A 230,686-nucleotide genomic window follows, 5' to 3' on the forward strand; every position below is an offset into this window, starting at 1 on the left:
ACTTCTCATAGTATTCCAGGCTTAACGATGTACGAAGCAGAAATGCTGAAAACGAGAATCGCAGAATTAGCGAAAGTGAGTGATGAGGATGTATAAGAGGCAGCATCCCATTACGATGTTATTAGAATTAAAAATAACAGACTTTATACCATTATTTATTTTCATGTTTAGTTTAAATGGAAAGTTTCCATTTTGGTATTTAATTCCCGCTGGATTCGGTTTACTCACCGTCTTTTCAGCGTTTGAAAAATGGTATTACACAACATACTGGGTTGAAAATAACGTATTACATGTGAAACAAGGGCTCTTTGTGAAGAAGGAGAGCTACTTAAATAAAGAACGTGTTCAAACGATTAATACGAGTTCAAACGTGTTATATCAAATGCTCGGTTTAAAGAAAATTCAAATCGAAACAGCTGGCGGAGGCGATGATGCCGAAGTAAGCCTAGCTGGTATTACAGAAGATGAGGCGAAGGAGCTTATTTCCTTACTAAATGAGCCAACTCCAGAAGTAAAAGCAGAAGAAACATCAGAAGAAGTAGTAGAAAAAGAAGTTATGACAGAGGAAAAGCAAGCGACAGAGTACAAATTAACTTTGAAAGAAATTTTATTAGCATCTGTTACATCTGGTCAGTTTGGATTATTATTCTCATTAATCTTTTTCGTGTATCACCAAGTAGATGAGTACATTCCGAAATGGATAAAAAATAGCGTAGAGTCGTATGTAATGGATCATGATATATACGGCTGGATTTACATGGTAGCTATTTTACTCGTCCTTTCGTGGATTATATCTACAATTGGTTACGCGTTAAAACATGGTAATTTCACAGTAAATCGAAAAAACGATGAAGTGCGTATTTCTCAAGGATTACTTGAAAGGAAAGAACTAGTACTAAAGTTACACCGCATTCAAGGGATTACGATAAAAGAAGGTATTTTCCGTCAGATGTTCGGTTATTGTGCTGTGCAAGTCGAAGTCATTCAAAGTAAGGGATTGGGAGAAGAGAAAGACAAAGTTACGCTGCATCCGATTATTCGAAAAGATCGTGTGCAAGAGTTACTCGCTCATTTACAATTGCCATATGAACTGAATACAAATATTACTGCATTACCAAAAGCAGCCTTGCGCCGTTATTTAATTGATAGTTTCATTTTCTTCGCAATGCTAGCAGTCCCGCTTACTGGGATAAGCATATACTTTGAAAAGTATTTCATCATGTGGGCGTTGTTACCGCTAGCTATCCTCATCTTTACACTTGGATACGCAACATTTAAAACAAATGGTTACGGTGTAAATGGAGAACAAATTACGATTATACATCGTAGTATTGGGAAACATACAGGACTTGTAAGAAGAAGACACGTCCAATCAATTGAAAAAACACAATCATATTTCCAGCGCCGAGCGGATTTATGTACGTATACGTTTTCTAGTGCATCATCGAATTATAAACTAGAGCATACGAGAGTAGAAGATGCGGAGAGAATGCAGGATTGGTATAAGAAGAGAATAAGTGAGAATTAATTTGAAAAGGCTTGCCTAGTATGAAAGGCAGGCTTTTTTGTTATGGAGAAATGAGTAATTTGATTCATATATGGGTGCAAATACAGCTCACATTTCTCAATACGTATCAGAAAAAAGTAGTACCTTTCTATTTCAGGGAAATTCGTGAAATTTTTGATATAAATGGTATACTAATATAGAAATAATATTAGGAGGTTATATATGATAAGTCAGTTGAAAAGAGAAGCACTTGATGCATTAAAAGGAAAATGGGGATTAGCGGTAGGGGCAACCTTATTACTTGGAATCCTTATTGGAGCTGTTGAACTTCTAATTACAGGTGTTTTCTCGATGTTTTGGGGTTGGGAAGAAGCAAGTGATTCGCTTACAGTAAGTATTATTGCAATGCTTGTTATTGGTCCGTTAACAATAGGCGCCTACTATCTTGTTTTAAATGTAATCCGTGAGACTAGTGCTCGCATTGGTGATTTATTTAGATGGTTTAGCGATGGAAGTAAGCTTATGAAGTCGTTTTTAACATATTTACTAATGTATGTATACTTGATGCTATGGACATTACTTCTTATTATTCCGGGTATTATTAAATCATTTTCTTATTCTATGACGTATTTTATTTTGAATGATCGTCCAGAATACACAGCGAATCAAGCAATTACCGAAAGTCGCCGTATGATGAATGGACATAAAATGGATTACTTTTTACTATGCTTAAGTTTCCTTGGCTGGTTCATTTTAAGTATTCTTACTTTAGGAATCGGTTTCTTATGGTCTGCACCTTATTTCTACGCGACATCGGCAGCATTTTATGAAGAGATTTCAAAAGAATATTATAAAAAAGAAGGTACTACCTTCTAATAAAACACCTAAACCACTTATCCCCTAAAGAATATAGGGAACAGACGGTTTAGGTGTTTTGATATGTGTTCTGTTTTCGGGTTCACTTCAGGATAAGGTATAGGTTTTTATCCCGCTATTTGTGGGCAGTAAAACTCCCACCTCAAAATTCAGGTGGAGCAAAGAAGTTAGGTGGGAGTCGGGCTGCCCGTAAACGCCCGATTGATGCGGGCTGATTAAAGTTTCACTTTATATAGAAATTCTTCCCTCTATGTTTTATCATAGAGGGTTATTTTTTTATGTAAAAATGATAGAAAATAATGAATAATATATGTGAAGGGAAAAGTGAGGTGAGCATGATTGAGGAAATTTTTAATTCCGTATTCCCATTCTTTATTAAGCTTATTTATTTCAATGACGATAGTTCAAATATACGATGAGAAGGGGATTTTCGAAGGAGGGCTATTTTCTATTTTTACGAATCTTTTTATTGCTATGGCCAACATGTTGGCTGCTACTTTGATAATTGGAATCCCTGTTGTTTTAGTTGGCTGTCTTCTTGGGGAGATATTGTTTAGGTGTGTTATTTTACCTGTAAAGCTACATTTTATTCCATCCTTAATTTTATATATTCTCTTAGCTATAAGTATTGTTTTTGGTTATGAAGTTATATCTGACGGGTTCCCTACAATATATGAAAATACGCGTATTGTTGTAATGATGTACTTTATGGGACTAACTGTCATTTGCTCTATTACATTTTTAGTAAGCAGGACTACATATGAAGAGAAATAAGGTGATTGTATGAAATACACTTGTCCATGCTGCGGGTATAGAACAATAGAAGAAGAACCACCAGGTACATATGAAATCTGTAACATATGTTATTGGGAAGATGATCCTGTTCAGTTTAACGATCATGACTTTGAAGGCGGAGCAAATGAGCCCTCGTTAAGACAAGCGCAGAGAAATTTCATTGCGTTTGGTGCTTGCGAGGAATGTTTCGTTGGATCAGTTAGAAAGCCGACTAGTGAAGATGTGAAGGATGCTAGCTGGAGAGAAATTTGTTAAGTGGTTTATAGGTAGAAAATGTTATTACTTATAGAAAGAGAAGTAATAACATTTTTTATTTAGTGATTAAAGAATTGGCACCGTCTTATAAAATAAAACAATAAAGCTGATAGGGTGGTAGGAAGACCAGCGTCGAAAAATGCTTGAAAACTAAAGGATAGGAAATCGACTCGTTAAAATTGTATTTCACATTTATGGGGATATTAGGAATTTATATAAATGTATAGATGTATAGTCTACGGAGTGTATTTAATGTTATCATATTGGATGATATGGAAATTTTTAATAGAAGAAGCAACTAACAATTCAAATGTAATGAAGCCTATATTGAATAAAAAAATACCTAGTAGTACTGAACAATATTAAAAATAAAATACGTATTTAGATAGAATTAGTAGAAATGAGGGTTTAAAAAGTAATGAACACGAGCATAACACGGCAAAAAATTTTAGCCGCCGCTTCTCAAATTGTTCAATTTAAAGGAGTAGCTAAGTTAACTTTAGAAGCAGTAGCAAAAGAGGCAGGTGTAAGTAAAGGTGGGTTATTGTATCACTTTTCAAATAAAGAAGCTTTAATAGAAGGCATGATACTTAAAGGGACAGAGGAGTATCATGGTGCTATTCATAATAAGGTAACGGAAGACACAGAGAAGAAAGGAAGGTGGGTTCGTTCTTTTGTAGAGGAAAGATTAAGTAATGAGAAAAGAACAGAAGAGTTGTGTAGTAGTATGATGGCAGCATTAATGCTAAAACCTGAATTACTTGAGCCATTACAACAAGCATTTCAGCAATTGCAAACTAAAATAGAAAATGATGAAATGGATTCTGTTTGTGCCACAATTATTAGATTAGCAGCTGATGGATTATGGTATTCGGAATATTTAGGGATTGGAAGACTAAGTTCTGAATTAAGAGAAAAAGTGATTCAAGCTCTTATCAATGCTTCCTATAAGTAGAATATACAAACTATAGAATAAAAAATAATTCCCCATTGGTTTATTTAATCCGATGGGGAATTATTTTTTTATTAGAATAATAGAACAATTTTGCAGGGTGTTGAATTATAACCGTCCAGACGGTATAGTAATATTTGGTTCAAAAGGAAAATGAAACAAAAAAAGAATAAAAAAATATTTTTAGCACACTATTCGAAAGGATAGGCCGCAAAGCTTAGAGTCTACGGTAATATATTGGTTACTAAGATCGTCTGGTTGCACATTTTTGATGCAACCGGACGGTCTTTTTTTGTTATATAAATATAAAAAATTAGGAGGAAATTATGCAAACGAAAAGTACTAAAAGGCACATTTCAATGGTTTCATTAGTTTTTCTAGTATTATTTTCAGTGCTGAATGTATGGGCTCCAGTTATTCAAGCCGCTGTGATAAAAAATCCAGTGGACGAGATTAATATTTCTCGTACTGATGGCACAACATCTGAACCATATCAGGCTTCAGATGGTATGAAAGTAGAAGTGAAGTGGTCAGCTAAAGAGCAAATAAAAAGTGGAGATCAATTCACAATTGATATGCCAAAAGAATTTAGAAAAGATCTTATGAATATGAGTTTTCCTTTAAAAGATGCTGAAGGCAAAACAGTTGGTATATGTGAGATGAAAAAGGGTCTATTAACGTGTACTATGGGTGATTATGTAGAAGGAAAGAATAACGTTAAAGGTTCTTTATTCGTAGAATTTTACTTTGGTCTAGAAGCATATGATGGTGTCCAAAAAATCCCATTAGAATTTAACGTTGATGGTCAAATCGTAAATAAAGAAGTAAGTGTAAGTAATACGACAGAGAGACCGAAGCCGCAGCCCAATACAGATAACCTATTGAAATGGGGTTCTTATAATCAAGAAGATCCGTCCATTGCTGATTGGCTTGTATATGTAAATGCAACTGGAACAGAAATGCAAGATCTTAAATTAACAGATACATTAGGACCTGGGCATGAGTTAATTACAGACAGTGTAGTATTAGAAGAGGCTGTATTTGAAGATGGTTATGCACCAACAAATATTAAGCCAGCAGATTTATCTAAAATTAAAATTAATGCAACGAAGACTGGATTTACAATTGAATTTCCAGACAGTTCAAAAGGTTATATTTTAAGATATAAAACAAAGATTACCAATCCCGCTGCAAAGCCTCATAAAAATACAGTGAAATTAGAAGGCAAAAATATTAAAACTGAAGAAAAAGTAGGAGAAGTATTCGTAAGTGGTGGGGGAGGAAGCGGTTCAGGCGAAGATAATCCACCTAGTATTGAAAAGAATATAGTTGATGAGAATGGTAAGCTTGTAGAGAATCAGCAGTTAGCGCAAATGGATCAACCTATTCAATATCAAGTTGGTACACATATACCAAACGATCCTCCTAAATACACATCTATGGTAATTAGTGATGATTTAGAAGATGTATTAGAAGTATTAGAGGCAAAAGTGTATGATCAAAATGGCCAAGATATTACTTCTAAAGGAACACTAAAGATAGATAAACAAAAAAGTGAAGTAGCATTTACGTTCGGTGAGAGTTTTGACTATAAGTCATATGAAGACCAGATAATTAACTTGAATATTAAGGCGAAAATTAAAGCTGATGCAGACTTATCTTCTTACGTAGATAAGAAGATTCCTAATAAAGCAGAATTACATTTTGATGATAAGAAATTAACATCAAATGAAGTAACGGTTACGCCGCCGGAACCTCCAAAAGAAGGTACAGTAGCTATTCATAAAATAGATGCTGAGGATCCGAATAAAGAGTTAACAGGTGCCGAATTTGAAGTTCGAAATAGTGAGGATAAGGTTGTTGCAGTACTGAAAACAGGCGAAAAAGGTTTTTCAGCCCCTCAAACTTTAGCACCTGGAACGTATAAAATTTATGAAAAAGTAGCACCTGAAGGATATCAAAAATTAACAAGTCCGGTAGAGGTTACACTTCAAGCTGGAGAAACAAAAACAATTGAAATTAAAAATACCATGCAAAAGGGTCAAATTGAATTAAAGAAAATTGATTCGGAAAATGGTGGTAAAGCATTAGCAAATGCAGAGTTTGATGTAGTAAAAGACGGTGTAGTAGTTGAACATATTATTACAGATAAAGACGGTAAGGCAATTTCTAAACCGTTAGCACCAGGAAAATATATTTTAAAAGAAACGAAAGCGCCCGAAGGATACCAATTAAAAGAAAAAGAGTTCGAAGTAAATGTAACAGGGGACGGCATATTCCCAATAACAGTAGAAAATGCAATGGTAGACAAAGGTAATGTAGAAATTACAAAAGTGGACAAAGAAAGCGGCGCAGTATTAGCGGGTGTCGAATTTGAAGTCCAAGATGAGAAAGATAAAGTGGTAAGAAAAGTAGTAACAGATAAAGATGGAAAAGCAAACGTTTCAGATCTATCAGTAGGAAAGTACAAATTAGTAGAGACGAAAAGCTTACCAGGTTACAAGAAACTAACAGAATCAGTATCATTTGAAATTAAAAAAGGTATGACGACAGTCCTATCATTGAAAGTAGAAAATGAGCAGTTAGACAAAGGCTCATTAGAAATTACAAAAGTAGATAAAGACAGCCAAAAAGCATTAGCAGGCGTAGTCTTCGAAGTGCAAGATGAAAAAGGAAAAGTGGTAAAAAAAGTAACGACAAATAAAGATGGAAAAGCGAATGTCTCAGACTTATCAGTAGGAAAATACAAATTAGTAGAGACGGAAAGCTTACCAGGTTACAAAAAATTAACAGAGCCAGTATCATTCGAAATTAAAAAAGGTATGACAGAAGTCTTATCACTGAAAGTAGAAAATGAGCAGTTAGATAAAGGCTCAGTAGAAATTATAAAAGTAGATAAAGACAGCCAAAAAGCATTAGAAGGTGTAGTCTTCGAAGTGCAAGATGAAGCTGGAAAAGTAATAAAGAAATTAACAACAGATAAAAGTGGAAAAGCAAAAATTGCAGACCTATCAGTAGGAAAGTACAAACTAGTAGAAGTAGAAAGTTTACCAGGCTATAAGAAACTAACAGAGCCAGTATCATTTGAAATCAAAAAAGGCATGATCGAGGTACTATCATTAAAAATAGAAAATGAAATGGTAGATACGGGAAATGTAGAGATAACGAAGATAGATAAAGATAATAAGGCGCCGTTAGCGGGAGTAGCGTTTGTTGTCCAAGATGAAAAGGGCAATGAGGTGAAAAAAGTAACGACAGATAAAGATGGAAAAGCAAATGTTTCAGATTTACCTGTAGGAAAGTATGAATTAGTAGAGGTAGAAAGTTTACCTGGTTATAAAAAGTTGGAAAAGCCAGTGTCATTTGAAATTAAAAAAGGTATGACGAAGTCTTTAACATTTACTGTAGAAAATGAAATGGTAGATACAGGGAATGTAGAAATCACAAAGATAGACAAAGATAGTAAAGCACCATTAGAAGGTGTTGTGTTTGAAGTACGTGATTCAAAAGGGAAAGTAGTTACTAAAGTAACAACGGATAAAGATGGAAAAGCAAATGCTTCAGATTTATCTATTGGAAAGTATGAGTTGGTGGAGGTAGAAACACCAGCCGGATACAAACCACTAGAAAAACCAATTTCATTCGAAATTGAAAAAGGTAGAGTTACAGCATTACAATTAACTGTCGAAAATGAATTAGTGGATACAGGAAATGTAGAAATTACAAAAGTAGACAAAGAAAATAAAGATGCTTTAGCTGATGCCGTATTTGAGATTCAAGACGAAGCAGGACAAGTAGTCGCTAAAATAACGACAGATAAAAAAGGGCACGCACAGGTTACTAATTTATCAGTTGGAACATACAAGTTGGTAGAAGTAAAAGCACCAAAAGGATATAAGCAATTAGTAGATCCTATTACTTTCCAAATTGAAAAAGGTATGACAAAATCTCTTGCTTTAACAGTAGAAAACGAAATGTTAGACAAGGGTAATGTAGAAATTACAAAAGTAGATAAAGAAGGCCAAAAAGCATTAGCGGGCGTAGTCTTTGAAGTACAAGATGAAGCAGGCAAAGTAGTAACAGAAGTAACGACAGATAAAGACGGAAAAGCAAAAGTCTCAGACTTATCTGTAGGCAAGTACAAATTAGTAGAAAAAGCAGGTTTACCGGGATACAAAAAACTAACAGAGCCAGTATCGTTCGAAATTACAAAAGGTATGACGAAAGTTTTATCATTGAAAGTAGAGAACGAACTGTTAGATAAAGGTTCAGTGGAAATTACAAAGGTGGACAAAGAAAGTGGCGCAATATTAGCGGGCGTAATTTTCGAAGTGCAAGATGAAAAAGATAAAGTAGTAACAAAAGTAACAACAGATAAAGATGGAAAAGCAACAATTTCAGATTTATCAGTAGGGAAATATAAGCTAGTAGAGGTAGAAAGCTTACCAGGATACAAAAAACTAGCGAAACCAGTATCGTTCGAAATTAAAAAAGGTATGACAGAAGTCCTATCATTGAAAGTAGAGAACGAAAAGTTAGATAAAGGTTCAGTAGAAATTACAAAAGTAGATAAAGACAGTCAAAAAGTATTAGAAGGCGTAGTCTTCGAAGTACAAGATGAGCAAGGAAAAGTAGTAACAGAAGTAACGACAGATAAAGAAGGAAAAGCAAAAATCTCAGACTTATCTGTAGGCAAGTACAAATTAGTAGAAAAAGCAGGCTTACCAGGATACAAAAAATTAACAGAACCAGTATCATTCGAAATTACAAAAGGTATGACGACAGTCCTATCAATGAAAGTAGAAAATGAGCAGTTAGATAAAGGCTCAGTAGAAATTACAAAAGTAGATAAAGACAGCCAAAAAGTATTAGCGGGCGTAGTCTTTGAAGTACAAGACGAAACTGGCAAAGTAGTAACAAAAGTAACAACAGATAAGGAAGGAAAAGCAAACGTTTCAGACTTATCTGTAGGAAAGTACAAATTAGTAGAGAAAGAAAGCTTACCAGGTTACAAAAAGTTAGCAGAACCAGTATCATTTGAAATTAAAAAAGGTATGACAGAAGTTCTATCATTAAAAATAGAAAATGAAATGGTAGATACGGGAAATGTAGAGATAACGAAGATAGATAAAGATAATAAGGTATCGTTAGCAGGTGTAGTCTTCGAAGTTCAAGACGAAACTGGCAAAGTAGTAACAAAAGTAACAACAGATAAGGAAGGGAAAGCAAACGTTTCAGACTTATCTGTAGGAAAGTACAAGCTGGTAGAAGTAGAGAGCTTACCAGGATACAAAAAATTAGAAAAGCCGGTACCATTTGAAATTAAAAAAGGTATGACAAAATCTCTAGCGTTCACTGTAGAAAACGAAATGGTGGATACGGGGAATGTTGAAATCACAAAAATAGACAAAGATAGTAAAGCACCATTAGAAGGTATTGTATTTGAAGTACGTGATTCAAAAGGGAAAGTAGTAACAAAAGTAAAAACGGATAAAGATGGAAAGGCAAACGTTTCAGATTTATCTATTGGAAAGTATGAGTTGGTGGAGGTAGAAACACCAGCCGGATACAAACCACTAGAAAAACCAATTTTATTCGAAATTGAAAAAGGTAGAGTTACAGCATTACAATTAACTGTCGAAAATGAATTAGTGGATACAGGAAATGTAGAAATTACAAAAGTAGACAAAGAAAATAAAGATGCTTTAGCTGATGCCGTATTTGAGATTCAAGACGAAGCAGGACAAGTAGTCGCTAAAATAACGACAGATAAAAAAGGACACGCACAAGTTACTAATTTATCAGTTGGAACATACAAGTTGGTAGAAGTAAAAGCACCAAAAGGATATAAGCAATTAGTAGATCCGATTACTTTCCAAATTGAAAAAGGTATGACAAAATCTCTTACTTTAACAGTAGAAAACGAAATGTTAGACAAGGGAAATGTAGAAATTACAAAAGTAGATAAAGAGAGCCAAAAAGCATTAGCGGGCGTAGTCTTTGAAGTACAAGATGAAGCAGGCAAAGTAGTAACAGAAGTAACGACAGATAAAGACGGAAAAGCAAAAGTCTCAGACTTATCTGTAGGCAAGTACAAATTAGTAGAGAAAGAAAGCTTACCAGGTTACAAGAAGTTAACAGAACCAGTATCATTTGAAATTACAAAAGGTATGACAGAAGTCCTATCGTTGAAAGTGGAGAATGAGCAGTTAGATAAAGGTTCAGTAGAAATTACAAAAGTAGATAAAGACAGTCAAAAAGCATTAGCAGGCGTAGTCTTCGAAGTGCAAGATGAGCAAGGCAAAGTAGTAACAGAAGTAACGACAGATAAAGAAGGAAAAGCAACAATTTCAGATTTATCTGTAGGAAAGTACAAATTAGTAGAGAAGGAAAACTTACCAGGATACAAAAAATTAACAGAACCAGTATCATTTGAAATTACAAAAGGTATGACGAAAGTTTTATCATTGAAAGTAGAGAATGAACAGTTAGATAAAGGTTCAGTGGAAATTACAAAAATGGCTGCTGAAAGCAAGAATATATTATCAGGAGCTGTGTTTGAAGTTCATGATGAAAAAGGTAAAGTAGTAGCGAGAGTAACAACAGATAAAGAAGGAAAAGCAAAAGTCTCAGATCTATCTGTAGGTAACTACACACTTGTAGAAGTAGAAGCACCAAAAGGATATGAAAAATTAACTAATCCAATTCCATTTGAAATCACAAAAGGAATGATAAATTCAGTTCAATTAGAAGTATTAAACGAATTGAGTCATTTAGCACCACCAGGTCCAGAAAAACCAGATCCAGAGAAACCGGAAAAACCAGATCCAGAAAAACCGGAAAAACCAGATCCAGAGAAGCCTGGAACAACAGATCCAGAGAAGCCTGGAACAACAGATCCAGAAAAACCGGAAACAACAGATCCAGAAAAACCGGAAACAACAGATCCAGAGAAGCCTGGGACAACAGATCCAGAGAAACCTGGAACAATGAATCCAGAGAAGCCTGGAACAACAGATCCAGAGAAACCTGGAACAACGAATCCAGAGAAGCCTGGAACAACAGATCCAGAGAAACCTGGAACAACGAACCCAGAGAAGCCTGGAACAATGAATCCAGAGAAACCTGAAAAAGAATTACCGAAGACAGGGCAGAAAATGCCTGTGGAACCATATATGGGAGCACTTCTTGTAATGATGAGTTTTGGATTACTCGTATTAGGTAGAAAACAGCAAAGATAATAAAAGTGAAAAGGTATCCTCAAAGTATTTGAGGATACCTTTTTTATCTTTATTTGGCATAAAAAAAGCATCTAGCAAAAGAATTAGCTGCAAATAAAAAACACAAGGGAAGATAAATGTCTTCCCGCTTCACGAATGTGCTTATTTCAAAAAAAGTATAAAAACTAGCTTTATTATATATATTTGATGTGTAAAGGTATGGAAGGAAAAGGTTATACGTTTTCGTAGTGTTTTGTTGAAAAAAGAGCAATCTATGTAATTAATTTTAATGATTTAGGAAATAAATCCCGTTCTTAAAGCGTTTGAAGAGCGATAGTCCAATAGTAGGTGGGAGATGAAATTAGGGTTGGAATCTTATTGGATCTTAAAATGTAGAGGGCGGAAAATAATGTAAAAAAAACTATTGTATGTTTAAAAACCTTATGTTACATTTGTGTTACAAGAGAGTTACGAATTGTGACTTTTGTTACGGTTTGTTTTCTTTTGCTTTTCGGTATGTTACAGATTATAGTTCTTATTCCAATTAGCTGAGAGTGTTTAAAGCTGAAGAAATAGCAAACTATAAACGAAAAATGATTTTTCTGTGTGTATAAGAGTGTGTGTAGTAAAGATTCTGAGTAAGGGCTTTATTAAAATTCCTTTCTGTCTTAAAAGAAGAAGAAAACCAACTACCAACTATTTAGGAGTTTTAAGTAATGATAGTAAATGAAATGTACAGTACATATTTACTTTCAGTCTAATTACTACACAGACTTTTATACATATGATGTTATTGTTTTAGTTATATATAGGGGGAGAGAAAATGAGAAAGTTATTAACGGTAATTGGACTTACGTTTTTAATGCTAGCTGGATGTAGTAATGGGGATTTTGACAAAGCAATGGATGAAGGGAAGACCGCGTTAACGAATAAAGAATATAAAAATGCTTTATCATCATTTGAACGAGCATTAGATGAGAAAAAAGGTGATTCAGATGCAACAGTGCTTGTAGAACAAACGAAAGTAATGATTGAAGCAGTGAAGTTAAAAGAAGAAACAAAGGTAGAAGAATCAATCAAGTCATTTGAAAAAGTAGAGAACATGAAGAATGGAAATAATACGCTTATAAAACAAGCAAAGGAAGAACGAACAGCATTAGTAGCGATCTTAGAACAAAAAAAGAATTATAGCGAGCAACTGGTGAAAAGCGAAGAGTTAATAAGTAAGAAAAATGATGCAGAAGCGAAAGAGATGTTAAATAAGGTAGTTTCAGAAACAAAAGATAACAAGAACCTTGAAGAATATAATAAAAAGGCTTTAGGATTAATCACTAAAATTGGTGAAGAGGAAAAAACTGCAAAGAGTGTAACGACAGCAGCGAAGGCACAAAAAAATGATGCAGTAACGAGTCAAAAGGTAGCGACAGAAAAGAACCAAAAAGCAGAGACAGAAAAAAATCAAAAGGCAGTAACAGAAAAGAACCAAAAAACAGAGACAGAAAAAAATCAAAAGGTAGTAACAGAAAAGAACCAAAAAACAGAGACAGAAAAGAATCAGAAGGTAGTAACAGAAAAGAACCAAAAAGTAGAGACAGGGAAGAATCAAGATGCATTTACTTTTGAGAAAGCTAAAGAATATATCAAAAATGAATATAAAGAAGAATATAATTACACGCTAGAGGATACGCAAGTAGAAAATAGAAAGAAATATTATCAAATTAGAGTGCGTACGACATATAAAATAGAAGGCGCAGCTGGAGCAGGATTTACTGGCGTATTCAAGGTGTTCGAAGATGGTACAATTGTTGAAATGCACTAAATTGATGAAAAAGGTATCCTCAAAGTATATGAGGGTACCTTTTTAGCATAAAAAAAGGCATCTAGCAAAAGTACTAGATGCAAATAAAAACACAAGGGAAGACAAAATTCTTCCCGTTTCCCGTAAGTAATTATATCAAAAAAATTATAAAAAACTAGCTTTATTTTTAATATAATGAATGTGTGAGGCTATGAAAGTAAAGGATTACACTATTTTCATAGTGTTTTATTAAAAAGGAGTTGTATAAATGATTAATTTCAAGCCAGAAAATTTAAACCAACTATTAAAAGTGACGCTTATAAGTGCGAATAAGTCTTATGATGCGATTAAAGAGTATGAATTTACGGGAGAAGCAGTAGTATTCCGTGTAGACTTCGAATATATTGACGTTTCTCTAATGATTATAGATATGTTAGGAAGAACTGCTTCTAAATTTAACATTTTGCCATACGCTCGCCCTAATACGAATGAGATAGATTACATTCAGTTTCAGGTGTATTCCATTAATGAAGGGAATTTTAAAGAAATGCTCGACACAATGTAAGAAACTATAATTTTACAAAACTGTATATAACAACTAATATATAATTAATAAATTCATATAATTGGAGTGATGAGATGCAGCCGTTAGAGAGGGAGATTCATTCTAATATGCTAAAAGTGTGGAGAATTCATGCTTTAATTGGGGCGGCAGTTATACTAGCAGTCGTAATTGCGTATTTCTTTTTTATGATTAACTTTAACTGGTGGGGCTGGTTGTTTGGATTGTTAGTGACAGGAGCAGTTATATACATACCACTCGACTATTTTGTATTTCCAAATTTACGTCAACGTTATTATAGTTACAGATTAAATGAAGAAGAGATTGAGATTCAAAAGGGAATGTTCGTTGCAAAACGCGTACTTATTCCGATGATCCGCGTGCAGCACGTAACGATTGAGCAAGGACCGATTATGAGAAAGTATAATTTAGCAGAATTACATATTTCAACAGCGGCAACTTCTCATAGTATTCCAGGCTTAACGAAAGAAGAAGCAGAGCAGTTGAAAAGACAAATTGGAGAGCTTGCGAAGGTGAGTGATGAGGGTGTATAAGAGGCAACATCCGATTACGATATTGTTAGGTATTAGAATTGCGACTTTGTTGCCTTTTATTTTTCTTGTTTTATTTCGTTCAGATGGTGAAGTAAAACCTTGGTATTTCTTACATCTTGTTCTTTTGGCCATATTATTTATTATGGCAATTTTCTCAGCTATAAAATGGTATTTCAAAGTGTACTGGGTTGAAAATAATATTGTACATATTAAACACGGTGTTTTTGTGAAGAAGGAAAGTTATTTAAATAAAGATCGTGTGCAAAACATTAGTACATCTTCTAATGTCATTTATCAAATGCTTGGGCTTACGAAATTAAATATAGAAGTAGCGGGCGGCGGTAGTGAGCCGGAAGTGATGTTAGCTGGTATTAAAGAAGATGAAGCGAAGGAACTGATTGCCTTATTAAATAAAAAAAGAAGCGCTGCGAGTGAAGAAGTACCCAGGGCAGAAGAAAGTAAGACGATTTATCAGTTAACGATGAAAGAGATTTTAGTAGCTTCCATTACGTCTGGTAGATTCGGATTAGTGTTTTCTGGATTACTTCTTATTTACACAGAGTTTAATCAATTTCTTCCAGAATGGCTCATAAATAAAGTGGAAGCGTATGTGATGGATAACGGTGTATATGAATTAATCGTTATGGCCGCGATTTTAATGGCGGTTTCGTGGGTCGTTTCGACAGCTGGTTATGCGCTAAAATATGCGAACTTTAAAATAGAGCGAAACAGAAATGAAATTCGTATTGTGCAAGGGTTATTTGATAAGAAAGAGTTTGTCTTAAAGCTCCACCGCATTCAAGCAATTACTGTGAAAGAAGGAATTCTCCGCCAGCCTTTCGGTTATTGCTCTGTCGAAGTGGAAGTCATTCAAAGTATAGAAGCGGCAGGGAATGAAGTGATGTTACATCCTTTTATGAAGAAAAAAGATGTACAGCAGCTACTTGCCTATTTACAGTTGCCATATGAAATAGAAGAGGAAATCGTTCATTTACCGAAGGCTGCATTACGCCGTTACGTCGTAATGGGCTGGATTACAAGTGCTGTGCTCGCTGTGCCAATCGCTGGTGCGAGTATATATTTTAAACAACATACTGCGTTGTTCGTTCTTATACCGCTATTTATTGTATTTACAATACTTGCATACGCTAGATATAAAAGTGGTGGATATATGATACGAGACAATCAGTTAGTAATGGTGCACCGAGGTCTCGCGAAATATACAGGGATCATGCGAAGAAGGCATGTTCAAGTAGTAGGATATAATCAGTCGCATTTTCAAAAGAAAGATGAGTTATGTACAGCTGCTGTAGCGGTGGCGGGACATGGTTATGAAGTGAAGCATATGCGAAAAGAAGACGCGCTTCGCATATATAATTGGTACAAAGAAAAAGGAAACACCGTGTAATGGTGTTTCCTTTTTGTGTGTCGTCATTTGTCGATAAGTCGATATATTCGAAAAATCGCTAATATAATTTCATGTAGCCAGGTCTCTAAACTCAGAAACTTAAACTAACACATCAAAAGTAGTCACGAACGACGGGCGAGAGAAAATACTTTTTTGCTGTTCTGCATGTGGATGCGCCTGAGCCTGAGCTTGTCCCTCTGCTTGTGCAGGGCGTTTTTTATGAGCGTTTTCGAATGAACGTGATTCTGTCCAGTCTTTAAAGTTTTGCTCAGTTTCCCACATCGTTAAGATGACATATGTATCATTACTTAATGGGCGAAGAACACGGATTGCTTGGAAGCCAGGCTCATTTTCGATTAGACCAGCACGGTTTTTAAAACGGTTTTCAAATACAGGGCGACCTTCGTCTGTTACAGAAATGTTGTTACAAACGATGTAGCCAGGTTGTCCTTTAAATTCTCCAACAGCGTCTAATACGTCATACTGAAGTGTGGATTCCACAGATTCTTCAGTATTTTCTTTATAAAACATATCTTTTTCGTTATTTTTTGCAGTGAAATGTGCTTGTTCTAGAGGTGTTTCGTATGAAATAATAGCCTTCATTTTAATGCCCCCTTTATGGTTTGTCTCTATTATATCAATTCTCTTAAAAAACTTCGAAGATTATATACATAAAGATACTTCTTTTTCAAATAATAAATGTACCATCATTTGGAAAGAAGGCCGATGTATGAAGAAAGCAAAGTGGACTTTATTAGGCGGGGTAGCAACGTTGGTAGTAGCGATTGTACTCTATAAACTTATTGTGTTAACTGGTGGCTATATGATGGATGAAAAGCAGCTTGTTTTCCACTCTTCATCACGTATCGTTGACCAGAAAGGAAAAGAAATTACGAAGTTATATGTAGAAAATAGAGAGCTCGTGCCGATTGAAGAAATTCCAAAGTACGTGCAGCAAGCATTTATTGCTGTGGAAGATGCTCGTTTTTATGAGCATCAAGGAATTGATTACCCTTCTATATTTCGGGCGCTTTATAAAGACGCGTTAGCTGGAGAGAAGGTAGAAGGCGGTAGTACGATTACGCAGCAACTAGCTAAAAATGTCTTTTTAACTCGCGAAAAAACATTTACGCGTAAATTGAAAGAGGTCGCAATTTCTCTTCAATTAGAGCAAAAATATACGAAGCAGCAAATTCTTGAAATGTATATGAACCATATTTATTTCGGTCATGGGGCATATGGTATCCAAGCGGCAGCAAAGTTGTATTTTAATAAAAATGTAGAAGATTTAACAGTGGAAGAGGGAGCTATGCTTGCAGGGCTTCCGAAAGCACCAAATGGCTATTCACCGTACTTATCCCTAGAAAAGAGTAAAGGGCGCCGTGATCTTGTTTTGTCACTTATGCATAAACAAGGCTATTTAACAGCGGAAGATAGTGTTCGTTACCAAGGGAAAACAATCGCTCTTTATAAAAATTCAGATGAACGTGAACTCGCATATATGCCGTATATCGATATGGTTATAGATGAAGCGGCGCGTTTATATGGTTTATCGCATCAAGAAGTACTGCGCGGAGGATATACGTTTGTCGTACCGATGGATGAAAAAGTTCAAAAGGTAGCATATAACCAGTTTCAAGATGCGAGAAATTTCCCTGGTAAAGAAAACGGGGCGCAAGGTGCATTTTTATTAATGGATAATCAGACTGGCGGAATTAAAGCCGCGATTGGCGGAAGAGAGTATGTTCCGAGAGGGCTTAATCGCGTTTTTGCAAAGCGGCAGCCTGGTTCTGTTTTAAAGCCGCTTATCGTATATGGACCTGCACTTGAGACGAAGAAATATAATCCATATTCTTTATTAACGAATGAAAAAAGTTCGTTTGAAGGTTATGAACCTCGAAATTATAATCATGAGTATACGAAAGAGATGACGATGTACGATGCGGTATTAGAATCGGCAAATGTGCCAGCTGTATCTTTATTAAATGAATTAGGGGTAGATGAGGGAAAGCAATATTTAGAGAAAGGGAATGTTCATATTGCGGACTCAGGTTTAAGCACAGCACTTGGCGGGCTGAAAAATGGTGTGTCTCCATTTGATCTTGTCAAAATGTACCGATCTTTTTTAGCAAACGGGAATATTATCGAACCGCACGTTATCGATAAAGTATTAAATAGACACGGAGCAGTCATTGGAGAATCATCAAAAGCTGAAACGAAAGTCTTTTCGAAGCAAACGGCATGGTATATGACAAAGATGCTTGAAGGAGTTGTGAAAGAAGGTACGGCGAAAGCTGGCGTATATAATGGAGCTTTAGCTGGAAAAACAGGCACAACTTCATTGCCGAATGATGACAATGGTGCGCGTGATATGTGGTTCGTTGGATATACACCGAATTTAGTAGGTGCAGTTTGGATTGGCTATGACCGCACCGATAAAGAGCATCAATTACAAGATGGAAATGCATCTGCAACGATGTTATTTAAAAAGATTTTAACGAAAGCAAACATACAAGATAAAGCGAGTTTTCATAGGCCAAAAGGTGTTGAAACAATTGGACTGCCAATTCGTTTAGATAAGATTCAAAACGTGGAAGCAAAACTAGCATTTAGTCCTTTCGGTTTATTTGCAATGAAACTAAGCTGGACGCCGCTTCCTGATGAGCGAATTATGTATCGGATTTATAAAGTTGAAAAAGGAATTCATACTCACGTTGGAACGGCAAAAGGAACAGGGAAATATGAGGAGAAGTTTATTAATATATTCTCAAAACCAAGTTTTTACGTTGTGCCATATAACACACAAACGAACCGTGAAGGAGAAAAGTCAAAAGTAGCTAAACCGTAGTTTTTCTCTGTGCTATAATAAGAATGTTGTGAAAATAGTAAACGTTTTTACGAACGTTTGTGTCAATTTAATGAACAACGTACATAATGTTATGCATTTTGTTTTTACAAGCTGTATAGTAAAAAAAGATAAATATCGGAATAGAGCATATTTAAAGAAAAAGCATTGGTAAGGAAGGGAGCTAGGGTCTTGGTAAGAACTATAAATGAGACATTTTTAAAAGCATGTAGGGGGGAACGTACAGAGTATGTACCAGCATGGTATATGCGTCAAGCAGGTCGTTCACAGCCGGAATATAGAAAGATAAAAGAGAAATATTCTTTATTTGAAATTACACATAATCCAGAGTTGTGCGCTTACGTTACAAAGTTGCCAGTTGATCAATATAACGTAGACGCAGCAATTCTTTATAAAGATATTATGTCACCACTACCTGCAATTGGTGTTGATGTGGAAATTAAATCTGGCATTGGTCCAGTTATCGATAGTCCAATCCGTTCTTTACAAGACGTAGAAAAATTAGGGGAAATCAATCCAGAAGATGACGTACCTTACATACTAGATACAATTCGTTTATTAACGACAGAAATGTTAGATGTACCGTTAATCGGTTTTTCAGGAGCTCCATTTACGTTAGCGAGCTATATGATTGAAGGCGGTCCTTCTCGTAACTATCATAATACGAAAGCGTTTATGTATGCAGAGCCGAAAGCGTGGTTCGCTTTAATGGATAAGCTTGCAGATATGGTTATTACATATTTAAAAGCGCAAATTAACGCAGGAGTAAAAGCGGTTCAAATTTTCGATTCTTGGGTTGGAGCAGTAAATGTAGCGGATTACCGTATATTTATTAAACCAGCGATGGAGCGTATTTTTGCAGAAGTTCGTAAGGTGGGTGTTCCAATGATTATGCACGGCGTAGGTGCTGCACATTTAGTGAATGAATGGCACGACTTACCGCTTGATGTAGTAGGCTTAGATTGGCGCTTACCGATTGAAGAAGCACGCGCACGTGGTGTTCACAAGGCGGTACAAGGAAATATGGATCCTTCATTCTTATTAGCACCTTGGCCTGTTATTGAAGAACATGTAAAAGGTATTTTAGATCAAGGGATGAAGCAGCCAGGTTATATCTTTAACTTAGGTCACGGCGTATTCCCAGAAGTAAATCCAGATACATTAAAACGCTTAACTACATTTATTCATGAGTACTCTAAAGAACAGTTAGCGAAGTAAAGGAGATTGTCTGTATGAAAAAGAAAATTGGTTTGCTTGTAATGGCATACGGAACGCCATATAAAGAAGAAGATATTGAACGTTACTATACACATATTCGCAGAGGAAGAAAGCCAAGTCCTGAGATGCTAGAAGATTTAACAGAGCGTTACCGTGCAATTGGTGGTATTTCTCCTTTAGCTACTATTACATTAGAGCAAGCTAAAAAGTTAGAAACGCGTTTAAATGAAATACAAGATGAAGTAGAGTACCACATGTATCTTGGTTTAAAACATATTGAACCGTTCATTGAAGATGCAGTACAAGCTATGCATAAAGATGGAATAGAAGATGCAATTGCACTCGTTCTTGCCCCTCACTATTCTACTTTTAGCGTGAAGTCGTATGTAGGACGAGCGCAAGAAGAAGCAGGAAAACTTGGAAACTTAACAATTCACGGCATCGATAGCTGGTATAAAGAACCGAAATTTATTCAGTATTGGGTCGATGCAGTGAAAGGTATATATAACGGTATGTCAGAAGCAGAACGTGAAAAAGCAGTGTTAATCGTATCTGCACATAGCTTACCAGAAAAAATTATCGCACTCAGCGATCCATATCCAGATCAACTAAATGAAACAGCGGACTATATTGCACGTGGTGCTGAAGTAGCAAATTATGCAGTAGGTTGGCAAAGTGCCGGAAATACACCAGATCCTTGGATTGGTCCAGATGTACAAGATTTAACGAGAGAATTAAATGAAAAGTACGGCTACAATTCATTCGTATATGCACCAGTTGGATTTGTTGCGGAACATTTAGAAGTTTTATATGACAATGACTTTGAGTGTAAAGTTGTAACGGATGAAATTGGCGCGAAATATTATCGTCCAGAAATGCCAAACGCATCGGACGCATTTATCGACTGTTTAGCAGATGTTGTATTAAAGAAAAAAGAATCTGTAATGTAAGTAGAAAGGGGGAGCTTACTTGAGGAAAAAAGTTGTGATCATCGGCGGTGGCATCACAGGATTAACAACAATGTATAACTTACAAAAAGAAATTCGTGAAAAAAACTTGCCGATAGATGCATTGCTTATAGAAGCGTCTGGTAAACTTGGCGGGAAAATTCAAACCGTTCAAAAAGATGGATTTACAATTGAACGCGGTCCTGATTCTTTCTTAGCAAGAAAAGAGAGTGCAGCTAAATTAGTGAAAGAATTAGGACTTGATGCTGAACTTGTAAATAATAAGGCTGGTCAATCGTTCGTTCTCGTAAACAATCGGTTACATAAAATGCCGAGCGGTTCAATGATGGGAATTCCAACGCAAATTACGCCGTTTCTATTTTCCGGATTGTTCTCCCCAATTGGTAAACTAAGAGCTGGTTTTGACTTATTAATGCCTAGATCAAAACCAGTTTCTGATCAATCACTCGGGCAGTTTTTCAGGCATCGCCTTGGAAATGAAGTCGTTGAAAATTTAATTGAGCCATTATTATCTGGTATTTATGCAGGGGATATTGATGAAATGAGTTTAATGTCAACATTCCCTCAAATTTATCAAATTGAACAGGAGCACCGTAGTATTTCACTCGGTATGCGTACGCTCGCTCCAAAGCAAGAGAAGGCTGAATTGAAAAAAGGAATATTTAAAACTGTGAAAACCGGTTTAGAATCTATAGTAGAATCTCTTGAAACGAAGATTCCTAATGATATGGTAATGAAGGGAACTCGTATCGAAAAGGTTGCAAAACTTGGTGATAGTTATACGATTACGCTTAGTAACGGAAAAGAAATGGAAGCAGACGCGATTGTAGTTGCGACGCCGCATAAAGTATTGCCATCTATGTTTGCGCAGTATAAGCAGTTTCGTTTCTTCCGTAACATTCCGTCTACATCAGTTGCAAACGTGGCACTTGCTTTCCAAAAGTCTGCAATTCAGCGTGATATTGATGGTACCGGATTTGTCGTATCAAGAAATAGTGATTATACAATTACAGCGTGTACGTGGACACATAAAAAATGGCCACATACAACGCCAGAGGGAAAAACGCTTCTTCGCTGTTACGTCGGACGCCCAGGTGATGAAGCGATTGTTGAACAAACTGACGAAGAAATTGTACAGCTCGTATTAGAGGACTTACAAAAGACAATGGATATTACAGAGGATCCAGAGTTTACAATTGTAAGCCGCTGGAAAGAAGCCATGCCTCAATATACAGTAGGCCATAAAGAGCGAATGAAAAAGCTCACAACATTTATGGAGGAAGAATTGCCAGGTGTGTATTTGGCAGGTAGTTCTTACGCTGGTTCTGGTCTTCCGGCTTGTATTGAGCAAGGTGAGTTAGCGGCGAAACGTGTGTTATTTCATTTAGAGAAAGTAATGGAGACTAAATTAGTCGCACATTAAAATATTTCAAACAAAACGCCTTCAATTATATTGAAGGCGTTTTGTTTATTGGATAAAATACCTTTAGTCAATAAACCTATATAAGTTATTTTGTATTATAGTTTGAAAACTTGTAAATTAAATAAATTTTGTGTAAAACTTGTCGAAATATAGTTCTATATAACGAATCATTTGATATGATAGAAATGTTGAGAAAATATGAAATAGGGAGAGGGAGATGGCTGTGAAGAAATTGTTAAGTGTCTTTTTATCATTAATGTTATTGCTTTCATTTACTGGAACTTTAGCGCAGGCGGAAGAAACTACTTCTATGTCAGTAGAAAAAGCAATTCAAGTATTTAAGCAGCAAGGGAAAACGAAGGGGATAGTGGAAGGATATATCGTTGGGTATACGCAAAGTCCTTCTAAATACACGAAAGATCCGGCTAAGTTTGACGACACAAACGTGGCAATTGCCGATTCGCCAAACGAAACAAATCCAGACAAGATCATGCCTGTTCAATTACCAAAAGGTGATGTGAGGACGGCTGTAAACGTGAAAGATCATCCTGAAAATATCGGGAAGAAAGTTAGGTTGACAGGGATGCTTGAGTTATATTTCGGTAGCCCAGGTTTAAAATCAGTAACAGCTCATAAGTTTCAAGGAGAAGAACAAAACCGCGTTAGCGATGTAGTGGCATCACCAAATGGTGGGGAAGTTGCAAAAGGAACAGCAGTAACATTAACAACGAATACAGAAGGAGCAACAATCTACTATACGTTAGATGGCTCTAATCCTACAAATAAAAGTGTTCGTTATAACGGACAAATTGTAGTGAATGAAAATAGTGTAGTGAAAGCAATCGCTGAAAAAGAAGGGCTTACTTCTTCAGCAGTTTCGACATTTTCATTTATAATCGTAACAAATGAACCAGTTCGTATTCATGATATTCAAGGGAAATCACATATTTCTCCTTACAATGGGAAGAAATTAAACAATGTGGAAGGCGTTGTCACAGCACTTGATAAAAATGGTTTTTATGTAGAAGATAATCAGCCGGATAATGATCCAGCTACTTCTGAAGGTATTTACGTATACAAAAAAGATGCGAATGTAGCAGTAGGAGATCTTGTCCAAGTTGATGGAGAAGTAGAAGAATATGTTGGACCTGGATATGCAGAGCGATTTGAAACAGACTTAACGACGACGGAAATTAAGGCGAGTCGTGTTGCTGTAATCGCAAAAGATCAACCTTTACCAGCGCCGATTGTATTAGGAGAAAACGGAGTGAAAATCCCAGATCAAATTATTGATAATGATGGATTTGGTCTATTTGATCCGAACGAAGATGCAATTGATTTTTATGAGAGTGTAGAAGGCATGCGCGTTACGATGCCAACGCCAAAAATTATCGCTCCTCAGAAAAATGGTAACCTATATGTAACAGTAAAAAATGGCGGAGATAAAGTAGTAACGAAGTATGGTACACCTTTATTAGATAAAGAGCAATTAAATCCAGAGCGCCTTTCTGTAAAAGTACCTCGTGATTATGTCGCGAAAGTAGGCGATACGTTCACTGGAGATATAACAGGCGTAGTAGGATATGACTACGGTTCGTTCCGCATTTCGCCAGTAACGGAATTACCATCTGTAGTGGACGGTGGATTTAAGCAAGTAGGGGCAAATATTCAGCCGCGTCTTGATAAGTTAACAGTTGCTACATATAACATTGAAAACTTCTCAGCGAACAAAAAAGAAACAACAGATGAAAAAGTGAAAGCGTTAGCTTATTCTATTAAATATAATTTAAAAATGCCTGATATTATCGGTGTACAAGAGATGCAAGATAATAATGGAGCAATCAATGACGGTACGACTGATGCATCTTTAAGCGCAAAACGTATCATTGATGCTGTATTAGAAATTCGTGGACCGAAGTATGAGTATGTAGAAATTGCGCCGAACAACAATCAAGACGGCGGGGCACCTGGAGCGAATATTCGCGTCGGTTTCTTCTATAACCCATCTCGTGTGAAATTAGCGACAGTACCCAAGTTACTAGATAAAAATGTAGTTCGTATTGGAGACGAAAATCCTTTATTTGAAAGTACACGTAAACCGTTAGCGGCAGAATTTACATTCCAAGGACAAAACGTTGTTGTCATTTCAAATCACTTAAACTCAAAACTAGGAGATGCAACGCCATTTGGAAAAGTGCAGCCGCTCGTATTAAAGAGTGAAGAAAAACGAGTTCAATTAGCACAAGAAGTGAATCATTTCGTACAAGGTATTCAAGAAAAGAATACAAATGCACCAGTTGTTGTATTAGGTGATATGAATGACTTTGAATTCTCTAAACCTTTAGAAGCACTAGAGGGAACGATATTAAAAGATATGTTAAACACAGTGCCGAAAGAGAACCGCTACACGTACATTCATGAAGGTAACGCACAAGTGCTAGATCATATTTTAGTAACAAATAACATCGCACCGCACACAATTGTAGACCCTGTACACTTAAACTCAAACATTATGAAAGAACATGGACGTGTAAGTGACCACGATCCAGTACTTGTTCAAATTGATTTGAAGAAGGCTTCTTAAATAGTCGAGAAAGAACGCTTAGAAATATACTAAGCGTTCTTTTACATTATTAGGAATTCTTATGATAAAATAGATTGAATATTCACTCTTCAATGTAGGGAGGTGTAGACATATGGTATCCCGAATAAACGGGAAATTAATGAATCAGCTTGCAATTTTTTTTAGCATGATCATCATGCTTCAGTTTGTAGCCGATATAACAGGGCTTACACAGAATCTAGATAGTATGTATTACTTAATAAATACCGCAACTTCCTATATAACGTTTAGTTTGGCGGTTATTTTTACTTTAATCGGTGCAAGAAGAGAATTAAGTAAATACGCAATTATTTTATTATGTTCAGTTGTAGGTATTAAAGCGATTTATTTTGCGGCGATCGTTATTTTATGGGGATTGGCAGGTACGCCGTAAATGAATAAAAAAAACCTAATTTCCAAGATAACGTGAGGAAATTAGGTTTTTATCCCGCTATTCGCCGGGCAGTAAAACTCCCACCTCAAAATTCAGTTGGAGCAAAGAAGTTAGGCGGGAGATAACTGCCCGTAAAAGCCCGATTGGTGAAGGCTAATAATCAGTGGGGGATGGATAAAACCCCCACTGATTAAAGTTTCACTTTATAATGGCTGAAAAGCCTTTCTACATCGATCTCGTTTTTGAAGTCTTCTCATATATCTTTTTTTGTCCCGTTGTAATCCTTTTATGTACATAAATAAGCTGACAAGGAAGAAAAATGTACATTGTAAAATGTATGGTGACATCCCGTGTAATGGTTGTTTTGGGTCATATAAGTGAATAGGTGCTCCGCCTATTGTAGGGAATATTGTATTTAGCAGGACGAAGGGAATGGAAGTAACTGCCAATGGGAATAGAAGTGCCATGTAATCCTTTTGTGACCATGTGGACGCTGCTAAACCTAAGAGGGCCATTAAACCAGCGAATAAAAAATTAATCCCAATATATAGATAAATATAAGTGATGGGAGAAGAGAAATATAACTCTGCGAACATTCCGTTGCCATTTATCATGCTAGTACCGACGGTTGGATCTCCATTTGGAATTGTTAATTTGCAAAGTAATAAAGAAAGAATGAACGGTAAAGTATAAAGAAATCCACCGCAGAAAAATGTAACGATATACTTTGTAAAGGAATACGAGAATAGGGAAATTTCCTTACTTATAAAAGTTTTGAAACCATCGGATTTATCGGAATTATAACTCGTACTAAATGGTAAACTTGCAATAACAGGCATTAATAATAAATAAATATCCATTTCATTATTACGAAACCCGATCCATTTAAATGCAGTTGCTATAGCCCCATTCGTTGCGTCTCCTAAATAACGAATTACATAATAATAATGATAAATAGAAATAAGAGCTAATCCACTAAACATAATAATTAAAGAAACACGATTACAAAAAGCTTGCCTTATATTTAAACGAAGCGCACGCATCATGACTGAAAAAGCCTCCACTATTTTTATAAATCTGTCTACTTTCTATATTACTATTAAATGTAAGGATTTTCTTGTTTTTTTATTTGTTTATTAGAAAAAGAGAAATTTAAGTGTTGTCAGGTAAGGTTTCAATACAAGACTTACAAAAGTTGTTTTTTCTAAAATATGGTTGACAATTAAGTATTACATTTGTAATCTTAAAAGTAGATTACAAATGTAATACGAGGGGTGGAAAACAATATGACAAATAAATTACCTAAAATATCTGAAGCAGAATTAGAAATTATGAAAGTGTTGTGGTCGAATTCTCCACAAACAGCGAATGAAATTATAGAAGAACTGGAAGATACAATGGACTGGAAACCGAAAACCATCCGTACATTAATTAACCGGTTAGTACAAAAGGAAGCCGTTTCTTACCATCAAGATAAAGGGCGCATGTATGCTTATTTTCCGCTAGTATCACAAGATAATTATTTACAAGTAGAAACGAAATCTTTGCTACAGCGTTTTTGCGGTGCTGCATTTAAACCGTTACTTGTAAATTTCTTGAAAGAAGAAAAATTGTCTTCAGAAGATATTAATGAACTGAAACGTATTTTAGACGAGAAGACAGAGGAGAATAAGAGGAAGGATAGATAAAAATGATAGATATGTTTATAAATATATACCTTCCTCGAATCTTTGATTGGCTTATAGAAACGTCACTTATGGCTAGTATATTAGTTGGATTTATCTTATGTATAAAAGTTCTATTTAGAAATAAGTTAACGCCGAGATGGCAATATATGCTGTGGATCGTATTAATGATAAGACTTCTTTTACCATGGTCACCAGATAGCTCTTATAGTATTTATTCATTACTTTCCTATAGTTCTAGTGTATCGGAAGTTATTCCAAAAAATATGCCGTCTACTGAGAGTATAGTGAACATAGAAACCAATCATACAGTGGAATTGGAATCAAATTCTGAAACTGTGACAAAAAATGGTGAACCTGAAGTAAACGCGAGTGCGGAACAACAGACTACATTTTCTTTATACAAACTTGCTCTATATGTTTGGCTAGCTGGGGTAATCGTATTAGCAGTCATAACGTTTATTACAAATAGACGTTTATATTCTTACATAAAGAAACAAGCGGATATTACGGATGAACAGGTCGTTACAGTGTTTAATCGCTGTAAGCAGTCTATGAAAATGAAGAAGGCAGTTTCATTACGTCTAGCAGGAAAGATTGCGAGCCCAACTGTTTTCAGTTTCTTTCGGCCGAAAGTATTACTATCAAAAAAACATATGAAAGTATTAAATGAGCAACAATTACAATATGTCTTTTACCATGAGTTAGCTCATATTAAGAGAAACGACGTAGCTGTAAATTGGATTATGTACAGTTTGCTCCTATTAAATTGGTTCAATCCGATTCTTTGGTACGCCTATTTCTGTATGCGAGAAGATCAAGAATTAGCCTGTGATGCATATGCGCTTACTTTTATAGATAAAGAGGAGCAAATTGCATACGGTCATACAATTATTACTCTTTTAGAACATTATTCCTATCAAGCACCAAGCCTAGCAAATTTAAGTAGAAATAAACGAACACTGAAAAGGAGAATCGTTATGATTAAAAAGTTCCAAAAGAAATCTTATCGTCTTTCTTTACTTGGAATCATTGCTATAGCAGCTATAGCAGGCGGATTCTTATTAAATGCAAGGATAACTGAGGGGGATGAAAGACAGAAAGAAAAAGTTGTAGAAAAAAAGCAATCTAAAGCGGCTTTTGAAAAAGCGATAGAAACAGTATTAGGTACACCGGAGAATGCAAGTAGAGAATGGGGGATGTCAATAAAGTCATATAAAAGGAATACAGATTTTTTGTATTTGGCAGAAAAGAATTTTACAAAAGAAGAATTTGAGCAGTATGTTCAATTATTTAAGGAAGCGCAAGAAATTCATAAAAAAGCAATGGTTAAGAAAAATGTGCCTGAGAATTATGATGGAGATACAAAGGAATATAAACCTGAACGCTTGAAGAAAGCTGATCAAGAAAGACTAGCTACTATTGAGAAGACATTAAAATCGCTTGGAGATAAGCTGGAGAAGTCTTTAACATATACTATAGAAGAAGCGAAAGATCATGTACCATTTCAAATTAAGCAGCCGACTTATATGACTGAAGGTTATGAGTTAAAAAGAGAATGGGCTGATTCATATTTTGGAAGAGATGTAGAATTAGTTATTAAATCAGAATATACAAAAGGGAAATATGGTTTTACAATTTATCAGTCAAGAATGTATGTAGGTGGTAATAAGGATCCACTACACTACATGATGCCTGGAGAAGAGAATCTAGAAAGTTATAGTTTAGATGGGAAAGGAATGGTATATAATAAATCTTCTCATGGAGAGGGTAAGTTAAGAGGCCTCAAAATGTTTGTACCAGCACAAGGTAAGAATAGTGAGTATCAAATTGTCATAGTGAATGATATTTTTACAAGAGATACAAAGATATACGAAGAGATAATCGATGATGAGCTAACTAAGAAAGAGATGGAGAAAATATTACTTTCTATGTCAAAATAAAAGACAGTGTTCTTAAACTTTTGGTTTTAAGAACACTGTCTATTTAATTAGATTTCTAGTGTGATCTAGCCAGCAATTATTATGAATATATTCTTGCTTTCCATACAAGTATACTTTTTGATACACTATGGACAGTATGGTATAACTTGACTGGAATTTTTTAATACTGGAAATAATAAAAAAGAGAACTTGTATAGAATGTAAGCGTGTGGTAATATCAAAGATGTACTGATTGACTATATTATCCAATTGGTCATTTTTGGAGGTGACGATGTGGCGATAGATCGAAAACGTTCTATTATTGAAGCTGCAACAAAGTCTTTTTCAGCGTTCGGTTATAAAGCAACAACGATGGATCAAGTAGCGAAGTTAGCGAATGTAGGAAAAGGAACGATTTATACTTTTTTCAAAAATAAAGAAGAGCTATTTGGTGAAATTATTTCTAATTTAATTACAGAAATGAAGCAAGTTGCAGAAAATGCAATTCGTTCAGATATTTCATTTTTTGAAAATGTACATAGAGCATTATATAGCATATTAGAATTCAGAAAAGAACATCAGCTCATGATTAAGTTAATTCAAGAAGAGCGTGATATGGGAACGAAAGAAGTACAAGAAGTGATGCAACAAGTAGATGTGGAAATCGTTTCTGTCATTCAATCGTATTTAAAGATTGCGATTGAAAAAGGTGAAATTAGCAAATGTGATCCAGAAATTACAGCATTTATTATGCTTCGCCTATACGTATCACTTATTTTTGATTGGGAAAAAAATCATGAACCGTTAGAAAAAGAAAAAATATCGGAATTATTCGAACTTTATTTACTAAAAGGATTGTCAAATTAAGATAATCCTTTTAATATTATAAAAAATGACTAATTGAACAAATCGGTCAATCGTATAAGGAGGATGGTTAAATATAATCATGTAGATGAAAATGTGCATAGTATAAATTCGGGGATAAGGCATATGTATGAACAGATATAGCCTTTTTATTTGGGTAAAAATGACTAAAAATACATTTTGGTCATTTTTGAAAAGGGGGATAAATTATGAAATGGCATAAGTTGCTTAGTAAAGAATTTGCAGAGATTATAAAAAGTAAAAAAATATTAATTCCAATTATCGCGGTTTTATTCGTACCGATTTTATATGCGGGTATGTTTTTATGGGCCTTTTGGGATCCGTATGAACAGCTAGATGACTTGCCAGTGGCGGTAGTCAATTTAGATAAAGGTGCAGTATTTGATGGGAAACCAATTGAGGTCGGAAAAGGGTAATTAACTGTTACGATTTATTTAACCAATTAAAACTAAAGTTAATTAAATATATCAGTAAGCCCTGCTAGTCAAGTGATTGGCTAGTAGTGAGGGTTAACTGCGGGCAATCCCTAAAGCTGATTGAACTACAACGTGGCTAGAAATGGCGAGCGTGAATGTCGCGAAAGCAGAAAAAATCAATCAGATGGTGCAAGGTTAAATCCTAAACACTAGAACAATGGGTCTTCCGCCTCGAATCATCTAAGTCAAAATGGATAAGATGAACGTTCAACGACTATCTCGTATAACTGACGAGAGTACATCACAAGCCTATGGTGGTGGAAAAATCCTCTATCTCTAAGTAGATAAACATATAGTCTGCGCTCATGTGAAAACATGAGAAGTTCATAAGAGAACTGGCTAAGGAATTGCGCCCTTAGTTGAACAAGATAAATTTTATTGAATCTATCAAACTTTATTGAATTTATCGAACGTACGTGCTATGTTTGGTTCAATGAGGTGAGAATAATAATGAAATTTTCACGAGTTAGTCAAGTATCGGAATTAACAGGTTTGTATCCTGGTAGTCTCAGGAGAATGCTGGTGGAACACGCTACTATTCAGAAGAACAAATCTTTCATTAAAGAAGTTAAATTCTGATGATATTAGCGAAGAAAGTCAGACTGATTCCAACGCCTGAACAAGAAAAAGTGCTTAGAAACCATGCTGGAGCTGCAAGATTTGCTTATAACTATTGTAAAAGAATGAGTGATAGATACTATAAGCTATTTGGAAAATCTGTTTCACAGTTAGCTTTACAGAAACGATTTACAAAGATCAAGAAGCGAAAGCAATATGAGTGGTTAAAAAATATCAACGCACAAGTTCCCAAACAGGCTTCAAAAGATTTTGACAAGGCGCGAAAAAATTCGTTCGAAAAGTACCAAAATGGTTATCACACTTCTTATAAATCCAAAAAAGATTTAATCCAAGGATTTTATGCCAATTATGAAAGACTGATTATAGGAAAGAAAGTAGTTCATATTCAGTCTATTGGAGAAGTGAAAACAAGCCAACAACTACCAAGAAACAAAAAGCCATCCAATCCAAGAGTTACATTTGATGGTCGTCACTGGTGGATTAGTGTAGGGTTCCAAGAAGACTTTGAATTACAAGAGCTAACCAATGAGTCGATTGGTGTGGATGTTGGTTTAAAAGAGCTGTTTGTGGCTTCTAATGGTATGAAAGAACGAAATATAAATAAAGATGCTAAGGTTAAAAAACTTTTGAAAAGGAAAAAGTCAGCGCAAAGAGATATGTCTAGGAGATTTAAAAAAGGTGTAAAAATTCAATCTGCCGGATATGAAAAAGCTAAAGCGGAGCACCTGCGGTTATCTAGGAAAATTACGAATATCCGAAATAACCATATCCATCAAGCAACAGCAAAATTGGTGAAAACCAAACCAATGAAAATTGTTGTGGAAGACTTACCTATCTCAAACCTGTTAAAAAACAAAAAACTATCGAAAGCATTTTCATTTCAAAAATTAAACTTCTTCTTTCAATGTTTGTCATACAAGTGTGAGAAATATGGCATCGAGTATGTAAAAGCTGATAAATGGTTCGCCTCAAGCAAGATTTGTTCATGTTGCGGAGTTAAATACGACCATTTAGTTCAACTAGAAGGACAGTGGAGTTTAAAAATACGTGAGTGGCGTTGTGCTTCATGCAATAGCCATCACGATAGGGATGTAAATGCTGCGATAAATTTATCAAGATGGGTAAAATAAATGCTTGATAATAGGAGGTAACGATACTGCCTCGTGTGGAGTGTTATACCCCTCGTCCCTTTGGGGTTGCGAGAACACTTTGAAGCACTAACTTGTGTAAATTTGATTGAATTGTATAGATTTAGTTAAGTTTATCGTATCGGCTCGTTGATAACTTAAAAGATAATACAAGTTTCAAATGGGAATTTGTAAGTGAAAAAGAAGCGAAAAAAGGAATGGAAGGCAGAAAGTATTACATGTTAGTACGTATTCCAGATGACTTCTCAAGTAACGCTACAACGTTATTAAAAGACGATCCGAAACCATTAAACTTAGAATACATTCCAAATGAAAGTTTAAACTTCTTATCTTCACAAATTGGCGGAACAGCAATTGAAAAAATTAAAGGTGAAGTATCAAGCACGTTAACGAAAACATATGCAGAGAAAATGTTTGATTCCATTAAAGACGTCTCAAAAGGATTAGCAGATGGAGCGGAAGGAGCAAATAAACTACACGATGGATCAAGTGAGTTGCATGATGGTTCAAGTAAAGTGACGGATGGACTCCATACACTTCAAGGGAAGTCTGGGGAGATACAGACAGGTGTAGGGAAACTATTTGATGGATCTGGGAAAGTAACAGCAGGTTTAAATACGTTAAATAGTAAAACAGGTGAGATGCAAATAGGTATCGGAAAATTAGTAGATGGATCCGGAAAAGTAACAGATGGTTTACATGTACTAAATAGCAATGCGGGTATTGGGAAATTAGTAGACGGCTCCGGAAAAGTAACGAACGGTTTAAATACGTTAAATAGTAAAACGGGTGAATTGCGTGATGGATCTGAGAAAGTGACCGGTGGCTTGAACAAACTAGTAAGTAAATCCGGTGAATTACAAACAGGAACAACTGACCTATCAAATGGTATGGGGAAACTTGTTGAAGGGCAAAGTCAATTAGAGAAAGGTTCTCAAGCGATTCAAAAGGGATTGCAAGATTTAAATAGTAACGTACAAAATTCTGCTGCAGGCTTAGAGGAAATGCAGTCGAAAGTTCCTTCTATATTGAATACAGTAGATGAGAAAATAGATGGAGCTGGGGCGAATGTAAATCGGTTAAATGAACTTACGCAATCAACAGCAGGAGATGCAAAAAATGCAGCGCAAGAGGTAACGAATTTACAAAAGCAAATTGAAAGTTTACCGAAAGAATATCAAGAGCAATTACAACCATTCATAACAAGTGCTGTAAAAAGTACAGCGACAGTTCAGCAAAAAGCTGTCGGAGTAGCAGGTGGAACGAATAAATTAAATGAAGAAGTAAAACAATTAAAAGGCGAAATACATCAAACAACAAATGGACTGCAAAACAAATTACCAAATTCAGAAGGAGTGAAAACGTTAGCAGGTGGTATTGAGAAACTAACGAATGCACAAAATGAATTTGTTAGTAAATTTCATGGATTTGGTGAGGGATTAGATAATGCAAAAATAGGTGCCGATAAATTAAAAGATGGATCAGTTCAATTAATTGATGGAGTAACGCAATTACAAAGCGGATCTGGAAAATTGACAGCAGGATTAGGTCAATTATCTGTAGGAGTAAATCAATTAGCAGATGGCTCAAACCAAGTAACAGGCGGTTTAGGTACATTATCTGTAGGAGTAAATCAATTAGCAGACGGGTCAAACCAAGTAACAGGCGGCTTAGGTACATTATCTGCAGGAGCGGGCCAAATGTCAGGCGGAATAACGCAATTAGCAAATGGCTCTGGCCAAGTAACAACAGGATTAAGTACATTGTCAACTGGCTCAACCCAGCTAATCGACGGAGTAAATAAGCTAACAGACGGATCCGGAAAAGTGACAGATGGACTCATAAAGGTAAATGATGGATCAGGTGAACTTGCTGAGAAACTTGGTGAAGGTGCAGAAAAAACAGGAGAAGTAAAAGGAACGGATAAAACATATGATATGTTTGCAAGCCCAGTAAAAGTGAAGACGGAGAAAATGGCGGAAGTTCCAAACTACGGAACAGGATTCACACCGTATTTCTTATCACTCGGTTTATTCGTTGGGGCATTACTATTATCTATCGTATACCCATTACGCGATACAGTCGGCGTTCCGAAATCAGGATTCAGCTGGTTTATTAGTAAGTTTGGTGTTTTACTATCAGTCGGTATTATTCAAGCAATAGTAGCAGATGTCATATTACTGTTCTGGTTAGGTGTAGAAGTACAAAGTATTCCATACTTTATACTCTTTAGTATTGTTACGAGCTTAGCGTTTATTTCATTAATTCAATGTTTAGTAACAGCATTCGGTGATGCAGGGCGTTTCATCGCCATCATCACATTAATTATTCAGCTTACAACAAGTGCTGGAACATTCCCGCTAGAGTTGATTCCGAAGTATTTACAACCATTTAATGCTTGGTTACCGATGACATATTCTGTATCAGGATTGAAAGCAGTCGTATCAAGCGGAGACTTTAACTTCATGTGGCAAAATATTGGGATACTCATGATCTTTATCGTTTTATTATCACTTGGAACAATTGCTTCATTAACTTGGATGCATAAGCGACAGTTTAAAAATATTGCTGAGAATCAATCGGTTGAAGCTTAAATAAGACCAATAAAAAAAGGCACCGAAATGGTGCCTTTTTTATTGGTCTTGTTTTATTGGTTGAGAAAGTTCATTTGTTTTTCTATTTTTACGGAACAAGTATATAACAATACTTATAAGAATAATTGTAGCTACAATCCAAACAAATGGACCATATCTTTCAGCAAAAGTATATAGTTTCATGTTACTGGCAATGTCCTCTTTTGTTTTTCCTATTAGAATTTCTGAGCCACTATACCCTTCAAGTGTATCTCCTTTTTTTATACCAAAAATAAGAGTATCTGATTTGTTTTCTATTCCTGTATATCGGTATCCCTTACCTTTAATTGTTAATTGAGTATCATCCTTTTTTAGTGAGTAATCTTCGGTGGAAATATCTTTTCCTAACAGTGTAATTGGCTCCATTGAAAAACGGATTTCTTTTAATGCAGGAAGAGCCTCATTGTTTAGTAAGAGCTGCTTTGCAATATGCTGCTCGGTATCAATGTTTTTCCAATTTGCCTTTCGTCGTTTATATGTATTAATTTCAAGAAGTGCAAATTCTTTATTTTGAAGTTTTTCCTCTGTAATAGGTTGTGTAGTAGTTAATGTTCCTTTTAATAAAATCACACCGTCTTTTGCAGATTGAAATGAAGAGACTTCCTTCGTTTCTTTTAATGTATTGATAGCACCTCTATAATCTTCTTTTCCTAAAAGAACAGCTCCTGTATGTACGGTTAAAATAAGATATAGGATGCTTAATACTATAATAGCTTTTTTCACTATGTACCCTCCAAAGTATGTATAAATCGATTATAACATAATTTACCATACGGAATTGTTAATTTGAATAATAAGTTACAAATATAAGGGTGATAAATAAATTAAAAAAGTGTGGATGAGAGGAGTAAAAGTGAAAAGGAATTACAACAATTTGCAGAGAAACATAGAATAGAGGAGTTGATACGATGAAAGGAAATCTTACTTATTATTTTATCGTAAATCCGCTAATCATCTTTCTTGTTTACGCCCTTTCACCTGTCTTTTTTCATAAAGAAAAATATACAAATATGAAAGATGCACTAGGAATACTTGTAGTTTACTATGTGCTAATTAGTGGGTATTACTTTATGGATGTTGTAAGTAAAAGAATGAAGAAAAATAGTAAGGACAAACAATAAAGTTTTATTACATAAAAACTGATGGAGGACAACAAAATGACCGAAAGCGAAATGAAATTTAGGGATACGACCATTCGTAACTTTTTTGATAAAGAGAATCGTTTAAAATCGATTCCAGGTCAAAAGAAGAAAAAGTTAGTGTTATTAGAACATTTGATTAGCAAATTAAACGCTGAAAATCAATATACAGAAAAAGAAATTAATACATTCATAAAACAATATCATGATGATTTTTGTACGATTAGACGAGAGTTTATCGTGCATGGATTTATGGATCGGGAGGATAATGTGTATCGTATAAATGAGAGAGAAGTATGGAGGAAATGGGAAGAGTTATAAATGTAATGAGGAAGGGGGATTTTCTTGCAAGCTAGTAGTCTTATGCATGAAGAGATTTCTGGAAAACCATCGATTTTTGGGATATTCACTTCGCCAACACTACAATTCAAAAGGATGAAGAATCAAAGAAATATATTTTTCCCGTTAGCTCTTTTAATTGTGCTTATTATAATTTCAAGTGCCTTAATGTCTTGGAATACTTTAAATAATCCTGCACTCAGTATGTTTCATGATAAAACGGGATTTACTGTTCCGAAATACATAACTTTCTTTACTACATTTGGATTTTCAGCAGTCAGCGGAATCGTAGCTATACTTTTTGCACCTATATTCTATAAGAACATTATGATTTTCTTTGGAGTTGATATTAACTATAAAGAAACGTTCCCGGTAATTATTTATGCTTCGTTTGTATTAAGATTAGGGATGATTTTAAACGGATTAATTGCATTTTCTCTAAGTGGGTATGAGATATCTTATACAGGTTTAGGTGCAATAGCGACAGATAATATGATCTTGCATACAATTGCTCAAAGAATAGATATATTTAATATTTGGTATTACGTTTTATTAGGAATAGGTTTAAAAACGATAACGAATTTAAATAAAGACAAACTTATCCCTCTTATTATTGTACTTTTCGTTTTCACTAGTTTATTAGCGAGCATGGCTGGGTTTATGCAGGAAATATCTAAAGCGTAAGGATAGGTGGGAAGTATAATTATAAGCTTGTATGAAAAAGGTGGTTTGAATATGGACAAACCACCTTTTATCCCGCTATTTGCCGGGCAGTAAAACTCCCACCTCAAAATGCGGCTGGAGCAAAGAAGCTAGGTGGGAGATCAACAGCCCGTAAATGCCCGATTAGTAGCCCGCGCTAGTCTTGCATTTTTCTTTGTAGTAAGTCTATGAATTCTTCAATATTTGAACTTGTAATGTATCCCACCGTTATATATTCATCTTCATAATAAAATATTATTTTTTTATCAAAGATTCTTCTCTTCGTTTCTATAGATACAATTTTTTCATACTCAAATTCGGAAATTAATGTATTTTTATATTGGCTAAAAAAGAGAATTCTTCTATTAGTAGCAAGTAGCATGCCTGGATATGGGACTTTATGCGTATTTACATAGTCAGTAAGTGAACATTTTAAAGTAGATAAAATCTTTTCTTCTTTATGTAGTAGTTGTTTTGCAGCTGTTAAAATTGGATTCATTGCATACATTCCTTTTATATAGATGTAAGGATATTGTATCAAAAGTGAAAAGATTCTCAATATGTAATGTTGCATATTGAGCGTTTTAGAGATTCTTAGTTTGATAGTTCCAATATTATTTTTAAAAGAAAAAGGTACGAGGTGATTCGGTGATACGATTAGCAAAAGAGGTTGATGCGGAATCAATTATGGATATTAGAAAAGAAATTATATTATCAGAAACTACTACAAAGTTTTTTATATCATCTCCAAATAAATTACCAAATGATATTGATTCAGAAAGAGAAAAGATACAGACAAGTAGTGAAAAAGGCAACCTTTATATAGTTTACGAGGTAGATAGTAAGGTGGTTGGCTTTCTGGTTTTTAAACGATATGAACTAGAACGGTTACGACATGCAGGCACAATGGGAATGGGGATTAGGGAGGCGTATTGTAATCAGGGCATTGGTACGAAGCTAATTGAATTTCTTATTAGCTGGGCTAAAGGGCAGAAAGGTTTAGAGAAAATTTGCTTAGGTGTAGTTTCTATTAATGATAGGGCAATTAAAGTGTATAAACGAACTGGCTTTGTAGAAGAAGGAAGGCAAAGAAAGCAAATTAAATATGAAGATGGATCATATGGAGACGACGTATTGATGGGTTTTTATATTGAATAGAATTCTTATTAATTAAGAAGGTGTATATACGTTATGGTATGTAAATCTTTTTTCATATGCATATTGTGAAATTCTAAAAGTAGTGTGTAATTCCCTGCCATTAACAGACTTTTCCCTATGTATAATATTAATATAGTAAAATCATAAGAACCTATATTGCAGTTTCCAATAATATACTATATAATCAGGATAAGAAAACGTTTTCATGCAAAGGGGGAAATTTCGTGTCGACTATCGAGGACGTGGCGAAATTAGCGGGGTTATCAAGGACAACGGTTTCTAGGGTGATCAATAATCATCCATATGTTTCAGATGAGAAGAAGAAAAGGGTTCAATTAGCAATGAAGCATTTAGGCTTCGTTCCTAATTCTGCGGCGAGAAGGCTTCGTAAACAAAAAACAGAAACAATTGCGGTGCTTGTTCCAAGGATTACAAATCCTTTTTTTAGTAGATTTATTGAAGCAATCGAGATTGCTGCTTCTGAACATAAATATAAACTGATTATTTGTCAAACAAGATATTTACCGGAAAAAGAGATGGAGTATTTACAATTATTATCTACGAAACAAGTAGATGGGATTATTCTATGTTCACTAGAAAATCCATGGGAGAATGTGGAGCCATACTTGCAACACGGTCCAATCGTGTTATGTAATGAATATATTGAGGAAGCAAATGTTCCAACAGTGAAGTTCGATCATGCACAGGGTGCATACATAGCTGCCAATCATGTATTAGAACAAGGATATCGTAATCTGATTTTTTGCCGTGGCAACGAAACGAAAGTAGTGAGCCAACAGCGAAAAATGGGCTTTTTACGCGCTATTACTGAAAAGAGTAGAGAAGTGGAAGCGATCGATTTTCTTGAAAACGCTTTCTCTTGGGATGATGGAAAACGAATATTTAATGAAGTATTAAAGGACAAAAAAAATCCTACCGCGATTTTGGCAGGAGGCGACGAGGTTGCAGCTGGAATTATCTCAGAGGCGAAACGCCATGGTTGGAGTATTCCAGAAGATCTCGCTGTGATCGGTTTTGATAATCAAATTTTGGCGCAGATTACAGAGCCAGGTATTACGACAATTGAACAACCAATCGACGAGATGGCCCGAAAAGTTGTCGACTTAATGATGGATAAAATCCATACGAAAAATTATCGACAAAAAGAATTGTATGAGTTTGAACTGGAGCTCTTGGTGAAAGGTTCAACGATGAAGGATACGATGTTATTAGCCTAGTAGACTATGTCTGCTAGGTTTTTTTATGTTTACAAACTACTATTCTTCGTGAACGCAATCGTCACATTTGTTATGGTATGCTTCGTGCTGCTCATCAATTTCCTTCCCGCAATGAGCACAAGTTTTCGTCGGTAAATTTCGGAAAAACTCCATTGGTTGATCGATCATGTCAATCCCTCCATTTCCATTTCTTACTATCATTGTATTAGTACAAATAATAAAAGTCAACAACTGTTTTATAACAAAAGTGAAAATTAATGAAAAAGTTTAGGAAATGGATTATAGTTAACAATGTAGGATGTAAGTAAAAAACTTTCTCAAGTACGGAAAAAAACGGCATTCCTACGCGGTTTTAGAAAGGATGGATACATATGAAGATGACTGTTGTCGGCTTTTGGGGCGGCTTTCCAGAAGCGGGAGAAGCAACGTCGGGGTATTTGTTTGAACACGATGGTTTTCGTTTACTTGTAGACTGTGGCAGTGGTGTACTAGCACAGCTTCAAAAATATATAACACCATCTCATATAGATGCAGTTGTACTGTCACACTATCATCATGATCATGTTGCAGACATTGGGGTGCTGCAATATGCAAGATTAATTACGAGTGTGACAAAAGGACAACTACCGGAGTTACCAATATACGGTCATTCGTTTGATGAGAATGGATTCCATTCTTTAACGCATGAACCGCATACGAAAGGAATCGCGTACAATCCAGAAGAAACACTTCAAATTGGACCGTTCTCCATTTCATTCTTAAAAACTGTTCATCCTGTTACATGCTTTGCGATGCGTATTATAGCTGGCGATGATGTTGTTGTATACAGTGCAGATTCAAGTTATATTCCTGAATTTATTCCGTTCACAAAAGATGCTGATCTTTTCATTTGTGAATGTAATATGTATGCACATCAAGAGGCTGCAAAAGCAGGGCATATGAATAGTACAGAAGTAGCAAGTATTGCGAAAGATGCAAATGTAAAAGAACTTTTATTAACGCACTTACCGCATACAGGAAACCCATCTGATTTAGTAACAGAAGCAAAACAAATTTTCAGTGGCCATATTACGCTAGCGCATAGTGGCTACGTATGGAATTCATGAGGTGATACGATGTTATTTATTGATAATAAAGGGACTACAGATCCTAGAATAAACTTAGCAATTGAAGAATATTGTGTGAAGAATTTAGATATTAACGAAACATATTTACTGTTCTACATTAACAAACCTTCGATTATCATTGGTAAAAACCAAAACACAGTAGAAGAAATTAATGCAGATTACGTAAAAGAACAAGGTATTCATGTCGTTCGTCGTCTATCAGGCGGAGGCGCAGTATATCATGATTTAGGAAACTTAAACTTCAGCTTTATTACGAAAGATGATGGAGATAGTTTCAGCAACTTCAAAAAGTTCACAGAGCCTGTAACGAAAGCGCTTGGTAAATTAGGCGTAAATGCAGAACTAAGTGGTCGTAACGATATTTTAGCTGAAGGTAGAAAAATTTCAGGTAACGCGCAGTTCTCAACGAAAGGTCGTATGTTCAGTCACGGTACGTTACTATTTGACTCTGAAATCGATCACGTTGTATCGGCACTTAAAGTGAAAATGGATAAGATTCAATCAAAAGGCATTAAATCAATCCGTAGCCGCGTTGCGAATATTACAGAGTTCTTAAACGAAAAAATGACGACAGAAGAGTTTAGACAACTTCTTCTAGAAACAATTTTCGAAGGAGAAACAGAAATTCCAACGTATGAATTAACAGAAAATGATTGGAAAGAAATCCATAAACTTTCTGAAGAGCGCTACCAAAATTGGGATTGGAACTACGGAAAATCTCCGAAGTTCAACTTACAACATTCACACCGCTTCCCAGTTGGACAAGTTGACGTTCGTCTTGAAGTGAAAAAAGGGACAGTAACAGAATGTAAAATTTACGGTGACTTCTTCGGCTCACTAGATGTGCATGACATTGAAGAGCGTCTAACAGGTGTACAATTTGATAAAGATGCATTCACTGTAGCTTTAGAAGGCGTAGATATCGTACGCTATTTCGGTAATATTACAACAGAAGATTTCTTGCATTTATTCTTCTAAAAATAAGGGAGGCTGCCGTAACGGGCAGCCTCTTTTTTGCGTAGATTGTCACGTTTTATCGGTAAGTCGATATATTTTAAAAATCGCTTATATAATTTCATTCACCATAAAATCACAGGACATTTGCCCCTCATAAAGGAATATATATATTCAAAAGGAGGCGAATTGAAATGAAAAGGATAATGTACGTTGTATTACTGCTCAGCTTCGTCATCGGAATGACAGCCTGTAACGATGAAACGTCCTCAAGTCGCACACTTTTATCTATTGGAAAGCCAGGGAGGGATAATGTCATATATTTTACGCATACGGATAACAAACGAAAGATAGATGATATACAAACTATGTTTCAAAATAAGAAATGGAAAAGAAATGAAGCTTTTAGTACGATGAATAAAACGCCAGATCTTGTTTTGTCAATAGATGAGGCCAATACCGGGTTACTGACATTATATGTAACATTGTTTTTTCATGAAAACGGAGCGGATGCAATCAACTTGTATGGGGAGCATACGAGCTTGAATAAAGAGGAACTAGAAAAACTTAGTGAAAAGATGAGTGCATATTATCTTGAAATGATTTTAGCCTTTGGTTCATCATTTGCTAACGAATGAAATTTCCGTATCCTTCCAAAGAGAGTCAACAGGAGGTGATCGTTGTATATGCAGTTAATGGAATATCACTTGCTACTTTAATTTTCTTTTAATATAATTAATTTAGAATTTTTAAATATTCTAAATTTTATAAAGGTGGGGTTTGTGTGAATCTCGTTCAATCTTTGGCTGAAACGGCAAAAAAGAAGGGGGATAAACCGGCGTACATATTTATGGATCAGTCGGTCTCTTATGACCAATTAAACAAAGTGGTCACTAGGTTTTCTAGTAATTTAGCAAAAATGGGCGTTGGAAAAGGGGACAATGTCGCATTAGCTGTAGGCAATTCACCACATTTTTTAGTAGGTTTATACGGAACGATGAAAGCCGGAGCAACTGTCATTCCGATTAATCCAATTTATACAGCAGACGAAATACATTACATATTACAAAATGGAGATGTAAAAACAATCATTGTACTCGACGTCCTTCTACCTGTTATACAATCTCTTACAACAAGACTTCCTTCACTTGAAAATATCATCATATGCGAAACCTCATCAGATTTTACTCATACAGAAACGGAAAAAATGAAAACGTTTACTAGTTTTATAGGAACTGGAGATATAACTTACGAAGGTCCTGAACTAGATGAAGAAGATGTAGCTGTTATTTTATACACTTCAGGTACAACTGGAAAGCCAAAAGGCGCTATGTTAACACATAAAAACCTATATAGTAACGCAAGCGATGTTGCGTCATATTTACAATATACTGCGGATGATCGCGTCGTTGCGGCACTGCCGATGTTCCATGTGTTCTGTTTAACGGTTGCAGTAAATGCGCCGATTGTGAACGGGGCAACGATTTTAATGGTACCGAGGTTTAGTCCGAAAGAAGTATTCCGTATTTGTCGTACGTATGAACCAACGATTTTTGCAGGTGTGCCGACGATGTACAATTACTTATATTTATTTGAAGAAGCAAGCGCAGAAGATGTAAAGACGCTTCGTCTCTGTATTTCAGGTGGTGCGTCAATGCCTGTTGCCCTTCTGCAAAACTTTGAAAAACGTTTTGATGTGATTGTTTCAGAAGGATACGGCTTATCAGAAGCATCACCAGTTACTTGTTTTAATCCGTTAGATCGTCCTCGTAAACCAGGTTCGATTGGTACAAATATTTGGCATGTAGAAAATAAAATTGTGAATGAACTTGGGGAAGAAGTACCTGTCGGTGCAGTTGGGGAGCTAATTGTTCGCGGACCTAACGTTATGAAGGGTTACTATAATGCGCCAGAAGATACAGCTGCGACACTTAAAGACGGCTGGCTATATACAGGTGACTTAGCGAAAATGGATGAAGAAGGTTACTTCTATATCGTCGATCGCAAAAAAGATATCGTCCTAGTTGGTGGTTATAACGTATACCCTCGTGAAGTAGAAGAAGTATTATATACTCACGAATCTGTGGCTGAAGTTGTCGTAATTGGTGTACCGGATGAAAACTTAGGAGAAGCAGTGCGAGCTTACGTCGTTCTGAAGCAAACGAACGTAACAGAAGAGGAGCTTACGCATTACTGCACGCTGCATTTAGCGAAATATAAAGTGCCAAAGAGCATTGAGTTTTTAACAGAATTGCCGAAGAATACAACTGGTAAGTTGTTACGAAGAGCTTTGAGAGAGAAGGCATTGCAAGTATAAAAATAAAGATATCCATCACTATGACTACATGTATAGAGATGGATATCTTTTTGTCCCAAAAAAGCTGGATTAGTTTGGATGGACAAAATTCCTACTCATTAAAGTTTCACGTTATTTTTTAGAATTGGTTAAGCTATAAGCCCATATATTTAAAACGTAATATTGCTAATAAGGAGGAGATATACGTGGAGCAGAAGGAATTACGCTTACGGAAAGTACAATATCTTATTTGTGACATTATGGATGAAATGAATATGGAGAATGAAAAGAAGAACTTAGAAACATTGCAAAAGGTAATTGATCACCTTTCAGGGGCGATAGGTGATTTAGTTGATCCATCAAGCTCGTATTCTATTGATTATTTGGAAAGAAAAGTTCACACGGCGCATTATTTACTTTTTAAAAATGAGCGGAAGGCGTACTTATGTAGGAAATAGTATTATTAATTTTATTTGACATTGATAATCATTATCAATATGATAGTTATGTTGGGTATATTCATATAAAAGGAGATGTCGTATTGATAATGATTAAGAAAAAATATGTTAATGCGTTCGTTATAGCAGCAACTTTAGCAGTTCCATTCAGTGGTATTATGGCACCGATTGCGAAAGCAGAAGCGGCAGTAGAAATGAAAGCAAATAGTAAACTTGCAGATGGTACATATGACGTTATTTTAAAAACGTATAAAGATCAAACGAATGAAACATCTGTTGCTTCTACATATTTAAAAAATGAAAAAGTAACAATTCAAGGTGATAAAAAAATCGTTACGTTAACAGTTCAAGATAGTAGCTATTTCCAGTATCTTAAAGTAGAAGATACTAATAAAGTGGGGACATTCCATGATGTGAAAGTGATCTCTGAAGATAAAACAAATAATGGTACGAAAGTTGTTCAATTTGAAATCGATGAGTTCTCGAAAAAATATAATATGCAAATGCATATATTAATTCCAGCAATTAAATATGATCATAAATATCAAGTGCAGTTTGAAATCGATGCGAGTGCAATTGAAAACAAATCTAAGTTCTCAGATGTACCGACTTGGGCACAAGAGTCAGTTCAATATTTAGTAGACAAAGAGGCAGTACACGGTAAGCCAGATGGTACATTTGCACCCGCTGAAAATATCGATCGTGGTTCAGCAGCAAAAATATTAGCTACTGTTTTAGGGTTAGAAATTAATAAAGATGCGAAGCCATCATTCCGCGATGCTCAAAATCATTGGGCTACACCTTACATCGCAGCAGTTGAAAAAGCTGGCATTGTAAAAGGTGATGATAAGGGTAACTTTAATCCGAGCGGGCTAATTAACCGTGCATCAATGGCTTCTATGCTGGTGAATGCATATAAATTAGAAAGAAATGAAAATATTAAACTACCAAAAGAATTTGCTGATTTAAAAGATCATTGGGGTACGAAGTATGCGAACATTTTAATCCAAGAAAATATTTCAGTTGGAACAGATAATGGATGGGCTCCAGATAAAGCGGTAAGCCGCGCAGAAGCAGCTCAATTTATTGCGAAGACAGATAAGTTAAAGAAATAAATCGAAACTAAAATCAGTGGGATTCCATTCCCGCTGATTTTTAGCTTGTATGAAGTTTCTTATATAATAATTCCGAATTCCAAGTTGACACATGTGAATTACGGAATTAAAATGGAAAGAAATCAAACAGAATACAATAGAAGCTCATCAGAGAAACTGAAGGCGCACAACGTTCACTTTTGTGAATAGATTGTGTGCCTTTTTCTATTGTACAAACTAAGGGGGCTTTATATATGAAACAGTGGAGTAAGACAGCATTAATGAAAAGTACAGGTGTTTTATTATCAGCATTTGTCCTTTTGTCAGGTTGTGGTTCGGCAACATCCACTAACAATTCTGAAGGAAGTGCAGATAAGAAGACAGTCGAACTTTTAAATGTTTCATATGATCCAACGCGTGAGTTATATCAAGATTTCAATAAAGACTTTGCGAAGTATTGGAAAGAGAAGCATGGTCAAACAGTAAATGTAAAGCAATCACACGGGGGATCTGGAAGTCAGGCACGCTCCGTTATTGACGGCTTAGAAGCAGACGTTGTAACACTAGCGCTCGCTTATGATATTGACGCGATTAGTAAGAAGAAACAACTAGCAGAAGATTGGCAGAAGCGACTTGCGGATAATTCTACTCCGTATACATCAACGATTGTATTTCTTGTTAGAAAAGGAAACCCGAAAGGAATTAAAGATTGGGATGATTTAACGAAAAAAGGTGTGTCTGTCATTACACCAAACCCGAAAACATCTGGGGGAGCACGGTGGAACTATTTAGGGGCGTGGGGATATGCACTGAAGAAATATAACAATAGTGAAGATAAGGCGAAAGAATTTGTCGGTCAAATTTATAAAAACGTGGAAGTACTAGATTCAGGAGCACGCGGGGCAACGACAACTTTCGTTGAAAAAGGAATTGGTGATGTGTTAATCGCTTGGGAAAATGAAGCGTTATTATCACAAAAAGAACTTGGAAAAGATAAATTCGAAATTGTAACACCTTCGATTAGTATACTTGCCGAGCCGCCAGTAGCAGTTGTAGACAAAGTCGTTGATAAAAAAGGAACGAAAAAAGTAGCAGAAGGATATCTTGAATATTTGTATTCAGAAAAGGGGCAAGAAATTGCGGCGAAAAACTTTTATCGCCCTCGTAATGAAAAAGTAGCAGAGAAGTATGCATCACAATTTCCGAAAGTTCAATTATTTACAGTTGATGAACTATTTGGAGGATGGAAAAAAGCACAAGAAAAGCATTTTAATGATGGCGGCGTATTCGATCAAATGTATAAAAAATAAGGGGGGATGAGGTGACGTTATATGAGGAAGAAGCGTGTCTTACCAGGGTTTGGATTATCTCTTGGATTTACAATGCTATATATGAGTTTATTCGTACTTATACCACTTTCTATCGTATTTATTCAAACTTCGCAGCTAGGCTGGAAGAAGTTTGCTGGGGTTATAACGAGTGAGCGCGTGTTGCATTCGTATCAAGTAAGTTTCACAACTTCACTTGCAGCGGCAATCGTAAATGCCATTTTCGCTTTATTAATTGCTTGGGTACTCGTTCGCTACACATTTCCAGGGAAGCGGTTATTAGACGGACTAATCGATTTACCATTCGCTCTTCCGACTGCTGTAGCTGGTATTACACTTACGACGCTTTATGCGGAAAATGGCTTTATTGGAAAAATATTTAGTGTGTTTCATATAAAAGTAGCTTTTACCCAGCTCGGCATTATTGTGGCGCTTACGTTTATTGGCTTACCATTTGTCGTTCGAATGGTGCAACCAGTGCTGCAAAGTATTGATAAAGAAGTAGAAGAAGCAGCTTCTAGTTTAGGGGCATCACGCTTTCAAATATTTGTGAAAATTATTTTGCCAGAAATATTCCCGGCTCTACTTGCTGGTTTTTCACTCGCCTTTGCTCGGGCGTTAGGGGAATATGGATCTGTCGTGTTCATTGCAGGTAATATGCCGATGAAAACAGAAATCGCACCGCTTATGATTATGACAAAACTAGAACAATATGATTATGCAGGCGCAACAGCTGTAGCGGCTGTGATGCTTATTATTTCTCTCCTTTTCCTACTATTTATTAATATGATTCAAACTTGGAGCAGAAGGCATGAACTGAAAAGTGAATAGGAGGGGAGAAAATGGAACCAACATTATTAGAAAAGAAAATAGTAAAAAGCGTATCAGTTAAAAAAGAATCTAAATTTGTACCAATTCTATTCATTACGATAACAATTTTATTTTTATCTCTCTTTCTATTACTGCCGCTCGTGACAATTTTTATGAAAGCGTTCGAACGAGGAATTGATGTATATATTGCCGCTGTAACAGATCAAGAAGCATTTTTGGCAATCAGGTTAACACTTCTCGTTGCATTAATTGTTGTACCGCTGAATACGATATTCGGAATAGCAGCAGCTTGGCTTATTACGAAGTTTCAGTTTAAAGGAAAGCAAGTATTATTATCTCTTATTGAACTGCCGTTTGCTGTATCACCAGTTATCGCAGGATTAGTATTCGTTTTACTTTTCACACCTCGTGCTGCTCTTGGCGGATGGTTAATGGAACACGGGATAAAGCTCATCTTCTCTGTTCCTGGCATTATCATTGCGACGATATTTGTTACGTTTCCATTCGTTGCGCGTGAATTAATCCCAGTTATGCAGGCGCAAGGGAAAAGTGAAGAAGAAGCGGCGCTATCACTTGGCGCAAGCGGCTGGAAAATGTTTTGGCGAGTTACATTACCTAATATAAAATGGGGCCTTTTATACGGCATGATTTTATGTAATGCCCGGGCTATTGGTGAGTTCGGGGCAGTTTCCGTTGTGTCTGGTCACGTGCGCGGCGTTACAAATACGATGCCGCTTCATATTGAAATTTTGTACAATGAATATCAATTTTCAGCAGCGTTCGCTGTGGCGACTTTAATGTCACTCATCGCAGTTTTTACGCTCGTTATAAAAAACTGGATTGAATGGAGAATGGAAAAACGACAATAAGGAGTGAGTGCGGTGAGTATTCAAATTCAAAATGTATCAAAACAATATGGTACATTTCAAGCGCTGACAGACATTCATTTGGATATTCCAAAAGGAGAACTTGTTGCCTTATTAGGCCCATCAGGTTCTGGGAAAACGACGTTATTACGAATTATTGCAGGCCTAGAAGAAGCGGATGGAGGTTCGATTTCTTTTGATGGGGAAGATTTAACTGATATTCACGTGAAAAACCGGCAAGTCGGTTTCGTCTTCCAGCACTATGCACTTTTTAAACATATGAATGTATTTGAAAATGTCGCTTTCGGTTTAAAAGTAAGAAAGAAAAACTTACGACCTTCAGCTGAAGTAATAAAAGAAAAAGTAACAGAACTATTGAAACTAGTAAAAATGGATGGTTTCGCAAAACGTTATCCAGCGCAATTATCTGGCGGACAACGCCAGCGTATCGCACTAGCCCGGGCACTTGCAGTCGAACCGAAAATCTTATTGCTAGACGAACCGTTCGGTGCACTTGATGCGAAAGTGCGGAAAGAATTACGAAGATGGCTCCGGAAACTACATGACGAATTTCAAATTACGAGCGTATTCGTAACGCATGACCAAGAAGAAGCGTTAGACGTTGCGGACCGCATCGTTGTAATGAATGAAGGACGTATTGAACAAATGGGAACACCGGAAGAAGTATATGAAAAACCGGCAAGTCCGTTCGTATACGACTTTTTAGGAAACGTGAATTTATTTCACGGCCGCGTTCATAAAGGTAAGCTAAATGTAGGATCAGTGGAACTAGAAGCACCAGAGCATAAGCACGTTTCAAACGTAGACGGGGTGGGATACGTAAGACCACATCACTTATCAATCGATCGTACGAAACAAAGTATAGATGCCATCCCGGCGAAAGTAACATACTCACATGCAGTTGGCCCTGTCGTATATGTAGAATTGAAGCGCGACGGAACAGAGGAATATTTAGAAGCAGAAATTAGTAAAGAGCAGTTTAGACAGCTGAACATTCAAGCTGGTGACTTTGTATACGTACAGCCGAGAGAAGTGAAGGTGTTTATTCCGGAGGATTTTGTGATTTAATAGTGAAAAGCCACACCTATATGAGTATTTATAGGTGCGGCTTTTCTTTGTTTACGTGAATGTCTGATTTTTATATATTCCGCCTCATCAATTCCCCAACCTGCGTCGCAATAAACGCAACATCAATGTCAATTTCATCCAACACGTAAGATTCTAAAATGCCCATTACAGCCGTTCCTAAAAATTTTAAAACGATATGCTTATCAATGTTTTTATTGTGAAGATTCATGTGCTTACTATTTCCGTTAAACGTGCATAACAAGATATAATAGAAGAAATCAATAAGGAGGCTAGCAGTGAAAAATTTTCGTTATTTCAATATATTCACTATTTTAATTGTATACACACTACTCATGTTTTACATCGGCTGGAACGGATGGGTTTGGCTCAGTACGGTGTTCGGCTGGGAATCTTGGGGATATTACGCTTTCGTAGTTAGCTTCATTTCATATGCGTATATTCTCGTACAAGTGTTTAAATTCCTTCCTTTCCTGCGAACGGTCGGTTCAATTTGGTTTGCGGTTATACAATACGCGCTTATGTTATTGCCGTTAGCCGATATTACAGTTTTCCTTCTACAGTTTTCAATGGAGAAAGAGACGGCAATTGTTTGGACAGGATCGGCCGTTTTACTTGCGTTCATCTTTATCTTTGCGTATGGAGTATTCAACGCATATAGTCCAGTAGTAAGAAAGTACGAAGTGCACATACCGAAAAAAGTAGAAGGGCGTAAAAGTTTACGCATTGCGATGGCCTCTGATATGCATTTCGGTAAACTGTCTGGAGTTGCTCATTTAAAGAGACTCGTTCGTCATGTAAATGAAATGGAGCCCGATATTATTTTACTGCCTGGTGATATTATCGACGATCATCCAGGTGTGTTCATTCAGAAAAATATGGGACCAATCATGAAACAGATGAAAGCTCCATTAGGCGTATATGGTGTGTTAGGAAACCATGAATATTACGGCCGAGCTGTTCCTGAGTTTTTACAAGAGATGGATAAGATTGATATTCGTATTCTTTTAGATGAAGTCATTACAATTGAAGATGATTTTTATCTCGTTGGAAGAAGGGATAAAACAGAGCGAGATCGTCAAAGCTTTGAAAATCTAATGAGTACGGTAGATAAATCGCTTCCTGTTATCGCAATGGATCACCAACCATTTGAATTAAAACAAGCAGCGGACGCCGGCGTTGATTTATTATTATCCGGTCACACGCATCGCGGACAAATGGCGCCGAACCATATTGTGACGAGAAGAATGTACGAACTAGACTGGGGATACGCACAAAAAGGTGCATTCCACGCAATTGTTTCTTCTGGATTTGGATTCTGGGGACCACCGCTTAGACTGGGAAGCAGATCTGAGATTGTGCAGGTTGAAGTTACATTTGAATAGGATTGTGAAATAGAGAGCTGAGTGCTCTCTATTTTTTAAAATGAAAAAAGGCTCCATATAAGGAGCGCTCAATAAAAACAAATGAATTAAAACAAATAACAGACATTTATAATATATATATATAAATAAACGTAAAATCAATATATTTTTAATTATAGATATGTAAGGGCGGAATGTCCGTATTTACTCTCTTTGGAAAAAGAGATACTATAAGAAGACTCTGCTTGAAAAGGGGGATTTTAAGTGATCATATTAGATGTCATATACGGTGAGTTTAAGGTAGATAAAGTGTTAGAAGAATTAATTTTAAGTAAACCTGTGCAAAGGCTGAAAGGGGTTCATCAGGCCGGAGCAAGTTACTTAATGAATGAGAAATGGAATGTAACACGTTTTGATCATTCAGTTGGTGTCATGTTGTTAATTAAAAAGCTTGGTGGTTCAGTAGAAGAACAGATTGCTGGTTTACTGCATGATGTATCGCATACTGCTTTTTCCCATGTGATCGATTACGTTTTTGATAACGAAAATGAAAGTTATCATGAAGAAATATTTAGTTCTGTCGTGAAAAACTCGGAAATCCCGGCGATTCTTTCAAAACATGGTTATAACTATGAAGATATTTTGTTAGATGATTCGAAGTGGACATTACTTGAAAAATCTGCGCCAGAATTATGTGCAGACCGAGTGGATTACACATTACGGGATATGTTTACATATGGATATATTTCTTTAGAAGAAGTTCATAGTTTTTTAGAGGATTTAATCGAAGTAGATGGGAAAATGGTTCTTCAAAATATTGAAATTGCAGAATGGTTTACGAAGACGTATTACAAAGAAGTAATTGATTTCTTTATGAAACCAATGAATATTTATGGAAACGATATGTTAGCTAAAACGTTAAAATTAGCTCTTCATAAAAAGATAATCAATCCAGATGATTTTCTTCTTGAAGATCATGAGCTTATTACGAAATTGCGGCTATGTAAAGATCAAGAAGTAGATGCTTTATTAAGAAAAGTTCATCCAAGTATAGAAGTAAAAGAAGATAGAAATGAGTATGATCTACATCAGAAAAATAAAGTGCGTCTTATTGATCCTCCATTACTTCGTGAAGGTGAAGTTGTTCGATCGTCTGTTGTATCGGAAAAAATAAGACAGATGAGCGATATCGCTTATGAAAAGGCGATAAGAGGGATGTATGTGAAAGTGATTTCTAATTAGTTTATTTGTAATAGGAAAAGGTGTCATCAATTATGATGACACCTTTTCGCTTTAAAGGGTTGTTCGTATGGAAATGTGTTACATTTTTACGAGACTATAATATTTTACCAGAGAAATACCTTTTATAGTAAAAAATAAATTTTATAAAGTTTTCCATCAAAAATAATTTGTGAAAAAAGTACTAATTTTTAATGTGACAAAATAATATATTTTTCAATAATCGCTTTAGAATCTTTCGTTCTTTACATATGGATTGTTATATTTTTTAAGGTGATTTAAAGGTTTTTGTCGTTTTTTGTTGTAATTTTCATATTATGATAAACATAATGTTCGGAATCAGCCATTATAACAGAAAAATTTTCAAAAAACAGAATTGAATCATATTGCTTATTTTAATATAATTTATTTGTTAATTAATAACATATTTAGGGTATGATTCTTTATTGCGGTGAGAATTCTTTTTAGCATAGGAGGATTTACAGAATGGTTAAAACGGCAAAACCTGAAATGATGAATGAATTAAAAGAAACAGTTTACAAATTCTTTCCGAAAAATATTGTGAAAGAAGAAGGATTGTACGAGGAGTCCAAAGAGCATAAAAAGTTTGTAGACTTGAAAGAGAGTTTTATAAAAAACGAAAGCTCTCAAAAGGAAGTTTTGTCTTTAATCGAGTCAACATTTTGTGATTATCACGTGTCAGACTATACAGATTTAAACCTATATAATTGTCTAGAATATAATGTGTTACTAAATGGAAAAGAACCGATGTTAAATGATGATATTGATTTAGGGGTTTTTGTTAGCTTACTTGATAAATATTATTATTACAGAATTTACGATACGGGAAAGCCCACGCAGGACTTTAGTCCGTCTTTAGACGTGGGATGAAAGCATCGTTTTTGCATAGCAAAACATGGTATACTTTATTCATAGTCATGCAAAAGACTCTAAAACGATTGTTCTCTGAAAACAGAATACATATGAGGTTGGGGTAGCAAATTCTTCTACTCCGTAAAATGTATTAAGTCGTCATGCAAAAGACGTAAAAACATTTGAGAATGAACAATCTGTACGGTATGGTCACAGTACCGTAGCCCACGAACCTATATGGTCTGTTGTGGGAGTGGTGATGGCACACCGCAATCTTGCACGTCAGCGATACCAGAAATGGACTTCGCCTTTGGTAGCAAGAATCCCACTGACGTTAGTCAGCTGGCCCCTTTAGGGGTGGGAGTGTCAATACGTATTAAAAACAACATATGATGAAGATGTAAGGGAATGGACTTTTGAAACAATCGATGTAGAAATGGATACCATTTGTGAATTTGAGAAACTAATGAATACAAAAGGATTTGTAAGAGTAGAACGAGAGGTTGCTAGAACTGCAATTCCTGATATAGAAACGGAATGTTTACGTATGGGGGAAGTTAACGTATTCCACGCTTTATTCACGGATTCTGTTAGTGAAATATAGGTTTTAAATTATTAAAAAGGTTGTGTAGAAAATAGCTGCTATTTTCTACACAACCTTTTCATTTTCACTAATCAAACCAATTCCAAACCTCAATATCTCCAAGAGTCGCATAACGTACGTGCGGGGAGTTTTGTAATTTTAATAATTCTTTCGACGGCCCAGTAATGACAATGCCGTATACTTTTACGCCGTTATCTTTTACATATTTATAACGTTTATCTAAGTTTAGTTCTTTCTCAGGAAGTGCTGCTATTTTACTTACCGTTTTTTTATGGATAGAAAGGACGCGCATCATTTCGATTACTTGATCTTCTGGCGTTTTGTACTTGTCTGCGTTACTGTCTAGAAATCTTACATGTTCTGGAAATCCTATAGCTTCTCCGCCATGTAAGATATAGTCATCTACATTTTTTCTTTCTTGTCCTGTATCTAAAGCGTACCATACAGGAGTTGGAGGGAGTTCTTGTGCTTCGAATATGCTATATAAAAGCGGTTCTAATTCTTTTAAAGTGTAAGTTTTATCAAAAGAAATTGCTACTTCTGCAACGGTTCCATCATGTACTTTTGCAAGTGTATCCCATACTTTTTTTGAGGAATCCTTTAAATAATCACCCTGCTTTGTTTTGGGATGAACAAAGAAGAGTTTTGGTTGATAGAACGGATTCATCCAAGTTTGTTTCGTGACATCTACAGATGATAAGAAGCTTTTTGTTTCTACTGTACCGAGTGGCATTTCTTTTTTACCGACGGTTCTTACTAAATCGAAGCTGCTGTTCGTACGGAAAAAAGCTTCTACACTTGTTCCGCCCCCCATAACACGGCTATTTGGGATAGTTGCTTCAAGTGCAAGCGAAGGAACTTCTCTAATTTCTTCTAGCCTTTTATCATTATTAGCTTGAAAATAAAAGGCTGATAATACCCCGCCGATTATATATATAACGATGCAAATGGATAATATAAAACCAAACGTTTGTAACCGATGTTTCCACTTAATTCTCCAAAAAGGAACTTTAAGATCTTTTGGCGGTAATTTTTTCTTTACGGGTTCACTCTTCGCAAGCAATTCATCTAAATGAGCTTCACATTCTGCACAAGTTTCTATATGACTTTCTAACTGTTCTTGTTCGTCATGTGTGAGCGTTCCTTTTTCGTATTTCGTCCACAGTTTTTTAAACTCTGCACAACCCATCTGTATCACTCCTTTATGCTTTTCGTTTCTTTTCGTCCTCGGTGTAATTCAATTTTTACTTTTGCTAACGAGAGACCAGTCATTTCTGCTATTTCCTTATAAGAGAATCCGTAGTAATCTCGTAGTAGTAACACATTTCGTCTTTCGAGCGGAAGAGAGGATATACTTTGTAACCAACTAGTAATCTCATATTTTACGAAATAAGAGTGTTCTGTACTTGGCACGTTTGGTAAATGGAATTCTTCAATTTGCGTTGTTTTATACTTCTTTTCTTTTCGGTACCAATCGATAAAGGCGTTGTAGGCGATTGTAAATAACCACGGCCTAATTTCTTCTCCTTTATAATAGTCAATATGGACGAGCATTCGGTAAAATGTTTCTTGCATGAGATCTTCAGCACTATGAGAATCTCCGGTTAGGGAGAGAAGATAGCGAAATAAATCTTGCATATGCTCGGAGTAAATTTCTTCTAATGATTGTTTGCGTTTCACTACATTTCCCTCCCTTCATACATAACAACGAAATACATATAAAAAAGTTACAATTTTTATGGAATTATAGTAAAAAACGTCAAGAATTGGATAGGATTCTCTTTTATCATAATACATATAAGGCGGGTGAACAGAGATGGAAAGCTATGAAACACAAATTCAAAGGTCAATTGATTATATTGAGGAAGATGTAATGGAAAAACAAACGCTGCGTAATTTAGCACGTGTTGCAGGTTTTTCTGAGTCGCATTTTCATCGTGTATTCCAGGCGTTAGTAGGCGATACAGTAATGGAGTATGTTCGAAAGAGGAGGTTAGCCCGGGCAGCTTATCAACTTTCTCATACGGATGAAAAAGTTATTGATATCGCATTTGAGCATGGCTTTCAATCTCATGAAACGTTCACGAGAGCCTTTAAAAAATTATTTCAAATGACACCAAGTGAATATCGAAAACAAGAAATTGAAACACCAATGTATTATAGAGTGAATGTAAAACAAAGAAAATTAAATCCATATTTAGGGGGCATACAAATGGAATATCGTATTGTAAATAAACCAGAATTTTTAATGGCGGGTTATGAGCTGAAGACGACAAGTAAAGAAGGAAAAAACCACCAAGACATTCCAGCATTTTGGCAAGAATATTTACAAAAAGATCTTGGAACGACGATTCCGAATCGTAAAGATACGAGCCAATGGGTAGAACTTGGATTATGTACTGATTTTAATTTAGAAACAGGGGACTTCACTTATATTATCGGAATGGAAGTTACAGACTTTGAAAATGTACCAAATGCAGTTGCAAAGCGCACATTCCCATCCGCAACGTATGCAGTATTTACAACGCCAAAAGTTCCTCATGAAGAAATGGTATCGTCTATTCACCAAACGTGGAATGCAGTATTCTCAGAATGGTTCCCGCATTCAGGATACGAACATTGCGGCGTTAATGAGTTTGAGCTATACGATGAACGTTCCCATGCAGATAAAAGTGAGTTCGCTCAAATTGAACTTTGGATACCGGTGAAGAAGAAATAATAGAAAGAAAGACCGTTCAAAAGGTATTTTTGGACGGTCTTCTTTTATTAATAGGTTGCTACTATTGTTGTATTTTATAGTTAAGTCGATATAATTTCATTTACTAGCGCGCTGCTCCGAAAAGAGAAAGGTGCTTTATAAAAGCACCTTTTCCTACGAACTAAACGGAAACACAAGTATAATCGTCGTTCCTTTTCCAAGTTCACTATCAATGAAAATCGTTCCGTTATGGGCATGAACGAGCTGTTTTGTAATGGCAAGACCAAGTCCAGTTCCGATGTTGCTTTCTTCTGTATTCGTTCCTCTGTAATATCGCTCGAATAGAAGTTCTTTCGTTTTATCATCCATACCTTTTCCATTATCTGAAATAGATAGTGTAAATGAATTTGCATTTTGCGAAAGTTTTACGATTACGTTTGTCGTTTCATTATTATGTTTTACAGCGTTTGCGAGTAGGTTTTCGATAATACGTTGGAACCATTTTTCTTCAATAAAATATTGGATTTTGCTTGAACTTGGCACGAATTCAATGTTTTGATTTTGTAGTGTCGGGTTATTAATAAATTGTAATAGTACTTTTCGGACGAACTGATTAATTTCAACATTTACGTGTTGCGCAGGAAGAGTATCATTTTTTAATTGATATGTTAAGCTTAAGTCATCAATTAATGTAGTCATATATTGAGATTTTTCTTTCATTACATGGCCAAATTGTTGAATGTCTTGATCCGTCCAATTATATTGCTTCGATTCTAGTAATAATGCATAGCCGTATATAGAGCTAAGCGGTGTTTTTAGATCATGCGTCAGGCCGGTAATCCACTCTTCACGTGTTTGTTGCAGTACTTTTCTCATTGCATCGTTCTTTTTCAAAGTAATAGAAAGGTGCTCTAGTGAGTTTGTAACATCTTTAAATATGCGGAACGACCATTTTTCTTTACCAGAGCGCCGAAACCGAACAGGTTTGCCTTTTTTATTAACAGGTTCTTCATATTTTCCTCCGGCTATGTTTTTAAGCCAGCGCATCGTGTGTAATAAAGGCTTTCCAAACTTATTTCCATACCAAATTGAAAGAATGACTAAATAAGCAAACACAATAAGGAGGATTAAGCTGCATCCGATTAGAAGTTTCTTGGTAAATATATCATCTAATTCATCATCTGGATAATAATGAGCGTTTGGGGCGGATACAACGACGAGATGACCACTATTTGAATCGTAAAAACTAGATGTATTTTCTTTATAATTCCACGGTTCTTTTTCATTAAGAGCCGTTTTTATAGCCGAAAATGTTTTTTTCTTCCCAGTTGGATAGGAAAAAACTTCTTCGCCATTGTTATTAAATATTTGCAGTGTTGCTTTTTCTTTAGAAAGTAATTGTTTTTCTTGTTCAGTTAATGCAAATTCATTTAATGATAAAGAAGGGTGTCCTTGTTGTATCGTTTTTAGTAATGCATTACTTTTTAGTTTGGCACCGTAAATAACGATCACTGGTTTCTTTTCTAATTTAATTTCCCAATAGTTAAATTTATAAATATTGTTGTTACTATTCTGTAAATACGTAAGTAAGGATGTCTTTGTGTAAGAGGTCGGAACATCTTTAGGCGTATTAAAGTTGTAAAGGACCTTTCCATCTTCATCTACAATTTGAAGCCAATCACTCTTTTCTATTATTAAATCTTTTACCTCAGATTTTAAAGTAATGTTATTGTCTTCAGAAGAAATATATTCGGAGATTGTAAAGGTATCATAATCAGAAATATTAGGTTCATATAAAGTACTATTAAGAAGAAAAATTAAATAAGAAAAAGAAGCAATTACTGCGATAAGTAACGTAACTAAGACAAAAACGTGTTGTAAAATAAACTGGATTATAAGTCGTTTATTAAAATTCATATCTTTAACCTACTTTGTAATGAACTTATAGCCAAGTCCGCGAACTGTTTTTATGTATTCTGGTTTACTTGGATCTTGTTCAATTTTTTCACGTAGTTTTCGAATGTGAACCATAACAGTATTATCATCTCCATTATAGGCAGGTGCTCCCCAAACTTTTTCATATAATTCTTCCTTCGAAAATACGTAGTTCGGATTCTCACAAAAGAATAGTAGTAGTTGAAAGAGTTGAGCGGAACATTCGACAACGTTTCCATCTACTGTTAGTTCCGCAGAATGTTGATCAATTTCAAATCTCCCAAAAGAAAAGGAGTATATTCTTTGTTCTTGTATGTTTTGTTTCATATGTCTTCGGAGTTGAGCTTTCATACGAGCGACTACTTCTAGTGGATTAAATGGTTTCGTAATGTAATCATCCGCACCGTATGAAAATCCGGAAATTTTATCTACATCAGATGTTTTTGCTGTTAGGAAGAAGATAGGGCAATCCGTTTTTTGGCGAATGATTGGACAAATGTCAAAACCGGATTGTCCAGGAAGCATTACATCTAAAATAATTAAATCGTAATCGTTTTGCTCGGTGAGAGATAAGGCTATTTCCGCAGATGTTGCAGTTGTAATATGAGAAAAACCTTCTTTTTCAAGAATGGTAGTTAGTAATTGTAAAATTGCTGTTTCATCATCAATGAGTAGAATATTTGCGTGATACATATGAATCCCTCCTAATTTCCTCGAATATCATATCATCTTTTTGTAACTTATGGAATTTTTAAGGAAATTTTAAGGTTTTCTTTCACAAAAAATTAAGATTCAAATGATATGATAAAAGTAACATGGGGAGGAGATGAATGTGAATCCGTTTCAAACGATGCGAGCTAGATATTTTTTAATTGCATTTGCATTACTAATTTTAATAGCACGAAGTAGTAATGAAGTGCTAGAAAATACATTTCATATACAGAATTCATCTTTTATAAATATGCTTATATTTTATATCCTTCCAATAATATGGCTTTTTTACGGATATAGAAAGCATCGTGTTTCATTTTCATTATTTATTAATAGAAACGAAACATTTAACCTAGTGCAAGTTTTGTACATCGCGATTATGCTTTGTATGTTTAGTTACGGCTATCTTATTTTATATATGTACAGCTTTGCATGGATTACACCAGATTTTATTATGAATGCCTTGCATGAACCGATTATAGATAGTACCGGGGGATATGTATTTCAATTTATTAGGGTTGTATTTATCGCGCCTATTGTCGGAGAGTTTGTTTTTCGAGGGTTTTTACTGCAGCGTTTTGCGGCAAAATGGGGTACTAGTATAGCAATGGTCGTTGTAGCACTTTTATTTGCGTGCTTACATGTTGATTTCCTTGGTGCAGTTGTGTTTAGCATCGTACTATCAATTGTATATATTCGTACGAAAAGCTTACTCATGCCAATTGCTATTCATATGTTAAACAATGCGTTTGTGCTTAGTTCTTCTTTTTTAGTAAGTAGAGAAAAGATAATGAGTTTTGCCGATTTTTCGAACTATACGACATTCTTTCCAGGATTAATTATTTTTATGACAGGATTAAACTTAGTGCTCATCTTTTTATTTGTGAATCGCAAATATTGGAGTAAAGAAGTGCCTGTTATATATGCGGAGAGGGAGAAGAGCTTTTCAAGTATAATAGGAGATAAATAAGGTAGAGAAGACGTTTGAGAAAATATTGAAGGAAATGATAGATTATTGTACTTCTATTAGATATAAGTACTTTTCCATCAATAATGATACAGGAAATATTATTTTTCTTTTTATCGTGTTAGGGACATTAATAATAGTCAGCTTTATTATAGAAGAAATGATGAAGCGCATCTTCAGACAGTATGTAAAAAATGAAGTGAATTATGTTAGGGCTCATAAAATGTTTGAGAAAGTGATGGGGACTTTTATTTTATCCCGCATTAACGGGCAGTAAAACTCCCACCTCAAAATTCGACTGGAGCAAAGAAGTTAGGTGGGAGATTAACTGTCCGTAAACGCCCGATTGGTTCAACTAATAATCAGTGGGGATGAACAAAACCCCACTGATTAAAGTTTCACTTTATGAAAACTAAATCATCATTAATTCGAAATTTGAAAGGGATGTATAAAATTATATGAATGAAACAATATCGTCAAATAAGTTTTTTTATTTGATTGTACTGAGTTTAGTATTGATTACGACAGTAAATGTTGTTCTTCGCTGGGAGGAAGCTTACTTTTTCATGTATTTAGCGCTCCATTTATTAGGGATTTTATGCATAACGGGCGGAGTAGTTGCTGAGAAAAAGCATGAAGAAAGTATTAATTATATGTGTGTGATGGGTCTTATTTTACTTCTAACTGTACAAGGTATTATGAAATATAGTTCTTTTTCTTTGCAAGATTTTAGTTTGTTAATAGATGTGCTTCCTTAAGAAGGATTTTAAGGGTTATGAATATATAGGATATGTAAAAGGAACTTGTTTGTAAGTACATTTCTTATACTAGATTATGAGCCGAAGAAAATATTTGAAAATAGGTGAAACTCTTCTTGTAATAGAAGAGTTTTTTTATGTAAATTGAACGAGCTAGAACAATTATCACGATTAGCTTGTTCTAATTTTGAAAGTACGAACTTACAATAATAATAGACAGGCAGCATAGAGGAGGGAATAACGTGAGGAAGGTTATTGGGTGGTCGCTTTTTTTATACGTTGGTTTTGCGCTATTTATATACTGGTATTTATTTGGATGGAATCATGAAATTATTCCGGACATGTATAAAGGAACGAGGGCAGATCCAGAGACTTTTATGAATGCGAGGGAGCTTACGCTAAGCCAAGATTATTCGCGCGTGAAAAATTTACTTTTCTTTTTAGCGACGCCTCTTGAATGGATTATTTTATTGTTTGTACTCGTGCTCGGTATTTCAAGAAAATTTGAGAAATGGTCGAAGGAAACGACCAAAATAAATGTCTTACAAGTTGCGATTTATTTCTTCTATTTATCATTATTGACAACAATTCTTGCATTACCGATGCAATGGATTGGGCGTAAAGTGTCTGTTGATTACGGAATCTCTACGCAAAGTACACAAAGCTGGGTAAAAGATCACGTTATCGATTTTTGGGTGAATTACGCGACTATGTTACTTATCGTTACTGTTCTTTTATGGCTTATCCGTAAATTCCCGAAGAGATGGTGGCTAGCAGGATGGGCACTCTCTGTTCCGTTTACGATTTTTTTAACGTTCGTGCAACCTGTTATTATTGATCCACTTTACAATGATTTCTCGACGCTAAAAAATAAAGAATTAGAAACGAAAATTTTGACAATGGCAGATAAAGCTGATATTCCAGCTAAACACGTATATGAAGTAAATATGTCGGAAAAAACGAATTCGTTAAATGCGTACGTAACGGGAATTGGCCTTAACTCTCGCATTGTAATGTGGGATACGACGCTTAAGCAATTAAAAGATAAAGAGATTTTATTTATCATGGCTCATGAAATGGGACATTACGTAATGAAACATATATATTGGGGCGTTGCGAGCTATGTCTTGATATCGTTTATAGGTATGTATTTAATTAGTTGTATTTTAAATATGTGTATTCGAAAATGGGGAGATACATTGCAAATTTCAAAATTAGCGTGTTTCTCAATTTTACCTTTATTCTTCTTAATTTCTTCTATACTATCTTTTGCTGCAAGTCCTGCATCAAATTACGTATCACGCATAGAAGAACGGGCGGCAGATCAATACGCTCTAGACATGACGAAAGATGGGGAATCAGGTGTGAAAACTTTTCAATATTTATCAAAAACGAGCTTAAGCCAAGTGAATCCGCCTGCGTTAGTGAAGTTTTTCTTATATACACATCCACCAATTTTTGAAAGAATTCATACGTTTGAACAATATGAAAAACAGAAAAAATAAAGAAAGAAGTAGCGATTATGCTACTTTTTTCTTTTTATAAAAATATAAGTTTGAGAATGGGAATATTTATCATTGCTTTTTATTGTGATTTTGTAAATAATAAGCTATAAAATTCTAAAAATCTATATATAAAGGAATAAAGGTGGAAAAATGTATTTTTTACAAAATTTAAAAGTGAAATATAAATTGTTCTCGCTTATCTCATTAGCAGTTTTGGGAATGATAACTATGAGTTGTGTAGCAGTTAATTCAATTAATCAGATTAAGTATGATACGGAAATTGTCGTAGATGATTATCAAAATTCAGCAATTTTATTAGAAGGGATGCTTCGTACACAAAATTCACTAGAATATAACTTACTAGAATTAATTACAACGTCACAAAATGAGGGGACAAATAAAGAGGGGATTATTGGTAATGTTGAAAAGGATCTAAAGAAATATGATTCTTTATTAAAAGAATATGATGATGGCGTTAATTTAAGTAAGCAAGAGGATGAACTGTTTCAGAAGATGAAGAAATCTTTGCCAAGTTATATGGATACATATAAAAAGTTGTTTGAAAAAGCGAAGGTGACAAACGAACCCCAGCTGGTAAACGAATTTCATAAGGAATTAAAACCAAAGGGAGTAGAGTTAGCTAGTTATGCGGTAGATCTAGAAGCATATGTTTCAAACTTAGCTGATCAAGTATTTAAAGATTCTCAAAAAATGATAGATCAGTCCGTTATTACTTTTATCATTCTTGCAGTAGTTACTACAATCGTTATATGTATAGTAAGTTATATTATTAGCAAGCTTATAGTTGCTCCTTTACAAACGGTTAGTCGTATGATGGAAAGAGCAAAAGAAGGAGATCTAACTGTATATGGTGATTATAATGCTAAAGATGAATTGGGCTTATTAGTAAGTGATTTTAACGAGATGATTGCAGGGCTAAGAGCAAATATGCAAGAAGTAGATAATAATATTCAGCTTTTATTCCAACATGCAGACGGAGTAGTATCTGCATCGGAAGTATCTAGTGGTGCAGCGAAGAAAATCACTATAGATATTGAAGAAGTTGCAAATGGTGCAGAGAGTCAAATGCAAGCAATGGAGCAAACTGCGGGTGCGATGGAAGAGTTGACACAAGGAATGCAGAGTATAGTGAATACATCATCCTCTGTAAATGAATTGTCTGCTCAATCAGCATTAGATGCAGAGAGTGGTAACAAATTAATGAAACAAATGATTCAACAGATGGATACGATCCAAAATTCAGTACATAGCGGTGTCAAACAAGTTGAGACTATGAAGGAACAATCAGAAGAGATTGTTAAAATTATTGATGTTATGCAAGGTATTACCTCTCAGATTAACTTATTAGCATTAAATGCCGCAATTGAGGCTGCACGTGCTGGAGAAAGTGGTAGAGGATTTGCAATTGTGGCAGATGAAGTAAGAAAATTAGCAGAACAATCTAGTGATTCTGCAAAACAAATTGAGAAACTTATTATTCAAGTTATGGGAACAACGAACCATACGGTAGACATGATGGGGAAAGTAGATAATGAGGTACAGGCAGGTACACAAGTAGTGATGCATACAGAAAAAGTATTTGGAAAAATCACTGAAAAAGTGCAGCAAGTATCTAATCAAATTCAAACTGTATCTATGTCTACAGATGAAATTGCAGCGAGTAGTGAGGAGATTTCTGCTTCTGCAGAAGACATGGCTCAAATTTCTCAAAGATCATCTGATCGAACTGATAGGGTAAAAGAGTCTATTCATCAGCAAGAAAAATCGGTTCAAGAAATCTCGGTTTCAATTGAGCATCTGCATAGCGTAGCAGGAGGATTAAAGCAGATTGTTTCACAATTTACTCTTCAAAAATAGTATATTTAAGTTTATATATAGTGAAATTCCTCTGAATAAATAATAGAAAAATCATCCTTTATAAGAAATAAAGGATGATTTTTCTATTATGAAGATTTGGTGTGAATTCTACTTTTTACATTCTATTTTTTTACAGTTTTTCAATTGTGATATATAATGATATGTAATGCTTTTAGAATTTTTAGTTTATAAAGAGATGATTGTAGGGGGAGGAGAAAATTGTTTCATTCAAAATCAATGCCGGCTATAAAAATGATCCTTTCGATGTCTATTTTCGGATCGATTGGATTTTTTTCTGTCCAAACGGGTTTACCATCTTTTGAATTAGTATTTATTCGGTGTATTTGTGCGACTTTATTTTTAACGCTATGTTGGTTTGCAACAGGACAATATAAAAATGAGAAATGGAATAAAAAAGAAATTGTACAAATATTAGCGTGTGGCGTATTTCTCGTTTTTAACTGGGTGTTTTTATTTAAAGCGTTTGAACTTATGTCGATTACAATTGCGATTTCTGTATATCATCTTGCACCGATCATCGTATTAATGATTGGTAGTATTGTATTTAAAGAGAGGTTAACAGCATTTGCGGTTCTGTCCATTACCATATGTTTCATCGGTACAGTTTTAGTAGCTGGGGTAGATGGAAGTATGTCGCTTGAGAAACTTATGTCGTCTGGAATGGTGTGGGCGCTTCTTGCAGCTTTATTTTATGCATTTACAACGTTGCTCGGAAAAGGAATTAAGCATGCGAGTGCATATGCGATGACATTTTTACAAACTTTTTTGGGTATATTTTTATTGCTACCATTCGTAGATTTCGGGAAATTTCAAGGATTAACAGAGATGAACTGGATAATGATCACAGCGACAGGACTTATACATACGGGATTTGTATATTACTTATTTTTTGACAGTTTAAGAGATTTATCGACGAGATTAATTTCGGTATTAGTGTTTTTAGATCCTGCGGTTGCAATACTATTAGATACAGTCTTTACCGGATTTAGACCGACTAGTATGCAAGTAGTGGGGATTATCCTTATATTTGTAGGAATGGCATTTACTTTCTGGAAGCCGAGGGATGAAAGAGTGAAAGTGTACTCAGAAGCATAATATTTACCGGGATTAAAAGTAGCTACGTCATTAACGTTAATAGGTGGAATGTTTTTTAGTGCAAATGGACAATATTTGCACTTTTTTTGTCTGAAAAATGAAGTTTTTATAAGCAAAGGATTTAATGAAAATCTTATAGAATATGTTAGTGTACAACATTGTAAATCCTTTGAAACTGAAGAAGGATTTACAGAGTGTACGTCATAATAATTTGTCTATGATTCGGTATACCAATTGAAATGAGGACGGATTTGCTTCCCTTTAGTAGTAATCTTCAAAATAATAGATGTTAAAAATGAATGTATTACATGAGATTTGCAAATACAGCATATGTAATATGGAAAAAGAATGTAGTCTATTATTTTCCATTTTAATAAAATGGAAATGAAGGAGAGAGGGCAATGAAGAAAAGAATGTTGCGTATAATGACGGTAGCGACTATTATGGGTGGTTTATTATTAAATGCAAATGTTCCTAATATAAAAGCAGAAGAGTATCCAGAAATGATTGTATTTGATGATGTTCCAGTAGGCTATTGGGCATATGAATATATTATAGACGTTGCATATAATAAAGTTATGCTAGGTTATGGAAATGGGAAATTTGGTGTTGGCGATAATGTAACGCGAGAACAAGTGGCGGCAGTACTGTATCGCGCACTTAATATAAAACATGAAGGACCGTTACATAATCCGTATAAAGATATTTCTGAAAGATCAACAATGTTTCCAAAGGAAATTTTAGCATTAACAGAACATGGTATTTTTAAAGGCGATGAGAAGGGGAATTTCAGACCGGGGGAAACGATAACACGTGCAGAAGTAGCACAAGTCCTTACACGAGCATTTTCATTTGAAGTGAAGAAGAAACATACATTTGCAGATGTACCAAATAATTATTGGGCAAAAAATGCAATTAGTGCATTGCAATCTAATAATGTCATAATAGGAACAGGGAATGGAAAATTTGAACCAAATAAATTTGTAACACGTGAGCAATATGCAGCATTTTTATATAAGGCTATTATTAATTTTCATTTGAAAGATGAGAAGTATTAAGCGGAAATTCAAAAGTTGTTTAATAGAAAGGTGAAAATATTTTAATTATAGTAATATGTTATTTTGAAAAAAGTGCAAAAGTTTTGCGCTTTTTTTATTTAATTCATGTATATTTATTCACTTTAATACAAAACATGAATTTACCAAAAATGAAAAAAACAGGTGTGTTAAAGTGACAATTCATAAGAAAAAGATATTATTTAGTAACTTTATTATCAACGAAGTGTAAAGGAAAGTATGTGAAAAGATGTTCGCAAATTAGACAAAACTTATATAAATAAGTATATTGATACTTTTTTATTAATTCTTTATAGTAGAAAAAAAGTATGTTTTTAGGGGGAAAATGCGGTGAAGAAAAAGTTTTTAAAAATAGCAACGGCTTTAACAATTATGGGTGGAGTTGTATTAAGTGCAGAAGGTACTAAAGTAAATGCTGAAGTAGTTGTGAAGCAACAACAACAAGCAAATTCTGTTGTATTTAAAGATGTACCAAAAGGTCATTGGTCTTTTGAAGCTATTCACACTCTAGCAGGCTGGGGAATCATTAATGGTTATGGAGATGGGAAGTTTGGTTTTGGTGATGATGTAACACGTGAGCAAGTAGCGGCTTTAATTTATCGTACGATTGATTTTAGCGAAGTGTTTGAGGAAGGCGACGTACTTGAGAATCCATACAAAGATATTAATGAAAACTCAACAATGTTCATAGAAGAAATTTTAGTATTAACAGAAGTAGGTATCTTAAAAGGTGATGGAACTGGGAACTTTAGACCGAAGGATACGCTAACACGTGCGGAAATGGCACAGGTTCTTACGAATGCTTTTGAATTAGAAGCAAAGGGACCTCATACTTTTAATGATGTTCTAACAGATTCATGGGCAAACAATGCAATTAGCGCAATACAAACAAATAATATTACAATTGGAATAGGAGAAAATAAATTTGGTCCGTCTATGAGCGTAAAGCGCGAACAATACGCACAGTTTTTATATAGAGCCATTTCGAATGATATGGCACAGCAATAAAAAATAATACATAAAGGCCACTGTTGTATAGCAGTGGCCTTTTTTTGCGCGAAAGAAAGGCGGTTTGAAAAAAACGAAGTGAATTTTCAAAAAAAACTTCCTTTTCTGAAGATTTGTTATATAATATAAAACATAAAATCAAATCTGTTATAAGACAGTTTAAGAAGGGGATGCTAATATGTCGACGCAAACTTCACGGGTTACACTGGCCGGAGAAATGTTACCAGCGTACAACGAAATATTGACACCTGAGGCGCTTAGTTTTTTAAAGGAACTGCATGAAAATTTCAATGAACGCCGCACGGAACTTTTAAAAAAGCGTGTGGAGAAACAAAAAAGAATTGATGCAGGGGAGTTTCCTACGTTTTTAGAAGAAACAAAGCATATACGTGAAGGGGATTGGACAATTGCCCAGCTTCCGAAAGATTTAGAGGATCGCCGCGTGGAGATTACTGGGCCGGTGGATAGAAAGATGGTCATTAACGCTTTAAATTCAGGAGCACATCTTTTTATGGCAGACTTTGAAGATTCGAATGCACCAACTTGGAGAAATGCTGTCGAAGGTCAAATTAACTTACGAGATGCGAGTAAGGGAACGATTTCACATAAAAATGAAAACGGAAAAGAATATCGTTTAAATAGTAAAACAGCTGTATTAATTGTGCGTCCGAGAGGGTGGCATTTAGAAGAAAAACATATGCAAGTTGACGGCAAGAACATGTCTGGCAGTTTAGTAGATTTTGGTTTGTACTTTTTCCATAATGCGAAGACGCTTTTAGCAAAAGGAAGTGGCCCGTACTTTTACTTACCGAAAATGGAAAGTTACTTAGAGGCAAGATTATGGAATGACGTTTTCATATTCGCTCAAAAGTATATCGGCATTCCGAACGGAACGATTAAAGCGACTGTGTTAATAGAAACGATTCACGCTTCATTTGAAATGGATGAAATTTTGTATGAATTAAGAGATCATTCTGCTGGTTTAAACTGCGGACGATGGGATTATATATTTAGTTTCTTAAAGAGCTTCCGTAATCATAATGAATTTTTACTTCCGGATAGAGCGCAAGTCACGATGACAGCGCCGTTTATGCGCGCGTATTCTTTGAAAGTTATTCAAACGTGTCATCGCCGTAATGCGCCAGCAATCGGAGGGATGGCAGCGCAAATCCCAATTAAAAATGATCCAGAAGCAAATGAGGCAGCTTTCGAGAAAGTGCGTGCTGATAAGGAGCGCGAAGCTTTAGACGGTCATGACGGGACTTGGGTTGCCCACCCGGGACTTGTACCGGTTGCAATGGAAGTATTTAATCACATAATGAAAACGCCAAATCAAATTTTTAGAAAGCGTGAAGAAATACGTGTAACAGAAAAGGACTTATTAGAAGTGCCGATGGGAACGATTACAGAAGGTGGCCTTCGCACGAATATTAACGTCGGTATTCAATATATTGCATCTTGGTTAAGCGGGAGAGGAGCAGCTCCAATTTATAACTTAATGGAAGATGCGGCAACAGCGGAAATATCAAGAGCACAAGTATGGCAGTGGATTCGTCATGAGGGTGGAAAGTTAAGTGATGGCCGTAATATCACTTTTAAATTGATGGAAGAATTGAAAGAAGAAGAACTAGCAAAAATAGAAAGAGAGATTGGTAAGGAAGCATTTAATAAGGGGAGATTTGAAGAAGCAACAAAACTGTTTACAAACCTTGTTCGTAATAACGAGTTCATGCCGTTTTTAACATTACCGGGTTATGAAATTTTATAAGAAACAAGAAAAGGGGATGGAACATATGAAAAACGAAAGAATTGATAAATTGCAGGAAAGCTGGGAACTAGATACGCGCTGGAAAGGGATCACACGTCCATATACAGCTGAAGATGTAATTCGTCTGCGCGGATCGATTGATATTGAACATACGTTAGCGCGCTGTGGTGCAGAGAAGCTTTGGAAATCACTTCATACAGAAGATTATATTAATGCACTTGGGGCATTAACAGGAAACCAAGCGATGCAACAAGTGAAGGCTGGATTAAAAGCAATTTATTTAAGCGGTTGGCAAGTAGCGGCAGATGCGAACCTTTCTGGACATATGTATCCTGACCAAAGCTTATACCCAGCGAACAGTGTGCCAGCTGTTGTAAAACGAATTAACCAAACACTTCAACGTGCTGATCAAATTCAGCATATGGAAGGTAACGGTGATACGGATTATTTCGTCCCAATTGTGGCGGATGCTGAAGCTGGGTTTGGTGGACAGTTAAACGTATTTGAATTAATGAAAGGGATGATTGAAGCGGGTGCATCTGGCGTGCACTTTGAAGACCAATTATCTTCAGAGAAAAAATGCGGGCATTTAGGCGGAAAAGTATTATTACCGACGCAAACAGCGGTGCGTAATTTAATTTCGGCACGTCTTGCTGCGGATGTAATGGGTGTACCAACAATTATCGTCGCAAGAACAGATGCAGATGCGGCAGATTTAATTACGAGCGATATCGATCCAGTTGATCAAGAGTTTATTACAGGTGAAAGAACGCCAGAAGGGTTTTATCATACGAAAGCAGGTCTTGATCAAGCAATTGCACGTGGTTTAGCGTATGCGCCGTATGCAGATCTCGTTTGGTGTGAAACGTCGGAGCCAAACTTAGAAGATGCAAAACGCTTTGCGGACGCAATTCATAAGAAATATCCAGGGAAGCTACTTGCTTACAACTGTTCCCCTTCTTTTAACTGGAAACAAAAATTAGATGAAAAAACGATTGCAAGCTTCCAAAAAGAAATTGCATCGTACGGTTATAAATTCCAGTTCGTAACGCTTGCTGGATTCCATTCATTAAATTACGGCATGTTTGAATTAGCGCGTGGTTATAAAGAGCGCGGCATGGCAGCGTACTCTGAATTACAACAAGCAGAGTTCGCAGCAGAGAAATACGGTTACTCTGCAACGCGCCATCAACGCGAAGTAGGAACAGGATACTTTGATGAAGTAGCACAAGTGATTACAGGCGGTACTTCATCAACGACTGCTCTAAAAGGATCCACAGAAGAAGAACAGTTTACGAAATAAAGGTATAAGTAGGTGCCCCAAAAAATATTTTTGGGGCACTTTTCTTATTTGTTATTACGTCGCTGACATTGTTAAACTTTGTCGGAAAGTTGATGTAATTTTATTTGTCGTCGTATTGTGGGACGTTCACTTCTATTTAAAATATCCAATCTAATATAGTGAATATACCAACGATAGCAGTAAAAAGAAGGAATGCGAATAATGATAGACAGCCCCATGTAAATAGTTTGTCTTTCCATGTTTCTTCATAATCATCAATTAGTTCCTCTATCACTTTTTTCTGCAATGGCTGTAAGGGACGTTCGGTGTGTAGTCCTGTAATAATGTTACGATCTCCTTTGAATTTTAAAGCACGTACAATATGATAAGAGTCGTTTCCCATCGATTTTTCAAATTGTAGACATGCCGCGTGCATAACATCTGTTTTCTCTTTTTCAAGATACCAATACCGTCCGGCCATTTCTGGGTAATGTAAAGTAAATGTCACCGAGTTTTTTCCTAAGTGCTAATTCATTCGGATAAGTAGTGATTAATCCGTGTAATCTATCTCTTGCTTTTCCAAGGTTGTTATTTTCAATATCTTTTTCAATTCTCTTTAATGTTTTTTTAGGGATTATTTCTGTCATACACGCCTCCTTATTAGAATAGGTATGGTTATATTTTATAAGAAATACTAAAATTTAGAAATTTTATTTTTAAAAAGATTGTACATTCTATTTTAAGTGTGTTATGATAATACCAGTTGAATAATTAAATTAAGCAATCCATATATTATCAAATGCCGAAAACAAACGGGAAAAAGTATGTGAGAACTAGTTTATGTTTCGAATTTGATAATGTGTGGATTCTTTTTTTATACATGAAGACTAAATAAAATGTATTTTCGTAGGAGGAAATAATTATGACAGTTACAGGACAAGTAAAATGGTTTAACAACGAAAAAGGCTTCGGTTTCATCGAAGTTCCAGGCGAAAACGATGTATTCGTACATTTCTCTGCAATCGAAACTGATGGTTTCAAATCTTTAGAAGAAGGCCAAAAAGTTAGCTTCGAAATCGAAGATGGCAACCGTGGACCTCAAGCTAAAAACGTAATCAAACTATAATTTTATAGTTTATTATAGAAAAAAGGATGGCTTATGCCATCCTTTTTTTTGTTGTTGAGATATACGATATTTATATTAGTAATAAAGACAGCCTAAAAAGTACGATTGAAGAAATAAAGGCGTACTCGAAAACTTATGAAAATGATAAAGTGACGGTAATTGATTTGAGGAAGTCTCATTCTCGGTATTTAGATCAAGAACCATATATAATCATAGTACAGGTTGAAAGAGATACAGAGAATCTTGGAAGGAAAAATAGTAGTTTTTTTTGAGGATGAAGAAGAATGAAGGAAATGGCAATCAGTATGTAAAAAGGGCTTTCCGTAAAGGAAGGCCTTTTAGTGTTCTTTCACAGCTTTTTTCTTTTCACGTTTCTTGCATTCTGGACATTTAGATTTACGAAAAGGCTTCGCGAAGAACAGTAAAATAAAAAATAAACCGAATATAATACTCGCTGAATTTTTTACGATAACAATGCTACTATTTTTCATTTGAATTGTTGGATGATCTTGCTTTTCTTCCATGAGAGACCTCCGTATATTTGATTTATATTTTAATTATAGCAAAATTAATTGCTGTAATTATATGAAAAGGGGAATGTGTTAAACATATTAAAAATGATATAAATTCTTTTTTCGTATATAGAATCCTCTTTTTATACAGATTATTCCCTTAATATTCATATATAATTATTAATAGATTTGTATTATATTTGATTTATTATAAGTATTTGTAAAGAATCGTAGAATGTAAACCATTTCCTTTTCGTAGGTGCTACTATAAAAGGGAAATGAAGAAGGGAAATTAAATAGCAATCGAAAATTAAAAAAAGAGAGGTGAAAAATCTGTTACTAACAAAAGAGCGAGTATAGATAAAAATATTCTTAGCGTGCAAAAACTACATACTCTAAGGATATACATTTTCCTATATTTGTAGTAGCAGACAGTAGACTATGGAAAGTAAAGTAGAACGTTATGTCGAAAACTATGTTGTAAGCAAAAATACAATGGCCTTACTTCCTGTTGTTCTAGGAGAAAAGAAAGTTGTTACGCGAATTGTAGAAATGGAAGATTCTTTTTTCGTATTTCAAAAGCCTCTTGATATTATAGAGAGAAGTTGCCGGAAGCATGGTTCTAGTTTCTTTGGAAGAAAAGAAGGAACGAAGGAGTTAACTCGTATTACACATAAAGCTCCTATCGCAATTAGCCCGACAGATCAACTTTATTTTTTCCCTACGTATTCTTATTCTCGAAAAGAGTGTGCGTGGTTGTCTCATTTTCATATTGAAGATAATAAAGAATTAAAAGATGGAAATCTTATTATTAGATTTATAAATGGTTTCGCTGTGAAACTAGAAATGTCAAAAAGTAGCTTTGAAAATCAGCAAAATCGTACAGCGAAATTACGGACAGAGTATGAAGATCGTAAGAAAAAACAAGGAAATCCTTGCTTTAAAGAGATTGATAAAAATGAAGAATCTAAATTAACACCAGCATATGAGAAAGTGTATTTTGTGAAGGAAGGCGAAGTGTGAGAGGGAAAGGATGGGGAGACTCATCCTTTTTATTTGTCTGTTTTTGTCGGAAAGTCGATAAAAATCAAATTGTGGTCGATGTATTCAGAAAATCACCGCTGTAATTTCATTTACCGAAAAAAATCATTAAAAAATATTGTTCCTCAAACAACCAAACGTACAACAAACCTTGTCGAATATTGAAAGATTATCATAGCATAATAATGAAGGAATTCTAGCGAATGATATGGAAACTTTAATAAATACATCTCCATATGTCGTATCTACCATTTCCTCTTTCATTTAAGCAATGATACAGTAGAGGTAGTAATTAGAGTAAAGGGGTAAAGTGTAGAATGGATTTTCAAACGATCAAAGAGTATTTTTCACCAGAAAATATGGATCATATTGTTGAAAGTTATCGTGCGTTCGGACCACTTCTCGGTATTGGCTTACCGATGATAGAGGCGCTTATTCCGGCATTGCCACTCATTGTGTTTGTGTTGGCGAATGCTGTTGCATTTGGTTTTTGGTTCGGTTTTCTTTATTCATGGATTGGGTCAGTAATTGGTGCAATGCTTGTATTTTTCATTATTCGTAGCTTTGGAAGAAGTCGTTTCTTTTCTTTTGTAAATAAGCATGAGAGAGTGCGAAAAGCGATGGGATGGATTGAAAGAAAAGGGTTCGCGCCAATCTTTGTTATATTTTGTTTTCCGTTCACACCATCTGCGCTTATAAACGTTGTAGCTGGTTTATCTCGCATTAGCGTAAAACAGTTTGGACTAGCATTAGCATTTGGAAAGCTTGTTATGATCTTTATTTTAACGTATATCGGTCATGATTTAGTGTCATTTATTCATAAGCCGGTGAAATCGGTTATTGTGGGCGTTGTTATTTTTATTTTATGGTATGTCGGTAAAAAAATTGAAGTAAAGTTAGAACTACATTAGGAAAAGTCTTCTTTGTCCCGCATTAACGGGCAGTAAAACTCCCACCAGAAAATTCGACTGAAGCAAAGAAGTTAGGTGGGAGATCAAACTGCCCGTAAATGCCCGATTGGTTCAACTAATAATCGGTGGGGGATGAACAAAACCCCCACCGATTAAGTTTCACTTTATAAATGCAAGCTTCATCATTAAAGGGCGAGGGGAGAAGCGAATGAAGAAAACTTTGAAAAAAGAAGGGCTAGAGTGGATAAGAACAATTTTAATTGGTGTACTATTAGCTATATTTTTTCGAACGTTTTTCTTTTCAACGTACGTTGTAGAGGGGAAGTCAATGATGCCGACATTGCAAGATGGCAATATGCTCGTTGTGAATAAGGTGAGTTATCAAGTAGGGGACTTGAATCGATTTGATGTCGTCGTTTTTCATGCGAATAAAAAAGAGGACTATGTAAAGCGAATTATCGGTTTACCTGGGGATCATATCGAATATAAGCATGATAAATTATATATAAACGGACAATTCGTGGATGAACCTTATTTAGAGACGTATAAGAAAGAGACAAATGGACGGCAATTAACAGGCGATTTTAAACTAGAAGAGTTAACGAAAGAAAAGTTTGTACCACCCGGTTCTATTTTTGTAGTTGGTGACAACCGCCTTGGTAGCTGGGATAGTAGGCACTTCGGTTTTGTGAAAGCTGATACAGTTGTCGGTAAAGTTGATTTACGATATTGGCCGATTCAAGAGGTACAAACGAATTTTTCAAAAGGCTGATATAATAAAATGAAGTATAAGGAAAAGACAAACGAGTATGTTTGTCTTTTTTATCGTCCTATAATACAATTGTGATAGCAAACTAACGTTCGTTATGTAAGTGAAAGGTGGGGTTTCATGTCACTTCGATTTGTGATTGGTAGAGCTGGAAGTGGAAAAAGTACACTTTGTTTACACGAAGTGCAAGAAGAGTTAAAACAGCGCCCAAGAGGGAAAACAATATTATATCTTGTACCAGAACAGATGACATTCCAAACGCAGCAGGCGTTAATTGGGAGTGAAGATGTAAGAGGTTCTATTCGGGCACAAGTTTTTAGTTTTTCGCGATTAGCGTGGAAGGTGCTGCAAGAAGTTGGCGGAGCGAGTCGTCTTCATATTGATGAAGCTGGTGTACATATGTTGCTTCGTAAAATTGTAGAATCTCGTAAAGATGGACTATCTGTGTTTCAAAAAGCAGCGGAGCAAAACGGTTTCTTTGAACATCTTGGTAGTATGATTGCTGAGTTTAAACGTTACAATGTGACGCCGTCTAACGTATATGAAATGTGGCAACAATTAGACACGCATAGCAGTAGTGCAGAGCAAAAGCTACTAGCGAATAAAGTGTATGATTTACAGTTACTATATGATGATTTTGAACGTGCTTTAATCGGAAAGTATTTAGATTCAGAAGACTACTTACAATTATTAATTGAGAAGCTTTCAGACTCTGAGTATGTAAAAGGCGCGGAAATTTATATAGATGGATTCCATTCATTTTCTCCTCAAGAGCTAGAAATCGTTAGAGGGCTAATGAGATTAGGAACAAGAGTAACAATAACATTAACGATAGATGAAAAAACGTTAGCGCAGCCAGTGAATGAACTAGATTTATTTTATGAAACGACGTTAACGTATGAAAAAATAAAACAAGTAGCGCGTGAAGAGAAAATAGAAATTGAAAAAACAATTCCACTTATGGAACAACCGCGTTTTCATTCTCCAGCATTAGCTCATTTAGAAACGCATTATGAAGCGCGTCCGAATGAAAAGTATCATGGTGAAGCGAGTGTAACAATTAGTACAGCAGCTAATTTACGAGCTGAAGTAGAAGGTGTAGCTCGTGAAATTAGAAGACTTGTGGCGGATGAAGACTATCGTTACCGAGATATCGCAGTCCTTCTTCGTAACGGAGAAAGTTATTACGACGTAATGCGAACGTTATTTACGGATTATAATATCCCGCATTTCATCGATGAAAAACGCCCAATGTCACATCATCCGCTAGTAGAATGTATTCGTTCTGCACTCGAGATTATTAGCGGGAATTGGCGTTATGATGCAGTATTCCGCTGCGTGAAAACAGAGCTTTTATATCCATTAGATGTAAGAAAAGAAGCGATGCGCGAAGAGATGGATGAGTTTGAAAACTACTGTTTAGCGTACGGTGTACAAGGGAAGAGATGGACTTCTGAAGATCCGTGGATGTATCGTCGTTATCGTTCTCTTGATGATGCGAGCGAAATGATAACAGACAGTGAGCGTGAAATGGAAGAGAAAATAAATCGACTTCGCGACGTTGTAAGAACGCCAGTTATTCGTATGCAAAAAAGACTGAAGCGTGCTGGAACAGTTATGCAAATGTGCGAAGCGGTATATTTATTTTTAGAGGAGCTTGACGTTCCGAAAAAACTAGAAGAATTACGTGTTCGTGCAGAAGAAAATGGAGATTTCTTATTTGCGACAGACCATGAGCAAGTATGGGAAGAAGTGATGAATCTTCTTGATACGTTCGTTGAGATGCTTGGCGAAGAGAAGATGTCCCTTTCAATGTTTACGGAGGTTATGTCGACAGGTCTTGAGGCACTTCAATTTGCGAACATTCCGCCGTCACTAGATCAAGTGTTAGTTGCTAACATTGATCATTCTAGATTATCAGATATTAAAGCGACGTTCATTATTGGAGTAAATGAAGGAGTGATTCCAGCAGCGCCTATGGATGAAGGTATGCTTTCTGATGAGGAAAGAAATGTTCTCACCGCTGCAGGTATCGAATTAGCACCAACGACGAGACAAACGTTATTAGAAGAACAGTTCGTTATGTATCAAATGGTGACGAGAGCATCTGAGAAGTTATACATTTCCTGTCCGCTTGCGGATGAAGAAGGAAAGACGTTACTTGCTTCTAGTTTTATTAAAAAAATAAAAAGAATGTTCCCTGATGTGAAAGAATCGTTTATTACGAATGATGTAAATGACTTATCGCGTTCGGAACAAATCTCATATGTAGCAACGCCAGAAGTAACGTTGTCTTATGTCATGCAGCAACTGCAAACGTGGAAGCGATACGGATTTGAAGGGAATTTAGACTTTTGGTGGGATGTATATAACTTCTACGTTACTTCAGATGAATGGAAGCAAAAAAGTAGCCGTGTGTTATCAAGTTTATTCTACCGAAATCGTGCACAGAAACTAAGTACAGATGTAAGTAGGGATTTATATGGAGATACAATTAAGGGAAGCGTTTCTCGTATGGAACTATTTAATCGCTGTGCGTACGCTCATTTTGCCCAGCACGGTTTATCGCTAAGAGAGCGTGATATTTTCAAACTTGATGCGCCAGATATCGGTGAATTATTCCATGCAGCGCTGAAGAGAATTGCAGACAAGCTATTACGTGAAAATCGGACTTGGGCGGATTTATCAATAAAAGAGTGTGAACACCTTTCTGCTTTAGTAATAGAAGAAATTGCACCGTTATTACAAAGACAAATTTTATTAAGTTCGAACCGTCATTTCTATTTAAAGCAAAAACTACAACAAATCATTTTCCGTACGTCACTTATTCTTCGTGAACATGCGAAGTCGAGTGGATTTGTACCAGTTGATTTAGAAGTACCGTTCGGTATGGGCGGGACTGGATCTCTTCCGCCAATGGAATTTGCGTTGCCAAATGGTGTGAAGATGGAAGTAGTTGGCCGTATTGACCGTGTTGATAAGGCGGAAGATGAGAGTGGTACGTTCCTTCGTATTATTGATTATAAATCAAGTTCGAAAGCGTTAGATTTAACAGAAGTGTATTACGGACTCGCACTTCAAATGTTAACGTATTTAGATGTTGTTACTTCAAATGCACATACGTGGATGAAAAAGGGCAGTACTGCATCACCGGCGGGTGTATTGTATTTCCATATTCATAACCCGATTGTTGAGATGAAAGGCGATGCATCTGAAGAAGAAATTGAGAAAGAAATTTTAAAGAAATTTAAAATGAAAGGTCTCGTACTAGGAGATGCTGACGTTGTGCGTTTAATGGATAATAAACTTTCAACAGGAAGCTCTGATATTATTTCTGCTGGTCTGAAAAAAGATGGTAGTTTTAGTGCGCGTTCTAGCATTGCAAGTGAACAAGAGTTTAACGTACTTCAAAAATATGTACACCACTCGTTTGAAAATATCGGAAAAGACATTACAGAAGGTGTTATCGATATTGCTCCTTACAAAAAGGGGAATAAAGCGGCATGCACGTTCTGTAACTTCAAATCTGTTTGTCAATTTGATGAATCACTTGAAGATAACCAATTCCGTACGTTAAAAGATATGAAAGATAGCGAAGCGATGGAGAAAATTAGAGAGGAGGTTGGCGGAGAATGATAGAAAATTGGCCTCAGAAACCAGAAGGTAGTCAATGGACAGATGACCAGTGGAAAGCGGTTGTAGCGAACGGACGTGATATTTTAGTCGCAGCGGCAGCTGGATCAGGGAAAACAGCGGTATTAGTTGAACGTATTATTAAAAAGATTATAAGTGAGGAAAATCCAGTCGATGTCGACCGCCTGCTCGTTGTAACATTTACGAATGCAGCAGCGCAAGAAATGAAAAATCGAATTGGGGAAGCGTTAGAAAAAGTATTAATTGATGGGCCAGGTTCACAACATATAAGAAAGCAGCTTAGCTTATTAAATAAAGCTTCCATTTCAACAATTCATTCATTTTGTTTACAAGTTATTAGAGGATATTATTACATGCTTGATGTCGATCCTCGTTTTCGTATTGCGAACCAAACAGAAAATGAGTTATTAAAAGAAGAAGTGCTAGATGACATATTAGAAGAAGAATATGGAATCGAAGATAATAGTATTTTCTTTGAACTAGTTGATCGTTATACGAGTGACCGTAGTGACGATGACTTACAACGAATGATTTTAGCGCTTCATACAGAATCAAGAGCGCATCCAAACCCGGAGAAGTGGCTTGATAAATTAGTAGAAGCATACGACGTTGAAGGAAAGACGATTGAAGATTTAGTGTACGCTTCTTACTTATTAGAAGATGTAAAATTCCAGCTTGAAACAGCGGAAAAGCATATTCGTAAGGCGACTGAACTCGCAATGCTTCCTGATGGTCCAGCGCCTCGCGTTGAAACTTTACAAGCGGATTTAGCTTTACTTGGAACGTTATCCTCAGCAGCTCGTGGATCGTGGACAAGCGTTTATGAAGCGATGCAAAATGTATCGTGGCAAACGTTAAAGCGTATTAAAAAAAGTGATTACAACGAAGATGTTGTAAAACAAGTAGATTCTCTTCGTAATAAAGCGAAAGATGAAGTGAAGAAATTACAAGAAGAGCTATTTAGCCGCAGACCCGAAAGTTTCTTACGAGATTTTCAAGATATGCATCCTGTATTAGAAAAACTCGTGAAGCTTGTAAAAGTATTTACAGAGCGTTTCCAAGCGATTAAGCGAGATAAAGGAATGGTCGATTTCACAGATTTAGAGCATTTCTGTTTGCAAATTTTAAGCGAGCAAAGTGAAGGCGGTGAAATGAAGCCGTCAGCAGTAGCACTTCAATATCGTAATAAATTTGCTGAAGTACTAGTTGATGAATATCAAGATACGAACTTCGTACAGGAATCAATTATTAAATTCGTAACGAAAGATTCTGAGAGTGAAGGAAACTTGTTCATGGTTGGTGACGTAAAACAGTCAATCTATCGTTTCCGACTAGCAGAGCCTGGTTTATTCTTAGGAAAATATAAACGTTTCACACAAGAAGGATCGGGCGGCGGAATGAAGATTGACTTAGCGAAAAACTTCCGTAGCCGTCATGAAGTGCTAGCAGGTACGAACTTTATTTTCAAACAAATTATGGGCGAAGAAGTCGGCGAAATCGATTATGATGCTGACGCTGAATTAAAGCTAGGTGCTAGCTATCCAGAAGGTGAAGATGTAGCGGCAGAGCTATTATGTATTCAGCAAACTGAGGAAGAAGTGCAAGACGGTGAAGAAGGTGCCGAAGTAGAAAAAGCGCAGCTTGAAGCTCGTCTTATGGCGCAGCGTATTAAAGCAATGGTCGATTCAGGCTATGAAGTGTATGATCGTAAAACCGATAGTATGCGCCCAGTGCAATATCGTGATTTCGTTATTTTACTTCGCTCCATGCCATGGGCGCCGCAAATTATGGAAGAGTTAAAACTACAAGGAATTCCGGTATATGCTGACCTTGCGACTGGTTACTTTGAAGCGACAGAAGTAAATATTATGATGAACGTATTCCGCGTCATTGATAACCCGATGCAAGATATTCCGCTTGCAGCTGTACTTCGTTCACCGATCGTTGGACTAAATGACGAAGAACTTGCGACGCTTCGTGCTCACGGAAAGAAAGGCTCGTTTTATGAAGTGATGAGCTCATTCTTAAAGGGAGCGCCGCTTGAAGAAGAACAAGAACTGCATGATAAATTAGAGTGGTTTTATAACTTACTGCAAGGGTGGCGTGAATTTGCGCGTCAACAATCTCTTTCTGATTTAATTTGGAAAGTGTACGGTGAGACAGGCTATTACGACTTTGTCGGCGGTTTACCAGCCGGAAAGCAAAGGCAGGCAAACTTACGCGTACTATATGATCGCGCAAGACAATATGAAGCAACATCGTTTAGAGGATTATTCCGCTTCTTGCGCTTTATTGAGCGTATTTTAGAACGCGGAGATGATATGGGAACGGCGAGAGCCCTCGGAGAACAAGAAGATGTTGTTCGCATTATGACGATTCATAAAAGTAAAGGGCTAGAGTTCCCAGTCGTATTTGTAGCTGGACTTGGTCGCCGTTTTAATACACAAGATTTAATGAAGCGTTTCTTACTTCATAAAGATTTCGGTTTCGGTTCACAATTTATCGATCCTCGTAAACGAATTAAATATACGACATTATCGCAACTAGCGATTAAGCGTAAAATGAAGATGGAATTAATTGCGGAAGAAATGCGCGTACTATACGTAGCATTAACACGTGCAAAAGAGAAGTTAATTTTAATTGGAACAGTTAAAGATGCAAATAAAGAAATGGAAAAATGGCTCGATGCAAGAGAGCATAGTGAATGGTTATTACCAGACCATATACGCGCTGGAGCGTCTTGCTACTTAGACTGGATTGCACCTTCCTTATATAGACACCGTGATAGTGAAAGGCTTCTTGAATTAGGACAAGGAAATATTCCAGGCGAAATTTATGAATATAGTGCTAGCTGGAAAGTAGAAGTTGTTGAAGGAAAAGATTTACTTGCGCCAGAACCAGTTCAAGAAGAGAAACAAGAGTTATTAGAAGCGCTTCGCGATAAAAAAGCTGTTCCGTTAGAAAGTGAACGGAAAGAAGAAGTGTACGACAGATTAATGTGGGAATACGGGTATGCGGACGCGACATCTCACCGTGCGAAACAGTCTGTTACAGAAATAAAGAGAAATTATCAATCTGAAGAAGGTAGCGATAATGCCTTTATTAAAAAACTTCGTGCACCAATTAAAATACGTCCGCGCTTTATGGAGAAAAAAGGGCTAACATACGCAGAGCGAGGGACAGCAGTCCATGCCGTTATGCAGCATGTAGATTTGAAGAAACCAATTACGATTGAAGTTCTTCAAGAACAAATTGCAAGAATGGTAAATAAAGAACTATTAACATTTGAACAAGCTGAAGAAATAGCGATTGAAAAGGTAATTTCATTCTTTGACAGTGACTTAGGTAAAAGGGTATTAGCAGCAAAAAGTGTTGAACGTGAAGTACCATTTACGATGATGCTTTCAGCAGAAGAAGCGTATCAAGATTGGCAAGGGAAGAAAGGCGAATCAATACTTGTCCAAGGGGTTATCGACTGCATGATCGAAGAGGAAGACGGAATTACTTTAATCGACTTTAAAACAGATACGATTGAAGGAAAGTTCCCAGGCGGATTTGATCAAGCGAAACCAATTTTAGAAGACCGATACAAAGTACAGCTTTCACTATATGCAAAAGCACTCGAGAAAAGCTTAAAACATCCTGTGAAAGAGAAATGTTTATATTTCTTTGATGGAAATCATGTTGTAAATATTGACGAATAGAGCTTAGAAAGGGGTTATGGATTATGGCGACGTTAAGAACTTGTGATCAAGGACACGAGTACTACAAAAGTAGCGATTGTCCAACTTGCCCAACCTGTGAGAAAGAGAGAAAGCCAAAAGAAGGCTTTCTTTCTCTTCTTTCAGCACCAGCAAGGCGAGCGTTAGAGCACCATGGAATAACGACTGAAGCAGAACTTTCAAAGTATAGTGAAAAAGAAATTTTGAAACTGCACGGTATAGGACCAGCATCTTTACCTAAATTGAGAGCGGCTTTAGAAGATAAGGGATTATCATTTAAATAAAAAAACTAATCATTAGCGGGGAGTAGCATCTTCATTAATGATTAGTTTTTATAATCGGTATTAATTAGCTAGATAAACGCATATAACGAAATCCCATTTTGAAAATCGTAAATCGATGGACAAAATGCTTTAAAAGATGGAGTTATGAAGTATAGAGAACTTGATAAAGAAGATAAGCGAATTGATTATAATATTAAGGAAGGAAGTGCAATACGATGGATTTTGAAACAGTAATGCAAGAGCTTGAAACTCTCGGCAAGGAACGAACTAAAAAAATATACATATCCAATGGTGCAAAGGAGCCACTTTTTGGAGTAGCTACAGGTGCTATGAAACCAATCGCGAAGAAAATAAAAATCAATCAAGGTTTAGCTGAAGAGCTTTATGCTACAGGTAACTATGATGCGATGTACTTTGCAGGCATTATTGCAGACCCGAAAACTATGAATGAATCGGATTTTGATCGTTGGATGGATGGGGCGTACTTTTATATGCTGTCCGATTATGTGGTGGCAGTAACTTTATCTGAATCAGATTTTGCACAAGACGTTGCTGATAAATGGATTGCAAGTGGTGACGAACTAAGAATGTCAGCGGGCTGGAGTTGCTACTGCTGGCTTTTAGGGAATCGAAAAGACCATGAATTTTCCGAAAGTAAGATTACCAATATGCTAGAAGTTGTGAAAAATACAATTCACGATGCGCCAGAACGAACGAAATCCGCTATGAATAATTTTCTAAACACCGTGGGGATTTCATATGTGCCGCTACATGAAAAGGCAGTTGAAACTGCAAAGGAAGTAGGCATAGTGGAGCTAAAACGGGACAACAAAAAAAGCAGTTTTCTAAATGCTTACGAAAGTATTCATAAAGAACTTGATAGAGGAAGACTCGGATTCAAACGTAAATATGTAAGATGTTAAAATTAAAAGAAACAGCCCTAGCTCTACACAAAATAGAGCTAAGGCTGTTTTTTTACGCTGTTCCAATTTGATCTTGGTCTGCAACGTCCGAATCAAATGTATTTGTTGCACTAACGCCGCTAAAAGTGTTGACGACAAATCCGACATTGGAAGCTCCAGACCCGTTATAAGCTTTCGTATTTTCTTTCGGAGACACGTTATAAAAATCTCCTAAGTTGAAAGAGCCATTACTGTTTTGAACGACAAGATTTCCTACAACCGAAGGCATACCATCCACCTACTTTACTAAGCTTTTTAATTACTATATGAATTATTTAGAGGAAGGTTCATCAGTAATAAATTGACGGATTTGTAGCGTGCGAGAATTATTAAAAACATAGTCAACATTGCCGATTTGAAAGCAAGCGGAATTTAAAATTGTTCGCAAGTGAACATCATTTACTTCAATAAAAGGGCACTCATTTACAATATTCATTCTTACATCTGTTGTTCGCTTTGGAATTGTAATGTGTTCATCTGTAAAGATTTCAAACGCATCAAAACGACCTTCACCTTTTATATAACAAGGGATTTCTCGATGAACGATAAGCGCTCTATTTTTTAATTCTATTTGATTAGCATCCCCGGCCTGGAAGACGGCCGAAATCCCCATAGAAATGATAGAAACATTTTGTACAACTGAAGTATGACGGAGCATAATTTTTCCTCTCCTCAACCTGGAGTCGGAGGGACATCTGTTACTAATGGTACAAATGGCCCCTCTGTAACGGATTCGAATGGCGTATCAAGAATTGAAGAAAGGATGAGAAGGTTAGCATCTCCAATTAAAAATAATGCGGAAGAAGAAACCCCGTTCATTTTAATCTGCCCTACTTTTAACTCGCGGTTCACAACATTTAAATTCATACATACTTACTCCTTTCGGAAATTGCCCGGTATGTGTTGAATAAAGGAAAGGAAGGCTTTGTCAATATCTTGTTTCATTGCTTGAATAATGACGTCTCGTAAATAATCGGGATCTGTGGAAATACCCTCATACGATTGAACTTGTGATAAATAATATGGAAGTCTATGTTCCATCTGTTTTTTTATGTCATCCACCATCATTTGCCGATACATCTCATCAAGCGGCGTTCTCTCTTCTTGTTCAAAATGGAGAATTCGACTATATGCTTCTTCATCTAAATAGCGATGCATTTCTTGAAGGACGCCTTGATAAAAGTCTGGATTTGTTTCTGTTTCAGGATTTACTTTTAATGTTTCTGTATCCACTTGAAAATCTTCAATTTGCTGCCCCTTTGATGAAAATGGATTCAAGCCAATATTTAAAGTGCCATTTAAATTTTCTACTTTTAATTGATCGAATTTATATTCCACTTTTCCTATAGAAGAGGAGGGACGACTTTTTAACTCATTAAGCTCTTCTTGTAGTAGGCGAACTTGCTCTTCAAGATTTAGAATAGTTTGCTGCTGTATTTGGAGAGCTTGCTGAAGTTGGTGTAGGTAAGTGTATATATCTTGATTCATTTGTGAAACCTCCTTTTCAATAGGGAGGGGATAGTACTGTTATATATTTATGATAAGGATGGTTTAAGAAGAACTAGTTGAAGGTTTAATAGAAATAATTTGTCCTTTCGCACTTAAAGGGCGAAGAGGTTCTGTAAATCCGCCAGAATTTGAGAATTTAGAAAGAGCCTTAATACTACCTGCAGTTCCAATTTGAAAAACGGAAGAGGTCGTAATGCTATCGATTTTAATGCTGTTAATGATGATACTTTGGTTCACATAAAAATTCAATGCAATCGCCTCCTTTAGTTCGAACCGATTATTGCTTGATCAATTACATCTGAATCATTGACAGTCGTTGAGCTTTGATAATTGTAGACAGAGACGTTATCCCCAACATTAAATGAACCGGCTCCGGCAAAAGCGCGTGAATAACTAATAGGCCTAATCGCAAATACATCTCCAATATGAAAAATACCACTTGATCCAATATTAACGATACGAATATGTCCGACCATAGCTGGCATACAAAACACCTTTCGTTTTTAAAATTTTCTTTTCTACTATTGTATGGGCGTTTTCAATAAAATGTGTATTTTTTTGAAATAAAAGAAACACATACGTTATTGCGTATGTGTTTCGAACATTTGAGTGTGTGTGCAATCTGTGTGTATAGGCCAAACAACATTTAAGAGCCTGTCCAATTCCTGGCTACAATTCACTGTTTTTTGAGAAGTCATTCCGTAGCGTTCAGCAAAATAGATCATTTTTTCGCGTTTTTTTTCGATAGCTTGCTCAAACATTGAAATCGGCTCCATCTCTCAATAAATTTTATGTATATATGTAGTACATATTATACAAAAATTCAATAAAAAAGAAACATCTTCGCTAAAAAAAGTATAATTTCTACATTTTATGTCAAATAACGGATGAGGAACGAATATAAGGAGGAAGGAATATTGTAAAAATTAGCGTGCGAGAGAAGGGTTTTTTCTGAAGGATGCGAATACAATTAAAGGGTATGAGTTTTAGGATGGAGAGTGGAAATATTGCGTTTTGTAACAGCGAAGAAAGAAGAAAAGGTGTTTGTAGGTATTGTGGATGAAGAGAAAGATAAAGTTTTACATTTAAGAGAAGCGCAAAGGCAAAAAGGGGAAAAGGTTACGATCCCGATTACAATGTTAGAGTGTATTGAAAGAGGGACTGAATGCTTTGAGAAAGTATGTGAAATTGTAAATTGGGCAAAAGAGAACGGAGAAGCGGCGTATTATCCGTTAACAGAGGTGAAAATATTAGCACCGATTCCAAGGCCAAGAAAGAATATTTTGTGCGTTGGAAAAAACTATCGTGAGCATGCAGTGGAAATGGGCGGAGTAGAGTCTATCCCTGAAAATATAATGATTTTTACAAAGGCGCCAACAACAGTGATTGGAATTGATGAGAAAATTAATGGTCACCCTCACGCAACGAATGAACTTGATTACGAAGGTGAACTAGCAATCGTTATTGGTAAGCGAGGGAAACAAATAAAAATAGAAAAAGCTCTTGATCATGTTTTTGGGTATACAGTTATCAATGATGTAACTGCTAGGGATATTCAAAGAAAACATAAACAATTTTTCCTAGGGAAAAGTTTCGATACATTTTGTCCGATGGGACCGTATTTAATTCATAAATCAATGGTTGAAACGCCGAATGCATTACACATTGAAACCGTAGTAAATGGAGAAATAAGGCAAACTTCAAACACAAATAAAATGATTTTTTCAATAGAAGAAATTATTTCAACTATAAGTAAAGGCATGACATTAGAACCAGGAGATATCATTGCAACAGGGACACCAGCTGGTGTTGGTAAAGGTTTCACACCACCGAAGTTTTTGCATGCTGGTGATGAAGTTGTTGTTACAGTAGAGGGAATTGGTACGTTAAGAAATATAGTGAAATGAAAAAAGAGCTATCTTGTGAAAAGATAGCTCTTTTCTATGGGCGTGGATTAACGGAGTAATCTATGATGGCGAAAATATACAATCCGATTAATGCTAAAGTACAAATTCCAATTAGCATAACTGCAAGTGCGCTTCTCTCACGGCCAAAACCGATAATTGTAAGGAAAACAGCAGCCCAAAATGATGTTTTGAGTAGTGTGAATGTATTAGGAGTTGAATAATGACTGAGTAAAGTTGTAGATAATATGAAGCCGATGAATGTCATAGAAATAAAAATTGTAGCTAAATTGTTAATGTGTTTACCGTATTTCAATAGCATACAGTTACCCCCTTTTTGACAAAAAACAGAATATTCAATTTTATTTTACGATAAACTACTAAAAAAGAAAGAGGTTGTCCTATATTTAGGACAACCTCACTATGATTAAGATAGTACAGCTTTAATTTTTTGGAACGCCCACTCTAAATCTTCTTCAGAGATTACTAGAGGTGGTGCAATACGAATTACGTTTTCGTGTGTTTCTTTACATAGTAGACCAGCTGCTTTTAGTTGTTCACAGTAAGGACGAGCTGGCTCGTTTAATTCGATACCGATGAATAAACCTTTACCGCGAATGTCAGTAATCATTGGGTTATCAATTTCTTTTAATTGCCCAACTAGTTTTTCTCCTAATTGAAGAGAACGCTCTGTTAATTTTTCTTCTTCTAATACTTCAAGAGCTGCAATAGAAACAGCACATGCAAGTGGGTTACCACCGAATGTAGAACCGTGAGAACCTGGCTCGAATACACCTAAAATGTCGCTGTTTGCTGCAACACAAGAGATTGGGAATACGCCGCCGCCAAGTGCTTTACCAAGTATGTACATGTCAGGAGTTACATTGTCCCAGTCGCAAGCAAATACTTTACCCGTACGGCCTAAGCCTGTTTGGATTTCATCTGCTACGAATAAAACGTTTTCTTTTTTACATACTTCAAAAGCTTCTTGTAAGAAACCAGCTGGTGGAATGTTAATTCCTGCTTCACCTTGGATTGGCTCTAAAATGAATGCAGCTGTATTTGGTGTAATCGCAGCTTTTAACGCTTCTAAATCACCATAAGGAATTACAATAATGCCAGGAAGCATTGGACCGAAGCCACGCTTGTACTCTTCGTTTGATGACATAGAAACAGCACCCATTGTACGTCCGTGGAAGTTATCTTCACAAACGATGATTTCTGCACGGTTTGCTTCTACCTTTTTCACATCATAAGCCCAGCGACGAGCTGTTTTAATTGCAGTTTCAACAGCCTCTGCACCTGTATTCATAGGAAGTACCATATTTTTATTTGTTAGTTTCGCAACTTTTTCGTACCAAGGACCTAATTGATCGCTATGGAAAGCACGAGAAGTTAACGTCACTCGATTAGCTTGGTCAATTAAAGCGTTAATGATTTTTGGATGACGATGACCTTGGTTTACTGCAGAATATGCACTTAATAAGTCCATATAGCGGTTTCCTTCAGGATCTTCTACCCAAACGCCTTCTGCTTTAGAAATAACGATTGGAAGTGGATGGTAGTTATTTGCCCCGTATGTGTCTGTAAGTTCGATAATATCCTTAGTTTGAATCATGATTGTTCCCCCTTTTGTTATTACAAGAAGTTTGTAAATACTCTAAATATTATAGCATTTAAATATAAAAAAGCGAAACATTTCCTGAAAATATATGAACATGTTATCATATAGAGTGAAAAAGTGTGAAAAAGAGGAGGCAGGGATACGATGGTACATATGCATATTACAGCATGGGCGTTAGGATTAATTTTATTCTTCGTTGCGTATTCACTTTATTCAGCAGGAAGAAAAGGTAAAGGTGTACATATGGGGCTTCGCCTTATGTATATCATCATTATTGTGACAGGTTTCATGTTGTACATGAGTATTGTGAAGACGGCAACAGGTAGCATGCACATGTGGTACGGCATGAAAATGCTAGCTGGTATATTAGTAATCGCTGGAATGGAAATGGTTCTTGTGAAAATGAGCAAGAACAAAGCAACAGGGGCATTTTGGGGATTATTTATTGTTGCACTAGTAGCGGTATTTTACCTTGGACTGAAATTACCGATTGGTTGGAAAGTATTCTAATAAAAAATAAAACCACCTTATGATCTCAAATATTTGGGAGATAAGGTGGTTTTTATTTTATGTCGCATCAATATGCAACTCTTCTCCGTTTGCTTTCGTAAATCGCAAAATATTTTTATTAGAGGAAGAGTGGCGTACAAAATGATGCTGCAATGTACAAATCATTTCGTCGTTATCGAATAAAAGAATATTTACTCCTTCGCATGCTTCCTCTTTTGGCAAGAAGGATAAATAATTATGACAATACATGCAATCATATAAAGAGTAATTAAGTGATTGCAATGATTCGGTTAATAATGTAAAGACAGAGTCAGGTAATTCCTCAAGCCATTCATTATAGCTAAGAAGTAATTTTTTTCGAATTCGTATCATTTCCCCGTTTTGGAGAGAATGTTGTTCATTTGCAATTTGTAATATATCTTGTTCATAAAAACGAGCTGGTAGCCAATTGTTGTTATATAAAATTTCAAAACCATCTTCAGCAATATCTTCTAATAGAAAAGCCTCATCATTTTCATCATCAAAGAATACCCATTCTTTGTTTATATATTCTACATTACCGACTGTATGAGCGCGCGGTTGGTTATACAAAATGTGTTTGCGTTGTATCATAGTTCATTTCTCCTTTTATAGAAATAGTTATTCTTGTTATGGACAGTTCGTACGTTCTTTATAACTAGACACACCTAAAGATAGATGGGCATACAATAAAACACGCTTTACACTGTGAAACTGCTATTCCATATGTGGATAGTTAGTTATCGTCAAGTTTGTTGTTTTTATGTATCCGCACTCATAGGGTGGGGATTACTGCACGTTCAGAAACAGATATTAGATTAGGAAGGATGATTCTTATGTGCGGGATTACAGGATGGGTGGATTATAAACGCTCATTAGAAGGGGAAAGGGACATCGTGACGAAGATGGCGGAAACGCTAGCGAAACGCGGTCCAGATGATAATAAAGTTTGGATTAAAGGGAACGTCGCATTTGGGCATAAACGGTTAATCGTTGTAGATCCTGAAGGTGGTAAACAACCCATGACTTGTTTAAAAGACGAAACGAGTTATGCGATTTGCTATAACGGAGAGCTCTACAATACAGAAGATATTCGCAAAGAGTTATTAAGAAGAGGTTATACATTTAAAGGGCATTCCGATACAGAAGTACTATTGGCATCTTATATTGAATGGAAAGAAGAATGTGTCGATCATTTAAACGGTATATATGCGTTTGCAGTATGGGATGAGAAAAATGAACGAGTCTTTATTGCCAGAGATCGATTAGGTGTAAAACCGCTTTTTTATAAATATGATAGTGGACGATTATTATTTGGTTCAGAGTTAAAAGCGATACTAGCGCATCCAGATGTGAAGGCGGAAGTAACGTTAGAAGGGTTGTCAGAAATATTTGGCCTCGGACCATCTAGAACGCCTGGTCACGGTGTATATGCTGGTATTCAAGAACTGCGTCCGGGTCATGCAATGACGTTCTCAAAAGACGGTTTATGCATATGGAGATATTGGAATGTAGAAAGTAAAAAACATGAAGATTCATTTGAAGAAACAGTAGAGAAAACTCGTTTTTTATTACAAGATGCGATTACGAGACAATTAGTTTCTGACGTACCACTATGCACTTTTTTATCAGGAGGTGTAGATTCAAGTGCTATCACAGCAATTGCCGCGAAAGAGTATGAAAGATCAGGGAAAGGTCAATTGCACACGTATTCTGTTGACTATGAAGATAACGACAAATATTTTAAAGCGAATGCGTTTCAGCCAAATTCAGATGCACCATTTATTAATTTAATGACAGAGACATTTCAAACAATTCATCATCGCTGCGTCATTTCTAATGAACAACTAGCACAGTATTTAACAGAAGCAGTACTCGTTCGCGATTTGCCTGGTATGGCAGATATTGATTCTTCATTATTATGGTTTTGCCGTGAAATAAAACAAGATTTTGTCGTCGGTCTATCTGGAGAATGTGCAGATGAAATATTCGGAGGTTATCCGTGGTTTTATAGAGAAGATGATTTACAATCAAGTGCATTTCCGTGGATGCGTTCTACAGAAGCGCGTGAACAACTTCTGAAGAAAGAATGGAGAAATAAATTAAATTTACAACAATATGTACAACAACGCTATGAAGAATCCATTCAAGAAGTTCCTATTTTAGAGGGAGAAAGCCCATTAGAAGCGAAGAGACGACAATTATTTTATTTAAACATGGTATGGTTTATGACAACATTATTAGACAGAAAAGACCGTATGAGTATGGGGGCAAGCTTAGAAGTACGCGTTCCATTTGCGGACCACCGACTTGTCGAATATGCGTGGAATATTCCTTGGGAAATGAAAATGTATAAAAACCGCGAAAAAGGTCTATTGCGTAAGGCTTTAGAAGGATTACTTCCAAATGATATATTGTATAGAAAGAAAAGTCCGTATCCGAAAACGCATAACCCGCACTATACAAAAGCAGTAACAGTATGGCTCCAAGATTTATTAACGGATAAAGGCTCAATTTTGCATGAATTGTTCGATAAGGAGCAATTGAGCGGATTGATCGAGTCTGGGGGCAGTGCATTTCAAAAACCATGGTTTGGTCAATTAATGACTGGGCCGCAGCTTTTAGCTCATTTAGCGCAAATTCATGTTTGGTTTAAAGAGTATGGGGTAAATATTAAGGAATAGGGAAAGAGCGGCTTATATTTATGTGAGCCGCTCTTTTTCTTAAATAAATTGTCATATAAAATTCGAAATCATATTATAAACAATACTTATTTAGAATTATTATTTTGACGTACTTATTATCGCTTGTTATAATTGGAAACAAATGTTCTTGAAAAAGATTCTCATTTCCAAAATTGAGGTGCTATATAGATGACGAAGAAGAAAATAGGTTTGCTTGTAATGGCATATGGAACACCGGGGTCATTAGATGATGTAGAAGCTTATTATACTCACATTCGTCATGGCCGTAAGCCATCTGAAGAAGCGCTCCAAAATTTAATCGGACGGTATAAAGCAATTGGTGGAATTTCACCGCTTGGGAAAATAATGAAAGAGCAGGCGCATAAATTAACAGATTCAATGAATAAAATGTTTACAGAGCATGAATTTGTTTGTTACTTAGGTTTAAAACACATTGCTCGATTTAGGAGTTTTATCCCGCATTAACGGGCAGTAAAACTGCCACCTCAAAATTCAGCTGGAGCAAAGAAGTTATGTGGGAGATCAACTGCCCGTAAATGCCCGATTGGTTCAACTAATAATCAGTGTGGGATGAACAACCCCCCACTGATTAAAGTTTCACTTTATATGACACCGATTATGAATGTAAAGTTGTAACTGATGAATTAAATGCCGCATATTTTAGACTAAATATGCCCAATTCACAATCTGTATTTATTGATTGTTTAGCTGAAATTGTTTCCAAAAAAATGAAGGAAATAGTTGACAAGGATTTAATTTTGAATAATAATTAGTTTATAATAATTTTAAATAAATAATAATTACTATGAAGGAAAGAGGAGGATCACCCTTGATGAATCCAAATAAGCGCTTAACAACAAACCAAGGTGCTCCAGTTGGAGATAACCAAAACTCTCGTACAGCTGGTCGCCGTGGACCAGTATTGTTAGAAGACTATCATTTAGTAGAAAAACTTGCTCACTTTGATCGTGAACGTATTCCTGAGCGTGTTGTGCATGCACGTGGTGCAGGTGCTCACGGTGTATTCGTAACGAAAAACAGCATGCAGCAATATACGAAAGCAGCGTTTTTACAAAATGAAGGAACTGAAACACCTGTATTCGTTCGTTTCTCAACGGTTATTCATGGTCAAGGTTCTCCAGAGACAGCTCGTGATCCGCGTGGGTTCGCTGTTAAATTTTATACAGAAGAAGGAAACTATGATATCGTAGGTAACCATTTACCAGTTTTCTTCATTCGTGATGCAATTAAATTCCCTGACATGGTGCATTCATTAAAGCCAGCACCTGATACAAATGTTCAAACACCAGATCGTTACTGGGATTTCATGACGTTAACTCCAGAATCTACACATATGATGACGTGGGTATTTTCTGATTATGGTACACCGGCAAACTACCGTGAAATGGAAGGATTCGGCGTACATTCATTTAAATGGATTAATGCAGAAGGTAAAATTGTTTACATTAAATATCATTGGAAGCCACAGCAAGGTGTACGTAATTTAAGTGCGAAAGAAGTGCAAGAAGTGCAAGGGAAAGACTTCAATCATGCAACTCGTGATTTATTCGATGCAATCGAAAAAGGAAACTATCCGAAATGGGATTTACACGTACAAGTAATGCAACTAGATGAAACGGACTCTTTAGACTTCGATCCACTAGATCCAACGAAAGTATGGCCAGAAGATCGTTTCCCATTAATTGAAGTAGGGACGATGACGTTAAATCGTAACCCGAAAAACTTCTTTGCGGAAGTAGAACAAGTGGCGTTCTCTCCAAGTGCAACTGTAAATGGTATTGAACCATCTGAAGATAAATTATTACAAGGTCGTTTATTCTCTTACCCAGATACACAGCGTTACCGCCTTGGTGCAAACTATTTACAAATTCCTGTAAACTGCCCATACGCAGCTGTTCGTAATCAACAACGTGATGGTGCGATGCAAGTGGATCAAAACCCATCTACAATAAACTACGAACCGAGCCGTCATACTGAAAATCCAGTGGAAGATCCGGCTTACCGCGATTCAACTATGAAAGTAGAAGGCTATGTATCTCGTGAAAAAATTGAAAAACCAAATGACTTCAAACAAGCGGGTGAGCGTTACCGTTCATTCTCTAAAGAAGAGCAAGACAACTTAATTGCGAACTTAACAAACGACTTAAAAGGCGTAAATGAGCAAACAAAATTACTAGCTATTTGCAACTTCTTCCGCGCGGATCATGACTACGGAATGCGTTTAGCAGGGGCGTTAAATGTTGATATTACGCAGTATGTAGGGAATGTTCCGAAGTAAATAGGAAAAGACGACTGTTAAACGGTCGTCTTTTTTGTGTAAAATCATGCAGGGTATTTTGCGTTTTAGCTATGTCGGAATTCGTCGGTAAATCGATATATTGAAAGAAACGATCGATATATTTATGGGAATACAGGGTGGGGTATGCTAATCTAATCAGTGCGATAAAAGAGATGCAATCTACTATTAATAGATTGCATCTCTTTTTTAATTTACTCGCTCTGTATACTCATAAGCTTTCTCCCCGTGCATCGAAATATCAAGCCCCATTTGTTCTTCGTGCTCATCGACGCGAACAGGAAGGAAGAAGTTAATAGCCTTAATAATGGCGTACGTCATTATGATTGTGAATGCATATGTTGCTCCGATTGCTACAAGTTGTTTGAAAAGGAGAGTGGCGTTTTCGTAAAATAATCCGTTAGCACCATCGCTATTTATAGTAGTAGTAGCAAATAGTCCAGTTGCAATACCGCCCCAAGTTCCTCCAATGCCGTGGCATCCAAATGCATCGAGTGTATCGTCGTATCCGAATTTGTTTTTTAAGAAGAAGACAGCTCCGAAGCATAATATACCGCCGATTGCTCCGATAAGAAGAGCGGAGAAAGGTGTAACGAATCCACAAGCCGGCGTAATTGCGACTAAACCAGAAACAACCCCGGAAGCAGCTCCCATCGCAGTCGGTTTTGATTGGAAGAACCATTCAGAAAGCATCCAAGTTAGAGCTGAGGCAGCGGCGGCTATATTTGTATTAATAAATGCAGTTAAAGCTACGTCATTTAAAGATAATGCACTACCGACGTTGAAACCGAACCAGCCGAACCAGAGTAAGCCTGCGCCTAACATTGTAAATGGTAAATGATGAGGGGAGGTGCCGCTTATGTTTTTTCGTTTTCCTAGGAAGATAGCTAATACAAGACCGGCAACGCCAGATGTGATATGAACGACATTACCGCCAGCGAAGTCTAATGCGCCGAGTTCTCTCAGCCATCCGCCAACGCCCCATACCCAATGAGCAACAGGATTGTAAACGATTGTTGTCCAAAGAAGGATAAAAATAAGAAAGGCAGAAAATCGCATTCTTTCGGCGAATGCCCCTGAAATTAAAGCGGGAGTTAAAATAGCGAACATGAGTTGGAACATCATAAATAAATTGTGAGGAATAGTAGATGAGTAGTCTGGGTTTGGTGCGTAGGTAACTCCGTTTAGACCGAACCAATCGAGATTGCCGATAAGTCCGTGCCAATCTGGCCCGAATGATAAAGAATAACCGATAACAATCCATTGAATCGAAACGATAGCCATTGCGCTATAACTGTGCATTGTCGTGCTGAGTACGTTTTTACTGCGAACCATACCCCCATAAAAAAGTGCCAATCCTGGTGTCATCAACATGACCATTACTGTCGTTACAAAAATAAAAACTGTATCTCCCGTATTCATTCTCTCTCCCCCTATGATGTTAGAAAACATAACATCTGTATGTTATGTTTCATATCATATTCGAAATAAAAAGAAAAATCAACTAAAAATTCAGAAAACTTTTTAGGGGATGTTAGAAAACCTAACATGATGTATTTTTTGGGGATAAAATCAACGTATGCGATTTGCTCTAAAAATTGGTATAATATTCTTACAATTGTAAGTTTGGGGGATGCGTGTGAAAAAAATATGGACTAAGGAACTATTCATTTGTTTTTGTTTAGCTGTTATTTTGTTTGTACCAGTACATACTTTTGCGGAAGAAAAAAGGGAATGGCGAGATGAAGTTATATATTCCATTATGATTGATCGCTTTAATAACGGAGAATCGAAAAATGACAAACAGTTAGACGTTGGTAATTTAGAAGGGTATCAGGGCGGAGATATACGTGGGATTATAAAAAGATTGGACTACATAAAAGAAATGGGATTTACTACTATTATGCTTTCGCCGCTTTTTGAAAGTGAAAAGTATGATGGATTAAGCGTTCGAAATTTTCGAAAAGTAAATGAACATTTCGGAACAGAAAATGATGTGAAAGAACTTGTAAATGAGGCTCACAAAAAAGGAATGAAAGTTGTCTTTCAATTTCCGTATGAAGAAAATGAACAACAATTAATATACTCGATGAAATGGTGGATAAAAGAAGTCGATTTAGACGGAAGTTATGTGATACATAGTGAAAAAAAGCCGCGTGCTTTTTGGGATGAAGTGCAAAAGGATTTGCAGAAGGTAAAGAAAGATTTTTACATTATGACAAAGGAAGATAATGAGTACTATAAAAAAATAGTAGAGTCATTTTCAAAAGCAGATATGTCTGTGAAACCTTTATATGATGTGAGTGGAAAAGAAGAGGAATTCGCTACGTTTTTAGATAATCAAGAAACAAAGCGATTTGCACGTATTGCAAAAGAAAATATGTATTACCCGCCGTCTCGTTTAAAACTAGCGATCACTTACTTATTAACATCCCCGGGGATACCGAATTTTTATTACGGAACTGAAATCGCATTAGATGGGGGAGATGCTCCAGATAATAGACGATTAATGGATTTCAAATCTGATGAAAAGTTTATGCAGCACATAACGAAGCTAGGTGAACTTAGACAAGCGAGACCATCTTTACGACGTGGTACGTTTGAACTTCTATATGATAAAGATGGAATGAGTATATTAAAACGAAAGTATAAAGATGAAGTAACACTAGTAGCGATTAATAATACGAAAGAGACGAAAAAGGTTTCCTTACCTGTAAGTACAATTGGTGAAAAACAAGAGTTAAGAGGATTGTTAGAAGACGAAATTATAAGAGAAGAAAACGGAAAGTTTTATCTTGTTTTAAAGCGCGAAGAGTCGAATGTGTATAAAGTTAGCGAAGAAACAGGTGTGAATTGGTTGTTTATCTCCTTAATAGTCGGTGTGAACGTGTTATTTATTGCTTTTTTAATTGCGGTTAAAAAGAGGAGGAAATGAGGGGGCTCTCTTTTGCGCTTAATTGATAGTTTATGATGAGGTGAGATGTTTGAGAAAAAAGAAGTGGTTCGCTTTATGTTTATGTATTCTTATCGTATTCGTAAGTTTGCATTTTTGGGACAACGGTGACGATGGGAAATTTGTTCGGTGGGGCGATAGTGTGCATTCTGTTGATACAGAAGTTCTTAAGAGAAATAATATTAAATACAAAATTGAAAATGATAAAGTGTATATTTCAGAAAAATCATTGGATAAAGCAATATTTTGTTGCTCGTAATAAGTATAAAACCTCCTCTGAATAGAGGAGGTTTCTTTTTAGCGATAGTTAATGAACTGTACGTCGATTGGTAAGTCAACGCTGCGAACGGCTGCGATTACTGCTTGTAAGTCATCACGGCTTTTCGCTGTTACGCGTACTTGGTCATCTTGTACTTGCGTTTTTACTTTTAATTTCATTTCTTTAATGATGTTGTTGATTTTTTTCGCGTTATCTTTATCGATACCTTGTTGCAGAGTTGCACGTTGGCGAACAGTATTACCAGATGCGGTTTCAACTTTTCCGTAGTCCAAGTTTTTAATTGGAACGTTACGTTTTACAAGTTTAGAAATTAGAACGTCTTTTACTTGGTCTAATTTGAACTCGTCATCAGAAGTTAAAACAAGTACTTCTTTTTCTAATTTAATATCACTTTTACTACCTTTAAAGTCATATCGGTTTTGGATTTCCTTTAATGCGATGTTAATTGCGTTTGTTACTTCAGGTAATTCTACTTTCGAAACGATGTCAAAAGAACTCTCTTTTGCCATAGTTAGCACCTCCAAATAAATTTCTATCTTTTCATGCACCTAAATAGGCTATGTAATATACATATTAAAGTATAGCGGAAAATACATCGATTAGATAGAGTGTTGCAACTTAAGTGTTTTGACGGGTCATCCGTAGGGGAATATAGTCCTATAGATACAGTCTTTATTTAATTATAGTGAATTTTGGGCAGTTGGACAAATAAAGGAAAAATCGTGTTATAATTAACTTTTGTTTGGAATGATAAAAAAGATAATTTTATATATATAGAAGGGAATTAAAAAATATGTATTTGCAATTAGGATCGATTGAACAGGTAACTGTTTTACGCGAAACGGAAATCGGATATATGGTTGGAAACGAAGAGGAAGAAATCTTCCTACATAAAAACGAATTAGCTGGAGAAATTGCAGAAGGCGATACGATTGATGTATTCTTATACCTTGATCACCAAAATCGTATTTCAGCAACAATGAAGGAACCAATTATTACAACACATGATTGGAATTGGGTAAAGGTTGTAGAAGTTATTCCTAGTTTAGGTGTGTTTGTTGATATTGGTGTATCAAAAGATATACTAATTCCACTTGATGAGTTTCCAATTTATATGCCAGTATGGCCTCAGGAAGGCGACGAATTATATTGTACGTTAAAATTAACGAATCGTGATCGTTTAATTGCTCTTCCGGCAAGAGACAGTGATATGCAAGAAATTATCGTAGATGCAACGCCATCTATGCGTAATAAAAACGTAAATGGACGTGTGTATCGCTCACTTCAAGTTGGTTCATTCATACTAACTGACGAGCATTTCCGTGCTTTCTTACACCATACAGAAAGAAAAGAACAAGTCCGCATCGGTGAGCGCGTAACAGGTCGTATTATTGACGTGAAAGACGACGGTACAATTAACATTTCACTTCTTCCTCGTAAAGAAGAAGGAATGGAAGATGATGCAGCAGTACTTTATGCATATATGGAAGAACGAGGCGGAGCAATGCCGTTTTGGGATAAGAGCAACCCAGAAGACATTAAAGAACGTTTCAATATGAGTAAGGCTGCATTTAAGCGTGCACTTGGTAAACTGATGAAAGAAGAAAAGATTTACCAAGAAGAAGGCTGGACTTACTTTAAGAAATAAGATAAATGAAAAAGAACTATTTTTTCTCTTAATTTTTAAGAGAAGAGATAATTCTTTTTTTTATTATAAAGTACATAAAAAGTAAATAAGGTGTAATAAAATTCACAAAATCTGAAGATATACAAACAACTAGAATACGTTATGGTTTTTATTCTAACAAGAAATAAGAATATTTTTAATAAAAAGAATATTAAAATGAGTTTTTGGGCTTTTAGTTAACAAAGTTTCGAAAATAAACACTTTATAAAGGTTTCCTTTAAATATGATTATTGTGTTTCGAGGGTTTCCTTATAAATCTTAGCTATATATTTTACGAAATCAATGATGGGATAGTGTATGAGCGAGCGGTGCTGCGTAAAACGAACTCCTGATTTTTCCATTTTCGAAATGATTTGTTCAATTTCCAACTCTTTTTGTTGTATCTTATTATAATTTTGATATACAATGTTTTTCCATTGATAGGAAGAACCATGAAAATAACTCTCTCCTTTTACCCTGTGATTAAATATTATTTCTATTTTTTCTCTACGTTGTCTTTCCTTCATATACGATTCCGTTGACTGCATGGTTATCGCCTCTTTCCTTTGTATTGTATACTGTTTCCGAAAATTCGGTCTAACTCATCATAGCCAATGTACAGTGATTTTGTTGGGGATTGTCGTTTAAGGCTATCTTATCAACTGTATATATTTTGCAATTTCTTAATCTAATATCTTATATCTAAATAAATTGTTAGTGTGTATAAAACGCCATTAATCTTTTAAGTTTTTGCTACCAATAACAAAATTAGAAAGTAGCGAAAACGGATGAAAGATAAATTGTTTATCAATCTTTATTATAAAACGATTCTTTATGGATATGCACCTTTTTATACTCACCAAGATTTACAATATGACGAGTATCTTCATCCATGAATGTTATCCTCTATTTGTTGAGGATAGTTTTTTTATTTAGGCTAAGCAACATATCGTATGCCTTAGAACCCTTTTTATAAAAAAGGACAATATATGTAACGGCTTCCCTTTTGATATGAAAAAAATCATATAGAAATAAAGCGTTCTTAAAGTGGTTTGTTAAAAATTTGTTGTATTTGACTTAAAAAAAGGAAAGTAATATTTATTTGTAGAAAATTTTTAAGGATACAAATGAATGTAAAAATAGAATGACTATCTACGATAAAAAAGGGGGCACTTATATATGCTAACAAATGATTTAGATTTCCGATTAGAACCACGTTTAAAAGAACTGTATGAACAACATAAAATAAGAGCGCAGAAGATAGACTGGGGTTATCATGAGTTTTTACCATGGGATAAGGGAATGGACTTTAAAAGAGTTCCTTGGGATGAAAGTCAAGTTACTCTTCCTTCTGGTGTAATTACGGCCATTGAAACAGCTTTATTAACAGAAGTGAATTTACCATGGTTTACAACGTATTTATCTGCGACTTTTAAAGGGTCCCTTTCTGTTATTACAGACTTTATTCATACTTGGACTTCAGAAGAGGATCAACATTCGAATTTATTGGAGACATATTTACTACTCACTCGAAGTGTGAACCCTAAACGATTACATGAATTAAGAAAGTCAGTCGTTGAGGGTGGATTTGAGCCCGATTTTCACACACCAATCGAAGCAATGACATATACGACGCTACAAGAACTTGCAACGATGGTGTTTTACAATAATGTAGCTAAGGTTGCAAGTAAGCATGATCCAGATCTTGCTACATTATTACGCCGTCTTGCAAAAGATGAAACTCTTCATTATGCGTTTTATCGAGACGTCATTCGAACACATTTGGAATTGGAACCTAATTATTGCTATCATATTGCCAATGTGATTAGGAATTTTAAAATGCCAGGTGCTGTCATGCCTGATTTTGAAAATAGAATGACTGTAATTGCAAAAGAAGCTAACTATGGGCCGCTGCAATATTTTGATCAAGTACTTGATGTAGTAGTTGATTATTGGGGGTTAAAAGACTTACGACCCATTGCACCTCTAGCTGAAAAAGCAAGAATTGAGATTTTGGAGTACCACATAAGATTGAAAAAAATACGGGACCGATTTGGTCGTTTTCAAGGGAAAACTGATCTATGTTAATTAATCGATATTTTAGGATGTATATGGGCAAATTGACCGTCCCTTTATTGAGAATCTGACACACTCCCTATTGTTTTGGGGGTGTTTTTTACTTAATTTAATTTTTATCAAAAAAGTAGTTGACTCCAAAAATAAATTTGTGATATTATAAAATATTTGATAAAAAATCACATATATGTTAAGGTTAAGAAGGTTACCATATATGGAGGTGGATTATATGTTTCAAATTGGCGATAACATTGTTTATCCAATGCACGGAGCAGGTATAATTGAAGCCATAGAAGAAAAAGAATTCTCAGGGAAAAAACAACAGTATTTTGTTATAAAAATGTCAATCAGTAATATGCAAGTCATGATTCCTATGGGTAAAATATTAAGTTCGAGTATACGCCCAGTTACTGATATACTTGCATTAAAACACATTATACACATTTTTCAGCATGGAGAATCAGATAAATTATTGCCGTGGAAACAAAGGTATAAAGTGAACACGGACAAAATAAAAACGGGTGAAATACAAGAAGGTGCTGAAGTTGTACGTGATTTAATGCGTATGAAGAAAGAAAAGGCACTTAATACAAGCGAAAAAAAAATGTTGGATAACGCACATGAATTTTTGATTAGTGAACTGGGTTTAATTAAAGGGATCACTGAAAATCAATTAAAAAGTTTCTGTTAAGGTTCATTATAGATAATGTATTACATCCCCCGAAAATATCCTGAATTTTTCGGGAATATGATTATTATTAAAAGTAAATCATTTCAAAGACATTCAACTTCTTCAACTCACTTTTAGAGTAGGAACCTCTTTTGTTATTACTTCAATCTAATCCATTTTTATTTTTAAATTTCTTTTACGAACGTTCGAAGTTTCATCAAATAACTCGATTAAATAGTCACTTGATTTTTGCAATCCTGATTCACACTGGCACGGACAAGGAGCCGTAAGGATGAAAGAGAGGTAGGGCTTTCATTGTTTTAGGTAATATACTATCTAAGTCATTATTTCTAGAAGAAAATACAATCAATCTCACCGCTATCTTTCAGAGTTCCTTACATCTACTGAGACAGTGAATAGTAATTGTTTATCTTCTTTACGTAAAATTGATAAACGAACTGGTAACACCATATGGTCAACTACAAAAAATGGTTTCCAGACCAGGAAACCATTTTTAATTTTATTTACATAACAATAGTAAATTAAGCAGTAAGAAGGAGTGCACACATGAAAAAAATGTTAACAAAAGAATTAAGTAATGAATTAAAGAAGCGAGAAGGAATCATTTCTATTACAGTTGAGCCTTATGAAAAAATCGAAGTTGGTGGAATTCGTGTAGATGGACCAGCTGTTATTCTAATTAATCAAGAATAGCTAAAAATAGTTGTATGAACGAAGAAAAGGATCAGCCTTTACGAGAAGGGAAGATCCTTTTTGTTTGCTGCAGCTAATATGGGATATACATAACTTTTATCTAATGTATTGGGGTTAAAAGGAAGGAGAGGGTCGGGATTATCATAGTGGAAAGCTTAACATTGGTAGGATTTCTTTTCATGTTATATACATTAGTTGCTAAAAAAACAAACTAATTATTTAAAACGATATATGGTTTCCTTTTTAAGGGCGAGATTTATTTGATAGTGAAATGGATAATGTAAAGGAGGAATTTAGATGGATGCAAGGAAAGAACGCATAAAATACGAAAAGATGTCAAAGAATTATGACCGTATTTATTCAGTTTCGTTTCTCCTATTAATTGTACTTGTTTGTAGTAGTGTGATTATCATAGGAGCTACAGGGGGAAAATATGGAGTGTTTTTATTGTTAGCAATTTTACTTACCGCACGTATTACGAAAGAATCTCAAAAAAAGTATGAGCAGTATTCTAATAAAGCGCGTATTTAAAATGATACATATCTTGAAAGGAACAACCTGGATGTACATTCAAAATATCCCTATATCATCACCTATTAACTAGTAAAAGTAACCTTATATAAATAATTTTTTAGCAATTTAGGAATAGAAAACGCACCTTATTAAAATGTTAGTTTCGTTTTTTATAATGAATTATCCTTCTAGTATAGTTATAAGATTTATATCATATATTAAGAGAAAAAATGTAAGTTAGAAAGGAGTCCTATAGAATGAGCTTTTTAGAGGCAAATGACTTTAGTGAACAAAATATGGTAAGTGTACCTAATCCCTACGTATATTAGACATTACAATCGGTAATTGGTAAACATGTGGTTATTGAAGCTGTAAGAGGTAATGTAAGAGGAAAGTTAAAGAATGTGAACCGGATCATTTGCTCATTGAAGATAAGGTGCCGCATATTGTACGTATTCAACAAATTGTATGGATTATGCCAAAACAATGATCAAATTACATCTAATTTGATTTATAACAGATTGGCGTCATAGACGATCAAATAAAAACACAGGGTTTTATCTCTGTGTTTCTTCAAATTTTCGTTTTTGAATATATGCTTGAGCATGAATGATTTCTTCCTGAAGTGCTTCTAATTCTTCCGTAGATCCTGATTCAATCCTCATATAAGTAGTAACTAAACTAATCATCATATCCATCTTCTCTACTATATTTTGAATGACCTGTTCAGATTGCTCTTTTTTAGGGTGTTGTATTGCTATTAATACATTTTCCATATAATTGTTCTTTCTTTGCTGGATATCATAAATAAACTGTTTTGTGTTTGAGTTCATTTGTTGTTCCTCCTTTTGGATATATTTTCATTCTATCATATTTGAATAGAAAATATTGGATTCCCCTAAATTCACACCTGTCTCGTATATCTCCACAAATATACAAACTAATTCCTTAACGTACAGGGAATAAATTGAAATACGTCAATTTAATGTCTAAATGTACAGTTTTCTTTTTTGGGTATGGTGCCCCCTAATAGCTTCAGTTGAATTTTGTATGCTTTTGTTACAAGAGATTAAGAAAGAATAGATGAGATATTGAAACGGAGGTACGGAAGTGCAAGATAATGTACTAGAACAATTAATAAACCGTCTTTCCGTAGTATGCCCTGAAAAAGAACGTGAAATATTAGCGGTGGATTTAAATGATATATATGAGAGTAGTGAAAGATTCGAAAAATTGCTTGAAAATATTATGAAATCTCAGCAAAATAAAGACGACTTAATAGATATATTAATTGAAGTAGAGATAGAACTAGATCACATCAATTGGCATTATAAAAGTCTGAAGAAAAAGCTGAAAGTATTAATGAAAGAATAAAAGAAGTAGGCTGCTCAAGCAGCCTACTTCTTTATGTTGTTAATTTTTGTCGGTAAATCGATATATTCGAAAAACCGCCGATACAATCTCATTTACCATCATGCATACTGTTCAAAAAGTTTGCACCCTCGTTTTTTAGTTCTCTTTCCCAAAAAGATGAGAAAATGTATCTTTCAAGTCACTATCGTTTATTTTAATATCCGCCTTTTTTAATTCATCTTGTAATAATTTTTGACCGAAGGAAGGGTCGGCAAGACGTTCTTCTTCTAAGTCTTTACGTATAGAGTCTTTCACTTTATCGTAAGGTTGTAAATCTTTTTTATCAGTTAGTTTAATAATGTGATAGCCGTTTGGTGATTTTACGGGATTGCTAATTTGGCCGGGCTTTAATTTGTAGGCAGCTTTTTCAAATTCAGGTGTCATTTTGCCTGCCCCGAAGTATCCGAGGTCTCCGCCATTATCTTTTGATGCTAAATCTTGAGATTCTTGTTTTGCTAATTCTTCAAATGAAGTGCCGGTATCTAATTTCTTCTTTATCTCTTTCGCTTCATTTTCGTTACTTACTAAAATGTGACTAGCTTTAATTTCTGGTTTATAGTGGTCTTTCACATCTTTTTCTGTAACGCTTTGTTTAATCGCTTCATTCAATGCAAGTTTGAATTTAATTTGATTTTTGAAATCTTCTTCATCTTTTAAACGATTATTTTCTAGTGTTGCTTTGAATTGTTCTCCATATTGAACTTTTGCTTTTTCTACCTCTTTATCTACTGCATCATCAGATACTTTATATTTTTTAGTAATAACATCTTGTGCTACCATTTCGTATAGCGTGTCTTTTCCGTATCGATCTTTCAATTGTTTTTCGAAATCGCTCTTCGTAATGGTTGAGTTTGTTGTTGTAGCGATTGTGGCCGAGTCATTTTTTTGTCCGCAAGCAGATAGCATTAATATACTTATTAGTGCAGTGATAATGAATGTACTTTTTCCTTTCATGCTAACACCTCATCCGAATATGTTATCGCTATTGTAGAATATAGAAGTGAACATGAAGTGAATTTTTAATGTTTTTTTCCTGTAAAATGTAAAAAAAGTACATCAACATTAACGTTGATGTACGATGTAATCAAAGGTGATCGGTTTTCTTAGAATATGCACGTTTTCCTTGCTGAATATTTTTTTGCTCTTGTTCATTTTTTTGAGTGCGCTTTGCATTATTGTCGCGTGCTTTTTTGTCGTTATCGCTAGTATGTGGCATATGTATCAACTCCATTTCTAAACGTTGTATGTTTATCATTTCCTTTTTCGTAAAGACTATGTATAGCGGTGCATTCATGAATACTAAAGGTGGATTAGAAATGGATTTGAAGCTGAATTATACTGAACTTATTAAGAAGTTAGTCGTTGTAATTATTGCGGGTTTATTAAATGCGATTGGGATGAATTTATTTTTAACACCAGCGAAAGTGTATGCGAGTGGTTTTGCTGGATTGTCTCAATTATTGTCACAAATATTAGGTGACTTTTTATCTATTCATATATCTACGGGGGTATTGTTTAGTTTGTTTAATATTCCTGTCGTTATTTTAGCGTGGAAAAAGGTTGGGAAGGCCTTTACATTTTTTAGTTTTCTTTGTGTTGTATTTATGACTTTGTTTTTAGAAATTATCCCAGTTAGAGCGGTTTCGCACGATATTATATTGAATGCGATTTTTGGTGGTATTATTTCAGCGATTGGGGTAGGGGTTGCTTTAAAGTGGGGGGCTTCTACAGGTGGTCTAGATATTATTGCCATGATTTTATCAAAAATAAAAGATAAGCCTGTCGGCACGTATTTTTTCTTCTTTAATGCACTTATCATTATCGCTGCTGGCTACGTGTATGGATGGGAAAAGGCATTATATACTTTAGTCACTTTGTATGTATCAACGAGAATTATTGATGCGATTCATACCCGTCATGTGAAGATTACGGCATTAATTGTTACAAAGAACGGGGCAGATGTGCGAAAAGCGATTCACTCTCGCTTAGTGAGGGGGATTACAACTATACCAGCAACAGGTGCTTATACAAATGAAAATAAAGAAATGTTAATGATTGTTATTACTCGTTACGAGTTGTACGAATTAGAGAGGGTTATTAAACAAGTGGACCCAGGTGCATTTACAAATATACTGCAAACGGTCGGTGTGTTTGGATTGTTTAGAAAAGATTAAAGAGGACCAAAGCTGGTCCTCTTTTTTTAATGTGAATTCGTAATGTTTTGCAATTGCTCCTGCATTTCACGTAGCTGAACTTTTTCAGCAGTTGAAGAGTTTGCATAAGCAGAGTGCAAAGAGTTTTTTGCTCTATAAACGAGTTCCTGTTGTTCAGCGCCACTTGAACAAGAAACGGCACTTGAAACAGCGTCTCTAGCTTGTTGGAATAGTAAGTTCCCCATTTAAACCCCTCCAAATGAAGAGTTACTTCTCGCTTTTTCTGCCTCAGCTAATGTACCTCTGTACGGGAATCTTGCATCATGCTTCATAACAGCATCGGCTCCTTGCTGGATAAAACGCTTTGATTTGTTCTTTTTACCCATTCGAAAAACCCCCTTTATTTAGCTGAAAACAATTGACGCGCTTTCTCTTGCGTCTAATAATAGTATGAGCGTTTGGCGAGAAACTATAAGCAGGGAATTTTTAGATTACAATCCAAGAACCTCTTCTAAATATAGAGCGATACCATCTTCTTCATTCGTTAATGTCGTATGATTTGCGAGTGATTTTAATTCAGGAATCGCATTACCCATTGCGATTCCATGACCAGCAAATTCGATCATTTCAAAGTCGTTATCCTCATCACCAAAAGCGATAATTCGCTCTTTCGGAATATTATAATGGCCTGAAATTTTTTGTAATCCGACAGCTTTATTTAATCCGCTTTTTACAATTTCAATAATTGGCCAAGGCGCACCCCATTTTCTATGGTCGATGACTTCAGCATGCATATCTGTTAAATGTTGGCGAATTGCAGCAGAATGCTCGTCATGTGCATCGATTAATAAGCAAGTTGGATGGTCATTTAAAGTATTTAATAAATCTCCTGTGAAAATCTTTGGAGAACCGAATTCAAAAATATGTTTTTTATCTTCATCAATTTCACGGACATACACATCATCGATGACTTCAGCATAGACATTTTTCACGCCGAAATCAAAGCAAGCTCGGACGATTTCTTGCGCTGTTGAAAGTTCAAGAGGAGAGTGATGTGTTCCCCAACTTGAATCAAGAGGGTGATGAACGTAAGCTCCATTAAAGTTTACGATTGGTGTGTTAAGGCTAAGTTCTTTATAATAATCGTAACTAGCGCGGAATGGACGTCCTGTTGAAATAACGACAATATGTCCTTGTTCTTTTGCTTTTGCAATTGTGTTTTTCGTTCTTGGAGAAATTATTTTGTTGTCTGTTAATAAAGTTCCGTCTAAGTCTAATGCGATTAAATGTTGTTTATTCATAATTTCACCTCTTATAATAATTTTTTTGTTTCTATCTGTATTTCCGTTTTTAATATGCAGAAATAAGAGGTTAGACTGGGTGAAACTACTGTAAATGAAAGTTTCACTATATATCCATCTTACGTCGCGAAGCGCTGTGGTGTCTACTATTTCTCATTGGAAATTAGGAAAAGTCAACATATTTTTAGAAAGTTCAAACAATGTTTCTTTCATTATGTACAATTTGTGAAAAGGGTTACATTGTTTGAACAATGCGACTTATAATGAACATGTAATCTTCTCGTATATGTTTGACTCTCCTTTGAAACTGGCCTAAAGTAGGTTGGTTTCTTTTTTTTCAACAAATATGCCAATAATTCCTGCTTAAGCTTGTGTAATTATATATATGTACATGGGTAAACGGTAGTACTTGTTTCCTAAACATGACAGAAAAGCTTTCTTTTAAAATGGATATACTAATGAGGCAAGACGTCATGGAAGGAGAATGGAAATGGGACAAAATCGCAGGTTTCGTTCAGGGCAAAAAGCGCCAAATGATGGCATTTACGTAGAAATTGGTGAAACGGGAAGTATGGTGAAAAATCCGCAAGTGGTACAATTAACTGCCGGTGAAAAGTTTCCAGAGAACGCAAATCATAACCGTCAGTGGACATATAAAAGAAAACCGTAACAGAAGCCGCAATCGTTATTGCGGCTTTTTTGATTAGGAAAATGAATGTTACTTTTTTCTTTTTCCAATAATAAGTTTGAACTACATAAGCAAAATTATTGTATAAAAAAGTCAGTTGGCGTATAATCAAATCAAAGGTCAAAGAAAGTCAAACGTTTGGAGGGCTGTAAAGATGGACTTAAATCAAATGACAACGAAAACACAGGAAGCGATTATGAGTGCTCAATCTTTAGCGGTATCTCATCATCATCAAGAAGTAGATACTGTTCATCTATTGCTTACGTTATTAGAGCAACAAGACGGATTAACGGTACGTATTTTTCAAAAAATGAATGTCGATATAGAAGCGTTAAAGCAAGGTGTAGAAAGTTTAATTAAGAAAAAGCCTTCTGTAACTGGAAGCGGGGCAGAGGCAGGGAAATTATATGTAACAGGTGCCTTGCAACAACTGCTTGTAAGAGCAGGAAAAGAAGCGGAGAAATTGCAAGATGACTACATTTCAATCGAACATGTATTACTTGCTTTTTCTGAAGAAAAAGGCGATATAAATCAATTATTCGCAAAATTTTATATTACGAAAGATAACTTATTACAGTCTTTAATGACAGTTCGGGGGAATCAAAGAGTGACTAGTCAAAATCCAGAAGCAACTTATGAAGCGTTAGAAAAATATGGCCGTGATTTAGTGGCTGAAGTAAGAGCGGGGAAAATTGATCCTGTAATTGGCAGAGATAGTGAAATTCGCCGCGTGATCCGCATTCTTTCACGCAAAACGAAAAATAACCCCGTTTTAATCGGAGAGCCAGGTGTTGGTAAAACAGCAATCGTTGAAGGATTAGCGCAGCGTATTGTGAAAAAAGATGTCCCAGAAGGATTAAAAGATAGAACAATTTTCGCTTTAGATATGAGTGCACTTGTGGCCGGAGCAAAATTCCGCGGTGAGTTTGAAGAACGTCTGCAAGCTGTATTAAATGAAATTAAAAAGAGTGAAGGTCGCATTTTATTATTCATTGATGAACTTCATACAATCGTCGGCGCTGGTAAAACAGAAGGAGCGATGGATGCGGGAAATATGTTAAAACCAATGCTAGCGCGTGGTGAACTGCATTGTATCGGGGCAACGACATTAGATGAATACCGTAAATATATTGAGAAAGATCCAGCGTTAGAAAGACGTTTCCAACAAGTGTTAGCAGAAGAGCCAACTGTTGAGGATACAATTTCCATTTTACGTGGTTTAAAAGAGCGTTTTGAAATTTATCACGGTGTAAATATTCATGACCGCGCGATTGTAGCGGCATCTGTTTTATCAGATCGATATATTTCGGATCGTTTCTTGCCCGATAAAGCAATTGATCTTGTTGATGAAGCCTGTGCAACAATTCGAACAGAAATTGATTCTATGCCAACAGAACTAGATGAAGTAACGCGCCGCATTATGCAGCTGGAAATTGAAGAAGCTGCTCTTGGGAAAGAAAAGGACTTAGGTAGTCAAGAGCGCCTAAAAACATTGCAACGTGAATTATCGGATTTAAAAGAAGTTGCAAGTAGTATGAGAGCGAAATGGGAGAAAGAAAAAGAAGACATTCATAAAGTGCGTGACTTACGTGAACATTTAGAGCGCTTGCGCCGTGAGTTAGAAGAAGCAGAAGGAAATTATGATTTAAATAAAGCAGCTGAGCTTCGCCACGGGAAAATTCCAGCTATCGAAAAAGAGTTAAAAGAAGCGGAAGAGATGGGTGCACATAATAAACAAGAGAATCGTTTATTACGCGAGGAAGTAAGTGAAGAAGAAATTGCAGACATTGTTTCAAGGTGGACTGGTATTCCTGTCGCAAAACTCGTTGAAGGTGAACGTGAGAAATTATTACGTCTTGAACAAATTTTATCAGAGCGTGTTATCGGTCAAGAGGAAGCGGTAAGCCTTGTATCAGACGCAGTACTTCGTGCTCGCGCTGGTATTAAAGATCCGAATCGTCCAATTGGTTCATTTATTTTCTTAGGCCCTACAGGTGTTGGTAAAACTGAGCTTGCAAAAACGTTAGCGCAAACATTATTTGACAGTGAAGAGCAAATGATTCGTATCGATATGTCTGAGTATATGGAGAAACACGCAGTGTCACGCTTAATTGGAGCGCCTCCTGGATATGTTGGATATGAAGAAGGTGGACAATTAACAGAAGCAGTAAGACGTAAACCATATTCTGTTATTTTGTTAGATGAAATCGAAAAAGCACATCCAGAAGTATTCAACATTTTATTACAAATGTTAGACGATGGCCGCATTACAGATTCACAAGGACGTACAGTAGACTTTAAAAATACGGTTATTATTATGACTTCAAATATTGGATCTGCTCACTTATTAGAAGGGCTAGAAGAAGATGGTTCTATTAAAGAAGAGTCAAGAGAACTTGTAATGGGACAATTAAGAGGACATTTCCGACCAGAATTCTTAAACCGTGTCGATGAAATTATTTTATTCAAACCTCTGACAAGGAATGAAATTAAAGGTATTGTTGATAAGATTGTACAAGAATTACAAGGGCGTTTAGCAGATCGCCACATATCATTAGAATTGACGGAATCTGCAAAAGAATTTGTTGTAGAAGCTGGATTCGATCCGCTGTACGGAGCTCGTCCTTTAAAACGATACGTACAGCGTCAAGTTGAGACGAAATTAGCGAGAGAATTAATTGCAGGAGCGATTACGGATAATAGTCACGTAGTTGTTGATGTAGAAAATAACGAATTAGTCGTTCATGTAAAGTAAAAAAAGAGTTCGGATAAAATCCGGACTCTTTTTAGTGTTGTTCTACTGGCTCGTTTGGAATCGCAGCTGCAATCGCTAATACTAATACCGCAAGAACAACTGAGAAAATAGACGCTTGGTTAAAATCGTATGTACCGCCAGTCATAGAGCCGATTACATAGCTCATCATATGTACAAGTGCGAACGACCAAATTAATGCCCAAATGAAACGCATATTTTACACCTCTATTCGTTCAATCTGTCCTTATTGTAACACAATTGAAAAAAGAATATAGAAAAATATTTGTAGATTTTTCAACGCAAATTTGCATTCTGTTCATACATTATAAAAGAGTACTTTTATACGTTTAGAAAATAAGGCGGGGGAAAAATGAGTATTACGGAACGTTTTTTTTATTTAGAAAAAGAACCATGTGTAATTTATTTACCAGAAAAGCCAAATGGATTTTCTGTTATGCTCCTAGGGGATTATAACTATTTTATTGAGAATGGTACAAGTTTATGGACACAACATGCAGGGAGAGCTTATTTTTTACAGGGTCTTATTGAAAAAGGCTATACGGTCTTTTCATCTAACTTATACGGAAGGCATTGGGGGAACGATCGAGCTGTTCGTCTTGCAAAACGTTTGTATGATGTCGTTCTAAGAAAAGAGACATTGAATGCGAAAATGCACATTATGGCAGATGGTATGGGAGCGCTTGTAGCACTGGAGATGATGAACAAATACCCGGAATGTATACGTTCTGTCGTTATGTTAAATCCGTGTTTAGATTTACCAGAATATGTGGAGTTTGAGAAAGAGCATAAGTTTTTTTACAAAAGATTAGTGAAGGAATTAAGTTTGGCGTATGATTCCAAAGAAGAAGAATTAGAATCAAAAATAAATAAGAAATCATTTGCGCTTCTTCCGTCTTGTGTACCTGTTAAGATTTTCGTATCAACACAGGAAAAAAGAGGAAGAAAACAATTGTTACGTAAATACGAGAAAATGAGGCAATTCAATCAATGCGATACTTCTGTTTTATTCCATCTGCAAGATGTGAAATATAAAATGGTTAGACAAACAACTGATTTCTTTAAAAAATATGAAGAAGAATTGTGAAGCTCCCATATACATAAATGAGGAGCTATTTGTTTCAAGGGGAAAGGGTTGGTGGTATGAAACGCGTGCTGATTATAGGTGCACTTACGTTTGTAGGTTATCACCTTGTGAATAAAATGATTGCAGAAGAAGTAGAAGTATATGGTCTTGATTTTGATGAATTTGATAGTATGACAAAAATTAATGAAGAGAAATTATTGTTGATTGGGCGGAATGCGTTATTTACGTACTATTCTATAAGGGATGAAGACGGATGGCGATCGGTTGAGGAAGAGAGTTTCGATACGGTTTATTTTTGCTTGTATGAGCCGAATCAGCAAAGTGGATTTCGGAATGAAAGGGTCATATTACAATATTTAAAACGAATCGTAAGGATGTGTGAAAAAAATAAAGTAAAGTTAAATCTAATTTCTTCTATTGAAATAGGAAGCACTGAAGAATCCGAAAACAAACATCTATTTTCGAAAGTGGAAGAAGGGTTGAAAAAAGGCGAATTACAATATAGTGCATATCGAGTTCCTACATTATATGGGCCGTGGCAACCGTCGTTTATGATGTATCATCAGCTTATTTTATCAGAACTTGATGAAAAAGAGTGCCGTTGTATAAATGGAGAAAAAGGAAGCGATTTACTTTACGTTGAAGATGTATGTGAATATTTATGGGAAAATGGAATGAATGTAAAACACCTCGGTATATATAACTTACTTAGCGGAAAAGAAGCGTTATGGGAAAAAGGTATGACCTTGCTGCATGCAGATGATAAAGTAAATAAAAAAAATGTGGAAGTAAGAGATGAAGCTGTAGAGGTTATTTCTATTCAAAAAAATACACCAGTAGAATTCGGTTTAAATAAACAATTAGCACATATGAAAAAATATAAAGAGTTATACGAAGGGTAGCGCACGTGTTAAACTATTGTATGGATAATTGATTGAAAAGCTTTAATGGAGAGGAAGAGATTACATGAACGAAAAAAGTATGCAATTTTTACAAATCGCAATGAAGCATTTACCAGAAGCAAAGGCAATTTTAGATTCTAATGGAATTGCACTTGATATGGAGAAAGCACAGCCGGTGTTAGAGCTATTGATGAAAGTAATGGGCGAAGCATATGAGCTTGGGAAAGCAGATAAAGAATAAAACCAAACCCTTCTTTTTTGATGGAAGAGAGGCTCGAGCCGTGGATAGAAGCGGTTGGGGCCTTTTTTTGTTTCGAGTGGAGTGAAACCTGAGGGATGATGAGGCTAAAGGGGAAGGTTATGAGGAGAAGGTCTTAGTTTTGAAGGGAAAGCAGATAAAGAATAAAACCAAACCCTTCTTTTTGATGGGAGAGAGGCTCGAGCTGTGGATAGAAGCGGAAAGGGCTTTTTTTGTTTCGAGCGGAGTAAGGTCAAAAGTATTGGGAAGTTTATCTTTTGAAAGGATAGGGATTTTTCTGTTTCTTTTAATGAAAAATAAAGTTAGTAATACGCTGTCTTATTTTTTTAGCTGAAATATATTCTAGACAAAAGTACATTTATGTTTTAAAATTAGTACCAAGTCATAATAATTGATATAAAACGGAGGGCTGCGATGTGAACGTGGGCATTTTAGGGATCGGAAGATATGTGCCAGAAAAAGTAGTCACAAATCACGATTTAGAGAAAATCGTAGATACATCTGATGAATGGATTCGTACGAGAACGGGAATTGCAGAAAGGCGCATTGCCGATGATACAATAGATACTTCATATATGGCGGTAGAGGCTTCTAAAAAAGCACTTGAAGATGCCGGGATTAGCGGAGAGGATATCGATCTTATTTTAGTGGCAACAGTAACGCCAGATCGCGCATTCCCAGCAGTAGCTTGTGTAATCCAAGAAGCAATTGGCGCAAAACACGCAGCCGCAATGGATTTAAGTGCAGCGTGTGCTGGCTTTATGTACGGAATGATTACAGCGCAGCAATTTATTCAAACGGGAACTTATAAAAATGTATTAGTAGTTGGTAGTGACAAACTATCTAAAATTGTAGACTGGAACGATCGAAATACAGCAGTACTATTTGGGGACGGAGCAGGTGCTATCGTAATGGGAGCTGTTTCGGAAGGGAAAGGTGTACTTTCTTTTGAATTAGGAGCGGACGGAAGTGGCGGTAAGCATCTTTATCAAGACGAGTATGTTATGATGAACGGCAGAGAAGTCTTTAAATTTGCTGTTCGCCAACTTGGTGATTCCTGTCTTCGCGTGTTAGAAAAAGCGGGACTTACGAAAGAGGATGTGGACTTCTTAGTACCACATCAAGCGAATATTCGTATTATGGAATCTGCAAGAGAAAGATTAAATTTACCGAAAGAAAAAATGAGTATGACAATTGAAAAGTTCGGTAATACATCGGCTTCTTCAATTCCAATTGCAATGGTAGAGGAATTGCAAAATGGACGTATTCAAGATGGTGATTTAATTATACTAGTCGGTTTTGGCGGCGGGTTAACATGGGGAGCAGTAGCTCTTCGTTGGGGTAAATAAGGACTGAGAGAAAAAAAGGAGTGTATTTTGTATGGAAAAAAAGAGGGTCGTAATTACAGGGCTAGGAGCTGTTACACCGATCGGAACAGATGTTGAAACAGCTTGGGAAAACATTAAAAACGGTGTATCCGGAATCGGACGACTTACAAGAATAGATTCAGAACAAATTCCTGCAAAAGTAGCAGCAGAAATTAACGACTTTGAAGTCGAAAAATATATAGATAAAAAAGAAGCGCGCCGTATGGACCGCTTTACGCAATATGCAGTAGCAGCAGCGAAAATGGCAGTTGCGGATGCGAAGCTTGAAATTACAGAAGAAAATGCACCACGCATTGGTGTATGGGTTGGTTCTGGTATTGGTGGTATGGAAACATACGAAGAACAATTTAAGATTTTTACTGAAAAAGGTCCGCGCCGCGTGAGCCCATTCTTCGTACCAATGATGATTCCAGATATGGCAGCAGGTCAAGTGTCAATCGCTACAGGAGCGAAAGGAATTAATACTTGCTCTGTAACAGCTTGTGCATCTGGAGCAAACTCAATTGGTGATGCGTTTAAAGTAATCCAGCGCGGTGATGCTGATGCGATGATAACAGGCGGAGCAGAAGCGCCATTAACAAGTATGGCATTCGCTGGGTTTAGCTCAGCGAAAGCATTAACATTCAATGAAGATCCAGCAACGGCTTGCCGCCCATTCGATAAAAATCGTAGCGGTTTCGTAATGGGTGAAGGATCAGGAATTCTTATTCTTGAAGAATTAGAGCACGCATTAGCACGTGGTGCTCACATTTATGCGGAAATTGCTGGTTATGGTGCAACTGGTGATGCGTTCCATATTACAATGCCTGCTCCTGGCGGTGAAGGCGGAGTTCGTGCGATGCGTCAAGCTTTAGCTGATGCAGGTCTAGAGCCAAAAGATATTGATTACATTAATGCACATGGTACAAGTACAGATGCAAATGAAAAGTATGAAACGATGGCAATTAAAGAAACTTTCGGTGAGCATGCATATAAAGTAGCGATTAGCTCAACGAAATCAATGACAGGTCATTTATTAGGAGCAGCTGGTGCTGTTGAAGCGATCTTCTCTATTAAATCAATTACAGACGGAGTAATTCCTCCGACGATTAACTATGAAACACCAGATCCAGAATGTGATTTAGATTACGTACCAAATACAGCGAGGCATCAAGAAGTGCGAGCTGTATTAAGTAATTCATTAGGATTCGGTGGTCATAACGCAGTATTAGTATTTAAAGCATATAAATAATATGTACAATAAGGTGTCTTTTCGTAAAGTATTACGAAAAGACACCTTATTTATTTTTAATCACCTTTACGTTCCTTTCTTTTTTGCATATACATAAGAAAAGGAGGGATGAAGGTTGGGGGTTGTTGAAACGGCAGAATGGTTACATCTGTATTATGGACGTCCAGAGAAGCTTTGTGAGAAATTTACAAAGTATATTCCATTGCCAAAAGAGAGACTGTATCGCTTTTTAATCTCTAAAGGTATGTATCGCCCAGTAATGCGGGGGGAGCAGGAAATTAAAGAGTTAGAGAAGAAAGAAATTTGGAAAGAACTTAGCATGGAGTATGAAAAATTGAAAGGTTGGCTAAAAGGTCCAGATGTCCCTATCTTTATTTTATTATCAGATTCATACAATCGAACTGTACAAGAGGAATATAACGGGAAGGCTGGCTTATCTATGCGTCACGTTATGTTCTTATTCGTATGTGGACGTAATTCAGTAGAGGAACTAAAAGCTTTATTAACGCATGAATACCATCATATATGTAGGTTACATCAAATTGAGACGAAAGAAACAGAGTATACATTACTTGATACGATGATTATGGAAGGGTTAGCTGAGCAAGCTGTGTATGAAAGGTATACAGAAAAAAGATGTGCACCGTGGACTACTTACATTTCAAAAGAAGATGCTATTTATTATTGGAGGAATTCAATACAAGAACGAATAGGCGTAAAGAGAGGTACGAGGGAGCATGATGTTTTATTAAATGGACTGCACTCGTATCCGAAAATGCTTGGCTATGCACTTGGATTTCATATTGTGAAAGATTGTGTAGCATTTGAAGGAGAAAATACACTTTCTTTATTATCTATAGATGCGAAAGAAATATTGAATAAAGCAAATACATTTCATGTTTCATGAAAAACAGGGGAGCTATCTCCTGTTTTTTTTATATTATAGAAGAAAAAATAATAATTAGAATATATTTCCTCAAGTGGAATAAAGTTAAGCGAAACTGAACATAATGATTGGTACAAACAGTAGTGAAGTGAGGGGTAGTGAATGTTATATCTACATGATGTATGGGTAAATTGGTTTGAAGGTGAAGAGAATGGGTATAACGTTTGTCATTTTTACGAATGGCGGAAAGATGATACGATTGAGCTATTAGATCAAGTGCCATTATTAAAAGTAGATGCCACATTATATCATTACATCGAGAACGAATTATTAGAGCTTCCGCAAAAATTATTGGAAGACGTATATCATAAGGCTTATATTCGTAAAAATCACGAACGTTTGCAACAAGAATATTGTTTTGTAGTTACAGATGGAAAAGGAATTATTGCGATTGATTCAATCGGCTATAATGTGCCAATTAGAAAAAGTAGGCTTATACCGCGTCAAGAACAGATGGTATATGAGATGGTAGAGAATGTGCAAGCAGAAAAGTATGAGTTCCAAGTGGAAGAGATTGAAAAAGAACATCATATTTTATCACCGTCGCCTTTCATTATGAACGGCCTAACTCGTAAAGAAAGACAGTTAAAACAATTATTATTTATGGCATTAGATCAATTACATACAACGAAAAATCCAGCTGAAATTCGCTATTGGTTCACAGAATGGGATCCATCAGCGTACGGAATGGTCCAACATATGGAGTTTGAAGATGTTTGGGCTAAACTTTATGATGAAGCGAAAACTGGATGGTCTGAGAAGCACGAGCAATTATGTGAGCGCCTTGTAAAAGGACAGCCGTTTTTTGAAAAGTTATGGGAAATGGAAAATGAGCAGAAGGTAAATTAAAAAACCGCCAATTGGCGGTTTTTTTTATGGAGGTGACAAGAATGTTCGGTGGCTTCGCGCCTTCCTGCGAGGCAAAACCCGCCTCTACGTCAGGAGCTCCATCCCCCTCACATTCTGAACGAGCCGCTTCCGCCTTTTATGAAATCCAGCTCCGGCTCCTAGCCCTTTGCGTCTAAGAACCTTCCCCACGAGAAGGTAAAAAGCACCTTCTGTGGGGAAGAACCTTATCCGTCAGGGCTAAGCAGTCGCCTCCGCTTTTGTAGTAATCCAGCTCCAGTGGCAAGAATGTTCGGTGGCTTCGCGCCTTCCTGCGAGGCAAAAAGCGCCTCTACGTCAGGAGCTCCATCCCCCTCACATTCTGAGCGAGCTGCCTCCGCTTTATAAGTTACCTACGTTTTCTACTTAATCCCATTGCGTTTTCTACTTTGCGTAGTTGTTTGAATGCAACGTGGTTCGCTTTTTCGGCACCTTTGTCTAGAATTTCGTCTAGTTCTGGTGAGTTGATTAGTTCGTTATATTTGTCTTGGATTGGACGAATTGCTTCTACGACTACGTGTGCTAGGTCGCCTTTGAAGTCTCCGTATCCTTTTCCTTCGTACATTGCTTCTATTTCTTCAACTGTTTTTCCAGAGAATGAAGAGTAGATTGTTAATAAGTTAGAGATTCCAGGTTTGTTTTCTTTATCAAATTTCACGATACCTTCAGAATCAGTTACAGCACTTTTAATTTTCTTTTCAATTGTTTTTGGTTCATCAAGCATACTGATCATTGCTTTTGGATTCGGATCAGATTTACTCATTTTTTTCGTAGGTTCTGTTAATGACATAACGCGAGCTCCTACTTTTGGAATACGAATTTCAGGAACAGTGAACACTTCACGGAAGCGTTTGTTGAAACGCTCTGCTAGGTCGCGTGTTAATTCCATATGTTGTTTTTGATCATCACCAACAGGTACGATTTCAGTGTTGTAAAGTAAAATATCAGCAGCCATTAATGGTGGATACGTTAGTAATCCAGCTGGAACTGAATCTCTACCAGAAGATTTATCTTTATATTGCGTCATACGCTCTAATTCTCCAACGTAAGCAACTGATTGCATAATCCATCCTAGTTGAGCGTGTGCTGGTACTTCTGATTGTACAAATAAAGTAGCTTTTTCAGGATCGATGCCACATGCTACATAAAGTGCAGCAAGACTGCGAATGTTTTTACGAAGTTGTACGGGATCTTGAGGTACTGTAATCGCATGTTGGTTTACAATACAGAAATAACAGTCGTGTTCATTTTGAAGCTCTGTAAATTGCTTCATAGCTCCTAAATAGTTTCCAAGTGTAATCGTTCCGCTTGGCTGAATACCAGAAAAGATAACTGACATAAGTAATTCCTCCTAAAATTGAATGTGCGATGGGGAAGAGAAGGCATACAAAAAAGCCCATTCATCCCAAATTACATAGGGACGAATGGACCGCGGTACCACCCTAATTATTTCACAGCTGTGAAATCTCTCAAGATCCATAATAACGTCTGGATATAACGCCAAAGCCTACTACTTTCGGTTCGGTTTGGTGCTCAAAAGCCCATTCCATACTGTACAATTACTTGTTCACACCAGCCACAAGCTCTCTGAAATTGCCTCAATATGTACTCTTCTTTATCATCGCATACATATAAATTTATTTATTGTTACCTAAGCTCTTTTAATATGAAAGAACTAAAGTTTTATAACAAAATGTTTTGCTGATTATTATATCATATGGGATAGTGTTTGCAAACTACATCAAAATAGTAAAGCTAATGAGGATCGAGAACAACCCAAGTACGATACCGGTAATACAAATCGGATACGTCCATTTGAATGAATATGTTTTATAAATACGTTCTTTCTTATCGATAGGTTCCTCTGCTTCTTCAATTAAAGAGTCAATTTTTTTATTCGTACCAAATACTCTTTGGAATGCGTAAATTGTTACGTTAAAAAATCCGTTTTGAAATATGAATAAAAAACCACCTATAAGAATAAAAACCAATGCAATATAGAATGAGATGTTGACAAAATTCAACAAAAAATGTGATGAAACGAGGAATGCGCCCACACTAGAAGCGATTATCGCAACCAAAAATAGTATACAAGTATGAAAAAAAACTTTATTCAAAATATTCCCCTCCGTCAAAATATTACTAGAATTATTATACTATAAAAGTTATAATAAGTAATATAAATAATTTTTTGAAAATTATACGCAATTGAGGTTCTAATTTCAAGATGATGGTAGCAATGTTAACGTATCCCTTTACGAAAAATTAAAAATATAAACATTTTATTAAAAATTTTAACAAAAAAACAAAAAACTATATTCACAATCGTCATATTATATGTATAATGAAAATTGTAGAAACTTGGAGATTATTCTTTCAATTCTACTTTTCTACAAGTGAGGGTACAGTAAGTGCAATTAGGGGAGGCAACACAACATGAAGAAAAAGATACCGTTATTACTTGCATCAACTTTAACTGCAAGTATGTTGCTTGGCGCGTGTAGCTACCAGAAAGAGGACGCTAAAGCAAAAGGAAAAGAAAACACTACTAGTAGTAGTAACGGAAAACAGATTCTTAATTTGACAGAGTTATCTGAAATTCCATCAATGGATGCATCGTTAGCATCAGATTCTGCATCTTCAACAGCATTAAATAATACGATGGAAGGTTTATATCGTACTGGCAAAGATCAAAAGAGAATGCCTGGGATTGCTGAAGATGTCCAAAAGCTAGATGATGGGAAGAAATACATATTTAAGTTAAGAAAAGATGCGAAATGGTCGAATGGGGAACCTGTAACAGCGAAAGACTTTGTGTATTCATGGAAAAGAGCAGTAAATCCAGATACAAAAGCGACGTATTCATACATTATGTTCGATATTAAAAATGCAGAAAAAATTCATAAAAAAGAATTACCTGCTGACCAATTAGGTGTAAAGGCGATTGATGATTATACATTAGAAGTGGAATTAGACAATCCCGTTCCTTACTTTATTGATTTAACGGTTTATCCGGTGTTCTACCCACTAAATGAGAACTTTGTGAAATCACAAGGTGATAAGTTTGGTTTAGAGGCAAATACAACATTATATAACGGGCCATTCGTTATGAGTGATTGGAAACATGAACAAAGCTTCCAATTTAAGAAGAACCCATCATATTGGGATAACAAGACGGTTAAAATCGAAGAAATAAATTTCAATATTGTGAAAAATACATCGACTGATGTAAATTTATATGAGACAAATTCGATTGATCGTGCGGCTCTAACATCGGAATTTGTTGATAAATTTAGACAAACTCCAGAGTTCCAAACACGAAAAGAAGCTGGAGTTGCCTACTTAAGATTTAATCAAAATAATAAGTATTTGAGTAATAAAAACTTAAGAAAAGCAATTTCAATGTCCTTTGACCGTGATAACATTGCAAAAGTTATTTTAAACAACGGCGCAATCGGTGCTTACGGATTTGTTGGAAAAGATTTCGCTGAAGGTCCGAATAAAAAAGACTTCCGTGCTGAAAATGGAAATCTAGTTGAAACGGATTCAAAAGAAGCGAAAAAACTTTGGGAAACAGCAAAGAAAGAGCTTGGCACTGATAAAATTGAACTAGAATTCTTAAGCTTCGATAATGAAGATGCGAAAAAAATTGGCGAATTCTTAAAAGGTGAGATGGAAAAGAACTTACCTGGTTTAACGATTAAAATTAAACAGCAGCCATTCGCACAAAAAAATAAGTTAGAAGACTCTCAAGAATATGATATGGCGTTTGGTATTTGGGGTCCAGACTTCCCAGATCCAGTCTCATATTTAGATATGTTTGTTACGAATGGTTCACAAAATAAAACAGGATATTCTAATCCGAAATATGATGAGCTAATTCTAAAAGCAAAAACAGATACAAAAGATTTACAAGCTCGCTGGAACAACCTTTTAGAAGTAGAGAAAATATTAATTAAAGAGGATGCAGTTATTGCTCCGATCTTCCAAAAAGGTTCAGCATATGTGGTAAAAGGTGCCGTAAAAGATATTATCCCAATTAACTATGGTGGTAAATTAACTTACAAATGGGCATCTGTTGAACAAAAATAATCTTTTTTCCATCGTTTACAAGGGTATATGCCTATGATGGGCATATGCTCTTATTTTAAAAAAATAAAAGTAAGAATATTTTAAACTATCTTATTGCTTTTGAGAAAAACGGGGAGGTGCTTGACTATGGGACGTTATGTATTAAAACGTTTCGTGTACATGGCTTTGACATTATTTTTAATTACTACACTGACTTTCTTTTTGATGAAATTACTACCGGGTTCTCCGCTTAAAAACCAGGAGAAGCTATCACCGGCACAAAAAGAAATCATTCTTGAAAAATATGGTTTAAATGATCCGGTACCAGTTCAATATGCACGTTACTTAGGTAACTTAGCAAAAGGTGATTTAGGGGTATCATTCCAATATGATAACCGCCCAGTAACAGATATGATTGTGGATCGTATTGGACCATCAGCACAACTTGGTTTACAAGCGATTATATTAGGAACATTTATCGGTTTAATTTTAGGAATCGTTGCGGCGCTTCGTAACAATACGTGGGTCGATTATGGGGCGACAATTATTTCCGTACTCGGGATGTCGGTACCCTCATTCGTATTCGCCGCATTACTACAATATTTCGTAGGGGTAAAACTTGGTTGGTTCCCAGTAGCATTCTGGAAAGGACCGGAGTTTACAGTAATGCCTACAATTGCCTTATCGATGGCAGTTATCGCAACAATCGCACGTTTCGCTCGTGCAGAGTTAATTGAGGTTATGCAAGCAGACTACATTTTAACAGCGAAAGCGAAAGGAATTAGCCAAGGCGTTATCATTATCAAGCACGCACTGCGTAACGCATTAATTCCAGTTGTAACAATTTTAGGACCAATGGTTGCAGGATTAATTACAGGGACACTAGTTATTGAGCAAATTTACGCTGTACCTGGACTTGGGGAACAATTCGTTAAATCGATTACAGTGAATGACTATACAGTTATTATGGGAACTACAATTTTCTATAGTGCGATCTTCATCTTAGTTATTTTCATTGTCGATATTTTATACGGAATTATTGATCCTCGTATTCGTTTAGCGGGAGGGAAAAAATGATGAAAGATGTACAAAAATTATCTCCAGATTTATTTCAACCAGCCAATCAGAGTAATGTTGATAATGAAGTCATTGCCCGTCCAAGCTTAACGTTTTGGCAAGATGTAAGAAGACGTTTGTTCCAACATAAAGGTGCAATGTTTGGTTTCATATTATTAATGCTTATTGTACTACTAGCAATTTTAGGACCGATGGTAAGTAAGCATTCTTATAAAGAGCAGGATTTAGGTCGTGCGAAAATGCCACCGAAAATTCCAGTGATTGAAAATGTTCATTGGCTACCATTTGACGGTACAGATCAATATGGTGTTGACCAATATGAAAAACGTGATATTAAAGAGTACTTCTGGTTTGGTACAGATGATCTTGGCCGTGATTTATGGACAAGAACATGGGAAGGTACACGAGTATCATTATATATCGCTCTTTTAGCAGCAGCGATTGACTTAGTAATTGGGGTTGCATATGGAGGTATTTCAGCCTTCTATGGCGGCAGAGTAGATAATATTATGCAACGTATTATGGAGATCATTAACGGTATTCCATACTTAATCATCGTTATTTTAATGGTAATCATTATGGGATCAGGTATTTGGTCAATTACACTTGCGATGGCAATTACAGGTTGGATAGGGATGTCGCGTATCGTTCGTGGACAGATCCTAAAATTAAAAAACCAAGAATATGTATTAGCATCTCGTACATTAGGGGCAACGAATACACAGTTAATTGTGAAGCACTTAATTCCGAACGTAATGGGACCAATTATCGTAATGACAATGTTTACAATTCCAACAGCGGTATTTGGTGAAGCATTCTTAAGCTTCATCGGACTAGGTATTCAGCCACCATTCGCATCACTTGGTTCTCTTGTAAATGATGGTTATAAATCAATTCAAACGTATCCACATATGATGTTCATCCCAGCGGTTGTCATCAGTATGTTAATCTTAGCATTCAACTTAATTGCAGACGGATTACGCGACGCGTTAGATCCAAAAATGCGTAAGTAAAAGAGGGGAGAAGTAAAAATGAAAACATTGCTAGAGGTAAAAGATTTGCAAGTCTCCTTTGATACACATGCAGGTGAAGTACAAGCTGTACGCGGTGTTACTTTTGATTTGAAAAAAGGAGAAACATTAGCGATTGTAGGAGAATCTGGTTCTGGTAAATCAGTTACTTCTAAAGCGTTAATGGGATTAATTCCGAATCCTCCAGGGCGTATTAAAAACGGTGAAATCGTATTTGAAGGTCGTGACTTAACGAAACTAACAGAAAAAGAAATGCAACAAGTACGCGGTAAAGATATTGCGATGATTTTCCAAGATCCAATGACATCATTAAACCCAACGATGACAATTGGAAATCAAATTATGGAAGGCCTTATTAAACACCAAGGGATGAGTAAAGCAGATGCACGTAAAGTTGCGTTAGAATTAATCGACCTTGTAGGTATTCCGAATCCAGAAGCGCGCTTAAAACAATATCCTCACCAATTCTCAGGTGGTATGAGACAGCGTGTAGTTATTGCGATGGCGTTAGCTTGTAACCCGAAATTATTAATTGCCGATGAGCCGACAACAGCGCTAGACGTTACAATTCAGGCGCAAATTTTAGAACTTATGAAGGACATTCAGCAAAAAACAGAAGCAGCAATCATTTTCATTACGCATGACTTAGGTGTAGTGGCAAACGTTGCAGACCGAGTTGCGGTTATGTACGCTGGTAAAGTTGTTGAAATTGGAACTGTTGATGAAATTTTTTACAATCCAAAACATCCATACACATGGGGCTTAATCGCATCTATGCCAAGCTTAGATGGTGCAGAGGACGAGCTATATGCGATTCCAGGAACGCCTCCAGACTTATTAAAACCGCCAAAGGGTGATGCTTTTGCACCACGTAACCCGCAGGCGTTGAAAATTGATTTTGAAATGGACCCACCTTTATTTAAAGTAAGTGATACACACTATGCGGCAACTTGGTTACTTCACGAGCAAGCTCCAGAAGTAAAACCACCGGCAGTCGTTGAAAAACGCATTCTTCAAATGAAAGCAGGTGAACAACATGACTAAACAACGTGAGAAATTAATTGAAGTAAAAAATGTAAAGCAGCACTTCGACGTGAGTGGTGGTGTTGTCAAAGCGGTTAATGATATTTCATTTGATATTTACCGCGGAGAAACATTTGGTCTTGTAGGAGAATCAGGTTGTGGTAAATCGACAACTGGAAGAACGATTATTCGTTTATATGATGCAACTGCTGGTGAAGTGTTGTTCGATGGTGAAAATGTACATGGTAAAAAATCACGTGCCGAGCTGAAGAAGTTCAACCGTAAAATGCAAATGATTTTCCAAGATCCATATGCATCATTAAATCCTCGTATGACAGTAGGGGATATTATTGCAGAAGGTATTGATATTCACGGACTAGCAAAAGGCAAAAAAGAGCGTATGGACCGTGTTCATGAATTATTAAATACAGTTGGTTTAAATAAAGAGCACGCAAACCGTTTCCCGCATGAATTCTCAGGCGGACAACGTCAACGTATCGGTATCGCTCGTGCGCTAGCTGTAGAACCTGAATTTATCATTGCTGATGAACCAATCTCAGCACTTGACGTATCGATTCAGGCGCAAGTTGTAAACTTACTGAAACAGTTACAAAGAGAAAAAGGTTTAACATACTTATTCATCGCCCATGATTTATCAATGGTAAAATACATTAGTGATCGCATTGGTGTAATGTACCGTGGTCAAATCGTTGAGTTGACAACAAGTGAAGAGTTATATGCGAATCCAATGCATCCATATACAAAATCACTACTATCTGCAATTCCGCTTCCAGATCCAGATTATGAGCGCAATCGTAAACGTATCGTATACGATCCATCTCAACATCAATATGGTGAGGAAGCACCAACAATGCGTGAAATTCGCCCAGGACATTTTGTATTATGTTCTGAAGCAGAGTATAAGAAATATAAAGAAATCTATCAATAATAAAGTAGAGCCATTCTTCTATTAAAGAAGGATGGCTCTACTTTATTATACTAATTAAACTTAATTTAGTATAAAGAGATTTTATCCAAGTTCTTTTTCGGTTTAAAGACAGCAAATTAAGAGTTTCCAAGAATGAAGAAAAGGCGACTGAAATCCAGCCGCCTTTTTCTTCATTTAGAAACACTTTTATTTTACTGCGCTTGAACAGAAACACTCTCATCTTGCTCATTTGGTTTAACAAGTGCATAATTTTCCCACGATCTACTTCTCCAACGGAAGAACATAATAATTGCTCGCGTCCATTCGTCGATAGCAATCGCTAGCCAAATACCAACGAGCCCCATGTCTAAATGGAAGGCGAAAAAGTAACCGAGTGGTAAGCTCATTAACACCATGGAGAATGCGCCGATTAAAACAGGATATTTTGCATCGCCAGCTGCACGAAGTGAATTAATGATGACGATGTTCATCGTCCGTCCTGTTTCAAGTAGTACACTTAGTAAAAGAACGCTTGCCCCTAGAGCGATAATATGAGGATTATCCGTAAATAGTCCCATTAATTGTGTGCGGAATGTAACAACGAGCATGACCATAAATAAAGTTACACCAATCGCCCATTGTACACTTTTCCATACGCGTGTGTAAGCTTCATCCTTTTCATTTCCGCCAACTAGGCGTCCAACGATAATAGCTGTTCCCATACCGATAGCAATGGCGAATAAATAAGTGAACATGGAAATGTTAGTAGCGTATTGTCTTGCAGCTAACGATTCCGTACCTAAGTATGTTGCGTAATATAAGAAGACAATTTGACAAGCTTGATACATGACTTGTTCGAATGCAGATGGAATGCCGATCTTTAAAATTTTGCCAACGTATTCTTTTGATAAAGTGAAGTAATATTGTAATTTCACACGGTATTCCATAACGCGGTACAGTAACCAGAAGAAAACGATAAGTGCGATTAACCGGCTGACAGCGGAAGAAATCGCGGCTCCTTGCACACCAAGTTCAGGGAAACCGAATTTCCCGAAAATAAGTACGTAGTTTCCGGCGATATGAATGATATTCATTCCAAGCGAAACAAACATTGCTTGCTTTGTAAAGCCGTGAACGCGGATAATTGCGGCTAATGAGTTAATAATAGCTTGAAGGAAAATAGCTCCTCCGACGATGGATAGATAGCTTTGTGCATACGTTAGTACATCGCCTTGTAAATTCATTGCCATCATCATATGTTTTGAAAATAAAAGAAAACCAGCGCTTATAATGAGTCCGACCACTAAATTTAATGTGACGGCTAATGCTGATATTTTTGATGCTTCCATAAAGCGTTTAGAACCGAGGTATTGGGATACAACGATAGCTGCACCATTCCCTATGACTTCTAGTACTAAAATCGCGATATGAAGGTATTGATTCGCTGCACCAACCCCAGATACAGCATCGTCTGATAATGCACTTAACATGAAAGTATCAGCGATCCCCATCAGCATAAAAAGAAAAACTTCTAGAAAAATAGGCCATGTTAATAAGAATAAACTTAATTTCTCTGTTGGCCCGTTTTTTGAGCGAATTGCTGTCATGTCCGTCCCCTCTTTACCGATATCTATTTTTAGCAAAGTGTATCGTAACACACTTTCATATCCTTTGCACTTATTTTAGCCTACATATTTTCAATATGAATAAACCTTCATTTTATGACAAAAAAGGAGGAATAATTATGCGTAAGATATTATAGAATATAAAATTTATTTTTCTCTGATAATTTAGAAAAGTATAAAAATGGTCATTTTTAACACTTTAGTTCAATAAAAACGCAGTGTGAAACGTTTACAAAGGCACGTTGTGTTAACAGAAAATTTTAATAAAATAGAAATATAAATATACAAAGAATATATTTATGTGTATAATATGAATTATTAGAACATATATATATTTCTTTCTGTTTGAAAATGAAAGGGCTAACATTTTTTTTGGAGGGTGGAAGTATGAAAAAAAAGATACCAGTTTTTGTAGCATCAACAGTAGCAATGAGCATGATTTTAGGGGCATGTGGCTACCAAAAAGATGAACCGCAAGCGAACGCAAAAGGGGATAGCGGGAAAAGCGGTGCGAAGCAAGTTATTAACTTAATTGAAACACAAGAAATTCCAACGATGGACCCAGCGTTATCAGCTGATGCAGTTTCTTCAAAAGTAATGAACAATACGATGGAAGGCCTATACCGCCTTGGGAAAGACGATAAATTAGTTCCAGGTGTAGCGAAGGAATTCCAAAAGTCAGAAGATGGTAAAAAGTATACATTTAAATTACGTGAAGATGCAAAATGGTCAAATGGTGAACCTGTAACGGCGAAAGATTTCGTGTATGCATGGCAAAGAGCAATTAATCCAGATACAGCTGCGAAATCGGCGTACATTATGTACGATATAAAAAATGCTGAGAAAATTAATAAAAAAGAGATGAGTCCAGACCAATTAGGTGTAAAAGCGATTGATGATCATACACTAGAAGTAGAATTAGATAATTCTATTCCATATCTTGTTGATTTAATGGTCTATCCGATCTTCTATCCTGTTAATGAAAAGTATGTGAAAGAGCAAGGGACGAAGTTTGGTTTAGAAGCAAATACAACACTTTATAACGGACCATTTACATTAAGTGATTGGCAACATGAACGTAGCTTCAAAATGACAAAGAGCTCATCATATTGGGACAATAAAGAAGTGAAGCTTGAGGAAGTGAACTTTAATATTGTAAAAGATACGTCTACGCCAATTAATTTATATGAAACAAACGCAGTCGATCGAGCGACGTTATTAGCAGAGTTCATCGATAAATATAAAGGAAAACCAGATTTCAAAACGGTAGAAGATACATCTGTATTCTTCCTTCGCTTAAATCAAAAAGACCCAGCTTTAGCAAATAAAAATATTCGTAAAGCAATTTCTCTTGGTTTTGACCGTAAACCATTCGTTGATACATTATTAAATAACGGTTCTAAGCCAGCGACGGGATTAATTCCTGACAATTTCATTAAAGGACCGGATAAAAAAGATTTCCGTGTTGAAAATGGAGATATTGTAAAACCAAATGTAAAAGAAGCGAAAAAGTATTGGGAAGCTGGTAAAAAAGAGCTTGGTAAAAACGAAATTGAATTAGAGCTATTAAATGAAGACGTTGAATTATCGAAGAAAACTGGTGAATATTTAAAAGGTGAGTTAGAAAAGAATTTACCAGGTTTAACAGTGAAAATTAAACAACAACCATTCGCGCAAAAACTAAAATTAGAAGATGCGGGCGACTTTGTAATGTCATTCTCTGGATGGAGTGCAGACTTCCCAGATCCAGTTACATATCTTGATATGTTCGTAACTGATGGGGCACAAAATAAAATGAAGTATTCTAATCCGAAGTACGATGAGATTATTATGAAAGCGAAGAAAGATGGAAGCGACGTAAATGCTCGTTGGAAAAACTTACTTGAAGCAGAAAAAATGTTACTTGATGACGCTGCGATTGTTCCAGTATATCAACGTGGTAGAGCATATTTACAAAGAGAAACAATTAAAGATATGTACAACCATAAGTATGGCGGGGAAGTAAGCTTCAAATGGGCATCAGTAGGAAAATAACAAAAAAAGCAGGTGATTACCTGCTTTTTTTAGTACGTACGTTTTTTATAAATGCCTTTTCCGCCAACTTGGTTCCAGCCAGATTGTACATCTAAACTTTTATTAACAAACTTCATTTTTTCTTTCCCACCAAAGAGTTTTTCACCGATGCTATTTGTAATGACACCAATCAATGCTGTTATTCCGATGATGAGGGTAGCAACAATGATAAAATCAGTAAAAAAAGCGATCATATGCAAATTCCCCCTTTGTCTGTCTGTATTTTTATTGTATGAGATAAATGGTAAAAAAGAAAGAAATGTCAGAAAAATATTCGATTTACTTTAGAAAGCATATAGACATGAGCGGAGAGATTTGTTAAAGTAAGAACAAATGTTCCTTTTTATTTCTAACCTTTAGAGTCTTACATTTCCCAATTGTTTTGTCGGGAAAAGGTAAGAAAACGCTCTCTTTTTAATGGGGAAGATTATGAAACTGTAATTGTATATCAAGTGAAGATTATTGTAGAAAGTAAGTATCAAAAGGGTTGAGGACCGTTGTTAAAGGACAGTTTTACTGAGTATAATCATGTTGCATAGCAGTGGAGTACACGGAGGGATTTTCTCAACTAGCAGTAAATTCACTGTATATTTCTTGCAAAAACTATTGTATAATGATTATAGAAGTTACTTATTAAAAGTAATTATTGTTGCTTACATGAATTGCGATTTTTTACTTTGCTATAAGACAAGTTATCGCGAAAAATTGCGGAAGTTAGAAATTTAAACTGTAATTAGTACAGAATTTGTACTCTTTAAGGAGAGTGAGCTTTGTATGGTAACATTATATAGTTCTCCAAGCTGTACGTCTTGTAGAAAGGCGAAATTATGGCTAGAGGAAAATCATATTCCTTATACAGAACGTAATATTTTCTCAGATCCATTAACGATTGATGAGATTAAAGAGATTTTACGTATGACAGAAAGCGGAACGGATGAGATTATTTCTACTCGTTCAAAAGTTTTCCAAGAATTGAATGTGAACTTAGAGTCTTTACCACTTCAAGATTTATATAAGATGATTCGTGACTATCCAGGTATTTTACGTCGTCCAATTATGATTGACGAAAAACGCCTTCAAGTAGGTTACAACGAAGATGAAATCCGTCGTTTCTTACCACGTACAGTAAGAACGTTCCAATTACGTGAAGCACAGCGTCTTGTAAATTAATTATAATAATATGAAAACCTTCTACCTATTATAGAGTAGAAGGTTTTTTTTTACTGTTTAACATTACGTAATCGCACTTGTTGAACGATAAAGCCTATGCATAAAATGGTGAAAATGAACAAATAAGGGATACTTGTGGCAAAACTAGGATTATGATGAAAAAACGTTGCAAGTCTGTCTTCATGTGTAATCATTTTTCCTGCTGTATAGGCGAGAACTGCTGCTCCGCAATAAATGAGAAATGGAAAGCGTTCCATGAGTATTAAAATAAGTTTGCTTCCCCAAATGATAATCGGGATAGAAATGAATAAACCGATAATTACGAGTGAAAGTCTTCCGTGAGCTGCTCCTGCAATGGCAATAACATTGTCAAACCCCATAACGAGATCCGCGAATACAATTGTACGCACAGCTTGGAATAAAGTCGTTTTTCCTTTGATAGAAGAAAGGTCGTTGTTATTATCAGTGAGTAAATTGACCGCAATTAATGTAAGTAAAATTCCGCCGGTGAGTTGTAAAAATGGGATATCAAGTAAATAGACAGCTAGTATCGTGAGGAGAATTCGTAGCACAATTGCTAACATAGTACCAATCAAAATGGCTTTATTTCGTTTTGCTTCAGGTAAATTTCGGCTAGCTAGTGCGATGACAATTGCGTTATCGCCACCTAGTACAACATCGATACCGACAATCAGTAGTACAGATGTTAAAAACTCTAAGTCCATTCGTCTGCCTCCATTTATGATGTTTTAATAAGCGAAATATATGTATGTGGTGAAGAAAGTTTGTCTAGTTTTGATCCCGCGCTCCCAGGGACAAAATAATCACCTCTAATAGAAGTTTCACTTTATTACAGTGTACGAGGGAATATGGGAATGTATGTCCAAATTTTTTGCGAGCAGTGAATTGGTATAATGGTATATTTATTCCGATTGGTGCGAGCTAATAATCAGTGGAGGATGAAAAAAATACTGATTATTGTTTCACTTTATGTAAAAAGTCGAATACAGATAGGTATATAACTATTTTTGTAAAATAAATCGATTTTATTTCCCTTCTGGAGAATCTTATCATAAAATGAGAGTACAAGAATCTATTGTTTTGTCATATGAGTGGGGAATCCCTTCATAACAATTCTAAGCAGGAAGGGAGCGTTGTATTTTGGATATTGAAAGAATTAATGACCATACGATGAAATTTTTTATTACGTACATTGATATAGAGGACAGAGGGTTTAATCGTGAAGAAATTTGGTATGATCGCGAACGAAGTGAAGAGCTCTTTTGGGAGATGATGGACGAAGCTCGTGATCATGATGATTTCTTTATCGATGGGCCGTTATGGATCCAAGTGCAAGCAGTCGATAAAGGGATTGAAGTACTTGTAACGAAAGCGGAGCTTTCAAAGGATGGACAAAAGCTGGAACTACCAATAGGTGTAGACAAAATTATAGACATTCCTCTAGATGAAGGCATCGAATCATTATTCCAGCAAGAATTAGTGGAAGAGGTAGAAGAACAAATAGGAACAAACTTTAATGAAGATGGTACGTTTGGCTTTTTAATTAAGTTTAATGATTTTGAAGATGTTATTTCATTAAGTCATCGTCTTATCTTTGAAGATATAAAAGATGAATTACATTCATTTGAGGACCGATATTATGTATATGTGGAATTCGATGAAGTGCTACATGATGAAGAAGAAATTGATCGTATTTTAAGTATTGTTTTAGAATATGGAGAAGAATCTACTTTAACGATTCACCGTGTAAGTGAGTATGGGAAACAGGTTGTGAAAGAGCGTGCGCTTGAGACAATTCGCAACAATTTCCCTCCTAAAATGTAGGCCGATTTCTATAGTATGAAATCGGCTTTTTTTATGAAGAATAGGAAGGCTTTCTTAGTAAGGAGGTAAGAGATGAAAAACACGTTAAAACTACTTTTCTTTTTTCTACTATTGTTCGCATTATTTGTTTCATTACGCATGTTTATTGATGTAGCATTTTATTCGGATGTCATTGGGATAAAGGATGTTTCTATTTTAGGTATTATTAGTATTTTATTTACGGTTTCCGCATTTTTAATTGGATGTGTTATTTTCTTAGAAAACCGCCATCCGTCTAAAACACTTACGTGGTTAATCGTACTAGGTATTTTTCCGGTGTTCGGTTTCTTTGCTTATCTTTTATTTGGACAAAATTTTCGTAGAAAAAGAATGTTCCAAAAGAAGGCATTACTCGATGAACAGGCGTTTTTACAATATAAGGGACACGAAGATTACGAAGAACGGATTTTACGAAATCATAAGCATCAAGAATTGTTATTTCGTTTAGCAGATCGACTAGGTGCTTTAAATATTTCATTTCAAACTGAAACGAGGACATTAACAAATGGAGACGAAACGTTTCAGGCAATTTTAGATGGGTTAAATCGAGCGAAACACCACATTCATATGGAGTATTACATTGTGCGTGATGACAAGCTCGGTACAGAAATTAAAGATATTTTAATAAAAAAATCAAAAGAAGGCGTTGTCGTTCGTTTTTTATACGACGCGGTTGGAAGCTTTAAATTATCAAATTCGTATATTGAAGAATTGAATGATGCAGGAGTAGAAATGATTCCATTTTTCCCTGTGCGCTTTCCAATTTTAAACGATAAAATTAATTATCGAAACCACCGAAAAATCGTTATTATAGATGGAAATGAAGGGTTTGTAGGTGGATTAAATATTGGTGATGAGTATTTAGGGAAGGATAAATATTTCGGTTTTTGGCGAGACACGCATTTATATTTACGCGGTGAAGCAGTTCAAAGTTTACAGCTAATTTTCCTTCAAGACTGGTTTTATATGACTGGTGAGGCGGTATTAGCACCTGAATATTTACAAGCGGAAGCAGTTGAGGGTGATCATTGGGGCGGAGTCCAACTTGTTGGAGGTGGACCGGATAATAAATGGGAAACAATTAAACATTTATATTTTGCAATGATTGCTTCAGCTAGGAAATCGATTTGGATTGCAACACCATACTTTATCCCAGATGATGATATTTTATCTGCATTAAAAGTAGCTGCACTTGCTGGTATTGATGTTCGTTTGTTAATGCCAAGTAAGCCAGATAAGCGGACTGTCTTTTATGCATCAAGATCGTACTTTCCGGAGTTATTAGATGCAGGAGTAAAAATATATGAATATGAAAAAGGTTTTCTTCATAGTAAAGTTGTCATCGTGGATTCTGATCTCGCATCAATTGGGACAGCTAATATGGATATGAGAAGTTTTCATTTAAACTTTGAAGTAAATGCCTTTTTATATGATACAGGTAGCATTCGAAAGCTCGTTCAAGATTTTAAAGACGATTTAGAAGAATCCAGTGAAATTCATGTTGACCGATTTCATAAGAGACGTCTTCATAGGCGGATTGTTGAATCGACGTATCGGTTATTATCACCTTTATTATAGAAAGAGATGTCCTAATTTAGGACATCTCTTTTTTTGAGAGGAATTTGTAGTAAATTGTAGAATACAAGAAGTTGAAAGGGTGTGATGGTGGATGTTTATTGCAAGGAGAGAAAACGGAGAGAAAATTCATCTATTATATAACCGGGATGAAGAACGTTTACGCGAAATGCGTAAACGAGAAAAATTCTTTTGTACAGCTTGCGGAAAAGAAGTGCAAATGAAATTAGGAACACAAAAGAGCTGGCATTTTGCTCATAAGAAAGTGGATTCATGTCTTACCTTTTATGAAGCAGAATCTATGTATCATATGCACGGTAAAGAATTGTTATATAGATGGTTGAAACGTCAAAATTTTCATGTGGATATAGAGCATTACCTTCCAAAAATCCAGCAAAGACCAGATGTTTTCGTAGAGAGAGCAGGCAGGGAAATTGCGATTGAATATCAATGCGCCAATCTCTCCATAGAACAGCTTTCTAAACGAACATACTCGTATTGGCAAGCTGGTATACAGGTCATCTGGATCATTGGTGGAAATCAATTAAAAAAGCAATCTACATATTGGATGAAATTTTCCTCACTTCTGGCTTTCTCCTTACAATCTTATCCTCAGCCATTTCTTATTTTCTTCTGTCCGAAACAAAAATCGTTTATGAAATGCGCATTTATCACTCCGTTTTCTACAAATGTCTCTTTCTCACATACTATTTATTTACCAACTGATACGACTACTGTTGACATGCTCTTTTCCTCTGTTCCTTTCCAAAAAGAGGTATTAGGACAAGAATGGAAGAGAAAAAAGAACCATTTTCGGCAAAACGCTCTATCTATCTGGAATTATAATCATAAGTCACTACTCCGCCTCTTATATCAATATAAATGTACCCCAGCGAGCTTTCCTTCTGAAATTGGTGTTCCGCTCCCATCCGCGTTTGCTTTTCAAACAAATCCATTTACATGGCAAGCTTCTCTTTATTTGAAGTGTATAGGTATGCTTAAGGTAGGGGAGTATATTTCTCTGCAATACGTATGTAACTATGTAGCAAAATATACGAAGAGGCGTCTACTTCCGTATTTTGCACAACATATATGGAAGGTAGCAGTTGCGGAGTATATGACATTTTTATGTTATGCAGGTGTATTAATAAAAATAGGTATTAATAAGTATCGAAAAATAAGAGATGTTGTGTTGGTAAAAACAGAGGGAGAAATTATGAAATATGATGAAATTTGCTTAGCGCACGCACTATCTCTATTTGAGACAAAGTACAACATGAGAGAAGAAAAAGGGGATATAATAAAGAATGAACGTGAAGGAATTACATAAGAAAAACAGAATTGTACTTAAGTAGAGATATTTAAAGGAGGGCTTACAGAATGTCTGAACAAAATAAAGCAAAATCATTACCAAATCGCAATGAGATTGAAGAAGCAAGTACATGGCGATTAGAAGATATTTTCCAAACAGATGCAGAATGGGAAAAAGAATTCCAAGCTATTAAAGAGCTATTGCCAAAGTTAACTGAATTTAAAGGGAAGCTTGGCGACTCTGCAGACAATTTGCTTGAGGCATTGCAATATGAAGATGAAATTTCAATGCGATTAGGTAAGCTATATACATATGCACATATGCGTTACGATCAAGATACAACAAACTCTGTGTATCAAGCACTGAATGATCGCGCAACAAATTTATACTCACAAGTATCTAGTAGCACAGCGTATATCGTACCTGAAATTTTATCTATTTCAGAAGATACATTGCAAACATTCTTACAAGAAAATCGAGAACTAAGTGTATATGAGCATGCATTAGAAGAAATTACACGTCAACGCCCGCACGTATTATCTGAGGCAGAGGAAGCGTTATTAGCAGAAGCATCTGAAGTGATGAGTGCATCAAGTAATACATTCGGTATGTTGAATAATGCGGATTTGAAATTCCCATCTATTAAAGGTGAGGATGGAGAAGAGGTAGAAATAACACATGGCCGTTACATTCAGTTTTTAGAAAGTGATGATCGTCGTGTTCGCGAAGATGCATTCAAAGCTGTATTTGAAACGTATGGGAAATTTAAGAACACATTTGCAAGTACGTTAAGCGGGGCAGTGAAACGTAATAATTTCAATGCACGTATTCGTAAATATGACTCTGCTCGCCAAGCAGCATTAAGCAATAATAATATTCCTGAAGCAGTATACGATCAACTCGTTGAAACGGTAAATGATAACTTACATTTATTACACCGTTACATTGATATTCGTAAGCGTGCACTAGGACTTGATGAGCTTCATATGTACGATTTATATACACCACTTGTACAAGAAGTGAAAATGAATGTGAAGTATGAAGAAGCGCAAGACCTGTTATTAAAATCTTTAAACGTACTTGGTGATGAATATGTTGAAATTTTAAAAGAAGCATATGAAAATCGCTGGGTAGATGTGTACGAGAATAAAGGCAAACGAAGCGGAGCATATTCATCTGGTGCATACGGAACAAATCCGTATATTTTAATGAACTGGCATGATAATGTAAATAATTTATATACACTTGCTCATGAGTTTGGTCATTCGGTGCATAGTTATTACACAAGAAAGACACAGCCACACGTATACTGTGATTATTCAATCTTCGTTGCAGAGGTAGCATCAACGTGTAATGAAGCGCTTCTAAATGATTATTTATTAAAAACGACAGAAGATAAAAAAGAGCGTCTATATTTATTAAATCATTATTTAGAAGGATTCCGTGGTACTGTATTCCGTCAAACAATGTTTGCAGAGTTCGAGCATATCATTCATAAAAAAGTACAAGAAGGACATGCGGTTACGCCAGATATGTTAACGGAGATCTACTACGATTTAAATAAGAAATATTTCGGGGATGCTTTAGTAATCGATAAAGAAATCGGTTTAGAATGGTCTCGTATTCCGCACTTCTATTACAACTATTACGTATATCAATACGCAACAGGATTTAGTGCAGCGACTGCGTTATCTAAACAAATTTTAGAAGAAGGGCAACCAGCAGTAGAACGTTACATTAACGAATTCTTAAAAGCGGGAAGCTCCGATTATCCAATTGAAGTGTTGAAAAAAGCAGGAGTTGATATGGCATCTCCTGAACCAGTGAAAGAGGCACTTCAAGTATTTGAAGAGAAATTAAATGAATTAGAAGCGTTATTATTTGAAGAAAAGTAATGAGAAAAGACGAGGGATTTTATCCTCGTCTTTTTTGTTTGAAAATGTTTTTGTCGATATTTGTCGAAAAAATAAGGAGGATTTCCTTACTTTTTCTAAATTAGAAGGCAGTTTTACAGTTGATTTTTGTAATTAAAATCCTTTAAATCGTTTTCTATAGTTGAAATAAGAGACAGCGATGACGATAACTCCGAATAAAAGAGGAAAGGCAATAATTTTAGGGAAAGCTTGTAATAGAGAGAGGATATACAAGAAAAAAGAAACAATAACACATAGAAAGATAAGAAAAATATGAGATTTTTTCATAAGGAAACCTCCTAAATTGCTTTTTTTATAGCTTATTCAAGAATGAAAACGTTTAGAATGTGACAAAAATGTGAAATTCGACAAAAGGGGTTGTCATCTGACGTCGAATCTTGTAATATAATAAGCGTGAACGAATTCACATACAAACATATACCCCTTTGTTTGAACGTGAAAATTTCTCCCATCCCCTTTAATATTTTTATAAGCCGTAAAGAAAAAGACCTGGTGTTTACACCAGGTCTTTTTCTTTTGCTATCCATTTCCAATAACGCTCGCACTTCACTTCAATCATTTGTACTTTTCGTTTTAGTTGTAATTTTTTTAGTTCACGCTCTATTTCTTGTTGAGGGCAGTCATATATAAATGAGATTTCCTTTGAAGAAATAAATTGTGTTGCTTCTAGTAATACTTCTAAAGGAGGTAATGGTTCTGGCTCAATTTCGCATTTTACCAGTTCTTTTAATAGCTGTACGTATACATCATAGGAATAAATCCCTGTGATTTTAATACCTTCCTCATCTGAATTTGCATGAAAAAATAGGAGGGAAGGTATTTCTGTAATATGCATCTCATTTGTGAATTTTAGGTCGCATTGGAAAGCTTTTTTTGCGCTAACTGAGTGTAGGTCTTTTTTAAATTCCTCTACATCAATGCCACTATCTTTAGCACATGTAAGCAATAATTCACAGTCAGGGTTTGATACATTTTCAAGAAAAATGTATTCTTGGAGTTTTCGCAAAAACTTCGAACCTGCTTTTCGGCCTTGCAACTCCGCCGCCTTAATTGCCATCGAAACTAAATACGGTGTTGACGACGCCTCTTGCATATGTACTTTTCCATCACATGAAAAACCTTGTAAACTTGTTGTCTTTTCCCACACAAATCGAATATTAGCAGGTTTATTCCATTTGTGTGAGGAAGCGTTTGCCCCGTCCACTTTTCCTGTTACTATATGACGAATAGAGAAGTATTTCCCATACTCAAGCCATAGTTTAATAATAAATGGCTCGATATCCCAGCAATCTTTACAAAGTGGATCAATAAATAAATATGCTTCTACAGATTTATGCTCGCATGTGGAAGGAGAAGGCATATTTATATGCTTTGCTTCCTGCTTATCCATTACACTTCACCTGTTTCATTTGGAGTATTGACCATATGTTGAGCAGTTAATGCTAAACGTTCAAAAACAAACTCTCTTATATGACCGTGCACTCCTGTATCATCCATTGCTTGCTCCATACATGACAGCCAAGCTTCTGCGCGTTTTGGAGTAATCTCAAACGGAAGATGGCGTGCTCTTAGCATAGGATGCCCATGTTCTTCAGTGTATAAATTAGGACCACCTAAATATTGTGTTAAAAATTGTTTCTGCTTCCTAGCAGTTTCTGTTAAATCATCCGGGAAGATCGGAGATAAGTCAGGGTGTTCACTGACATAGGAATAAAATGTATCCACTAATGTTGCAATGCATTGTTCACCGCCGATTGCTTCAAATGGTGTCATCGGTTGCTTGCTCATCCTTTATAAACCCCTTTTTCCATGAAATGTATATCTATTGTAGCAATGGAATGTTATGAAGAGCAACTAAACAGCCTTCATAACATTCTTTGCTTATTCTATATGTTGCTAATAAATCTTTTACTTTTCAAAAAGGTGAAATGTAGCCGTAAGTACAGCTCTTCTTGACTGATGGAAATTTTACTTTAGCGCTCTTCGTTTTGTTTGGCAAGGAAAAAGCGTTTTACTTTGTTGTTTGTATGACGAACTGGTACGTTATGTTGCTTTAATAACCTTATAAATGCTGCTTTACCGGTCTTTTCATCTTGCACTTCGTATTCAATTTCATAATCATCGTGATTGTAATAGAAACTATGATCAAAGACAAGCGTTCCGCCTTCAAATAATATTTCAGCTCTTTCTGTTGTTAAACTACCCATATAAGTTAAAGAGGAAACGGGAATTTGTAATTTGTGTAGCTGATCCATTACAGTTCCTTGAATGATTGTGTTTGTTTCCATCATAAGTTGTGCTTCTTTTTCTGTTACAGACTGATGAGTTTCTAATAAACCAATTTCAGCAGGTTGTTTTAATGTTAATGTATAAGTTCCATCTTTATGACGAATACGAAGTGCAGAGCCCGTATCTTTTAAAGAGAAGTGAGGCGTTTCAAAGTAGTGATTTACTTGTTTTGTAAATGCTTCAATAGAAAAAGATTTGCATAATGTTTGGAATTCTTCCTCTGTAACCATATTTTTAAATTCAATTTCAATTTCTTGTGTCATTGTATGCGCTCCTTTTGAAAAATAATTCTTTCCACATTATCGCTTTTTCGCAAATTTGGTTCAATGTTTTATTTGTTTGCGTCCATGTTATGATACAATAATACTGTTAAGTAAGACAGGAAGTTGAGATGGAGGAGTTCGAGTATGCAAAATAAAATTCAAGTTAAGAGCGTAGAAACGAGAGAGAATGCGCTTATTTTTTGTGCGGAAAATACTGAAATAGAGGTAAAGGAGTTAAGTGCGCGTAATCACGTACTTGTAGACTCAGACAATTTATCATTTTTATATATCTTAGAAAATGAATCATCTTTCATTTATGTAAGTATTCCGCATACATGCTGGGAAGCAATGCATGAAGCGATGAATAAAGATACAGCGATGTTTATTCGCGTGAATGATGTTGAAATAGAATTAGAAGGATTAAAAGAAGAAGTCGAATATTTAGTTGAAAATATTGAAGGTAATGCAAATTACGGAGAAGAACTAGTAACTGCTGTAGAAAAAGTGTTTCTATAAGCAAATGGATTGATTTTGGTGGTGGTTGAAATGAATCGTAATTGGGAAGAATTTTTAGCACCGTATCACCAAGCGGTGGCGGAGCTGAAAGTGAAACTAAAAGGAATGCGTACTCAATTTGCAATGTTAACGGAGCATTCTCCAATTGAGTTTGTAACAGGAAGGGTAAAGTCGGTTGCAAGTATTATTGATAAAGCGGAGAAGAGAAATGTACCGCTAGACCGAATTAGAGAAGATATGCAGGACATCGCGGGCCTTCGAATGATGTGTCAATTCGTAGATGAGATTAAGCCTGTTGTAGAATATCTTCGAAAACGAAATGATTTTGACATTGTAGAAGAACGTGATTATGTAACGCAAAAGAAAGATAGCGGCTATCGCTCTTACCACGTTGTCATTAGTTATCCTGTTCAAACGATACAGGGGGAGAAAAAAGTGTTAGTTGAAATTCAAATTCGCACGTTAGCAATGAATTTTTGGGCAACGATTGAGCATTCTTTAAATTACAAATATAGTGGACGTTTTCCTGAAGATATTAAAATACGCTTACAACGTGCAGCGGAAGCGGCGTTTTTATTAGATGAAGAAATGTCTTCCATTCGTCTTGAAATTCAAGAAGCGCAAAAGGTCTTTTCACGAAAGCAGGAAACGAAAGATTCTGAATCATAAACTAAAGGGTGTTGGGCGATGAAATTTACAATTATGTCAAAGGGAGATCAATCATCAGATACACTAGCAAGTACGATGAAAGAATACTTGTTAGATTTTGGGTTTACAATGGATGAAAAGGAACCTGATATTGTAATTTCTGTTGGGGGAGATGGAACGCTTTTATATGCATTCCATCGTTACTATAATCGATTAGATGAAACCGCATTTGTTGGTGTACATACAGGGCATTTAGGTTTCTATGCAGATTGGTTACCGACGGAAGTAGAGAAGTTGGTGATTGCAATCGCTAAAACACCGTTCCAAGTGGTTGAATATCCACTTTTAGAAGTGATTATTCGCTATGTGAATGGTAGTAAAGAGTCGCAGTATTTGGCGATGAATGAAGCGACTGTAAAAAGTGCAGAAGGTACATTAGTAACAGAAGTGGAAATACGCGGAGAGTATTTCGAAACGTTTCGCGGAGATGGTCTTTGTATTTCTACTCCTTCAGGAAGTACCGCGTATAATAAGGCGCTTGGCGGAGCAATTATTCACCCTTCTATTGAAGCGATTCAAATTGCAGAAATGGCATCTATCAACAATCGTGTATTTCGTACGGTAGGTTCGCCGCTCGTACTGCCGAAGCATCATACATGCGTTTTAAAGCCGGCTGCAGGAATGAACATGCAAATTACCGTGGATCATTTGACGATGGTTCATCAAGATGTGAAATCAATTCAGTATCGCGTTGCAAACGAGAAAGTACGATTTGTTCGTTTCCGTCCGTTCCCATTCTGGAAACGTGTTCGTGACTCGTTTGTTGCAGATAAATAGAGAGGGTTTATATATTTGAACAGATTTACATTGAAATGGGATATAGGGCTGGCTGAAGAGGGAACTTTAGTTAGAGAATTTTTGAAAACAAAAGGGATTTCGAAAGCTGCTTTAACGGATATAAAGTTCCGCGGGGGAGCAATTGAAGTAAACGGTCAACACACAAGTGTTCGTCACAAGTTACAAGCTGGTGAAGAGTTACAAATCTTTTTTCCAGTGGAGGAAAGAAGTGAAGGGATGGAAGTGGAAGAGATCCCTTTATGTATCGTATATGAAGATGATGCGGTTCTTGTTATAAATAAAGAAGCAAATATGTCGACGATTCCGTCTAGGGAGCACCCGTCAGGAAGTATTGCAAACGCTCTTTTATATCATTATGATAAACAAAATCTTGCAAGTACGGTGCACATTGTGACGAGGTTAGATCGTGATACTTCAGGGCTTATGCTAATTGCGAAAAATAGATTCGTTCACCACCTTTTATCGAAGCAGCATCAACAAAAAGGGGTGAAACGAACGTATGAGGCAATCGTTCATGGGACTATTTTAGAAGAAGTAGGAACGATTGACGCGCCAATCGGACGAAAAGCGGATAGTATTATCGAGCGAACTGTCTGTGAAGATGGTCAAAGAGCTGTTACTCATTTTAGAGTGATGGAGAGTTCTTCCGATAAGACGCATGTAGCGCTTGAGCTCGAGACGGGAAGAACACATCAAATTCGTGTACATATGGCATATATAGGACATCCGCTACTTGGGGATGATCTATACGGTGGCCGAAGAGATGTGATAAAACGTCAAGCGCTGCATAGTACATCTTTGACGTTTTATCATCCTATTTTAGAAAAGGGAATGACTTTTACCGTAAGTATCCCAGAGGATATGCAATACGCTTTACATAACAATTAAAAGGGAACAAAATTCTTATCATAAAAAGAATTTTGTTCCCTTTTTTTAGCGGAATAATATTAAAATTTGATTTTCACCAGTACGTTTTATAACGAAAAAGCCACTTTCAGCTTTCGTGGCAATGCCGTCATCATTCGGACGACAATATCCGTGTGTTTCGCAAGTGCCGTCATCACGTACTAACATTTGTCCAATTAATCCGACAGGAAGCCACTCAGTACGGTCTCTTCTTGATATATACTTACAAGCTGGATCCCATTCTGTATTTAAAAGAGGTCGTATTTCTTGCGTATCCGTACGCGTATATTGACGTTTTCCGAAGCTGTCTGTTTTATAGCGTTTTTGCCAACTTAAAGCACCGCTATTTCCTATGAGAGCGGGGGTAGCGCTAGATATTCCTAATATGAATGAATCATTTGAAGTAGCTTTTCGAATTTTTTCTTCGCTACTAAATGTAATGAAATAGCCGATATCAATAGGGCTATGATCTGCTGCCTCAAACATTTGTGCAAAATCAGTACCACCTGCATTGTAAGAAGCACCATCGATATACATTTCTCCGTTATGGGCAAGCCATTTGGCACCTATATTATAATCAGTGTCATTTGTCCCATTTGCGATAAACCAGGAATAAGCTTCTTCTGCTGTACCAAATTTACCCATAATATGGCTGCCTGCAAAATTAGCTGTTGATGTATGATTTCCTTCCGCATGAGATGAGAATCCGTTAGCGATAGTTGCGGTTCCTTCTGCATGTGCTGCTTCGCCCAAAGCAATTGCATGTTTTCCTTCTGCATGAGAATAAGAGCCGCCTGCTGTCGTTTCACTTCCTTCGCTATGCGAACTATGTCCAGTTGCCTTTGTTTTTGTCCCTTCTGCATGAGAAAAGGGACCCGTTGCATGTGTAAGAAGCCCTTCTGCATGTGAAGCGATTCCATCAGCTTTAGAGTGAAGTCCTTCTTTATATGCGTGACGAGCTCCTTTGTTATTTTCTTTTTTTATAGGTGTAGGTACAGGAGCCTGAATAGGGGCGGATCTTTCTATTTGTACATCGTTGCCCGAGATTAATGCTTCTTTTATTTTTTTTACTTGATTTATAATAGTAGCTGGAATTTCTGGTTGTACTTTTTCCTTTATTGCTGCAGGAATGTTTTCTTCTATATTTTCTTGTATCTTTTCCGAATTAAGCACAGGTTCATCATTATTAGAAGCGAGCTTCTTTTTTTGTTTTGCTTTTATTTTCCTGCTATCTATAATTCGCCTCATAACAGCATTTTCTAAAGAGACATATGTTTCTCTCGGTTTGCTTTTTTTTGATGACTCTTGTTCTTCTATTGCTTCTATAGCTGCAGCTCGAATACTGCACCAGTTGTTAATTCCATACATGGGATGGTATAAAGGGTGGAATTTTCTTTTTTGTTTAGAAGATTTTTTCTTCATTCCGTCACCTCCTGCGACAGTATATGCCGTGCAATTAAAAAAAGATGCACTTTATTGCATCTTTTTTTAATTGCTTTATCTAGTTTTAGTGTGGAATATGTCTAGAAAACACCATGATCCTCTGCAAATCGTGAATTGTATTAAGTAGAGGTATTTATCCCGATTGGTGCGGGCTAATAATCAGTGGCGGATGAACAAAACCCCCACTGATTAAAGTTTCACTTTATGAAATTGGGCGGAACTTTTCAGGGACAAAAGGTAGGGAAGAAGGGACAGAAACGGTCTCCAACTCAGGGTAACGTAGTCCAGTTAGTTTACCACCAAATACAGCACCAGTATCAATATTGACTGTATGATTCACAAAGCGAGGTTCATTGACAGGTGTATGTCCATAAACAATCCATGTTTCACCCTTATACTCTTTCGCCCAATCTTGGCGGACAGGTGAGCCGTCAGGGTGTTTTTCGCCTGTAATATCACCATATAATACAAAGGTTTGTACTTTTTTATCTTGTCTTCCTATGTAATCTTGCCGAATACCAGCGTGACAGACGGTTAAATTTTTTTCATCCAGTATGTGATATAGCGGTGATTGTTCGTAAAGAGTAATGAATTTTTCTTTTATTATTTGTTGCTTATTAGAAGGCAATGCTTCATATTCTGCAACAGTTGTTTCGAGCCCATGAGCGATTGTAACATTACGTCCAAGGAAGAAACGATACAGTTTATTACAGTGATTCCCTGGAGCATAATAAGCATCTTTTCTATTTATTACGAGCTCCCATACAATTTCAATCATCCGTAATGAATGAGGACCTCGGTCTGTAATATCACCAACGAATGCAAGCCTTCGTTTTGCGTTATGAATTGGGATACCACTATCCCAGCTATACCCTAGTTTCGTTGTTAAATCTTGAAACTCTTGGAAGCATCCGTGAATATCACCTATAATGTCATATTTCATATTTAAACCTCCAGCTCATTTTTTCATTAGTATATCTAAAATGGACATAGAAAAAAACCATACCGTTTTTCGATATGGTTCATTTAAACATAAAGATTTTAGTTCTTGAGCGTACGTTTAAAATAAATCCAATAGCAACCATATATGTGAGCAGTGAACTCCCGCCGTAGCTCATAAGCGGTAACGTTATTCCTGTAATAGGGAGTAAACCAATTGTCATCCCAATATTTTGGAATACTTGGAACGTAAACATTCCAATTGTACCAGCGCAAATATAACTACCGAAAGGTTCATTGCTTTCTAAAGCGATATGGATCATTCGGTAAATGAGTAAGAAAAAAAATGAAATAATAACACTTGCTCCTAAAAAACCGAATTGTTCAGCGATATTTGTAAAAATAAAATCTGTATGTGGCTCTGGAAAATATACTTGTCTATTTTCCCATCCTTTTCCTTGCATCTCTCCTGATCCAGTAGCTAAAAATGCTTGTCTTAATTGATATCCTTGTGCGTCATATTCATAAGGTGCAAGCCAACCATAGAAGCGATTTAATTGATATTCTTTTAGAATGTGCTCTTTAAAGAACTCTGTATGCGTGAAATAAATATATGTTAAGGTAGAGCCTATGGCGAAAATACCGGAGGTTAATCCGAGGATAAAGCGCCAACGTATACCAGAAACTAAAACCATTGTTGCAAGCATCGCTGAAATGACCATTGTGTTTCCTAAATCAGGTTCTTTTGCGATTAGAAGTAGTGGAGGTAAACTAGCTGCAAATATTTTTAAAAGTAAAATGAAATCTTCACGAGTTGTCCGAAAAAGGTATTTTTCATTATGATTCGCTATAATTCGCCCAACGACGATAATCAAAAATAATTTCATAATTTCAGAAGGCTGAAAGTTTCCGATGCCTGGAAGTCTGTACCACGCGGTAGCCCCTTTAATTGTAACGGCGCCAGGAACTTGAAGTTCTAGGCCAATTAGAAGTATGAGTGCAAAGCTATATAAATACCAAGCGATTTGTTTATAGCGATCGAAATCAATAACCATAATAACACCAATGGCGATAAATCCAATGGCATACCATTGGATTTGTTTTAATACAAAATTTACGTTTTGTAAAAATGGTGGTAAAGAAGCTTGTGCACTTGCGATAGCAAAGCAGCTAACAATCCCAATGGCAAATAAAATGAATATTAATATGTAGTCTATTTGATATTGAGTGTTCGGATCTTTCACTGTATGAATTCCTTTCTACTGCTCTCTATATTAGTGGGTTTTAGTTGGTGCATCACATAGTTTAAAAAGAATGTATGAACTATACGCATTATTCACGTAAAGCTCACACATTTTATTTTCGCAGAATAGACTAATGATGTAGCTCTTTTATAATTATGTCCAAACAATGGGAAAGACGTACATGTGCATCTGGAATGAGGTTTGGTAGCTGGCTATAATATTCTAAGGAACCTTTACACCATTTATAAGCGCTAATTAGACCTAGTCTATAATCTGTATTATCTTGTAAAAATCCGTATTCTTTTGAAGTTATAACGAGGTGCGTAAAATCCTCAGATCCTTCAAGGAGTTTGCTGTGTATTTGTTGCCCAGTATGGTAGCGAAATTGGCTTAAAGGTTCGGATATGTATACTGCGTCTCCTTTAGAAAGTAAGGAAATCCATGATGCCATATCGACACTACAAGAATAGTGCCTTCCTTTTAGCGTGCCGAAAGGTTCAGTGAGTAACTGTTTTCTAAACAGAATAGTTGTAGGCTCACCGATAATGTTATGTCCACCTTTTAACATCCAGTCGCCTAAAAATATTCCGTTTAATTGAATGTCTTCGCTATATAATCTTTGTGTTGGATGAGCATCTCCAATTAAATTCCCGTGATCATCAATACGTACTCGATAAGAAGTTATAAGAGCGAGATTTTTATTTGTGTCTTGCTCAAAATAAGCCATCATTTTTTGTATTTTATGATTATAAAACACATCATCGTCCATTAAAAAATTTATATACTCCCCATTAGATTTCTCTAAGAGCATAAGATCGTTATGAAATTGTCCTAAAGTAGTGGTATTTCGAATGTATGTTATGTTTTTATAATTAGGTAAATACTGTTCATTTATTAAGATTTCTGTTTCATCATTTGTACTATCGTCGCCTATAATAATTTCAATGTTTGGATAAGTTTGTGCTAATGCACTTTCTAGAGCAATTTTGAAATAATGTGGTCGATTATAAGTGGGAATAAGGATGGAAACGAGAGGTGACTTTTTTTTATTATTCATACGAAACTACCTTTCAGAAGCTTTTTTTGTAAGAACGATATCTTGATAACTTGTATATTCATTTCTGCCGCACCATAAACCATAATGCGGTTTATTAATTACCTCTAAGCCATGTTTATTTAATAAGGTGCGGATATCTTCTTCAGGATAGGCAACTGCGAAATTAGGAATATCTTTATTCACAACATAACAATTTTCAATTTGATGATAAAAACCTAATGTACTTAGCCCAGAATTTAAGTAATAGGATGATTCAGGGTTAATGAGAAAGAAGGTAATAAAACATCTCCCATCTTTTTTTAGAACACGTACAATCTCAGATACGTAATGTTCTAATTCTTTCGGAAGGAGATGGGTAAATACAGAAGTTAAAAAAATAAAATCGAATGAATCGTCTTCATATGGAAATTTGTATTGAGAAGCATCTTCTTTTCCTTCTGGGTTGTAGAATTGATTATATATATCAACGTGTTCAAAATGGAAATTGCTACGGGCAGTTGAAATATTATTTTTGCACCATGTAATGCCATCTTTAAATAAATCAAATCCATAATAAGCTCCATCATCACCTAAGTAATTCATTAATGGAACCGCCATTCGACCGACACCACAACCTACATCTAACACTGTTTCATTGGATTTTAAACTGCCAATTTGAATAAAATGCTTTATGAATTCTTTTCCAACCTTTTGAAAGTCGCCACCTACATATTGGACGAGTTCGGGAGGTGGGATTAATGCGATTTTTTTTTCAAGCTCGCTCATAATTTCACTCCTTCCTTGTAGTAAATAGGGAACTAACATTTTTAACCTGCAGCTAACATTTTATAGTGGGAGGGGAAACGATATTAGAACTGTTGCGATATGTAAAAAGCTCCCTAGAACAACTGGAAATAGTAATGGGAGCTTTTGTTTTTATTTATCATGCTATTGGCGAAGGCTAATAATTAGTGTGAGATGGAGAAACCCTAACTGAATAAAGTTTCGCCCTATTCTTTTCGCCAATAAACCCCGAATACATCAATTTTAGTAATAGGAGCTTTTAAGTTTCTTTGATTTCTAAAGTCTGTCACGGCCTCTGCACAAGCTGGTAGTCCATAGTCATCAATAATAATATAGCCGCCCTTAGAAACTTTATCGTATAAGTTCACGAGACCATCCATTGTGGATTCGTACATATCACCGTCAAGGCGTGCAATTGCAATTTTTTCTATTGGTGCTGTTGGTAAAGTATCTTTAAACCAGCCTTTTAAAAATTTTACTTGATCATTTAATAAATCATATTTTCTAAAATTCTCTTGTACTTGTTCTAAAGAAACGCGTAAGTAATCGAAAGAGTGTAAATAATCTCCGTAATCTTTCGGATAGTGTTCTAAATTCGGTGTTGGCAAACCTTCAAATGAATCTGCAACCCACACATTACGATCAGTAATGTTATTTGCCTGTAAAAAACCATTCATAAAAATGCACGATCCCCCGCGCCACACACCTGTTTCAATAAAATCACCTTCTATATTTTCACGGACAACTGTTTCTAGTGCTTCATGTAATTGATTCATTCGTTCCCGGCCGATCATACTGTGTGCTGCTCTGGGCCAATCCATCCCATCTTGACGTTCACTTTTTAAAACATCTGGTTTCACAATTTTCAAGTTATGGTTTTCAGCATATTGCTTAATGAATAAAGGAAGTGGTACGGTAACTGGTTCATATGGAAGTTCCTTAGAAATATGTAATGAAGCAGGTAAATATGGCTCATACTCTAGCCATATTTCAAATAAAATTGTTTTCTTTAACAACTCGAGATAAAGCTGAACAGCAAATTTATTTTCCATATTTGTGCCTCCTGCAAAATGTCATACAACAATATGATTATGTAGATAGTGAAAGTTTCATGCTTGAATTCATAATTGAAAAAGCAGTAAAACTGATATCAGTTTTACTGCTAAGTAAAAAAATTAAGCGATTTTTTCAATAATAATGGATGCACTTGTACCAAGAGCTAGAGATAATCCAAGTCCTGTAACGACAGCTTCAACCATTGATGGTGTTATTGTAATTTGTGTAATTGCCTGGATAACGAGAGGCGCTCCAAGTGAGATTAAACTTGTTCCAGCGCCAGGTATATTAACGCCGTTCACTTGAATTGCAAGGCTACCTAATATACTTACTGCTGCAGTATATGCGATAACAGTAATTTTATAGAATCCAGTTTCACTTATGATGAAAGTATCAGCGTCTAATTGAGAAATTGCTGTACCAAACTGAGATCCAACCGTGTTAAACGGTACAGGATCATTAATTCCAAGAGCTAAAGAAACTGTAGCAGAGTTAAATGCATACAATCCTGCTGGAAGTCCTAATCCAGATGGCCCGGTCGGCCCGGTCGGCCCAGTAGGTCCAGTAGGTCCAGTCGCACCAGTGTCTCCAGTAGGCCCAGTAGGTCCAGTTGCGCCAGTGTCTCCAGTCGGCCCGGTAGGTCCAGTTGCGCCAGTGTCTCCAGTCGGCCCAGTCGGTCCAGTTGCGCCAGTGTCTCCAGTCGGCCCAGTAGGCCCAGTAGGTCCAGTTGCGCCAGTCGCGCCAGTTGTACCAGTGTCTCCAGTAGGCCCAGTAGGCCCAGTCGGTCCAGTCGGTCCAGTAGGCCCAGTAGGCCCAGTAGGTACGGTAGGTCCAGTCGGCCCAGTAGGCCCAGTCGGTCCAGTTGGCCCGGTTGGAAGTGTAAACGGTGGTATTGGTGGTAAAGTTGGACCTACAAGATTAGGATCAAATGCACTAGCTGATAAGAATTCATCAGGATTTAAGCCATCTGAATAATTATTATTTGACATAAATTCACCTCCATAAAGCTTTCATTATATAGTAGATGCAAAATCACAAGAAAATGACACGGACATTTGAATTATTAAAAAGAAATCTTAAATAGCTTGAACAAGTTAAAAAAATGGAAAGTTTATTGTATGTATAACATATGATTGAGTTGGAAGAGGGTGATTATGTTGAACAAGCAAGGAATTACAATTAGTCTATGTATGATTGTTCGCGATGAGGAAAATACAATAGATCGATGTTTGGACGCGGTAGAAAAAATTGTTGATGAAATTATTGTAGTTGATACAGGATCCACTGATCGAACGAAGGAAATTGTAGCAAAATACACTTCTAACATACACGATTTTCCGTGGGTTGATGATTTTGCGGCAGCTAGAAATTTTGCGTTTTCAAAAGCAACGCAAGAATATATATTATGGTTAGATGCTGATGATGTGTTATTAGAGGAAGCTCAAGAATCACTGAAAACATTAAAACGAGAGTTAGATGGTAAAGTTGACGCTGTTTCTATGCCTTATTATCTTGTAATGGATTCTAATGGGAAACCTTTATATTGCACAAGAAGATATCGACTTGTAAAGCGTGAAAAACAATTTCAATGGTTTGGAAAGGTGCATGAGTATTTAGCTGTTTCTGGTGAGATTTACAATAGTAATGTCGCCATTACACATAAGAAAGAAAAAGAAATAACGAATCGTAATTTGAAAATTTTTCAAAATGCTGTAGCAGCTGGAGAAGAATTAAGCCCGAGAGATTTATTTTATTACGGTAATGAATCTATGGATAATCAAAAATACGACGATGCGGTTCTTCTGTATGAAACATTTCTTAATCAAGAGGAAGGATGGCATGAAGAGAAAATTTATGCATGTGGTAAGTTAGGAGATTGTTATGCGAAGTTAGGAGACTGGGAGAAGGCAGTTGAAACTTGTACGAAGTCGTTTCGTTATGGTATTCCTAGAGGAGAGAATTGTACAAGAATAGGATATATATATATGGAACAACAAAAGTATAATGAAGCGATATTTTGGTTTAAGCTAGCAACTGAAGTGCCGCTAGCAGAGGATAGTCCTTTTCACAGTCCGGCTAGTTATACGTGGATTCCATATTTACAAATGTGTATTTGTTATAGCAGATTAGGAGATCAAGATAAAGCTTATTATTATAATGAATTGGCAGCTTCTTATGTTCCGAATAATGCTGCGATTGAATATAACCGTAAATATTTTAGAGGCATCTATGATAAACAATATAAAATGTAATTTGTTCTATTTTTAGGAAATGACTTGTCGCTATTCTAATGATAGTAGAATGGCTATATATTAGAGTATCGGTAATGCAACCAATAGAGATGGCATCCTTTGTAGAATACCTTTTGTTTATATTTCAAATTCAATTTGCATAAGGAGTGTGTGAAATGAATCGGGAGAAAAGTTCTTTATACGAAGAAAAATCTGAACATTATTATAATGCGATAAATCCTAATTTATTCAAGCATATAAAAAAGGAATGGCAAGAAGTTCTTGATATTGGTTGCTCGAGCGGTGCATTAGGAGCGGCTATAAAAGAAAATGGAGCACGTGTATCAGGAATTGAGGCGTTCCCAGAGGCTGCCGAAAAAGCGAAAGAAAAACTAGATCATGTTATTTTAGGTGATATAGAAACAATGGATCTTCCTTATGAGAAGGAACAATTTGATTGTGTCATATTCGGGGATGTATTAGAGCATTTATTTGATCCGTGGGCTGTCATAAAGAAAGTAAAGCCATATATAAAAGAAAATGGTGTGATTTTAGCTAGCATACCAAACGTTGCGCACATTTCAGTATTAGCTCCCTTACTCGCTGGAAATTGGACGTATACAGAATATGGCTTATTAGATAAAACGCATATTCGTTTCTTTACTTTTAATGAAATGCTAAGAATGTTTTTAAAAGCAGGATATTCTATTAGTAAAGTAGATCGTGTATATGTTGATCATAAAATATATGAGCCACTTATTGAAGAGTTATATGGAATTTGTAAAAAGTATCGTCTTGGAAGTGGCTTCATGGCTGAGACAGTTGTATTTCAATATATTATTGAAGCAGAAAAATCACAATTATGAGTGCTGCAGAAAAAACAATACTATTTGTTACATGTATAAATGATCGGAAATTGTATGCACAATGTGCGCGACATATATTGAAATTGGCAGTACCTCCTGGGTATACTATACAATTTATGCCGATTCGAAATGCAAAAAGTATGACGAGCGGATACAATCAAGCCATTTCACATCCAGCGAAGTATAAAGTGTATTTACACCAAGATGTCTTTATTATAAATGGGGCCTTTCTATACGGATTAATTCAATTATTTGAGGAGCATGAACATCTTGGGATGATTGGGATGGTTGGATCCCAATATGTTCCTCCAAATGGTGTATGGAACGAAGGGCGTGGGATTGTCGGGAAAGTCATTGGTTATATGAACGATTTGTTTTATATGGCAAGTTTAGAGCAACCATTTCATGAATCAAAAACGTTTATTCCTGTGGAATGTATTGACGGTTTATTGATGGCGACACAATATGATATTCCGTGGCGAGAGGACTTATTTGATGGGTTTGATTTTTATGATGTATCCCAATCTTTTGAATTTAAAAAAGCTGGGTATACAGTCGGTGTCCCTGTGCAGCGTGATGCTTGGTGTATTCATTATCATTTCGATGTAAATATGACGAACTATGAAAAGTATAGAAAAGTATTTGTAGAGAACTATATGTCAGATGTGAATAAGGAAGAATAGAGGGCTACAAAATGAAAGATCATACAATATTAGTCGTTGTTTGTGTAAATAATGAAGAGCTTTTCGAGCAATGCGAAAGGCAAATAAGAAACATTGTTGTTCCCCCTGGCTATGTAGTGCAAATTTTTCCGATACGAGATGCGAAAAGTATGGCAAGTGCGTACAATCGAGCACTTTCATATCCGGCGAAATATAAAGTATATATACATCAAGATACTTACCTTATTAATCGTGATATGTTTTGTACCCTCATTTCTCTTTTTAAAGAAAATGAAAAGCTTGGTTTAATTGGAGTAGCTGGTGCTCAGTTTTTACCGAGTAACGGGATATGGTGGGAAGGGAAAAATTTAGTAGGGAAAGTGATTGAGTACAGAAGACGGAATTATCAATTATTAAATTTGGATCTGGGGTTTTATGGAAATCAATCTTTTATGTCAGTGCAAGCAATCGATGGTTTACTCATGGCAACGCAGTATGATATTCCGTGGCGAGAGGATTTGTTTCAAGGATTCCATTTCTATGATGTGTCACAGTCTTTAGAATTTCAAAAGGCTGGATATTTAATTGGTATCCCTAATCAAGCAAATCTATGGTGTATTCATTACAACGGAGATGAGTTTGATGCGGATACATATGAGAAATACCGGGAAATTTTTGTGGAACATTATAAAGAGGTGCTATCTCCATCATAAGGGAGAGATGAAGGATGAAAGGGATTATTTTAGCAGGCGGGACAGGATCGAGATTATATCCAATAACGAAAGTAACGAATAAACATTTACTTCCCGTTGGGCGGTATCCGATGATTTATCATGCGGTATATAAGCTGAAGCGATGTGAAATTACAGATATTATGATTATTACAGGTAAAGAGCATATGGGAGATGTTGTGAGCTTTCTAGGAAGTGGTCAAGAGTTTGGTGTATCCTTTACGTATCGTGTGCAGGATAAGGCGGGTGGGATTGCGCAGGCGCTAGGACTTTGTGAAGATTTCGTAGGAAATGATCGGATGGTAGTTATATTAGGAGATAATATCTTTTCAGATGATATTTGCCCGTATGTTAAAGAGTTTGCAAGTCAAAAAGAAGGGGCTAAAGTGCTGCTTCAATCTGTAGAAGATCCCGAGCGATTTGGTGTAGCGCATATTAAAGGCCGAAAAATAATTGAAATTGAAGAAAAGCCGAATGAGCCGAAAAGTTCTTATGCTGTTACGGGAATTTATTTGTATGATTCGAAAGTCTTTTCTTATATAAAAGAATTAAAACCTTCCGCAAGAGGGGAACTTGAAATTACAGATATAAATAATTGGTATTTAAAACGAGGAGTACTTACTTATAATGAAATGAGTGGCTGGTGGACTGATGCGGGAACGCATGCTTCTCTTCAAAGAGCGAATACGTTAGCGCGGGATATAAACTTTGGGAAACAGTTTAATGGAGAATAGGTGAAAATATGAAAGTTGTAGAAACAAATTTTACCGATGCGAAATTGTTAGAACCGAGATTGTTTGAAGACGAGCGAGGTTTTTTTACTGAAAGTTATAATAAGAAGATGCTAGAATCGTTAGGGATTACGCATTCATTTCTGCAAGATAACGTATCTTATTCAGCGCATTCGGGGACGATTCGAGGGCTACACTTTCAAAAAAATCCGAAAGCACAAACGAAACTCATTCAAGTTATGCAAGGTGCAATATATGATGTTATCGTTGATTTGCGAAAAGATTCACCTACATTTAAAAAGTGGAGAGGTTATATTTTAAGTGCGGATAATCATAGGCAATTATTAGTGCCGAAAGGATTTGCTCATGGTTTTTGTACACTTGTACCTCATACAATTGTTATGTATAAAGTAGATGAGTATTATAGTGCTGATCACGATTCCGGTTTGCTTTGGGAAGATAAAGAATTATCAATTCCCTGGCCGGTAACAAATCCTATCTTGTCCGATAAGGATCGAATATTACCATTACTTCAGGAATATGAAGATAGTTTTTAAGTAGGAGAGTTGTTTATGAATATATTAGTTACAGGTGGAGCTGGATTTATTGGAAGTAATTTCATTCACTATATGTTAAAAAACTATGAAACATATAAAATCATTAATTACGATGCATTAACATATAGCGGGAATTTAAATAATGTAAAGTCTATTCAAGAAAATCCTAACTACTCATTTGTAAAAGGGAAAATCCAAAATGGAGAGCTGCTGGAACATGTTGTTAAGGAACGTGACGTGCAAGTAATTGTAAATTTCGCAGCTGAATCACATGTGGATCGTAGTATTGAAAACCCAATTCCTTTTTATGATACGAATGTAATAGGTACAGTCACGCTGTTGGAGTTAGTGAAAAAATATTCACATATTAAACTCGTGCAAGTATCAACAGATGAAGTATACGGTTCTTTAGGGAAAACCGGGAAATTTATAGAGGAAACCCCGCTAGCTCCTAATAGTCCATATTCTTCAAGTAAAGCGAGTAGCGACATGATAGCCTTATCTTATTATGAAACGTATCAATTACCAGTTATTATAACGCGTTGTTCTAATAACTACGGACCGTACCAATATCCTGAGAAATTAATTCCGTTAATGGTTACGAATGCGCTTGAAGGAAAGAAACTACCATTATATGGTGATGGATTGAATGTAAGGGATTGGCTGCATGTAACGGATCATTGTAGTGCAATTGACACCGTTTTGCATAAGGGATGTGTAGGAGAGGTGTATAATATCGGCGGAAATAACGAAAAAACAAATGTAGATGTTGTGGAACAAATTATAAAACTTTTAGGAAAAACGAAAAAAGATATTGAATTTGTAACAGACCGTTTAGGTCACGACCGTCGTTATGCGATTGATGCACAAAAAATGAAGAATGAGTTTGAATGGGAACCGAAGTATACGTTCGAACAAGGATTAAAAGAAACGGTGGAATGGTATAAAAACAATGTGGACTGGTGGAAACCACTAAAAGAAAAGTAAGGGGCATGTAGATGAAAGAACGGATTATCATAACGGGAGCGAACGGTCAGCTAGGGAAGCAACTACAAGAAGAGTTGAATTCTGAGGAATATGACATATATCCATTTGATAAAAAGTTATTAGATGTAACAAATATATCCCGAATTAAGCAAGTGGTACAAGAAATAAAGCCACATACAATTGTTCATTGTGCAGCGTATACGAAGGTAGATGGTGCTGAGAAAGAACAGGATCTTGCTTACTTAATAAATGCGATTGGAGCTCGAAATGTAGCGGTTGCTTCACAATTAGTAGGGGCTAAGTTAGTGTATGTCAGTACCGATTATGTATTTCCAGGTGACAAACCGGATGGCTATCATGAATTTCATAATCCAGCACCGATAAATATATATGGAGCTTCTAAATTTGCAGGAGAGCAGTTCGTAAAAGAGTTACATAATAAATATTTTATAGTTCGTACATCGTGGTTGTATGGTAAGTATGGAAATAATTTTGTGAAAACGATGCTACGATTAGGAAAAGAGAGAGAAAACATATCTGTTGTAGCTGATCAAGTTGGTTCTCCTACGTACGTGGCGGATTTAATTACTGTGATTAATAAGCTCATTCATACATCCTTATACGGTACGTATCACGTATCAAATCGCGGTTCATGTTCTTGGTTTGAATTTGCCCAAAAAATATTTTCGTATGCAAATATGAAAGTGAATGTATTACCTGTTTCAACTGAAGAATTCGGATCGGCGGCTGCGAGACCAAAATATTCTATCTTTCAACATAACATGCTACGATTAAATGGTTTTTTACAAATGCCTACTTGGGAAGAAGGATTAGAAAGGTTTTTTATAGAAACAAAAAGTCATTAACAAATTTATGTTAGTGACTTTTTTGTTTGCCTTTAAGAGGTTTTATGGTACTATAATTATAGTATCAGGTACTAATAACAAGTATAAGTATTTCTGGGAGGATATATCATGGAACTATTACAAGGGAAAACATTTGTTGTTATGGGCGTTGCGAACCAAAGAAGTATTGCATGGGGAATTGCTCGCTCTTTGCATAATGCAGGTGCAAAATTAATATTCACATATGCAGGAGAGCGTTTAGAAAGAAACGTTCGTGAACTAGCGGAAACATTAGAAGGACAAGAATCACTTGTATTACCTTGTGATGTAACGAATGATGAAGAACTTACAGCTTGCTTTGAAACTATTAAGCAAGAAGTTGGTACAATTCACGGTGTTGCACACTGTATTGCTTTTGCAAATCGTGATGATTTAAAAGGTGAATTTGTAGATACTTCTCGCGATGGATTTTTACTTGCACAAAATATTAGTGCATTCTCTTTAACAGCTGTAGCAAGAGAAGCGAAGAAAGTGATGACAGAAGGCGGAAATATTTTAACTTTAACATACCTTGGCGGCGAGCGCGTTGTGAAAAACTATAACGTTATGGGTGTTGCGAAAGCTTCGTTAGAAGCTAGCGTGAAATATTTAGCGAACGATTTAGGACAACATGGCATTCGCGTTAACGCTATTTCTGCAGGACCAATTCGTACGTTATCTGCGAAAGGTGTAGGCGACTTTAACTCAATCTTAAAAGAAATTGAGGAACGCGCACCACTTCGTCGTGCGACGACTCCAGAAGAAGTTGGAGATACAGCAGTATTCTTATTCAGTGATTTAGCACGCGGAGTAACAGGTGAAAACATTCATGTTGATTCAGGATATCATATTTTAGGATAAATATAATAGGAATTAAAGTTTAAAAAGGACAGTCTCTAAACGTTGAGACTGTCCTTTTTAATTGTTCTCAGAAAGAACGATTTTTAACGAAAGTTCTAGCCACGTTATGAATATAACTATAATAGTACACGATTTATCCAGCTACGTATGGAAGTGGGAGGGACGAGTGTGAAGAATAAAAATAAAAGTTCAACAGTTGGAAAACCGTTGTTATATATTGCACAAGTAAATTTAGAACTCGCTGCACCGAAAATAAAAAGAATTATTTTAACGAATTTCGAAGATGAGGATCAAAAAGAGCAAAGTAATAGAAATGAAAGTATTGTAAGTAGTGCTGTGGAAGAAGTGGTAGAACAAGAGAAACAAGAACCACGAGAGGAGCCTCAAGTGGAGGTGGAAGAAAAAGTAGAGGAAGAGCAAGTGAGAACGGTCCCTTACAATAAATCCTTTAAGGATATGAATAATGAAGAAAAAATTCATTTTTTATTAAATCGTCCTCATTACATTCCAAAAGTAAGATGTAGAATAAGAACGACGACCGTCTCATATATAGGATCGATTATATCTTACCGTAATGGCATTGTATCCATTATGCCACCAAATAGTATGAGAGATATTCGATTATCTATAGAAGACATCAAATCGATTGATATGGCCGGCTTTTAAATATGTAAAGGTGGTAGAAAGCTTCTACCACCCCAATAGTTTTTTAGTTTACTTAACTATAGAAACGTCGCGTAAGCACTGAATAGCACAGAAGCAGCTTAAATCAACAGTAATGCAAGTAGATGTCGAGATTAATCTTGCATTTGGTATAGCTAAAAACGTACAAATTGGATCGTCGCCAGGTGGTACAGGAGACCCATCACCTAATACTACAGTTAACACACGTAGGACAGCACAGCTATCGTCATCTACGCTTTCTACACGGAAAATTGGAGATTGGCAGTTAGTAAGGCTTGAAGATGGTGCAAATGCTTCAAATGGCGTTCCAGCTTTTGTGTATAAAATAAAAGGGCGTGTATTTGCTACTGCTGCTGTATTGTGTGCTCCTAAAAATGGAATTTCACAACCAGAACCACATGTTGAACTAGAGCAATCTTGTAGTTCATTGATGAATTTTACGACGTCAACTACGCAGTGAGAAGAGCTATGGTGTTTATTTTCGTTACAACTCATTAATGTCACTCCTTATCTTCTTGTTTGTATTTACATTAATAAGATATTGGAGTGGGGGAGATTTGGTCACAATCTTAAGACCTTTTTTTTTAAATAGGCTAAAGAGGATAGGGAAGGTGGAATTATGTTATTTACAAGCTGGCTTTTATTTTTTATTTTTGCGCTAGCTGCATTTAGGTTAACTCGTCTTATTGTTTATGATAAAATTACAGCTTTTTTGCGAAGACCGTTTATTGATGAGTTAGAGATTACAGAGCCTGATGGAAGTGTATCGACTTTTACAAAGGTGAAAGGGAAAGGATTAAGAAAGTGGATGGGAGAATTATTAAGCTGCTATTGGTGTACAGGTGTGTGGGTTAGTGCTTTTTTATTAGTTTTATATAAATGGATTCCTATTGTTGCAGAGCCTGTACTAGCATTATTAGCCATTGCAGGTGCAGCAGCGATCATTGAAACAATTACAGGATATTTTATGGGAGAATAATAAAGTGAAAATTTAATCAGTGTGGGGCATCCCCCGCTAATTATCAGCCCTCACCAATCGGGATAAATTTTCATGATGTTAGAAAAAGCGGAGTTTAAAAGAATGAGGGAACGGAAATAAGGAGTTGTTCATATAGTGAATAGACAGAATTGACAGTAGAGGAGATGTTTGCTGTGAGCAATAATCCAAGGCGAAATTCATATGACCTGCAGCAGTGGTATAACATACAGCAACAGCAACAAGCACAACATCAGGCATATCAAGAGCAATTACAGCAACAAGGGTTTGTGAAAAAAAAGGGATGCAACTGTGGGAAAAAGAAGAATACAATAAAACAATATGAAGAATGAAACACTCATGTTACGGTGAGTGTTTTTTATTGTAAAAATAAAAAGCGGTATTTCAATTAAGAAATACCGCTTTTTACTAGCTAATTTGTGCAACTGTTAATGCTGCAGCACGGATGTCTACAGTTCCAAGCAGTTCAACTGGTACAATTTGAATTAAGTCACCAGGGTTTAAGTTAATAAGAATAACACCGCTGGATACGTCTACTTCACCAGTACCAATAACGTTAGAGCGAACCGCTGTACCTGATCCAGGAATAATGTTAGCTGGTGTACCTAATGATAAGAAGAAACGACCAGCTTCTGGTGCAGTAGGAACGTTATCAAGACTGATCGTTAATGTATAACTGATTTGATAAATACCAGCTACTTGAATTCGAATACCGTCTCCGACACTTACTGTATTATTTATTACAGGAACAGTAATATTTGGGTTTGGACTTACGCTAGGTAATAGTAGTGGTGTGAATAGTGAAGCGAACTGAGGTGCAGAAGCGTTGAAAGCAAAACCGAAGGCAGGTAGTGTACTAGCTGGTTTCGCCTCACAATCAATGTTATTAAATTCGCAATCAGAAGAGAACATGTTTTTCACTCCTTTATCTGTTTCTACTTTTAGTTAATGAAAAGGACAGGTTCTATGTTCTAGACAAGTTCCCAATTTTATAAAAAATACATAATAATACCTTTTAAGCATGGATTGGGTGGCAGAATCATCTGCCACCCAATCCATGCTTAAATTAGTATTCAGTTTTATATAGAAACATCGCGTAAGCATTGAATAGCGCAGAAGCAACTTAAATCAACAGTAATACAAGAGGAGGTTGATACTAATCTTGCATTTGGTACAGCTAAAAATGTACAGATTGGATCGTCACCAGGTGGTACAGAGGTACCATCACCTAAAACTACAGTTAATACACGCAATACAGCACAGTCATCATCATCTATACTCTCTACACGGAAAATTGGAGATTGGCAGCTAGTAAGGCTTGCAGATGGTGCAAATGCTTCAAAAGGTGTTCCAGCTTTTGTGTATAAAATAAAAGGACGTGTATTCGCTACTGATGCAGTGTTATGTGCTCCTAAAAATGGAACTTCGCAACCAGATCCACATGTTGTGGTTGCACATTCTTGTAGTTCATGTATAAAACGAACGACATTAGATACACAGTTGAAATCACAATCATGGTGTTGATGATCTTCATTACAATTGCAGCTCATTATGTTCACTCCTTATCGTGAGTTCTGACATACACTATTACAATATGAACGGGATATGGTTGATATTACGTTAATTCTCAGGATAGAAACAGGGAATTTATATAGAGGGGATGTACATATCGTGATATGGAAAAAGACACCCATTATTTAATGGATGTCTTTTCAGGTAAATCTTTTTGGGTAGTATATAGAAAACGAGATATATCTAGTTTCTTTCCTCTGAAAAATTGCGGGGAGGAAATGTAAAGTTCTTCTTTTGCGCGTGTAATGGCGACATAGAGTAATCGTCGTTCTTCTTCTAATGCTTCAGAAGTCTCCGTCACACGGTCATTTGCATCTTTTAAAGAAGAAGTATGCGGCAATATACCATCGCTTGCTCCGAGTAAAAAGACGCATGGAAACTCAAGGCCTTTCGCGTTATGAATTGACATAAGCGATACGGTATCTTTTTGCGGCATTGTTTTTAATGCTTCCATTTCTTTTTGACCTTGAATGGCTTCATTAATAAATTGTAAGTAAGCTGGAATATCCGTAAAGCGAGTTGCTGATTCCATTAATTCTTCTAACATTTCTTCTTGTATGTCCTTATGCATCGTAAAGGAAGAACGATCATTACTTTGTAAGTACTCTAAATACTTTCCTTTACCATGAATAATTTCTTTCAATGCTTTTTTCGGTTCAAGTTCTTTTATAAACTTAATAAAATCGATTCGCTCATTTACTTTTTTAACTTGAAAAGGTTTCAAGCTTGGGTTTAGTAATAGAAAATGAAGAAGAGAAGGGAAACGGCCCTCACCATATTTCCATTGTTCACGTTCAATAAATGAAATGCACTCATCACGGCCAATATACATTGTTGGTAATATATTTGAAAGTGATTCGAGGCGGAACGGTTCAAGCACGAGTCGTAAGTGATCTAATACGGGCCTAATTAAAGAATGTTCGTAGAACGATTGGCTCGCTCCATGTTTAATAAATGGAATCTTATGAATTGTAAGCTGATCAAGTAAAGAACGGCTCACAGAATGTGTACGATATAATAAACAAAAATCTTTATAATTTCGTTCACCACTATCTACTTTTTCCTGAATGAGTTGCAAAATTTGATTTGCTTCATCAAGAGTTGTCGCAGGTCGTGCATAAAACGGCTGCATGCCATCGTTACGAACAGAATATAGCTCTTTATCAAAACGTTCTTGATTGAGCTTAATAACTTCATTTCCAAGTCCGACGATAAATGGATTAGATCGATAATTCGTATTAAGTGCGATAATCGTTGTATTATCAAATTCCTTTGGAAAAGATAAAATAATTTGGTGACTTGCCCCTCGCCAGCCGTAAATCGCTTGATCGTCATCACCTGCGATAAATAAATTATTTCTTGGCGTGGCTAACAATTTTACAATTTCATATTGTGCATACGACGTATCTTGAAACTCATCTACTTCAATGTAATGAAAACGCTCTTGTAATTGAGTAAGCAGGGGAGCGTTATTTTCTAACATATAATACATTTCTAATAAGATGTCGTCAAAATCGATATAATTGTGTCGTTGTTTTACCTCTTCGAAACGTTCGTATACTTCTTTGAACTCTTGTTCAACCGGTGTTTTCGCTTTTACATCTTTCGGACGATTCAAGTTGTTTTTCTCAAGTGAAATCATAGCGAGTATCGTTTCGGCATCATAATCGTCTTTTAAGCGCAATTCTTTCAAAATTTTCTTTATCATAATTTGTTTATGTTTTTCATTTGCTAAAATTTGCTGATTATATCCTTGACTACGAAGCAATTTTAAAAAGACGGAGTGGAATGTACCAGCAACGACATAGCTACTTGCGGCATGATTCATACCAGGTAAATTCGCTACACGGCTTCGAATTTCTTCAGCTGCTTTTTGTGTAAACGTCAGCAGTAAAATATTTCGCGGATGGACATGTTTTACATTAACTAAATAACCAACGCGAGTTGTTAAAACAGATGTTTTACCACTTCCAGCACCAGCTAGTGTAAGGACAGGTCCTTCTGTCGTTTGCACTGCTTCTAACTGTTTTTCATTTAAATAAACACCTTGCTGTTCTAAAGCGCGGAAATACGCCGCATCTGCATCTTCTTCCATAATTAAATGGGTAGATGTTTTCGGAATATGATACGCCGCTTGCGGAATGCCAGCGTGTGTTAACGGTTTTTGTGAAAATTTTTCTTGTGTCATATATTCACCTTCAAAACTATAGCATCAACATTTAACTTTAGCGGAAGAAAAAGAAAATAGCAATGTAAAAAACAGGAGGGGCTACCTCCTGCTACAAAATTACCCCGCTATTTGCGGGCAGTAAAACTCTCACTTCAAAATTCAGGTGCCCGTAAACGCCCGATTGGTGAAGGCTAATAATCAGTGGGGGATGAACAAAACCCCCACTGATTAAAGTTTCACTTTATAATTCTTTTATCATTACGACGTGTGGGATATTTGCTTCCATAAACACATCAGAAGCCGTCACGTATCCTAGCTTTTTATAGAAAAATTCAGCATGTGTTTGAGCATGGAGTTTCAATTTCGATAGAGACTCTTCCTTCGCATACGCTTCAAGTGCATCCATAATGATTTTACCAATGCCTTTTTTGCGATGGGAAGCTAGTACGCAAATGCGTTCCATCTTTCCAACTCCATCAACGATGCGGAAGCGACCAGCACCAACTGGAACATCATTATCATATATAACAACGTGTGTTGAAATTTCTTCAAACTCATCATACTCTTCTTCTGCAGAAACACGTTGCTCATTCACAAATACTTGCTTACGTACAGAGAATGCATCTCTTAGTTGTTCGTCCGTTTGTACGATTTGTGCGTGCAAATTAGTTGTTCTCCTTTCCAAGGTGGAATGTTTCATGTACAGTCCACGTTCCATTTTCTAATTGGTATAGAAGGTGGAAACGATCGATTGGTTGCTCATAATAGAAATCTTTCATACGTAATCGACCTAATACATCAGCGTGCTCTGCGTCTGATAAGTCTTGACCGATTGTTAAATGAGGTACGAAAGAGTACTCGCGTTCTTGTGTAAAGAAACCATTATGCATTTCTTCATTTAAGAAAGTAAGTTCAGGTGTTTTTTCTACTTTAAAATAAAGAACATTATTAACAGGTGCGAATGAACCGACTTTCCCAACATGAAGGGTGAAAGGGTTCGTTTTATTTGCGATTGTATGTAACTCATTCACAATCGATTCTAATTGTTCATCTTGCGTCTCAAAGGGTGTTTTCAATGTAATATGTGGCGGAACTAATGCGTAATGCGGATCATAACGTTTACGTAATCCGTTCGCTTTATCTTGAATCATTTTTGATGGGAAAATTACAATTCCTAATTTCATGTTACAATTCCTCCCTTTGCAAGTCTAGTTAGATTTTGAGAATAAATCTCTTTATCTATTATATCAAATTATTCTGAATACCGCTCTCTATTATTTCATTGATAGAATATGAGAAAATGCTTTTGGTAAATCTGCTTGCCAATATTTCCATGTGTGATTCCCTTCAAACTCTTCATAATGCGTGATGAAATTTCTATCTGTAAGTAGTTTATTTAACTCGCGATTTGGTTCTACGAAATCAGATACTTGTCCGTCTGTACGCTTGACAGCTGTTTCTTCGGTCCCAATTACGTGATAAAGATCTAGCGCCCCCGGATTTTTGAAATCTTTTGCTAAGTTCATGACTGTTTCATCAACAAATGGTGATTGCATAACGACCTTACCAAATGTATGCGGATACATAAGTGCGGTCATGAAGGAAACTGTACCGCCGAGAGAATCTCCAATTAAAACGCGTCCTTTACCCATTTGATACGTTGGATAATTTGCATCAATATATGGAGCAAGCTCGTGAGCAAGGAAGCGAATGTAAGCAGCATTCTTTACATCATTTGGGAAATATTTTTCCTTACGATCGTGTACATTTTTATATGGAATACCGACAATAATTGTGCGGTCGATTTCTTCAGTTTCACGAAGACGCTCAATTACACGGTGCGCTTTACCAAGCTGAAAATAATCTCTACCATCTTGTGCAATAACAACCGTATGCTTATGGAGAGGTGTGTAATTTACTGGTAAATAAACAAGAAGTGTAAGCTCCTCTTGAAGTGATGTACTAAAAAATGAAATTTCTTCAATTCTCCCTATTGTTTGATTCATGTATATCCCCCTAAATAAAAATTTACTGTAATGATTGTAAGAGCAACGCTTGTAGTGAAAAGGAAAGAAATAATCACTAATAGGTGCCTTAATTTCTATTTTACCATAATGGTACGAAGAATCTAAAAAATTAGTATTTAAGTTGTGAAAGAAAACGGATATAATGAAGTGGGATTTTTTACAGGTGAGAGGGGAGACAGGATTTGAAACAAGAAAGATCAATCGCACTACCACTAGCAATTTCCATTATAGCAATTTCATTCGCAGCTGTTTTTGCAAAGATGTCCTCAGCACCATCTTCCGTTTTAAGTATGTATCGATTATGGATTATCGTACTTATTATGCTGCCGATCGTTTGGAAAAAACGGGAAGAGTTTAGTAGGATTCAAATAAAAGATTGGGGATTTTTAATTGGATCTGGTTTCTTTTTAGCTCTTCATTTTCTTCTATGGTTTGAATCCTTAAAGCATACGACAGTTGCTAGTTCGACGATTATTTTAGCACTTCAACCGATCGTATCTTTAGTGGGAGGTTTTTTCTTATTTAAAGAAAGAACAACCTATTCAGCAATTGCGACGATGGGAATTGCGATACTAGGCGTAATGTGTATTGGCTGGGGAGATTTAGGGCTAAGTGAGCAAGCAATTTATGGGGATATATTATCCTTTTTAAGTGTAATAGCAGTTGTCGGTTATTTATTTATCGGACAAACGACAGTAAAGAAAGTATCTCATTGGATTTATAGTTTCACTGTATTTGCCTTCGCTGGTATATTTATAGCCATTTATAACGTTATACTTCAAGTGCCATTTACAGGCTATACGAAGTGGGATTGGAGTATTTTTCTTTTACTTGCGATTGTACCGACAGTGTCACACGTCATTAATAATTGGTTATTAAATTACGTAAATGCAACAACGATTTCAATGAGCATTTTAGGAGAACCAGTTGGGGCATCTATACTAGCGTTCTTCTTACTTGGAGAAAAATTAAATGCAATGCAAATTATCGGTAGCATGCTCGTATTGTTTGGTGTATCTGTTTTCTTACTACAGCAACAAAAGCGAACAGCAAAAAATGTGGTGAACGAACCGGCTTATACACAGGAATTATAACGAGTTTATTCTAATATACGAAAAGAGAAGTTATTGGTAACTTCTCTTTTTTTTGTTCCATGCAGAAAATAAAACAGATTAATAGGGGGAATTCCCGCCATGTAGCATGAAAAAAGATAATATATAGTGGAGTTACATCATACGTTTCTCATACAAATATAGAGGGGGAAGGAGAGACAAAATGAAAGAGATTTTAATGAAATACATGACAAATCTTACAACATTAAGTGAAGAGCAGCAGCGCATGATCGTAGAAGAATTACAAATTGAAGAGTATAAAAAAGGAACAGTGCTCCTAGGGCAAGGAGATGTTCCGTCTAAATGTTATTTTGTATTAAAAGGATGCGTGAGGCAACATTGTATAGATGAATCTGGAAAAGAAGTTACATCAAATTTTTATACAGAAGAACAAGCAATCGCAAATTTCAATCATCATAAACAAGATAAATTATCCCCACATACGTTAACGTGCCTAGAAGATTGTCTAGTTGTAGTTGGCGATCTGTATAGTGAAAAGGACATGTATAAGAAATATTCACAGTTAGAAGAAATGACGCGCCAAATGATTGAATACAATTTTGGTGAAGTACAAGAAGAACTTACATTATTTATTGCATCGACACCAGAAGAGCGCTACAAATCATTATTACAAAAACGACCTCATTTAATCGATCGTGTTCCTCAATATCAATTGGCAAGTTATCTAGGTATTACGCCAGAATCATTAAGCAGAATTAAGAAACGACTCAAACAGTAGAGTTTTTTCCACCTCTAAGCAATAGCCATATACTAAATCCTAGTTCACCTGCGATCATCGGTAGTTGAAAGACAACGTTAAGAATGGAAATAATCGCATCATATTGTGAAAACATCGTATTCATTACGTTAATGATGATATAGCCGATTGCAGCAATGAGCAGTAATATACTAATAGTTTTCGGTATGTTTTTAGATTGAAAGGTTACGTATCCTAAGGTGAGAAGATGTAAGCCGAAAATGATTAATCCTACAGACCAAATGTATTCAAAAGCTTCTAGAAATAACATTGTATATGCTTCTGAATTAGCAACTGTGTTTTTTGAAAGAAGTAATACAAATATTAAATTGAATATAGCAATCCCAAGTATAGCTGTATACATAAGACGAAGACAGGCAGCTAGTAATGAGAGGCTAGTATGGATAGGTTTTAGAAAGAAATAAAGAGCCCACGAGGCGATAATATCCGTAATGAAAATGATAATCCATCCGAAAATTTCTGCTTTGAAAAGTGAACTTGAAGTTTGAATATTATGGAGTGTCGTGCTCGTATCTCCTTGTACAACGAGATTTTCGTGAACAAAACCGTAAGAAAAAAATGCAGTGAATGCCATGATAAGAAGAGAAGTGCCTGCAAATAAGGCAAAATTTCGCTCAGTCATAATACGTCCTCCTATTCTAATGTTGTTTTCATTGTAATAGGGAAGAGGAGGAGATTCATTGACTTAAATCAAGGGAGGGGAAGTTTAGTGGAATTTCCATCAAAAAAAGATGTATGGTTATATCCGATTTTTTTCGTTGGCATTGGAGCGTGTTTTGCTCCCATATTTGCAGGTAGAGAATATTTTCTTTTATTTTTTACAATTCCTTTAGCCATACTATTTATTTGGAGTTGGTTTTCAACAAAATATATTGTTGGGGAAGAAACAATTACTATTAGATCGGGTTTCGTTAAAAAGTGCATATTTATACGAGATATAAAACAAATTTCGAGCACGAAAAATCCGTTAGCCGCCTATGCACTATCATTCGATCGATTAGAAATTGTTTACGGATCATATGAAACAGAACTTATTTCTCCAAGAAATAAAGAAGAATTTATTTTGTTGTTAAAAAGAAAAAAACCTGGGATTGAAATAAAGTAAGAGAGTGGATTCATATCTACTCTCTTTATGTCACTTTGGATTTGTCATATAAGGTTGTACGTGAACGATACATAAGTCGCGGAATTTTCCTTCAGCAGTTGTGACAATTACGACTGCTCTTCCTGCACTTTTTCCAGTAATCGTTACTGTCTCACCTTTCGGATAGATGGTGATGACGTCGGAGTTCATATTTGTCCAAATAAGCTCTTGATTCTTTGCCTGCATTGGCAAAACGGAGGCTGATAAATCGGCACTTTGTCCGGTTTTTATTTTAAGCTTATTTTTCTGTATATGAATACCAATTACAGATATAACAGAAGGAGCAATTGAAATTTTGGATGGATTAGGTTGTATGTTTAAAAGAGAAGTAGAAGTGTTTGTGATAGGTGAAAATTTTCTTATATGTTGTTGCTGTAAAGATGCTAACATTGTGGAGTCCCCTTTCTGTATAGGTGTCGATACTAATAATATAAAGGAAGAATGTTATAGTAAATTTAACGAAACATAAAGAAATTGTTAAATTCGAGAAGAATATTGTCGAAATGCGGTTAAAAGAAAGCTCTGCTGTTATCGTAACAGCAGAGCTTTCTTTTTATAGATTATGAATATGTTGTTTTTCAAAATTCTCAAATTGCTCTTCAACTTCTTTTGAAGGTTTAGTTAGTAAACTAACAATTATGATCACTATTAAACTAATAGCGAAACCAGGAATCATTTCATATAAGAAATCTTTTAGGAACTTAAACTGTGTCCAAATAATTACTGTGGCTGCACCTGAAATCATACCAGTAAGCGCGCCCCATTTCGTCATACGTTTCCAATATAAGCTTAATAAAATAGCAGGTCCAAATGAAGAACCAAATCCAGCCCAAGCATATCCAACAAGAGCTAAAATCGTATCATTTTGTTTAAGCGCTAATGCACACCCAATTAAAGCAACACCAAGAACAGCCATACGACCGACAAATACAAGTTCTTTATCAGAAGCAGAACGCTTAAAGAATGTTCTATATAAGTCTTCTGTTACTGCACTTGAAGTAACGAGAAGCTGAGAAGAAATTGTACTCATAATAGCGGCTAAAATAGCGGCTAATAAAAATCCAGTAATAAGTGGATGGAATAAAATTTTTCCGAGTTCAAGGAAAATTGTCTCTGGGTTAGATAATGTCAAATCTTGTTGTGAATAGTAAGCAATACCGATAAGACCAGTAAACATAGCTCCGACAACAGAGAAAATCATCCAGCTCATACCAATTCTTCGTGCGCTTTTAATTTCTTTTACAGACGAAATAGCCATAAAGCGTACGATAATATGAGGTTGTCCAACATAACCAAGGCCCCATGCGAATAAAGAAATCATTCCTAAAGTAGAGGCACCTTTAAAAATATCTAAACGTGTTGGATCTACAGATCGAATTGTATCAAATGCAGGTCCAAGTCCGTTTGAATTCATAATTGTTACAATAGGAACAAGAATAAGAGCAATTACCATAATGATTCCTTGCACGAAGTCTGTCCAACTTACTGCTAAGAAACCACCAAATAGTGTATAAGCTACAACAACGCCGGCTACAATGAGTAATCCAACATGATAGTTTATACCAAATGAATTTTCAAATAATACAGCACCTGAAACTAATCCTGAAGCTACATAGAAAGTAAAGAAAATCATAATAACAAGTCCGGATACTAAGCGTAGCATATGAGATTTGTCGTGGAAACGGTGTTCCAAAAATTCTGGGATAGTAATAGAGTTGTTTGCAATTTCAGAGTAGGTACGTAAGCGAGGAGCGACATAAAGCCAGTTTGCGTATGCACCTAGTGTTAGGCCGAATGCAATCCAACTACTACTTAATCCAACGCTAAACATTGCACCGGGTAAGCCCATTAAAAGCCAACCGCTCATATCTGATGCTCCAGCACTTAATGCTGTTACTGCGGGGCCTAGTGTACGCCCGCCAAGCATATAATCTGTTAAGTTGGACGTTCGTTTGTAGGCGAAATAGCCGATTACTAACATCCCGAGCATGTAAATAGAGATAGAAGTTAAAGTTAACATCTGCGTACTCATGTAGTTCCCCTTCCTTTTGTCATGTCTTTTGATGCGTTATGCATATTTATAATCTATCATGATTATTCTGAAAAATCCATACGGAAATACGAATTTTCAGAAATGTAAGCGTTTTTTGACATCGTTTTACTTTTTAAATATATAAATTTCAGACAAAAAAACCTTAATTTTAATAGAGTATTTATTATATTTACATAAAAACACGTTGTTTTGTCAATATAATATTGAAAGAAGGGAGAAATATTTTTTTGAAAAAAGTATTGACTTGTGAAAAAAGTTAGGTCTATAATGAGTGCAACTTAAAAAAATGCAAGCGTTGATGAAGAAGAGTACACATGATGAACATGTCAGAGAGCTGATGGTTGGTGCGAATCAGTATGGGATTGATGTGGAATGGGCTTCGGAGCTTCCAAACCGAAACGAAAGAAGTAGGCTTTGGCGACATGATCTCATCGATACAAGAGACACGTATTATTTTTTGATACGGCAAAGTGCGTTACATTCGTAACGAATTAAGGTGGCACCACGGGAGTACCCGTCCTTTCTATAGGATGAGTACTCCCTTTTTGTGTACAAAAAATTAAATATGTTAAATCGTTTAAGTAAGAAGAGTACGTATATTGGAGACGTTTCAGAGAGCCGGGGACAGGTGGGAGCCCGGTGCGGTGCCATATACGGAATGGGCTTACGAGAGGTATGCTGAACAATTATTTTCAGTAGGCAACCCGGGTTCCGCCGTTACAAGGATAAGGTATATATTTTGTACCTGAATAAAGCGGGATGCTTTTGCGTCCAACCTGAGGTGGTACCACGGTAAATTTATCGTCCTCTACATATTTCGATATGTAGGGGACTTTTTTATTTTTCAGAGTGAGGTGAAAGGCATGATGACAAAAGAGGAATTTATGAAGCAAAAAGAACAAAGAAACACATTTTTAGTAATTGCTGAAGAAGAAGGAGATAGCATTACGCCAATTTCTTTATATAGACGTATGAAGGGAAAGAAAAAGTTTTTATTAGAAAGTTCGCAGCTTCATCAAGATAAAGGGCGCTATTCTTACTTAGGGTGTAATCCTTATGGAGAAGTGAAAAGCGTTGGTATAGAAGTAGAGCGAATGATGTATGGGAAAAAAGAAAAGCTGCAGGGTAACGTACTGCAAATGCTAGAAGAGGTAATCGCACCAGCGCAAGTAGACAGTCCATTTCCGTTTTGCGGGGGAGCAGTTGGATATATTGGCTATGACGTCATTCGGCAATATGAAAACATTGGAGCAGATTTACACGATCCATTAAATATTCCAGAAGTACACCTTTTACTATATCGTGAGTTTACCGTTTACGATCATTTACGCCAAAAGTTGTCATTTGTATATGTATGCAGGGAAGACGATTCAGCTTCTTATGAAGAAGTATACGAAAGATTGCAAGTATACAAAGAGGAAGTGCTAAAGGGAGAAGAAGCGGAAGTAAATGAAATACAATCAATATTATCATTCACTTCTTCAATAACTGAAAAAGAATTTTGTGAAATGGTAGAAACAGCGAAAGAATACATTCGGGCCGGAGATATTTTCCAAGTTGTATTATCCCAGCGTTTGCAAAGTGAATGTATTGGAGATCCATTTGCATTATACCGGAAACTTCGAATTGCAAATCCATCACCATATATGTTCTATATCGATTTTCAAGATTATGTTGTACTTGGCTCTTCACCGGAAAGTTTGTTATCAGTAAGAGAGGATAAAGTGATGACAAACCCAATTGCTGGTACGAGGCCGAGAGGGAAAACGAAGCAGGAAGATGAGGAAATCGAAAAAGAACTGTTAGGAAATGAGAAAGAGCGAGCAGAGCATATGATGCTTGTGGACCTAGGACGAAATGATATTGGCAGAGTAAGTGAAATTGGCTCTGTGACGATAGATAAATATATGAAAGTAGAAAAATACTCTCACGTTATGCACATTGTATCTGAAGTTTACGGAACATTGCGAAAACAAACGAGTGGATTTGATGCATTAGCATATTGTTTACCAGCTGGTACAGTATCAGGTGCTCCGAAAATAAGGGCGATGGAAATTATTAATACGTTAGAGCATGAGAAAAGAAATGTATATGCCGGAGCTGTTGGATATATTTCATTCTCAGGAAATCTTGATATGGCGCTAGCAATTCGAACGATGGTTGTAAAAGACGAGAAAGCGTACGTTCAGGCAGGAGCGGGTATCGTCTACGATTCAGATCCAGTTGCTGAATATGAGGAAACATTAAATAAAGCGAGAGCGCTTTTGGAGGTTATGAAATGATTGCACTAATTGATAACTATGATTCCTTCACATATAACTTGTATCAACTATTAGGCGAGTACGAAGAAAACATCGTCGTCTTAAGAAATGATCAAATAACAATTGAACAATTAGAGGAGATGAAGCCGAAAGGAATTGTGCTTTCACCGGGACCTGGGAAACCAGAAGATGCTGGAATTTGTATTAATGTTATTCGTCACTTTTATAAGAACGTTCCCATCTTAGGAATTTGCCTTGGCCATCAAGCAATCATATCCGCATTTGGAGGAGAAATTGTTAGAGCAGAGCGCATTAAACACGGAAAAACATCGCGTGTGAAACATAACGGAACGTCAATCTTTTCGTACGTAACGCAGCCGCTAACGGCAATGCGTTACCATTCACTCGTCGCAGCGCAAAATAGTTTACCACAATGCTTTGACATACTCGCGACGGCGATGGATGACGGAGAAATCATGGCAGTTCGTCACAACTATTATCCGCTCTTCGGATTACAGTTTCACCCAGAATCAATTGCGACAGAAGAAGGCGGAAAGTTAATACGTGCCTTTTTAGCACAAGTGAAAGAGGAGGAGAGAGTATGAACAGTTATCTTCGAAAATTAGTCGAGGGACAACATTTAACAGAAGAAGAAATGTATGAAGCGGGACTTCTTTTATTAAGTGACAACATATTGGAAAGTGAAGTTGCAGCTTTCTTAGTATTGCTGAAAGCGAAAGGCGAAACAGCAGAAGAAATATACGGGCTCGTTCGTGCTCTTCGAGAAAAGGCATTACCGTTTTCAAATCATATAAAAGGCGCGATGGACAATTGCGGAACGGGTGGTGACGGTGCACAAACATTCAATATTAGTACAACATCGGCATTTGTACTTGCCGGAGCTGGTGTAAAGGTCGCGAAACATGGAAACCGCGCTGTTTCTAGTAAAACAGGAAGTGCTGATTTATTAGAAGAACTCGGTGTAAACATAAGCTGCACGCCGGGTGAGATTGACTATTTATTAGAGAATGTAGGTATTGCCTTCTTATTCGCACCAGCGATGCATCCAGCATTAAGACGTATTATGAAAATAAGAAAAGAATTAAACGTTCCGACGATCTTTAACTTAATTGGCCCTTTAACGAATCCTGTTAACTTAGAAACACAATTTGTCGGTATTTATAAACGAGATATGTTATTGCCAGTAGCGGAAGTGTTGCAGAAACTTGGCAGAAAACAAGCGCTCGTCGTAAACGGAAGTGGCTTTTTAGATGAAGCATCATTACAGGGAGAAAATCATGTCGTCGTTTTAAAAGATAATGAAATAGTAGAAATGAGTATTGATCCAGAAAAGTATGGTTTTTCAAGAGTGAAAAATGAAGAAATTAGAGGTGGGAATTCAAAAGAAAATGCAAAGATTACGCTCGGAGTATTAAGCGGAGAAAAGAGTGTCTATCGCGATACTGTTTTATTAAATGCAGGTCTAGCCCTTTTCGCAAATGGAAGAGCAGAAACGATTGAAGAAGGAATTACACTAGCGGCACATAGCATTGACTCTGGAAAAGCATTAGCCAAACTAAACTTATTAATTGCAGCAAGCCATGAAAAATTAGAAAGGGTGAATTAAAATGGGGACGATTTTAGACAAAATTGTAGAGCAAAAGAAAGTAGAAGTTGCGGAGTTATATGAAACATATTCACCAGTGAAAGAAAAAAGGAAAACACACTCACTTGTAAAAGCTTTAGAGCGGTTTACTGTAATAGCAGAGGTAAAGCGAGCGTCTCCATCAAAAGGCGATATTAATTTACACGTTGATGTGCCAAAACAAGTGAAAACATATGAAGAATGCGGTGCTGGAGCAGTTTCGGTTTTAACAGACGGTCAATTTTTTAAAGGATCGTTTCACGACTTACAAACTGCAAGAGCAGAAAGTAACATTCCGCTTTTATGTAAAGATTTTATAATTGATAAGATTCAAATTGATAGGGCGTATGAAGCTGGTGCAGATTTAATTTTATTAATCGTTGCAGCATTGTCAAAAGAGAAGCTAAAAGAGCTTTATAACTACGTACTAGAAGTGGGATTAGAAGCGATTGTTGAAGTTCATGATGAACAGGAATTAGAAATTGCAATCGAATTAAATCCGCACGTTATCGGAATTAATAACCGTAATTTAAAAACGTTTGAAGTAGATTTAAGCCAAACTGAAAAGCTCGGAAAACGACTGAATGAGGAAAACCTACTTTGGATTAGTGAAAGTGGTATTCATTCAAATGAAGATATTATTCGCGTCAAACGAGCTGGTGCAAAAGGTGTATTAGTTGGAGAAGCCCTTATGACATCATCTTCTATAAGTACCTTTTTCGAAGACTGTAAGGTGAACATATGAAAGTGAAAATTTGCGGCATCACTGATGTTGAAACAGCAAAACATGCTTGTGAATACGGAGCAGATGCAATCGGATTTGTTTTTGCAGAAAGTAAACGGAAAATCACTCCAGGACAAGCGAAAGAAATTATTGGGGAAATTCCAGCCCACGTTTTCAAGGTAGGTGTTTTCGTAAATGAATCAGTCGAAGTGATCCAGAAAATTGCAGAGGAGTGCGGGTTAACGCATGTGCAACTACATGGGGATGAAGACAATCATCAAATCATAAGATTGAATATTCCGTCTATAAAAGCGGTAGGAGTAGCTTTAGAGAAAGATATTAAACGTGCGAAAAAATACGAAACAGATTATCTGTTATTTGATAGCCCGAAAGAAAAGTTCCACGGAGGAAACGGAAAGACTTTCTCATGGGAGTTACTCGCACATATGCCAAATGAGTTGCGAGAGAAAACGATATTAGCTGGCGGATTAAACATCCTTAATATAGAAGAAGCAATTCGAACCGTTCAGCCATATATGGTCGATGTAAGCAGCGGAGTAGAGACAGAAGGAAAGAAAGATATAGAGAAAATAAAACAATTTATTATAAAAGCGAAGGAGTGTTCCAAATGAACTACGCATATCCAGATGAAAAAGGTCATTACGGTATATACGGGGGGCGATACGTTCCAGAAACGTTAATGCAATCCGTATTAGAACTAGAAGAAGCATATAAAGAAGCGATGCAAGATGAAGCGTTTCAAAAGGAATTAGATCATTATTTACAAACGTATGTTGGAAGAGAAACACCGCTTTATTTTGCGGAAAATATGACGAAGTATTGCGGCGGAGCAAAGATTTATTTAAAGCGTGAAGATTTGAATCATACGGGAGCTCATAAAATTAACAATACAATTGGTCAGGCACTTCTTGCGGTAAGAATGGGTAAGAAAAAAGTTGTCGCTGAAACAGGAGCAGGACAACACGGAGTTGCAACAGCTACTGTATGTGCACTTTTCGGTTTAGAATGCGTCATCTTCATGGGAGAAGAAGATGTGAGACGACAAAAATTAAACGTGTTTCGAATGGAATTACTCGGAGCAAAAGTAGAAAGCGTTGCGGCAGGTAGCGGCACGTTGAAAGATGCGGTAAACGAGGCGCTTCGTTACTGGGTTTCACATGTACACGATACGCACTACATTATGGGATCAGTTCTCGGGCCACATCCATTCCCGCAAATTGTTCGTGATTTCCAAAGTGTAATTGGGAAAGAAACGAAAAAGCAATACGAAGCGTTAGAAGGAAAATTACCAGAAGCAGTCGTTGCTTGTATTGGCGGTGGTAGTAATGCAATGGGAATGTTTTATCCGTTCGTACACGATGAAGAAGTTGCTCTTTACGGTGTTGAAGCAGCTGGAAAAGGTGTTCACACAGAAAAGCACGCAGCCACTTTAACGAAAGGAAGTGTCGGTGTTTTACACGGATCGATGATGTACCTTCTGCAAAATGAAGAAGGGCAAATTCAAGAAGCGCACTCTATTTCGGCAGGGCTGGATTACCCAGGTGTTGGGCCAGAACATAGCTTGCTAAAAGATATTGGCCGCGTTTCTTATCATTCCATTACAGATGAAGAAGCGTTAGAAGCATTTCAATTATTAACGAAAAAAGAAGGGATTATCCCGGCATTAGAAAGTTCACATGCTGTTGCATACGCTTTAAAACTAGCGCCGCAAATGAAGAAAGACGAAGGACTTGTCATTTGTTTATCCGGCCGCGGTGATAAAGATGTAGAGAGTATAAAACGTTATATGGAAGAGGTGTAAAAAATGGGAGTAGAAAAAATTATAGCAGCGTTTGAAAATGGCAAGAAAGCATTTATTCCGTATGTAATGGGCGGAGATGGTGGACTTGAAAAGTTAAAAGAAAGAATTCGTTTTCTTGATGAAGCAGGAGCAAGCATCGTTGAAATCGGTATTCCGTTCTCAGATCCAGTCGCAGACGGTCCAACTATTCAAAGGGCAGGAAAAAGAGCATTAGATAGCGGTGTAACATTGAAAGGTATTTTTCAAGCATTAATAGAGGTGAGGCAAGAAGTTCAAATTCCATTTGTACTTATGACATATTTAAATCCAGTACTCGCATTCGGAAAGGAACGTTTCATTGAGAGCTGTCTTGAAGCAGGGGTGGACGGTATTATCGTTCCAGACTTACCGTATGAAGAACAAGACATTATTGCACCGCTCCTTCGCGTGGCGAATATCGCTTTAATTCCACTCGTTACCGTAACGAGCCCTATTGAACGAATCGAAAAAATTACGAGTGAATCACAAGGATTCGTCTACGCCGTTACAGTAGCGGGCGTAACGGGAGTACGTCAAAACTTTAAAGATGAGATTCGTAGTTACTTAGAAAAAGTAAAAGCACACGTCCACTTACCAGTAGTCGCAGGATTCGGTATTTCAACACGAGAGCAAATTGAAGAAATGATTACAATATGTGATGGAGTAGTCGTTGGAAGTAAAGTCATTGAGCTGTTAGAAAATGAAAAGCGAGAAGAAATTTGTGAGTTAATACATGCAGTAAAAGAAACAGAAGAGGCTTAAGTCTCTTCTGTTTCTTTTGTGTAATAAATGTTAAAATATACAGAAAATACTTATAACTTAGAGGGTGAGAAGGCATGCTAAGACGTAAACTATTATATCTTCTTTTAACTGTACCATTATACGCTTGGCTCATTAGTATGACGAAAATAGAGTTGATGGCTCTGTTTTTAGGATATGTATTCATCTTTTCCCAATTAAATCGAATACAAGAGCAATCTATTTTAGAAGTATGTATATTTTCGGTTAGTATAGAACTATTTAGTATCGTTTCGATTGTATTATTAAGTGAATTATTCCAATGCATCCATTCATTTGAATTAATAAAACTTGGGAATATTGTATTGCAAGTAATATGTGCTTATATTGTGTTTGTTGTACTAGAAAAAATGATTGGACAGCAGACGGTTTTTCAGGATAAAAGATAAAATATTAGTTATTCAAAAAAGGAGCCAAGCGGCTCCTTTTTTAAATCTGTTATAAAAATAATTGAAAATCATAACATCTGTTATATAATAGTTAAAAATTGCAATTTTTACGAAAAGAGATGATAGCATGGCCATATTGTTGGCACTTATCCCGATTATGATGATTTTCATTTGTTTGTTTTTATTTAAACAAACGTCATTAAGAGCCTCATTAATCTCTTATGCCGTTTCTGTCGGAATCGTTTTACTTTCGCCAACGTTCCAATTAGGGATAAGTGAAACTGTGCACGCAACGATTAAAGGTTGGTTAATTTGTTTTATTGTCGGATACGTGTTGTTTTTTGGTATTTTTTTATTTCACCTCATGAATAAAATGGGGTACATCGATCAAGTAGCGCGTTTTCTAGAAGAAGTTACGCACGATTGCTTACTACAAATGCTTCTTATGTGTTTTGGTATTTGTCCACTTATTGAATCAGTGAGTGGATTCGGAATTGGTTTTATGGTCGCAGCACCTATTTTTCTTTCGCTCGGTTATAAACCGTTTCAAGCTGTGCTACTATCGTTTATCGGTTTACTTGCAAGTTCATGGGGCGCGATGGCAACGGGTACGATTATCGGTTCTCAGCTTATTAACATGCCGCTCACAACTCTTGGTACAAATACAGCATTATTAAGCATCCCGATTTTCGCATATTTTATCTTCCTTTCTTTATACGTTGTCGGTGGCTGGCAGGCAGTTATAGAAAAGTGGAAGGAAGGAGTAGGATTCTTTCTATTATTTTCTCTCGGAATCTATCTTTCTAACGCATACGTAAGTGTTGAACTAGCAGGGATATTAAGTTCTATCGTTACCATTACATTTGGTTTTTTAATCATTAAATTAAAAGGGAAAAGTGAGCAAAATCTTATAACAGAACATGCGGCGGCAATGGAGAGGGAAGTATCTATTATAAAAATTATTAGCCCTTATATATTCTTAACTGTTTGTATTTTACTTTCTCGCCTCGTTCCAGCATTACACGATCTGCTCAGGTCATATGCAGTTCTCGATTTAAAATCATATTCTTACAAACTAGAGCTACTATATTCACCAGGATTTTGGCTCGCTATGACTTGTTTATTTACAATTATTTTCTTCCGCATTCCATCAAATATTATTAAACAATCACTCTCACAAACGATAAAACAATGGATTCCTTTCGCTATTACAACGACAATGTTTATCGCAATTTCAGAACTAATGGGTGCATCCGGTATGCATTCATTACTCGCAAAAACAGCTGGTGAAACATTTGGGACATTTTTCGTTTTCGTTGCTCCTTTCATAGGCGGAATTGGCGGCTTTTTAACAGGTAGTAACGCAGGATCAAATGCGATGTTTATTAAACTCCAAATGCAAACAGCGCAAAACGTAGCGCTCCCGTGGCAATATGTCACAACACTCCAAAACACCGCATCATCAGTAGCCACAATCGCTTGTCCATCACGGATTACACTAGGCGCGTATTTATGTAATATCCCTTATCGTGAAAATGAACTATTAAAGAAGACGACGTTAATGATTTTTGGTGCGGTGTTGCTTGTAGTGGTGGAGGTTATTGTTTGGTATATGTTGAGAAAATAAGAAACCCTCCTGGGAAAGGAGGATTTTCTTTTTATATGGATAATGCCTAAAGTATGAACAGCTTCTACTAAATGAATAGGAGATGAAAGAGATGCCCTTAAAAAACTACGGTGTATTAAAAGGTACAGTTGTACAATCTAAGATTGGAAAAGGGAAAACACCTCATTATCAAGTTCATTTACAAGGCGAAGCAGAAGTAGATTATCGTATTGCAATTAACGTAAAGTCGCAAAGTTATCCGTCAGAAGTTTTATATTTTGCAAGCGAACATATTGATTCAGAAGCTATTCATATTTTACCAACATTACCGTTTGGGTTTACAGAAGTGAAAAACAATGAGCCGAAAGTAGCTTTAGATTATGTAAGAGGTAATTTATTTGATTCAAAGCAAATGATTCCTTTACCTGCTGAAAAATCGGGATCTGATAATGATTTAAATGAGAAAATAGAACGTTATATAAAACGAGCAATAGATGAGAAAGCAATTATTTATGCGTTTGGTGAAAGGTGGGGACCAGAAGAAAAGGTTCCGGATTCGTATTTTCATTTTACACCTGGAAACGGTATACACGATATTCATATGAATCAAGGGAATGTAGAGAAATGGCAAGGTGATGATGGCAAATGGCAAGACGGTGGGATATTGATTCACTTTGAGAAGAAGGAAGAGTGGATTGGTATTTTTCTTGCCTTTCAGTCACAGTCATGGTGTACGGATGAAGAGGGGCATGCTCGTGTGCCGGTTGAGCATTGTGATTATAAGAGAAATAATTGATGAGAAGAGGACTTTCAAAACGAACGTCCTCCTCTCATTTTATAAAACACAAAACTCACAAGTGTAGAAATACAAGAGAAAAGAAGCGCCACACTAGAAAACGCAATGAGATACATATTATACTTCATCATTTTTCCGATTAGTTGGTTACTATCGTACTGAAAAAGTCCTGCAATTATATTGAATAAAAATAACATGATAAACATGACGATAACACCGTCTATTGATCCTTTAATGTCTGGTTTACTTAAAGCGATATGTGCAGAAATACAAATGGCGATAAATAAAAATAACCAAAATGAAGGATTCAATAAATTGTTAAATGTAAATAAGCTTTTCAATAATACAAACGTCGATAGTAGCATGTTTTGGATCATGTCTAAGTTAATAGAAGTCGATGCAACAGTTTTTTCCAGATTCGTATTAAATAAATAATATGACTCTGGTACGAAATAGCGCATTAAAAGTATTAAGGCAGTAATACCAGAAATAATAGGACCGATGCCGATAAAGAAATTACCGATCCGTTGATATACGCTTTTTTGATTGTATTGATGTTGGACGTAACCTAAAGCTCCTTGACTTGTATCTGTCGGGAAGAACTGAGTTGCTACAATTTTATGGCGGAATAATAGACACATAATTGCATGTCCAAGCTCATGAACGGGAACACCGATCCATGCAGTTAAAAGAAATCCCTTCCTACCAAAAGCTCTCGACCAATACGTTCGTGTGAGAGATTCTAAATAACCTAATATAAATCCAATTACAATGATGACACCAATTAAAGAAAATAATTGGATCACGCTTGTAAGGAGTGTTTGAAAAATCGAGTTTACAAATTCCACTGTCTTCATCCAATCTGTTTAAAGTTTCACTTTATTTGCTCTGTTTCATAATACCATTATTTTTCTATAATACTAGCACACATAGTTTCGTTTAAAAGAAGGATTTCATATTCTTTTTCTTGTAGTCATGTTTTATGTACAAAGTCATATATTGAATTTGTAACACCCTATAAGGTATATGCTTAAGGAGGGATGAGAGAATGAAATGTCCGGCATGTCATACTGAAAATGCAGCGGAAGCAAGGTTTTGCGGGAATTGTGGACATTCGTTAACGGAAGAAGTGGTAGCAAGTGGTGCACAGGAAGAAGGACAGCAACAAGCGCGCGCAGCACAAGTAAAGGAAAGCCGTCCGAATGAAACGGTAGAGCAAGCGAAACAATTTGCAAGTGGCTATTTTCAGTTCTTTAAAAATGCTTTTAAATCACCATCGGCCATTATGGAAAGTGGAAATATTGAAGTGCGAAATGGAATTGTAAGTCTTGTGCTTATTTGCTTTTTAGGAGCATGTATTTTTTATAGAATGATGAGCGCAGCGGCGACTGTTACAAGGACATTAGTGCCAGATATAGCTACTCCTACTTTCTTTGGAGAATCTGTAATGGTCTTTTTCTTTTTATTAATTTTAACTTTATTTGTCGGATTTATTATTTTTGTAAGTGGTAAGATGATGAAATCATCTTTTTCTTTTCTTGAAGCATTCGGTATATGGGGGACGATAGCGACGCCAGCTATTGCTATACTAGTTCTTTCTTTTCTATTTAGTTTCCTATTGATCTTTTTTTTACCAATCTTATTAGGGCTGGCTACAACGTATATGGGAATTAGTATAATTGTAGCTATATTAAAACTAGACAACGGCGGAGTAGATCCTGTTTACACACTTATTATCGCAAATGTTTTAATCGGAATTGCAACGTTTATCGTGTTTTGGTCTTACATTAAAACGATAATCCAAACCTTTATCGGGGGATTAACAGGCTTCTAACGAAAAGGTGGTTGAATGGATGAATGTATGTACAAAATGCGGAGCTCAGTATGAAGATGGAGTGCAATTTTGCCAAAACTGCGGGATGAAGAGGGAAAGTCTTGTAGTAAAGAAGAGAATGAGCGGCGGTACAAAAGTTGGCATTACACTCTTAACATTACTTGTTATAGTAATTTTTGGATTGTATTTGTATGGATCATCGTATTATAAGCAGACGGCACAAGTAGACCGAATGATTACTATTTTACAAGAGAGGGACGGGGAGAAATTAGCTGAGATCATCACGGCAGATGATCCAACCGTTATTGTAACGAGAGAGGGTTTAACGCCTCTATTTTCATATATAAAAGAAAATCCATCTTACGTGAATGAATTGAAAGAATATTTGAGGCAAGGTGAAAAACAAGGGGATGGAATAGAAAGAGCAGATTTTTCTTTAACGAAAGATGGGAAACATTTCTTTTTATTTGATCGGTATAAATTGAAAGCGAAGACGTATTATACGACTCTGCTTACAAATGAAAAAGGTACATCTTTAAAATTGAACGGAAAAGAAATTGATAAGACAAATGACAAAAAGTTTGAGAAGCAATATGGACCGTTTCTTCCTGGAACTCAAGTATTTCAATCTGAATATAAAAATGACTATGTAAAACTATCACGTGAGGAAAAGGTTGTACTTATGAAACAAAGTCAAAATAATGTAACGGTAGATTTAACGTTGCAAGGGCAATATATTACAGTTCAAACGAATGAATCTGGTGCGACATTATACGTGAATCAAAAGCCAGTTACAGCGTTGACCGGAGAAGAAATTACGTGGGGACCGATAGCGACTGATGGAAGTGCGGCGATTTATTTAGAACGAAATGGAGAAAACGGCAGGGAAACGACAAAGGTAGAAACGGTAACGGCACTGTCGGCTTATAATCTTCCATTCCAAAAGAAAAGTATAGAAAAAACAGTTGTTTACAATGTTACTCCGCCTACGACTGGGTATGTATATAATGGTTTCATCTTCCCTGATAGTGATATTCGAAAATTAACGAGTACGGACTTAACATATTTATCGAAAGAACAATTGAAAATAGCAAGAAACGAGATATACGCAAGACATGGACATATGTTTCAAACGAAAGATATGCAAGCGTATTTTTCAAAACAGTCTTGGTATAGAGAAAATCCGTATTTTACAGGAAAGCTAACAGATATTGAAACTTATAATGTTGAATTGATCAAATCAAGAGAATAAACACGTGAAAAAGGTACAGTGCATAGCTGTACCTTTTCTATGGTTATTTAGCTGGACCAGGATCCCTTGAGAAAAAGATATGAAAGAGGAATGTGACTTTACTTGCTCCTCCTGATGTACTTGCTTGCACATCAGATAATGCACTAGATGTTAAAACACCTTCAGAACGAGGGGGTACGACTATTTTGAGAGTATCATCTTTTTCTGATGATGCAGTAACTGTTATTGTATCATCAGATAAGTTTACAATTTTAACAGTACCAATTGGTAAGATGGATTTGCCAGCGTGTGATGCTGAAGCGAAGCGAGAGCCTTTCCAAATCGTTTGTGCGAAAGTGTCATCATTAGATAACCAAGCGCGAGCACTATAAAGTGTTACGTTAATAGAAAATTCTTGATCAAGTGGCATGGCGGCTTTCGGTTCTTGCGGTTCCTCTGGAGTTTGAGCGAGAAGGCCGGCGCACATGTATGTTTCACCTACTTTCAATAGTTGCTGTTATAGCATATTAAACATCTTGTTTATAAGACACGACGGATACCTATTCATGCATAGGTTTGTGCACCAAATTTGTAGATAGAATTCTATTTCTTTACAATGGAAGTAGGTGTTATTTCTATAAAATATGGAAATCGTAAAGAGTATGTAAAAAAGAAGGAGTGGTAAAGTGAACTATGTCATTATTGGCGGAGATGCAGCAGGTATGAGTGCAGCAATGCAAATTGTTAGAAACGATGAAACTGCAAATGTTGTAACGTTAGAAAAAGGTGAAATCTATTCATACGCTCAGTGCGGATTACCGTATGTGATTAGTGGTGTTATTGCTTCTACTGAAAAGTTAATTGCACGCGATGTAAAGACGTTTCGTGATAAATATGGAATTGATGCGAAAGTACGTCATGAAGTAACGAAAGTAGATACGGAAAAGAAAATGGTGTACGCAGAGCATACGGAGACGAAAGATGTTTTTGAATTTCCATATGACCGTTTATTAATTGCGACTGGAGTGCGTCCTGTTATGCCAGAATGGGAAGGGCGAGATTTGCAAGGCATTCATCTTTTAAAAACAATTCCGGATGCTGAGCGCATATTAAAAACGCTAGAAACGAATAAAGTTGAGGATGTAACGATTATTGGCGGCGGTGCAATTGGTCTAGAGATGGCAGAAACATTTATAGAACTAGGAAAGAACGTAAGAATGATTGAGCGAAACGATCATATTGGCACAATTTATGATGCCGATATGGCGGAATATATACATAAAGAAGCAGACAAACATAATATTGAAATTTTAACGAATGAGAATGTAAAAGCGTTTAAAGGAAAAGAAAGAGTAGAACAACTGGAGACGGATAAAGGGACGTATAAAACTGATCTCGTTTTAGTATCTGTCGGTGTACAGTCAAATACTGATTTTCTTGAGGGGACAAATATACGTAAAACTCATAAAGGTGCAATTGAAGTAAATGCTTATATGCAAACAAATGTGAAAGACGTATACGCTGCTGGTGATTGTGCAACGCATTACCATGTTATAAAGGAAACTCATGATCATATCCCGCTCGGAACGACTGCGAATAAACAAGGGCGACTTGCCGGACTCAATATGGTTGATAAACGAAGAGCATTTAAAGGTACGTTAGGTACGGGCATTATTAAATTTATGAATCTGACGCTCGCAAGAACAGGCTTAAATGAAAAAGAAGCGAAAGGGCTAAACATCCCGTATAAGACGGTCAAAGTAGATTCAACAAATATGGCAGGCTATTACCCGAGTGCTTCGCCACTTCACTTGAAATTACTATATCACGCCGATACGAAACAATTGTTAGGCGGTCAAGTAATTGGAGAAGAGGGCGTAGATAAACGTATTGATGTTATCGCAATGGCACTTTTCAATAAAATGAGTATTCACGATTTAGAAGATGTCGACTTAAGTTACGCACCACCATATAACAGCGTTTGGGATCCAATTCAACAAGCAGCAAGGAGAGCGGAATAGCACTTTTTTAAGTGCTATTTTTTTTGTGAAAGGGGAATAAATAAAGTTTCACTTTATTTTGAATATACCGTTCACCCTTGAAAACATAGTACGTATCGCTTATATTGTCATATAGTATTTATTTTTTAATAAAGCAATGAACGAACCAGGGGGCACAGTATGGCAATTAACATGAATACAATCGAAGAATGGATTGCTGAATCAAATGCAAGAAACGAAGAAGACTTAGGAAACGTTGTTGAAGAGATGAAAGAAGTATGTGTCGGACTTGATAACGCGACATTAATTTATACGAAAAACGTATTTTGTTTCGGTAAGAAAGTAGAAGTATTCTTCTTCTTCCAAGATCACGTCGTTATCGGAGAAGAGAAGGAAGAGTATATTGAGATTGAAAAATTAAAGTATGATGACATTACAAATAGCAACTTAAAAACAAATGACAAAAATACAACGTTAGAACTAAAGTTTTCTAACGGGAAAGCTATTAATTTAGATAGTCTAAATGATAACTACGGTACGAAAAACTGGTTATTTGCAAGACAAATTAAGAGTATTTTTAAAGTAATCTAGTAAAAAAGGCAGGCCTTGAAAGGTCTGCTTTTTTACTTATTTCCTATTAAATAAAGGCACCCTCTTTCTTCATAACATTTCACGCTTGTAAATCCCGTCTCATAAAAAAGGTTTACTAATTCTTCGGTCGTCTTAAATTTATCCATATGATATTGGATTTTGAAAGTTTCAGCGACTAGTAAAAAGGATCCATTCGGTTTTAAGACGCGAAATACTTCTTTCATATCATTTTTTATATAAGAATATGTATTTATTTCGCTTTTAATAATTTAACTCCTTTAAAAAAAGCACGCCATTAATCGGCGTGCTTCTAATTATGCAAGGACCCTTTTAGCCAATTTCGCGCCCTGTAAGCCCCAACCGGAATTTGAATGAGTGAAGTTTCATTTCCGGCATCAATCCCGTACAATTGATCGCATGAATTTGTATCAAAACTTAGTAACGGGTGCCCGCCCATCCCCATAGCGGTCGCAGCTAAAACGAGTTTATGAACGAGCATGCCAGCTTCCATTTGATGAATGCGATATCCTCTATAACCTAATTTATTTTTATAGTAATCTTTATTTCCGACTACATGTAGACAAAGTGGTACTTGAAAAAGGTTTACGTTATCCATCGTCATACTGGATTGCAGAGAATAACGAAGATCTCCGTACCGAATTGGCTGTATGGAATGTGTCCTACTGTTATAAGCGTAAGCGCCGTTTTCTATGTCTTTTACGTTATAAAAACATCCATATAGTGAGACTCGTGCGTTTTCATTTACATACTTGCCATCAAGGTCGTTGTAATAAGGGAAGGAGAGGCTCGCTTCTTGTAGTAAAGTAGCGAGCTCGGCTGCATCCCATTTCGTTAAAATGAAGTCAGAATCAGGTGAATATCGTTTTTTACAAAGTTGTAAGAAATCATATGATAAACGTTCCACTTTAGGTAGCTGCATAGCGTGTGCACTATATTGTTGTCGTTCTTCACAGGTAAATGTTTGGAAGTGTTCTGTCGATTCAATCATAGATGCCGCGGTTATTTTTTTTATCATCGGATAGTCATCTACATGTTTTGAACGAACGAAATGCTCATGTGTTAACGGCGGGATTTGCTGCAACAAGTCATGAGAAGTAATAGTTTTATTTTCGTGATGATCATCATGAAACCAATCTGTATTCGGTTCTGTACTTAAAGGAATAACAGCATACACACTTTCTTCACCTTCTGACAGTCCAAGTAAATGATTCATTGCCCGATCTAGAAACTGAAAATATACACCATTTGTATAACCAAATTGTTTTGCGCATTCAAGTAATTGACCGATGAGAACACCGCTATCTAATCCTTGAAGACGATACGAAAAGTTATTGTATTTAAAGAAGTTTTTCCAAAACATAGTGGATACAAATGCAGCACCAAAACAAGAATGTATGTTACAACGATTGCCGAGTGCTTCTGTAAGATAAGAATCGAAATTTCCTTCGCGAAGTAAGATAAGACGGTGATGCGCGGCGTCGTAATGGTAAATGCCGTCTGGATAATGATCAATTTTTAAATACATATATAATTCATTCGGATATAAAGCACCCCCAGAAGGGATGAATCTTCGAAATAGAGTCGTTGTTTTATTATTTTCTAGGTTAGTAGTAGGCTGACATAATTGTGTTAAACCAAATGAGTACCAAAGATAATGACCGATTTCCTCTAAGTTAGGTTTAGTAGAAGAATTCCGCAAAGTTAATGGGATTTCTAAAGAGAGAGGGATTACTGGTAAATTTCGATATAATTTATAAGGAAGTGGTGCGTCTTCCCAGTCAATCTCTTTATCGGACGACATAATTTCATTAATAGAAAAATGGAGATGATGTAAAAAAGTATCAGGTTGCATCAAATTTCCCCCTCACTATGAATTATGGAAACGGATGCGGATGTGGATTTAAACTTTCATTCGTTAAAGGCTCAGCCCAATATCCAAGTGTCATCGGTACGGTATACACTCTATCCAGTCCTGTAACCCGAGTGAGATGGTGACCGAACGTCATCGGTAACATGCCTGGAATAATTACTTTTACACAATGTAAGCCGTTCTTTTCTATAAGGGGGACCGTTTGATCTACAACAATTACTTCAAGTCCAGATTGATGTAACCTGTTTAAAAGTTGATGAAGATCAGATGTTAAATCCATATCAAATGATTGTAATGCATTCATTTCTTGGAACGTTTGCACTGGAGCATCATCACGTAAAAGGAAGTGAAGACGCTCTTCAGCTTCTTTCAATCCGTACAGCATACTATGATCTTCCATTTGCGAAACAAGATATGGATCTTGTAAACAGTGTTCATATTTCTCTCTTTTTTGTTCAAGCTCTTCATCTGTTATAAGTAACATGCCTGCTATTTCGTGAATTGCATTTTTTACAGCTCGAATTGGTTCCATATGTGCGCCGCCAGCACAGACGAGATTCATACCATCTTGTCTTGTATTTTTCGCAATGACCCATATGCTCGGAATACCATGTTCCATCGTCGCGTTGAAAACGTATAATTCATATCCAGTAATTGTGCGTAAGCGTTCCAACATTAGTTGCAATTCAGTATCATTGGCTGAACTAAGATCGAGACGGGGAAGAGGTAATTCGGCATACCAAGTGAGCAAAAAGGCGTCACGCTCTACAATTTCTAAAATGCCGTGAAAAATTGCTTCTTCTAAACTACCACCAATTGCACATCCATTTGATGTTTCATACACGAAAGCATCTCTATGACCAAGGCTATAATAAGCGATTGATTCTGGAACTAGAAGTGGTCGGTTTTGTAATAAAGAATATCCCCATACCCAGTTTTGCTCATAATCAGGATCAAACGGCTTAAATGGAAAACTATCACGATTGTAATGTTCATTTGTATGCACACCAAGTGTGAGGGGATTCAGTGCAATATCTTCTAGCTCACGAAAACTGCCATGTACATTTGTTTTTTTTCCACGAGGCGACATACCGCAATAGCGTTCTAAACCTTCTAAAATAGCGGTTGCTTCACTAAGTGAAAATGAATGAGTCCGGCCCGCGACACCTTCATTTCCAAACAGTAACGGCATGTTTATAATGACATCAGCAAACGGTAATAGAGAATGTTGCATTTTACCGTTTAAAATACCAGTCCGGTAATCTAAATAGTCTCTCGTTAAAAATGTGTTTAGCTCATGAATGGAACGACAGCGATACGTTTCAGTACTCGTTTTCAAACTTGGTTGTAAAGAAATTTGCGCTGCATCTGCTGTATCGTCAGGCAAATTGCTGCATACCGGACAGAGAGGGTCTGGAAGAAACGAATTCCGGGTACATTGTAACGTTTGTAAGTCCAGTAAAATGAGTTCGTTTTCTAAAGAAGAATATCCATGAGCTAATATTTTCTCTGTTTCAGCATGAATGAGCTGGCACATTTGTAACATTCCATTTTGGGTGGCGCGTACATCACGCCTCGTCACGTTCTCTGCTTTTAATGCATATTTTCGTTGTAGTTCCCACATTTCTTTTTGATCAAAGCCAGCTATAAACCGGCGTCCATCAGCGCAGTGGGAACATCCAGTTGTAAGAGGCTTCACGTAAGGACCGATAATACCTTCACCAAACGAAGTAAACGCGCGAAGCCACGGAATATTATTTGAGCGAAAGATAAGCTCAGCATCACGATGTACGGAAGAAGGAGACCCGTCATGTAAAACGAGAGCAAGATGAATGTTTTCAGGGAGAGCTTCTGTAATTGTATGCTGGCGGATGAGTGAATATTGCTTGCACAATTGCTCATGTACATAGTCTGTGAGTAGGCCATCTCCTATAAGTAGTATGTTTTGAGTCATTGGTCATCCTCCTTTGCAATTAATACCCCATATACACCGTCTAAGTTGTCTCTTAAAAATGACTCAATAGCTAAATCAAAAACGAATGGATACAAGTTGTTTTCCGTTAAATTTTGCAAAGCAACTTGTAAAGACTGTACGCCTGGAATTTCTTCCTCTTCTTGTATTGCTACTCTAACAGGATCCGTACTATATAAAACAATGGATGATTCCGGTAACATATTAGCTTTATAAGGAATCTCTTCATTTTGAATATGAAGGAGTGCTTGTTGCAGAGCATTTCTTAATGCGAGTGTTATATTAATATTTACCGCACCATACCATCTATCATTAATACCGATCCAAACGACAGGAAAACCAAGTAACTCCTCACTCATTCCTACTTTAGGTATTTCATGAATTGTAGAGAGAGCATCGTAGTAAAACCTACAATGTTTATCATGAATTTCGGTTAAATAAAGCTCTGTAATCTCTTCTAGCATATGTGATTGGCGTTCATATAACTTATTATTTAAATGTTTTTGGAGTGCTCGGTATACACCTTCTGTCATCGTTTCCCCAGCACCAATACCGATATCAGTATGTTCGGGGATAAGACGATGAATCATTTCAGCTACATATGTTTCAACTCCTGTTAAGCCAGCTTCGCGGCGTGCTTCATTATGAGTTAATCCACCGCAAGTTATAGTAGGAAGGGGAGAGGTAGGTCCGTCTGATAATGGATTTGCAACTTGAATATTGCACTGTGATAAAGGCAATTGATTTAAATCTTGTTCATCCCACATGTGGAATATGCCAGCTTCTTTAGAAGTTAACGCATCAAAAAAACGAAAAAGTTCAGTTGAAGTATATTGTCCGGAACGTTGGGCAAGGTTTTCTTGAAGATTTTGCACCGTATCAATTGTAAAGATTTCATCGGTTGCGAGAAGATGTTTTATGAAAGGGTGCCACTTTCCTTCAAGTGTTTCCAAGTTTAATAAAAAGAATTGAGGATTATGCTGCCTATGTGAATCTTCAGCGACATGTTTAAATAACTCAAAAACGATAACATTTGCTAACATTGCAGATGCAATTGGTGAGAAAGGTTCAGGTGGATTTTCACTTTGTAAAGTAGTTTCGTGTAGACGATGCCAAGCTGATTCCCAGCATTCTTCACGGTCTACGGTTACGACGGGTCCAGCTAAACCAATTCTTGATAAGCAAATAGCTGGTATGAAATTTTTCTTAAACTCTCTACAAATAGTATGGATTGCTCTTAAACTTTCAATATCTCCATTTTGGGAAACGTATAAAATCCAGTCGAAAGGCTCGAATACTTCATGTAAAGGGCGATCAATTGTAATATCTATTTCTTGAATGAGTACATTGTCATCATTTGCATATGCACGTTCGCTTAATTCATGAATTCGATCGTAGTTTGTTTCAGCACGATCTGTAACAAGATAATGAAATGTAGGTAAACCAGATTCTAATAAAGAAGAAACTAGGGAAGTAAGCATATCGCCAGAACCAATTATAAGCACATTTGCTGCGCGGTACGTTTCGAATTTTAAAGCGCCTGAATGGGAATCAGCTTCTAAAAACTCAATTTGCGAAGCATATCTGTCGAGTAATGCACTGTTTAATTCGTGGGGAGCATCTTGGCTTACATCACGAACGAAACCATTTTCATATAAAATCTCTCCAATTTCAAATACACGATTTTGATAGGGGAGAGGGAGACCATCGGTTATTTCTGTCAAAGAATGATTACCGTTAAACATAGGCATTAATTTCTCAATCCAGTCATAAATCCCATCACCATCCATACGGAATGAACTGGAGTTATTTCGAAAGTAAACACCCCCGTTTGAATCGGGGAGGAAGAAAGTATCCTTATTTGCTTTAAGTTTTGCATGAACTGGAAGGTTATTCATGTTTATCCCCCTTACGTTTTAGGCATACATTATTAGTCTATGTAGTGTGATTTGTCCCATATGAACATAATGAAAAAAGGCTGTAGAATGATTCATTCTACAGCCTTTAATAGATTAATAATCTATCAACCTTCTAATAATAATGATTTTGGATCTTCAAGCATATCTTTAACAGCAACAAGGAAGCTAACTGCTTCTTTACCATCAACAATACGGTGATCGTAAGATAGTGCAAGGTACATCATTGGACGGTTTTCCATACGCTCTGCATCAATTGCAACTGGACGTACTTGGATTTTATGCATCCCTAGAATACCTACTTGTGGACTATTTAGGATTGGTGTCGACATTAGAGAACCGAACACACCACCATTTGTAATTGTAAATGTACCACCTTGTAGCTCTTTTAATGAAAGTTTATTATCGCGTGCTTTCAGACCTAAATTACGAATCTCGCTTTCAATTTCAGCGAAGTTCAATTGGTTAGCATCGCGTACAACTGGAACAACTAATCCATCTGGAGCTGCTACTGCAATACCGATATCATAGAATTTTTTAATGATAAGCTCATCGCCTTGAATTTCAGCATTTAATAATGGGAACTGTTTTAATGCTGCAACAACTGCTTTTGTGAAGAATGACATAAAGCCAAGACGTACATCATGTTTTTTCTCGAAAGCATCTTTGCGTTCTTTACGTAATTCCATGATTGCACTCATATCAACTTCGTTAAATGTAGTTAACATTGCAGATGTTTGTTGAACTTCTACAAGACGTTTTGCAATTGTTTGACGGCGGCGGGACATTTTCATACGCTCAACTGGTTTTTCAAATTCAGTTTTTGCAACTGGAGCCGGACTTTGTTTTGGAGCAGCTGGTGCTTCTTTTGGCGCTGCAGCGTGAGCTTGTACATCATGTGGTCTCACACGTCCAAGTGGATCTGTGCTACGTACTTCGTTTAAATCGATTCCTAATTCACGAGCCATTTTGCGAGCAGCTGGTGATGCGATAGGACGATTTGTATTTGGTAAACCTTGCAACGCTTTATTTTGTTCAGCACTTGGAGCTGCTGCTTTCGGTGCTTCAGTAGTTTCTTGTTTTGGTTGCTCATTAGCCGGAGCAGGTGTGCTTACTTCAACCGCTGCGCCGTTTGCATCTAAAATTGCGATAGTAGCACCAACTTCAACTGTATCTCCAGGTTCGCCTAGTAACTTCGATACAATACCTGAATCCTCTGCAATGATTTCTACATTGACTTTGTCAGTCTCAAGCTCAACAACGCTGCCACCTTTCTCAACTTTGTCGCCTACGTTGATAAGCCATTGTGAAATAGTTCCTTCTGAAATAGATTCTGCAAGCTCAGGTACTTTAATTTCGATCATTTTAAATGTCCTCCCCTTATTTGCCTAACGGTGTGTTTTATCTTCTTTAATCTTCGGTAATCTCCATTTGTTAGCCTGGCTGTGGCAGACTATCTGCCACAGCCAAGCCTGAAAAACTCATTGTTACTTTCAGTTGCTGAAAACTTCAATTTCTTGTTTATCTTGACGGAAGTTGTACTTCACATCTAAAGCGTGTGCAACGATTAATTCTTGCTCAGCTTTGTGAGCGAATGGATCGCCACCAGATGGGCTAGAACGATCCGGACGTCCAATGTAACCTGTTTTCACTTTATCCCCAGCTAGTTCGAACAGAATTGGAGCCATGTAATGCCATGCGCCCATATTACGAGGTTCTTCTTGAACCCAAATGATTTCTTCTAAGTTTTTAAAGCGTTTAATAATAGATTGAACTTTTTCAGCAGGGAATGGATACAACTGCTCGATACGAACCATATGAACTTCATCTAGGCTGTACTCATGCTTACCACTTTCGATTTCTGCTGCTAAGTCAATTGCCATTTTACCTGTACTTAAAACAAGACGTTTTACTTTATTTGGTTTCGCACCAAGGTTTTCTTGTTCTAAAGCAGGTTGGAAACGTCCTTCGCTTAACTGACTAGCAGTTGAAAGCGTAAGTGGGTGACGTAATAAACTCTTTGGCGTCATAAGCACTAACGGTCGAACAGCTTCTGTTCCTAAGATAGATGCTTGACGACGTAAAATATGGAAGTATTGTGCCGCGCTCGTTAAGTTTGCAACTGTCCAGTTGTTCTCAGCAGCTAATTGTAAGAAACGCTCTGGACGTGCACTAGAGTGTTCTGGCCCTTGACCTTCATAACCGTGTGGTAATAGAAGAACTAAACCAGATTTTTGACCCCATTTTGCTCTTCCTGCTGAAACATATTGATCAAATAATGCTTGCGCAGTATTTGAGAAGTCACCGTATTGAGCTTCCCACATCACAAGAGTTTCTGGAGCAAATACGTTGTAACCATATTCGTAACCAACAACAGCAGCTTCTGATAACGGACTGTTATGAACAGAGAATGATGCGTTAATGTTCGGTAAACGGTGTAATGGTGAATACGTTTCGTTTGTATCAGTATCGTGTAATACGATATGACGGTGCGCGAATGTACCACGCTGTGAATCTTGACCAGTTAAACGAATTGGTGTACCTTCTTGTAAAATTGAAGCGAATGCTAACGATTCAGCAAGTGCCCATTCAATTTTACCGTTCTCTTCAAGAGCATCTTTACGGCGCTCAAGAATTTTCTTCACTTTTGGATATACGTTAAAGCCTTCAGGCCAAGATAATAGTCCTTCATTAATTGCACGAAGTGATTCAATTGAAACACCAGTGTCAATCGGTTGAATTCCTTTTGCAACAACCTCTGGAACTTTAACGTGAATTGTTGCAGCACTCGTATCAGCTGGTGGCACTTGTGCGTATTCAGCCTTTAATTCCTCTTGTATAAACTGAGTAATTGTTTCAACCTCATCTGCATTCAGAACGCCAGCAGATTGTAATTGATCTGCATAAATTGCTCTTACAGTTGGGTGATTTTTAATTTTTTTGTACACTTGTGGTTGCGTAACTGCTGGATCATCCATTTCGTTATGACCATATCGGCGGTAACCGATTAAATCGATTAAGAAGTCCTTTTTGAACAGCGTACGATATTGGATCGCAAGGTTTGCAGCAGCAAGACAAGCTTCCGGATCATCAGCATTCACGTGAACAATCGGAATATCGAAACCTTTTGCAAGGTCGCTTGAATATTTAGTAGAACGAGAATCATAGCTATCAGTCGTAAAGCCGACTGCATTATTTGCGATAACATGAATAGTTCCGCCAGTTTGGTATGCATTCAATCTACTTAAGTTGAGTGTCTCAGACACAACACCTTGACCAGGGAATGCAGCATCACCATGAACTAAAATTACGAATGATTTTGTAGTATCTTGTTCTGGAAGACCAGATTTTTTACGATTCTCTTGAGCTGCACGTGCGAAACCTTCAACAACAGGGTTAACGAACTCAAGATGACTCGGGTTATTTGCTAATGTAACACGAGTGCTAACTTCTTCATTACCAACGACTTGTTCTCTACCTAAATGGTATTTCACGTCGCCAGTCCAGCCAGCATTTGCCACTGCACCTTCTATTTTTGCATGTTTGAATTCTGCAAACATGTGATTATATGGCTTTTCTAATACGTGAGCGAGTACGCTTAGACGACCGCGGTGAGCCATACCAATCATGACATCTTCTACGCCGCCTTTAGCACCTTCAGAAACAATTTCATCTAGTACAGGTACAAGCATATCAACGCCCTCTATTGAGAAACGTTTTTGACCAACGAATGTTTTATGCAAGAATTGCTCGAAACCTTCAACAGCAGCTAAACGTTTTAAAAGAGCAGTTCGTTTTTTATTTGATAATGGTTGACGCAATGAATTTGATTCCACCATTTGATGCAACCACGCGCGTTCTTCACTATCTTGTATATGTGAGAATTCATAAGCTAAAGATTTTGTATAAACGTCTTTTAATCTATGAATTACATCAAGTGCAGTGTGAATACCCTCTGGTGCATCTTGCCATACTGTTTTTGCTGGAATCGCTTTCAAGTCAGCATCGCTCAGTTCGTTCATTGTTTTCTCGATAAGAGATTGTCCGTTTGCAGCATCTTCCATCGGATTAATGTGAGCCAATGTATGCCCGAAAGAACGGATCTGTTCAACAAGTTGAACGACTTTAAGAATCTTTTCAATGTTCCCTGTGTTTTGAGGAGAAAAATGTGTTGCTGTGTTGTCCCCTGTTACGACATCATCTTGAAACGAAGGAGCTCCAAAAATTTCAAAAAGCTCTTGTAATTCCGGATCAACAGAACCTGCTCCAGTTACGTAAAGATCATACTGTTCAATAACATAACCAAGGTTCGGACCATGGAACTTGGCCCAAGGGTTTGTCGTTGTATTCTTCCTCGTCATTTGTTTAAACCTCCCAATGCATATAATCCTTTTTCCATACAAAAAGGTGCATTTTGCTCTTTTCAATAATTGATGAACCAATAATCAATGTAAATGTTTTTCTTTACTCTTATGTTATTACAATAATTTACATAATACCAAACACTATTACTTATCTGTTTTGTAAAAAAACATTCACAATAACTTATCACCCAAGTTAATCTTTCATGTTATAAAGTAATTTCACGGGAAAACGGGGTGGATATATTTGGTATACCTACATTAATACCTATAATTGTTGCATTTAAATATAAGTATAACTATCAGAATGTTTCGATAAAGTTTAGTTCGAATTATGTATATTGGAATAATAAGCGCTTTCATTGATATTATACAACAATATAACGGAATATAGTATAAAAAATAAAAAATTATGAATTTACCATAAACTTTATCTCGATAGTGTTAAATATCGAAAGGAAAATGAAGGATTTCTACAAAAAAAGTGGCTATACATAAAAAATGCTTCATAAACCGTTAGTTTCTATAAATATGGCGAAAAACAACGTAAAAACAATAGCGCATTTCACCCGATAAAGAGCAGAATGAAACATTTTAAAAGGATAAAACAAATATGGAGATATTAAATTTTCATAAAAACGGAGAGGAGATATAGTAACGGCTATATACATTGTTCCATGTTTCATTTCAAAATAGACGTGCTGAATTTGAAAAAGTTTCTTCTATATAAATAGAATGAAAAATAGACGAAATGAATGTAAAGGAAACTTGACGTAAAGTTTACTTTACATATATACTCGGTATAAGGAAGGAGGGAGAAATTTCCTTGGAAAATAAAATGGTTGAATACCGAAAAAAATTTGGACTATCTCAAGAAAAATTGGCTGAGAAACTTGGAGTTTCCAGACAAACCATCATTTCAATTGAAAAGGGAAAATATGATCCATCACTTCCGTTAGCATTTGAAATAGCAAAAACATTTCAGACAACGATAGAACATGTATTTATTTATGAAGGAAAAGAAGAGGGGGAATAAAGATGAACTATTCACAAAAGTACTTCGTTATGATGGGAATTATTTTTCTATTTATGAGTGGATTTATGATATTAACAGGTATAATGACGCATTCTGCACCACCGGCTATAACTTATCCATTGCTTGGGATGATGATTATGAGTTTCTGCTTAAGTTACTTGCACCCACAATTTAAAGAAAAAGATGAGCGAATGAAGCTTATTCGTTATAAAGGGATGTTCGTGACCTTTTTTGCACTAACCGCATATTATCTTCTTTTCTCTATCGGCTTAAACTTAAAAATACTTACACTATCTGCTACTGAACTATTGAACATACTTATGGCACTCACGATGAGTACAGTTTTTATCTCATTTGTTGTTTTATCAAAAAGATATTAAGATGTAAAAGAGAAAGGAAGATTAACATATGCAAATGATGTATGCTTTTGGCATGGGGCTTGTATTATTTTTAGCGGTATTCTTATTTATTCGTAAAGACGTTCAAGGTGGGACGTTAACGAAACGAGGATTTTATAAAATGATCGGCTGCTTAGTTGTTATGTTTATAGCGATTATCGTAATGATCGTTTTAATTAATAAAACATTATAGAACTTAAAAACGGAACCTTACTTTATAGTAAGGTTTTTCTATTTGAAATTAATACTAAAAAATACCATGAAAACTATTTAGTGACTATATTTCCTATTATATAATCCAATAAAATGATAGATAAGGAGAATAGTATATGAACAAAAAAGCTATCTTCTTTTAATTAACATGTCTACTACTTATAGCTAGTATTACTTATATAATATGTAACAAATGAGAACAAGTGCCACCTATGTTAGTATGGGAGAACCAAGAATACTACGTTACGAATGAACCTGCGAAAGCAGAAAAAGCCGGGCAAAAACTTGGCGAAGTAACAAAGAAAATTGAAACAAGTAAAAAACCTATCGAAAATAGTGAATCCAATATATTACAAGAAAAAACAGAAGTGTTTGCAACGATTGAGGAAGAAAAGGATGATTACTCACCACTAATCATAAAGGAGCCTTTTGGTGACGAATATAGAATCGTAAGACCGATGTTAAAACAAGTATTATAATATAAATGAAGAAACAAATTTTTAATAGAGAGTAGTGAGCGGTATGAGATGGAAAGCAGGAACTTTTGAAAAAATAGAAACGAATGATTTATCTATTGAGCAGCTTAAATGTGCCTATAAGTTGTTTTAAAGTACATAACGAAAATTTTTTCCGAAGAAATACTTTATGAAAATATTAAAATATGCAAAATTACATATTGGTTATTCTAAATCTTATGCTAACCTTATAATGATAAATATAACATTTGTTGGTAATGAATGATTTTTGAAGGAAATAAGTTATTGAAAAAGGTACCATATAGGGAAATTGTTAGAATTTCAGATGTTACAAATGTCATCTGATTTTTAATGTCTGATAAAAGCGGTGCCATTAGAGGTCAAAATATTGTTGTTGACTATGGATATACAATTGTATAAATAAATCATCTTGGGAATTAAGGGCGTGGATAATGAGTTTACTAATTAAAGATTTAACAAAGAAATTTGACGAGCATGTTGCAGTGAATAATTTGAATATCGAGATACCAAAAGGTGAAATATTTGGATTCTTGGGCGGAAATGGAGCGGGTAAAACGACTACATTTCGAATGATACTTGGACTTTTATCAAAAACAAGCGGAACTATTTCATGGAATGGTAAACCTATAAATTATGATGTTACGGATAAGATTGGGTATTTACCAGAAGAACGTGGGCTTTATGCGAAAATGACTGTCAAAGAACAAGTTAACTTTTTTGCAAAACTAAAGAACATGAAAAGTAAAGATGCAGAAAAAGAACTTCACTATTGGCTGGAGCGTTTTAATATAACTGAGAATCTGAACAAAAAAGTAGGAGAACTTTCAAAAGGGAATCAGCAAAAAATTCAGCTGATAACAGCGATTATACATAAGCCTGAACTCTTAATTTTAGATGAACCATTTAGTGGTTTAGACCCAGTAAATGTTGAAATGTTAAAAGAAGCCGTTCTTGATATGCAAAAACAAGGGTCGTCCATTCTTTTTAGTTCACATCGTATGGAACATGTGGAAGAGTTATGTCAACACATTTGTATCATGCACAAAGGAGTACCTGTTGTTCAGGGAGACATTGCAAAAATTAAAAGTGATTTTGGTAAAAAGAATGTTGTAATCGTTGGCGATCATGACTTTGACCATTTGAAAGAAATAAAAGGTGTAGAAAGTATGAAGAAACGTAAGAATGCAGTTACTCTTAAAATTTCATATGAAGAAGTTTCGCATGTTTTATTTAAAGAAATAACGAAGTTAGGGTATGTTAAAAAGTTTGCAGTAGAAGAGCCTACATTAAATGATATCTTTATTGCGAAAGTAGGTGCGCAACATGAGTAGTTTCTGGACAATTTTTTTACAAAACTATAAATCTAAGGTGAAATCAAAATCATATTTTGCTATTACAATAATAATTTCTATGTTAATTATAGGATTGATGAATTTTGACAAGATTTATAACTATTTTGCAGGTAACGAGGACGATCAAGTTGTTGTTGTTACAGAAAAAGAAGAATTATATACAACTATTAATCAAGTGTTTAAAAATGTCGATAGTAAGATACATGTTAAGCGTAGTACGGATAAACCAAAAGCAGAATCAGGTGTTAAAAATGGTGATTATACATATGCAATCGTTGTAGAGGAATTGGATAATAAACAACTAAAGGCTACGTATATAACTGAGACAGATGTAAATCAGCAAGATGTTAGCAAGGTTCAAACTATTTTATCTCAAATACAATCTTCTAATTTCGCTCAGCAATTGAATCTATCGCAAGATGAATTAAAGGTGTTAACAACGCCAGTAGAAATACAAACCAAAACTGTTTCAGATAAGGTTAAAGATGGAGAACATACAGAGGGTGTAGGAATTTTAATTAATACCTTTATCATGCTAAATTATGTAATGATATTAATGTATGCTGCACAATTAGCTACAGATGTTGCAACAGAAAAATCTTCTCGTGTAATGGAGTTAGTTGTTTCAAGTATTTCGCCTACAAAACATTTATATGCGAAGCTCTTCTCAACATTATTGGCAGGTATTACACAAATAATAATTTGGGGCTTGGTCGCAACTGTAGGGTATAAAACAGCAATTAATGATTCGAAAAATGATATTTTAAATAGTATTGATTTAAATTCTATTGCTCCTACTCTAGTGTTTTATGGGATTCTATTCTTCACATTAGGATTCTTATTATATGGCTCATTATCTTGTCTACTCGGCTCTGTTATTAGTCGTATAGAGGAATCTTCTCAAGCTGTTATGCCGCTGACATTTATGTTAATTGCTGCTTTGTATATCGCACTTTATGGAATGTCAAATCCAAGCAGCACGGTTGTTACCATTACTAGCTATATACCTTTCTTTACTCCTATTGTTATGCTCGTACGAATTGGATTCCTCAATATCCCAGTATGGGAGATTGCGCTTGCATTAGCGATTCTATTAGCAACAATATGTATGATGATTGGTTTAACGAGTCGTGTTTACCGCGGTGGCGTATTATTATATGGTAAAGGTGCATTCAGTAATATAAAAAAGGCAATCAAGTTAGGGAAAAAATAAGATTGGCCTATTCATATTTAAAAAGACTACATAGTTAATCTATGTAGTTCTTTGTTGTTACAAAATATATATAAATAAATATAAAAATTATTGTATTAGGCTATTTTTCAAAGAAAACTTTAAAAAGCTCCCAAGAAGAGAGTGAAGAATTGAGTTCTGGCGAACAACGCAGAGTGATGATTGATATAATTTATGTCTTTCTCAAAAATTGAGGAAAAGAAGTAGGGGAAAATGGTAGAAATATAATATTAGCGATTGATGAACCGGAAGTTTCACAGAATCTTACGCAATGTTTCAATCGAAATAAATATAAGTTGAAAGAAGTGGATATATTTATTGCTTTTTGAAGACATGTTGAATATTACAAGTTTATAATCGCACTTTGCTATATCACGGTGAACGATATTACAAATAGCAGTAAATCAAATAAAATAAAGCTAGCTAAGATTGAACTTTTTTGTCTAAAATATTGACTCAAATCTAATAAGAGATTTAAAATCATAAGTTTATTTTCATATGAAAAATTAATCGTTAACCAAAAGAGAGATATTGATCAAATCTTGAATAGTATATAAAAAATTTATTATAAAAATAATATATTGATTTGCTACATAAAGAAAGCCCCGTGACTATCAAGGGGTTTCTCATATGATCCGGACTGGCCTCGAACCAGCGACCGCCACCCTGTCAAGATAGTGAAATGAATATCCGTTAATTATTATTTGTGTCTTTAAGTACTTATATCAGCAGTAAAAAATGATTATGAATTAGTAATTATAACCTTATGTTTCCCTTAGTTTTCGATAGTGCGTGGCCAAAATGTGACCATGTTGTAAGCAAGTAGAAAGCTGTTAATTAGAAAGCTGTTCTAATAGCAATTTAAGTTGCTTCCAATGTTTTTCATAATCTTGATCATCTAGTACATGTAATTTTTTATTAAGTAGTATAGTGGAACCTTCAAAATTTACATTTGCGGAGTCTACTGTACTTAGTATTAGTTGTGCATCTTGTGGAGTATTTTTCTTTATAAATTCTAAAATTCTAACTTTATTTTCATCATCAGGTTCTTGTTGTAGTGGAGAATCAATAATAATTGGAAATAATGTTGATGTTGATCTTGCTACTATTAATTTTAAAATACTGAAAAAATATGCAAGGAGCGCTCGTGGTACATCACTACCAGATTCTTTAATTGTAGTATCAAGATTCTTAAAATCTTCTGTGCTTAATGTTTTTACATCAAGTTCTAATAGAAATTCATTCATATAATCTAGATACTCTGTTTTTATTATTTTTCTTTTTTCTTTATTATCAATATTTTTTAGTTCATCATCTTTTGTTTTTATTTGATCTTCCAAGTCTAAGATGATAGAACGTACATGTGCGATGTCTGTAGCTAAACTACTTAACAACATTCTCTTACCTTCGTTTTGAATTACATCATTTAATGCCACTTGCTTTTTTTTAGTTTGTAGGAGTGTATGTATTTCCTTAAAATCTTCTTTTATATTGTTTAATTCTTTTTTTTGTATATCAATTTTTTTGTTGATCTTTTGTAAATCCTTTTTTAAGTCTGCAATAAGTTCAAAACAACGGCTTTCATCATTAGCAATGGAAAATCTTTCATTAAAGCTATTGCTGTATATTTCTCCACAAGTAGGACAGGTAACTTTATCTTCAAGTATGTTTTTTGTTGCAAATGTATAGTCTTTATTTAGTTCGTCCATTACGGAATTTGTTAAGTTTATTTGATCTTCGATCATATATCTATCATTATATAATCCTACCAGATTTTCTTTAGCGTATTCTAAATCTGTTTGTTTATTATTTAGCTGATTTAATAGGATTTCAATTTCCTTCTCAAATTCGTCAATATCAACACTTACATCGGTTGTACCGAATTTTTTTACAGTCCTAAGGTACAATCTATCTAATTCTTTTTGTTCTTCACTATGCTGTTGTTTATGGGATAATAATTCATCTTTTTCTTTTTTTAAGGAATAGTATTCACTAGGTCTTGCGCCAGTATGGAAGTCAATAATATTCTTCTTCCAGCCATATTTTAGTTGACCCAATTGTTCAAATGAACTCCAAGTTTTTTGCCAACCATTGTCTTGATCTATATAAAATGGTAATAGGCAAAAAGCAGGCGGTACCTGTAGCATTCTGTTGTTACTATCCTTTAATTCTATTTTGAAGTTAAATAAATTAGCAAAATAAGGAGCAAGCTCGTCAGTTACGCTATAAAATGATTGTATTAATTTATCTTCATTATCGAATAACCCGAATTGATCTTTATATCTAAGCATTTTATAGTCATTATTTTGAAATTTAAAAGTAACACAGCTAACTACATTTGCTTTTTTCCACTTAGCTTGCAATTTTGTATTGGCACCGAATGTATGAAAGATGCTTTTTATTAATGCCGATTTACCCGTGTCATTAATCCCGTTAATTATTGTTACTTTTTCGTGAAATGTTATTTCCTTGGACCTTTTTTCCTTCATTGAGAGTACTAGTAGACTCGTTAATTTTAAGTTTTCCATAATTTTTCACCCTTAAATTTCTTATCAATCTTTTATAGTTTTCTATTTTCATGATAACCAAAACTCCATTAATATAATTGCCATAATATATTCTTCGGAAAAAATACCATCATTTAATTTATATGAAGTATTAAATTCAGTCAGAACTGCATCCATCAATTCTTTTAGGCTTTCACATTTTTCTTCATGTTTAGAAATTAATTTTATTATTGCTGAACGTGTATTTTGTAAATGAGTATTGGAATGATTCATTCTTTCTGTTTCATATTTAAAAAATTGTTTTCTAAGTTGTTTTTTCGTTTTTAAATTTAACTTTAATTCATCTATGTCTGATTTTAATTCATTCCATAGATCACTACTTTGGGAACTAGTTACTATCTTATCAACCATATTGCTAAATTCTGATTTTCCAATTCCTTTATATTTTTTTATCTCTTCAAAATCCTCAACATCCCACTCGTAATTATTCCTTCTGTTTATTTCATCAAATAATACACTGTATATTATATTTCCGTTATATCTTAAGTTAGGATCAATTTTTTCTAAGAACTGTACTAAATGACCTTTAGCGTGCTCAGCATTTTCTTTTAAGCTCAACGGTGAAATATCTAGATAGAGCAGATCTTTTTCAATTTGTAAGTTTTCTAATTCAAGCTCTTTCTTTAACTTAGCTATGATTGTTTTTTTTTGGCTTTCAGTTAACCTAGATATACATAATTCTTTAATATTATTCGCGGGAGTTTCATCTTCTAATTCCACGTTGTAGTAGGTATTAGAAACAAAGTGTAAGCTATCTGCAACTTCCTTGAAAAGAAGTTTATTCTTATATAAACTTCCGATTTTTGAAAATGCTTTAGAAGAATCTTTTGTATTTTTCGGGCGAACCAAATCTGTAATATTCCAATGACTAGTTTCTTTTGTTTTTATTTGATAAAAAGTGATTTTTTGAGGGTTAGTTTCACTATCTGTCAGAATGATGTCCTCGTGGTAGTCAAATACTATTAAATAATCATCCTTACTCAAATGAATTTCAAATAATTTACAAAGTGCCCAGTTTTTTTGATAATCAAATCTATTTGCACTTTTAGAACCACTATTTTCACGTGGTCGATTAGATACTATTGCCTCACGAACATTCAATGTCTCACCTACCTCCATTATTCCTTAATAAGAATTGATATTAGTTTCAGTATCTTATATTTTAACTTTTCATCGATTTTTTTGTTATCAAAATACAGTGTTATATTAGAATCAAATAGTCGTTCTATGTGTAATTTATTTTCTAAAATTTGTTCAAATAGGGTTATATCATTAGTTTTTGTGTGTTTTTTAACTTTTTCCATCAATTCTTTTTCATCTTGTTTAAGCATAGATGAAGAAACATATTCCGTTATTTTTTCAATATCATAATTTAAGTTAATTATTTTATCACTAGATAAAATATAATCTATCGTTACATTAAAAACTTTTGCTAATTTAATTAAATCTTCTTGATTAGGAGATGTGTAAGCTCGTTCCCAATTAGAAATTACTTGAGAAGATACATCAAGTTTTTCTGCTAAGGATTTTTGTGTCCAGCCTTTGGCAATTCTTAATTCTTTAATTTTGTTTTCCGTATTATTATCCACTTTATCACCTCTAATAATCTCATCTTATCATTTATAGACGATTAAAAAAATAGTAATAGAATCCTTTTGGATAACGGAAATGGAAAATTCACCCTTGATTATAACGGATTTTGTTAGTATTATTATATTATAACGTAATCCGTTATAATTGGTGGGATATTTCATTAGTAATACATTAAATAGTTTGAAGAGAAAATAGATGACTTTTTAATAGTATTTCGAAATATGGAGTAACCATACAGCTGATACTGGAAAAGAGAGAAGCGAAGAGACGGCTAGCTTTTGATATGGAGGGGCAAGTTATGCTGGACTGATTAAGCCGATCAGGCCTCTTGAGGGCTTATCGGGCTTGATCTTAATCAGCCTAGCATAATCTTGCAGAGGCTCCATATCAAAACTGAGGCGTTACATCGATTAAGAATCCCGCAACCATATAACATGCGGGGTTCAAATTACAACGTTAGGGTAAGGGGGAATATATATTGATTATTAAAGGTATTGATACGGTTGAATTTGGGGTTGAAGTTTTTGATTATTTTCAATCTCTCAAAAGCACATTAGATATGCTAGCTTTATTAAAATCTAAGGCTCAAGAAGAATCAAAAGAGTATGAAGTTGAAATAAATGGGATTAATTTGAAAGTACATAGAAATGGGGTTCCTTTCTATTCCTATAAGGTATCGTGTAATGATTTCCTAATGTACTTTATGGATAAAGAAGTAAAAAATACGTCACCGATTAAGGTGCGATTTCTTGCATCTTATTTATGGTCACTTGGCTTTGAAAAGGCTGTTAAAGAATTTCTTAATTGGTTAAGTGGTTTTGGAATCTCTATAACAGATACAAAGTTATCAAGGATTGATGTATGTGTAGATAGTGATGAAACTCCTTTTACTAAATATGATTTGGAGAAAGTAGTAACTAGAGCAAGAGGGAAAGTAAATCATTTTGTAAATGATGAATATTACAATGGAAGTGAATTTAGTGGTTTTACAATAGGGCGTGGTGATCCATTGTTGGCACGTATATATAATAAAACGCTTGAAGTGAAAAAATCTCAAAAACTGTGGTTTTATGATCTGTGGAAAGAGAATTTATGGGATGAAATAAAATCTGTATGGAGGGTTGAATTCCAAATTAGAAGAAAATGTCTAAAAGAATTTGGAGTTAGCTCTATAGAAGATTTTATTCTAAAGGAAAATAACATTTGGTCTTACTTAACAATGGAATGGTTAACCCTTAAGATTCCATTATCAGATAAAAATAAAACTAGGTGGCCGCTAGATCCTAGGTGGACGGTCGTTCAAAAAGCAGATTTAACACAAATTTTTTCTCCCATTATAAGTATAAGAAAAAAAGTGAAAATAGGGAATACAGAACAGCTTTTAGATCAAATTGCTGGTTTACTTATTTCAGTGGGAGCCTTAAATAATCATGATAGTTTAGATGTTACTACTAAAATTGCAAAGAGATGGACTGAATCAAAGTTAAATAAGAAAAACACTACTTTTGATCAAGAAAAAATACAAAGGAATAGGCGTTTTTTATCAACTCATTCGTGCTAAAACAGGAGGATTTTATGAATACATTAGAACAATACCCATCAGTATTAGATGTTGTACATATTCAAGAAATATTAGGAATTGGAAGAAGACAAGCTTATGAATTAGCTAACTCTGGAGATTTTCATACAGTTCGAATAGGAAGAAGAATTAAAGTATTAAAGACTGTCTTTATATCTTGGCTAGAAGGTAGCGATGTAAAGGAGGGAAATTAATTGGCTGGTTCTGTAAAAAAAGACGGTAACAGTTGGTATTATGTACTAGAATTAGGAAAAGTCAACGGAAAGAGAAGGCAAAAAAAGAAGAGAGGATTTAAAACAAAAAGGGAAGCACAAAATGCTTTGACTGAAGTAGAACACGCTCTTTTGAAAGATGGTACATTTAGTGAACCTTCTAAAATGTTGTACAAAGAATATTTAAATAGTTGGCTTGAGGATAAAAGGATACTTATAAAAGAATCTACTTTTAAAACTTATAGTTGGTTAATAAATAAATATATTATTCCTAATCTAGGAAACATAGAACTTTCTAAAATAAGACCTATTGATATCCAAAAACTGTATAATGAGATAATAAATAATAATTTATTATCAAGGGAGAATGTACAAAAAATACATTCTTTAATAAATGATTCTTTAAAAAAAGCCGAAAGGTGGGGATTAATAAAACGTAATGTTGCTTCTTTGGTTGATAGGCCTAAAGCATATAAAAGTGAGTTGAAAGTCTGGGATATAGGAGAGGTTAAAAGTTTTCTAAAGGTAGCAGAAAGTAGTAGGTATTATATCGCATTCCTTTTGGCACTTACTACAGGAATGCGACAGGGTGAGATATTAGCCCTAAGATGGAAAGATATTGATTTTAATAATAATACACTTTCTATTAAGCAGACTTTAAATCATGCAGGAAACAAAATAATAGCAGGAGCAAAAACAAAGTCTGGACAAAGAAGCATTGCATTACCTAATGAAACAATAAATTTTTTAGTGAAGCATAAAGAAACCATTGATAATGAAAAGAGAGTGGCAGGGATTTTATATACACACCATGATCTTGTGGTATGCACAAATATTGGGACACCATGTTTACCTAGAAATTTATTAAGGTCTTTTTATAGCTTAATAGAGAAAATAGATATAACAAAGATTAGATTCCATGATTTAAGGCATACACATGCAACTTTGTTATTGAAAGAAGGGATTCATCCTAAAGTAGTTGCAGAACGACTAGGACATTCAAATATACGTGTCACATTAGATACTTATAGTCATGTATTACCGAGTATGCAACTTGAGACTGCAAATAAAATAAATGATCTTTTATTCTAAGTTATTTTACAGGAGGATGTTTGGAATGGATAAAAATATTTTAAATGATTTATTAAAACAAAATATACCAATTAATTTTATTGACGGTAAGGATATAAGGGTTGTTATTCAAGATGATGATATTCGAAATGAAGGATGGAAATCAGATGTTAAGGCTATAAAGCTTTTGATTGATGAGTTGCCTGTAGGGTTTATTCAAAAAGATACAGCAGACTTTTTAATTAATGAAAAAATTGCTTTTCTTTTACTTAATTCAATTGCTGATTTTTTGAAGGATAATGACTCTATTGGATTTATCCGTAATAAAGATAATATGGAAGTAATACGTTATTTCATAGAATTAGTAAGGGATGAGAAGTGGGGATCTAATCCAGTATTTCAAGAGTTTATTAAATCGTATAAATGAATTAAATTAATAAAATGTTATATATATTGAAGAAAAAGCTGTGTAATAAATATATCAATATGCACAGCTTTTGTTCTTAATAGTATTAGAGAAATAAACCATCGTGTCGCCACCCTAATTTATCTGTCAAATGAACAAAATCATGACGTGTGGGGTTTATATAATGTCCCTCATTATTGCAGTCTATAATTTCGTTGGTTAAATAATTTGTTTTAATACCTGTATACGATATTCCTTCGTGCAAAAACTTTTTAAAAGTATAATTATTTTCATGTAAATATTTTAAATCGCAGTTGTTTAACCAGATGTGATTCTCTAATTGATATTTATGATAAATACTTTTATCGATTTCTTGAATGACTTTCGCCAATCCCATGGCATTCCAATCAACTCCATCAGTTGGATCACTGGACCAAGAATCTTTTAGAATTCGGCCACTTACGTAACAACATACTAGTACACCATTAGTATCATTTATAAGTTTATCAAAAAAATCTGATTCAATATAAAAATTTATAATTCCATTATCAAACTCTTTAAGAACTAATCTGGATTTTACCTGTATATAATATTGAAAAGGTTCTTCATGTTTTTGATTAAGAAGTTTAAGTTTATTTGTTACTAAAATATCATAACCAAAATCAGGTACTAATTTTTGAGCTTCATATCCTCTGGTTAAGAAATCTCCCATAACAATATATTCAAAGCCTGTTCCCCAGTAAACAGATTCAATTTTTGACATTGTCCACCTCTTAAAATTTATAGTTTTCTAATATTTTTTAGTATATATTAAAAAACATCATCTATAAGAATAATTTGTAAATTAAGCATTATTTTTAAAAATTATCCTTTACGAAATGATTTAGGACAACGTCCTAAATTGTTTTGTAGAGGGTAGCAAGCGAAGCGCGGTAGTATAAATGACCAATTTTATGGTAGGGTGACCAATTTGTGACCAGAGAGTCTGTGACGGCTTTAAAATTAATAAATATAAAATAGAAACCCCTTGACTATCAAGGGGTTTTTCGTATGATCCCGACTGGGTTCGAACCAGCGACCTCCACCCTGTCAAGGTGGCGCTCTCCCTGCTGAGCTACGGGATCTTCAAAAATACTTATATAATAGCATCTTTAATAAATCTGCTAAAGCAATTATATATAATTAACTGAAATCTTACAATATTTTATATTAGATGTGTAATGGAAAAAAGGTTTATTTTAGAGTTTATATTATAATGTATGTTTTTATTTTTAATAAGTAGAAGATGATGACTTGTTATGATTTCCGGTACCAATCCAAAGGACCTTCATCGCTTAAGTCAACAAGAAAAGGGAATAAGAAGTGTAAAGGTAAGCTTATAAGTTCTGGCATGGAGTTCAATGTTTTCTTTGATAGATATTGCCTTCCGAAGCAATACGGACAATCTTTTTCAAATGTCACGAGTATCGACCATACATCTTTTACTTTCCACTTCGTTTTACAATATGTACAACGCGCCATGGAGTTCCTCCTCATTTTAAGGTGTTTTCTAATATATTCCATTTAATTGTACTAAAGTCAAGTGTATTTAGTGTGATAGAATATAAGTTGGTTTGTTTTTTTATATGGATGTATTCCGTAATTTATGACTAAATGAATGTAGTGTGAGGGTTATATAATAAGAGATTTTCATTTTTAATATGCAAATTGGCCAATATATCCTTTTTACAATTTTCAAGAAATCATGTATAAAAGAAGTACAAGATATTTATAAATATTCAGAAGTAGAGGGAGAATTATTGTAATGGTAAGAAAAACGTTCAAGATGCGCGTATCTAGAAATAGAACGATTTCGATTAATGGCTCAATTCTTGATGTGGATGTTACACATGATGAGTTTTTACAAGAGTTTGTTGAGTGGGTCGATTCTAAAGGTTGGTCGTTTATGGGGATGACAGATGAGATTACACCTGAGGAAGCTAGTCAAAATTTAATAGACTCATTGATTGATGAGAAGGATAAGAAAGAGTAATTCCTTCTTATTTTTTGTTGTATATTTATGTTCCTAATCGTAAAAGTGTGATATAGTAAAAAAAGTGAATATTCTTCCAAATTAATACAAATTACATATAGGTTGGTAGAGGTATTTTATAGAATGTGAAAGTAAAGGGAAAAGGGAGAGTCATATGGTAAATTTTAAGAAAATTTCGGTTTTTGTTATGGTTATTTGTTTATTTTTTTTGACACCTATGACGTTATATGCTGAGACGAATATTGGAGTAAATCCGGAGCAAGTGGCACCTCCACCTGCGGAAGGGCCGAATGTTTTTAGTCAGTTTGCGACTACTATTGATGCGAAAACAGGAGATATGTTGTACGACAAAAATGCACATCATCGTGCGTTCCCTGCTAGTATGACGAAAGTGTTAACGGCGATTTTACTGATGGAGCATACGAAGCCAGAGGATCAATTTACGTTTTCACAATTAGCATTAGATCAAGAGAAGAGTAATTATCAAATTGAGTTTCACCCTGGTGAGACTATTAATAGAAATACTGCACTTATGATTTTAATGGTGCTGAGTGCGAATGATGTGTCGTATGCGATTGCGGAGCGTATTGGAGGAAGTGTTGAAAACTTCGCCAATATGATGAATGAAAGGGCGAAGCAATTAGGGGCTAAAGATAGTCATTTTGTAACGCCAAATGGATTGCATGATCCAAATCATTATACGACGCCATATGATATGGCCATGATTACGAGAGGTGTGCAAAAGTATCCTGAAATTTTACAAGCGATGAATACGAAAAGAACGACGGTTACGACATCTACGCAAACAGTTTCTATTTTTAATAAGTCTACTTATTTTGAAAATCCATATAGTATGGGTGGTAAGACAGGATTTACGAATGAAGCACGCAATACGCTCGTTTTATTAAATGAGAAGGATGGTAATCGTATTATAAATGTAGTAATGGCTTCTCAAAGACCTGAAATTTATGAAGATTTGAAGCAGATGGCGGAATATTCTTTTGGGCAATTTACGAAGCAAACTGTACTAGATAAACATAGTTGGCACCAAAAGGCAAAGTATTTAAATAAAGATATTGATTCTGAGCTGGAAAAAAGTGCAGAGCTTATGCTAAAGAAAGATGAAGGGAAAAATATAAAAACGGCTTTTCGGGTTAATTCAGTGGATAAAGAATCTTTGTATCAAAAAGGAATTCATCGCGGTGAAGTAGTTGGTGCGGTAGATATTATAAAGAATAATCAAACGATTGCGACTATAAATGTTCTTTCAAAAGAAGATGTTACTTTTGCGATGCCTAAAAAAGATACAGTTGCACCTGAAGTAAAGGAATCGAATGTGAAAGTGATAAGTGTTGGAATAGGTGCGATTTTATTATTTGGAGCGATTTTATATGTAGTGCTGCGCCGAAATAACCAAGGGATGAAATCAGAAGAAAAATAAATTGCTAGTAGACCGTGATGAGATTTTGTCACGGTCTTTTTTGTATGCATTTCAAAAATGATTTAACTAATAATTGTAAATTTTCTTATTGCATTTCCAAATCGTTCGTTATATTATTTACTTGTGTTCTTGTTAGAGAACTAAATGAATATTGTATACTTCAAATAACATAAAACAACGGAGAGGGAGAGAGACGATGAAATTAATTTGGAAGGTGATTAGCAACGTTATCTCATTTGTTTTATTTGCGGTAATGGTTTGTTTAGCTTTTGTAGTTATTTCTTCAAAAGCGAGTGGCGGGGATCCAACAGTGATGGGATATCAATTTAAGAGCGTTCTTTCAGGATCGATGGAACCAACATTTTTAACAGGATCAATCATTGCGATAGAGCCAACGAAAGATGGTTCTAAATATAAAAAAGGTGATGTTATTACGTTTAAAGAGAAAGATGACAAAATTATCACTCACCGTATTATCGGTGTGAAAGATACAAATGGAAAAGTAATGTATGAAACAAAAGGGGATAACAACAACGGACCAGATTTAGCACCAGTACTTGCAGAGAATGTAATTGGAAAGTATGCAGATATTACAGTTCCATACGTTGGTTATGGACTGAATTATGCGAGTTCAAAAGCGGGAGCAGCATTACTTCTCATTATTCCTGGAGTCTTTTTACTTGGCTATTCCGCAATTTCTATTTTTGGCGCTATTCGTAGCATTGACGGAGAAAAGAAAGATAAAAAAGTAGAACAATCCGTCTAGTTCGTTTGGTTATACTTTCCGTTTAGGAAGTTAACAAATATATATTAAGGGGATATGGACATGACTTTAAAGAAAAAATTAGGAATGGGTATCGCATCAGCAGTATTAGGAGCAGCATTAGTTGGTGGAGGAACATTTGCATTCTTTAGCGATAAAGAAGTGTCAAATAATACATTTGCGGCTGGTACGCTTGATTTATCATTAAATCCATCAACAGTTGTTAATGTATCGAATTTAAAACCTGGTGATACAATTGAAAAAGAATTTAAACTAGAAAATAAAGGCTCTTTAGATATTAAAAAGGTTCTATTAAAAACAGACTATAGTGTAGAAGATACGAAGAAAGATAATAAAGATGATTTTGGTAAACATATTAAAGTAACATTCTTAAAAAATGTAGATAAGCATGAGACGATTGTGAAAGAAACTACATTAGATAAATTGAAGGGTGATACACTTACAGCAGTAAATAATGATTTAGCTGCTTGGTTCTGGGATGAAAAAGGTATTTCTGCAGGTAAATCTGATAAATTCAAAGTGAAATTTGAATTCGTTGATAATAAAAAAGATCAAAATGAATTCCAAGGCGATAAGTTACAATTAACTTGGACGTTTGATGCACAGCAAGGCGATGGTGAAACGAAATAATAATGACAACAAAAAGAGACTATCAAAAGTGGTAGTCTCTTTTTGTGTTAAAAGAGAAATGTAAAAAGAAACATAATTTTTATATCATTTTGTAATTCGCTTTATTATAATAAGGTTATAGTTCTTGATAAAGAACAAGATGTTCGATAGGAGAGATTAAAATGCTGAAGACACCTCGCAAATTCAAAAAGATGCTTATATTGCCATGTTTGTGCTCTATTACTTTTTATTTAGGCTCTCAAATGATGACTTATACAGAGGCAACTTTCATTCATGAGACGAAAGTGCAGGCTACTATTTCGACAGCAAGTATTTTTCCAAAAACAGTTGATCAGTTGACAGAACAAGCTAAGCAACATAAGGAAGTTATTTTGCATGAGTCTGAAGAGATGAAATTGAAAGTAACTTTCACTTCCACTCAAGAGTTAGAACAGGTGCTTGTTACGTGGAAGCAAGGGCGTGAGAAAATAGCTGCTGAGAGAGAGTTGTTACAAAAAGTATATGAATCAATAGAAAATCCCTATAACAAAGTGAAAGAAGAGTTAACTGGAGATAAAAGTGAATCTAATAAGCAAGTATTCTCGTATGTGAATGCTGGTTTTCATACAGTTAAAGAATACTGCGAGTATGTGGATAAAGAGGTTAATTTACAGGAGATTGATAAACAAATTCAAGCTTTTGAAAAATTATTAGTAGATGAAACAGCAAAGCAAGTGAGTGAGGCTGAGAAGCAAAAGAAATTAGAAGAGAGTAAGAAGCAAGAAGAAGCGAAAAAACTAGAAGAGAGCAAGAAACAAGAAGAGGCGAAAAAGCTAGAAGAGAGTAAGAAGCAAGAAGAAGCGAAAAAGTTAGAAGAGAGTAAGAAGCAAGAAGAAGCGAAAAAGCTAGAAGAGAGTAAGAAGCAAGAAGAAGCGAAAAAGCTAGAAGAGAGCAAGAAACAAGAAGAGGCGAAAAAGCTAGAAGAGAGTAAGAAGCAGGAAGAGGCGAAAAAACTAGAAGAGAGTAAGAAGCAAGAAGAAAAGAAGGAATAGTAAGTAAAATACAGCAGCATTTCGGAAGGAATAAATACAATGATAAGACAAATAGGTGAGAGAGCCCTACGACTTACCTATTTGCTTTGTTTTTCTTATTTCACTATTCGTGGATATAAGGTCTTCACCTGAAAATTTAACGAATGCGAGGAAGTTAGTTGGCAGCACCGCTTGGTGAAGGTTAATGATCAGTGGGGATGGACAGAAAAACACTGATTAAGGTTTCACTTTATTTCTCAATACTTTTCTGAAAAAAAGGAAAAAATGTTGAGAAATAAAAATAATCAAAATATATATTGTATTTATATAGTCTTGTTCGTTATAATGAACTTAAGGTTTTAAAAAAAGAACAAATATTAGCTAAGCTAATATAGTTTTAGTTACACCTCTTATTTTGAAATAAGAGATAAAAATACAAAAAACAGCTAGGGGGAATTGATTGTGAGTCTGAAAAAGAAATTAGGTATGGGAGTTGCATCAGCAGCATTGGGGTTATCTTTAATTGGTGGAGGAACATTCGCTTACTTTAGCGATAAAGAAGTATCAAACAATACATTTGCAGCTGGGACGTTAGATCTTACATTAAACCCTAAAACGCTTGTAGATATTAAAGATTTAAAACCAGGGGATTCTGTTAAGAAAGAGTTCTTATTAAAGAACGACGGTACTTTAGCAATTAAAGATGTTAAATTAGCGACAAAGTATACTGTGAAAGATGCAAAAGGTGATAATGCTGGTGAAGACTTCGGTAAGCATATTAAAGTGAAATTCCTTTGGAACTGGGATAAACAAAGCGAGCCTGTATATGAAACAACTTTAGCTGATTTACAAAATGCTGATCCAGATCTTTTAGCTAAAGACATCTTTGCTCCTGAGTGGGGAGAAAAAGGTGGCTTAGAAGCTGGTACAGAGGACTATCTATGGGTACAATTTGTATTCGAAGAGAATGGTCAAGATCAAAACAAATTCCAAGGCGATTCATTGAACTTAGAATGGACATTCAATGCTAACCAAACAGATGGAGAAGAAAAATAATAAATAAAAAAAGCGGGGGATTCCCCGCTTTTTTTTATAAAGAAAAAAAGAAGTGCCCGTTTTAAGCACTCTTTTATATGTATTATTGTTGATTTTTCTTCCATTGTGTAAATTCGAGAAATTCACGAAACTGTTCTTTTGAGACACCAGAGCTCATCGCATCTTTAACGAGCTGTGTCCATTCGGAGTCTAGGTGACCCTCCGTTGTTGTTTCATCGTGAAGTAAAGTATCAACTGGAATTTGTAGAACAGCTGCAATTTTTTCAAGAAACTGAATAGAAGGGTTTTTTTGTAAATTCCGTTCTATAGAACTAATGTAAGATTTAGCTACACCAGCTTTTTCGGCGAGTTCTGTTAATGAAATGCCTTTTTGTAAACGAAGGCGTTTTATACGTTCTCCTATCATATTTGCGCACCTTTCTATCAATATGTAGTCGTCTTATGATGTGATTATTATAACATAAACTTCGTTAAAAAGAACGAGGCTATTGAGCCTGGCTCGTATGCTTCATACGTTGAAAAAAGTGTTCAATATCTTGCAGGGCAATGCCAGCATCTAGAGCTTCAAGTATTAAATCAATCCATTCTTGATCTAGTGAGTCAGCCTTATCTTTGTACAAATGTAATTCCTCCCTAATTAGTGGTCATAATTGCTGCTACAGAATATATGATAATACAATCGGATTTTGTATTTTATATAGTGAATTATCATATATTTTGTAGATGAAACAAAGATAAAATCCCCATTAAATTCCCTCTATGGCGATTATAAAGTTTCTGACAAATATTTTCAATATTTTCTGAAAACATTGTTGAATTGTGATATATTCGTATACTAACTATGAAATTTTTACAAATATATTAAAAAAATTACATAATATAACTAAATATTGAAAATATATTGAATTTTTAATAATATAAAGTATGTAATACATATTTTATATTAGGGGAGGCAATAAGGGATGAAAAAGAAACCATTTAAAGTGTTATCATCAATTGCTTTGACAGCTGTTCTAGGCTTGTCGTTTGGTGCTGGAAGCCAGTCTGTATATGCTGAAACGCCGGAGAACAAGACAGCTACAAGCCCAGTTGATGATCACTTAATCCCAGAAGAGAGATTAGCAAATGCGCTAAAAAAACGTGGGGTAATTGATTCATCTGCTTCAGGGACAGAAACAAAGAAAGCTGTCGAAAAGTATGTAGAGAAAAAGAAGGGTGAAAATCCTGGGAAAGAAGCGGCAAGTGGGGACCAACTTACGAAAGATGCATCTGACTTTTTAAAGAAAGTGAAAGATGCAAAGGCAGATACGAAAGAAAAATCAGAGCAGTCAGCAAACGGGACTACAGCAGGAACAGGTCCAGTTAGAGGAGGCTTAAATGGGAAAGTACCAACTTCACCTGCTAAGCAAAAAGAGTATAACGGTGAAGTTCGTAAAGATAAAGTACTTGTTTTACTTGTAGAGTACGCTGATTTCAAGCATAACAATATTGATAAAGAGCCTGGCTACATGTATTCTAACGATTTTAACAAAGAACATTATGAAAAAATGTTATTCGGTAATGAGCCATTCGCGTTAGAGGATGGAAGCAAAATCGAAACGTTTAAACAATATTACGAAGAGCAATCAGGTGGTAGTTACACAGTGGACGGAACAGTCACAAAATGGTTAACAGTTCCAGGTAAAGCTGCTGATTACGGTGCAGATGCTGGTACAGGTCATGATAATAAAGGACCAAAAGGACCACGTGATCTAGTAAAAGATGCATTAAAAGCGGCTGTAGATAGCGGACTTGATTTATCACAGTTTGATCAATTTGACCAATATGATGTAAATGAAGATGGAAATAAAAATCAACCTGATGGTTTAATCGATCATTTAATGATTATCCATGCGGGCGTTGGACAAGAAGCAGGCGGTGGTAAATTAGGTGATGATGCGATTTGGTCACATCGTTGGACAGTTGGATCAAAGCCATTCCCGATTGAAGGAACAAAGTCGAAAGTTCCGTATTGGGAAGGAAAGATGGCTGCGTATGATTACACAATTGAACCAGAAGATGGTGCAGTTGGTGTATTCGCACATGAATATGGCCATGATTTAGGTCTTCCAGATGAGTATGATACACAGTATAGCGGTGATGGTGAACCGGTTGAAGCTTGGTCTATTATGAGTGGCGGAAGCTGGGCTGGTAAAATCGCAGGAACAACGCCAACGAGTTTATCACCACAAAATAAAGAGTTTTTCCAAAAAACAATCGGTGGTAACTGGGCGAATATCGTAGAAGTAGATTACGAGAAATTAAATAAAGGTATCGGTCTTGCAACATACTTAGACCAAAGTGTTACGAAGTCAGATCGTCCAGGTCTGATTCGTGTTAACTTACCAGATAAAGATGTAAAAGGAATTCAGCCTGCATTTGGTAAACAGTATTACTACAGCACAAAAGGTGATGACCTTCATACAACGATGGAAACGCCACTATTCGATTTAACGAAAGCAACGACTGCAAAATTCGATTATAAGTCATTGTATGAAATCGAAGCAGAGTACGATTTCCTTGAAGTACACGCTGTAACAGAAGACGGTCAAAAAACGTTAATTGAAAGAATTGGTGAGAAAGCAAATAGTGGAAATGCAGCTACTACAAATGGAAAATGGGTTGATAAATCATATGATTTAAGTCAATTCAAAGGTAAGAAAGTGAAACTAGTATTTGAATATATTACAGACGGTGGATTGGCGTTAAATGGATTTGCACTTGATAATGCGTCACTAACTGTAGATGGAAATGTTGCATTCTCTGATGATGCAGAAGGTACACCACAATTCAAATTGGACGGTTTCGTTACATCTAACGGAATGGATAAGAAAAAACATAACTACTATGTAGAGTGGAGAAACTATGCGGGTTCAGATAACGCATTGAAATTTGCTCGCGGTCCAGTATATAACACTGGTATGGTTGTATGGTATGCGGATTCAGCTTACACAGATAACTGGGTTGGCATACATCCAGGACATGGTTTCCTTGGTGTAGTTGACTCTCATCCAGAAGCAATTGCAGGAACTTTAAATGGCAAACCAACATTTACAAGCAGTACGCGATTCCAAATTGCTGATTCGGCGTTCTCATTCGACAAAACGCCAGCTTGGAAAGTTGTATCTCCAACGCGTGGAACATTCGTATACGATGGATTACCAGGGGTACCGAAGTTCGATGACTCTAAAAAGTATATTAATGAGCAGATTCCAGATGCAGGACGTATTTTACCGAAGCTTGGCCTGAAGTTTGAAGTAGTAGGACAAGCTGATGATAATTCTGCAGGTGCTGTTCGTTTATACCGTTAATACAGTAAAACTACCGGGAGATTTTCTTTCGGTAGTTTTTTGTGAGCAATGAATTTTATATAAAGGGAAAAGTTATATATAATGTAACTTTAAGAATAGAAATTTGTTACATATGAAGTCTATATAAATAATGAAAGAATTGGATAAAAATAGTGGGAGAAGGTGAGTGCATGAGTATTTCCTCTATTGTAAATAAACAAAAGGAATATTTTTACAAAGGGCATACGAGAAGTCTAGAGACGAGAAAGAATAATTTGAAGAAGCTTTATGAAGGAATTCAGCGTTTTGAGGATGAGATTTTTCAAGCGTTGAAATTAGATTTGAATAAATCAGTTCACGAATCATTTACAACAGAAATTGGATATGTACTAAAAGAGATTTCTTTTCAAATGAAGCATATTTCATCTTGGAGTAAACCAAAGCGTGTTCGCACAGCTCTTACTCATTTTGGATCGAAGGGGAAAGTGGTGCCAGAACCGTATGGTGTGACGCTTATTATCGCACCGTGGAACTATCCGTTTCAATTAGCAATTGCACCACTCGTAGGAGCATTGGCAGCTGGCAATACAGTCGTTTTAAAGCCGTCAGAGTTAACGCCAAACGTTTCAAAAGTGCTTACGAGAATGTTAGGTGAATTATTCCCAGAAGAGCTTGTATCGGTAGTAGAAGGCGGCGCTCAGGAAAGCACTGCACTTTTAAAGGAACCGCTTGACTATATTTTCTTTACAGGTAGTGTTGGGGTTGGAAAAGTTGTGATGGAAGCAGCGGCGAAAAAATTAACGCCTCTTACGTTAGAGCTTGGCGGGAAAAGCCCATGTATTGTACATAAAGATGCAAAGCTAGATGTAACCGCAAGACGTATCGTTTGGGGGAAGTTTTTGAATGCTGGGCAGACGTGTGTAGCGCCTGATTATATGTACGTTCATTCTTCAGTGAAAGAGCAGTTAATCGAGGCATTACGACATGAAATCGCAGAGCAATATGGAAAAGATGCTTTGCAAAATGACAATTATGTACGAATTGTGAGTGAGCGTCATTTTGAACGCTTATGTACATTTTTGCAAGATGGTAAACCTGTGATTGGCGGGAATTATACGAAAGAAACATTACACATCGAGCCGACAGTATTAACGAATGTTACATGGCAAAGTGCTGTTATGGAAGATGAAATTTTTGGGCCGATTTTACCAATTATAGAATATGATAAAATAGAAGAGGTAATTGAAACGATTCAGCACCATCCAAAGCCGTTAGCACTATATGTATTTTCTGAAGATAGAAAAGTGCAAGAGAAAGTGACGAGTAATATTTCATATGGCGGAGGATGTATAAATGATGTCGTATATCATCTTGCAACGCCATATTTACCTTTTGGGGGCGCTGGAAGTAGTGGATTAGGCAGCTATCATGGTGAACAAAGTTTTCGGACTTTTTCCCATTATAAAAGCATTTTGTCCCAATCTACAGCATTCGACATGAAAATTCGTTACTCTTCTACAAAAAGTGCTTTAAAATTCATACGAAAGTTGTTAAAATGATGATGGTGTTTATCAGTAGGCGTAGCCGTATGATAAAAACCCCTTCGCAACTGAAGGGGTTTTTCTGTTCGACATATGTATCATGCGAAAATGAATCAAACATACTACATAAAGAATAGAAGAGAACGCTGCTAAACAACCATTTTTGTTTGGATCGAAACAAAAAAATAGTCTATAGAACATAAATATTTATTCATGAATATAAAAATTAAAATTTAAGGTAGATAGGACGGGAAAATGAAAAAGATTATTAAAGTTGAAGCAGTAGAAAAACATTTTGGAAATCAAGTGATTATCCCCCCTCTTTCTTTAGATATTAAAGAAGGAGAATTTTTAACAATTTTAGGACCGAGTGGTTGCGGGAAAACGACTTTACTTCGTATGATCGCAGGATTTGAAACCCCAACTAAAGGGAATCTTTTATTAGATGATGAAAAGATTAACGATTTGCCGCCATACAAGCGTCATATGAATTTAGTGTTCCAACATTACGCACTATTCCCACATATGAATGTTGAAAAAAATATTTGTTTCGGTATGAAAATGCAAAAAGTATCAGCAGCAGAACAGAAAGAACGTGCGGAAGAGGCAATGCGTTTAACGCAGTTACTTGAGTTCCGTAATCGTAAACCTTCGAAGCTTTCTGGTGGACAGCAGCAGCGTGTAGCAATTGCAAGAGCAATTGTAAACAACCCACGTGTATTACTATTAGATGAGCCACTTGGAGCGCTTGACTTTAAGTTAAGAAAAGATTTGCAACGTGAATTGAAAAACTTACAACGTAATTTAGGAATTACGTTCATATATGTAACGCACGATCAAGAAGAAGCGATGAGTATGAGTGATCGTATTGTCGTTATGAATAAAGGGCATATCGAACAAGTCGGCACGCCTAAGGAAATTTACAATAAGCCGAAAACATTGTTTGTTGCGACGTTCATCGGTGAAAATAATATCGTGAAAAATGGGGAAAACTACGTAGCAGTTCGCCCTGAAAATGTAAAAGTTCGCTCGGTTGAAGAGCCAATTTTAAAAGAATACCATCTTGGACATATTGAAGATATTGAATTTGTTGGAAATATGGAAAAGCTATATGTACGTGAGGAGAAAACAGCGGAATTACTAATGGCATACCAAACTGCTGAAGAAGCAACGCAGTGGAGCATTGGAGATAATGTATATGTAGGCTGGGAGCAAGAGGACGAGGTGACCTTAAATTGAAGAAAGGGAAATTACTCGCATTACCTACAGTCGTATGGCTGTTACTCTTCTTCCTAATTCCACTTCTGTTCGTATTAGCATTTGCCTTCATGCAGCGCGGAGCATACGGGACAGTGGAAATGAAATTTACATTAGATAACATAGCACGTGTGTTTGACCCATTATATATGGGGACGTTATGGGAAACAGTGAAGATAGCTGTTATTACGACAGTACTATGTTTATTAATCGGTTATCCATTCGCCTATACAATTACAATTGTTGATCGTAAATATCGTTCTATCCTTCTATTATTGGCAACGATTCCGTTCTGGATTAACTTTCTTGTTCGTTCATACGCATGGATTGTTATTTTACGTTCACAAGGTCTTGTAAACACATTGCTATTGAAACTAGGTATTATTAGTGAACCTTTAAATCTGCTATATAATACGCCTTCTGTAATACTCGGAATGGTATATTCTTTATTACCATTTATGATTTTACCAGTGTATGCAGCAATTGAGCAGCTTGATAAGCGTAAGCTAGAGGCGGCTTATGATTTAGGAGCAACACCAGTAAAGGCATTTTGGAATGTAACAGTACCGATGACGATGTCAGGGATTACAACTGGTTCTATTTTAGTATTCGTTTCTTCTATCGGAATGTTTGTTGTATCAGACGTTATGGGTGGATCGAAAGTAGCATTAATCGGAAACGTAATTCAAAACCAATTCTTAGGTTCACGTGACTGGCCGTTTGGTTCCGCGTTATCTATGATTGTTGTTCTATTCTCTGTTCTGTTAATTTACTTATATTATCGTGCAACGAAAGTATATAAATATGATGGAAACGGAGGGGAATAGGCAAAAATGAAGAAGTTTTTAGTTTCTTATTCTTGGTTAATCTTATTGTTTTTGTATTTTCCAATGATGGTTTTAATGGTATATTCCTTCAACGATTCTCGCATTAATGCGGAATGGGAGGGCTTTACACTCCATTGGTATACAGATTTATTTCAAAAACAAGATGTTATTGATGCGTTTGTAAATAGTATGACGATTGCTGTTATAACGACAATTGTGACGACAGTTCTTGGTGTGATTTTTGCTATTGCATTACACCGTTACAAATATCGTTTTGAAGGGGCCATTAACGGTCTTGTATATTTACCAATTTTAATTCCTGATATTTTAATGGGATTATCTTTACTTATCCTATTTAGTCAATTAGGTATGGAACTTGGAAAAACAACAATTATTATTGCACACATTACATTCAGTATTTCATTTGTTGTTGTTATTTTAGCGGCACGTCTTTCTGGTATGGGACGTGATTTAGAAGAGGCTGCAAACGATTTAGGAGCAACGCCGTGGCAAACGTTTCGTTATGTAACGTTTCCAGCAATTGCACCAGGAGTTATTTCAGCCGCATTATTAACATTCACATTATCGATTGATGATTTTGTAATTAGTTTCTTCGTATCAGGACCAGGATCAACAACATTGCCATTATACATTTATAGTATGGTTAAGCGTGGAGTATCGCCTGAAATTAATGCTCTTTCTACAATATTAATTGTTGTAATTGTAGGATTAATGGTGCTATCGGAAATTTTCCGTAATAAAGGTGCAGACGGTGAAGAGAACTCTGGAGGACACCTTCCTTTATAATACGAATGATATAGAAAGAACGAGGAGGTAATAAACCGATGAAATTAGTGAAGAGATTAGCTGGTATAGCAATTAGCTTCAGTCTTGCTGCAGGTGTACTTGCTGGTTGTGGTGAGAAAAAAGAAGAATTAAACATTTATAGCTGGGCTGACAATTTTGATGAGCAAGTTTTAAAAGATTTTGAAAAGAAATATAACGTGAAAATTAACTACGATAAATATGCAAGTAATGAAGAAATGCTTGCGAAATTACAAGCTGGTGGCGCGACATATGATTTAATTCAGCCATCTGATTACATGGTGAAAACGATGGCGAAGATGGACTTATTAGCGCCTTTAGATAAGAAGAATATCCCGAACATCGAGAACCTTGTTTCTAACTTTAAAACACCTGCGTTTGATCCAGAGAATAAGTATTCTCTAGTATATACTTGGGGTGTAACAGGAATTGCATACAATAAAAAGTATGTGAAAGAAACACCTACAAGCTGGAATGATTTATGGAACGAGAAATATAAAGGACATGTTACTTTATTAAACGATTCTCGTGAAGTATTAGGAATGGGACTTAAGAAAAACGGTTTCTCTAATAGCACGAAAGAGGATGCACAGTTAAAGACAGCGTCTGCTGATTTGCAGAAGCTACTTCCAAACTTATTAGCATTCGATACAGATAATATTAAACAAAAATTCATTACAGAAGATGCTTGGATCGGGACAGTTTGGTCTGGAGACGCAGCATTCATTGCGAAAGACAATAAAGATGTAGGATACGTTGTACCAAAAGAAGGTGGCACAATTTGGGCTGATACGTTAGCAATTCCAAAAGGTGCGAAAAATAAAGAACTTGCAGAGAAGTTTATGAACTACTTATTAGATGAAAAAGTAAGTGTGAAAAACTACGAGTCAATTGGTTACAGTAATCCAAATGAAAAAGCTCATCCTCTTCATAGTAAAGAATATCGTGATAATCACATGATCTTCTTAACAAAAGAAGAATTAGATCGTACAGAGTGGCTTGTTGATGTAGACGATAAGTTAAAAGACTACGATCGCTACTGGACAGAGCTGAAAACAAAAGGTAAATAAGTAAGAAAATGCGGTTTCTAAAGTAGAAATCGCATTTTTTCATAGTAGGAGGAAATCGATTGAAGAAAAAGTTACATCAGTATGAGTTAATGTGTATCATTTTATTGTTTGTTCTATTTAGCATCATCGCTTGGAGGGTACATGTAGGTGGTGTTACAATGATGGATACATACGTACGTGATATGGTAAAAGGATTACAAACGGAAAGCTCACTTACATTCTTCTCATACTTTACAAAGCTAGGATCTGCAATTGGAGTTATAACGACACTAATTATAAGCTTGCTCGTTTTTTGGAAAAAGCGTTATTATGCTGCTATGATTGTGTATCCAATGGCTATATTAACGACACACCTTGTTAATAAGGGAATAAAAGAAATTGCAAAAAGAGACCGCCCATCATTAAATGAGGCACTTGACGCACTTGGGTATAGCTTCCCAAGCGGACATGCAATGCTATCTATTATAACATTCGGTTTTCTTGCCTATATCATTGCTGCCAATTTGAAGAGTGTAGCTGGAAAATGTGGTATTACGATTTCGATGGGCATATTAATTATATTGATTGGATTAAGTAGAGTTATTTTAAATGTTCATTACCCGACTGATATTTTAGCTGGTTACTGTGCAGGTGGCATTTTGTTAATCATCGCAATTTATTGTCATCGTTTACTTACCGAGAGATTGGGACTTAATAACGAGAGATAAAAAAACGTCTAGAAAAACTAGTATTATAGTTTTTCTAGACGTTTTTTGTTTATGGGGAGATGTGATAAAGTATAAATGACAAGTGAATTATATAAAGTAGGTGAAAATGTGTGAAGACAAATGTACATAAAATTGATAAGTGGGGGAAGTTAGGAACTTTTTTGTATCAATTTCGTTATACAGTAATTGTAGCATTACTACTACTTGCGATAGTGCTCGGTATTTTTGCTCCAAAACTTCCAGGAGTATTGGGCGGTGATGGTTTCCAAACAGAAGGGGATTATCAAAAGACGAAAGAAATTTTAGATAAAGATTTTAAGCAGTCTCAAGATACACTTTTACTCGTTTTTGAGAAGGAAAAGGATACTTCGCATGAGGAGTTCCAAAAGCGTATAGAGGGGATAATAAATCAAATTGAAGAGAAAGAAAAATACGAATCTTTCCATCATCCAATGCAAAATAAAGAGATGTTACAAGATGATATCGGTTATGCGACGATTTTATTTTCCGAGAAAACAAATAAAGAACGAATGGAAAAGACATTACAATTTGCCGGGAAAATCGAGAAGGAAAGTAATAGCGTATTAAAAGTAACACCGACAGGATATCCGAAAATTAATCAAGAGATTAATGAAAGAACGCAAAATGATTTAAAAGTAGCAGAGATGATTGGATTACCTATTGCTTTTCTCGTACTATTATTCTCATTTGGTAGTCTGATTGCGTCTATTTTACCGATTGTAAATGGCGCGCTTAGTGTCATTAGTACGATGGGGATTTTATATTTTATAGGTAGTGATAAAGAGCTATCTATTTTCGTGTTAAATGTTGCACCGATGATTGGGCTCGCATTATCAATTGATTTCGCACTGTTATTTGTAAATCGTTTTCGAGAGGAAGTTGCGAAGAGAACAGTGAAAGAAGCGATAGCGATTACGTATCAAACGGCAGGGCGTGCTATCGTATTTTCAGGGTTATGTGTATTCGTCGGTTTATCAGGCTTATTTTTCTTTAAGATAGATTATATTCAGTCTGTTGCTATTAGCGGGATGATTGTCGTTATTATGAGCATTTTGTTTTCGCTCACACTTCTTCCGGCGCTATTATCTTTAATTGGTAAAAGGATATTAAAAAAGAATCAGGCGGCGCCTACGCCATCAAATGTATGGCGTAAATTTGCACAGTTTGTAATGAAACATCCAATCGTCATGATTATTGTTGTTACAACATTTATTGTTATTTGTTTATTACCGCTACGTACAGCTAACTTGCAGTTTCCTGGTGTTGAAGCGTTACCTGAAAAGAGTGATACGAGAGTTGCATTTGAGAAGTATGAAGAAGCCTTTAATAAAACTGTCCAAACACACGCTGATGTTACATTAGTAGTAGAGACGAAGAAAGATATAACAGAAAAAGAAAGTTTACAAAAGATAGAAGCTGTTGTTCAAAAGTTAAAAGACGATAAGCAAGTATATAAGGTGAAAAGTGTATATGACGGGCTAAATGGAATGAAAGCAGATCAAGTTGCTGGAATGTTACAGTCGCCAGAAGCTGCGAAAATAGCTCCTGTATTTGAAGCGTATACGAAAGGGAATAAAACAACAATGGAAGTCTTTTTGGATACGAAGCCAAGTACAGAAACCGCAAAACAATGGGTTCGTGATTTCAAAAAGAATTATAAAGAAAATGATGTTACTTATTATTTGGGCGGTATGACGACGTTCCAGCAAGAGTTAGAAGATGAAATTAAAGATAAAGTTGCAATTGGTATGTCTGTTATATTTGGATCAACCTTTGTCATTTTATTATTCGCATTCCGCTCTATACTCATTCCAATTAAAGCTATTATTATGAACGTACTTAGTTTAAGTGCAACAATTGGAATTGTAATTTGGTTATTTGAAGGTGGTCATTTCGGATTAGAAGAGAGTTCAGTTTTATTTGTATTACCAATCTTTATTTTCGGCCTCGTATTTGGGCTTAGCATGGATTATGAAGTATTTCTTATTTCACGTATTCATGAGCTTTATGAAGAAACAGGAGATAACGATCAAGCAACGTTAGAAGGACTTGTTTCGACAAGTAGAATTATTACGTCCGCCGCTTTAATTATGATTGTTGTTACCGGTGCGTTCGCCTTTACTGATATTTTACCAGTAAAGCAGATGGGGCTTGGGGTTGCATTAGCAATATTTCTTGATGCAACAATTATCCGTCTTATGCTCGTACCAAGTTTAATGAAATTGTTTGGGGATTGGAACTGGTGGCTACCATTTCGAAAGAAAAGAGAAAAATCATCGTAAAAAAACTCATCTATAAGATGAGTTTTTTTTATGAATAGCAGGGCCCATATTTTGCGCATAGTATGTGATAAGAACATTACATACAAGTAGGTGAAGGCAATGTTTCGTTATTTTAAGTTTAAGCTAAATGATACAGTACAGTTTGCTGAAAACGATGGGCATATGTATCGCATTGTCGGTTATCGGTTGGAAAAAGGGTTTTACCCAAAAGATGAATGGACTCATATTATTTATGAACTGCTTAGAGACTTTGACGGGTATACGATGGATGCGGAAGAAGAGGAACTTGTAAAAGTCATTCAAGTAGAGGATGAGTATTACAAAATACAAGAAGTATCGGGGTATCGCTATCCAGTAAAAATGAAGCAAAAGCAACAAGTTATGAAAGGAGAGAAAATAGACGACTTATTAGATACGTACAACGACTATAAACGATTGGCGGATTTCTTTAAAGATTTATTGTATGAACAAAAAGCTGAAGAAGTGTTGCAGGAAATGAAAAGGCTTAGAGCGTGAGGGGACAGTCGATTATAAGGCTGTCCTCTATTTTTGACGGTGCATCAAAGTATGTTTTCCGTTACAATGAGAGAATCAATAGAAATAAGGTGATTATAGTATGGAAACAAAGAAAAAGGGCGAATGGTGCGAAATTACGGTTCCAGCGACGTGGAATGGTATAAGTATTGAGTCGTTGTTAAAAGTAGAATGGGAAGTACCAAAAAAGTTATTACATCAGCTTCGTATGGAAAAAGGTGTTACGGTTAACGGAGAACAAAGGAGATGGAATGAACTTTTAAAAGAAGGAGATAAGTTACAAGTTCATATGTTTATGGAGGAGGAGTACGGCGTAGAGCCGGAATATGGTGAATTAAATGTAGTGTTTGAAGACGATCACGTACTCATTGTAAATAAGCAGGGGCAAATGGATACACATCCTTCTGAAAAAAATGGGACGGGAACACTTGCCAATCTTGTTGCTTTTCATTTTCAAATGCAAGGTTTAGAGACGAAGGTTCGGCATATCCATAGATTAGATAAAAATACGACAGGTGGTGTTGTATTCGCAAAACATAGAATTGCGGGTGCAATTATGGATCGTTTATTAATGGAACGGAAAATTAAAAGAACGTATGCGGCACTTGTTGAAGGAAAAGTAAAAAAGAAGCAAGGGACAATTGACGCGGCCATCGGAAGAGATCGACATCATGCTACGAGGCGCCGTGTTTCTCCAAATGGTGACCAAGCTATAACATATTATAAAGTAGAAAAATATTTTAAGAAGCAAGATGCTACCTTGGTAACGTTACAATTAGAAACAGGTAGAACTCATCAAATTCGTGTTCATATGAGCTATAATGGAAATCCGTTAGTTGGGGATGTATTATATGGTGGACAAACAAAATATATGGATCGCCAAGCGTTACATGCGATGAAAATTAATTTTTTGCATCCGATTACGAAAGAAGAGATCGTTGTTGACGTACCTTTCCCTACAAATTTAAACGATACAATGAAAAAACTTGAAAGAGAAAATAGGTAAAGTGTAAGTTTAAAGTTGAAAAAGGTAGATTTTTGCAGGGATTTCTCTGAAAGAGGCGAAGCCGTTAAGAGAAAAGAGAGGTGAGAATTACTTGATCAAATATAAATATATGCTAGGGATATTTTTCGCTTGTCTTTTACTTACTCTATGTGTTTATCCATATTTACCAACTCGTATGGCAGTGCATTGGAACGAGAATGGTGGAGCGAACGAGTTTATGAGTAAACAAGTGGTCGTATTATTTATCCCTGTCCTTATTATTATTTTACATGGATTAGTATATGTTATTTTGCATAATATATATAAGTTTAATGAAGGGGAGTATTTCATTATAAATGGATTTATAAAGAGTATTACTTTATTTATGATGTTTGTCCATATACTAATTCTCTTTATTAATTTGGGAAGTATTATATCCTTTCAGACAGGACTAACGATTGGAGTTAGTATGTTTCTTTTTATGTTTAGTAAAGTGTTTAAAAAGGTGAAGGATAGAGAGAAAGAACCGATCAAATTACAAAAAATCCGTTTAGTTAGTAGGCGAATCTTTCAAGTGATGGCATGCAGCATATTATTTTCGTTGCTTTTGAGCCTAAAGTGGGGATTTTACTTGTTAATTAGTGTAATAAGCTGCGGGTCTATTTTGTTTATGTTCTACATTTTATACGCATACATATTAGAAAGCTATGAAACATAAAAAAAGAGAGTCTTCTCCTAGAAGACTCTCTTTTTATTTATTTCGTAATAAATTGTTGTGTCCAGTAGTTGCCGCTTTCTACATAGCCAACACCGATATGAGTGAAGCCACTATTTAAGATGTTTGCACGGTGTCCGGCACTGTTCATCCAAGCTTGTACAACTTCTTCTGGAGTACGTTGTCCTTGGGCGATGTTTTCACCTGCAGATTTATAAGAAATACCAAATTTCTTCATCATGTCAAACGGAGACCCGTATGTAGGGCTGTTATGATCAAAGTAGTTGTTTTTTTGCATATCTTCAGACTTAATGCGTGCTACTTTGCTTAATTCAGTATCAATTTGTAATGCTGATAAGCCTTGTTTTGTACGCTCTGCATTTGTTAATTCAACAACGCGTTGTTCGAATTCGCTTAAAGATTTTGCTTCTTCAGCAGGCTTTTGCTCAGTAGGTTTTTGTGTTTCGTTTTGAGTATTGTTGTTTTCAGCTGGTTTTTGAGCTTCTGGTTTAGCAACTTCTTCAGCAGGTTTTTGTTCAGCTGGTTTTTGAGTTTCCTCAGCAGGCTTTTGAGCTTCTGGCTTAGCTGTTGGTTGTTCAGTGACAACATTTTCAGTAGGCTGTTGACCAGGAATGAAGCAATCTTGTTGGAATTGTCCTTGGTTCCATTGTGCTAATGATTCAACTCCCATAGATTGTAAGAATGCTTGTAATTCTTGTTGGCTCATTTGCTTCATCATCATTTTTGAATGCTGAATATTTTGAACCTTTATGTTAGATGGTTGTACTGTTGCAGCTTGTGCATCTAAAGAAGATACTCCTAAAGTAAGAGCTGTTGCAGCAGCTACAGATAATAAAACACGCTTTTTCATGATGTGTGTCCCCCTATATAAAGTTTTAATTTGTTTTCACACGATTTGTTTTTGACAGCCTGTCTGACTGACCAATTCATCGTAGCATACAATTTGCGAGAAAAAAGATGGAAAAAAATTCATAGACTTAAAATTTTCCTAATTTATCCTAAGAGGAGGAAAGGGATGAAATAAGAGAAACATAGAGTATAAAAGGAATTTTCAGCATTTTTATACTTGGTTTTAAGAGGGGGTTTTTGGATAAATGTACCTATATTAAAAATGAAGAATCCTATTGTATCAATGATTTTAACATTTTTTTGAGGAATATACTGGATGTATTTTTACAAAACTGTAATGTTTCTGTTGTTCTTTTTTATAATAAAGTAACATATTTTTAATGTTGTAGCGGACAAA

The 230,686-nt window shown here is 35.8% G+C and carries 222 protein-coding genes, 1 tRNA gene, 11 pseudogenes, 1 riboswitch and 3 other annotated features (1 of these 238 only partly in view); of the genes and pseudogenes, 159 read left to right on the forward strand and 75 right to left on the reverse strand.

Features of this window, described 5'->3' with window-relative positions:
- The 11 genes from QCI77_RS05430 to QCI77_RS05480 form a co-directional block, all read left to right on the forward strand.
- Positions 1–96 carry the final stretch of a PH domain-containing protein gene (locus QCI77_RS05430; RefSeq protein WP_098322978.1) on the forward strand. The gene continues 381 nt to the left of window position 1, outside the view, so 96 of the gene's 477 nt are visible here — the last part of the coding sequence; its start codon lies beyond the left edge, outside the window; it ends in the stop codon at positions 94–96.
- The gene (locus QCI77_RS05435) at positions 89–1,528 is read left to right on the forward strand and encodes a PH domain-containing protein (protein ID WP_201051428.1); all 1,440 of its coding nucleotides are present in this window, start codon (positions 89–91) and stop codon (positions 1,526–1,528) included. Before QCI77_RS05430 ends, QCI77_RS05435 begins: the two co-directional genes overlap by 8 nt.
- Positions 1,529–1,729: 201 nt before the next feature.
- The gene (locus QCI77_RS05440) at positions 1,730–2,383 is read left to right on the forward strand and encodes a DUF975 family protein (RefSeq protein WP_002030230.1); all 654 of its coding nucleotides are present in this window, start codon (positions 1,730–1,732) and stop codon (positions 2,381–2,383) included.
- Positions 2,384–2,722: 339 nt separating this feature from the next.
- Positions 2,723–3,157 (forward strand): hypothetical protein, encoded by a 435-nt coding sequence (locus QCI77_RS05445; RefSeq protein ID WP_002087154.1) that lies wholly within the window; start codon positions 2,723–2,725, stop codon positions 3,155–3,157.
- A gap of 9 nt (positions 3,158–3,166) precedes the next feature.
- Entirely contained in the window at positions 3,167–3,433 is a 267-nt protein-coding gene (locus tag QCI77_RS05450; RefSeq protein ID WP_002188651.1) for a CPCC family cysteine-rich protein, read from the forward strand.
- A gap of 418 nt (positions 3,434–3,851) precedes the next feature.
- Positions 3,852–4,388: a TetR/AcrR family transcriptional regulator gene (locus tag QCI77_RS05455; RefSeq protein WP_215590879.1), complete on the forward strand. Its 537-nt coding sequence runs from the start codon at positions 3,852–3,854 to the stop codon at positions 4,386–4,388.
- Positions 4,389–4,560: 172 nt separating this feature from the next.
- Positions 4,561–4,651: riboswitch (cyclic di-GMP riboswitch) on the forward strand.
- Between the two features lie 60 nt (positions 4,652–4,711).
- Positions 4,712–11,626, forward strand: a complete 6,915-nt coding sequence (locus QCI77_RS05460) for a SpaA isopeptide-forming pilin-related protein (protein WP_353824630.1) — start codon at positions 4,712–4,714, stop codon at positions 11,624–11,626.
- A gap of 802 nt (positions 11,627–12,428) precedes the next feature.
- Entirely contained in the window at positions 12,429–13,424 is a 996-nt protein-coding gene (locus tag QCI77_RS05465; RefSeq protein ID WP_353824631.1) for a hypothetical protein, read from the forward strand.
- Between the two features lie 247 nt (positions 13,425–13,671).
- A complete protein-coding gene (locus tag QCI77_RS05470) occupies positions 13,672–13,968 on the forward strand; it encodes a hypothetical protein (protein ID WP_003187801.1) in 297 nt (98 codons plus the stop codon).
- A gap of 74 nt (positions 13,969–14,042) precedes the next feature.
- Entirely contained in the window at positions 14,043–14,519 is a 477-nt protein-coding gene (locus tag QCI77_RS05475; RefSeq protein ID WP_353824632.1) for a PH domain-containing protein, read from the forward strand.
- A complete protein-coding gene (locus tag QCI77_RS05480) occupies positions 14,512–15,927 on the forward strand; it encodes a PH domain-containing protein (RefSeq protein WP_353824633.1) in 1,416 nt (471 codons plus the stop codon). Before QCI77_RS05475 ends, QCI77_RS05480 begins: the two co-directional genes overlap by 8 nt.
- Before the next feature lie 99 nt (positions 15,928–16,026).
- Here the strand turns inward: QCI77_RS05480 and hmoB are convergent, their stop codons facing one another.
- Complete coding sequence (gene hmoB / locus QCI77_RS05485) at positions 16,027–16,530, reverse strand: heme-degrading monooxygenase HmoB (RefSeq protein ID WP_002087141.1); 504 nt, start codon at positions 16,528–16,530, stop codon at positions 16,027–16,029.
- A 127-nt stretch (positions 16,531–16,657) separates the two neighbouring features.
- Between hmoB and QCI77_RS05490 the strand changes: the two genes are divergently transcribed.
- The 6 genes from QCI77_RS05490 (at position 16,658) to QCI77_RS05515 (ending at position 25,398) form a co-directional block, all read left to right on the forward strand.
- Positions 16,658–18,775, forward strand: coding sequence for a transglycosylase domain-containing protein (locus tag QCI77_RS05490; RefSeq protein WP_002140738.1), 2,118 nt, complete (start codon positions 16,658–16,660; stop codon positions 18,773–18,775).
- A gap of 189 nt (positions 18,776–18,964) precedes the next feature.
- Entirely contained in the window at positions 18,965–20,011 is a 1,047-nt protein-coding gene (gene hemE, locus QCI77_RS05495; protein ID WP_016101582.1) for a uroporphyrinogen decarboxylase, read from the forward strand.
- A 14-nt stretch (positions 20,012–20,025) separates the two neighbouring features.
- Positions 20,026–20,961, forward strand: coding sequence for a ferrochelatase (gene hemH, locus QCI77_RS05500; RefSeq protein ID WP_353824634.1), 936 nt, complete (start codon positions 20,026–20,028; stop codon positions 20,959–20,961).
- 19 nt (positions 20,962–20,980) lie between these two features.
- Positions 20,981–22,402, forward strand: coding sequence for a protoporphyrinogen oxidase (gene hemY / locus QCI77_RS05505; RefSeq protein ID WP_215600947.1), 1,422 nt, complete (start codon positions 20,981–20,983; stop codon positions 22,400–22,402).
- Between the two features lie 217 nt (positions 22,403–22,619).
- Entirely contained in the window at positions 22,620–24,986 is a 2,367-nt protein-coding gene (locus QCI77_RS05510) for a DUF6359 domain-containing protein (protein ID WP_353824635.1), read from the forward strand.
- 112 nt (positions 24,987–25,098) lie between these two features.
- Entirely contained in the window at positions 25,099–25,398 is a 300-nt protein-coding gene (locus tag QCI77_RS05515) for a hypothetical protein (RefSeq protein WP_353824636.1), read from the forward strand.
- Between the two features lie 203 nt (positions 25,399–25,601).
- On the opposite strand, the gene QCI77_RS05520 is transcribed toward QCI77_RS05515, so the two are convergent.
- Positions 25,602–26,444: an ABC transporter permease gene (locus QCI77_RS05520; protein WP_016101578.1), complete on the reverse strand. Its 843-nt coding sequence runs from the start codon at positions 26,442–26,444 to the stop codon at positions 25,602–25,604.
- Between the two features lie 240 nt (positions 26,445–26,684).
- Here QCI77_RS05520 and QCI77_RS05525 point away from each other — a divergent pair, with 240 nt between their 5' ends.
- The 6 genes and pseudogenes from QCI77_RS05525 to QCI77_RS05550 all read left to right on the forward strand — a co-directional run.
- Positions 26,685–27,086, forward strand: a complete 402-nt coding sequence (locus tag QCI77_RS05525; RefSeq protein ID WP_002011165.1) for a BlaI/MecI/CopY family transcriptional regulator — start codon at positions 26,685–26,687, stop codon at positions 27,084–27,086.
- Positions 27,087–27,088: 2 nt separating this feature from the next.
- Positions 27,089–29,026, forward strand: a complete 1,938-nt coding sequence (locus QCI77_RS05530; protein ID WP_353824638.1) for a M56 family metallopeptidase — start codon at positions 27,089–27,091, stop codon at positions 29,024–29,026.
- Between the two features lie 273 nt (positions 29,027–29,299).
- A complete protein-coding gene (locus QCI77_RS05535) occupies positions 29,300–29,872 on the forward strand; it encodes a TetR/AcrR family transcriptional regulator (protein WP_061688996.1) in 573 nt (190 codons plus the stop codon).
- A gap of 206 nt (positions 29,873–30,078) precedes the next feature.
- Positions 30,079–30,303 (forward strand): annotated as a pseudogene (locus QCI77_RS05540) (YhgE/Pip domain-containing protein); the annotation flags it as partial.
- 641 nt (positions 30,304–30,944) lie between these two features.
- Positions 30,945–32,075, forward strand: coding sequence for an RNA-guided endonuclease InsQ/TnpB family protein (locus QCI77_RS05545; RefSeq protein WP_016101576.1), 1,131 nt, complete (start codon positions 30,945–30,947; stop codon positions 32,073–32,075).
- 143 nt (positions 32,076–32,218) lie between these two features.
- Positions 32,219–34,687, forward strand: a pseudogene (locus QCI77_RS05550) (YhgE/Pip family protein); the annotation flags it as partial.
- 39 nt (positions 34,688–34,726) lie between these two features.
- Here the strand turns inward: QCI77_RS05550 and QCI77_RS05555 are convergent.
- A complete protein-coding gene (locus QCI77_RS05555) occupies positions 34,727–35,449 on the reverse strand; it encodes a hypothetical protein (protein ID WP_215588808.1) in 723 nt (240 codons plus the stop codon).
- 185 nt (positions 35,450–35,634) lie between these two features.
- On the opposite strand from QCI77_RS05555, the gene QCI77_RS05560 reads away from it, so the two are divergent.
- The 3 genes from QCI77_RS05560 to yknW are packed head-to-tail and all read left to right on the forward strand — an operon-like array spanning position 35,635 to position 36,888.
- Positions 35,635–35,847, forward strand: coding sequence for a hypothetical protein (locus tag QCI77_RS05560; protein WP_353824639.1), 213 nt, complete (start codon positions 35,635–35,637; stop codon positions 35,845–35,847).
- A gap of 36 nt (positions 35,848–35,883) precedes the next feature.
- Positions 35,884–36,186 (forward strand): DUF2087 domain-containing protein, encoded by a 303-nt coding sequence (locus tag QCI77_RS05565; protein ID WP_016101573.1) that lies wholly within the window; start codon positions 35,884–35,886, stop codon positions 36,184–36,186.
- A 24-nt stretch (positions 36,187–36,210) separates the two neighbouring features.
- Positions 36,211–36,888: a YknW family membrane protein gene (yknW, locus tag QCI77_RS05570; protein WP_215588809.1), complete on the forward strand. Its 678-nt coding sequence runs from the start codon at positions 36,211–36,213 to the stop codon at positions 36,886–36,888.
- Between the two features lie 175 nt (positions 36,889–37,063).
- Here the strand turns inward: yknW and QCI77_RS05575 are convergent, their stop codons facing one another.
- Complete coding sequence (locus tag QCI77_RS05575; protein ID WP_445662075.1) at positions 37,064–37,414, reverse strand: PH domain-containing protein; 351 nt, start codon at positions 37,412–37,414, stop codon at positions 37,064–37,066.
- Positions 37,415–37,554: 140 nt separating this feature from the next.
- On the opposite strand from QCI77_RS05575, the gene QCI77_RS05580 reads away from it, so the two are divergent.
- Positions 37,555–38,064, forward strand: a complete 510-nt coding sequence (locus QCI77_RS05580) for a GNAT family N-acetyltransferase (protein ID WP_002140756.1) — start codon at positions 37,555–37,557, stop codon at positions 38,062–38,064.
- 224 nt (positions 38,065–38,288) lie between these two features.
- Positions 38,289–39,302, forward strand: a complete 1,014-nt coding sequence (locus QCI77_RS05585; RefSeq protein ID WP_002087115.1) for a LacI family DNA-binding transcriptional regulator — start codon at positions 38,289–38,291, stop codon at positions 39,300–39,302.
- A gap of 39 nt (positions 39,303–39,341) precedes the next feature.
- On the opposite strand, the gene yhfH is transcribed toward QCI77_RS05585, so the two are convergent.
- Positions 39,342–39,470: a protein YhfH gene (gene yhfH, locus QCI77_RS05590; RefSeq protein ID WP_000567010.1), complete on the reverse strand. Its 129-nt coding sequence runs from the start codon at positions 39,468–39,470 to the stop codon at positions 39,342–39,344.
- Between the two features lie 203 nt (positions 39,471–39,673).
- On the opposite strand from yhfH, the gene QCI77_RS05595 reads away from it, so the two are divergent.
- The 10 genes from QCI77_RS05595 to QCI77_RS05640 all read left to right on the forward strand — a co-directional run bounded on the left by QCI77_RS05595 (position 39,674) and on the right by QCI77_RS05640 (position 49,345).
- The gene (locus QCI77_RS05595) at positions 39,674–40,408 is read left to right on the forward strand and encodes an MBL fold metallo-hydrolase (RefSeq protein WP_002140760.1); all 735 of its coding nucleotides are present in this window, start codon (positions 39,674–39,676) and stop codon (positions 40,406–40,408) included.
- 9 nt (positions 40,409–40,417) lie between these two features.
- Positions 40,418–41,407, forward strand: coding sequence for a lipoate--protein ligase (lplA, locus tag QCI77_RS05600; RefSeq protein WP_016101569.1), 990 nt, complete (start codon positions 40,418–40,420; stop codon positions 41,405–41,407).
- A 170-nt stretch (positions 41,408–41,577) separates the two neighbouring features.
- The gene (locus QCI77_RS05605) at positions 41,578–42,021 is read left to right on the forward strand and encodes a hypothetical protein (protein ID WP_016101568.1); all 444 of its coding nucleotides are present in this window, start codon (positions 41,578–41,580) and stop codon (positions 42,019–42,021) included.
- A gap of 146 nt (positions 42,022–42,167) precedes the next feature.
- Entirely contained in the window at positions 42,168–43,700 is a 1,533-nt protein-coding gene (locus tag QCI77_RS05610; protein WP_061688990.1) for a fatty acid--CoA ligase family protein, read from the forward strand.
- A 185-nt stretch (positions 43,701–43,885) separates the two neighbouring features.
- Entirely contained in the window at positions 43,886–44,137 is a 252-nt protein-coding gene (locus tag QCI77_RS05615; RefSeq protein WP_002140768.1) for a hypothetical protein, read from the forward strand.
- A gap of 89 nt (positions 44,138–44,226) precedes the next feature.
- Complete coding sequence (locus QCI77_RS05620; RefSeq protein WP_353824640.1) at positions 44,227–45,252, forward strand: S-layer homology domain-containing protein; 1,026 nt, start codon at positions 44,227–44,229, stop codon at positions 45,250–45,252.
- Between the two features lie 233 nt (positions 45,253–45,485).
- Positions 45,486–46,541 (forward strand): sulfate ABC transporter substrate-binding protein, encoded by a 1,056-nt coding sequence (locus QCI77_RS05625; protein ID WP_002011197.1) that lies wholly within the window; start codon positions 45,486–45,488, stop codon positions 46,539–46,541.
- A 21-nt stretch (positions 46,542–46,562) separates the two neighbouring features.
- Entirely contained in the window at positions 46,563–47,390 is an 828-nt protein-coding gene (gene cysT, locus QCI77_RS05630) for a sulfate ABC transporter permease subunit CysT (RefSeq protein WP_353824641.1), read from the forward strand.
- 11 nt (positions 47,391–47,401) lie between these two features.
- Positions 47,402–48,259, forward strand: coding sequence for a sulfate ABC transporter permease subunit CysW (gene cysW / locus QCI77_RS05635; protein ID WP_113769100.1), 858 nt, complete (start codon positions 47,402–47,404; stop codon positions 48,257–48,259).
- 12 nt (positions 48,260–48,271) lie between these two features.
- Positions 48,272–49,345: a sulfate/molybdate ABC transporter ATP-binding protein gene (locus QCI77_RS05640; protein WP_353824643.1), complete on the forward strand. Its 1,074-nt coding sequence runs from the start codon at positions 48,272–48,274 to the stop codon at positions 49,343–49,345.
- Between the two features lie 70 nt (positions 49,346–49,415).
- On the opposite strand, the gene QCI77_RS05645 is transcribed toward QCI77_RS05640, so the two are convergent.
- Complete coding sequence (locus QCI77_RS05645; RefSeq protein ID WP_353824645.1) at positions 49,416–49,574, reverse strand: TetR family transcriptional regulator; 159 nt, start codon at positions 49,572–49,574, stop codon at positions 49,416–49,418.
- A 67-nt stretch (positions 49,575–49,641) separates the two neighbouring features.
- On the opposite strand from QCI77_RS05645, the gene QCI77_RS05650 reads away from it, so the two are divergent.
- The 4 genes and pseudogenes from QCI77_RS05650 (at position 49,642) to QCI77_RS05665 (ending at position 53,443) form a co-directional block, all read left to right on the forward strand.
- Positions 49,642–50,748, forward strand: a complete 1,107-nt coding sequence (locus tag QCI77_RS05650) for a metallophosphoesterase (RefSeq protein ID WP_353824647.1) — start codon at positions 49,642–49,644, stop codon at positions 50,746–50,748.
- Positions 50,749–50,991: 243 nt separating this feature from the next.
- On the forward strand, positions 50,992–51,969 hold the full coding sequence (locus QCI77_RS05655) for an HD domain-containing protein (protein WP_353824648.1): 978 nt from the start codon (positions 50,992–50,994) through the stop codon (positions 51,967–51,969).
- 483 nt (positions 51,970–52,452) lie between these two features.
- Positions 52,453–52,812: pseudogene (locus QCI77_RS05660) on the forward strand (hypothetical protein); the annotation flags it as partial.
- Positions 52,813–53,275: 463 nt separating this feature from the next.
- Positions 53,276–53,443, forward strand: coding sequence for a hypothetical protein (locus tag QCI77_RS05665; protein ID WP_374101387.1), 168 nt, complete (start codon positions 53,276–53,278; stop codon positions 53,441–53,443).
- A 67-nt stretch (positions 53,444–53,510) separates the two neighbouring features.
- On the opposite strand, the gene QCI77_RS05670 is transcribed toward QCI77_RS05665, so the two are convergent.
- Complete coding sequence (locus QCI77_RS05670) at positions 53,511–54,632, reverse strand: anti-sigma factor (protein ID WP_002140777.1); 1,122 nt, start codon at positions 54,630–54,632, stop codon at positions 53,511–53,513.
- A 5-nt stretch (positions 54,633–54,637) separates the two neighbouring features.
- A complete protein-coding gene (locus tag QCI77_RS05675; RefSeq protein ID WP_044444031.1) occupies positions 54,638–55,123 on the reverse strand; it encodes an RNA polymerase sigma factor in 486 nt (161 codons plus the stop codon).
- A gap of 136 nt (positions 55,124–55,259) precedes the next feature.
- Between QCI77_RS05675 and QCI77_RS05680 the strand changes: the two genes are divergently transcribed.
- On the forward strand, positions 55,260–56,162 hold the full coding sequence (locus QCI77_RS05680) for an AraC family transcriptional regulator (protein WP_033730687.1): 903 nt from the start codon (positions 55,260–55,262) through the stop codon (positions 56,160–56,162).
- Between the two features lie 153 nt (positions 56,163–56,315).
- On the opposite strand, the gene QCI77_RS05685 is transcribed toward QCI77_RS05680, so the two are convergent.
- Together QCI77_RS05685 and QCI77_RS05690 are read right to left on the reverse strand one after the other, a co-directional pair.
- Positions 56,316–58,058 (reverse strand): ATP-binding response regulator, encoded by a 1,743-nt coding sequence (locus QCI77_RS05685; RefSeq protein WP_353824650.1) that lies wholly within the window; start codon positions 58,056–58,058, stop codon positions 56,316–56,318.
- 9 nt (positions 58,059–58,067) lie between these two features.
- Entirely contained in the window at positions 58,068–58,769 is a 702-nt protein-coding gene (locus QCI77_RS05690) for a response regulator transcription factor (protein ID WP_113769106.1), read from the reverse strand.
- Between the two features lie 139 nt (positions 58,770–58,908).
- On the opposite strand from QCI77_RS05690, the gene QCI77_RS05695 reads away from it, so the two are divergent.
- The 10 genes from QCI77_RS05695 to aceA all read left to right on the forward strand — a co-directional run bounded on the left by QCI77_RS05695 (position 58,909) and on the right by aceA (position 70,166).
- The gene (locus tag QCI77_RS05695) at positions 58,909–59,757 is read left to right on the forward strand and encodes a CPBP family intramembrane glutamic endopeptidase (protein ID WP_113769107.1); all 849 of its coding nucleotides are present in this window, start codon (positions 58,909–58,911) and stop codon (positions 59,755–59,757) included.
- A gap of 34 nt (positions 59,758–59,791) precedes the next feature.
- Complete coding sequence (locus tag QCI77_RS05700) at positions 59,792–60,031, forward strand: malate synthase (RefSeq protein ID WP_113769179.1); 240 nt, start codon at positions 59,792–59,794, stop codon at positions 60,029–60,031.
- Between the two features lie 181 nt (positions 60,032–60,212).
- Positions 60,213–60,512 carry a hypothetical protein gene (locus QCI77_RS05705; protein ID WP_001006056.1) on the forward strand — a complete coding sequence of 100 codons (300 nt, stop codon included), beginning with the start codon at positions 60,213–60,215 and terminating at the stop codon, positions 60,510–60,512.
- Between the two features lie 242 nt (positions 60,513–60,754).
- Positions 60,755–62,017, forward strand: coding sequence for a M48 family metallopeptidase (locus QCI77_RS05710; RefSeq protein WP_113769108.1), 1,263 nt, complete (start codon positions 60,755–60,757; stop codon positions 62,015–62,017).
- Positions 62,018–62,167: 150 nt separating this feature from the next.
- Complete coding sequence (locus QCI77_RS05715) at positions 62,168–63,895, forward strand: methyl-accepting chemotaxis protein (protein WP_113769109.1); 1,728 nt, start codon at positions 62,168–62,170, stop codon at positions 63,893–63,895.
- Between the two features lie 219 nt (positions 63,896–64,114).
- Positions 64,115–65,011: a DMT family transporter gene (locus QCI77_RS05720; RefSeq protein ID WP_113769110.1), complete on the forward strand. Its 897-nt coding sequence runs from the start codon at positions 64,115–64,117 to the stop codon at positions 65,009–65,011.
- Between the two features lie 401 nt (positions 65,012–65,412).
- On the forward strand, positions 65,413–66,069 hold the full coding sequence (locus QCI77_RS05725) for an S-layer homology domain-containing protein (protein ID WP_113769111.1): 657 nt from the start codon (positions 65,413–65,415) through the stop codon (positions 66,067–66,069).
- A gap of 348 nt (positions 66,070–66,417) precedes the next feature.
- Positions 66,418–67,095, forward strand: coding sequence for an S-layer homology domain-containing protein (locus QCI77_RS05730; RefSeq protein WP_088030985.1), 678 nt, complete (start codon positions 66,418–66,420; stop codon positions 67,093–67,095).
- A 178-nt stretch (positions 67,096–67,273) separates the two neighbouring features.
- Entirely contained in the window at positions 67,274–68,863 is a 1,590-nt protein-coding gene (gene aceB, locus QCI77_RS05735; RefSeq protein ID WP_113769113.1) for a malate synthase A, read from the forward strand.
- A gap of 25 nt (positions 68,864–68,888) precedes the next feature.
- A complete protein-coding gene (gene aceA, locus QCI77_RS05740) occupies positions 68,889–70,166 on the forward strand; it encodes an isocitrate lyase (protein ID WP_002140795.1) in 1,278 nt (425 codons plus the stop codon).
- A 136-nt stretch (positions 70,167–70,302) separates the two neighbouring features.
- Here aceA and QCI77_RS05745 read toward each other — a convergent pair.
- Positions 70,303–70,792, reverse strand: a pseudogene (locus tag QCI77_RS05745) (DUF6584 family protein).
- A gap of 275 nt (positions 70,793–71,067) precedes the next feature.
- Between QCI77_RS05745 and cspA the strand changes: the two are divergent.
- Together cspA and QCI77_RS05755 are read left to right on the forward strand one after the other, a co-directional pair.
- A complete protein-coding gene (cspA, locus tag QCI77_RS05750) occupies positions 71,068–71,271 on the forward strand; it encodes an RNA chaperone/antiterminator CspA (protein ID WP_002011282.1) in 204 nt (67 codons plus the stop codon).
- 26 nt (positions 71,272–71,297) lie between these two features.
- Positions 71,298–71,559: pseudogene (locus QCI77_RS05755) on the forward strand (hypothetical protein).
- 50 nt (positions 71,560–71,609) lie between these two features.
- Here QCI77_RS05755 and QCI77_RS05760 read toward each other — a convergent pair.
- Complete coding sequence (locus tag QCI77_RS05760) at positions 71,610–71,795, reverse strand: hypothetical protein (protein WP_002011281.1); 186 nt, start codon at positions 71,793–71,795, stop codon at positions 71,610–71,612.
- Between the two features lie 302 nt (positions 71,796–72,097).
- Between QCI77_RS05760 and QCI77_RS05765 the strand changes: the two are divergent.
- The 8 genes and pseudogenes from QCI77_RS05765 to QCI77_RS05800 all read left to right on the forward strand — a co-directional run.
- A pseudogene (locus tag QCI77_RS05765) lies at positions 72,098–72,175 on the forward strand (RNA-guided endonuclease TnpB family protein); the annotation flags it as partial.
- Positions 72,176–72,224: 49 nt separating this feature from the next.
- On the forward strand, positions 72,225–72,806 hold the full coding sequence (locus QCI77_RS05770) for a competence protein ComK (RefSeq protein ID WP_002011279.1): 582 nt from the start codon (positions 72,225–72,227) through the stop codon (positions 72,804–72,806).
- Between the two features lie 335 nt (positions 72,807–73,141).
- Positions 73,142–73,735: a TVP38/TMEM64 family protein gene (locus QCI77_RS05775; protein WP_002011278.1), complete on the forward strand. Its 594-nt coding sequence runs from the start codon at positions 73,142–73,144 to the stop codon at positions 73,733–73,735.
- Between the two features lie 208 nt (positions 73,736–73,943).
- Positions 73,944–74,507, forward strand: coding sequence for a signal peptidase I (lepB, locus tag QCI77_RS05780; RefSeq protein WP_113769115.1), 564 nt, complete (start codon positions 73,944–73,946; stop codon positions 74,505–74,507).
- 117 nt (positions 74,508–74,624) lie between these two features.
- Complete coding sequence (gene addB / locus QCI77_RS05785; protein WP_016093092.1) at positions 74,625–78,140, forward strand: helicase-exonuclease AddAB subunit AddB; 3,516 nt, start codon at positions 74,625–74,627, stop codon at positions 78,138–78,140.
- Positions 78,137–81,862, forward strand: a complete 3,726-nt coding sequence (gene addA, locus QCI77_RS05790) for a helicase-exonuclease AddAB subunit AddA (RefSeq protein WP_113769117.1) — start codon at positions 78,137–78,139, stop codon at positions 81,860–81,862. The genes addB and addA overlap by 4 nt, the downstream gene beginning before the upstream one ends.
- A 23-nt stretch (positions 81,863–81,885) precedes the next feature.
- Complete coding sequence (locus QCI77_RS05795; RefSeq protein WP_002011271.1) at positions 81,886–82,164, forward strand: RNA polymerase alpha subunit C-terminal domain-containing protein; 279 nt, start codon at positions 81,886–81,888, stop codon at positions 82,162–82,164.
- Positions 82,165–82,379: 215 nt separating this feature from the next.
- Positions 82,380–83,087 (forward strand): DNA alkylation repair protein, encoded by a 708-nt coding sequence (locus tag QCI77_RS05800; protein WP_113769118.1) that lies wholly within the window; start codon positions 82,380–82,382, stop codon positions 83,085–83,087.
- A gap of 52 nt (positions 83,088–83,139) precedes the next feature.
- Here the strand turns inward: QCI77_RS05800 and gerPF are convergent, their stop codons facing one another.
- The 7 genes from gerPF to QCI77_RS05835 form a co-directional block, all read right to left on the reverse strand.
- Positions 83,140–83,355 carry a spore germination protein GerPF gene (gene gerPF, locus QCI77_RS05805; RefSeq protein WP_001141570.1) on the reverse strand — a complete coding sequence of 72 codons (216 nt, stop codon included), beginning with the start codon at positions 83,353–83,355 and terminating at the stop codon, positions 83,140–83,142.
- A 42-nt stretch (positions 83,356–83,397) separates the two neighbouring features.
- Positions 83,398–83,784: a spore germination protein GerPE gene (locus QCI77_RS05810; RefSeq protein ID WP_113769119.1), complete on the reverse strand. Its 387-nt coding sequence runs from the start codon at positions 83,782–83,784 to the stop codon at positions 83,398–83,400.
- A 14-nt stretch (positions 83,785–83,798) separates the two neighbouring features.
- Positions 83,799–83,993 carry a spore germination protein GerPD gene (gene gerPD, locus QCI77_RS05815; RefSeq protein WP_001052805.1) on the reverse strand — a complete coding sequence of 65 codons (195 nt, stop codon included), beginning with the start codon at positions 83,991–83,993 and terminating at the stop codon, positions 83,799–83,801.
- 6 nt (positions 83,994–83,999) lie between these two features.
- Complete coding sequence (gene gerPC / locus QCI77_RS05820; RefSeq protein WP_113769120.1) at positions 84,000–84,614, reverse strand: spore germination protein GerPC; 615 nt, start codon at positions 84,612–84,614, stop codon at positions 84,000–84,002.
- A 63-nt stretch (positions 84,615–84,677) separates the two neighbouring features.
- A complete protein-coding gene (gene gerPB, locus QCI77_RS05825) occupies positions 84,678–84,884 on the reverse strand; it encodes a spore germination protein GerPB (RefSeq protein ID WP_002149891.1) in 207 nt (68 codons plus the stop codon).
- A gap of 14 nt (positions 84,885–84,898) precedes the next feature.
- A complete protein-coding gene (gene gerPA, locus QCI77_RS05830; RefSeq protein WP_001111190.1) occupies positions 84,899–85,120 on the reverse strand; it encodes a spore germination protein GerPA in 222 nt (73 codons plus the stop codon).
- Between the two features lie 96 nt (positions 85,121–85,216).
- Positions 85,217–85,396 (reverse strand): aspartyl-phosphate phosphatase Spo0E family protein, encoded by a 180-nt coding sequence (locus QCI77_RS05835; protein ID WP_088045458.1) that lies wholly within the window; start codon positions 85,394–85,396, stop codon positions 85,217–85,219.
- Between the two features lie 246 nt (positions 85,397–85,642).
- Between QCI77_RS05835 and QCI77_RS05840 the strand changes: the two genes are divergently transcribed.
- A complete protein-coding gene (locus QCI77_RS05840; RefSeq protein ID WP_353824651.1) occupies positions 85,643–86,542 on the forward strand; it encodes a fumarylacetoacetate hydrolase family protein in 900 nt (299 codons plus the stop codon).
- Positions 86,543–86,576: 34 nt separating this feature from the next.
- On the opposite strand, the gene QCI77_RS05845 is transcribed toward QCI77_RS05840, so the two are convergent.
- Positions 86,577–86,861 (reverse strand): hypothetical protein, encoded by a 285-nt coding sequence (locus QCI77_RS05845; protein ID WP_000925332.1) that lies wholly within the window; start codon positions 86,859–86,861, stop codon positions 86,577–86,579.
- A gap of 105 nt (positions 86,862–86,966) precedes the next feature.
- Positions 86,967–88,157, reverse strand: a complete 1,191-nt coding sequence (rocD, locus tag QCI77_RS05850; RefSeq protein ID WP_000616665.1) for an ornithine aminotransferase — start codon at positions 88,155–88,157, stop codon at positions 86,967–86,969.
- 150 nt (positions 88,158–88,307) lie between these two features.
- Between rocD and QCI77_RS05855 the strand changes: the two genes are divergently transcribed.
- Entirely contained in the window at positions 88,308–88,673 is a 366-nt protein-coding gene (locus QCI77_RS05855; protein ID WP_002087025.1) for a YisL family protein, read from the forward strand.
- A 57-nt stretch (positions 88,674–88,730) separates the two neighbouring features.
- On the opposite strand, the gene QCI77_RS05860 is transcribed toward QCI77_RS05855, so the two are convergent.
- Positions 88,731–89,285, reverse strand: a complete 555-nt coding sequence (locus QCI77_RS05860) for a DUF2777 domain-containing protein (RefSeq protein WP_044437749.1) — start codon at positions 89,283–89,285, stop codon at positions 88,731–88,733.
- Between the two features lie 242 nt (positions 89,286–89,527).
- Between QCI77_RS05860 and asnB the strand changes: the two genes are divergently transcribed.
- The 4 genes and pseudogenes from asnB to katB all read left to right on the forward strand — a co-directional run bounded on the left by asnB (position 89,528) and on the right by katB (position 93,695).
- Positions 89,528–91,375, forward strand: a complete 1,848-nt coding sequence (gene asnB, locus QCI77_RS05865) for an asparagine synthase (glutamine-hydrolyzing) (protein ID WP_044437751.1) — start codon at positions 89,528–89,530, stop codon at positions 91,373–91,375.
- Between the two features lie 189 nt (positions 91,376–91,564).
- A pseudogene (locus tag QCI77_RS05870) lies at positions 91,565–91,840 on the forward strand (ferrochelatase); the annotation flags it as partial.
- A 158-nt stretch (positions 91,841–91,998) separates the two neighbouring features.
- Positions 91,999–92,169: pseudogene (locus tag QCI77_RS05875) on the forward strand (ferrochelatase); the annotation flags it as partial.
- A gap of 59 nt (positions 92,170–92,228) precedes the next feature.
- Positions 92,229–93,695, forward strand: coding sequence for a catalase KatB (katB, locus tag QCI77_RS05880; RefSeq protein WP_060749455.1), 1,467 nt, complete (start codon positions 92,229–92,231; stop codon positions 93,693–93,695).
- A gap of 207 nt (positions 93,696–93,902) precedes the next feature.
- Here the strand turns inward: katB and QCI77_RS05885 are convergent, their stop codons facing one another.
- Positions 93,903–95,135, reverse strand: a complete 1,233-nt coding sequence (locus tag QCI77_RS05885; protein WP_113769121.1) for an ammonium transporter — start codon at positions 95,133–95,135, stop codon at positions 93,903–93,905.
- A gap of 211 nt (positions 95,136–95,346) precedes the next feature.
- On the opposite strand from QCI77_RS05885, the gene QCI77_RS05890 reads away from it, so the two are divergent.
- A complete protein-coding gene (locus tag QCI77_RS05890) occupies positions 95,347–96,648 on the forward strand; it encodes an alpha-amylase family glycosyl hydrolase (RefSeq protein ID WP_113734014.1) in 1,302 nt (433 codons plus the stop codon).
- 49 nt (positions 96,649–96,697) lie between these two features.
- Positions 96,698–96,925: a hypothetical protein gene (locus QCI77_RS05895; RefSeq protein WP_113734017.1), complete on the forward strand. Its 228-nt coding sequence runs from the start codon at positions 96,698–96,700 to the stop codon at positions 96,923–96,925.
- 38 nt (positions 96,926–96,963) lie between these two features.
- Here the strand turns inward: QCI77_RS05895 and QCI77_RS05900 are convergent, their stop codons facing one another.
- On the reverse strand, positions 96,964–97,455 hold the full coding sequence (locus QCI77_RS05900) for a YajQ family cyclic di-GMP-binding protein (protein ID WP_002030284.1): 492 nt from the start codon (positions 97,453–97,455) through the stop codon (positions 96,964–96,966).
- 284 nt (positions 97,456–97,739) lie between these two features.
- On the opposite strand from QCI77_RS05900, the gene QCI77_RS05905 reads away from it, so the two are divergent.
- Positions 97,740–98,594: a CvfB family protein gene (locus tag QCI77_RS05905; protein ID WP_002011240.1), complete on the forward strand. Its 855-nt coding sequence runs from the start codon at positions 97,740–97,742 to the stop codon at positions 98,592–98,594.
- 266 nt (positions 98,595–98,860) lie between these two features.
- Here QCI77_RS05905 and QCI77_RS05910 read toward each other — a convergent pair whose 3' ends face one another.
- The gene (locus QCI77_RS05910; protein ID WP_002030282.1) at positions 98,861–99,160 is read right to left on the reverse strand and encodes a hypothetical protein; all 300 of its coding nucleotides are present in this window, start codon (positions 99,158–99,160) and stop codon (positions 98,861–98,863) included.
- 631 nt (positions 99,161–99,791) lie between these two features.
- On the opposite strand from QCI77_RS05910, the gene QCI77_RS05915 reads away from it, so the two are divergent.
- The 5 genes and pseudogenes from QCI77_RS05915 (at position 99,792) to QCI77_RS05935 (ending at position 103,075) form a co-directional block, all read left to right on the forward strand.
- On the forward strand, positions 99,792–100,700 hold the full coding sequence (locus tag QCI77_RS05915; protein ID WP_002065481.1) for an acyl-ACP desaturase: 909 nt from the start codon (positions 99,792–99,794) through the stop codon (positions 100,698–100,700).
- Between the two features lie 217 nt (positions 100,701–100,917).
- Positions 100,918–101,379, forward strand: a complete 462-nt coding sequence (locus tag QCI77_RS05920) for a CarD family transcriptional regulator (RefSeq protein WP_002130368.1) — start codon at positions 100,918–100,920, stop codon at positions 101,377–101,379.
- A gap of 546 nt (positions 101,380–101,925) precedes the next feature.
- Positions 101,926–102,072, forward strand: coding sequence for a BC1881 family protein (locus QCI77_RS05925; RefSeq protein WP_000738547.1), 147 nt, complete (start codon positions 101,926–101,928; stop codon positions 102,070–102,072).
- Positions 102,073–102,369: 297 nt separating this feature from the next.
- Positions 102,370–102,603 carry a hypothetical protein gene (locus QCI77_RS05930; RefSeq protein ID WP_044437760.1) on the forward strand — a complete coding sequence of 78 codons (234 nt, stop codon included), beginning with the start codon at positions 102,370–102,372 and terminating at the stop codon, positions 102,601–102,603.
- 239 nt (positions 102,604–102,842) lie between these two features.
- Positions 102,843–103,075, forward strand: a pseudogene (locus QCI77_RS05935) (YuzF family protein).
- 67 nt (positions 103,076–103,142) lie between these two features.
- On the opposite strand, the gene QCI77_RS05940 reads toward QCI77_RS05935, so the two are convergent.
- Positions 103,143–103,418 carry a hypothetical protein gene (locus QCI77_RS05940; protein ID WP_002166150.1) on the reverse strand — a complete coding sequence of 92 codons (276 nt, stop codon included), beginning with the start codon at positions 103,416–103,418 and terminating at the stop codon, positions 103,143–103,145.
- A 277-nt stretch (positions 103,419–103,695) separates the two neighbouring features.
- Here QCI77_RS05940 and QCI77_RS05945 point away from each other — a divergent pair, with 277 nt between their 5' ends.
- Positions 103,696–103,959 carry a hypothetical protein gene (locus QCI77_RS05945; RefSeq protein ID WP_044437763.1) on the forward strand — a complete coding sequence of 88 codons (264 nt, stop codon included), beginning with the start codon at positions 103,696–103,698 and terminating at the stop codon, positions 103,957–103,959.
- A 135-nt stretch (positions 103,960–104,094) separates the two neighbouring features.
- On the opposite strand, the gene prsA is transcribed toward QCI77_RS05945, so the two are convergent.
- Positions 104,095–104,952: a peptidylprolyl isomerase PrsA gene (gene prsA, locus QCI77_RS05950; RefSeq protein WP_353824652.1), complete on the reverse strand. Its 858-nt coding sequence runs from the start codon at positions 104,950–104,952 to the stop codon at positions 104,095–104,097.
- Between the two features lie 130 nt (positions 104,953–105,082).
- Positions 105,083–105,214 carry a DUF3941 domain-containing protein gene (locus QCI77_RS05955; RefSeq protein ID WP_001120851.1) on the reverse strand — a complete coding sequence of 44 codons (132 nt, stop codon included), beginning with the start codon at positions 105,212–105,214 and terminating at the stop codon, positions 105,083–105,085.
- 100 nt (positions 105,215–105,314) lie between these two features.
- On the opposite strand from QCI77_RS05955, the gene QCI77_RS05960 reads away from it, so the two are divergent.
- Entirely contained in the window at positions 105,315–106,172 is an 858-nt protein-coding gene (locus QCI77_RS05960) for a YitT family protein (RefSeq protein WP_002125914.1), read from the forward strand.
- Between the two features lie 26 nt (positions 106,173–106,198).
- Here the strand turns inward: QCI77_RS05960 and QCI77_RS05965 are convergent, their stop codons facing one another.
- The 3 genes from QCI77_RS05965 to QCI77_RS05975 all read right to left on the reverse strand — a co-directional run bounded on the left by QCI77_RS05965 (position 106,199) and on the right by QCI77_RS05975 (position 107,452).
- Positions 106,199–106,396: a DUF3813 domain-containing protein gene (locus tag QCI77_RS05965; protein ID WP_002011309.1), complete on the reverse strand. Its 198-nt coding sequence runs from the start codon at positions 106,394–106,396 to the stop codon at positions 106,199–106,201.
- Entirely contained in the window at positions 106,397–106,537 is a 141-nt protein-coding gene (locus tag QCI77_RS05970) for a hypothetical protein (RefSeq protein ID WP_000516816.1), read from the reverse strand.
- Between the two features lie 105 nt (positions 106,538–106,642).
- Positions 106,643–107,452, reverse strand: coding sequence for a Cof-type HAD-IIB family hydrolase (locus QCI77_RS05975; protein ID WP_002201383.1), 810 nt, complete (start codon positions 107,450–107,452; stop codon positions 106,643–106,645).
- A 490-nt stretch (positions 107,453–107,942) separates the two neighbouring features.
- Between QCI77_RS05975 and QCI77_RS05980 the strand changes: the two genes are divergently transcribed.
- Together QCI77_RS05980 and clpB are read left to right on the forward strand one after the other, a co-directional pair.
- Positions 107,943–108,122, forward strand: a complete 180-nt coding sequence (locus QCI77_RS05980; protein ID WP_353824653.1) for a YjzC family protein — start codon at positions 107,943–107,945, stop codon at positions 108,120–108,122.
- Positions 108,123–108,294: 172 nt separating this feature from the next.
- Positions 108,295–110,895, forward strand: a complete 2,601-nt coding sequence (gene clpB, locus QCI77_RS05985) for an ATP-dependent chaperone ClpB (RefSeq protein WP_113769124.1) — start codon at positions 108,295–108,297, stop codon at positions 110,893–110,895.
- A gap of 31 nt (positions 110,896–110,926) precedes the next feature.
- Here the strand turns inward: clpB and QCI77_RS05990 are convergent, their stop codons facing one another.
- Positions 110,927–111,109, reverse strand: coding sequence for a YjzD family protein (locus QCI77_RS05990; protein WP_001211111.1), 183 nt, complete (start codon positions 111,107–111,109; stop codon positions 110,927–110,929).
- 156 nt (positions 111,110–111,265) lie between these two features.
- Between QCI77_RS05990 and QCI77_RS05995 the strand changes: the two genes are divergently transcribed.
- The 7 genes from QCI77_RS05995 (at position 111,266) to QCI77_RS06025 (ending at position 117,575) form a co-directional block, all read left to right on the forward strand.
- A complete protein-coding gene (locus QCI77_RS05995; protein ID WP_000028694.1) occupies positions 111,266–112,000 on the forward strand; it encodes a lipase family protein in 735 nt (244 codons plus the stop codon).
- A gap of 29 nt (positions 112,001–112,029) precedes the next feature.
- A complete protein-coding gene (locus QCI77_RS06000; RefSeq protein WP_002188748.1) occupies positions 112,030–112,902 on the forward strand; it encodes an NAD-dependent epimerase/dehydratase family protein in 873 nt (290 codons plus the stop codon).
- 64 nt (positions 112,903–112,966) lie between these two features.
- Positions 112,967–113,143: a ComZ family protein gene (locus tag QCI77_RS06005; RefSeq protein ID WP_002011319.1), complete on the forward strand. Its 177-nt coding sequence runs from the start codon at positions 112,967–112,969 to the stop codon at positions 113,141–113,143.
- A 434-nt stretch (positions 113,144–113,577) separates the two neighbouring features.
- A complete protein-coding gene (gene fabH / locus QCI77_RS06010) occupies positions 113,578–114,510 on the forward strand; it encodes a beta-ketoacyl-ACP synthase III (RefSeq protein ID WP_001100550.1) in 933 nt (310 codons plus the stop codon).
- Positions 114,511–114,541: 31 nt separating this feature from the next.
- Complete coding sequence (gene fabF, locus QCI77_RS06015; RefSeq protein ID WP_002030364.1) at positions 114,542–115,780, forward strand: beta-ketoacyl-ACP synthase II; 1,239 nt, start codon at positions 114,542–114,544, stop codon at positions 115,778–115,780.
- A 115-nt stretch (positions 115,781–115,895) separates the two neighbouring features.
- The gene (locus QCI77_RS06020) at positions 115,896–116,687 is read left to right on the forward strand and encodes a DUF2268 domain-containing putative Zn-dependent protease (RefSeq protein ID WP_353824655.1); all 792 of its coding nucleotides are present in this window, start codon (positions 115,896–115,898) and stop codon (positions 116,685–116,687) included.
- A gap of 141 nt (positions 116,688–116,828) precedes the next feature.
- Positions 116,829–117,575: a YjbA family protein gene (locus QCI77_RS06025; RefSeq protein ID WP_002030367.1), complete on the forward strand. Its 747-nt coding sequence runs from the start codon at positions 116,829–116,831 to the stop codon at positions 117,573–117,575.
- 385 nt (positions 117,576–117,960) lie between these two features.
- Here the strand turns inward: QCI77_RS06025 and trpS are convergent, their stop codons facing one another.
- Positions 117,961–118,950, reverse strand: a complete 990-nt coding sequence (trpS, locus tag QCI77_RS06030) for a tryptophan--tRNA ligase (protein ID WP_098635454.1) — start codon at positions 118,948–118,950, stop codon at positions 117,961–117,963.
- Positions 118,951–119,024: 74 nt separating this feature from the next.
- Positions 119,025–119,242: a binding site (T-box leader), on the reverse strand.
- Positions 119,243–119,347: 105 nt separating this feature from the next.
- The gene (locus QCI77_RS06035; RefSeq protein ID WP_033708890.1) at positions 119,348–119,728 is read right to left on the reverse strand and encodes a DUF3899 domain-containing protein; all 381 of its coding nucleotides are present in this window, start codon (positions 119,726–119,728) and stop codon (positions 119,348–119,350) included.
- A gap of 319 nt (positions 119,729–120,047) precedes the next feature.
- Here QCI77_RS06035 and QCI77_RS06040 point away from each other — a divergent pair, with 319 nt between their 5' ends.
- The 5 genes from QCI77_RS06040 (at position 120,048) to QCI77_RS06060 (ending at position 125,762) form a co-directional block, all read left to right on the forward strand.
- Positions 120,048–121,703, forward strand: a complete 1,656-nt coding sequence (locus QCI77_RS06040; protein WP_002064243.1) for a peptide ABC transporter substrate-binding protein — start codon at positions 120,048–120,050, stop codon at positions 121,701–121,703.
- Positions 121,704–121,829: 126 nt separating this feature from the next.
- On the forward strand, positions 121,830–122,759 hold the full coding sequence (gene opp3b, locus QCI77_RS06045; RefSeq protein ID WP_000534165.1) for an oligopeptide ABC transporter permease: 930 nt from the start codon (positions 121,830–121,832) through the stop codon (positions 122,757–122,759).
- Positions 122,756–123,772 (forward strand): oligopeptide ABC transporter permease, encoded by a 1,017-nt coding sequence (gene opp3C / locus QCI77_RS06050; protein ID WP_012260546.1) that lies wholly within the window; start codon positions 122,756–122,758, stop codon positions 123,770–123,772. The genes opp3b and opp3C overlap by 4 nt, the downstream gene beginning before the upstream one ends.
- An 18-nt stretch (positions 123,773–123,790) precedes the next feature.
- Complete coding sequence (locus QCI77_RS06055; protein ID WP_002011337.1) at positions 123,791–124,834, forward strand: ABC transporter ATP-binding protein; 1,044 nt, start codon at positions 123,791–123,793, stop codon at positions 124,832–124,834.
- Entirely contained in the window at positions 124,827–125,762 is a 936-nt protein-coding gene (locus QCI77_RS06060) for an ABC transporter ATP-binding protein (protein ID WP_002086978.1), read from the forward strand. Before QCI77_RS06055 ends, QCI77_RS06060 begins: the two co-directional genes overlap by 8 nt.
- 191 nt (positions 125,763–125,953) lie before the next feature.
- Here the strand turns inward: QCI77_RS06060 and QCI77_RS06065 are convergent, their stop codons facing one another.
- The gene (locus tag QCI77_RS06065) at positions 125,954–127,399 is read right to left on the reverse strand and encodes an MATE family efflux transporter (RefSeq protein ID WP_002166144.1); all 1,446 of its coding nucleotides are present in this window, start codon (positions 127,397–127,399) and stop codon (positions 125,954–125,956) included.
- A gap of 354 nt (positions 127,400–127,753) precedes the next feature.
- On the opposite strand from QCI77_RS06065, the gene QCI77_RS06070 reads away from it, so the two are divergent.
- Positions 127,754–129,400, forward strand: a complete 1,647-nt coding sequence (locus QCI77_RS06070) for a peptide ABC transporter substrate-binding protein (RefSeq protein ID WP_002140829.1) — start codon at positions 127,754–127,756, stop codon at positions 129,398–129,400.
- A 29-nt stretch (positions 129,401–129,429) separates the two neighbouring features.
- On the opposite strand, the gene QCI77_RS06075 is transcribed toward QCI77_RS06070, so the two are convergent.
- Positions 129,430–129,633, reverse strand: coding sequence for a hypothetical protein (locus QCI77_RS06075; RefSeq protein WP_000559981.1), 204 nt, complete (start codon positions 129,631–129,633; stop codon positions 129,430–129,432).
- A 580-nt stretch (positions 129,634–130,213) separates the two neighbouring features.
- On the opposite strand from QCI77_RS06075, the gene spx reads away from it, so the two are divergent.
- Positions 130,214–130,609 carry a transcriptional regulator Spx gene (gene spx, locus QCI77_RS06080; protein ID WP_002011348.1) on the forward strand — a complete coding sequence of 132 codons (396 nt, stop codon included), beginning with the start codon at positions 130,214–130,216 and terminating at the stop codon, positions 130,607–130,609.
- A 50-nt stretch (positions 130,610–130,659) separates the two neighbouring features.
- Here the strand turns inward: spx and QCI77_RS06085 are convergent, their stop codons facing one another.
- A complete protein-coding gene (locus QCI77_RS06085; protein ID WP_002030376.1) occupies positions 130,660–131,334 on the reverse strand; it encodes a TerC family protein in 675 nt (224 codons plus the stop codon).
- 436 nt (positions 131,335–131,770) lie between these two features.
- On the opposite strand from QCI77_RS06085, the gene mecA reads away from it, so the two are divergent.
- From mecA to pepF, 4 genes are all read left to right on the forward strand, one after another.
- The gene (gene mecA / locus QCI77_RS06090; RefSeq protein ID WP_002030378.1) at positions 131,771–132,454 is read left to right on the forward strand and encodes an adaptor protein MecA; all 684 of its coding nucleotides are present in this window, start codon (positions 131,771–131,773) and stop codon (positions 132,452–132,454) included.
- A gap of 72 nt (positions 132,455–132,526) precedes the next feature.
- Positions 132,527–134,071 carry a cardiolipin synthase gene (locus tag QCI77_RS06095; RefSeq protein ID WP_002064255.1) on the forward strand — a complete coding sequence of 515 codons (1,545 nt, stop codon included), beginning with the start codon at positions 132,527–132,529 and terminating at the stop codon, positions 134,069–134,071.
- A 91-nt stretch (positions 134,072–134,162) separates the two neighbouring features.
- A complete protein-coding gene (locus tag QCI77_RS06100) occupies positions 134,163–135,398 on the forward strand; it encodes a competence protein CoiA (protein WP_353824656.1) in 1,236 nt (411 codons plus the stop codon).
- Positions 135,399–135,448: 50 nt separating this feature from the next.
- Positions 135,449–137,275, forward strand: a complete 1,827-nt coding sequence (gene pepF, locus QCI77_RS06105; RefSeq protein WP_353824657.1) for an oligoendopeptidase F — start codon at positions 135,449–135,451, stop codon at positions 137,273–137,275.
- A 132-nt stretch (positions 137,276–137,407) separates the two neighbouring features.
- Here the strand turns inward: pepF and QCI77_RS06110 are convergent, their stop codons facing one another.
- The 4 genes from QCI77_RS06110 to QCI77_RS06125 all read right to left on the reverse strand — a co-directional run bounded on the left by QCI77_RS06110 (position 137,408) and on the right by QCI77_RS06125 (position 139,866).
- On the reverse strand, positions 137,408–137,581 hold the full coding sequence (locus tag QCI77_RS06110; RefSeq protein WP_000748141.1) for a hypothetical protein: 174 nt from the start codon (positions 137,579–137,581) through the stop codon (positions 137,408–137,410).
- Positions 137,582–137,810: 229 nt separating this feature from the next.
- On the reverse strand, positions 137,811–138,704 hold the full coding sequence (locus QCI77_RS06115) for a ClpXP adapter SpxH family protein (RefSeq protein WP_002011359.1): 894 nt from the start codon (positions 138,702–138,704) through the stop codon (positions 137,811–137,813).
- Positions 138,704–139,102 carry a globin domain-containing protein gene (locus QCI77_RS06120; RefSeq protein WP_000043388.1) on the reverse strand — a complete coding sequence of 133 codons (399 nt, stop codon included), beginning with the start codon at positions 139,100–139,102 and terminating at the stop codon, positions 138,704–138,706. The genes QCI77_RS06115 and QCI77_RS06120 overlap by 1 nt, the downstream gene beginning before the upstream one ends.
- 185 nt (positions 139,103–139,287) lie before the next feature.
- Entirely contained in the window at positions 139,288–139,866 is a 579-nt protein-coding gene (locus QCI77_RS06125) for a CYTH domain-containing protein (RefSeq protein ID WP_002064261.1), read from the reverse strand.
- Positions 139,867–140,010: 144 nt separating this feature from the next.
- Between QCI77_RS06125 and QCI77_RS06130 the strand changes: the two genes are divergently transcribed.
- The 4 genes from QCI77_RS06130 to QCI77_RS06145 are packed head-to-tail and all read left to right on the forward strand — an operon-like array spanning position 140,011 to position 142,776.
- Complete coding sequence (locus QCI77_RS06130) at positions 140,011–140,382, forward strand: UPF0738 family protein (RefSeq protein WP_002011362.1); 372 nt, start codon at positions 140,011–140,013, stop codon at positions 140,380–140,382.
- Positions 140,383–140,412: 30 nt separating this feature from the next.
- Positions 140,413–141,051 carry a GTP diphosphokinase gene (gene yjbM / locus QCI77_RS06135; RefSeq protein ID WP_002125951.1) on the forward strand — a complete coding sequence of 213 codons (639 nt, stop codon included), beginning with the start codon at positions 140,413–140,415 and terminating at the stop codon, positions 141,049–141,051.
- An 18-nt stretch (positions 141,052–141,069) separates the two neighbouring features.
- Entirely contained in the window at positions 141,070–141,867 is a 798-nt protein-coding gene (locus QCI77_RS06140; RefSeq protein ID WP_002011365.1) for an NAD kinase, read from the forward strand.
- Positions 141,868–141,882: 15 nt separating this feature from the next.
- Positions 141,883–142,776 (forward strand): RluA family pseudouridine synthase, encoded by an 894-nt coding sequence (locus QCI77_RS06145; RefSeq protein WP_002134973.1) that lies wholly within the window; start codon positions 141,883–141,885, stop codon positions 142,774–142,776.
- A 45-nt stretch (positions 142,777–142,821) separates the two neighbouring features.
- Here the strand turns inward: QCI77_RS06145 and QCI77_RS06150 are convergent, their stop codons facing one another.
- The 7 genes from QCI77_RS06150 to QCI77_RS06180 all read right to left on the reverse strand — a co-directional run bounded on the left by QCI77_RS06150 (position 142,822) and on the right by QCI77_RS06180 (position 150,305).
- Positions 142,822–144,216: a peptidase G2 autoproteolytic cleavage domain-containing protein gene (locus tag QCI77_RS06150; protein ID WP_113769129.1), complete on the reverse strand. Its 1,395-nt coding sequence runs from the start codon at positions 144,214–144,216 to the stop codon at positions 142,822–142,824.
- Between the two features lie 223 nt (positions 144,217–144,439).
- Positions 144,440–145,180, reverse strand: a complete 741-nt coding sequence (gene prpE / locus QCI77_RS06155; protein ID WP_002086958.1) for a bis(5'-nucleosyl)-tetraphosphatase PrpE — start codon at positions 145,178–145,180, stop codon at positions 144,440–144,442.
- A 79-nt stretch (positions 145,181–145,259) separates the two neighbouring features.
- Positions 145,260–146,420: an FtsW/RodA/SpoVE family cell cycle protein gene (locus QCI77_RS06160; protein WP_002030401.1), complete on the reverse strand. Its 1,161-nt coding sequence runs from the start codon at positions 146,418–146,420 to the stop codon at positions 145,260–145,262.
- 130 nt (positions 146,421–146,550) lie between these two features.
- A complete protein-coding gene (locus QCI77_RS06165) occupies positions 146,551–147,477 on the reverse strand; it encodes a glycosyltransferase family 2 protein (protein WP_002030400.1) in 927 nt (308 codons plus the stop codon).
- A gap of 6 nt (positions 147,478–147,483) precedes the next feature.
- Positions 147,484–148,242: a class I SAM-dependent methyltransferase gene (locus tag QCI77_RS06170; protein WP_002030399.1), complete on the reverse strand. Its 759-nt coding sequence runs from the start codon at positions 148,240–148,242 to the stop codon at positions 147,484–147,486.
- Positions 148,243–148,466: 224 nt separating this feature from the next.
- A complete protein-coding gene (locus QCI77_RS06175; protein WP_002186420.1) occupies positions 148,467–149,312 on the reverse strand; it encodes a TylF/MycF family methyltransferase in 846 nt (281 codons plus the stop codon).
- A 123-nt stretch (positions 149,313–149,435) separates the two neighbouring features.
- The gene (locus QCI77_RS06180) at positions 149,436–150,305 is read right to left on the reverse strand and encodes a BclA C-terminal domain-containing protein (protein WP_353824658.1); all 870 of its coding nucleotides are present in this window, start codon (positions 150,303–150,305) and stop codon (positions 149,436–149,438) included.
- A gap of 165 nt (positions 150,306–150,470) precedes the next feature.
- Between QCI77_RS06180 and QCI77_RS06185 the strand changes: the two genes are divergently transcribed.
- From QCI77_RS06185 to QCI77_RS06230, 10 genes are all read left to right on the forward strand, one after another.
- Positions 150,471–151,568, forward strand: a complete 1,098-nt coding sequence (locus tag QCI77_RS06185; protein ID WP_002125963.1) for a tetratricopeptide repeat-containing glycosyltransferase family 2 protein — start codon at positions 150,471–150,473, stop codon at positions 151,566–151,568.
- 155 nt (positions 151,569–151,723) lie between these two features.
- Positions 151,724–152,413 carry a class I SAM-dependent methyltransferase gene (locus tag QCI77_RS06190; RefSeq protein WP_002125965.1) on the forward strand — a complete coding sequence of 230 codons (690 nt, stop codon included), beginning with the start codon at positions 151,724–151,726 and terminating at the stop codon, positions 152,411–152,413.
- Entirely contained in the window at positions 152,410–153,096 is a 687-nt protein-coding gene (locus tag QCI77_RS06195) for a glycosyltransferase family protein (protein ID WP_002140852.1), read from the forward strand. The genes QCI77_RS06190 and QCI77_RS06195 overlap by 4 nt, the downstream gene beginning before the upstream one ends.
- Before the next feature lie 11 nt (positions 153,097–153,107).
- Positions 153,108–153,788, forward strand: a complete 681-nt coding sequence (locus QCI77_RS06200) for a glycosyltransferase family protein (protein ID WP_044437801.1) — start codon at positions 153,108–153,110, stop codon at positions 153,786–153,788.
- Positions 153,789–153,802: 14 nt separating this feature from the next.
- Positions 153,803–154,540 (forward strand): sugar phosphate nucleotidyltransferase, encoded by a 738-nt coding sequence (locus tag QCI77_RS06205; RefSeq protein ID WP_002011380.1) that lies wholly within the window; start codon positions 153,803–153,805, stop codon positions 154,538–154,540.
- An 8-nt stretch (positions 154,541–154,548) separates the two neighbouring features.
- Positions 154,549–155,094 (forward strand): dTDP-4-dehydrorhamnose 3,5-epimerase, encoded by a 546-nt coding sequence (gene rfbC / locus QCI77_RS06210; RefSeq protein ID WP_002011381.1) that lies wholly within the window; start codon positions 154,549–154,551, stop codon positions 155,092–155,094.
- 15 nt (positions 155,095–155,109) lie between these two features.
- Positions 155,110–156,081 carry a dTDP-glucose 4,6-dehydratase gene (gene rfbB / locus QCI77_RS06215; protein ID WP_044437803.1) on the forward strand — a complete coding sequence of 324 codons (972 nt, stop codon included), beginning with the start codon at positions 155,110–155,112 and terminating at the stop codon, positions 156,079–156,081.
- A gap of 11 nt (positions 156,082–156,092) precedes the next feature.
- Positions 156,093–156,947, forward strand: a complete 855-nt coding sequence (rfbD, locus tag QCI77_RS06220; protein ID WP_353824659.1) for a dTDP-4-dehydrorhamnose reductase — start codon at positions 156,093–156,095, stop codon at positions 156,945–156,947.
- Positions 156,948–157,055: 108 nt separating this feature from the next.
- Positions 157,056–157,826, forward strand: coding sequence for an enoyl-ACP reductase FabI (gene fabI / locus QCI77_RS06225; protein ID WP_002011384.1), 771 nt, complete (start codon positions 157,056–157,058; stop codon positions 157,824–157,826).
- Between the two features lie 147 nt (positions 157,827–157,973).
- Positions 157,974–158,492, forward strand: a complete 519-nt coding sequence (locus QCI77_RS06230) for a CotO family spore coat protein (protein WP_181295479.1) — start codon at positions 157,974–157,976, stop codon at positions 158,490–158,492.
- A gap of 48 nt (positions 158,493–158,540) precedes the next feature.
- On the opposite strand, the gene exsY is transcribed toward QCI77_RS06230, so the two are convergent.
- Positions 158,541–159,005: an exosporium assembly protein ExsY gene (gene exsY, locus QCI77_RS06235; RefSeq protein ID WP_002140857.1), complete on the reverse strand. Its 465-nt coding sequence runs from the start codon at positions 159,003–159,005 to the stop codon at positions 158,541–158,543.
- 124 nt (positions 159,006–159,129) lie between these two features.
- Here exsY and QCI77_RS06240 point away from each other — a divergent pair, with 124 nt between their 5' ends.
- Both QCI77_RS06240 and QCI77_RS06245 read left to right on the forward strand, forming a co-directional pair.
- Positions 159,130–159,489: a DUF1360 domain-containing protein gene (locus tag QCI77_RS06240; RefSeq protein ID WP_002140858.1), complete on the forward strand. Its 360-nt coding sequence runs from the start codon at positions 159,130–159,132 to the stop codon at positions 159,487–159,489.
- A 164-nt stretch (positions 159,490–159,653) separates the two neighbouring features.
- Positions 159,654–159,839: a hypothetical protein gene (locus QCI77_RS06245; RefSeq protein WP_044438098.1), complete on the forward strand. Its 186-nt coding sequence runs from the start codon at positions 159,654–159,656 to the stop codon at positions 159,837–159,839.
- Positions 159,840–159,915: 76 nt separating this feature from the next.
- Here the strand turns inward: QCI77_RS06245 and exsF are convergent, their stop codons facing one another.
- The 6 genes from exsF to QCI77_RS06275 form a co-directional block, all read right to left on the reverse strand.
- The gene (exsF, locus tag QCI77_RS06250; protein ID WP_002011391.1) at positions 159,916–160,419 is read right to left on the reverse strand and encodes an exosporium protein ExsF; all 504 of its coding nucleotides are present in this window, start codon (positions 160,417–160,419) and stop codon (positions 159,916–159,918) included.
- 167 nt (positions 160,420–160,586) lie between these two features.
- The gene (gene cotY / locus QCI77_RS06255; protein ID WP_002011392.1) at positions 160,587–161,057 is read right to left on the reverse strand and encodes a spore coat protein CotY; all 471 of its coding nucleotides are present in this window, start codon (positions 161,055–161,057) and stop codon (positions 160,587–160,589) included.
- A gap of 143 nt (positions 161,058–161,200) precedes the next feature.
- Positions 161,201–163,267 carry an ATP-dependent helicase gene (locus QCI77_RS06260; RefSeq protein ID WP_044437809.1) on the reverse strand — a complete coding sequence of 689 codons (2,067 nt, stop codon included), beginning with the start codon at positions 163,265–163,267 and terminating at the stop codon, positions 161,201–161,203.
- Between the two features lie 223 nt (positions 163,268–163,490).
- Positions 163,491–163,913 (reverse strand): GNAT family N-acetyltransferase, encoded by a 423-nt coding sequence (locus QCI77_RS06265; protein WP_353824660.1) that lies wholly within the window; start codon positions 163,911–163,913, stop codon positions 163,491–163,493.
- A gap of 1 nt (position 163,914) precedes the next feature.
- Positions 163,915–164,433: a YjcG family protein gene (locus QCI77_RS06270; protein WP_002011397.1), complete on the reverse strand. Its 519-nt coding sequence runs from the start codon at positions 164,431–164,433 to the stop codon at positions 163,915–163,917.
- 90 nt (positions 164,434–164,523) lie between these two features.
- Positions 164,524–165,255, reverse strand: a complete 732-nt coding sequence (locus QCI77_RS06275; protein ID WP_002030493.1) for an alpha/beta hydrolase — start codon at positions 165,253–165,255, stop codon at positions 164,524–164,526.
- Between the two features lie 203 nt (positions 165,256–165,458).
- Between QCI77_RS06275 and QCI77_RS06280 the strand changes: the two genes are divergently transcribed.
- Together QCI77_RS06280 and QCI77_RS06285 are read left to right on the forward strand one after the other, a co-directional pair.
- Positions 165,459–166,370 carry a DMT family transporter gene (locus tag QCI77_RS06280; protein WP_002030492.1) on the forward strand — a complete coding sequence of 304 codons (912 nt, stop codon included), beginning with the start codon at positions 165,459–165,461 and terminating at the stop codon, positions 166,368–166,370.
- A 181-nt stretch (positions 166,371–166,551) separates the two neighbouring features.
- Positions 166,552–167,127 carry a Crp/Fnr family transcriptional regulator gene (locus QCI77_RS06285; RefSeq protein ID WP_061674952.1) on the forward strand — a complete coding sequence of 192 codons (576 nt, stop codon included), beginning with the start codon at positions 166,552–166,554 and terminating at the stop codon, positions 167,125–167,127.
- Here the strand turns inward: QCI77_RS06285 and QCI77_RS06290 are convergent.
- Positions 167,117–167,788, reverse strand: a complete 672-nt coding sequence (locus tag QCI77_RS06290; protein ID WP_353824661.1) for a DUF4386 domain-containing protein — start codon at positions 167,786–167,788, stop codon at positions 167,117–167,119. The genes QCI77_RS06285 and QCI77_RS06290 overlap by 11 nt on opposite strands.
- 87 nt (positions 167,789–167,875) lie before the next feature.
- On the opposite strand from QCI77_RS06290, the gene QCI77_RS06295 reads away from it, so the two are divergent.
- Positions 167,876–168,271: a PH domain-containing protein gene (locus tag QCI77_RS06295; RefSeq protein ID WP_002030490.1), complete on the forward strand. Its 396-nt coding sequence runs from the start codon at positions 167,876–167,878 to the stop codon at positions 168,269–168,271.
- A 30-nt stretch (positions 168,272–168,301) separates the two neighbouring features.
- Here the strand turns inward: QCI77_RS06295 and QCI77_RS06300 are convergent, their stop codons facing one another.
- Complete coding sequence (locus QCI77_RS06300; protein ID WP_016101541.1) at positions 168,302–168,700, reverse strand: Ig-like domain-containing protein; 399 nt, start codon at positions 168,698–168,700, stop codon at positions 168,302–168,304.
- 163 nt (positions 168,701–168,863) lie between these two features.
- Complete coding sequence (gene putP, locus QCI77_RS06305) at positions 168,864–170,342, reverse strand: sodium/proline symporter PutP (protein WP_353824662.1); 1,479 nt, start codon at positions 170,340–170,342, stop codon at positions 168,864–168,866.
- Between the two features lie 307 nt (positions 170,343–170,649).
- Positions 170,650–170,888 (forward strand) — a binding site (T-box leader).
- 42 nt (positions 170,889–170,930) lie between these two features.
- Positions 170,931–171,175: a binding site (T-box leader), on the forward strand.
- Between the two features lie 51 nt (positions 171,176–171,226).
- Here putP and trpE point away from each other — a divergent pair.
- The 10 genes from trpE (at position 171,227) to QCI77_RS06355 (ending at position 180,422) form a co-directional block, all read left to right on the forward strand.
- A complete protein-coding gene (trpE, locus tag QCI77_RS06310) occupies positions 171,227–172,645 on the forward strand; it encodes an anthranilate synthase component I (protein WP_002086925.1) in 1,419 nt (472 codons plus the stop codon).
- Complete coding sequence (locus tag QCI77_RS06315) at positions 172,642–173,229, forward strand: anthranilate synthase component II (protein WP_353824663.1); 588 nt, start codon at positions 172,642–172,644, stop codon at positions 173,227–173,229. The genes trpE and QCI77_RS06315 overlap by 4 nt, the downstream gene beginning before the upstream one ends.
- Positions 173,226–174,251 (forward strand): anthranilate phosphoribosyltransferase, encoded by a 1,026-nt coding sequence (gene trpD / locus QCI77_RS06320; protein ID WP_044437821.1) that lies wholly within the window; start codon positions 173,226–173,228, stop codon positions 174,249–174,251. The genes QCI77_RS06315 and trpD overlap by 4 nt, the downstream gene beginning before the upstream one ends.
- Position 174,252: 1 nt before the next feature.
- Positions 174,253–175,014, forward strand: coding sequence for an indole-3-glycerol phosphate synthase TrpC (trpC, locus tag QCI77_RS06325; protein ID WP_353824664.1), 762 nt, complete (start codon positions 174,253–174,255; stop codon positions 175,012–175,014).
- Positions 175,011–175,625: a phosphoribosylanthranilate isomerase gene (locus QCI77_RS06330; protein ID WP_002086918.1), complete on the forward strand. Its 615-nt coding sequence runs from the start codon at positions 175,011–175,013 to the stop codon at positions 175,623–175,625. The genes trpC and QCI77_RS06330 overlap by 4 nt, the downstream gene beginning before the upstream one ends.
- Positions 175,622–176,815 (forward strand): tryptophan synthase subunit beta, encoded by a 1,194-nt coding sequence (trpB, locus tag QCI77_RS06335; RefSeq protein WP_002086917.1) that lies wholly within the window; start codon positions 175,622–175,624, stop codon positions 176,813–176,815. The genes QCI77_RS06330 and trpB overlap by 4 nt, the downstream gene beginning before the upstream one ends.
- A 3-nt stretch (positions 176,816–176,818) precedes the next feature.
- Positions 176,819–177,595: a tryptophan synthase subunit alpha gene (trpA, locus tag QCI77_RS06340; RefSeq protein WP_002011422.1), complete on the forward strand. Its 777-nt coding sequence runs from the start codon at positions 176,819–176,821 to the stop codon at positions 177,593–177,595.
- A gap of 74 nt (positions 177,596–177,669) precedes the next feature.
- Positions 177,670–178,020 carry a DUF4029 domain-containing protein gene (locus QCI77_RS06345; protein WP_353824665.1) on the forward strand — a complete coding sequence of 117 codons (351 nt, stop codon included), beginning with the start codon at positions 177,670–177,672 and terminating at the stop codon, positions 178,018–178,020.
- Between the two features lie 127 nt (positions 178,021–178,147).
- Positions 178,148–179,647, forward strand: coding sequence for an L-lactate permease (locus tag QCI77_RS06350; protein WP_353824666.1), 1,500 nt, complete (start codon positions 178,148–178,150; stop codon positions 179,645–179,647).
- Between the two features lie 82 nt (positions 179,648–179,729).
- A complete protein-coding gene (locus tag QCI77_RS06355) occupies positions 179,730–180,422 on the forward strand; it encodes a DUF2278 family protein (RefSeq protein ID WP_181150762.1) in 693 nt (230 codons plus the stop codon).
- Positions 180,423–180,436: 14 nt separating this feature from the next.
- Here the strand turns inward: QCI77_RS06355 and QCI77_RS06360 are convergent, their stop codons facing one another.
- Positions 180,437–181,270, reverse strand: coding sequence for a hypothetical protein (locus tag QCI77_RS06360; RefSeq protein WP_201066452.1), 834 nt, complete (start codon positions 181,268–181,270; stop codon positions 180,437–180,439).
- Between the two features lie 200 nt (positions 181,271–181,470).
- On the opposite strand from QCI77_RS06360, the gene QCI77_RS06365 reads away from it, so the two are divergent.
- Positions 181,471–182,256: a zinc ribbon domain-containing protein gene (locus QCI77_RS06365; protein WP_353824667.1), complete on the forward strand. Its 786-nt coding sequence runs from the start codon at positions 181,471–181,473 to the stop codon at positions 182,254–182,256.
- A 19-nt stretch (positions 182,257–182,275) separates the two neighbouring features.
- Positions 182,276–183,508 carry a TcaA 3rd/4th domain-containing protein gene (locus QCI77_RS06370; RefSeq protein ID WP_353824668.1) on the forward strand — a complete coding sequence of 411 codons (1,233 nt, stop codon included), beginning with the start codon at positions 182,276–182,278 and terminating at the stop codon, positions 183,506–183,508.
- Between the two features lie 43 nt (positions 183,509–183,551).
- On the opposite strand, the gene QCI77_RS06375 is transcribed toward QCI77_RS06370, so the two are convergent.
- The gene (locus QCI77_RS06375) at positions 183,552–183,974 is read right to left on the reverse strand and encodes a hypothetical protein (RefSeq protein WP_061689062.1); all 423 of its coding nucleotides are present in this window, start codon (positions 183,972–183,974) and stop codon (positions 183,552–183,554) included.
- 199 nt (positions 183,975–184,173) lie between these two features.
- Here QCI77_RS06375 and QCI77_RS06380 point away from each other — a divergent pair, with 199 nt between their 5' ends.
- Positions 184,174–185,508, forward strand: coding sequence for an FAD-dependent oxidoreductase (locus QCI77_RS06380; RefSeq protein WP_353824669.1), 1,335 nt, complete (start codon positions 184,174–184,176; stop codon positions 185,506–185,508).
- A 159-nt stretch (positions 185,509–185,667) separates the two neighbouring features.
- Positions 185,668–186,078 carry a DUF3908 family protein gene (locus tag QCI77_RS06385; protein ID WP_002030461.1) on the forward strand — a complete coding sequence of 137 codons (411 nt, stop codon included), beginning with the start codon at positions 185,668–185,670 and terminating at the stop codon, positions 186,076–186,078.
- Between the two features lie 32 nt (positions 186,079–186,110).
- Here the strand turns inward: QCI77_RS06385 and QCI77_RS06390 are convergent.
- From QCI77_RS06390 to odhA, 6 genes and pseudogenes are all read right to left on the reverse strand, one after another.
- Positions 186,111–186,314 (reverse strand): annotated as a pseudogene (locus QCI77_RS06390) (SAM-dependent methyltransferase); the annotation flags it as partial.
- Positions 186,315–186,388: 74 nt separating this feature from the next.
- Positions 186,389–187,951: a SagB family peptide dehydrogenase gene (locus tag QCI77_RS06395; RefSeq protein WP_353824670.1), complete on the reverse strand. Its 1,563-nt coding sequence runs from the start codon at positions 187,949–187,951 to the stop codon at positions 186,389–186,391.
- 22 nt (positions 187,952–187,973) lie between these two features.
- Positions 187,974–189,923 carry a TOMM precursor leader peptide-binding protein gene (locus QCI77_RS06400; RefSeq protein WP_044437842.1) on the reverse strand — a complete coding sequence of 650 codons (1,950 nt, stop codon included), beginning with the start codon at positions 189,921–189,923 and terminating at the stop codon, positions 187,974–187,976.
- Positions 189,920–191,839 (reverse strand): putative thiazole-containing bacteriocin maturation protein, encoded by a 1,920-nt coding sequence (locus tag QCI77_RS06405; protein ID WP_113769153.1) that lies wholly within the window; start codon positions 191,837–191,839, stop codon positions 189,920–189,922. Before QCI77_RS06405 ends, QCI77_RS06400 begins: the two co-directional genes overlap by 4 nt.
- A gap of 125 nt (positions 191,840–191,964) precedes the next feature.
- Positions 191,965–193,221 carry a 2-oxoglutarate dehydrogenase complex dihydrolipoyllysine-residue succinyltransferase gene (gene odhB, locus QCI77_RS06410; protein WP_353824671.1) on the reverse strand — a complete coding sequence of 419 codons (1,257 nt, stop codon included), beginning with the start codon at positions 193,219–193,221 and terminating at the stop codon, positions 191,965–191,967.
- A gap of 129 nt (positions 193,222–193,350) precedes the next feature.
- Complete coding sequence (gene odhA, locus QCI77_RS06415; protein WP_002186381.1) at positions 193,351–196,218, reverse strand: 2-oxoglutarate dehydrogenase E1 component; 2,868 nt, start codon at positions 196,216–196,218, stop codon at positions 193,351–193,353.
- 826 nt (positions 196,219–197,044) lie between these two features.
- On the opposite strand from odhA, the gene QCI77_RS06420 reads away from it, so the two are divergent.
- The 6 genes and pseudogenes from QCI77_RS06420 to QCI77_RS06445 all read left to right on the forward strand — a co-directional run bounded on the left by QCI77_RS06420 (position 197,045) and on the right by QCI77_RS06445 (position 200,927).
- Complete coding sequence (locus QCI77_RS06420; protein ID WP_000428506.1) at positions 197,045–197,254, forward strand: helix-turn-helix transcriptional regulator; 210 nt, start codon at positions 197,045–197,047, stop codon at positions 197,252–197,254.
- Positions 197,255–197,256: 2 nt separating this feature from the next.
- A complete protein-coding gene (locus tag QCI77_RS06425) occupies positions 197,257–197,634 on the forward strand; it encodes a hypothetical protein (RefSeq protein WP_016101524.1) in 378 nt (125 codons plus the stop codon).
- Between the two features lie 28 nt (positions 197,635–197,662).
- On the forward strand, positions 197,663–197,845 hold the full coding sequence (locus QCI77_RS06430) for a DUF3976 domain-containing protein (RefSeq protein WP_002011459.1): 183 nt from the start codon (positions 197,663–197,665) through the stop codon (positions 197,843–197,845).
- A gap of 181 nt (positions 197,846–198,026) precedes the next feature.
- Positions 198,027–198,344: pseudogene (locus tag QCI77_RS06435) on the forward strand (hypothetical protein).
- A 449-nt stretch (positions 198,345–198,793) separates the two neighbouring features.
- Positions 198,794–199,693 carry an ABC transporter ATP-binding protein gene (locus tag QCI77_RS06440; protein ID WP_289403408.1) on the forward strand — a complete coding sequence of 300 codons (900 nt, stop codon included), beginning with the start codon at positions 198,794–198,796 and terminating at the stop codon, positions 199,691–199,693.
- The gene (locus QCI77_RS06445) at positions 199,686–200,927 is read left to right on the forward strand and encodes an ABC transporter permease (RefSeq protein WP_353824672.1); all 1,242 of its coding nucleotides are present in this window, start codon (positions 199,686–199,688) and stop codon (positions 200,925–200,927) included. The genes QCI77_RS06440 and QCI77_RS06445 overlap by 8 nt, the downstream gene beginning before the upstream one ends.
- A gap of 851 nt (positions 200,928–201,778) precedes the next feature.
- Here QCI77_RS06445 and QCI77_RS06450 read toward each other — a convergent pair.
- The 3 genes from QCI77_RS06450 to QCI77_RS06460 are packed head-to-tail and all read right to left on the reverse strand — an operon-like array spanning position 201,779 to position 205,101.
- Positions 201,779–203,473, reverse strand: a complete 1,695-nt coding sequence (locus tag QCI77_RS06450; protein WP_353824673.1) for a hypothetical protein — start codon at positions 203,471–203,473, stop codon at positions 201,779–201,781.
- Positions 203,474–203,521: 48 nt separating this feature from the next.
- Positions 203,522–204,631, reverse strand: a complete 1,110-nt coding sequence (locus QCI77_RS06455; RefSeq protein ID WP_098633440.1) for a DUF4297 domain-containing protein — start codon at positions 204,629–204,631, stop codon at positions 203,522–203,524.
- On the reverse strand, positions 204,631–205,101 hold the full coding sequence (locus tag QCI77_RS06460) for a helix-turn-helix transcriptional regulator (protein ID WP_353824674.1): 471 nt from the start codon (positions 205,099–205,101) through the stop codon (positions 204,631–204,633). The genes QCI77_RS06455 and QCI77_RS06460 overlap by 1 nt, the downstream gene beginning before the upstream one ends.
- 482 nt (positions 205,102–205,583) lie before the next feature.
- Between QCI77_RS06460 and QCI77_RS06465 the strand changes: the two genes are divergently transcribed.
- The 4 genes from QCI77_RS06465 to QCI77_RS06480 are packed head-to-tail and all read left to right on the forward strand — an operon-like array spanning position 205,584 to position 208,394.
- Positions 205,584–206,666, forward strand: coding sequence for a replication initiation factor (locus tag QCI77_RS06465; RefSeq protein ID WP_353824675.1), 1,083 nt, complete (start codon positions 205,584–205,586; stop codon positions 206,664–206,666).
- Positions 206,667–206,680: 14 nt separating this feature from the next.
- Positions 206,681–206,878, forward strand: a complete 198-nt coding sequence (locus QCI77_RS06470) for a helix-turn-helix domain-containing protein (RefSeq protein ID WP_001093894.1) — start codon at positions 206,681–206,683, stop codon at positions 206,876–206,878.
- A complete protein-coding gene (locus tag QCI77_RS06475; RefSeq protein WP_353824676.1) occupies positions 206,879–207,988 on the forward strand; it encodes a site-specific integrase in 1,110 nt (369 codons plus the stop codon).
- Between the two features lie 25 nt (positions 207,989–208,013).
- Complete coding sequence (locus QCI77_RS06480) at positions 208,014–208,394, forward strand: hypothetical protein (RefSeq protein ID WP_353824677.1); 381 nt, start codon at positions 208,014–208,016, stop codon at positions 208,392–208,394.
- An 85-nt stretch (positions 208,395–208,479) separates the two neighbouring features.
- Here the strand turns inward: QCI77_RS06480 and QCI77_RS06485 are convergent, their stop codons facing one another.
- The 3 genes from QCI77_RS06485 to QCI77_RS06495 form a co-directional block, all read right to left on the reverse strand.
- Positions 208,480–209,136, reverse strand: coding sequence for a hypothetical protein (locus QCI77_RS06485; protein ID WP_353824678.1), 657 nt, complete (start codon positions 209,134–209,136; stop codon positions 208,480–208,482).
- A gap of 288 nt (positions 209,137–209,424) precedes the next feature.
- Positions 209,425–209,497 (reverse strand) — tRNA-Val (locus tag QCI77_RS06490).
- Between the two features lie 172 nt (positions 209,498–209,669).
- Positions 209,670–209,894 carry a hypothetical protein gene (locus QCI77_RS06495; RefSeq protein WP_353824679.1) on the reverse strand — a complete coding sequence of 75 codons (225 nt, stop codon included), beginning with the start codon at positions 209,892–209,894 and terminating at the stop codon, positions 209,670–209,672.
- A 283-nt stretch (positions 209,895–210,177) separates the two neighbouring features.
- On the opposite strand from QCI77_RS06495, the gene QCI77_RS06500 reads away from it, so the two are divergent.
- From QCI77_RS06500 to calY, 6 genes are all read left to right on the forward strand, one after another.
- Entirely contained in the window at positions 210,178–210,405 is a 228-nt protein-coding gene (locus tag QCI77_RS06500; RefSeq protein WP_000251865.1) for a hypothetical protein, read from the forward strand.
- A 154-nt stretch (positions 210,406–210,559) separates the two neighbouring features.
- Positions 210,560–211,846, forward strand: coding sequence for a D-alanyl-D-alanine carboxypeptidase family protein (locus QCI77_RS06505; RefSeq protein WP_353824680.1), 1,287 nt, complete (start codon positions 210,560–210,562; stop codon positions 211,844–211,846).
- A 196-nt stretch (positions 211,847–212,042) separates the two neighbouring features.
- On the forward strand, positions 212,043–212,612 hold the full coding sequence (gene sipW / locus QCI77_RS06510) for a signal peptidase I SipW (RefSeq protein ID WP_002064334.1): 570 nt from the start codon (positions 212,043–212,045) through the stop codon (positions 212,610–212,612).
- Positions 212,613–212,672: 60 nt separating this feature from the next.
- The gene (locus QCI77_RS06515) at positions 212,673–213,260 is read left to right on the forward strand and encodes a CalY family protein (RefSeq protein WP_002030432.1); all 588 of its coding nucleotides are present in this window, start codon (positions 212,673–212,675) and stop codon (positions 213,258–213,260) included.
- A gap of 161 nt (positions 213,261–213,421) precedes the next feature.
- On the forward strand, positions 213,422–214,291 hold the full coding sequence (locus QCI77_RS06520; RefSeq protein WP_341086346.1) for a DUF4047 domain-containing protein: 870 nt from the start codon (positions 213,422–213,424) through the stop codon (positions 214,289–214,291).
- A 441-nt stretch (positions 214,292–214,732) separates the two neighbouring features.
- Positions 214,733–215,326, forward strand: a complete 594-nt coding sequence (calY, locus tag QCI77_RS06525; protein WP_002030430.1) for a biofilm matrix protein CalY — start codon at positions 214,733–214,735, stop codon at positions 215,324–215,326.
- An 82-nt stretch (positions 215,327–215,408) separates the two neighbouring features.
- Here calY and QCI77_RS06530 read toward each other — a convergent pair whose 3' ends face one another.
- Together QCI77_RS06530 and QCI77_RS06535 are read right to left on the reverse strand one after the other, a co-directional pair.
- A complete protein-coding gene (locus tag QCI77_RS06530; protein WP_002030429.1) occupies positions 215,409–215,732 on the reverse strand; it encodes a helix-turn-helix domain-containing protein in 324 nt (107 codons plus the stop codon).
- 79 nt (positions 215,733–215,811) lie between these two features.
- Positions 215,812–215,946 carry an anti-repressor SinI family protein gene (locus tag QCI77_RS06535; protein WP_002011474.1) on the reverse strand — a complete coding sequence of 45 codons (135 nt, stop codon included), beginning with the start codon at positions 215,944–215,946 and terminating at the stop codon, positions 215,812–215,814.
- Between the two features lie 342 nt (positions 215,947–216,288).
- Here QCI77_RS06535 and inhA1 point away from each other — a divergent pair, with 342 nt between their 5' ends.
- The 11 genes from inhA1 (at position 216,289) to QCI77_RS06590 (ending at position 229,422) form a co-directional block, all read left to right on the forward strand.
- The gene (gene inhA1 / locus QCI77_RS06540) at positions 216,289–218,676 is read left to right on the forward strand and encodes a M6 family metalloprotease immune inhibitor InhA1 (RefSeq protein ID WP_353824681.1); all 2,388 of its coding nucleotides are present in this window, start codon (positions 216,289–216,291) and stop codon (positions 218,674–218,676) included.
- 170 nt (positions 218,677–218,846) lie between these two features.
- A complete protein-coding gene (locus tag QCI77_RS06545) occupies positions 218,847–220,214 on the forward strand; it encodes an aldehyde dehydrogenase (protein WP_353824682.1) in 1,368 nt (455 codons plus the stop codon).
- 237 nt (positions 220,215–220,451) lie between these two features.
- Positions 220,452–221,435 (forward strand): spermidine/putrescine ABC transporter ATP-binding protein PotA, encoded by a 984-nt coding sequence (potA, locus tag QCI77_RS06550; protein WP_002030425.1) that lies wholly within the window; start codon positions 220,452–220,454, stop codon positions 221,433–221,435.
- Positions 221,432–222,280, forward strand: a complete 849-nt coding sequence (gene potB / locus QCI77_RS06555) for a spermidine/putrescine ABC transporter permease PotB (RefSeq protein ID WP_002126118.1) — start codon at positions 221,432–221,434, stop codon at positions 222,278–222,280. The genes potA and potB overlap by 4 nt, the downstream gene beginning before the upstream one ends.
- A gap of 6 nt (positions 222,281–222,286) precedes the next feature.
- Entirely contained in the window at positions 222,287–223,087 is an 801-nt protein-coding gene (gene potC, locus QCI77_RS06560) for a spermidine/putrescine ABC transporter permease PotC (protein ID WP_002011483.1), read from the forward strand.
- 38 nt (positions 223,088–223,125) lie between these two features.
- Positions 223,126–224,175 (forward strand): spermidine/putrescine ABC transporter substrate-binding protein PotD, encoded by a 1,050-nt coding sequence (potD, locus tag QCI77_RS06565; RefSeq protein WP_002011485.1) that lies wholly within the window; start codon positions 223,126–223,128, stop codon positions 224,173–224,175.
- 59 nt (positions 224,176–224,234) lie between these two features.
- The gene (locus QCI77_RS06570) at positions 224,235–224,882 is read left to right on the forward strand and encodes a phosphatase PAP2 family protein (protein WP_002126121.1); all 648 of its coding nucleotides are present in this window, start codon (positions 224,235–224,237) and stop codon (positions 224,880–224,882) included.
- A 110-nt stretch (positions 224,883–224,992) separates the two neighbouring features.
- On the forward strand, positions 224,993–227,185 hold the full coding sequence (locus QCI77_RS06575; RefSeq protein ID WP_353824683.1) for an MMPL family transporter: 2,193 nt from the start codon (positions 224,993–224,995) through the stop codon (positions 227,183–227,185).
- A 99-nt stretch (positions 227,186–227,284) separates the two neighbouring features.
- Entirely contained in the window at positions 227,285–227,701 is a 417-nt protein-coding gene (locus QCI77_RS06580; protein ID WP_002126125.1) for a hypothetical protein, read from the forward strand.
- Positions 227,702–227,801: 100 nt separating this feature from the next.
- Positions 227,802–228,725, forward strand: coding sequence for an RluA family pseudouridine synthase (locus QCI77_RS06585; RefSeq protein ID WP_113770133.1), 924 nt, complete (start codon positions 227,802–227,804; stop codon positions 228,723–228,725).
- A 91-nt stretch (positions 228,726–228,816) separates the two neighbouring features.
- Entirely contained in the window at positions 228,817–229,422 is a 606-nt protein-coding gene (locus tag QCI77_RS06590; protein WP_113770132.1) for a DUF1648 domain-containing protein, read from the forward strand.
- Between the two features lie 37 nt (positions 229,423–229,459).
- Here the strand turns inward: QCI77_RS06590 and QCI77_RS06595 are convergent, their stop codons facing one another.
- Positions 229,460–230,290, reverse strand: coding sequence for a CAP domain-containing protein (locus QCI77_RS06595; RefSeq protein ID WP_113770131.1), 831 nt, complete (start codon positions 230,288–230,290; stop codon positions 229,460–229,462).
- Positions 230,291–230,686 lie beyond the last annotated feature (396 nt).

The sequence above is a fragment of the Bacillus cereus group sp. MG9 genome (assembly GCF_040459995.1).
Lineage (GTDB): Bacteria > Bacillota > Bacilli > Bacillales > Bacillaceae_G > Bacillus_A > Bacillus_A mycoides.

Bases quoted from the DNA above. Each gene is read 5' to 3' on its own strand.
- QCI77_RS05435 (WP_201051428.1), top strand. From the start codon at position 89: ATGTATAAGAGGCAGCATCCCATTACGATGTTATTAGAATTAAAAATA.
- QCI77_RS05440 (WP_002030230.1), top strand. From the start codon at position 1,730: ATGATAAGTCAGTTGAAAAGAGAAGCACTTGATGCATTAAAAGGAAAA.
- QCI77_RS05450 (WP_002188651.1), top strand. From the start codon at position 3,167: ATGAAATACACTTGTCCATGCTGCGGGTATAGAACAATAGAAGAAGAA.
- QCI77_RS05455 (WP_215590879.1), top strand. From the start codon at position 3,852: ATGAACACGAGCATAACACGGCAAAAAATTTTAGCCGCCGCTTCTCAA.
- QCI77_RS05460 (WP_353824630.1), top strand. From the start codon at position 4,712: ATGCAAACGAAAAGTACTAAAAGGCACATTTCAATGGTTTCATTAGTT.
- QCI77_RS05465 (WP_353824631.1), top strand. From the start codon at position 12,429: ATGAGAAAGTTATTAACGGTAATTGGACTTACGTTTTTAATGCTAGCT.
- QCI77_RS05470 (WP_003187801.1), top strand. From the start codon at position 13,672: ATGATTAATTTCAAGCCAGAAAATTTAAACCAACTATTAAAAGTGACG.
- QCI77_RS05475 (WP_353824632.1), top strand. From the start codon at position 14,043: ATGCAGCCGTTAGAGAGGGAGATTCATTCTAATATGCTAAAAGTGTGG.
- hmoB (WP_002087141.1), bottom strand. From the start codon at position 16,530: ATGAAGGCTATTATTTCATACGAAACACCTCTAGAACAAGCACATTTC.
- QCI77_RS05490 (WP_002140738.1), top strand. From the start codon at position 16,658: ATGAAGAAAGCAAAGTGGACTTTATTAGGCGGGGTAGCAACGTTGGTA.
- hemH (WP_353824634.1), top strand. From the start codon at position 20,026: ATGAAAAAGAAAATTGGTTTGCTTGTAATGGCATACGGAACGCCATAT.
- QCI77_RS05510 (WP_353824635.1), top strand. From the start codon at position 22,620: ATGGCTGTGAAGAAATTGTTAAGTGTCTTTTTATCATTAATGTTATTG.
- QCI77_RS05515 (WP_353824636.1), top strand. From the start codon at position 25,099: ATGGTATCCCGAATAAACGGGAAATTAATGAATCAGCTTGCAATTTTT.
- QCI77_RS05520 (WP_016101578.1), bottom strand. From the start codon at position 26,444: ATGATGCGTGCGCTTCGTTTAAATATAAGGCAAGCTTTTTGTAATCGT.
- QCI77_RS05525 (WP_002011165.1), top strand. From the start codon at position 26,685: ATGACAAATAAATTACCTAAAATATCTGAAGCAGAATTAGAAATTATG.
- QCI77_RS05530 (WP_353824638.1), top strand. From the start codon at position 27,089: ATGATAGATATGTTTATAAATATATACCTTCCTCGAATCTTTGATTGG.
- QCI77_RS05545 (WP_016101576.1), top strand. From the start codon at position 30,945: ATGATATTAGCGAAGAAAGTCAGACTGATTCCAACGCCTGAACAAGAA.
- QCI77_RS05560 (WP_353824639.1), top strand. From the start codon at position 35,635: ATGAAAGGAAATCTTACTTATTATTTTATCGTAAATCCGCTAATCATC.
- QCI77_RS05565 (WP_016101573.1), top strand. From the start codon at position 35,884: ATGACCGAAAGCGAAATGAAATTTAGGGATACGACCATTCGTAACTTT.
- QCI77_RS05575 (WP_445662075.1), bottom strand. From the start codon at position 37,414: ATGTATGCAATGAATCCAATTTTAACAGCTGCAAAACAACTACTACAT.
- yhfH (WP_000567010.1), bottom strand. From the start codon at position 39,470: ATGATCGATCAACCAATGGAGTTTTTCCGAAATTTACCGACGAAAACT.
- QCI77_RS05595 (WP_002140760.1), top strand. From the start codon at position 39,674: ATGAAGATGACTGTTGTCGGCTTTTGGGGCGGCTTTCCAGAAGCGGGA.
- lplA (WP_016101569.1), top strand. From the start codon at position 40,418: ATGTTATTTATTGATAATAAAGGGACTACAGATCCTAGAATAAACTTA.
- QCI77_RS05605 (WP_016101568.1), top strand. From the start codon at position 41,578: ATGAAAAGGATAATGTACGTTGTATTACTGCTCAGCTTCGTCATCGGA.
- QCI77_RS05620 (WP_353824640.1), top strand. From the start codon at position 44,227: ATGATTAAGAAAAAATATGTTAATGCGTTCGTTATAGCAGCAACTTTA.
- QCI77_RS05625 (WP_002011197.1), top strand. From the start codon at position 45,486: ATGAAACAGTGGAGTAAGACAGCATTAATGAAAAGTACAGGTGTTTTA.
- cysT (WP_353824641.1), top strand. From the start codon at position 46,563: ATGAGGAAGAAGCGTGTCTTACCAGGGTTTGGATTATCTCTTGGATTT.
- cysW (WP_113769100.1), top strand. From the start codon at position 47,402: ATGGAACCAACATTATTAGAAAAGAAAATAGTAAAAAGCGTATCAGTT.
- QCI77_RS05645 (WP_353824645.1), bottom strand. From the start codon at position 49,574: ATGAATCTTCACAATAAAAACATTGATAAGCATATCGTTTTAAAATTT.
- QCI77_RS05665 (WP_374101387.1), top strand. From the start codon at position 53,276: ATGGATACCATTTGTGAATTTGAGAAACTAATGAATACAAAAGGATTT.
- QCI77_RS05670 (WP_002140777.1), bottom strand. From the start codon at position 54,632: ATGGGTTGTGCAGAGTTTAAAAAACTGTGGACGAAATACGAAAAAGGA.
- QCI77_RS05680 (WP_033730687.1), top strand. From the start codon at position 55,260: ATGGAAAGCTATGAAACACAAATTCAAAGGTCAATTGATTATATTGAG.
- QCI77_RS05685 (WP_353824650.1), bottom strand. From the start codon at position 58,058: ATGAATTTTAATAAACGACTTATAATCCAGTTTATTTTACAACACGTT.
- QCI77_RS05690 (WP_113769106.1), bottom strand. From the start codon at position 58,769: ATGTATCACGCAAATATTCTACTCATTGATGATGAAACAGCAATTTTA.
- QCI77_RS05700 (WP_113769179.1), top strand. From the start codon at position 59,792: ATGATAGATTATTGTACTTCTATTAGATATAAGTACTTTTCCATCAAT.
- QCI77_RS05705 (WP_001006056.1), top strand. From the start codon at position 60,213: ATGAATGAAACAATATCGTCAAATAAGTTTTTTTATTTGATTGTACTG.
- QCI77_RS05715 (WP_113769109.1), top strand. From the start codon at position 62,168: ATGTATTTTTTACAAAATTTAAAAGTGAAATATAAATTGTTCTCGCTT.
- QCI77_RS05725 (WP_113769111.1), top strand. From the start codon at position 65,413: ATGAAGAAAAGAATGTTGCGTATAATGACGGTAGCGACTATTATGGGT.
- aceB (WP_113769113.1), top strand. From the start codon at position 67,274: ATGTCGACGCAAACTTCACGGGTTACACTGGCCGGAGAAATGTTACCA.
- aceA (WP_002140795.1), top strand. From the start codon at position 68,889: ATGAAAAACGAAAGAATTGATAAATTGCAGGAAAGCTGGGAACTAGAT.
- cspA (WP_002011282.1), top strand. From the start codon at position 71,068: ATGACAGTTACAGGACAAGTAAAATGGTTTAACAACGAAAAAGGCTTC.
- QCI77_RS05760 (WP_002011281.1), bottom strand. From the start codon at position 71,795: ATGGAAGAAAAGCAAGATCATCCAACAATTCAAATGAAAAATAGTAGC.
- QCI77_RS05770 (WP_002011279.1), top strand. From the start codon at position 72,225: ATGGAAAGTAAAGTAGAACGTTATGTCGAAAACTATGTTGTAAGCAAA.
- QCI77_RS05775 (WP_002011278.1), top strand. From the start codon at position 73,142: ATGGATTTTCAAACGATCAAAGAGTATTTTTCACCAGAAAATATGGAT.
- lepB (WP_113769115.1), top strand. From the start codon at position 73,944: ATGAAGAAAACTTTGAAAAAAGAAGGGCTAGAGTGGATAAGAACAATT.
- addB (WP_016093092.1), top strand. From the start codon at position 74,625: ATGTCACTTCGATTTGTGATTGGTAGAGCTGGAAGTGGAAAAAGTACA.
- addA (WP_113769117.1), top strand. From the start codon at position 78,137: ATGATAGAAAATTGGCCTCAGAAACCAGAAGGTAGTCAATGGACAGAT.
- QCI77_RS05795 (WP_002011271.1), top strand. From the start codon at position 81,886: ATGGCGACGTTAAGAACTTGTGATCAAGGACACGAGTACTACAAAAGT.
- QCI77_RS05800 (WP_113769118.1), top strand. From the start codon at position 82,380: ATGGATTTTGAAACAGTAATGCAAGAGCTTGAAACTCTCGGCAAGGAA.
- gerPF (WP_001141570.1), bottom strand. From the start codon at position 83,355: ATGCCTTCGGTTGTAGGAAATCTTGTCGTTCAAAACAGTAATGGCTCT.
- QCI77_RS05810 (WP_113769119.1), bottom strand. From the start codon at position 83,784: ATGCTCCGTCATACTTCAGTTGTACAAAATGTTTCTATCATTTCTATG.
- gerPD (WP_001052805.1), bottom strand. From the start codon at position 83,993: ATGAATTTAAATGTTGTGAACCGCGAGTTAAAAGTAGGGCAGATTAAA.
- gerPC (WP_113769120.1), bottom strand. From the start codon at position 84,614: ATGAATCAAGATATATACACTTACCTACACCAACTTCAGCAAGCTCTC.
- gerPA (WP_001111190.1), bottom strand. From the start codon at position 85,120: ATGCCAGCTATGGTCGGACATATTCGTATCGTTAATATTGGATCAAGT.
- QCI77_RS05835 (WP_088045458.1), bottom strand. From the start codon at position 85,396: ATGTTTGAGCAAGCTATCGAAAAAAAACGCGAAAAAATGATCTATTTT.
- QCI77_RS05845 (WP_000925332.1), bottom strand. From the start codon at position 86,861: ATGCTATTGAAATACGGTAAACACATTAACAATTTAGCTACAATTTTT.
- rocD (WP_000616665.1), bottom strand. From the start codon at position 88,157: ATGATTCAAACTAAGGATATTATCGAACTTACAGACACATACGGGGCA.
- QCI77_RS05855 (WP_002087025.1), top strand. From the start codon at position 88,308: ATGGTACATATGCATATTACAGCATGGGCGTTAGGATTAATTTTATTC.
- QCI77_RS05860 (WP_044437749.1), bottom strand. From the start codon at position 89,285: ATGATACAACGCAAACACATTTTGTATAACCAACCGCGCGCTCATACA.
- asnB (WP_044437751.1), top strand. From the start codon at position 89,528: ATGTGCGGGATTACAGGATGGGTGGATTATAAACGCTCATTAGAAGGG.
- katB (WP_060749455.1), top strand. From the start codon at position 92,229: ATGAATCCAAATAAGCGCTTAACAACAAACCAAGGTGCTCCAGTTGGA.
- QCI77_RS05885 (WP_113769121.1), bottom strand. From the start codon at position 95,135: ATGAATACGGGAGATACAGTTTTTATTTTTGTAACGACAGTAATGGTC.
- QCI77_RS05890 (WP_113734014.1), top strand. From the start codon at position 95,347: ATGCGTGTGAAAAAAATATGGACTAAGGAACTATTCATTTGTTTTTGT.
- QCI77_RS05900 (WP_002030284.1), bottom strand. From the start codon at position 97,455: ATGGCAAAAGAGAGTTCTTTTGACATCGTTTCGAAAGTAGAATTACCT.
- QCI77_RS05905 (WP_002011240.1), top strand. From the start codon at position 97,740: ATGTATTTGCAATTAGGATCGATTGAACAGGTAACTGTTTTACGCGAA.
- QCI77_RS05910 (WP_002030282.1), bottom strand. From the start codon at position 99,160: ATGCAGTCAACGGAATCGTATATGAAGGAAAGACAACGTAGAGAAAAA.
- QCI77_RS05915 (WP_002065481.1), top strand. From the start codon at position 99,792: ATGCTAACAAATGATTTAGATTTCCGATTAGAACCACGTTTAAAAGAA.
- QCI77_RS05920 (WP_002130368.1), top strand. From the start codon at position 100,918: ATGTTTCAAATTGGCGATAACATTGTTTATCCAATGCACGGAGCAGGT.
- QCI77_RS05925 (WP_000738547.1), top strand. From the start codon at position 101,926: ATGAAAAAAATGTTAACAAAAGAATTAAGTAATGAATTAAAGAAGCGA.
- QCI77_RS05930 (WP_044437760.1), top strand. From the start codon at position 102,370: ATGGATGCAAGGAAAGAACGCATAAAATACGAAAAGATGTCAAAGAAT.
- QCI77_RS05940 (WP_002166150.1), bottom strand. From the start codon at position 103,418: ATGAACTCAAACACAAAACAGTTTATTTATGATATCCAGCAAAGAAAG.
- prsA (WP_353824652.1), bottom strand. From the start codon at position 104,952: ATGAAAGGAAAAAGTACATTCATTATCACTGCACTAATAAGTATATTA.
- QCI77_RS05955 (WP_001120851.1), bottom strand. From the start codon at position 105,214: ATGCCACATACTAGCGATAACGACAAAAAAGCACGCGACAATAATGCA.
- QCI77_RS05960 (WP_002125914.1), top strand. From the start codon at position 105,315: ATGGATTTGAAGCTGAATTATACTGAACTTATTAAGAAGTTAGTCGTT.
- QCI77_RS05965 (WP_002011309.1), bottom strand. From the start codon at position 106,396: ATGGGGAACTTACTATTCCAACAAGCTAGAGACGCTGTTTCAAGTGCC.
- QCI77_RS05970 (WP_000516816.1), bottom strand. From the start codon at position 106,537: ATGGGTAAAAAGAACAAATCAAAGCGTTTTATCCAGCAAGGAGCCGAT.
- QCI77_RS05975 (WP_002201383.1), bottom strand. From the start codon at position 107,452: ATGAATAAACAACATTTAATCGCATTAGACTTAGACGGAACTTTATTA.
- QCI77_RS05980 (WP_353824653.1), top strand. From the start codon at position 107,943: ATGGGACAAAATCGCAGGTTTCGTTCAGGGCAAAAAGCGCCAAATGAT.
- clpB (WP_113769124.1), top strand. From the start codon at position 108,295: ATGGACTTAAATCAAATGACAACGAAAACACAGGAAGCGATTATGAGT.
- QCI77_RS05990 (WP_001211111.1), bottom strand. From the start codon at position 111,109: ATGCGTTTCATTTGGGCATTAATTTGGTCGTTCGCACTTGTACATATG.
- QCI77_RS05995 (WP_000028694.1), top strand. From the start codon at position 111,266: ATGAGTATTACGGAACGTTTTTTTTATTTAGAAAAAGAACCATGTGTA.
- QCI77_RS06005 (WP_002011319.1), top strand. From the start codon at position 112,967: ATGAACGAAAAAAGTATGCAATTTTTACAAATCGCAATGAAGCATTTA.
- fabF (WP_002030364.1), top strand. From the start codon at position 114,542: ATGGAAAAAAAGAGGGTCGTAATTACAGGGCTAGGAGCTGTTACACCG.
- QCI77_RS06025 (WP_002030367.1), top strand. From the start codon at position 116,829: ATGTTATATCTACATGATGTATGGGTAAATTGGTTTGAAGGTGAAGAG.
- trpS (WP_098635454.1), bottom strand. From the start codon at position 118,950: ATGTCAGTTATCTTTTCTGGTATTCAGCCAAGCGGAACGATTACACTT.
- QCI77_RS06040 (WP_002064243.1), top strand. From the start codon at position 120,048: ATGAAGAAAAAGATACCGTTATTACTTGCATCAACTTTAACTGCAAGT.
- opp3b (WP_000534165.1), top strand. From the start codon at position 121,830: ATGGGACGTTATGTATTAAAACGTTTCGTGTACATGGCTTTGACATTA.
- opp3C (WP_012260546.1), top strand. From the start codon at position 122,756: ATGATGAAAGATGTACAAAAATTATCTCCAGATTTATTTCAACCAGCC.
- QCI77_RS06055 (WP_002011337.1), top strand. From the start codon at position 123,791: ATGAAAACATTGCTAGAGGTAAAAGATTTGCAAGTCTCCTTTGATACA.
- QCI77_RS06060 (WP_002086978.1), top strand. From the start codon at position 124,827: ATGACTAAACAACGTGAGAAATTAATTGAAGTAAAAAATGTAAAGCAG.
- QCI77_RS06070 (WP_002140829.1), top strand. From the start codon at position 127,754: ATGAAAAAAAAGATACCAGTTTTTGTAGCATCAACAGTAGCAATGAGC.
- QCI77_RS06075 (WP_000559981.1), bottom strand. From the start codon at position 129,633: ATGATCGCTTTTTTTACTGATTTTATCATTGTTGCTACCCTCATCATC.
- spx (WP_002011348.1), top strand. From the start codon at position 130,214: ATGGTAACATTATATAGTTCTCCAAGCTGTACGTCTTGTAGAAAGGCG.
- QCI77_RS06085 (WP_002030376.1), bottom strand. From the start codon at position 131,334: ATGGACTTAGAGTTTTTAACATCTGTACTACTGATTGTCGGTATCGAT.
- QCI77_RS06095 (WP_002064255.1), top strand. From the start codon at position 132,527: ATGAAAAACACGTTAAAACTACTTTTCTTTTTTCTACTATTGTTCGCA.
- QCI77_RS06100 (WP_353824656.1), top strand. From the start codon at position 134,163: ATGTTTATTGCAAGGAGAGAAAACGGAGAGAAAATTCATCTATTATAT.
- pepF (WP_353824657.1), top strand. From the start codon at position 135,449: ATGTCTGAACAAAATAAAGCAAAATCATTACCAAATCGCAATGAGATT.
- QCI77_RS06110 (WP_000748141.1), bottom strand. From the start codon at position 137,581: ATGAAAAAATCTCATATTTTTCTTATCTTTCTATGTGTTATTGTTTCT.
- QCI77_RS06115 (WP_002011359.1), bottom strand. From the start codon at position 138,704: ATGGATAAGCAGGAAGCAAAGCATATAAATATGCCTTCTCCTTCCACA.
- QCI77_RS06120 (WP_000043388.1), bottom strand. From the start codon at position 139,102: ATGAGCAAGCAACCGATGACACCATTTGAAGCAATCGGCGGTGAACAA.
- QCI77_RS06125 (WP_002064261.1), bottom strand. From the start codon at position 139,866: ATGACACAAGAAATTGAAATTGAATTTAAAAATATGGTTACAGAGGAA.
- QCI77_RS06130 (WP_002011362.1), top strand. From the start codon at position 140,011: ATGCAAAATAAAATTCAAGTTAAGAGCGTAGAAACGAGAGAGAATGCG.
- yjbM (WP_002125951.1), top strand. From the start codon at position 140,413: ATGAATCGTAATTGGGAAGAATTTTTAGCACCGTATCACCAAGCGGTG.
- QCI77_RS06140 (WP_002011365.1), top strand. From the start codon at position 141,070: ATGAAATTTACAATTATGTCAAAGGGAGATCAATCATCAGATACACTA.
- QCI77_RS06150 (WP_113769129.1), bottom strand. From the start codon at position 144,216: ATGAAGAAAAAATCTTCTAAACAAAAAAGAAAATTCCACCCTTTATAC.
- prpE (WP_002086958.1), bottom strand. From the start codon at position 145,180: ATGAAATATGACATTATAGGTGATATTCACGGATGCTTCCAAGAGTTT.
- QCI77_RS06165 (WP_002030400.1), bottom strand. From the start codon at position 147,477: ATGAATAATAAAAAAAAGTCACCTCTCGTTTCCATCCTTATTCCCACT.
- QCI77_RS06170 (WP_002030399.1), bottom strand. From the start codon at position 148,242: ATGAGCGAGCTTGAAAAAAAAATCGCATTAATCCCACCTCCCGAACTC.
- QCI77_RS06175 (WP_002186420.1), bottom strand. From the start codon at position 149,312: ATGGAAAATAAATTTGCTGTTCAGCTTTATCTCGAGTTGTTAAAGAAA.
- QCI77_RS06180 (WP_353824658.1), bottom strand. From the start codon at position 150,305: ATGTCAAATAATAATTATTCAGATGGCTTAAATCCTGATGAATTCTTA.
- QCI77_RS06185 (WP_002125963.1), top strand. From the start codon at position 150,471: ATGTTGAACAAGCAAGGAATTACAATTAGTCTATGTATGATTGTTCGC.
- QCI77_RS06190 (WP_002125965.1), top strand. From the start codon at position 151,724: ATGAATCGGGAGAAAAGTTCTTTATACGAAGAAAAATCTGAACATTAT.
- QCI77_RS06195 (WP_002140852.1), top strand. From the start codon at position 152,410: ATGAGTGCTGCAGAAAAAACAATACTATTTGTTACATGTATAAATGAT.
- QCI77_RS06200 (WP_044437801.1), top strand. From the start codon at position 153,108: ATGAAAGATCATACAATATTAGTCGTTGTTTGTGTAAATAATGAAGAG.
- QCI77_RS06205 (WP_002011380.1), top strand. From the start codon at position 153,803: ATGAAAGGGATTATTTTAGCAGGCGGGACAGGATCGAGATTATATCCA.
- rfbC (WP_002011381.1), top strand. From the start codon at position 154,549: ATGAAAGTTGTAGAAACAAATTTTACCGATGCGAAATTGTTAGAACCG.
- rfbB (WP_044437803.1), top strand. From the start codon at position 155,110: ATGAATATATTAGTTACAGGTGGAGCTGGATTTATTGGAAGTAATTTC.
- rfbD (WP_353824659.1), top strand. From the start codon at position 156,093: ATGAAAGAACGGATTATCATAACGGGAGCGAACGGTCAGCTAGGGAAG.
- fabI (WP_002011384.1), top strand. From the start codon at position 157,056: ATGGAACTATTACAAGGGAAAACATTTGTTGTTATGGGCGTTGCGAAC.
- QCI77_RS06230 (WP_181295479.1), top strand. From the start codon at position 157,974: ATGGAAGTGGGAGGGACGAGTGTGAAGAATAAAAATAAAAGTTCAACA.
- exsY (WP_002140857.1), bottom strand. From the start codon at position 159,005: ATGAGTTGTAACGAAAATAAACACCATAGCTCTTCTCACTGCGTAGTT.
- QCI77_RS06240 (WP_002140858.1), top strand. From the start codon at position 159,130: ATGTTATTTACAAGCTGGCTTTTATTTTTTATTTTTGCGCTAGCTGCA.
- QCI77_RS06245 (WP_044438098.1), top strand. From the start codon at position 159,654: ATGTTTGCTGTGAGCAATAATCCAAGGCGAAATTCATATGACCTGCAG.
- exsF (WP_002011391.1), bottom strand. From the start codon at position 160,419: ATGTTCTCTTCTGATTGCGAATTTAATAACATTGATTGTGAGGCGAAA.
- cotY (WP_002011392.1), bottom strand. From the start codon at position 161,057: ATGAGCTGCAATTGTAATGAAGATCATCAACACCATGATTGTGATTTC.
- QCI77_RS06260 (WP_044437809.1), bottom strand. From the start codon at position 163,267: ATGACACAAGAAAAATTTTCACAAAAACCGTTAACACACGCTGGCATT.
- QCI77_RS06270 (WP_002011397.1), bottom strand. From the start codon at position 164,433: ATGAAATTAGGAATTGTAATTTTCCCATCAAAAATGATTCAAGATAAA.
- QCI77_RS06275 (WP_002030493.1), bottom strand. From the start codon at position 165,255: ATGAATCAAACAATAGGGAGAATTGAAGAAATTTCATTTTTTAGTACA.
- QCI77_RS06285 (WP_061674952.1), top strand. From the start codon at position 166,552: ATGAAAGAGATTTTAATGAAATACATGACAAATCTTACAACATTAAGT.
- QCI77_RS06290 (WP_353824661.1), bottom strand. From the start codon at position 167,788: ATGACTGAGCGAAATTTTGCCTTATTTGCAGGCACTTCTCTTCTTATC.
- QCI77_RS06300 (WP_016101541.1), bottom strand. From the start codon at position 168,700: ATGTTAGCATCTTTACAGCAACAACATATAAGAAAATTTTCACCTATC.
- putP (WP_353824662.1), bottom strand. From the start codon at position 170,342: ATGAGTACGCAGATGTTAACTTTAACTTCTATCTCTATTTACATGCTC.
- trpE (WP_002086925.1), top strand. From the start codon at position 171,227: ATGATGACAAAAGAGGAATTTATGAAGCAAAAAGAACAAAGAAACACA.
- QCI77_RS06315 (WP_353824663.1), top strand. From the start codon at position 172,642: ATGATTGCACTAATTGATAACTATGATTCCTTCACATATAACTTGTAT.
- trpD (WP_044437821.1), top strand. From the start codon at position 173,226: ATGAACAGTTATCTTCGAAAATTAGTCGAGGGACAACATTTAACAGAA.
- trpC (WP_353824664.1), top strand. From the start codon at position 174,253: ATGGGGACGATTTTAGACAAAATTGTAGAGCAAAAGAAAGTAGAAGTT.
- QCI77_RS06330 (WP_002086918.1), top strand. From the start codon at position 175,011: ATGAAAGTGAAAATTTGCGGCATCACTGATGTTGAAACAGCAAAACAT.
- trpB (WP_002086917.1), top strand. From the start codon at position 175,622: ATGAACTACGCATATCCAGATGAAAAAGGTCATTACGGTATATACGGG.
- trpA (WP_002011422.1), top strand. From the start codon at position 176,819: ATGGGAGTAGAAAAAATTATAGCAGCGTTTGAAAATGGCAAGAAAGCA.
- QCI77_RS06345 (WP_353824665.1), top strand. From the start codon at position 177,670: ATGCTAAGACGTAAACTATTATATCTTCTTTTAACTGTACCATTATAC.
- QCI77_RS06350 (WP_353824666.1), top strand. From the start codon at position 178,148: ATGGCCATATTGTTGGCACTTATCCCGATTATGATGATTTTCATTTGT.
- QCI77_RS06355 (WP_181150762.1), top strand. From the start codon at position 179,730: ATGAAAGAGATGCCCTTAAAAAACTACGGTGTATTAAAAGGTACAGTT.
- QCI77_RS06365 (WP_353824667.1), top strand. From the start codon at position 181,471: ATGAAATGTCCGGCATGTCATACTGAAAATGCAGCGGAAGCAAGGTTT.
- QCI77_RS06370 (WP_353824668.1), top strand. From the start codon at position 182,276: ATGAATGTATGTACAAAATGCGGAGCTCAGTATGAAGATGGAGTGCAA.
- QCI77_RS06375 (WP_061689062.1), bottom strand. From the start codon at position 183,974: ATGTGCGCCGGCCTTCTCGCTCAAACTCCAGAGGAACCGCAAGAACCG.
- QCI77_RS06385 (WP_002030461.1), top strand. From the start codon at position 185,668: ATGGCAATTAACATGAATACAATCGAAGAATGGATTGCTGAATCAAAT.
- QCI77_RS06395 (WP_353824670.1), bottom strand. From the start codon at position 187,951: ATGCAACCTGATACTTTTTTACATCATCTCCATTTTTCTATTAATGAA.
- QCI77_RS06400 (WP_044437842.1), bottom strand. From the start codon at position 189,923: ATGACTCAAAACATACTACTTATAGGAGATGGCCTACTCACAGACTAT.
- QCI77_RS06405 (WP_113769153.1), bottom strand. From the start codon at position 191,839: ATGAATAACCTTCCAGTTCATGCAAAACTTAAAGCAAATAAGGATACT.
- odhB (WP_353824671.1), bottom strand. From the start codon at position 193,221: ATGATCGAAATTAAAGTACCTGAGCTTGCAGAATCTATTTCAGAAGGA.
- odhA (WP_002186381.1), bottom strand. From the start codon at position 196,218: ATGACGAGGAAGAATACAACGACAAACCCTTGGGCCAAGTTCCATGGT.
- QCI77_RS06425 (WP_016101524.1), top strand. From the start codon at position 197,257: ATGAACTATTCACAAAAGTACTTCGTTATGATGGGAATTATTTTTCTA.
- QCI77_RS06430 (WP_002011459.1), top strand. From the start codon at position 197,663: ATGCAAATGATGTATGCTTTTGGCATGGGGCTTGTATTATTTTTAGCG.
- QCI77_RS06440 (WP_289403408.1), top strand. From the start codon at position 198,794: ATGAGTTTACTAATTAAAGATTTAACAAAGAAATTTGACGAGCATGTT.
- QCI77_RS06445 (WP_353824672.1), top strand. From the start codon at position 199,686: ATGAGTAGTTTCTGGACAATTTTTTTACAAAACTATAAATCTAAGGTG.
- QCI77_RS06450 (WP_353824673.1), bottom strand. From the start codon at position 203,473: ATGGAAAACTTAAAATTAACGAGTCTACTAGTACTCTCAATGAAGGAA.
- QCI77_RS06455 (WP_098633440.1), bottom strand. From the start codon at position 204,631: ATGGAGGTAGGTGAGACATTGAATGTTCGTGAGGCAATAGTATCTAAT.
- QCI77_RS06470 (WP_001093894.1), top strand. From the start codon at position 206,681: ATGAATACATTAGAACAATACCCATCAGTATTAGATGTTGTACATATT.
- QCI77_RS06480 (WP_353824677.1), top strand. From the start codon at position 208,014: ATGGATAAAAATATTTTAAATGATTTATTAAAACAAAATATACCAATT.
- QCI77_RS06485 (WP_353824678.1), bottom strand. From the start codon at position 209,136: ATGTCAAAAATTGAATCTGTTTACTGGGGAACAGGCTTTGAATATATT.
- QCI77_RS06495 (WP_353824679.1), bottom strand. From the start codon at position 209,894: ATGGCGCGTTGTACATATTGTAAAACGAAGTGGAAAGTAAAAGATGTA.
- QCI77_RS06500 (WP_000251865.1), top strand. From the start codon at position 210,178: ATGGTAAGAAAAACGTTCAAGATGCGCGTATCTAGAAATAGAACGATT.
- QCI77_RS06505 (WP_353824680.1), top strand. From the start codon at position 210,560: ATGGTAAATTTTAAGAAAATTTCGGTTTTTGTTATGGTTATTTGTTTA.
- sipW (WP_002064334.1), top strand. From the start codon at position 212,043: ATGAAATTAATTTGGAAGGTGATTAGCAACGTTATCTCATTTGTTTTA.
- QCI77_RS06515 (WP_002030432.1), top strand. From the start codon at position 212,673: ATGACTTTAAAGAAAAAATTAGGAATGGGTATCGCATCAGCAGTATTA.
- QCI77_RS06520 (WP_341086346.1), top strand. From the start codon at position 213,422: ATGCTGAAGACACCTCGCAAATTCAAAAAGATGCTTATATTGCCATGT.
- QCI77_RS06530 (WP_002030429.1), bottom strand. From the start codon at position 215,732: ATGATAGGAGAACGTATAAAACGCCTTCGTTTACAAAAAGGCATTTCA.
- inhA1 (WP_353824681.1), top strand. From the start codon at position 216,289: ATGAAAAAGAAACCATTTAAAGTGTTATCATCAATTGCTTTGACAGCT.
- QCI77_RS06545 (WP_353824682.1), top strand. From the start codon at position 218,847: ATGAGTATTTCCTCTATTGTAAATAAACAAAAGGAATATTTTTACAAA.
- potA (WP_002030425.1), top strand. From the start codon at position 220,452: ATGAAAAAGATTATTAAAGTTGAAGCAGTAGAAAAACATTTTGGAAAT.
- potC (WP_002011483.1), top strand. From the start codon at position 222,287: ATGAAGAAGTTTTTAGTTTCTTATTCTTGGTTAATCTTATTGTTTTTG.
- potD (WP_002011485.1), top strand. From the start codon at position 223,126: ATGAAATTAGTGAAGAGATTAGCTGGTATAGCAATTAGCTTCAGTCTT.
- QCI77_RS06580 (WP_002126125.1), top strand. From the start codon at position 227,285: ATGTTTCGTTATTTTAAGTTTAAGCTAAATGATACAGTACAGTTTGCT.
- QCI77_RS06585 (WP_113770133.1), top strand. From the start codon at position 227,802: ATGGAAACAAAGAAAAAGGGCGAATGGTGCGAAATTACGGTTCCAGCG.
- QCI77_RS06595 (WP_113770131.1), bottom strand. From the start codon at position 230,290: ATGAAAAAGCGTGTTTTATTATCTGTAGCTGCTGCAACAGCTCTTACT.